Genomic DNA, 219,036 nt, shown 5'->3' with positions numbered 1-219,036 from the left:
GATGTTCGGCTGGCTGAAGGAGAGTCGCAGGATCGGCACTCGCTACGACAAGCTGGCAAAAAGTTTCGCGGCGATGGTCACGCTCGCTTGCACGCTGCGCTGTCTGCGCCAGTATTTTTCGTACAGAGCCTAGGAGGCGCCCCCGGTAGACGCTTTCGAGTGGTATCCCGTAAGCAAGGCGGTGGCCAGCGTGAAGAAAGATAGCTCAGACCTTCTTACCCTGATCGCCCCCCCTTACTGAGAGCACGATGCCCAACGCCTCCGAGATGCCACGGACCGGAAACCATCGGATTACTTATCGGATGACTTCCAATCAGGCTTATTAGTTGATGCCCAAGGAGTATGTGGGCCCCCAAGCTGATTGACCGGAAACTTTTCGTGCCTGCACCTTGAGGGGGCGATATGCCAGCTGTTTAAGTATTTTTGCCATTTTCGGATATCCGTAGTCTGCAGGATCTTGAGCGTGCAGGACTTGATCTACCTCCCCAAGTATCTTAACCATTTTGACCTGCTCTAATTCACAACGCATTTGGTGCTGCTGCGTTTGTTTGCAGCTCTCAGTGTCGTAATTAATACTGGGCGGGTCGGCGAAGAAACCGTCAATCAAGACTACCTCACCTGCAGTTGCATCGAAAGTGGCAAATTCTTTAGATAAATGAACAGTGACGGTCCGGCCCTCGACATCCCGCTGCGTAATACTCTCTCGCCAGCCAGCAGCGCTCGTTTGTCGTTTTACATCGTAAGACTGTGTGTCGACGTAAGTGCACTCGCCGTTTACAACGCGAACTTGTGTGCAAACTTTTTGTTCGACCGTTTCCGTCCTATAGGTAGCATCTTCCCATTTCTGACCACGGTCATACTCTCTGAAGCTCTTAGGTTCGAAAGTAGCGTAACCCAAGGCCGAAGGTCTACTGCCACGGTCGCCGGGAGTTGCAAAAGCCGGTGTCCGTGGCAAATCATAAGTCAGGCCCGAAATCGAATATTGCCCTGGATTTATCAAATAGATTTTGTACAAGGTACGGCCAAAAACCACTTGAAAATATGAGCCTTGCTCAGTACCTATGTCAGTAGTTTGGGTGTCGTAGCCTACCTTGAACACGGAAGATGGGTCACGTGTATTTGTCCAATCAGTGACTGCCGAGCGCAACTTTAAAAACTCCATCGTTGAGTCATTGTTTTTAAAGTCTACGTTTAAACTGTCTAGGCTGGCGGTGGGTACAACCAAAATTACCTTTCCTGCTGACTTGGCGTTGGCGAAAAGATCATCTTCAACTTGGTGGCGTTTGGCGGTTTCTTTATCCAAGCTCGATCCTTGGCCTGTACTGGCTCGCTCAATGGACTGTATTGGTACACATCCTGACAACAAGCTGAAACAGGATCCTGTGAAAGCTACCAGAATCAATCCACGAGATGTATTGGCCATTTTTAGCAACGACCCGCAGCCTTGGTCAAGGCATTGCATGAGGTGGAAGTCGTCTTGGGATCCTGAGCTTCTGCACCGTCAACAGGGCCTGAGCACAGAGTGTCCGAATTTATAGCACCATAAGCCGAAGTGTAATAGCAGTTATAAATTCCTTTACTACTCTGCACTCTGAATTTAACAGAGTCAATAGAGGTGCTGCGATCGAGGATCTTCAATCGGTCGGGCGAAGTGTTCAAAGCCACACCTGCTTTTTTCTGCAAATCGTTGTCAGTTGCCATAGACGATGCGATGCTGCCACACCCAGCCATCAGCAAGACAACAAGTCCGGAAAACACAAATTTCAAAACTTGATTACTCGACATGACGCACAGCTCCGCTATAAAAGCCATTAGATTCAATCAATAGTCTTACCACGAAACTAAACTACTGACACTACCAAGCCTAATTTCTCACCCTTAAAGAAAAACCTGCAATACTACAAATGTACTATTGCGCAAGCGAAAGAAGCCGGCGTCGCGCAAGCTCTTCAGAAAAATATCGACACGCAAATAACTTAATACTATAAAATTATTCAAAAGAACTAAGCGAAGCATTCTCTGCAAACTGGCTCTCATTCTTACCCATCAACTCAGCCGTGCGACAATCAAGTGCACGAGCAATCTTGAGGATGTTTACTAGCTTGGCGCCTCATAAATAAAGTACATATTTATATGCTCTATGCTCGTAGATACTTTTACGAACTTGGAGCCAGAAATGAGAATAAGTCGCCCTGCTGCTCCCGTCGGTGAGGCGCGCCTTAACCATTCGTATCTTTTCACCCCGTTTACCATGCAGGTTCAATTTATTTCAGGACAGCAACAAAATCACACGCCGTCATAGGTGGCGACTCCGTTTCGGAATGGCTTCCACTCATTTTCAGGAGTACCGGGAAGGCAGATCGCCACGGTCACCTGCTGCCCAGCCTGTGGATCGGCCGGCTTCATGGCCACGTGACGATAGACCGTGAAGTCGGGCCTATACATCGTCGAACTCTGACTCCGATGGTATTCCCAGATGCCATACCCATTCGCGGTACTCACCTGGCGCTCCAGGTTGATCACGCTGCCTGTTTCCAACCGAATCACCAGCATTGGGATAGCCCCCATACGAAAGCGGGCATCATAACCTGCCTGCTCCGACCAACCGTCCGAAGGTCGACATCCGGCCCCAATCAATCCCGAAACCTAACCTCCTGAGACCTAGATAAGGTTTCCCGCTGACCCCACGCTTGCCTTTTGCGACCTTGCTCATCGTCCCGAGCGAGGTCTCTTATGAAGCGCCCTTCCCTGTCCCAATCACTCTACGCCCTTGGCTTCCTGACCCTGTCCAGCGCATGCCTCTACCTCTTCCTGCAGCTCAAGCACGTCGACCGAGACCTCGACGCTGCAGCTGGCCAAGACATGGTTCAGGCCATCACAAAGCGTCTGGACGGCATGGAGGACCGCCTTGATCGCTTCGCCAACGGCAAGCCCGTCCAAGACGCCGACTTTCGGGCAAGTCAGCAGGCGCTGTCCCAACGGATCGATACTGCACAGGCCATGTTGGTGGAGATCCAACGCGCCAATCAGACCGCTCTGCAGGGGATGGCTCAGGCAGGCGATCTGGTCGTGCTCGAGGCCAGGCTCGAAGGTCTGCAGAACGACCTCGGGGATCTGCGCAAGAAAGCGGCGGAGCCTGCCAAGGCACCACCGCCACTGATCGTTCCCAAACAGCGGCCTACGTCAGTGGCGACGCGCAAGCCTGCGTCCCCCAAACCCATCGAGACACCGCCCCCCTTCACCGTCGTCGGCATCGAGTACCGCGGCGGTGAGCGCTTCCTCTCGGTCGCTCCGCCCGGCAGCACCCAGCTCAGCGAACTCTACCTGGTGCGGCCGGGCGACAACGTCGGCGGCACCCGCTGGCGGCTGGCCAACCTCGATGACCGCCAGGCGCAGTTCAGCGTCGACGGCGCCACCCGCACCCTTTCCGTCAAGTAGCAGAGGCAACCCATGCGCTCCCAGTTCCCCGTCATTCCGGCGAGCCTTGCGCTCGCCCTCGCTCTGCTCTCTCCGCCCGCGCCGGCACTCACCGCTGACCAGGTCACCCCCCAGGTCTTTTCGGGCGAAACGGGTACCACTGAGCGCCAGAGCGCGGTTCAGCGCAACGATAATGCCGTTGCCCAGGAATGGGGCCTGAGCAGTCAGGAGTTTCAACGCTACCGGACCCTGATGCAGGGCAGCCGCGGCGTTTACTCGCCCGGACTGGATCCGCTCACTGCCCTGGGCATCGAAGCCCAGTCCGATGCCGAGCGGCGCCGCTACGCCGAGCTGCAGGTTCGCGCCGAGGCGCAGCGGGTGCAAAAGGAGTTGGCCTACGAGCAGGCCTACCGCGATGCTTGGAATCGCCTGTATCCGAACCTGCAGCCGGTGCAGGTCGGCAGCCAGTCAGCACCCCAGGCCAGCCCGGCAGTACGTGGCAATGGGCGACTCGCGGTATTCGTCACCGACAACTGCGCCGCCTGTGCCGAGCGGGCCAAGGCCCTGCAGAGCGCTGGCCAGGCCTTCGACCTCTATTTGATCGGCAGCCAGAACGACGACGCTCGGATCCGCCGCTGGGCCGTGCTCGCCGCCATCGATCCGGCCAAGGTCCGCTCCCGGCAGATCACCCTCAACCATGACGCCGGCCGCTGGGTCCAGCTTGGCTTGGGCGGTGAGCTGCCCGCGGTCGTCCGCGAGGTGAATGGGCAATGGCTCCGGCAATGATCCGGGCGCTCGGCGCCGGCCTGCTCCTACAGGTGCTCGCGATAGGCGCGCAGGCCGCCGAGACCCCGCCGCCGGCCTATCAGTTGGCCGCCTACCAAGCTGGCATTCCCTCGGAGGTCCTGTACTCGGTCGCCCTGCAGGAGAGCGGCACCCGCCTACGCGGGAGGGGGACACAGCTGGTCCCCTGGCCATGGACGCTCAACGTCGCCGGCGCCGGTTATCGCTTTGCCACCCGCGCCGATGCCTGCACCGCGCTCCTGGTCGCGCTCAGCACCGCTGGCGCCAAGCGCGTCGACGTCGGCATCGCGCAGATCAACATGGGCTGGAACGGTCACCGCTTCGGCCGTGGCGTCTCACCCTGTGAGGCGCTCGATCCCTACAAGAACCTGGCGGTCGCGGCGCGAATGCTGGCCGAGCTGCGCGGCCAGGGCGGCGAATGGATCACCGTCGCCGGCCGCTACCACCGTCCCGCCGGCGGCGCCCCTGCCGCCAAGTACCGCAAGCTCTTCGCCAAACACCTGAGCCGGGTCACCGGCCTGAACCTCCTGGCCACGAATCCATGAAGCAGATCCTCTCACTCCTCGCCCTGACCCTGCCACTGGCCGCCCAGGCCGCCAGCCTCACCGTGGTCGAAGACCGTGGCGGCGTCTCCGCCCTGCCCTACTACCAAGGCCTCAATCCTGAGCCTGTGCAGACGCAGCGCCAGGCGCCTTTGCCACAGCCATCCCTGGCCCTGGGCTTTCCGGTGCGCTCGCAGCGCCTGACCCCCGGTCCGGTTCAAGGTCGGGCGCTCAACGCACCCGGCCTGCAGCCCTTTTTCCTGGTGGGCGACGACGAACTGTCTCGCCGGTGGCTGGCCAGCCGCGGCGAGACCCTGCAACGCCTCGGCGCCGCCGGCCTGGCCGTCAACGTCACCAGCGCCGAGCGCCTCACCGTGATCCGCAGCTGGGCCAGCGGCCTGGCCATCAGCCCGGTCGTCGGCGATGACTTGGCCAGTCGCCTGGGGCTCGCTCACTACCCGGTCCTCATTACCCCCACTGCCCTTGAGCAATAGGAGTATCCGATGCCTAGTCCCCAACCTTCGTACCTGACCCTGGTGATTCGCCTGCCCCAAGGTCAAGCAGCACGTGCTGCCTTGGCAGGCGACGTCGAGGTCCTGGTCGATCTCCATGGTGGCGAGGTCACCGGGCGTTCAATCGATGATGAGATGACGCTCAGTGAGCGCTTCGAAGCAGCGCTGCCGCCCGGCGAGGCCGAAGCCATCCGCGAGGAGCATGCCGCTGGCCTGCCGCTACCAGGCGCTGACGAGCTGGGGCGCTGACCATGGCCCGCAACCATGCCCTAGACACCCTACTGCGGCCCGCCGTGGAGCTCTACACGGTCCAGGTGTGCCTGGCCCTGGCGTTCCTGTGCGTTTTCGCCCCCTGGGCCGTGGCCCTGACGCCGTTGTTCGGCCTGGTGACGGCCGTCGTCTTCCTCGGTTTCGGGATCTACCGCTTCCGCCAGGCGCTGCGCGTACTCCGCTACCGACGCAACATCCGGCGCCTGTCACGCTACAGCATGACCAGCAAGGAAATCCCGGTCAGCAATGAGCGCCTGTTCATCGGCAAGGGCTTTCGCTGGGAGCAGAAGCACACCCAGCGCCTGGTCGATACCTACCTGCCGCAGTACGCCCCCTACGTCGAGCCGTCGGAGTGGACCAACAAGGCGCGGCGCCTCGAGGCGCGCTTGGAGTTCGCCCCCTTCCCGCTCACCCTGCTGGCCAAGGCCACCGCCTGGGACAACGCCGCGAACCCATTCCGGCCGCTGCCCCCGGTGGGCGGTCTGCCGCGGCTACACGGCATTGAGCCCGAAGAGCATGACGTCACCCTGCCGCTGGGCGAACGGGTGGGTCATTCCATCGTCCTGGGCACCACTCGGGTCGGCAAGACGCGCCTGGCCGAGCTCTTCATCACCCAGGACATCCGCCGCAAGCGGCGCGGCCAGCATGAGGTGGTGATCGTCTTTGATCCCAAGGGCGACGCCGACCTGCTCAAGCGCATGTACGTCGAGTGCGAGCGCGCCGGCCGGGCCAACGAGTTCTACGTCTTCCACCTGGGCTGGCCGGACCAGTCCGCGCGCTACAACGCGGTCGGCCGCTTCGGCCGCATCTCCGAGGTGGCCACGCGCGTCGCCGGTCAGCTCTCCAGCGAGGGCAACTCGGCGGCGTTCAAGGAATTCGCCTGGCGCTTCGTCAACATCATCGCCCGGGCCCTGGTCGCCCTCGGCCGGCGGCCGGACTACCTGCAGATCCAGCAGCACGTCATCAACATCGAAGGGCTGTTCCTGGAATACGCCCAGAAATACTTCGATGAGCACGACCCCAAGGCCTGGGAAAAGATCATCTTCATCGAGAGCAAGCTCAACGATAAGAACGTCCCCTTCAACATGAAAGGCCGACCGCTGCGGGTCATCGCTATCGACCAGTATCTGAACCAGACGCGCGTGCTGGATCCGGTCATGGATGGCTTGAGGTCGGCTGTCCGTTACGACAAGACCTACTTCGACAAGATCGTCGCCTCGCTGCTGCCGCTGCTGGAGAAACTCACCACCGGCCGCATGGCCGAGCTGATCGCCCCGGACTACCACGACGTCAACGACCCGCGGCCGATCTTCGACTGGATGCAGGTGGTGCGCAAACGCGCCGTGGTCTACGTCGGCCTGGACGCCCTCTCCGACACCGAGGTCGCTGCGGCGGTGGGCAACTCCATGTTCTCCGACCTGGTCTCGGTGGCCGGCCACATCTACAAGTACGGCATCGATGATGGCTTGCCCGGGGAAGCCAGCAGCAAGGTGGCCATCAACCTGCACGCCGACGAGTTCAACGAACTGATCGGCGATGAGTTCATCCCCATGATCAACAAGGGTGGCGGCGCCGGCCTGCAGGTGACGGCCTACACCCAGACCCTGTCCGACATCGAGGCCAAGATCGGCAACCGCGCCAAGGCCGGACAGATCATCGGCAACTTCAACAACCTCTTCATGCTGCGGGTGCGGGAGACGGCCACAGCCGAGCTGCTCACCAACCAGCTGCCCAAGGTGCAGGTCTTCACCGCTACGCCGGCGAGCAGCGCCAGTGACGCCGTCAACGGGAAGACCGCCTTCACCTCCAATACCCATGACCAGCTCAGTGCCACCAGCGTGCCCATGCTGGAGCCTGCCCATGTGGTGGGCCTGCCCAAGGGCCAGTGCTATGCGCTGATCGAGGGCGGCAACCTGTGGAAGGTACGGATGCCGCTACCGGCGGTGGATCCGGATGAAGCGATGCCCAAGGACCTGCAGGAGCTGGCGGAGAAGATGCGCAAGGCCTACCAGGTGGGTCAGGCCACCGGCAGTGAGTGGTGGGAGGCTCCAGGCCAGCGCCGGGTCGCAGACGACCTGCCCCTAGACCTGCAGGACGACTTCCGGCAGATGGCCCAAAGCGCCGCTGACGAAGGAGACGCGGCATGACCAGCGACCTCGATCATGCCCGCCTCGTCGCCCTGGGCGCCGCCTGGTTGCGCCGGCAGGGCTTTCCCCTCGTCGCTACAGAGCTGCGCTGCTTCGGCTCCCGCGAACAGCCCGATGTGCTGGGCTTTCGTAGCAACTGCTCGACGCTGATCGAGGTGAAGATCAGCCGCGCGGATTTCCTCGCTGATCGCCACAAGCCCGAACGCGCCGCTGGCGGCCTGGGCCTCTACCGCTTCTACCTCTGTCCCGAGGGGCTGCTACAGGTAGCGGACCTACCGTCTGGCTGGGGCCTGCTGGTGGCCACCGGCCGCCAAGTGACCGAGGTCGTGCGCCCACGCGGCAACCTCTGGCCACCAGCGGGCCGCGCCGGCGGCACCGAGTGGGAGGCCTTCCAGCACCAGGCGAATCTCGCCGCCGAGCGCCAGGCGCTTTTCTCGATCGCCCGGCGCGCCAGCGCCGCTTCAAGAGGACGCCGATAATGGCTGACGTCGCCCAACGTGCCCAGCAGCAACAGGTCAAGGAGCAGACCTTCATTGGCTCAGTGCTCAGCTTCCCCTTCCACTTCATCGGCGTGATGTTCCTGTCCCTGGGCGGCGCCATTCTGGTGGATTGGCTCTGCCTGTATTTCCTATGGCCAGAGGCGGGTTGGCACCATGCCAAGGGCATGCTCGATCACGAGCTGGCCTGGTTGTCTCAGGGTTTCCTGTCCAGCGTGGTGGTCCAGGAGCCTGGACGCACCGCGACCTGGTTGGTAGGGCTGCTCTACGACTGGCTATTCGTGAAGACGGGTCTGATCCACTGGTTGATCGGCATACAGCAGCTGGCCGCTGCCGGCCCGCGCGGCGAGCTGGATCTGCGCTACCTGGCCGCACAAAGCATCACCACGGTGCAGACCTACGGGCTGTCTGCCCTCTTCACCATCCTGGTGTTCTGCGTGCGCCTGGTGATCCTGACCCTGGCGGTACCACTCTTCGCCATGGCCGCCCTGGTGGGTTTCATTGACGGCCTGGTGCGGCGCGACATCCGCAAGTTCGGCGCCGGCCGTGAGTCCAGCTACTTCTACCACAAGGCCCGCAGCACCCTACTGCCGCTGGCCCTGTTGCCCTGGTCGCTCTACCTCGCCTTGCCGATCAGCGTAAGCCCGCTCCTGGTGCTGCTGCCGTGTGCAGCGCTGCTGGCCCTGTCGGTGAACCTTACGACCGCATCCTTCAAGAAATACCTGTAGCCACCGGCGTACTCCGCGACCACCACCTTGTCACGGAGAACGCTCAATGATGCCTAGATGCAGGGGTGGTATTGAACCCCTGTCCCAGCCGATCTGGAGTTACCCATGCAGTGGACCCCCGAGCAAGCCCCCGCCATCGCGTCGAACGCCCGCAAGCTACTGATTCAGGCCTTTGCCGGCACCGGCAAGACTACCACCCTGGTGGGCTACGCCAGCGCCCATGCGGACACGAAGATGCTCTACCTCTGCTACAACAAGTCGGTGGAGATGGCCGCGAAGAATCGCTTCCCGCGCAACGTCACCTGCAAGACCGCGCATGGCCTCGCGTACGCGGTCTACGGTACCCAGTACCAGCACAAGCAGGCCGGCAACCTGCGTATCACCGAGGTCGCCCGGGTGCTGGACACCCAGGACTGGGAGCTGGCCCGGGACGTGGTCAATACGCTCAACACCTTCATGGCCAGTGCCGACATGGCACTGGATGGTCGCCACTTCGCCCGCTATGACGGCCGCGGCCTGACGCCGCTGCAGGAGCGACGCATCACCCAGGTAGTGGGGATGGCCATCAGCGTCTGGAAGCGCATGATCGACCTGCAGGACGCCGGCGTGCAGATCACCCACGACGGCTATCTCAAGCTCTACCAGATGAGCCGCCCGGACCTTTCCAACCGCTTCGGTGCCCTCCTGCTCGATGAGGGGCAAGACGTGAATCCAGTGATCGCCGATCTGGTGCAGCGGCAGCGCACCATCCAGGTCATGGTGGGCGATCGCCACCAGCAGCTCTACCGCTTCCGCGGTGCCGAAGACGCCCTGAGCGCGCCCTGGATGGCCGATGCCGAGAAGCACTACCTGACCCAGTCGTTCCGCTTCGGCCCGGCCGTGGCCCACGTAGCCAACGTCATCCTGTCGTTCAAGGGCGAGACGGTGAAGCTACAGGGCCTTGGCCAACGGACCCTGGTGAAGCGCTCGCTTCCCGAAGACCTCGCCCATCGGACTTGGCTGCATCGCACTGTCAGCGGCGTGATCGAGAACGCTCTACGCCTGGAGAAACAGGGTGGCCATCGCATGTTCTGGATTGGCGGGATCGACAGCTACTCGCTGCGTGAGCTGGAAGACCTGTTCCAGTTCAGCCGAGGTCGCAATGACCTGGTGCAGCAGAAGAAGCTCTTGCGGGACTACCGCGACTACGAGCAGTACCAGGAAATTGCCCAAGCCACCCAGGATCCGGAGATGCAGCGCTCGGTACGAATCATCGAGGCCTACTTCGATCTGCCCAAGCGCATCGAGCAACTGCGCCGCTGCGCGGTGGCCAGCGAGCTGGATGCCACGGTCACCTTGACGACCGCGCACAAGGCCAAGGGGTTGGAATGGGACTATGTCGGGCTCTACGAAGACTTCAGCGCGGATCCGCTCGCGCCGGAAGTCGACCGGGCCAGCCGCAACGATGAGCTGAATCTGCTGTACGTCTCGGTGACCCGGGCCATGCAGGTCCTGGCGGTGAACTCGCTGGTGGTTGACATCATGCAGCGATACACGGAACTGCATGGGAGCAGGCGATCAACCTGATCGCCTCATTTTGCCACCTACTCCAAGGCGCTACGACCTGTGCGATCAGCCAGCTCACTACCGACTCTTTGGATCAGCTCGCTTTATGCATAAACCGAGTATCTTAATACGATTGATAATGGAGACCATAGCTCTTAATTTTAAATGTCATCCAAAAATGGATATTGCCATTCTTCCAATCAAAAAAACTAATAACATCAAAAAAAACACCCTGACAAACCCACTCCCGTAGCGCAATGCTAGAAACACCCCCGTGACAGCGCCAGCAACATTACAAACTCCCACCAACAACCCAACGCTCCACAATACATTTCCAGTGGGAATGAAGAAGAACAGTGCCGCACTGAAAGTCCCTAAATTAACCACCTTTGCGGAGGCTGATGCGTTTAAAAAATCAAAACCAAAAAATTTCACAAATAAAAAAAGAAGCAGACTTCCGCTGCCCGGACCAAATATTCCGTCGTAAAAGCCAATTAATGCACCAGCTAAGATACCTATGAGGATTTCCCTACACCCATACTTTATGACCGAATGATGTTTCCCGAGATCCTTTTTCATGAACGTATAGATTGCCATCGTGATGAGCATGACAAGCACAACATGCTCCATAATACCTTTTGGCACCAAGGAAACGGAAAACGCACCCAGAAACGAAAACACGAAGGCTGAAAGCATCGTGGGAAGCACTATTAGCCAAACGACTTTCACACGTCGTAAGTAACTAGATATGGAGAACGTATTCCCTAGCAAAACTGCAAGTTTATTAGTTCCAAAAACTGCTGCCAGATTCGCGTTCGGCAAAGCATGTATAAGTGCTGGGATTTGTATTAACCCACCGCCACCTACTGCAGCATCAATCAAACCACCACAGAATGCAAAAAAACCCAATACCACAAACGAATACTCGAACGCCATAAGTCACGCCTATAGTGAACGGCCAACTTACTGATCCGCTCAAAGGACTGATGCTAAAAAAAAGGCCAATGCTCTTACACACTGACCGGAATAAAACGCCATTATTTATCCAATCTAAAAGACCGTAAAATCGCCTCTTTATTACAAAATGAAACGCTGCACTATAACGATATAAGTCTAGTTATCAACAAGAACCTTATGCAGCGCCTTGAATGCAGAGCCGACCCGCCTGTTGTAGTCGAGCATTATACTTTTTAGCCTTTGAATATCAAACGAAACACCGACGGTACGACTATAGGCTTGTGCCGCGGCAAGCGCATGTAAACCATGCCTGTTCTCTACTTCTCCCGAATGTCCGAAAACATACCCCTTGGCATTTCGAAAGCCCTTAGGATCATTGCGAAGAGAATCATTGAAGGAGAGCAATTTACCTTCAATGAACTGTGCGAGATAGTTATATTCACGCCCATTCCACAATTCTGAAGCAATTGACACCATCATAGCATCAAGTATTGACTGTTTGTGTTCGGGAGAGTCCATAGCGGCTTTATGCTCAGCAACGCCCTTATTATAGAGGAAAGTAGAAAAATCGTCGCACTCTTTGACCTTGTACTGTTCCTCCACCCAAGCCGAGGAGTGTAAAGCCCTTGCCATGTAACCATACATTCCATCATGCCCTTTTTGACCTAGGCCGAAATCGTCCTTGGTTACTTCATGCATATGCGCAAGTATATTGTGATAGCTCGACTGCTTTTCTCCAGTGATGCACAGGGCGTCTGCAGCAAGACGCATTATGATCTTACCCGAGACCAAGCTTGTTGTTTTATGGGTCTCATTCCAGCCATTGAAGAAACTCAAAACACCTCGATCTATTACCGTCTTTTTCAGAAACTCCGAGAATGCTGCCTCAGCGCAAGCTTGCGCATTTTTTGTGATTTCGTGGTAAAGGACTTCGCGCATTGCTTGTTGAATTTCGGGAATGTCTTCTACGTGTGCTGGCACTGACGCTCTACGAAAGTCACCAGTGATCCATCTACCTGGAATTTTTAGAATAGCGATATGCTTTGGTAAGGAATCTAGGAAAGAGTCCCCAAGCTGATGCATCGATGAGAAACCCTCGACCACCTCTGCAGCACCCTCAAAAGAAATCGAATTCATCGCCTTGCCCTTACCTATCAAGTTGTCCAGATGGGATTGAAGACATACTTTCGCTGTAAAACCAAACTCATCAAAAGCTAAAGCACTTGCTAGGCAAATATCAACTGATTTATAGTGATGCGATCGTTCACTATAAATGAGCAATGCACATATGGACTTATCTCAATTGAGGATGTTCAAGGCTGTGGCGGAACGAGGCAGTATCGTCAAAGCTTCTCAGCTACTACATTGCGTCCCCTCTAACATCACTAATCGAATAAAACTATTAGAAAACGACCTAGGCGTTTCTCTTTTTGTACGCAAAGGACGTGGACTTGTTATAACGCCAGCGGGCCAGCTTTTCCTGAACTATACTTGCAAGATACTAGCGACCTGCCAAGAAGCACGAAGAGCACTCGATCCCTCCTCGGAACCAGCCGGCATTTTGAGAATTGGTGCGATTGAATCGGCGGCGACCGGTCGACTCCCTGCCATACTTTCCACCTATCACCGTCGCTACCCATCTGTTGACATGCAATTTAGTACAGGTACTTGGCAACAGCTTGCTAGCGATGTTGCCGAATATAGATTAGACGGCGCTATCGTTGCTACAGACCCAGAGCATCCTGATATCCATCACAAGAAGATATATAACGAGCCTATCATGCTTATCGCGTCCCCTACATTGGGAGAGATATCAAAGCCAAGTGACCTTGAGGGCAAGCGTATCTATATGTGGCCGCAAGGCTGTCCCTATCGACACTCGCTTGAGCGATGGCTTAAGAGCAATCTCGTTTCAGCCAGCATCACTAACATTGCGAGCTACGGAACAATTCTTGGATGTGTAAGCGCTGGCGCTGGTGCATCATTAGTTCCGGAAGGAATTTTTGAGCAGTTCAAGCGAATTGGGGCCATAAACGGGTATACTTTCGAACAGCTAAACCCAATCCAGAATTACTTCATACGCCATAAAAACGCGCCGCCACATCACGCACTACGTGCCTTTTCGGAATTATTGGACAGTGAATTTTCCGGCGCATGACTTTCTGATGACTGCATAGCGAAGCGGATCGTTCGAGGCTTCCGTCGTAACCTCATGAGACTTGGATAAGGTTCCGCCTGGTGAGGCTACTGTGGACCACAGGACGATGGCCGCCCCATCGAACTGGAGCCGTCCATGCCCCCTGCCCGCTTCGAATACCATACTGAATTCTCCCCCCTCACCTATCGCGTCCAAGAGCGCGGCTGGCTCATGTTCAAGCACGAACAGCAGACCGGCACCCCTGACGTCGCTGCTTTCCTGGCGGATCCGGAGCGGCAGGCCCGCCTGCAGGCCCTGGGCGCTGACGGCTGGGAATTGGTCAGTGTTCAGCCAGTGCTGGAAGGCCGCGCCCAGATCGGTCAGCAGACCGCCCAGGGCAACCAGGGATGGGGCGTAGGCTACGCGGTGGCCACCGGCTTTCTACTGTTTTTCAAGCGCCTCATCACCCCTGCGTAAAGTCAGTAATCAAGCGGGTTTGCAACCTATTTGGGTGCAGTAATGGTTTCCCGCTGACCCGGCTTTCGGCCCTCGGCATCCTGTGCGGCATCCACCCGCTAGCCCAGGGCCCGCTGTGAAACTGTATTCCTACCCTCGCAAGCCAACCCACCGTTTCGGGCTTGTCGGCAGCCTGGTCTTCGCGCTCGGGATCCTGACGAGCCAAGCCCAGGCCGCCGGTACGGCCTCCGAGCAGGCCAACGTCGACGTCATGATCCGCCAGCTCAACGCTGTCGAGGCCGTCGCCCGGCGCAGCGCCGAGTTGCCCAGCGACGGCAGTACCCGCTATCGCCTTGACTACAACCGTCTGGCCGCCGACATCGCGCGAATCCGTCAAGGCCTGCAGGACTACCTGGCACCGAGCCGCGCCCAACCGCGCGATGCGGCCGAGCTCTCCGGTCAGTACCAGCGCGAAGGCACGCAGCCATGAGCATGACTGCTGCGCAGACCTCTGCATTTCAGGCGGCGAGCGGTATTACGCCCTCCGCCAGCAACCTGTTCTGGCTCTCCGCGGCCATGGCCGTCACCACCCTCTGGTTCGCCTGGCTTGCCATCAGCCTCTACAAGGGCTGGGCCAATCAGAACCTCAAACCCGCCACTGCCAAGGGCGCCCTCATCAAAGGGCTGATCCTCTACTTCGTCCTGTCCTGGCTGATTCTGCATTAACCCCTCGAGGAGAAATCCATGCTGTCCCTCAAACATCTGTTCACCCTCGGCGCTCGCGCCAAATGCTTCACTTCTGTGGTAGCCGGCCTGGCCTTGCTGCCGGGCGTCAGCCAAGCCGCCTTGCCCAGCGCGCAAGCCCCCTCGCGCGGCGAGGGTTCCACCTGGCTCGAAACGCTCAAGAACTACGGCTACGACGGCTTCATGCTGATCGCTTTGGTCCTGTGTGCCTTCGTCCTGATCGTTGTGGCTACCCACGGTGTCGGTGTCTATCACGAGATCCACACGGGCAAGAAAACCTGGAAAGACCTCGGCGCGACGGTTGTCGTCGGCGTGATCCTCATCGGCCTGGTGATCTTCATCGTCACCAAAGCCAGCGGCATCATGTAAGGCAGGACGGCGCAGATGGACATCACCCAGGACCTGCACGAGGACGGCACGCTTCGCTTCTTGCCGAATCGCCTCAATACCCAACCCGTCGTCGTGGGCGGCCTGACCACCGACGAGATGTTCGCCACCATCATCGTCTGCGCCTCGTTCGGCTTTGTGGTTGGCATCCCTTTAGCATTTTTCACCACCCCGGCCATGCCAATTTTTGCCGCACTGGCCTGCGGTTCCTTGGGGCTTGTGCTTGCCGGGCGCTTGTTGCGCCGCTGGAAACGCGGACGTCCGGAAACGTGGCTGTGGCGGCAGGTGGAATGCCGTCTGGCCCATTGGGGGATTGCCGGGCGTCGCCTGGTGATCCGTAGCGGCAGCTGGACCTGTAAGCGGATGGTGGGACTATGAGTCGCGCCTGGAAACTGTCCGACTCGCAGCGCGCTCATATCACGACCCTGCGTCTTGCCCTGGGCCTGGTCAGCGGCATCGCGATCTGGAACGGCTACGGCTGGTACAGCGCGCCTAAGGATCTGACCGTGCATGTGCCGCCGGACCTACGCTCCGGGAGCACACGACCCTGGTGGGAGATCCCTCCCGAGTCGGTCTATGCCTACGCCTTCTACATCTTCCAGCAGATGAACAGCTGGCCCTCCGATGGCGAAAAGAACTACAGCGACAACATCGCTCGCTTGACCCCTTTCATCACCCCTTCTTGCAAGGCCTATCTGGAGGGGGACGAAGCGCTCAAACGTAACAGCGGTGAGCTGCGCAAACGCGTACGCAACGTAGCGGAGATCCCCGGTTCAGGCTACGGCGATGATCCCACCCGGCGCGTCCAGGTGCTGGGTAATAGCGAGTGGACCGTGATGCTCGACGTCGTGGCGAACGAGTACCTGGGCGGCGAGAAGGTCAAGACGGCGCTCACGCGCTACCCGCTGCATGTTGTCAGAGCCGACGTCGATCCTGAGAAAAACCCTTGGGGCATGAAGTGGGACTGCTACAGCGGTCAGCCGCAGCGGATCGAGGCCGGCGTCGAAGTTAAAGCCCGAGGTACACCATGAGGTCCAGTCATTCCCTCGCCTTGGTGCTGGGCGGCCTGCTGCTGAGCAGCCTCGCCCAGGCCATCGAGATCCGCAAATGGGAGCGCGTCCCCATGGCCATCCCCTTGGTGGTGGGCCAGGAGCGGATTCTTTTCGTCGACGCCAACGTCCGCGTCGGTGTGCCCCCCGCGATCGCCGATAAGATCCGGGTGCAAAGCACCGGCGGCGCCATCTACCTGCTAGCCAAGGACGCTATCGAACCCAGCCGCCTGCAGCTGCAGAATGCGGCCACCGGCGAGATCATGCTGGCCGACATCGCTGCGACCCCTGCACAGGAAGGTCACGCGCCGCTGGAGGCGATCAAGATCGTGCCCGGCGATACGACCCCGACCCGATATGGTCAGGCAGCTTCGGCCAGCGCAAGCAATGCCCCAAAGGCCACAGCCAAGGCCAGCAGCCAGGCTGATGAAGATGACGATGAGCCGGTCCCGCCCAAACGCGAAACGCCGATTCCCGTTGTGCTTACGCGGTATGCCGCCCAGATGCTCTATGCCCCGCTCCGTACGGTGGAGCCGGTCGACGGCGTCGCCCAGGTCAAGGTCGACAAGCGCCTGGACCTGTCGACGCTGCTACCTGCCCTGCCGGTAGAGGCCAGCCAATTGGGCGCCTGGCGGTTGGATGACCACTGGGTGACGGCCGTGAAGCTACGCAACCAGACCGGTCAGCGCCTGGCCCTGGATCCACGCGAGCTGATGGGCGACTTCGCCACGGCGACCTTTCAGCACCCCTACCTCGGTGCCCGCGGTGATGCCAGTGACACCACGGTGCTCTACTTGGTCACCAAGGATCACGGCCTTGACCAGTCGCTGCTGCCCAGCCTGAGCGCGGCAGATCCTCGGGTGAGCTCGGAGGCGCGCCATGCAGCTCAAAAGTAACCCGCTCCTCAAATACGCCCTGCTACCCCTCCTCGTCCTGGTGGTTTTCGTCGGGGTGAAAATGCTCGGCCGCGGCAAGCCGACGGAGCCGGAGCAGCCGCAATCCGCCCAGCTCACACCCGAACAGGCCAAGGCGCTCGGCATTGAAGGTGATACGGCGAACGACACCCTGCGCACCATTGTCGCCGAGAGTCGACAACTGAAAGATCAGATGAGCAAGGTCCTGAAAGACAACGAAGAGGCCAAGCGGGAGAACGAAGGCCTCAAGGCTCAGCTGAGCAACATCAACAGCACGGTCGACAACCGCGTCCAGGCGGGCATCAACCAGGGGCTGGAGAATCAGCAGAAGCAGACCCAAGGACTCGTTGATAATTTGCAGAAGCAGCTCAACACCCTGTCGCAGATGGGCAGTCAGTTGGGCGGCGCTGCAGGCTCTGGCGGCGATATGCCTATCGGGCTCGGCATCAACCCAGGGGAAGGCAACCAGTTCAAGAAGGGTGGCTCGGATCTCGTCTGGATCGAGCCGCAGGATGGCACTGCAGTCGACGCCAATGGCAAGCCCCTTGCTGCCGGCAGCGGCCAGGCCGCCAGCGGCTTCGCCTTCCCGACCGCCTTCGGCACCGCTGGCCAGAAGACCCTGGACGCGGCGTCCGGCGGTGCGCAGCGCGTGGCTGATGGCATGGGAGGCGATGAGCAGGCGCGCAAGAAGGTCCGCAAGGTCTACACCCTCCCGCAGAACTCGACGCTGATGGGTTCGGTGTCCATGACCGCCCTGGTGGGCCGCGTACCGGTCGACGGCACGGTCAACGACCCCTACCCCTTCAAGGTGCTGATTGGCCCCGACAACTTGACCGCCAACGGTATCGACCTGCCCGACGTCGCCGGCGCCGTGGTAAGCGGGACGGCCTCAGGCGACTGGACGCTGTCGTGCGTGCGTGGCCAGATCCGTAGCATGACCTTCGTCTTCACCGACGGCACCGTGCGTACCCTGCCGGCGCCGCAGGAAAACGCTGGTCAGCAGAACAACGGCCAGAACAACCAGAACACCTCCACCAATGGCCAGCCCGCGGCGGTTCAGGGTGGCATGGGCTGGATCAGCGATCCCTACGGCATCCCCTGCATCGCTGGCGAACGCCGCAGCAACGCCTCCCAATACATCGGTTCCCAGGCGCTCATCACCGCTGCCGGCGCCGGCGCGGCCTCGCTGATCAAGAGCGACGGCACCAGCTCAAGCTACGTCCAGACCCCGAACGGCACCCTCGGCACGTCTGGCATGTCCGGCAACGAGGCCATGGGCAAGATCCTGAACCAGGGCGTCAGCGACATCTCCACCTGGGTGAACAAGCTCTACGGCCAGGCCTTCGCCGCCGTGTACGTGCAGCCCGGGGCGAAGGTGGCCATCCACCTCGACCAGGAGCTAGCCATCGACTACGAACTCAAGGGCCGCAAGGTCGACTATCGCACAGGAGCTCGCCATGCCTCGGCTGCCCTCGACTAATCACACGCGACTACAGATGGCGGCCGTACTGGTCGTGGCCGTGCTGGCCACCGGCTGCGCGGTCGACAAGGAAAAGATGCTCCCCCATGGCGACCAGACCATGATGGACATCTGGAATGCCGGTACCACCGGCTCGGCCGGTAGCAGCCAGGGCCGTCAGCTCATGGATGCCCGCGCCGATCTACGTCGCCCCCTGGATCCCACTCAGGCCAGACCGCTGGCGGAGAACGCCGGCTATTCGCGCACCGCGCAGAACGAGATCTACAGCCAGTTCAGGCGCCTACCCAATCCGGACCTGGTCATGTACGTCTTCCCGCACCTGGCGGGTTCGGATCCCGCGCCCATCCCCGGCTATACCACCGTGTTCCCGCTCTACCAGCGTGTGCAGTACGCCATGCCGGGTGAGCGGGTGGATAACTACTAATGGGCATTTTCGAACGGTTGCGTGGCAAGAAGGTCACCGACACCTCGACGACTGAGCCGGATCCTGTGCCGAGCCAGGCTGGGCTTATTGAACCGGTTGATGAAGCGGATCTATCAAGCAAGGCTGAGCCAGTCATCCATCCAGAATCCATCCGAGCTACCCGTGCCCTCGAGGTCGACGAGGAAGCCGCCTACCAGCGCTACCTGGATCGCCTAAAGGCACACGGCATTCCCGAGCCTGGCGCCTGGATGACCGGCAAGGAGAAGCCGGCAACCATGGCAGACGTGGCCAGGCTCTACGACGTCAATCCGAGCTTCACCAACCTGCTGCCCTGGGTGGAATACCTGCCCGAGCATCAGGCCATGCTGCTGGAAGACGGCAAGTCGATGGCCGCCTTCTTCGACCTGGTGCCAATCGGCACCGAAGGCCGCGAGCCCGACTGGCTTCGCCAGGCGCGCGATGCCCTGGAAAACGCCCTGCAGGATGCCTTCGATGAGCTGGAGCAGAGCCCCTGGGTCATCCAGTTCTATGCCTTCGATGAGATCCAGTTCGATGGCTATCTCACCGGGCTGGCCAACTACATTCAGCCACGTGCCCGTGGGTCCGAGTTCACCCAGCTGTACATGAACCTGATGAAGCACCACCTGCACGCTATCGCCAAGCCCGGCGGGCTGTTCACGGACACGGCCGTGTCCCAGTTGCCCTGGCGTGGCCAGCATCGGCGCGTGCGGATGGTCGTTTTCCGCCGCAGCATCGGCGACGGTCTGGTCAGGGGGCAGGCGCCCGCCGCCTACCTTGCGAACATCTGCAGCCGGCTGACCGGCGCGCTGCGCAACGCCGGCGTGACGGCTCATCGCATGGACGAGCGCGCCATTCGCCACTGGCTCCTGCAGTGGTTCAATCCGTGCCCGGATCACCTGGGCACCTCGGCCAAGGATCAGCAGCGGTTCTTCGAGGTGGTCAACAGCGCCTTCGACCAGGACGAGTTGCTGGCCGAAGGCACCGTTCCCTTCTTGGCCAGCGGGACCGATTTCTCCCAGTGCCTGATGTACCGCGAGCCTCGCTCGGATGCGCAGAAGGGCCTGTGGTTTTTCGATGGCCAACCCCATCGTGTCGTGATGCTTGATCGGCTGCGCACTGCCCCGAGGACCGGCCACATGACCGGCGAGCGCACCTTTGGCGATGCCCTGCATGCCCTGTTCGATGAGATACCCGAGGACACGGTGCTGGCCATCACGCTGGTGGCCACGCCCCAAGACACGCTCGAAGCCCACCTCAACAACCTGCACAAGAAGGCCGTCGGCGATAACCAGGCATCTGCCCTCACCCGCGAGGCTATCAAGCACGCCCGTCAGTTGATCGGCCGCAAGCACAAGCTCTACCAGGGTAGCGTGGCCTTCTATGTCCGTGGCAAAGACGAGCAGGAGCTGGAGCAGCGCTGCAACGACCTCACCAACACCCTGACCAGCGCCGGTATCGAGCCGGTGCGGCCGGAGGATGAGGTAGCCGCCCTCAACAGCTATCTGCGCTGGCTGCCCGGCAACTTCGATCCCAACCAACCACGGGCGCTGCAGTGGTACACCCAGCTCATGCTGGTTCAGCATGTCGCCAACCTGACGCCCATCTGGGGCCGCTCAACCGGAACGGGGCACCCGGGGATCACTCAATTCAACCGCGGTGGCAGTCCGCTGACCTTCGATCCCCTCAGCAAGCTGGATCGCCAGATGAATGCGCACGGACTGGTGGTGGGCCCCACCGGCTCAGGCAAGTCGGCGACCCTCAACAACCTCTTGATTCAATGGTTGGCCATCTACCGGCCCCGTCTATTCGTGGCCGAAGCCGGCAACAGTTTCGGGCTGCTGGCGGACTTTGCCCAGCGACTCGGCCTGACCGTCCATAAGGTCCGTCTGGTACCCGGTGCGGGGGTGAGCCTGGCACCCTTCGCCGACGCCATTCGCCTGGCCGAGGATCCGGCTCACGTCGCCGTGCTCGATGCCGAGGACCTCGACGCCTCCGATGAGGCCAGCAGCCTGCAAGCCAACCTTGAGGACGATCAACGCGATGTGCTCGGCGAGATGGAGATCGTGGCCCGGCTGATGATCACCGGCGGTGAGGAAGAGGAAGACAAGCGAATGACGCGGGCCGACCGCGCCGCTATCCGCCACGCCATCATCAATGCCGCCAAGGCGTGTTCCAAGGCGGAGAAGACGGTCCTCACCCAGGACGTGCGCGATGCCTTGATTGAGGCCGCGCGAGACGAAGGGCTGCCGGAGAAGCGTCGTGAGCGCCTGCAGGAGATGGCCGAGGCGATGGAGATGTTCTGTATGGGCGCAGACGGGGAGATGTTCAACCGCCCCGGCACGCCCTGGCCAGAGGCCGACCTGACCGTGGTGGACTTTGCCACCTATGCCCGCGAGGGCTATCAGGCGCAGCTTGGCATCGCCTACATCTCGCTGCTGAACTCGATCAACAACATTGCGGAGCGTGACCAGTACAAGGGCCGGCCGCTGATCAAGCTGACCGACGAAGGCCACATCATCACCAAGCACCCCCTGCTGCTGCCCTACGCCATGAAGATCACCAAGATGTGGCGAAAGCTCGGCGCCTGGTTCTGGTTGGCGACCCAGAACATCGATGACATCCCGATTTCTGGCGCGCCGATGCTCAACATGATCGAGTGGTGGATCTGCCTGAACATGCCGCCGGATGAAGTCGAGAAAATCTCGAAATTCCGCAAGCTGAGCACCGCGCAGAAGGAGCTGATGCTGTCCGCACGCAAGCAGAGCGGAGCCTTCACCGAGGGCGTGGTGCTCTCCAAGTCCATGGAGACGCTCTTCCGCGCGGTACCGCCCAGTCTCTACCTGGCCTTGGCCATGACCGAGACGGAGGAGAAGGCGGAGCGCGCCCAACTGATGGAAGAGCTCGGCACCGACGAACTCGGCGCCGCGCTGGCCGTCGCCGCCCGCCTGGACAGGCTCCGGGGGATCGAGCCCTACCCCTTCAAGCTGCCACCCGCACCGGCTCGAGGAGCCCGGCGATGAGAGCGATGGACCAATTCACCCAGGACCTCATCGACAGCCTGAGCGGCTTGCTCCGGCAGCCACACCTGCCTGAGACGCTCACCGCCCTGCAGATCTGCGCGCCGGTCTTGATCAGCAACCTGCAGGCAGTGAAATCACGCGCGGTGGATCGCCGTGAGATCGAGGCCCAGCTCGACACGGCGCTCAAGGACTGGCTGGCCAAGCATCCACAGCCAGACGACGCGCAGCAGGCGCTGCTGGAAGTGCTGCACCGCGATGTGCTGGGCCGGCAGCCGGACCAACCTGCTGCCAAAGAGGCTTCGGCATGATGAGGGGAGCTCTCTCCCGGCAGCCAGCGGCTACGGTGCTCGTACTGCTGGCCGTGTTGCTCTATGGCCTATGGCACCTCTTTGGATGGTTCGCAGCAGTAGAGCCACGAGCTACACCTGAGCCACCGATGTTCATCTACGGGAATGCCAAAGCCCGCTTCACGCTGATCGAGTACGGCGATCTGGAATGCCCTTACTGCAAGGAAGCCTACCCGCAGGTCAAGCAACTGATTGATCTGCACGAAGCGCTGAACTGGCAGTGGCATCACCTGCCGCTGCCCATGCACGGCGAAGCGGCCCAGCAGGAAGCACGGCTGGTCACGTGTGCGGGATGGCTGGGCGGCGATCCAGTGTTCTGGCAGGCGGTCGAAGCCGTCTACCAGCACAGCCGCAGTAACGGCGCCGGCCTGGCAGTACCGATCGATCAACTCGGCCTGCAACCGGCGGTATCGCTACAGCACTTGCAGGCGTGTATCCAGGACAACACGACCGTGCGCCGGGTAGTCGCTGAGCAGACCGCAACCGCAGTGCAGAAGCAGATCGATGCCACCCCGACCTTCGAGCTCCGGGACAATCGGTCTGGTCGTACGATTCGGCTCCCATCGCTGCTGGACGATGCCGGCATGCTATCGGCCATGGACTGGCTGGCGAGTCAGGGAGGTGCGGATGCGCAGCAGCGCCAATGACATTCTCCCTTGGCTTGCCAGTCTGTCCGATCGGACGCTACGGCGGCTCAACAGCCGCCTCACCCATCTTCTGCGGATGATCGATTCCGAGATGCAACGCCGCGATACCCCGCATCACCGCTTACCCTTGCAAGGCACCTCCGATGATCAACCTCGCTGATACGTCCCCTCCCTTAGCGACTGGCATAGCTCCGAAGCCCAGGATCGTGTTCGAAGCCAGCGGTGCCCTCCCCCCGATCAAACTGGCACAGATTGGCCATGGATCCCGCCACCAGTGGCTATTCCGGGTAGGTGCCTACGAGCATCAGGAATCCTACGACAGTGAACGCGCGGCGGTAGAGTCAGCAGAGCGACTGCTCTTCACCCTCTTTCGTGATATCGCGGATGAACAGGTACTGGCTGCACTTCGTCGAGGAGATACCGCCCTTGCGATGCGATATGCCGAACGCCTGGGCTACTGGCAGGGGCGCCAAGAGGAAAAGAAGCTGCATCAGCTCGCCGTAGGTAGTGCCTTGGCAGCGCTGCGACACCTCTCCTGAAGCAGATGTCGGTTTCCGAAATCGTTGCGAAATCCTAGAGATACCAAACCGGAATCAGCCAATGACAGCAATCGACTGTGGATTCAACCGGTCGACGCAACAGCGTGGTTAAAACACTCGGCGGGAGTCGAGTACCCCAGGGTCTTTCTGGGGCGCTCGTTTAACTGCCGAGCCACTTCATCCAGTTCGTCCTGCGAATAGAGCGAGAGATCAGTTCCCTTCGGGAAGTACTGCCGTAAAAGGCCGTTGGTGTTTTCATTCGTTCCACGCTGCCAAGGATTCTGGGGATCGCAGAAGTAGACTTGGATGTCCGTCGCCAGAGTGAATCGCTTATGAGCGGCCATCTCCTTCCCTCGATCCCAGGTCAGGGAGCGGTAGAGCTCCTGAGGCAGTCTCAGAGCGTTGTCGATCAGCGCATCCACCACTGTCTGGGTGTCTTTCCCTGCCACCTTTACCAGCATCACGTAGCGGCTGTGGCGTTCTACCAGCGTGGCAATCTGACTGTTTTTGCTGCCGCACAACAGGTCACCTTCCCAGTGTCCTGGTACCGCACGATCCTCAACCATGGCCGGCCGCTCGCTGATGGAAAGCGTATCGCTGATACGGCCGTGATTAGCGGTCTTCTGGGTGTGATGGCGCGAGCGGCGCATGGCTCGACTGCGGCGCAAATGCTCCAGTAATTCCTTCCTCAATGCGCCACGGGCTTGGATGTAGAGACTGCGATAAATGGTCTCGTGTGACACCTGATAGGCCGCGTCCGAGTATGTGCGCTTCAACCATCCAGCGATTTGCTCAGGTGACCACTGGATCTGGAGCTTCTCCGCAACAAGCTGCGCCAACTTTGGGGACTGGGCAAGCTTGCAGTGCTTGGGACGACGGGCCCGTTCCCAGGCTGCCTGTTCGGCTTGGCTGGCTCGATAGCTCCGACGGGGTGAGTGCCAATCGGGAGCGTCTTCGCGCAGTTGGGCGGATGCCTCCCGTCTCCGCGAGAATCCGCTGGATCGAGGAATGGTTTCGATCAAACAGCTGCGCAATCTGCTGGAGCGAATCACCCGCCTTCCAGCGATCCCACATCAACGCTTTCTGGCTTTCGGTGTAGTAGATCCGAGGTCTTTGTTTCATCTGCAACACCCTCCTGCTTACGCAGGATTTAGTGTGTTGCGTTCACCGGTTGAATCCACAACCCAAAGCAGACGCTGCGGATCATTAGAAAGCAGATTGACCAGCCTTTGTGAGCACCGCGTATGTAGCCTCAATCTTGATGAGATCGCCAGATTGCATCTCAATTTCATACTGCCCGCTGCTCGAAACAGAAAACGAATTGATCGACACTGAACGGCCCCAACTTTGCTTCCGTGGCAGAGTCAGATACGAAACCGCAGAGAACGTGAGAACGCATTTTCCCAGCGTGCCATGCTCTATGTTCATGATGCACTTTCCGTCTTCCCAACTCACACGCACAGCATTAAGCGTCGCATCGTGTAGATCGACACCTTCGATCATATGATATTCCTCAGCCATTCAAGTTAGTAAGCCCACGTCTGCCTCTGGTTGACTGCCTGTGTTTGGCTGTGGCCGCTTTCGACCCACAACGATCATAAAATTGCGTTTGAGTCCTAGGGTCTGTACGAAAAATGCCTGCGCTCGGTGATGCTTCGTTGAAAAAGGCATTCGGAATGCTCATTTACCACTCGTAAACTCCGCTTCCTCAGCCTTTTTCGCCTCGCCTAACCTTCGCTCGGCGACTTTTCGTACAGAACCTAGCAACACGCTACAGGGATCATCATAAAGAACCGCAACCTCCGAGGTTGAAACGGGCCTGGGCAGAGCGCTACGCTTAAGCCCCCAACGCGCTCCAAATCGGGATTTCAATGGACCGGACTAAGCTGCTCACTTGTGCTGAAATGAACTGCATGAGTTTCGTGAAGAACTTAGCGCTATCTGGAGCTACGCGGGAGCAGCTCGGAAGAGGCAAGGTTCTTAGTAATTTTTGGAGCCAAATCTCCCGTAATGCGCTGGACCTAGCTGTTCTGGACTGGTGCCACGCTTTCGGCCAGCAAAAAGATGCGCTGCATTGGAAGAATGTGTTTCCGGATGACGAAGAAGCGTTTCGAGAAAGCATGCTCACCTGGATGAAAGTTTCCTTAGATGAGTTCAAGAAATTTCGAGAGCAGATGAAGATTTACCGCGACAAGGACCTTGCGCACTTAGAGCTTCGCAACATTTCAATGATTCCCTCCATGAACAAAGCTATCCATTCCATGGCGTTCTATTACCATCAGATCCAGTATGCGAAACGGAAGTTAGAAATGCACTGCCGCGATCAGACTCTGTATGAATGGTTCGATAGCGCCTACGCTGGGTTTGATCGTGATGCTGAACTGGCCTTCGGCGCTACGGCAACACCGCGAGGTCCGGACATCCCGAAGCGTCGCCAGCATTGCACTGGCCCACGTACTGACGAATCACCTGCGACCGCTGATCTCACACCCCCCGTTGCGTGGTAATCCACTCAGCGATTCCTGCATGACGCCGCCCCTTGTCTAGCCCCCATTCTGAAAGCTAAGGTGCAATCCAGCCAACACAGGCAAAAGGCCTTGCCGGGTTAGAACATAACTCCAGTGTTGGCTCAGCAAGCGCATCCTAGAGCTGTCAGCGCCGCCTGCAAGAGGATTTTATCCACAAATTAGTGTCTGTTTATAATTCTGAAAAAGAGCCATGATCACATCAAGCATCCCTGAAAACTGGAATGATCTCCAAAATGAGGTAGGCCGCCTATTAGAAGAGTGCGGATTCTCAGTGGAGATCGAGAAAAAAGTACAGACGGTACGCGGCGAAGTCGAGCTTGATGTATATGCTCAAGAGGAAGTTAAAGGACGAAAATACTCAATTGTCTGTGAGTGCAAACATTGGAAAGCGCGCATACCACAGAATGTAGTGCATGGATTTAGAACAGTTATTGCCGATATCGGAGCTAATGCGGGATATATTGTTTCACTTGCAGGCTTTCAAGAGGGCTCATATAAAGCGGCCGAGCTTACTAATACCGAATTGGTTACATGGCGAGAGCTTCAAGACAAATTCGAGCTAAGTTGGTACGAAAATTTCTTTTCCCCTCAAATCGCAGAGCGGCTTGATCCTTTAATGACTTACGCAGAGCCATTTCTACCAAAATGGTTTAAAGATCTGGACGAAAATCAGCAGCAGGAGTACTTGGGATTAAAAGAAAAGCATGATGAATTTGGCTGGTTAATGATGACTTTCACTCCATACCACAGAGTGTTCAAAAATGATCCAATCACAGCACTCCCAATCGTAGATCATCTCCCCCAAAATTCCATTCTACTCAAAAAGCTTCCAGAAAAATTATTAAATGCGAGTTCTTATCGTGAGTTTCTTGAAGAGTCTACGTTATACGGAGAAGAAGCCATCCGTAGCTTCCGAAAATTACGCGATTCTGTTTCATAAAAAATGCTTCAAACCGTTTGCTTCGCTCACCTGAGACTGGCTAAAGCCAGCCTGTTAACCAGCCTTTAAGCTTCAAGGATAGACATGGAAGAGTGTCCAAATAGAAAAGTATTCGACTTGCTATCATCATCATTTGATCGAATTCACGAGGCTTCTTGGTTCATTCGTCTAATGGAGGAGAACTACCACTCCGCCGACAAGTTCAGGTGGTCTTTAAACTCATTCCTTAGAACCCTAAAGGAAATCATGCAGCTGGTTTCAATGGAGGTTCAAGGAAGTAAAGAACTGAGCAAGCTTGTGGTTGCAAAAAAATCTGAACTATCAAGCGACCCATTAATAGCATATCTGTATAAGCAACGAGACGTCGTTGTTCACAAGGAAATGCTAAAGCCAGCAAGTCGAGGAAGTGTTGGCTTTACTCGGGGGAGAGGTATGAAGCTAGGGCTAGGCCTACCGATTGACCCTTTGAGTGATAGTAGAGAAGCAATAAAGAAATATATTTATTTTGCGGCAAAAGACACTGACTTCATGGGTATTCTTTACACTGAAGAAGACGGTGGAGGCGAGTACACCTGCGTTCAAAGACAATGGAGGCTGTCTCATTTTCCAGAGACAGAAATCACAGAGCTGGCGGCATCGGCGTGGGAGAAAGTGGCTCAGGCTTCTTTCGATGTGGCCGGAGAGATGGGCGCCAAACTTATAAAGCCCACATTTAAACTGGGCAACCCTAACCAAGTCCAGTTCGAGATATATAGGCCTGAATGGGTAAAGGAGCAGTTAGAGCACTCCAAGAAGCTAATCGCGAAGAATGGAGTTTAACAATTGGTTTGAGCCGCTCGCTTTGCTCGCTCGGGACACGTTAAACCCCGCCTCTTAACCGATCTTTAAATTATTAACGAAATTATGAGATCTGGAATAGAATTAGAAAAGCATGTCCAGCAGGTATATTCCTTTCTTCTCAACATGAAAGATGAAGGTATAGTAGTTGGTCAAGATGTTCAAATTGTTGATAAGTTTGGTCGCTCTCACCAAGTAGATGTTTACTATCAGTTTGAGAAGGCGGGGATTACTCACAAGGTTGCAATTGAATGCAAAGATCACGGTCGACCAGTTGATAATGGGCATGTGGCTACATTTTTTGGAAAACTTGCTAACGCCAGAAATATCCAAAAAGTTATGGTTTCTAGGCTCGGATATCAGAAGCTTGCTCACGCAATTGCCGAAGACAACGATGTTATGCTTCTCACGGTTGACGACCTGCCGAGATTTAACGATTTGCTGGCAGAAAGGCTTAAAGCTGTGGCGCTACCCGATGAAAGTACAGTCGGGGAGCCGTTCTGGACCATCATGGAAAAAAGAGATGGTCGAGTTACTGGTAGTTTTTTTGCTTATCCGCACCCAACAACTAATCGGCCTGAAATGCTTCTTTTTTACTCCAAGGTCCATGCCGAACGGGCTTTTAAAGAAGCGCAGCTTAGCGCTAATCAATGGTGCGTAAGAGGTATGCCTCAATACGTTTTCCGGGCGTTCTTATTGCAATTAGAGTTCTTCGAGATGAGAGGTTGCGGTGCGGCTGTGTTATTTGTGCCTCCAGGCGCACTTCAAGATAAGCCATTTATAACTCTTCCAGCTTCCAGAAAGGATCTAATTGCAGAGTACTACAAGGGTGAACTACCCAATATCGAAGTTCGCATTTAACAAAATACTGCTGTCGGAAAGATCTTCCGCTGCGCTCAAGATTTTTCGAAGAGTGCTGCGTTAGTGACCGCTTTTGGCCGGATAGCGACGGCCCCGCAGCCGTCGCCAGGTCATGCGGCTAAACCTCTGTCTGCTCGGCCATCTCCAGAGCATCGTCTACCTCGATGCCAAGGTACCTGACAGTGCTTTCCAGCTTCGTATGGCCCAGTAAGAGCTGTACGGCCCTGAGGTTCTTTGTCCTGCGGTAGATCAGCGATGCCTTGGTTCGCCGCAGGGTATGGGTTCCGTACAAGGCGGGATCCAAACCAATCGCTGTCACCCAGGCTTTGACGATCCGTGCGTACTGTCGGGTGGAAATATGCTCGATTTCATATATTTGCTTAAGCCGCACTATCAGCCCATCACGGTATTTCTCTAGCAGAATTCGCTCAGGCTGCGATTGAAGATAGTCTCTACAGCGGCACAAAAATCAGAAGGATTTTAGGAGAGATGGAGTTGGACGGAAGGGCTTTTGACACAGGGGGTAGCTGCTGATTGTACTGTTCTTCCTGATGTAGTAAGAAATAGTGCGAAATCGGACGATAAATTTTCTTTTATGAAGCAAATGCTGAGAATGGAACCTCTCGATGAGGTTAGATTGAAAGATAAAATCAAATACAAGGCGTAAAATATGGAGAGGTTAAGCTTGTGAAATAAACTTTTCGATAGACTCTAATTTCGAGTGTACAAACAAGTTTTTTATATAATTGCCTGAGTTTTTCAGTCCATTCAGGTCGATGCTGTAGAATTCTTCCCTGATTTCTTTCTTATGAGTGAATTTGTAATCGTGCCTTTGTACCAAATGACTAAGTACAATTAGGCGTTGGTATTCGTTAAGCTGATTCTTTATCTTTTTGTACAGGCTCCAAGCATGTTTTGTGTCTATTTCTTTGCTCGTTATTATATGATAAATAGCAATGGCGTCAACGAAGCGTCTATCATCTAAAGACATCACCTTCATCTTTCTAGCTACTATCAATGATATTTTTTGGTATAGTCTGATTGATGTTTGTTCTTGTCTGCATCTATGCTTTAAAGTTTCAAATTTAAAAATACGTTCTATTAGTTCTTTTCGCATAGCAGGTCGTGATATTTTCATCTCAGAATGTACTCACTTCTCAACAGAAAGTCGTTGCTCATAACAGCGCGTGTCAATGCGAGCTAAGCAGAATATTCAAGTAATAATTCCGAGCTTGCTTTTTCGCTGACTGATAGAGAAGTAACAATTTATTAAAAAAATATCAAATTTTTTTATTGCAATAGGCTTTATTGCATCGGCTTATTTGGCTTCCGCCAAAAAAATAGTAAATCTATTGACTCTCTATTTTTCGCTATTAAGCTCTTTCATCAAAATTTCCCGAATAAAGTATTTCTTTTTCCAGTTGATTCACCAGTGTCACGAGCGAGTCAGTCAATTGTCACCTTAAGCTTTTGCGGTGCGCTTTTTGACACTTGATCTAAAATCAAATCACGATAATTAGTAAGATCTTACGATGTGATTCGTACACTGCTAGCTGAGAGTGAGCTAGATTTACTTAGGGTTTGTCTGAAAAGTCGTGTTAGCTAGCGGGCCGCTGTGATAGCAGCGGAGGCCAGCATGACCGAGCTTTACAACCTTTCGAACGAGCTTTGGGCATTGATCGAAGAGATCGTTTCCCCACCCCAGAGGATGGGGCGCCCACGCCGGGATGAGCGGCGAATGCTCAATGGCATCTTCTAGATCCTGGGCTCGGGCGCTAAATGGCGTGACCTGCCCGAGCGCTATGGCCCTTGGACGACGGTCTACCCGCGCTTTCGGCAATGGCGCCACGACGCGGGACCTTCGAGCGCATCCTGGCGCGTCTGCGCCTGAAACTGCGCCAGGATGGCTATCTCGATCTGGACACCTGGATGATCGATTTAGCCACCATCCGTGCCACACGAGCCGCCTCCGGAGGCGGAAAAAAGGGGGCCCGGACGAACCGCTAGATCATGCGCTGGGCCGTGGCCGTGGTGGGCTAGGTACCAAGCTCCATCTGCTCTGTGATGCCCGGGGGGTCCGCTGGCCTTTACGCTGTCGCCAGGGCAGCAGGCCGACTCACCGCATTTCATTCCCCTACTAGAACAGGTGCGTCTGCCAGGCATCAGAGGCAGACCTCGCAATTGTTGACGCCAGCGCAATACGATCGAACGCCTTTTCAGCTCGCTCAAGGAAAAACGCCGGCTCTGCACCCGGTTCGACCAGCTGGCCAGCAGCTTCAAGGCGATGGTCACTCTGGCCTGCATTGATCGCTGTTGGCGCGTCGACTTTTCAGACAAAGCCTAAGATCCACCTGGTTTGCGACGCCAACGGCGTCCCCCTACGCTTTGTATTGTCGCCGGGTCAGGCCAGCGACATCTCGAATGCCCAGGCTCTTCTGGATCAAGTTCGTATCCCTGGCAAGCCAGGCCGTCCCCGCAAGCGCTGCCGCTGGTTGCTGGCAGACAAGGGCTACGATGCTGAGCACTTGCGCCAGTACTGCGACCGTTACCGGATGCGGCCTGTGATTCCGCTGCGAACGATGAAGCGCAAGCCCAAACCGGGATTGCCGAGGCTGTTCGACCGTCCGAAGTACCGACAACGCAACATCATCGAGCGGATGTTCGGCTGGCTGAAGGAGAGTCGCAGGATCGGCACTCGCTACGACAAGCTGGCAAAAAGTTTCGCGGCGATGGTCACGCTCGCTTGCACGCTGCGCTGTCTGCGCCAGTATTTTTCGTACAGAGCCTAGTGTGGTGTTTCAGAAATAAAGCTCATAATTTCTGCTTCATTGCCTGAGCCGCACGGCTGACACTCGCGAGGATATCCTCGGCCTTCCTGTACCAACGAAAAGGCCTGGGATTGGCATTGTGGGTGTCCAAATAATGCCTGATCGACTCTTCCAGATCCTGCACGCTGGTATGGGCTTGGCGTTTGATCCATTTCTCGCTCAGGGTCGAAAAGAAGCGCTCCACCAGGTTCAGCCATGAAGCAGACGTGGGCGTGAAGTGCACCTGATAGCGGGGATGAGTGGCGAGCCAGGCCTTGATCTTGTCGGTCTTGTGCGTGGCGTAGTTATCCATGATCAGGTGAACGGGCAGGTCGGGCGGTACCTGGGCATCGATCTCTTTGAGGAACGCCAGGAATTCGGTACTGCGGTGCCGCTGTTTCAAGCGACCGATCACTTCCCCGGTGGCTACATCCAAGGCGGCGAACAACGACGTCGTGCCATGACGTTGGTCGTCATGGGTATGGGTCGTAGGGTGCCCTGGGGCCAAGGGCAAGCTGGGTTGCGTTCGATTCAAGGCCTGGATCTGGCTTTTTTCATCGACGCAGAGCACCAGCGCCCGGTCAGGCGGATTGAGATACAGCCCGACGATATCGTGAACCTTGTCGACGAAGGCCGGATCGGTGGACAGCTTGAAGGTCTTTGTCAAATGCGGTTTGAGGCCAAAGGCCTGCCAGATACGCATCACGCTGGCCGGTGAGATCCCGGTGGCCTGGCTCATACGTCGGGTGCTCCAGTGACTGGCATCGCGGGGCTTGGTCTGCAAGACCTGGTCGATGACCGCCTGCACCTGTTGATCGGTAATCGTGCGAGGGCGGCCTGGCTTGCGCTCGTCATTCAACCCGTCAAGGCGCCACCGACTGAAGCGGATCCGCCAGCGTGAGACCGTATGGACACCGATGCCAAGGCGCTGGGCAATGGCTGTTCCCGGTTCACCCCGGGCACAGGCAAGGATGATTTCCGCACGCAAACGTGAATCAGCGGAAGCTTTGCGCTGCCGCGTACGACGCAGCAGTTCCACTCGCTCCTCGTCATCGAGCACGATGGGAGCAGCAGGGCGACCTGTTCTCATCTCTGGCTCCAAGTTCGTAAACCATAGCTCTACGAGTTTAGACCATCGATATATGAATTTTATTTCTGAAACACCACACTAGCGGGAAGCCATGGAATCGGCCGAGCGATTGCTCTTCACCCTTTTTCGTGACATCGCGGATGAAGAGGTACTGGCTGCCCTTCGCCGTGGGGATACCGCCCTTGCGACGCAATTTTCCGAGCGCCGAGGTTATTGGCAGGACAGCGAGAAGAAAAGAAGCTGAATCAAACTGCCGTACGAAATGCATTCGCAGGCCTTAGACATCCTACCTGATTTAGACTCTTAACGTATTGGAATAATTTTTCAGAAAAACACTGACATAAATACACTTCAAAATGCAGGAGGCGCAACCAACAGACGTAACGCAAGCACTATAACGACCCCATTGAATAGCCGCTCCATCCACACATCCCCTTTCCTTAACGCGTACTTAGAACCAAAAGATGACCCTATTAAAGTACCGAAGAACAGTGACATCCCAAACCACCAATTGACGACTTGACTTATTCCATATACCGCCAATGAAGCGAGGGATATTACCAACCCACTGACCTTCCGAGTACCGACAGAATCACTTATAGACTTATCAAAAAAAATTATATAGACATAGGTAGCGAGTTTTGCCTGCCCACCAAAAAGCCCACCAACCATACCGATTCCTATAAACAGAAGATATCCTAATAGCCTCTTCATAGCCGAAGGGCTTCCTGCTGCCGCCGACACTTCTTTTTTTAGTTTAAAAATCGAGAGACCCACCATTATCAGAGTAAAAGCTCCAATAATTCTTTGTACCGTTGGAGCACTCAACTGAGTTAGAAGTAGCGCACCACAGATAGCGCCAATCAACCCTAACACCGAGGCAGGGATCGCTAGAAAATAGTCAACTTTCTTTTGCTTATGAAACTGCCTAATCCCTCCGATCATTGTCCCAACTGATGCCACCCTTGCTGATGCAATCGCTGACTGGGGCGAGATTCCTAGCCACATCATTACAGGCACCGTTAGAAAAGCACTTCCCCCGGTATTGGTGCCGATAAAACCTGTTACCATGCCCAGCAAAAACAATAGAATAGTGATACTTATTGGGTCATGCATCAACAACCCTCCCTATCTACATTAGCATCCAAACTAGCATCCAACGAAGAAAAAATTGAGCTCCGCCCTAGCTCTTTGGGACTCATCCAATGATAGCAATCCTCATAACGAGATGATGCAATTACATGTAACTTAGAGGTATGCGTGAAACAATTTTTCCCTACAACAGGACGCTGAGCATCCGGCTGAATCTTGGTGGTTTCAGCAACCAAACGACTAAGTGGCACCAGCTCCGCCAACAAATAGTCAGCTCGACTTTTGATATATGCGAGATTTGCGATAGCGGAGCAAGTGTCCGTAATGCCCGCACGCTCGCCCAGCCCATTCACAGAACAGGATATATGTGTTGCGCCCGCGGACAGCGCTGCTAAGGAATTAGCTAAAGCCAGCCCTCTATCATCATGAAAATGGACTTCGATAGGAACCATAGGAAAGCGGCCCCTTAATTCACTAATAGCTTGCTCACACTTGACAGGATCATATATCCCAACTGAATCAGCGAAACATATCCGATCAGCCCCATGACTCAGAGCGACATCGTAGGCCTGAATTAGATCTTGCATGCTTGTTCGAGAAGAATCTTCAACCGTGTAGCGAACAAAAAGCCCTCTTTCTTTTGCCAAATCCACACTTTTAGCTATCAGTTCCAAGATTGCGTCTTTTCCTTTCCGAATCCTATAGTCTTGCGAAGCCTTATTTACTCCAGCGAAGATCCCAACCCAAGAAGCCCCAGTTTTAGCCACTGCCTCGATGTCAACCGCACAAGCACGAGCATGGGCTAGTACAAAAGCTTTAGGCTGATTTTTAGCAATGGAGGCCACCCTTGAGAATTCTTCTTCGGACGCGTAGGGGTGACCTACCTCAATGAAATCTACCCCGACCCTATCGAGCTGACGCGCAATGGTCAAAGAATCGCTGACGCTAAATTTTACATTTGGCGCTTGATTGCCCTCACGAAGGGTACAATCCACTATACAAACAGAGTGCATATTCATTGTATAGCCCCGTTTCTTTGGCTAACGGAAGCGTACTTTGATGTGTATCTTTGCACTTTGCTTTTGTTTACCAGTACTCCTAAACCGGGCCGATCATTATTTATTTTCACTGTGCCATTTTCAAATCTATAGCTGGCCTCATCCACCACGTCGTCGGCAAATCTCTCGGAGGGAGACCCGTAGCCAGCAGTCATAAGATCGGAAATTCCGGCAGCAAATATATGTAGCGCGGCGGTGCCTATGCCGAAAGGATGCATACTCCCAGTACTGACTCTTAAGCCAGAACACTCTGCGGCATGCTGTAGCTTCCGAGAAGCCAGTATCCCTCCATTTTTAAATGGTTTCAGACAGATCGTATCCGCCGCATCCAATTTGATGATCTCTCTCAGGTCTCGGGTGGTAAAAACACTTTCATCCGCTATCACCGAGACACTAACCTTTGACTTCACCTCACTCAACGCCCGAAGATCGTTCCCAGCAGTGGGTTGTTCAACCGCATAGAGATCGAGCTGCTCTAATTTCCTCAACAAGTTTACGGCTGAAGGAGCATCATACGCACCGTTAGGATCGATCTCCAACTCAAAACCTTCGCCCAAAGCTTTCCTAACAGCGTGGAACACTGCGTAGTCTTCAGTGACATTTCCAACGCCTTTGAGAGTCAATCTCTTATAACCCTCGTCGCGTAGCTGGAGAGCCCGATTCGCTACTTTTTCCGGCTTATCAATAGGCAAACTTCTACTCACGTCATACTCGTTACGGTGAGATCCACCAAGCAGGTTTGAGACGGAGGTACCAAGTATCTTACCCTGCAGATCCAACAGGGCATGATCTATTGCACATTTTGCGAATTGATGTCCGCGGAGTGCGCGATCTAGAACTTCCATTATGACCGCGGGAACGAGAGGACACATACCTATTAGTGCGGGACAAAAATAGTGCTCTAGTACGGCAAAAATTGTTTCTGGAGAGTCACCTTCTGCAGGGTAACGTTGCGAAATTATTCCAGTTTCGCCCCACCCCTCAGTTCCATCCTCAAGCTCTACTCGGAGTAAAACGTGCCTTCCTTTTTTAGTCATGTTCGTTGACGTCTTATATGCTTGCTTATAGGGAATCTCTACAAGATAGATATCAGCCATACGAATACGCATTCTTCCTCTCCATTGCCAGCATCAACGACACGCGAGGTGCCACGCATGATTGGACGACTTATGACTAACGATAGAGAGCGTTAGCTTATGAAAACCTTAAGACGGAAAACTTATTGATTCTCGCCACAACTAAAATCACACTAATAAACACTACAATATCCGATAGCAAAAAATCATTTCCCATGATCAATCTTCGTAGGCCTGCCAAACCTTGAGCAAGTAACAACCACGCAAAAATGCCAGACGTATTACCACCGCTGATGAATCGAGTCTATTTATCAAGGCGCTGCCGGCTCATCCACACTCAAGAAGTTGAAAACCGATAACCGGGAATGTACGCATACAGGCTCACCCATCACATGGACCGAAGCGTCCCATATGGAAGGTTTTGCAACCTCTAGCGACCTGAATATGGTTTCCCGCTGACCCAGCCCACCTGATCGCGTTTTCTGTACCAGCCACTTCATCTGCCTGGTACCGCGCATGCCCATCTTCCCTCCTACCCTCACAGCAGGCCTGAAAGCCCGCCTGCTGGGCTTTGTCCTGGCCAGCTGCTGCCTCCCATTGGCCCACGCCGACGTCCTGGCGATCTCCGACCACGCCCACCCGCTGGTCAACCTGGCCGGCGCCCGCGTCGTGCTGCTGGACACTCCAGAGCGCCTTGAGCAACAGCTCTCCGAAGGCCTCCCCACAGATCCGCGCCAAGCAGCAGCCCTGATGCAACAGCGCCTGCGTTCCGCCGCAGCCCAACAGCTGGGCCGTGACCTCGCCACGGCCCACCAAGACGTCGCCGATGTCTGGAGCCTGGGCGTCACCAAGCTGCCCGCCGTGGTCGTGGATCGCCGCTATGTGGTCTACGGCCAGCCCGACGTGGCGGCGGCGGTGGCCAGAATCGAGCGCTATCAGAGCAGCGGACGATGAGCCGGCCACTACAGCGGCTACGGCGCCTCGCGCTGGCCATCCCCCTCACCACCAGCCTGCAGGCCACGGCGGCGATCACCACGGCGACCATCGTGTCGTCCTCGCTCTCGCCAGACTGCCTGGAATACAAGGTGGTCGGCATCTGCTACTGGCTGTTCTGCACCCCGTACAGCTGCCAGGTGAAGACCTCAGTCAAGGTACGGCACTTCGTGCCCGACGCCGTGGTGTCGAGCTACGCCAACACCGGCGAAAACCCCTGGACGGAGATGGCCTCCTTCAGTCCCGTCAGCAGCGTTGCTGCGGGTGGAGGTGACCCCGGTACCAATCATGCCCCCGAGAACAGCATCGCCAAGTTCAAGAACGCCGACGTCATCGGTCATCCGGGCGGCTACGCCTTCAGCCAGTTTGCCAGCGGATCCGGCTACACCTGCAAGGGCGCCGGCACGGCCTACATGCCCTACCTGCTGAGCAACTACGACTACCTGGCTTGGCGGTACGGCATCCCCGAGATGGTCTATCCCGAGGCCCTGATCCCTGGCAAACGTGAGGTAGGCAGCACCCTGTCCGGCGACCTCTGGGGCAACGTCTATCCGCGCAGCGGCTTCCTGCATCAGCCCGACGACTACAAGGCCGCCGCGGTCATGGCCCAGCGCGCCGGCGACGTGGTCACGCGCTCGGGCCAGATCCACGTCTACCAGTCGCTGCTGGCCCAGGCCGAAGACGGCTACTGGCCCGCTGGTGAGCTGCTCGAGGGCGACGCCACCACCGGCAAGTGGCAGGAGCTCACGCCCACGCTGAGCCAGAGCTGCGCGGCCTTTCCCAACCCAGGTCCACACGTCCAAGACGCCGTGGGCGCCTATGCCTGGGCGCTGTGGCGCCCCTACAGCTGCTGCAAGCGTGAAGGCCAGGTCTTCCTGGGCAGTACCGACTTTCAATGATCAGGGAGCCGTCGATCATGAGCACCATTCGCCTCACCCTGCTGGCCAGCACCTGCTTGGCCGGTCTTCTCCTCGGCAGCGCTGTTCAGGCAGTCGAGCCCTATCGCGTGCAAAAACAGGGCAGCGTCATCGGCGACGACGTGCTCTACAGCATCGGCGGCGGCAACGCCGTGTCGATGGGCAGCGTTGGCAACATGGACAGCCTCCAGATTGGCGGTGGCTGGAACACCAACCTGATCTGCGGAAACATGAGCCTGACCAACACCCTGCAGAACCAGCTCAACGGCGTCACCCAAGGCTTCCAGACCATCATGAGTTCGGTACTGCAGAATGCCACTGCCGCCGTCGGCTCCCTCCCCGGACTTATCCTGCAACGCGCCAACCCGGGCCTGTACAACCTCATCACCAACGGCATTGGCCAGGCGCGCCTGGACTTCGATCGCTCGAAGGGCACCTGCCGCGCGATCGCCGACAAGATGCTCGATGTCGCCGGCGGCCAGGTCGGCTGGAACAAGCTCGCCGAGGGGGAAGCGATGAAGTCGGCCGCCGCCGGCACCACCGACGCCGTCGCTGCCATCAACCAAGTCGAGCAGAAAAGCGGGAACGAGGGCGTGACCTGGGTCGGCGGGAGCAAGGCTGGCGGCAGCAGCCAGCCGCCCATCAAGGTGGTCAGTGACGTCACCAAGGCCGGTTACAACCTGCTGAGCGGCCGCTCGCCCACCGCCACCGGCTCGATCCCGGCCAGCAGCTGCAACGGTGGTCTCGTCTGCAGTACCTGGTCCTCGCCGCAAGAAGCCGCGACGTTCGCCACCCGCGTACTGGGCGAGCAACAGCAGCAGACCTGCGACAACTGCCAGAAGACCGTGACCCAGGCCGGGGCCGGCCTGACGCCGCTGATCCAGGAAACCTACGACACCAAGCTCAAGGCGGTGAATGCGCTGATCGCCGGCACCCAGCCGATGACAGCCGAGAACCTGGCCGCGGCGGGTAGCAACTCCATCCCGATCACCCGGGGCATTATCGAGTCGCTACGCACCGAGCAGGACCAGGACGTGCTGGCCAAGCGGCTCGTGTCTGAAGTCTCCCTAGCCGATGTCATCGAGAAGGCGCTGTCCCTGACGCGCACCCTGGCCGCCGGCCGGCAGGAGCCCAATGTCGCGGCCAACCAGGTCGCCCAGCAGCAGGTCGATCAGAACGCCGCCAACCTGCAGACCGAGATCCAGAACCTCAAGACCGAGCTGGACATGCGCCGAGAGCTGGCCGGCAACTCGCCCACCACCATCCTGCAGCGCGCTGCGCTGCGCAAGGATGCTTCCAAGACCATCTTCCAGGGCGACCCCATGCCGAACCGACTGGATCGCGTCGAAAACCCCGTCAAGAAGGGCGAATGATCATGAGCAATGTTTCTTCGGACCGCCGTCCGCAGGTCAACCGCGAGCGGAAGCAGAACCCGGTATTGCGACTCGCCAAGGGCGGCTTGAAGGGCTTCGCTTGGGTAGCGGTGATCTTGCTTACCACGGTGCTACTGGCGCTGGCCTGTAGCCTGCTGATCCAACAGCTGTTTGGCAACGTTGCAGGTTACCGGCGGTGGGCGGAGGCCCACCGTAGCGGTCTGCAGGTTTGGAGATTGCTCGTGTATGCGGCCCTGGCAGCCGGCTGGTGGCCAGTCCGCCAGCGGTTGCGAAAGCTGCCAGAAGGTGCCGGGCGCCTGGCCCGGTGTGAGTGGTTGGCGATCGCCGTCATTGCGCTCTACGAACTGCAACTCCACCTGTAGCGCCACACAGAGAAAGACACCTATGGCCCTCTACACGAACGACTACCTTGAGTATTACCTCACGCTGGTGGGCTGGCTGATCAATGGCGCCATCTGGGATCTGATCGGGAGCACCGGCCTGTTCGCAGCGCCCTTTGCCGCCATCGTCATCCAGGAATGGTTGCGCGCCCGCGGCGAAGGCCAAGACGAGGGCAACAAGGGGGCGCTGAGCCTGGCGCGGATCGAAAACCGATTCTATGTCGCCATCTTCGTCATCATGCTCGGGCTCATGCCCTTGCCGAACTCGGTGCTGAGTTTCTCCACCCTTGAGTACGATAAGACACGCTCCAAGCAGTGTCAGGTCGACGTGCTGAAGCCATCCGAGACGGGGTGGGGCACCAGCTTCAGCACCCTCAATGGCAAGAGCGCCCGGATTCCCATCTGGTGGGCAGTAGTACATGCCCTCTCGAAGGGCTTTACCGCGGGTGCGGTCACTGGCATTCCATGCGGACTGGATCTGCAACAGCTACGCATGGAGGTGAACGCTACCCGGATTGGCAATCCGCTGCTGGCCCAGGAGGTCGCGGACTTCACAAATGACTGCTACGCCCAGGCCCGAGCCAAGCTGTTCATGACGCAGCCGAACCTGTCCGCATCGCAGTTCGAAGATGTCAGCTGGATTGGCTCGAAATTCTTTCTGAGCACCAGCGGCTACTACAGCGATGGTGCTTCAGGCTTTCGCTCACACACGCCGCGCAAGGCCTGGCCCTACGACAAAACGCGGGATGCGGGACTGGCCGAGACCACCGGAGGCGGCGGCTACCCAACCTGCTCGCAGTGGTGGTCTGACGGCACAATCGGATTGCGTGCGCGGCTGTTAGCGGCGGTGGAGCCCAGCCTGATCACTCAGCTCGCCCAATGGGCGAAACTGATGAACCAGCAAGAGGTAGAGGACCAGGTGATCCGCGACCTGGTATCGCCCCGCAAGCAGGTGCTGACCCAAGGGCAGGTCTATGGCGACTACGGCGGCCAGGTAGGCGGCAGCATTGGCAGCAGCATCTCGCGAGTCACGGCCACTGCAGGTCAGGCGGTAGGCTCCATCGCAATGTACCCGGCCATCGACAGTGTGCGACAGGCAGCGCCGATGGTCCTGGCCTTCCTGAAGATGGCCTTCATCATCTGCATCCCCATCGTGCTGGTGCTGGGGACCTATGATTTGAAGGTTGCCATGACGCTGACCTTTGCCCAGTTCGCGCTGATCTTTGTCGACTTCTGGCTGCAGCTGGCCCGCTGGGTCGACAGCACGATCCTCGACGCCTTGTACGGCAACATCATGGGCGCCTCTCCCCACCTGAACTTCAACATCATGATGGGCATGAACAACGCCCAGGGCGACCTGCTGCTGGACTTCGTAATGGGCACGATGTTCTTGGTGCTGCCGGCGTTTTGGATAACAGCCATGAGTTGGGCGGGGGTGAAGGTAGGAGATTTGGTTATGGGGCTGGCGAAGGGAACCGAACCTGCAAGATCAGCAGGACAGACTGGCGGGGAGGTTGTGACGAAGGCCGTAGGTGCAAAATAGGGCTGAACTAAAGGGAACCGATTTCACGGCTAGTCTTGAAATCGGCTTCCTCACAATCGCCACTCATCTCTGCTACCCGACGAATCTAGAGGGTGCCCAAAGACATCACGACCGTATGGAGCATCCACATCGGTATCACCCGTGCTCAACGAGCCATTGGATGCCAGCCATAGGTAGCTCAGCGCAAGCATCAACGGTACAAAGAGATAGAGGGAATAGACTGCGGCAGCAGCCAATACAGCCCCACGCACAGACCATTTCAACACATTGATGATGCTGACCGGAACACCGACTGCAGCCAAACCGTTCCAAATGCTGCCCTCAGCCCGTACGAGCAAACGGCTCGTATCCAGCTTTCCAAGGTGCGTCCAGTCTTCGGTAGATCCCGGTTTGCGAGTGGTCATGGCTACTGCCTCATTCCATGGAGCGCGATGGCTCTATGGTGGCACTTATACGCCGCAATTGATGACGTCGCAAGTGCCATGGCATAAGATGCCACTTGCCTTCATCTCCCCCTTGGAGTCGCCATGCCCACCCGAAATATCGTCATCCCAGACCCGCTTTCCAACGAGATTGATCGCTTGGTAGCGAGCGGCCGCTACCAAAACGCCAGCGAGGTGGTGCGCAATGGACTCCGCCTGCTGATTCAGCAAGAGGCCATGGTCTCGGCCAAGGTCGAAGCCTTGCGCAACGCCACGGGCCCAGCCCTTGAGCAACTGGAGCAGGGAAGGTTCGATGAGGTGAGCGGCGAGGACCTGGAGCAGTACCTGGAAGGCTTGTCGGTTGAAGACAGCCGCATAGGCCACTGAACCCATGAAGTACCGTATCTCCGCCGAGGCCCGACAGGACCTGGCCGACATCCTGGTGTACTCCGCTCAGCATTTCGGCTCAGCGGCCCGGAAACGCTACCAAAGCCTGCTGGTCAGCAGCTTCAATTTGATCGCAGCCGAGCCCTACGGACCTGTAAGTCTTCCCCGCGATGAGCTACAGGAAGGTCTGCGCAGCCTCTACCTGGCCCATGCCCAAAGGGGTATCCCGTCCGAGCAGCGCGTCGGCCAGCCTCGTCATGTGGTGTTCTACCGGATCGCGGCTGACGACGTCATCGAGATAGTGCGGCTGCTGCACGACCTAATGGAGCCCAAGGAACATCTGGCCAGCCCCCAGTAACCCAAAGGGCCAAATGGGTTGGAGCAAAGGAGGGAATGGAAGGGAGCTCTAAGGGTAAAAGCCCTACCAGAAAGGGCTCCGCCTTCGGCTTCGAACAGCAAAGGGGGCCCAGGCTCCTGACCATAGTAGCCATCCGCCTTCCCAACCTTCCGAGCAGTGATAGCGGTTTACCATTGTTCGCTCACCGCTGCTGATCGACAACGCAGGCCCAAGAACTACCAAGGGCATGCCATGTTCGATCTCTTTTTCAGGAAGAAAGCCCCACCCTCCGCGCCTCTAAGTCTCAGCAAACAGGGCTTCACCCAGCCGTCTGCAGGCCAGGATCTTCTGGCGCTCCCCCGCCGGCAGAAGCTCATCGAGAACATCTGGCAGCGAACGTCGCTGTCCCGCGAGCAGTTCGCCTCACTCTATCGAGATCCTCTCGGGCGCTACGCTGACCTGGTCCAGCAGCTTCCAGCTTCGGAAAACCACCACCATGCCTATCCCGGGGGCCTGCTCGACCACGGGCTGGAGATCGTCGCCTACGCACTGAAGATCCGGCAGAACTACCTCCTTCCAATCGGCGCACCGCCTGAGTCACAAGCAGCCCAGGCCGAAGCGTGGTCAGCAGCGGTAGCCTACGGCGCCCTCCTCCACGACTTGGGCAAGATCGCCGTCGACATCGAGGTCGTCCTCGAGGACGGCAAGCCATGGCACCCCTGGCACGGTCGCATTGAGAAGCCCTACCGCTTCAGATACGTCAAAGGTCGCGACTACCAGCTTCATGGTGCTGCCTCAGCACTCGTCTATTTCCAGGTGCTGCCGCCCCACGTGCTGGACTGGCTCAGTGGCTACCGCGAGCTATGGTCATCGCTGATCTTCGTCTTGGCCGGGCAATACCAGCATGCCAGCGTACTGGGCGAGATGATCGTCCAGGCCGACCAGGCGAGTGTCGCCCAAGAGCTAGGCGCCAACCCGCAACGTGCGATGGAGGCCCCCCAGGAACACGATCCAACGGCAGCTGGCCGATGGGTTGCGGACCCTGGTCATTGAGAAGTTCAAGCTGAACCAGCCAGAAGGGCCCTCGGACGGGTGGCTGACCCAGGATGCGCTATGGCTCGTCAGCAAGCCTGCCTCAGACCAGCTGCGGGCACTGATGCTCTCCCAAGGCGTAGAGGGTATCCCCACGTCGAACGCCCCATTCTTCAACCTGATCCAGGACCAGGCCATTATCCAGGTCAACGCCCAGGACAAGGCTATCTGGAAGGCAACGGTCGACACCGGCCACGGCTGGAAGAACACCTTCACCTTACTCAAGGTCTCCCCTGCACTGATCTGGCCAGATCCTGCAGATCGACCAGCTCCATTTACTGGAACGCTTACACTCGAACAGACAGACGGTGGAGAGCCAGAGCAGCAGCGGGCCGATATCGCGAGCGATATCACTTCGCCACCAATCGCGATAACACATACTGTGACGGATGTCACATCCTTCCAAAAGACCGTCCATTCCGAAACACTGCCGCCGCCCGCATTCCAGACCGGTTTGGACTCCATGGAAGACACCCTCGCATTGGCCGATGAACTCTTTGGCCATACACCCTCAGCTGCCTCACTCACTCTGCACCAACCGACTATCGACATCGCTGTAAATGATCAAGAAGCCCACTCAGTCGAAGATCTTTCTGCGGCCGCAGTCGCAGTACCAGGTGCAGCGGAGCTAGGTCAGGCATTCATAGACTGGGCTCGTCACGGAGTCCTATCCCATAAGCTAGTGATCAACGATGCCAAGGCGATGATCCACACCGTGGCTGGCACCGCGTTCTTGGTGAGTCCCGGGCTCTTCAAACGCTATGCCCTAGAACACCCTCATCTGCAGAAGGAGGCAAAGGAGCGCGACATCGATCCATGGCAACTGGTACAGCGTGCATTTGAGAAACTCAAAATCAATCGCAAGACGGCAGATAACCTCAACATCTGGACTTGCGAAGTTATCGGTCCGCGAAAATCCAAGTCGCTCAAGGGCTATCTGCTGCAGGATCCCACTTCAATCTTCGCTCAGCCGCCATTCGACAATCCCAGCATCAAACTGCAGGGCTCGGAGGCAGAGCAATGAACTTGCCGCTGTTTGAGCTCACGGAAAAATTCATCGCTCTGAGCGATTTCCGCCCCGCCACCGAAAAAATCTACCGGGCAGCGGCACGCGCATTCATACGCCGCTTCGAGGATCTATCGCTCGAACAGGTGGATCGAGAGAAAATTATCGAGTGGCGGAAGCAGTTGCTGGATGACGGCTTGAGCAAGCGGAGCTGGAACACCTACAGCAGCCACCTCAAGACCATCGCCGAGTTCGGCATCGATGAGGGGCTCGTTGACCTGCAGCGTAACCCCTTCAAGAAGACAAGCGTGGTGCCACCGAAGCGAAGGAAGAAAACGGTCGCTCGCAGCGCTATCGAGCGCGCACGTGACCTTCTCCTCCTGCTGGAGCAAGACGAACTCAAGGAGCAGAAGCGGGCCAAGATCACGCCTGCGTGGTTCTGGCTGATCGTGTTCGAGACCTTCCATCTCACTGGGATACGGTTGAACGCCCTACTCTCTATACGCCTGCAGGACATAGACCTTGAGGAGAACCTGATCGTAATTCGCGGAGAACTGGAAAAGACACACCGCGAGTTCGCCGTGCCGATTCCGACAGCCCTCTACCCACACCTGATCCGGCTACTGGATACAGCAGTGTCATGCGGATTTGAGCCTGCCGATCAGCTGTTCAACGTCAACCGCTTCTCAAGCCACTACCGCCGCGAAGTGATGAACGACAATCAGGTCGAGGCCATGTACACGAAGCTGATTCGTATGACGGGTGTGAGGATGACTCCCCATCGATTCAGGCATACCTTGGCCAGCGACCTGATGCGTCAGCCTGACCGGAACATCCATGTCACCAAGCAGTTGCTGAACCACTCGAATTTGGCGACTACGATGGAATACATCGAGCCAGACTATGAAGTGATGCGCGATGCCATGAACGATAGGATCGAGGCGGCCAAACCGAAGCATCGGCAACGTGCTCGTGTGGATTACGGGGCTCCGGCGCCAGCTATCACTAAAGCACCATCGCACCATTCAACGCCTGCTCTGACTGGCACGAGAGCGCCCGCCGCGGAATCGGTCCAGGCTTCTCCACGTGCGCTACCAGCGCCAAACGCCGGCAGAGAGCAACGCTCAGCTATTCGTCAGCCTGAGCGATCTGAACCGTTGACTGGTCCAGACTTGGACGAAGTGGCCCAACAGGTAAGGCAGCTGAGCCAGCTCCTATCGTCCAGTGGGTTGGATCAGCTACTGAGATCTGGGCATTCGATGACGACGGAAACCCGGCTCCAGGCCAGCCCTGCCAGAATTTCCCCCGTAAGCAGATTTGAAGTCCGCTCTAAATCAGGGTGACAGCCCCCATCGCTTCAACTCCCCAAAGTCGCCGTTCATCCGAAATTGAGAACTAGCTCTCAAGGAACACTTACGCGCCTTCGATAGATAACCGCCGTAATAACATGCCTTCCAGGCTCCTAGCCCAGTGCCAGAGCGTCATTGGCATGAGATATCGCAGTTTGACATCACTTCATTGCGAAGCTATGTTTCGCGACAGACGGCTGCTTGTATTAGCTGCGAGAAACGCCAAAACCCTCCGCAAGGAGGGTTCTGGGTGAAGATGGTGGGTCGTGCAGGATTCGAACCTGCGACCAATTGGTTAAAAGCCAACTGCTCTACCAACTGAGCTAACGACCCGAGAAATGGTCGGGGTAGGGGGATTCGAACTCCCGACATCCTGCTCCCAAAGCAGGCGCGCTACCGGGCTGCGCTATACCCCGAAAATGGAAGTGGCTCCGCGACCTGGACTCGAACCAGGGACCCAATGATTAACAGTCATTTGCTCTACCGACTGAGCTATCGCGGAATTTCTCTCTTCCAACCCCTCTTACGTCAGTGCCTTTAAGGCTTTGCCGTAAGTGAGGTGCGCCATTTTACGGAAGTAGAAACAGACGTCAACACCTAGCCTGCTGTTTTTTCACAAAATTATGCGAAACGCCGGGCGACGCTGGGACGCCCGGCCTTCCGTCAGGAGAAGACGATCTCATCGCCCTCCACCCGGCCCTGGATGCGGCTGCCTGGCGCGAAGGCGCCGGACAGGATGCGCTGGGCCAGCGGGTTCTCGATCCAGCGCTGGATAGCACGCTTGAGCGGCCGCGCGCCATAGACCGGGTCGTAGCCAACCGCGACCAGCTTGTCCAGGGCTTCCGGCGTCAGCTCCAGCTGCAGGTCGCGCTCGGCCAGCCGTTGGCGCAGGTGCTGCAGCTGGATCTCGGCGATGCCGGCGATCTGCTCGCGCCCCAGGGGCTCGAACACCACCACTTCGTCGATACGGTTGACGAACTCGGGACGGAAATGGCTCGCCACTGCATCCATCACTGCCGCGCGCTGGGCATCAGGATCGCCGACCAGCTCCTGGATCTGCGCCGAGCCCAGGTTGGAGGTCATGACGATCACCGTGTTGCGGAAGTCCACGGTGCGGCCCTGGCTGTCGGTCAGGCGCCCGTCGTCCAGCACCTGCAGAAGGATGTTGAAGACGTCCGGATGGGCCTTTTCCACCTCGTCCAGCAGGACCACCGAATAGGGTTTGCGCCGTACGGCCTCGGTCAGGTAGCCGCCCTCCTCATAGCCGACATAGCCGGGCGGTGCACCGATCAAACGGGCCACGGAGTGCTTCTCCATGAACTCGGACATGTCGATGCGCACCATGGCGTCCTCGGTATCGAAGAGGAATTCCGCCAGCGACTTGCATAGCTCGGTCTTGCCCACCCCGGTCGGGCCGAGGAAGAGGAAGGAGCCGCTGGGCTTGTTGGGGTCGGACAGCCCTGCCCGCGAACGCCGCACGGCATTGGCCACCGCCGTGACCGCCTCGTCCTGGCCAATCACGCGGTTGTGCAGCGCCTCTTCCATGCGCAGCAGCTTGTCGCGCTCGCCTTCGAGCATCTTGCTCACCGGGATGCCGGTCCACTTGGAGACCACCTCGGCGATCTCGTCCTCGGTGACCTTGTTGCGCAAGAGCTGGTTGGCCGGCTTCTCGTGCTGGTCGACCATCTGCAGGCTGCGCTCCAGATCGGGAATGGTGCCGTACTGGAGTTCAGCCATACGGTTGAGGTCACCCTTGCGGCGGGCGGCCTCCAGCTCGGTACGGGCCTGCTCGATGCGCTGCTGCAACTGGGCGGAATCCTGCACCTCGGCCTTCTCGGCCTTCCAGACCTCCTCCAGGTCGGCGTACTCCTGCTCGAGACGGGCGATGTCCTCGTCGAGCTTTTCCAGCCGCTTGCGCGCCGCCTCGTCCTCTTCCTTCTTCAGCGCCTGGCGCTCCACCTTGAGCTGGATCAGGCGGCGATCCAGGCGATCCAGGGCTTCGGGCTTGGAATCGATTTCCATGCGGATACGGCTGGCGGCCTCGTCGATCAGGTCGATGGCCTTGTCCGGCAGTTGGCGGTCAGTGATGTAGCGATGGGACAGCTTGGCCGCGGCGATGATGGCACCGTCGGTGATGGCCACCTTGTGGTGCACCTCGTAGCGCTCCTTGAGGCCACGCAGGATGGCGATGGTGTCCTCCTCGCTCGGCTCGTCCACCAGCACCTTCTGGAAGCGTCGCTCCAGGGCGGCATCCTTCTCGATGAACTGACGATACTCATCGAGGGTGGTGGCGCCCACACAATGCAGCTCGCCGCGGGCCAAGGCCGGTTTGAGCATGTTGCCGGCGTCCATGGCGCCCTCGGCCTTGCCGGCACCGACCATGGTGTGGAGTTCGTCGATGAACAGGATGATGCGGCCTTCCTGCTTGCCCAGTTCGTTGAGCACCCCTTTCAGGCGTTCTTCGAATTCACCGCGGAACTTGGCACCGGCGATCAGGGCGCCCATGTCCAGGGCCAGCAGGCGCTTGTCCTTGAGGCCGTCGGGCACCTCGCCGTTGACGATGCGCTGGGCCAGCCCCTCGGCGATGGCGGTCTTGCCCACGCCGGGCTCGCCGATCAGCACCGGATTATTCTTGGTCCGCCGCTGCAGGACCTGGATGGTCCGGCGGATCTCGTCGTCCCGACCGATCACCGGGTCAAGCTTGCCGTCTTCGGCGCGCTTGGTGAGGTCGACGGTGAACTTGTCCAGGGCCTTGCGGCTGTCCTCGGCATTGGGGTCGTTGACCGCCTCGCCGCCGCGCAGGTTGTTGATGGCGTTCTCCAGTGCCTTGCGCGAAACGCCCTGCCCCAGCAGCAACTTGCCGAGGCGGGTGTTCTCGTCCATGGCGGCGAGCAGCACCAGCTCGCTGGAGATGAACTGGTCGCCCTTCTGCTGGGCCAGGCGATCGGCCTGGTTGAGCAGGCGTGCCAGGTCCTGGGACAGATTCACGTCGCCGGTGGGGTTCTGGATCTTGGGCAGCTTGTCCAGCTCTTCGGCGAGGGTCTTGCGCAGGCTGGCGAGGTCGAAGCCCACCTGGCGCAGCAGCGGGGAAATGGAACCGCCCTGCTGGTCGAGCAGCGCGGAGAACAGGTGCAGCGGCTCGATGGCCGGATGGTCATGGCCGACGGCCAGGGACTGGGCATCCGCCAGGGCGAGCTGCAGTTTGCTGGTGAAACGGTCTATACGCATGGGCAAGGTCCTTATCTGAAACGCGGGATGGCGCGGCAGAAGGCGCTTTCGATTACCCGCGGGAATGACCTTTAGATAGGGGCGATGCGTAACGATTCAAGCCGGAGAGGCTTGACATTCGAAAAAATACTTAGGCGTTGATCCAGATCAGGCTGGCGAAGCGACCCGTGCGAGAGGCGCGACGATAGGAGAAGAAGCGCTGGTGATCAACGAAGGTATCGAAGCCGCCGCCGTATACGGCGGTGACGCCCTGGACAGCGAGCCGCAAGCGAGCCAAGGCATAGAGATCGCCCAGGTACTTGTCCCCGCCCCGCGCCACGAAGCAGTGTGCCGACTCGGCGTGCTGGGCGATGAAAGCCTCGCGTACCTCGGCGCCCACTTCGAAGCTGGCCGGGCCGATGGCCGGGCCCAGCCAGGCCAGCACCTCTTCCGGAGCTACGGCGAGGCTGGCCGCGGCCGCTTCCAGTACGCCACCGGCCAGACCGCGCCAGCCGGCATGAGCGGCGGCAACACGGGAGCCGTCACGGCGGCAGAACAACACCGGCAGGCAGTCGGCGGTCATCATGGTCACGGCGATGCCGGGGGTCTCGCTCCAGGCCGCATCGGCGCGTAGCACCCGATCAGGATCGGCCTCGACGACGTCGGTCCCGTGCACCTGTTCGAGCCAGGCGGGGCGGCAACCCAGGGCCTCGCCCAGGCGGCGACGGTTCTCGGCGACCGCGGCCGGCTCGTCATCGACGTGGGTGCCCAGGTTGAAGCTGGCGAACGGTCCCTGGCTGACACCACCCGCGCGGGTAGTGACGCAGGCCTGGACACCGACCGGCGCCGGCCAGTCCGGCCGCAGCCAGTCGGCGCCGATCATTCGAAGGATTCCCGGTCCTGCCGCAGCAGGTCCAGCAGCCAGACCAGGTCTTCCGGCAGCGGCGATTCCCAGCGCAGGCGCGCGCCGGTCACCGGATGATCCAGTTCAAGGAAGCGCGCGTGCAGCGCCTGGCGCGGGAATTCGCGCAGGGTCTTGATCAGCGTCGGGTTGGTCGCCGGCGGGATCTTGAAGCGGCCGCCATAGACCGGATCGCCCACCAGCGGGAAGCCGACATGGGTCATGTGCACGCGGATCTGGTGGGTCCGCCCGGTCTCCAGCTTGACCCGGGTATGGGTGTAGGCGCGGAAGCGCTCCAGCACCCGATAGTGACTGACCGCGGGCTTGCCGCCGGCAATCACCGCCATCTGCTGGCGCCGCTGGGAATGCCGGCCGATGGGTGCGTCGACCGTACCTCCGGCGACGATCACCCCGGCGACGACGGCTTCATAGATGCGACTCACCGAGCGCGCCTGCAGCTGGGCGACCAAATGGGTATGGGCTTCCAGGGTCTTGGCCACCACCATGAGGCCGGTGGTGTCCTTGTCCAGGCGATGGACGATGCCGGCCCGCGGCACGCTCTCCAAGCCAGGCACGTGGTGCAGCAGGGCATTGAGCAGGGTGCCGTCGGCATGGCCGGCAGCCGGATGGACCACCAGCCCGGCCGGTTTGTCGAGCACCAGCAGGTGGTCGTCCTCGTAGACGATGTCCAGCTCGATGTCCTGGGCCACCCACTCGCCCTGGGCCTCGCGCTCGGCGCGCAGCGCCAGCTGGGCGCCGCCATGGACGGTATCGCGCGGGCGCAGCACGGCGCCGTCGACGGTCAGGCTGCCGTCCTTGATCCAGGCGGCGAGACGCGAGCGGGAGTGTTCGGCGAACAGCTGGGCAGCGACCTGGTCGAGGCGCTGGCCACCGAGTTCGGAGGGGACTTCGGCATTGAGAACGATGGATTCGGACATGGATCTGCGCGGGCAATGGCAGGGCTTTTGGAATCGGCCCGGCCCTGTGGTTAAATACGGCGACTTTTTTGCCCCGGCATTCCGGGTCGATCATCATAACAGGACGGTTCCGGCCCCGTCACAGGCTAGGTGAGAGCTCTCCGCCCTCATCCCTGCACCGCCGACCGTTTCGGGGAATCCAAGCCGCCATGCAATTGAAGCACCTGCTGCTGGTCACCAGCCTAGTCCTCACCGCCGCCTGCTCCTCGAAAGCGCCCGAGGTTCCGGAGAATCTGCCCGAGGGCGAGCTCTATACCCAGGCCCAGCGCGATATCTCCAACAGCAGCTACACCGACGCCATCAGCAAGCTGAAGGCCCTGGAGTCGCGGTATCCCTTCGGCCGCTACGCCGAACAGGCGCAGCTCGAGCTGATCTACGCCAACTACAAGAATGCTGAGCCCGAGGCGGCGCGCACGGCAGCGGATCGCTTCATCCGTCTGCATCCGCAGCACCCCAATGTCGACTACGCCTACTACATGAAGGGCGTGTCCTCCTTCGAACAGGACCGCGGCCTGTTGGCGCGCTTCCTGCCACTGGACATGACCAAGCGTGACCCGGGCGCCGCGCGTGACTCCTTCAACGACTTCGCCCAGTTCACCAGCCGCTTCCCCAACAGCCGCTACGCCCCCGACGCCAAGGCGCGCATGGTCTACCTGCGCAACCTGCTGGCGGCCTACGACATCCACGTCGGCCACTACTACCTGACCCGCAAGGCCTATGTCGCCGCCGCCAACCGGGGTCGCTACGTGGTCGAGAACTTCCAGGGCACCCCGTCCGTGGGCGATGGCCTGGCGCTGATGACCGAGGCCTACCAGCACATGGGGCTGAACGATCTGGCCGCCTCCAGCCTGGAAACCCTGAAGCTGAACTATCCGGACAACGTCAGCCTGAAGAATGGCGAGTTCCAGCTGCGCGAACCGGATGACAAGGACGAACAGCGCTCCTGGCTGACTCGCGCGACCCTGGGCCTGATCGATCGCCCGAACGATCCACTGCCGCCCGGCGAGACCCGCGCCAGCCAGGACATCCAGCGCAAGTACCAGGAAGAGCGTGACAACCTGGCGCCCGAGCTGCGCATCGTCGACCCGGCGGAAGCCGAGAAGGCCGGCGGCGCGACGCCCGCGCCCGCCAAGCGCTCCTGGTTCAGCCGCCTGACCTTCGGTCTGTTCGACTGATCCCGCGTGCGATGTGAAAAAGGGGAAGCCAATCGGCTTCCCCTTTTCGTTGCGTCTTCGATACCCGGCGCGACCAGGGCTCAGTCGCCGATGCGCCAGCCCGAGGTGATCGGATAGCGCCGATCACGCCCGAAACCACGCTGGGTCACCCGCGCGCCGACCGCGGCCTGGCGCCGCTTGTACTCGTTGAGATCCACCAGACGCAGCACCTTGCGCACCGTTTCCTCGTCGAAGCCGGCGGCAACGATGTCCACCGCCGAAAGATCCTGCTCGACGTACAGGCGCAGGATCTCGTCGAGCACCGGATAGGGCGGCAGGGAATCCTCGTCCTTCTGGTCCGGCGACAGCTCCGCCGACGGCGGCCGGTCGATCACCCGTTGGGGTATCACCACGCTCTCGCGATTGCGGTACTCGCACAGGCGGAACACCAGGGTCTTGGGCACGTCCTTGAGCACGTCGAAGCCCCCGGCCATGTCGCCATAGAGGGTCGCGTAGCCCACCGCCATCTCGCTCTTGTTGCCGGTGGTCAGCACCAGATAGCCCTTCTTGTTGGAAATGGCCATCAACAGGGTGCCACGGCAGCGCGCCTGCAGATTCTCCTCGGTGGTGTCGCGCCCGAGTCCGGCGAATTCGCTGGCCAGGGTCTGCTGGAAGGCCTCGACCATGGGCGCGATGGGCAGCACGCTGTAGCGCACGCCCAGCGCCCGAGCCTCGGCCTCGGCGTCTTCCAGGCTGATCTGGGCGGTGTAGTGGTAGGGCATCATCACCGCCTCCACCTGTTCCGCGCCCAGGGCATCCGCGGCCACTGCCAGCACCAGCGCCGAGTCGATCCCGCCGGACAGTCCCAGCACCACGCCCTTGAAGCCGTTCTTGCGCACGTAGTCGCGGACGCCGAGCACCAGGGCGTCGTAGACGCTGGCTTCCAGCGATGCCACGGCGGCGAGCTCGGCGGGCTGCGGCTGCAGATTCGTCGCGAAGGCGACCGGATAGAGCCCCTCGACGAAGGCCGGTGCGCGCTGGGTGACCTGGCCGGCCGCATCCACCACGAAGGAATGGCCGTCGAACACCAGTTCATCCTGTCCACCCACCTGGTTGACGTAGACCACCGGCATGCCACCTTCCCGGGCCCGCTCGGCCACCACCGCTTCACGCTCGGGCTGCTTGCCGCCGTGGAAGGGCGAGGCGTTCAGGTTGAGCATCAGCCGCGCCCCGGCAGCGCGCGCCTTGGCCATCGGCTCGGCAAACCAGATGTCCTCGCAGATGGTGACGCCGATGGGCACGCCCTGGTAGTCGAACACCGCCGCGCTATCGCCTGGCTCGAAATAGCGTTTCTCGTCGAACACCCGGTAATTCGGCAACTGCTGCTTGCGATAGATGGCCAGCTCGGCACCGTCGCGATAGACCGCGCAGGCGTTGTAGCGCCGCCCGTCCTCCTGCCAGGGAAAGCCCACCAGTACATGGATGCCGGCGACTTCCGCGCGAATCCGCTGCAGGCCCTGCTCGATGCGCCTCTGCATGCTGGAACGCAGCAGCAGATCCTCGGGGGGATAGCCACACAACGACAGCTCGGGAAAGACGATCAGATCGCCCCCCAGTTGGTCGCGGGCCTCGCAGGCCGCCGCGATGATGCGATCGACGTTGCCATGGATGTCGCCCACCTTGAGGTTCAATTGCGCCATCACGACGTTCAACAGCTGACTCATGCATACTTCCTTGCCCGGTTGATCGCGGCATTTTCCCGCATGCGGCCAAGCCGGACAATCGAAGCCGCACGGCGCGCTCCCGCCGCCGGGCCGCCCTGCTAAACTCCCCCATCATTTACGCTGCGAGATCGTCCATGGGTCTGCTTCGCCTGCTGTTGTGGCTCGTCCTGCTGGGCGCGCTGTTCTGGATGGTCAGACGCTGGTGGCGCGGCAAGACACGACCGCAGGCCAACAAGGCGCGACCGCTGCCGCCCAATCCCATGGTGCGCTGTGCCCATTGCGGGGTCCACGTGCCGCAGGAGCGGGCACTGCCCGACGGCGACCACCAACGCTGGTACTGCAGCGCCGAACATCGCCGGTTGCAGCATGAGCCGCGAAACTGACACGAGCCTCCTGAGAGCCGAGGCGGTCCTGCGGCTCTACCACCTCTACCGCATCGTCATCGGCCTGGCGCTGGTCGTGCTGATCTCCAGCGATCTGGACCAGCATTGGCTGCGCACGGTGGACGGTCAGCTGTTCCGCCAGTCCAGCTGGGCCTATCTCGCCATCAACGTCGTCCTGGCGCTGAGCCAGCGCTACTGGCGCAGCCATGCCTTCGCCCTGGCGCTGCTCGACATCCTCGCCCTCGGCGGCCTGTTCTTCCTGGCGGGCGGTATCGCCAGCGGCATGGGCAGCCTGCTGGTGGTGACGGTGGGGGTTTCCAACGTCCTGATCCGCGGGCGGCGCGGCCTGCTCATCGCCGCACTGGCGGCCATCGCCCTGCTGCTCGCCACCGGCTATCTGGACCTGCGCCGCGGCGATGGCGGCAGCGGCTACGTCCAGGCGGCCGGCCTGGGCACGCTCTGCTTCGCCACCGCGCTGCTGGTCCAGGGGCTGGTACGGCGCCTGCTGGACAGCCAGGCCCTGGCCGAGACACGCGCCACCGCCGTGGCCGAACTGGAAGCGCTCAATGCCCTCATCCTCGAGCGGATGCGCACCGGCATCCTGGTGTTCGATACCGAGTATCGGGTGCTGCTGGCCAACCCCGCCGCCCGGCGCCTGCTCGGAGTCGACGACGATACCGCCATCACCCCGCTGACCTCGGGGCTGGCCCAGCGTCTGGAAGAGTGGGAGCGCAACCCCAGCATCCGCCCCGCAACGCTGCGCGCCTATGCCAATGGTCCCTTGTTGCAGCCGACCTTCGCCCGCCTGCAACAGGGTGAGGGCGAGCGCATCCTGACCTTCCTCGAAGATGTCTCGCGAATCGCCCAGCAGGCGCAGCAACTCAAGCTCGCCTCCCTCGGCCGCCTGACGGCCGGCATCGCCCACGAGATCCGCAATCCGCTGGGCGCCATCAGCCATGCGGCGCAATTGCTGCAGGAATCCGAGGAGCTGACCACGCCAGACCGGCGTCTGGCGCAGATCATCCAGGACCAGTCGCGACGGATGAACCGGGTGGTGGAAAACGTCCTGCAGCTGTCCCGGCGGCGCCAGTCGGCCCCCCAACTGATCGACCTGCGCTACTGGGCCCACCGTTTCGCCGGCGAGCTGCGCCCTACCCTGCCCGCCGGCCAGACGCTGCACGTCAAGACCGAACCCGGCACCCTGCAGACCCACATGGACCCTCACCAGCTGGGGCAGATCCTCACCAACCTGGTGCAGAACGGCCTGCGCTACAGCGGCACCGGCCAGGTCTGGCTCAGCGTCTATCGCGATCCCGAGAGCGACCTGCCCATCCTCGACGTGGTGGACGATGGCCCGGGCGTCGCCGCCGAGCAGCTCGATCATCTCTTCGAGCCCTTCTTCACCACGGAGAACAAGGGAACCGGGCTGGGCCTGTACATCTCCCGAGAGCTTTGCGAGAGCAATCAGGCCAGACTTGGCTATCATCCCCTGGCGAACGGCAGCTGTTTTCGCATCACCTTCGCCCATCCCCGCACAATGAGCTGAGCATGGCCAGACAGAAAGTCCTGATCGTCGATGACGAACCCGATATCCGCGAACTCTTGGAAATCACCCTCGGCCGGATGAAGCTCGACACGGCCAGCGCCAATAACATCGCCGATGCGCGCGCCATCCTCGAGCGGGAAAGCTTCGACCTCTGCCTGACCGACATGCGCCTGCCGGATGGCTCCGGCCTCGAGCTGATCCAGTTCATCCAGCAGCGCCTGCCGCAACTGCCGGTGGCCATGATCACCGCCTTCGGCAGCCTGGAAACCGCCGTCCAGGCACTCAAGGCCGGTGCCTTCGACTACCTCACCAAGCCGGTGGACCTGCCGCGCCTGCGCGAGCTGGTGGGTACCGCCCTGCGTCTGTCCGGCCCCGCCAATCCGGCCGCCGGCGCCAGCGAGACGCAACTGCTCGGCGAGTCACCGCCCATGCAGGCCCTGCGTACCCAGATCGCCAAGCTGGCGCGCAGCCAGGCACCGGTCTACATCAGCGGCGAATCGGGCAGCGGCAAGGAGCGCGTGGCACGCCTGATCCACGAGCAAGGCCCGCGTGCCGGCAAGCCCTTCGTCCCGGTCAACTGCGGTGCCATCCCCTCGGAATTGATGGAAAGCGAGTTCTTCGGTCATCGCAAGGGCAGCTTCACTGGCGCCATCGAAGACAAGCAGGGCCTGTTCCAGGCGGCCCAGGGCGGCACCCTGTTCCTCGACGAGGTAGCCGACCTGCCGCTACCGATGCAGGTCAAGCTGCTGCGCGCCATCCAGGAAAAGGCCGTGCGTCCGGTAGGCAGTCAGCAGGAGATCAGCCTGGACGTACGCATCCTCAGCGCTACCCACAAGGACCTCGCCGCCGAAGTCGCCGCCGGCACCTTCCGCCAGGATCTCTACTACCGCCTCAACGTCATCGAATTGCAGGTACCAGCCCTGCGCGAGCGCCGTGAAGACATCGGCGCGCTCGCCAGCTACATGCTCCATCGCCTGGCACGAGATGCCGGACTCGCCCCGGCGACGCTCGGCGAGGATGCCCTGGCCAAGCTCAAGAGCTACCGCTTCCCGGGTAACGTCCGCGAACTGGAAAACATGCTGGAACGCGCCTACACCCTCTGCGAGGGCGACATCATCCGGCCGAACGACCTGCGGCTGGCCGATGCACCCGCCACGACCGCCAACGGCGAGGCCAGTCTGGCCAACATCGACAATCTCGAAGACCATCTGGAATCCATCGAACGCCAGCTGATCATGCAGGCGCTCGAGGAAACCCGCTGGAATCGCACCGCCGCAGCGGAACGCCTGGGTCTGTCGTTCCGCTCCATGCGCTATCGCCTGAAGAAGCTCGGCATCGACTGATCACCCGAGCCTCAGCCGGGCGGCCGGCGCATAGGGCGCCGGATCGATGATGGGCGTGCGCTTGGTGAGCAGATCGGTCAACAGCTGGCAGGAGGCCGGTGCCAGCACCAGGCCATTGCGATAGTGGCCGCAGTTGAGCCACAGGCCAGGCAACTCCGCCACCGGGCCGATGAAGGGCACGCCATCCGGCGAACCCGGGCGCAGCCCCGCCCAATGCGCCACTGGCGCCTGGGCGGCGAGTGCCGGCAGCAGCTCGGCAGCCGAGGTCTGCAGACTGGCCAGCGCCTCGGCCGTCGGCGTCTTGTCGAACTCGGCGTGCTCCAGGGTGCTGCCGATCAGGATATGACCATCGCGGCGAGGAATGGCGTAGCGCCCCTTGGCCAGCACCATGCTGCTCAGATAACCCTCCGGCTGCCGATAGAGCAGCATCTGGCCCTTGACCGGATTCACCGGCACCGCCAGGCCCAGGGTGCGCAGCAACTCGCCGCTCCAGGCGCCGGCACAGACCACGACAGACTCGGCATGGATGGCCTCGCGTGCCGTCTGCACCCCTGTTACGCGCTCACCCTGGCGCAGGAAGCCTGTCACTGGCGACTCGCTCAATAGCGTCACGTTCGGCATGCGCAACAGGGCTTCCCGCAAGGAGCGCACCAGGCGCGGATTGCGCACATTGGCCACCCCGGCCATGAATACCGCGCGCTCGTAGCCCGCTCCCAGCACCGGTACCCGACCACGCACCTCGTCCATCGACACCGACGAGAGCGGTCTGACGTTGCGCCGCGCCCACTCCAGCGCCTCGGCCTCGTCCTCCAGGTCCAGCCAGTACAGGCCGGTCACCTCGACCTCCGGATCGATGCCCGTTTCCTGCCGCAGGCGTTCGCCCAGCGCCGGATAGAAATCCTGGGACCAGTGCGCCAATGCCGTCACGGCAGGTTGATAGCGCCATGGATAGAGTGGCGAGACGATCCCGCCACCCGCCCAGGACGCTTCCCGTCCAGGCTCGCCCCGCTCCACCAACACCACCCGCCGACCGCTCAAGGACAGGTGATAGGCCGATAACAAGCCAATGGCACCGGCCCCTACCACAGCCACATCGAAACTCACGTCACACCTCTAGCACCTTGGAATTGACTCGCCAGCACGACGTCATTAAATCGCTTCTTCGGCCAGGAAGGCCGGAAGACTACGCAAGGACGTCGATATGGCACACCGCAACACGCGAGGCGTCAGCCTCTTCGAACTGCTCATCTGCCTCAGTGTACTCGGCATCGTCACGGCGCTGGCGGCGCCCGCGTTCGGCGAACTGCTGCAACGTAACCGCCAGCAGATCGCCATCGAACATCTGAGGGAAACGGTCAATTTCGCCCGCACCGCCGCCATCACCAGAAAAAGCACGGTTTCCATCTGCCATGCGCCAGCGGATACCTGCGAAGCCACCAACCTCTGGTCAGCCGCGACGCGCGTCTTTCCCGATCTTGATCGTGATGGGCTGCAGTCCGCCGCAGAGGCGACGCTGCTGGTCAGCGAACTGCCGGACGGTCTGCACTGGCGCTGGAACAACTTCCGCACCCAGCCCCATCTCACCTTCCTGAGCAACGGCACCACCGACTCCCTGAATGGCAGTTTCATCCTCTGTCGGGGCGACACTCCGCTCGCCCGCCTCGTCCTGAACAAAGCAGGACGGATCGAACCAGGGAATCTCCGCGAGAGCGACCACTGCGTTTAAACCCGCGTACCAGACACCTTGCTCTTTCGACCGGATATCCGTAGCCAGCTACTCCCTAGCGTCAGAATCCCCCATGCTACGAATCCCAACATGGCGAATGTCGACGATGCGTACCCAGTACGGTTTCACTCTTATCGAAACGATGGTAGCGATCGCCATCTTGGCGATCGTGATCAGCATCGCCGCGCCGTCCTTTACCCGCATGCTGCAAAGCAATCGTGCAGCTGTTTTAAGTAATGAGCTGCTAGGAACACTGCAAATCGCTCGTTCCGAAGCCCTTAAACGGCGAACCAACGTCGTGCTGTGCCGAAGTACCGCAGGCAGCAGCAACTGCGTAAGCGGTACGGACTGGTCATCCGGCTGGCTCCTGATGCAGGGCAACACCGTATTACGGACTTGGGAACCAATCAGTGGCGGTACTCTGTTGGGCCCCAGTGCTGGCATGACCTATCAAGGCAACGGTCTGACCACGCTTGCAGGTGGCACCCAAGCAACGTTCACCATAACGACCTCATCCACATGCAGCCGTACCATACAGGTCAGTACGACTGGCAATGCCACGGTCAGCGCAGGTGGCTGCCCATGACTGGACCCTTGCGACAAAAAGGCGCCACGCTGATCGAAGTGCTGGTTGCCATGCTCATACTCGCCATCGGATTGCTCGGCTTGGCCGGTTTGCAGACGGTCAGCGTCCAGAGCAACCAAGGGGCCTACTTCCGCTCTCAAGCCACTATCTTGGCCAATGACATCGTTGATCGGATGCGAGCGAACCGGGTTGCCGCTCTGGCTGACCGCAGCAGTTATTCAGCCAGTTTCCCTACCGCGACTACCAACAATGCCGTCACCGGCACGGTCGCCCAGCAAGACGTCAATGGCTGGCTGAACGCCCTGGCGCTCAGCCTTCCCCAGGGCACGGGCAGCCTCAGCCTGGATAACACGAACAATGTCACCGTCATCGTCTGCTGGAATGATCGCCGAGCAGCCATCAAATCGGCTCAGGCTGTGGCGGCAACAAATGACACCTGCAGCAGCCCTGCGAGCACCAACACTAGCCTTGAGCGCTTCACCTACAGGACTCAGCTATGAGCGCCGTCTCAGCCAAAGGTCAGCGCGGGCTTTCCATCATCGAACTGATGATCGCCCTGCTGCTTGGGTTGCTGTTGATGGGAGGCGTGCTGCAGCTGTTCCTCTCATCCAAACGGACCTACCTGACCAACGCAGCGCTGTCCCAGGTACAGGAGTCCGGACGTTTCGCGCTCGAGTTCCTCGCCTATGATCTACGCAATGCGGGCTATAGAGGTGAGTGCCTTAGCCCGTTACAGCCACTGCCCACGACACTCACTCAACAAGCCAACGGCCAAGACGATCTTCGCCTTGTCATGGGCGCGGGCATCCAGGGTTGGAGTACCGCGAGTAATGCACAGAATCCAGCCAATACGCCCGCGTGGCTGACATCCATATTCAACGCGAGGGCCAATGGTTCCGATGTGATACTGCTGAAACACGCAGCGGACCCGCCGGCTGGCGTGGTTATCAGTGGATCGACGACTTCGCAGATTTCCACCACTAGTGCAACTGGGCTACCACAGAACAGGCTTCTGGTCATTGATGATCCAGGTGCCTGCTTCTTGTTCGCCAACCAAAGTGGACCGACTGACAGCAATGTATCTGTGGGAGGGGGCCAGAGTTTTGGCCGACAGTACCGCACCACGGCTCATCTACTGCTCTACCAAAGCGCGGTGTACTACTTGCGGGACAATGGCACGGGCGTTCCATCGCTCTGGAGACAGGCCTATAACGCGCCTAATCAGCCCGCAGAAGAGTTAGTCGGGGGTATCCAACAGCTGCAGATCCGCTACGCAGTGGGTCAAGCAAGCGGCCAAATAAACCTTGGCGCCGACGGCCAGGCTTACCAGGATGCAAGCGCCATTACTGACTGGCAGAGCGTGATCGCCGCCCAGATAAGCCTGATCGCGGTGAGCAATGCCACTAACGTCGTCGCGCCTAATCAACAAGTGCTTTTCAACAACGCCGCGGTGACCATACCCAATGGGCGCCTTGCTCAGGTGTTCACCCTGACCGTTAGCCTGCGAAACCATCTGCCATGAATCCGCTTCCTTCATCCCAGCGCGGCGCGATCCTGATCGTTACCCTGGTAATGCTACTGCTTCTGACCTTGCTGGCTTTGGGAAGCATGCGTGGAACCACGCTGGAGGAGCGCATGGCCGGTAACCTGCGCGACGAAAGCCAAGCCTTCCAAGCCGCGGAGATGGCACAACGAGCGGCGGAGGTCCAGCTGAAGAGTATCAGCGTCGCGCAGCTGCAAGGAATGACCGCTACGCAGACAGTCACCCTCAATCCAACAGACCTACAGCCCGCAACCTATAGCCTAATCCCACTGCCGGGCGTCCGATTCGTGGCCGCCGGCGAGAGTATCGACTCGACGGAGCCTAGCAAGGTCAGTGTCCTACGTATCACCAGTCGTGGTCAGGGCGCCGCTCAGGATGCCGCGCAGGGCGTCGGTGCGACACCCACTACCAGCTCAACCGTCAACATAAGCACCCTCTATATCAGGCGTTAGGTTTCGGAGAGCCTTTCATGTATCGATCTTCCGCATTCCATGACTACCTCCGCCCCTTGAGCTTTCTGGCGGGCCTGATTCTGATCCCGCTCGTCCAGGCCGCTCAACCTTCAGTTTCTCAGACGCCCTTGGCAACCGGTGGCAACATACCGGGCAGCCTAGCTCTGGTACCTTCTGTAGAGTGGCCGACAGTGCTATCGGTGGCCAACCTGGGCAGCTATAGCTCTGCCAACACCTATAGTGGCTATTTCGATTCCAACAAATGCTACCTATATACGTACGCCAACGCTGGCGGCCCCTCGGGCTCTTCCAATTTAGATAACAGCTGGTTCCAACCAAATTCTGCCGCTATCAACCGTCAATGCACCGGTGCCAAACAATGGAGCGGTAATTTTCTAAATTGGGCTGCGACCCCGACCATCGACCCTTTTCGCAGCGCTCTTACGGGAGGCGCACGCGTCAGAGACACTACAAGTCTGACTGTCTTGCAGAAGGCCCGACACGATGGTCAAAACGATGCGGGCAATCGCCTCAATTCCACCCAAGGATTGATCCCTCAATCTGAGATTGCTGGAGCCACGCCCTTTGCAGCCGCGTGGGACCGCCTCTATGTCAGGCTCCAAGGACAAGGCTTTGACATGCTGTTTTCCTATTGGAACGACAGGATTGGCGGCGGGGGCTCTCAAGGGGAGATGCAAAGTGTTTGGACAGACTTCAACCCCACCGACACCTCGGGACAATGGAACGGAAATGCACTAAACAAGGACTACTACCCAAACAACAACAATAGACAACCAAGATACAGCGTCTATAAAGTTCGTATTCAGGTAAGGGTGTGCGATCCGAATATCGGATTGGAAAGTAACTGCAAGCGCTACTCTGCCACAAACTACAAGCCTGAAGGCCTACTGCAACAATATTCCGACCGACTGCGTTATTCGGTATTCAGCTACCTCAACGATTCGGATTCGTTCAGAGATGGCGGAGTGTTACGTGCCAACCAAAAATTCATCGGCCCCACTCAGCCCGATCAGACCCCCAATGATCGGGCTGAGTGGAATGCTACAACTGGCATCCAAGGTACCAATCCCTCTCCTACTGAGGCGAGCGGCACTCCAGGCACCACTGGCATCACCAATAGCGGCGTCCTGAACTATCTGAATAAATTCGGCTCTATGCCCTATGACAATCAAAACAACTACCGTGTACTGAAGAGCTTCGACCCGGTCAGCGAGCTCTATTACACCGCCATCCGCTATTTCAAGCACCAAGGTAACGTTGCCGCTTATAGCAATCTGACGGGAGATGCCACCAACCGCTATGCACAGGCCGATGGTTTTCCCGTTGTCACTCAATGGGATGACCCCATCAATTATTCCTGCCAGAAAAACGTGATTCTCGGTATCGGTGATACCAACACCTGGGAGGACAAGAACTTGCCAGGCGGCAATACCTCATCTGGCGGCGAGCCCGCGAAGCCTGCGGAGGTCACAGCGGATCCATCAGTCAACGTAGAAACCGCCACTCAGAAAGTTGCATCGCTCGAAGGAATCACCATCAATACGCCCTTCACTGGCCGCGGCAACTCTGCCTATATTGCTGGTCTAGCCTACGATGCTCATACCAAGGACCAACGCAGCGACTTAACCGGCGATCAGACGATCTCTACCTACTGGATGGATGTACGCGAAAACCAGACGCTGGCCGGCCGCGCAACTAACCAATATTGGCTAGCCGCCAAGTACGGCGGCTTCAGTGTGCCCCAGAACTTTTCTTCGAGCGATGCCACCAGTGCCAGCATCACCGATAATCTCTGGTGGACCAGCGGTGACATTTTGGCTACTGGGGACAAAAGGCCTGATAACTTCTTCGTGGCCAGCGATGCTCAGGCCATGACAACCAGCTTAAAGAAAGCCTTCGCCCAGATCGCCAGTGAAACCAGCACCACCAGTACGGCACTCGGGGCTAGTGGTACCGAGCTTAATACTGGCGCAGCCCTGTTCCAAGCCAGTTTCAGCCCCAAATACTGGAGCGGCGACTTGGTTGCCCGGGCATTTAATTCGGACGGCACGCTAGGCACAGCCCCTACTTGGAGCGCCGCAACCAAACTGGATGCACAAGATCTGGCTACGCGTAGCAGAAATATCTTTACCATCAGTGCACCAGCTAGCGGGAACCTGGTGGCAACAGGGGGTCTCAATTTCAATTGGACCAGCCTGGACGATGCTGCCAAGACGGCATTGCGTAACAACGGAGACGGCACCTCGGTGAGCGATACCGAAGGCCAGCGGCGTCTGGCCTACCTTCAGGGTGATCGCAGCCAGGAAACCGTTGCCGTGAATCCCTTGCGAAAAAGAGCTAGCCGCCTGGGTGACATTGTCAATTCCGACCCTCTATATATTGGTCAGCCAGATTACGGCTACAACCTACTGCCAGATGACATGGGTGGTGGTCAAAAATATATAGATTTCCGCACAGACAATGCGAGCCGTACTCCTATGGTGGCCGTCGGTGCCAACGACGGCATGTTGCACGTATTCGATGGCAGCCTTGGTACAACGGGCGGCAATGAACTCTTCGCTTACGTCCCCCGAGGAGTCTTGAGCAACCTGTATCGATTGACCCAGCAAGACTATAGCCATAAATACTACGTGGATGGCCCTGCAGCTTCTTCCGATGTGTATTACAGCGGTGCCTGGCACACTCTGCTGGTAGGTACCACGGGGGCTGGTGGCAATTCCGTATTCGCTCTAGAGCTGCCCTCTGACGGCCGAATGATCAGTACCAATGTACTCTGGGAATTCTCGTCTTCCGACATGCACTACCCTATTCAGAAGCCAGCTATCGTTGCCCTGCCCAATGGCAAGTTTGGCGTCATCGTCACCAGCGGCTTCAGCGATGGCGACGTAACCAACGGCAAGGTGTGGATACTGGATGCGAGTAACGGACAAGTTCTCAAGACTTTCACCTTGACGACTACAGGTGGACTAGGCGCCCCCCTGGCCGTCGACTTGAACAACGACCGCATCGCCGACTCTCTCTATGTGGGCGATACAGTCGGCAATCTGTGGAGGTTCGATATTTCCAGCACCAACCCGAACAATTGGCAGACTCCCACCACTCCGTTATTTACCGCAACCACGGGATCGAGCTACGGCAATGTCCCGCAGCCTATTACCGCCCCCCTTAGTGCGGCGCTGAATACGGACGGCAAAGCCATCATTCTCTTCGGTACCGGCAGCTATTATCGAGTAGGTGACAACGTCATCTCCGCTCAGCCACGCCTAGAGAGCTTCTACGCCATTATCGACCGGGGCCAGACGGTCACCCGTGATCAGTTGCTCGAACAGCGAATCATCGCCCAGGGAACGGTAGGCACGAGCCAGGCAAGAGCAACGAGCAATTTCGCTCTTGGCTCAGGGCAGGCCGGCTGGTTCATGGATTTGACCTGGAAAACAGCGCAAGGAGGCACAGGCGCATTGACGGGTGAAAGGGTTATAGCCAAGGCCTCGCTACATGGCGGCGCGGTCATTTTCACCAGCATGACGCCCTCCAGCGACCCCTGTACGGGTGGCGGTACTAGCTGGGTCATGGCAGTCAATGCACTGACCGGTAGTCGGTTCAATTACAGCTACTTTGACCTCAACAAGGACGGCCAGCTAAATGCCAGCGATTACCTTACCGTGGGCAACCTGTCGATCCCTGCTTCAGGGGTACTCAATGAGGGAGGTGCTTCCAAAGGCGTCTTCCTGGGCAACAAACCGAACGACACTCAACCGGGAACCGATACGATCTGCGTTTCTCAGGCCAATGGCGGGGTAAAATGCAGTGTTATTCCGCAGGGCAGCCGCACCTCCGGACGAATGTCTTGGCGAGAGGTCAGAAACCAGTGATGAAGAAATCTGCTAAGCCCTTGCAAGGGGGCTTCACCCTTATCGAAGTGATGATCGTGGTGGCCATTGTCGGCATCCTTGCCGCCATCGCCTACCCGTCGTATATGGAACACGTACGCAAAGGTTATCGCGCCGACGCCGAGGCATCGCTGACGGAACTGTCACAGTTCATGGAAAGAGCTTTCACAGGTCTTGGCCGGTATACCTCAGACGCTGCAGGTAGCACCGCGCCGACTCTACCTTTTGCCAGTTCGCCCAAGGATAGCAGTCGTGCGGTTTATGACCTGAGCCTGAGCAATGTCTCGACTACCGGCTATACCCTTCAAGCCACACCTCGCGCCAACGGCCCCATGGCAGCGGACCGCTGTGGAAGCCTGACGCTCACCAACACCGGCCTCAAAGGACAGACCGGCGCAAACGTGACCACCGCCGACTGCTGGCGCCGCTAGGGCGCCAAAGGTTCAGTCCTAGACGGCCTTTACCCTGAGCTCCCGCGGCAGGGTGAAGGTGATGTTTTCCGGCTCGCCTTCCAGCTCCACCTCGCCGGTGGCGCCCCAGCTTTGCAGCCGGTCGATGACACCACGTACCAGCACCTCGGGAGCCGAGGCGCCCGCGGTCACGCCGATGCGCTGCACGCCTTCGAACCAGCTTTGCTGCATGTCCTCGGCGCCGTCGATGAGGTAGGCCGGGGTGCCCAGGCGTTCGGCGAGTTCGCGCAGGCGGTTGGAGTTGGAACTGCTAGGGCTGCCGACCACCAGTACCACGTCGCTTTCCAGCGCCAGGGTCTTCACCGCGTCCTGGCGGTTGGTGGTGGCGTAGCAGATGTCGTTCTTGCGCGGGCCGTTGATGTGGGGAAACTTGGCGCGCAGGGCATCGATGACCTTGCGGGTGTCGTCCATCGACAGGGTCGTCTGGGAGACATAGAACAGGGCCTCGGGGTTACGCACCTCGAGCTTCGCCACGTCTTCCTCGTCCTCCACCAGGTAGATGGCGCCGCCAGCACGGTCGTCGTACTGGCCCATGGTGCCCTCCACTTCCGGATGCCCGGCGTGGCCGATGAGAATGCACTCCTGGCCATCGCGGCTGTAGCGCGCCACTTCCATGTGCACCTTGGTCACCAGCGGGCAGGTGGCGTCGAACACCTTGAGGCCCCGCTCGGCGGCCTCGCGGCGCACGGCCTGGGAGACGCCGTGGGCGCTGAAGATGAGGATGACGTCATCCGGCACGTCGGCCACGTCTTCGACGAAGACGGCACCGCGGGCACGCAGGTTGTCGACCACGAACTTGTTGTGCACCACTTCGTGCCGCACGTAGATGGGCGGACCGAAGACGTCCAGCGCCCGGTCGACGATGTCGATGGCGCGGTCCACGCCGGCGCAGAAGCCGCGGGGATTGGCGAGCTTGATCTGCATAGGCTCCTCTGCCCGCTTCACGGGCGGCGGTAGATCAATGGGAGACGGCAGGCTCGATGGCCAGGATTTCCACGTCGAAGGTCAGCACACGGCCAGCCAGCGGGTGGTTGAAGTCGATGATGACCTGCTCATCGTCAAAGCTTTTGACCACGCCAGGCATCTCGCCACCGGCGGCGTCGCTGAAGATGATCAGCAGGCCGGGGGACAGCTCCATGTCGCTGAAGTCGTCGCGCGTCATGGTTTGCAGGTTACCGTCGTTGGGCTGGCCGAAGCCGCGCTCCGGCGGAATGGTCAGACTGGTCTTGGCGCCGGCCTCGAGGCCGAACAAGGCCTGCTCGAAACCGGGCAGCAGGTTGCCGTCGCCCACGGTAAAGGTGGCGGGCGCCTTGTCGAAGGTGCTGTCCACCACGTCACCGTTCTGCAGCTTGATGGCGAAATGCAGGGTGACCCGGGTGTCCGGGCCGATGGTGATTTCAGCCATGGGCTTCCTCGGGCTTTTTCTTGCGGAACATGTCCAGGGCCAGCATCACGGCGCCGACGGTGATGGCACTGTCGGCCAGGTTGAAGGCCGGGTAGTACCACTCCTGGCGCCAGTGCACCAGGATGAAGTCGATGACGTGGCCGAGCACCAGGCGATCATAGAGATTGCCCAGGGCGCCGCCGAGGATCAGTGCCAGGGCGATGGCGGTCCAGGTGTCGTTGCGCAGGCGCTTGAGCCAGATCACCAGCACCACGCTCACCACCGCGGCGATGCCGGCGAAGAACCAGCGCTGCCAGCCGGAGTGATCGGCGAGAAAGCTGAAGGCGGCGCCAGGATTGTAGGCCAGGGTCCAGCTGAGGATGTCCGGAATCACCGGCACCTGCTGGTAGAGCGACAGGTTGGCCTGGAAGTAGAGCTTGGTCAGTTGATCCAGCAGGATCACCAGCACACTCAAGGCCAACCAGGGCAAGGCACCGAAACGCTGGGCGTCACGCATGCTCGCGCACCTCGCCGGCACCATAGACGTTGGTCACGCAGCGCTCGCAGATCTCCGGGTGCTCAGCGTCCTGGCCGACACTGTGGCTGTGGTGCCAGCAGCGGGCGCACTTGGATGCCTCTGACTTGCGCACCACCAGCTTGAGCCCGCTCAGCTCGCTCGCCACGGCGCCTTCCGGTGCCTGCTCCAGCGGCTGCACGGCCGCCTGGGAGGAGATCAGCACGAATCTGAGTTCGTTGCCCAGGGCCTCCAGCACGGTCTGCAAGGCGCTGTCGGCGTAGAGGGTGATCTCCGCCTGCAGGCTGCCCCCCAGGGTCTTGGCCGCGCGCTGGTTTTCCAGCTCCTTGTTGACCGCCGCCTTGACCGCCATGACCTGATCCCAATAGGCGCGATCCAGGGTCGCACCCTCGGGCAGGGCGAAAAGGCCGTCGTACCAGGTGGTCAGCATCACCGATTCTTCCCGCTCGCCCGGCAGGTATTGCCAGATCTCGTCGGCGGTGAAGGACAGGATGGGGGCGATCCAGCGCACCAGGGCCTCGGCGATGAGGTACAGCGCGGTCTGGCAGGAACGCCGCGGCAGGCTGTCGGCGCCGGTGGTGTACTGGCGGTCCTTGATGATGTCCAGATAGAAGCCGCCCAGCTCCTGCACGCAGAAGTTGTGCACCTTCTGGTAGACGTTGAGGAAGCGGTACTCGGCGTAGGCCTGTTCGATTTCCTTCTGCAGCAGCAGGGCGCGATCCACGGCCCAGCGGTCCAGATCGATCATGTCCTCGGGGGCGACACTATTGACCGCCGGATCGAAGCCGGACAGGTTGGAGAGCAGGAAGCGCGCGGTGTTGCGGATGCGGCGATAGGAGTCGGCGCTACGCTGCAGGATCTGGTCGGAGACCGCCATCTCGCCGGTGTAGTCGGTCGAAGCGACCCAGAGGCGCAGGATGTCAGCGCCCAGGCTGTCGATGACCTTTTGCGGGGCGACCACGTTGCCCAGCGACTTGGACTGCTTGCGACCCTGCTCGTCCACGGTGAAACCGTGGGTCAGCAATTCCTTGTAGGGGGCATGGCCGTCGATGGCGCAACCGGTCAGCAGCGAGGAGTGGAACCAGCCACGGTGCTGGTCGGAACCTTCCAGGTAGAGATCGGCCACCGGCCCCTGAGCATGGCCGAGCTCGGCATGGGAGCCGCGCAATACGTGCCAGTGGGTGGTGCCGGAATCGAACCAGACGTCGAGGGTGTCGCGGCTCTTGTCGTACTGGCTGGCTGCGGCGCCGAGCAGCTCGGTCGGATCCAGCTTGAACCAGGCTTCGATGCCCTCGCGCTCGACGCGCTGGGCGACCTCTTCCATCAGCTCGACGGTACGCGGGTGCAGCTCGCCGCTTTCCTTGTGGGTAAAGAAGGGAATCGGCACACCCCAGTTGCGCTGGCGCGAGATGCACCAGTCGGGACGGCCGGCGATCATGCCGTGCAGCCGCGCCTGGCCCCAGGCCGGGACGAACCGGGTCTGCTCGATGGCTGCCAGGGAGCGCTCACGCAGGGTGGCGCCTTCGTTGGGCTGTTTATCCATGCCGACGAACCACTGGGCGGTGGCGCGGTAGATCAGCGGGGTCTTGTGACGCCAGCAGTGCATGTAGCTGTGGTTGATCACCTCATGCTTGAGCAAGGCGTTCACCTCTTCCAGCTTGGCGACGATGGCCGGATTCACCTTCCAGATGAACTGGCCACCGAACAGCGGCAGCGATTCGGCGTAGACGCCGTTGCTCTGTACCGGATTGAGGATGTCGTCGTTGTTCAGGCCGTATTGCTTGCAGATGCGGAAGTCGTCTTCGCCATAGGCGGGCGAGCAATGCACGATACCCGTGCCCGCGCTCAGCTCGACGTAGTCGGCCAGGTAGATAGGCGACAGTCGCTCGTACAGCGGATGACAGAAGTTGATCAGGTCCAGCGCCACGCCAGGCGCAGTGGCGATCACCTCGCCCTGCAGGCCGTAGCGCGCCAGGCAACTCTCGACCAGCTCCTCGGCCAGCAGCAGCAGGCGATCACCGACGTCCACCAGCGCATAGGTGAACTCGGGATGGACGTTGAGCGCCTGGTTGGCCGGAATGGTCCAGGGGGTGGTGGTCCAGATGACGATGGCGGTGGCCTTGGGCAGCTCACCCAGGCCAAAGGCGGCCGCCAGCTTATCCGCATCGGCAACGGGGAAGGCCACGTCGATGGCATCGGATCGCTTGTCTTGGTATTCCACCTCGGCCTCGGCCAGGGCCGAGCCGCAGTCGAAGCAGAAGTTGACCGGCTTGAGGCCCTTGAACACGAAGCCCTTCTTGACCATCTCGCCCAAAGCGCGGATCTCACCGGCCTCGTTGGCGAAGTTCATGGTCAGGTAGGGATTGCTCCAGTCACCCAGCACACCCAGACGGACGAAGCCGGCCTTCTGCTCTTCGATCTGCTCGCTGGCATAGGCCCGGCAGCGCTCGCGGGTCAGGTCCGCCGGCTGGTTCTTGCCGAAGGTGGTCTCCACCTTGTGCTCGATGGGCAGGCCATGGCAGTCCCAGCCCGGCACATAGGGGACGTCGAAGCCGGCCAGGGTCTTGGAACGGGTGATGATGTCCTTGAGGATCTTGTTCAGCGCATGACCGATGTGGATGCTGCCGTTGGCATAGGGCGGACCGTCATGCAGGATGAAGGTCGGCCGGCCCTTGCCGATGGCGCGCAGCTTCCCGTACAGGTCAATGTCCTGCCAGCGCTTGAGCGCTTCCGGCTCGCGCTGTGGCAGGCCGGCTTTCATCGGGAACGCCGTTTCCGGCAGGTTGAGCGTCGCTTTGTAATCGGTCATGTCAGTCCAGGCTCGTTGACGGTTGCCCCTGCCAGAAGGCGCGGGCCGTGGCGACGTCCGCTTCGATCGCCGCCTTGAGGGCCTCCAGAGAGGCGAATTTCTGTTCGTCGCGCACCTTCTGCACGAAGGTCACGCTGAGGTGGCGACCATAGAGGTCACCGGCAAAGTCCAGCAGATGGATCTCCAGATGCGGACGACCATCGCCCTGCACCGTGGGTCGCTGGCCGATGTTGGCCACACCCGGTACCACCCGCCCATCGATCAGGCTGCTGACCAGGTAGACGCCGCGCAGCGGCGGGCGCCGCCGCTTGAGCTGGACATTGGCGGTCGGCCAACCCAGCTGGCGCGCCAGCTTCTGGCCATGCAGCACCCGCCCCGAGAGGCTGTAGGGTCGGCCCAGCATGCGCTCGGCCAGGGCTAGGTCACCGTCGACCAGGGCCTGGCGGATCAGGGTGCTGCTTACCCGTAGGCCATCCAGCTCCACGGTGGTGGCAGCTTCCAGGGTGAAGCCATGCTCGCGGGCGGCGAGGTTCAGGTAGGTGAAGTCGCCGGCGCGGTCGCAACCGAAACGGAAGTCATCACCGATCTCCAGGTGCTTGACGCCCAGCCCTTCCACCAGCACTTGCTGGACGAAGGCCTCGGCGGACAGCTCGCGCAGCCGGCGATTGAAGTTCAGGCACAGCACGTTGTCGACGCCCAGGCGGGCGAAGCACTCCAGCTTCTCGCGCAGGCGGGTCAGGCGTACCGGCGCCACGTCGGGCAGGAAGAATTCGCGCGGCTGGGGTTCGAAGATCACCACGCAACTGGGCACACCGAGCTCCGCCGCCCGCTCACGCAACCGCGCGAGGATGGCCTGGTGCCCCAGGTGAACCCCGTCGAAGTTGCCGATGGTGGCAACGCAGCCCTTGGGCAGGGCGTCGAGATGATGGAGACCGCGAAACAGCTGCATGGGTAGGTATTGCTCAGAAATTAATCGATTATATCTGGATGCCCGCGCCGAGGACAGGCGCATGCCCCGGCTTCGTGCAACCCTCCGGCGGGCTAGATCAGCGCCTTCCGATTGAAGTCCCGCAGGCGGAAGCCGAGCAGGAAGAGGCTGGCGAAATAGGCCAGCACCCCCGCCGCCACCAGGACGCCCAGACGCAGCAGGCGCCGCCACATCAGGCCCTCGCTCCAACTGGGCAGCAGTTGCATGAGTCCAAACAGCACCGCACTCATCACCCCCACGGCGACCAGGAGGCGCAGCAGGAAGCTCGACCAGCCGGGCTGGGGGATGAACAGGTTATGGCGACGCAATTGCCAGAATAAAAGGCCCGCGTTGAGACAGGCCGCCAGACCGATAGACAGGGCCAGGCCGACATGCTGCAGCGGGCCGATCAGGATCAGGTTGAGTACCTGGGTCACCACTAGGGTAAAGATGGCGATCTTCACCGGCGTCTTGATGTTCTGCTGGGCATAGAAGCCGGGCGCCAGCACCTTCACCAGGATGATACCGAGCAGCCCGACGGCGTAGGCGACCAGTGCTCGCTGGGTCATCAGGGCATCGTGGGCATCGAAGCGGCCGTACTGGAACAGCGAGACGGTCAGCGGCTCGGACAGTAGCGCCAGGGCAGCGGCGCAGGGCAGTACCAGCAGGAAGCACAGCCGCAGGCCCCAATCGAGCAGGCGTGAGTACTCCTGGCGATCGGCCTTGGCGTAGGTGCGCGACAGCGCCGGCAGCAGGATGGTCCCCAGGGCCACCCCCAGCACCCCGGAGGGCAGCTCCATCAGGCGGTCGGCGTAGTACATCCAGGACACCGAGCCGGCGGCCAGGAAGGAGGCGAAGATGGTGTTGATGATCAGCGAGATCTGACTGACCGATACCCCGAGGATCGCCGGCCCCATCTGTTTCATCACCCGCCAGACGCCGGTGTCACGCAGATTCAGCCGCGGCAGCACCAACATGCCGATGCGTTTCAGGTGCGGCAACTGATAGAGGAACTGTGCCAGGCCACCCACCAGCGTCGCCCAGGCCAGGGCCATGATCGGCGGATTGAAATAGGGCGTCAGGAACAGTGCGAAGACGATCATGCTGAGGTTGAGCAGCGTCGGCACGAAGGCCGGTACGCTGAACCTGTTCCAGGTGTTGAGCACGGCCCCGGCCAGGGAGGCCAGGGAGATCAGCAGGATGTAGGGAAAGGTCACCCGCAGCAGCTCGGACGTGAGGGCGAATTTTTCCGGCGTATCGGCGAAGCCCGGCGCAGTGATCCAGATCACCAGCGGCGCCGCCAGCATGCCCAATACCGTGACTACCGCCAGCACCAGGGTCAGCAGGCCACTGACATAGGCCAGGAAGGTCCGGGTGGCCTCCTCGCCCTGCTGGGCCTTGTACTCGGCCAGGATGGGCACGAAGGCCTGGGAGAAGGCACCTTCGGCGAAGATCCGCCGCAGGAGATTGGGCAGCTTGAAGGCGACGAAGAAGGCGTCGGTGGCCATGCCGGCGCCGAAGGTACGGGCGACGATGGTGTCGCGGACGAAACCCAGCACGCGGGACAGCATGGTCATGGAGCTGACGGCGGCCAGGGACTTGAGCAGATTCATGGCGGAGGAAGGACTCGGTGAACGCGGCGGGGCGTAGCGAAAGGCGCGAGTTGGCGCGATCGCGCGGTTTGCGCAAGAGGCCGAGTGTAACGAGGCCCTTCATCGGCGACCAGCCGGATATCCATCCAGACAGCCTTGACAGCCGCCGCCAGGGACGTCAAGATTCGCGACCTTAATTTAGCTCTGTACTTGCTACAGAGTTCGCTCTGTACTCAATACAGTCTTTTTCGAAGGAGCTCCACGGTGGCTAACTCCCCCTCCGCCAAAAAACGCGCCAAACAGGCTGAGAAGCGTCGCAGCCACAATGCGAGCCTGCGCTCCATGGTGCGTACCTACATCAAGAACGTCGTCAAGGCGATCGAAGCCAAGGACCTGGAAAAAGCCAAGTCCGCCTACGTCGCTGCCGTTCCGGTCATCGACCGCATGGCCGACAAGGGCATCATCGACAAGAACAAGGCCGCTCGTCACAAGAGCCGCCTGAACGCGCACATCAAGGCCCTGGCTACCCCCGCCGCTGCCTGATAAGCGTTCGAATGAAAAACCGGCCTAGGCCGGTTTTTTATTGCCTGCGATTTGAGGCTCCCGACACCTCTCCGAGGAGGCGCCAGGATCGACGAGATCAGACCAGAACCAGATTGTCCCTGTGGATCAGCTCGGGCTCGTAGACGTAGCCGAGCTCGACGACGATGGCATCGGAGGGCCGCCCCAGGATCCGGCGCGCCTCGGTCGCACTGTAGTTGACCAGCCCCCGTGCCACCTCGCGCCCATCGGGCCCGACACAGGCGACCATCTCACCGCGACGGAAGCTGCCTTCCAGGTCCTGCACCCCCACCGGCAGCAGGCTACGATGCCCGCCAACCAGGGCCTGGACCGCCCCGGCATCCAAGCGCAGCGTACCGCGCACCTGCAGGTGCCCCGCCAGCCATTGCTTGCGCGCCGCCACCAGGCCACGTTCGGGCGACAACAGAGTACCCAGCTGCTCGCCCCGCTGCAGGCGACTGAGCACCTGCTGGATACGGCCGCCGACGATGACCGTGTAGGCACCGGAACGCGCCGCCAGGCGCGCTGCGCGCAGCTTGGTCTGCATGCCACCACGCCCCAGGGCACCACCGGTGCCGCCGGCGACCAGATCCAGGGCCGGATCGTCCGCTCGCGCCTCACTGATGAGGCTGGCGTCGGGATTGCTGCGCGGATCGGCGTCGAACATGCCGTCGCGGTCGGTAAGGATCACCAGCAGATCGGCTTCGACCAGGTTAGCCACTAGCGCAGCCAGGGTATCGTTGTCACCGAAGCGGATCTCGTCGGTGACCACGGTATCGTTCTCGTTGATCACCGGCACCACGCCCAGGCCGACCAGAGTACGCAAGGTACTGCGGGCGTTGAGGTAACGCTTGCGGTCCGACAGGTCGTCGTGGGTGAGCAGGATCTGTGCGGTCTGCACCTGATGCTCGGCGAAACTGGACTCCCAGGCCTGCACCAAGCCCATCTGCCCCACCGCCGCCGCTGCCTGCAACTCATTGATGGCGGTCGGCCGCTGCGCCCAACCGAGCCGACTCATGCCGGCGGCCACCGCGCCCGAGGACACCAGCACCAGCTCGATACCCGCCTGGTGCAGGGCCACCATCTGCTCGACCCAGCCAGCCATGGCCCCACCATCCAGGCAGCGGCCATCGTCGGTCAGCAGGGCACTGCCGATCTTCACCACCCAGCGCTGGGCGCCAGACACCTGATCACGCATGGGCAAGCTCCTTTCTTACCGTACGTAGAAGATTTCCGGACCGTCACCGTCGTCTTCGTCATCATCGAAGTCGTCGTCTTCGTCCACCGCCTTGACGCCCGAGCGGCGCAGGGCACGCTGGTCATCCAGCGCCTGCAACCGCGCCCGCGCCTCGTCCTCGATCCGCTGATCGAGCTCCTGCAGGGCTTCAGCGTAGGCCGGATCCTCGGCGAGGCGCAGGGAGCGCTCGTCCAGGTACTGCATGATCGCCTGGCACAGCGCCTCGGTGCCTTCGCGCTCCAGCGCAGAGATGACGAAGACCGGGCCCTGCCAATCCAGGCGCTCGACGACCGCCTTGAGACGCTCGTCGCGCTCCTCGTCGAGCAACTGGTCGGCCTTGTTCAGCACCAGCCAACGATCACGTTCGCCCAGCGCCGGACTGAACTTGGTCAACTCGTTGATGATGGTCTCGGCCGCTTCGGCCGGATCGCTCTCATCCAGCGGCGCCATGTCGACGAGGTGCAACAGCAAGCGGGTCCGCGCCAGGTGCTTGAGGAAGCGGATACCCAGGCCGGCGCCCTCGGAGGCCCCCTCGATCAGTCCGGGGATGTCGGCGACCACGAAGCTCTTGAAGCGCCCCACGCTGACTACACCCAGGTTCGGCACCAGGGTGGTGAAGGGATAGTCCGCCACCTTGGGCTTGGCGGCCGAAACGGCACGAATGAAGGTGCTCTTGCCGGCATTGGGCAGGCCGAGCAGACCGATGTCCGCCAGCACCTTGAGCTCCAGCTTGAGATCGCGCTCTTCGCCGGGCTTGCCGGGCGTGGTCTGCCGCGGCGCGCGGTTGGTGCTGGATTTGAAACGGGTATTGCCCAGACCGTGCCAGCCGCCCTGGACGACACGGATGCGCTGGCCCGGCTGGGTCAGGTCACCGATGATTTCCTGGGTCGCCGCATCGATCACCGTGGTACCCACGGGCACCGGTAGCACCAGGTCTTCACCCTTGGCGCCCGTGCACTCGGTACTGCCGCCCTTCTCACCATTCTGCGCAGTGAAGCGGCGGGTGTAACGGTAATCGACCAGGGTGTTCAGGTTGATATCGGCCTCGAGCCAGATCGACCCGCCATCACCACCGTCACCACCGTTGGGGCCACCCTTTTCGATGAATTTCTCCCGACGGAAACTCATCATGCCGTTGCCGCCGTCACCCGCTTTTACGTGTATGGATACTTCATCGACGAATTTCATCTGGACCTCCCGCGCTCGCGGGCCGCTGCAAACAAGGAACTAGTGTGTCGCTTCAGGCATTCGCGCAAGATTGGCGAGTGTTTTTTGGCGGTTCGGCGTTCCGACTGGGCTAGGCGCCGCGACGAGTCATAGCAGGGCCATGACGAGGAGTGGCAACAACGCCCAGGCGGAAAAAGCGCCGCCAAAATTGTGCAGGTAACTTCTGAAACACCACACTAGCTTAACTACAAACGAAAAAGCCCCGTCGGGTAGACAGGGCTTTTCTTCTCGTCACGAGCCTTAGGCGGCGGCGACGATGCTCACGTAACGACGACCGAAGGCGCCCTTCACGTCGAACTTGATCACGCCGTCCACTTTCGCGAACAGGGTGTGATCCTTGCCGAGGCCCACGCCGTAACCGGCATGGTACTGGGTGCCGCGCTGACGCACGATGATGTTGCCGGCCTTGACGACCTGGCCGCCGTACAGCTTCACGCCAAGGCGTTTGCTTTCGGAATCGCGACCGTTACGAGTAGAACCACCCGCTTTTTTGTGTGCCATGAGTCAATTCTCCGTTAGAGGCGAGATCAGGCCTGGATGCCAGTGATCTTGATTTCAGTGAACCACTGACGGTGGCCCTGACGCTTCATGTGATGCTTACGACGACGGAATTTGATGATGGTGACCTTGTCGTGACGACCCTGGGCGGTCACTTCGGCGGTCACTTTGGCACCATCAACGACCGGCAGACCGATCTTGACGTCGTCACCGTTGCCAACCAGCAGAACCTGGTCGAAGGTGACGGTTTCACCGGTGGCGATGTCGAGCTTCTCGACCTTCAGGTATTCGCCTTCGGCAACCTTGTATTGCTTGCCACCGGTAACGATAACTGCGTAGGACATGGTAAATCTCCGTTTAACCTGCTCACCCGGTGCTTTATAGGAGGTATCGTCGACCGGCATGGCTGCGCGGGACCGGAAGGAGCGCCGCGCAATTGCGTAAGACAGGGGGTTAACCCTAGGAATGTTCAGGGCCCGCGATTCTACGCAAGCAGCGAGCAGGAGGCAAGAGCCGCCGGCCCGCGCCTTGACAGGCCCCCACCCCACCCCTAGCATGCCGCGCAACCTCGTTCAGCAGCCTTGCCGGGCCGGAGCTGGCTCGAAATCGGCGGCCGTGGGAGCGCGAAGGCTTTCCTGGGCATGGCACTCGGGCCGGTCCCTAGGGCATAGTCTGGCGGTGATGCGCCATCCGGCCGCCTGAATCTTGCCCGGAACTCCAGTGGACACCTCTCAATGACGCAGCAATCCCAGTCCTTCTATCGCGTGGTGACGGACGACTTCGCCGCCGTAGACGGCATCATCCGCCAGCAGCTGACTTCGCGCGTGCCGCTGGTCGAGAAGATTGGCGACTACATCGTCTCCGCCGGTGGCAAGCGCCTGCGTCCCCTGCTGGTGCTGCTGGCCGGCAAGGCGCTCGGGCGCGCCGATCAAGACCTGCAACTGCTGGCAGCCACCATCGAGTTCCTGCACACCTCCACCCTGCTGCACGACGATGTGGTCGACGCCTCGGGGATGCGCCGCGGTCGTTCCACCGCCAACGCCCTGTGGGGCAATGCGCCGAGCGTGCTGGTGGGCGACTTCCTCTATGCCCGCTCCTTCGAGATGATGGTGGCCCTGGGCTCGATGGAAGTGATGCGCATCATCTCCCAGGCGACCCGTGTCATCGCCGAGGGCGAAGTGCTGCAGCTGTCGAAGATTCGCGACGCCAGCACCACCGAAGAAATCTATATGGAGGTCATCCGCGGCAAGACCGCCATGCTCTTCGAAGCTTCCACCCACAGCGCGGCGATCCTGGCCGGGGCAAGCCCCGAGCAGGCGGAAGCCCTGCGTCGCTATGGCGATCATCTGGGTGTCGCCTTCCAACTGGTCGATGACCTGCTCGATTATCAAGGCGATGCCGCCACCCTGGGCAAGAACGTCGGTGACGACCTGGCCGAGGGCAAGCCTACCCTGCCACTCATCGTGACCATGCGCGAAGGCACGGCCGAACAGGCAGCGCTGGTACGCCAGGCGATCCGCCAGGGCGGCAGCCAGGATCTGGAAAGCGTACGAGCCGCCGTCGAGGCAGCCGGCGCCCTCGATTACACTGCACGCAAGGCCCAGGAATTCGCCGAGCGGGCCATCGCCTGCCTGGAAGTTCTGCCGGCCAGCCCCTATCGGGACGCCCTGGCCGAACTCGGCCGGTTCTCGGTCGCGCGCACCCACTGACAGCTCAGCACAATGAAAAAGCCCGCCGTCGAAAGACGGCGGGCTTTTTCATGTCCGACCCAAAAAGTCAGGTAATCGGCTTGCTATTTATTGAATAAGAATTATTCTCATAAGTAGCAATTCAGGAGCGACTCCCATGACTTATCTGATCGACGCCTGGCTGGACCGCCCCCATCCCTATCTGCGCATCCTCGACCGGGAAACCGGCAAGGTCTGCGCAGAGCTGGACGAAACGGCCCTTGAAGAACTCAAGGACCTGGGCGAGCTGGATCTGCATAGCCTCACCTCCAGCGAACCGCGGGTGGTGAAGGAGCAGATCCGCCAGGTCTTCCTCTTCAGCTACGCCCTGGCGCTACGCCCGGAAAACGAGCTGCTGCGCCTGGACGCCTGAGCCCTTGGAGACTGCGCAAAGGCTCGCGAGCTAGAGACAAACAAGGCCTAGGCGGCCCCACGAAAATAGCTGAGGAAGCGGAGTTTACGAAAGGTAAATGAGCAGGCCGACGCGCAGCAGCCTTTGAACAGGCTCTTAGAGGACGTCGAGCAACTCGACGTCGAACACCAGCACGCTGTGCGGCGGGATGCCGCCGACGCCCTGGGCGCCATAGGCCAGCTCGCTGGGCACGTGCAGGCGCCATTTGCTACCGGCCGGCATGAGTTGCAGGGCCTCGGTCCAGCCGGCGATGACGCCACCCACCGGAAACTCGGCGGGCTGGCCGCGCTCGTAGGAGCTGTCGAACACGCTGCCGTCGATCAGGGTACCGTGGTAGTGGGTACGTACCTGGTCTTCGCGGGTGGGCGTGGCGCCCTCCCCTTGCGTCAGCACCTCGTACTGCAGACCGGAAGGCAGGACCACCACACCGGGACGCTCGGCGTTGGCCTTCAGGTAGTCGACGCCTTCCTGGGCCGCGGCCGTGGCCTTGACCTTGGCTTCTTCCTGCATGCGCTCGCGGATGACGCGGAAGCTGGCGTTCAACGCCTCGACGTCCACCTTGGAAGCCTGGCCGGCGAAAGCCTCGGTGAGGCCGGCGAGCACGGCGGCCAGCTGCATGCCGGGGACCGGATTCTGGCGCAGCTGATCACCCAGCTGGCGGCCGATACCGTAGCTGACGCGGGCTTCGTCGGTGTCGAGGAGGATGTCGTTCATAGCGGCTTGTCCATGGCGGAAAAAAGAGCCGAGCCTAGCACATCAACGGCTGGGCCCGCCGCCCGTGACGCTGCGCTGGCGGCGACAGCGCTCGGAGCAATAGCGCACCTCGTCCCAGTTGCGTTCCCATTTCTTGCGCCAGGCGAAAGGACGCTGGCAGACCGGGCAAATCTTGGTCGGCAGGTCGCTCTTCTTCACAGGGTTTCTCCTGCGTCCAGCCGCGCCAGCAGTGCTTCGCCCCGCTGCCACAGTGCCTGCTGCCGTTCGGGGGCCTGGCGGTCGAGATTGCGGTAGAGGTTACGCATCCGCGGATAGCTGGCGAAGCGCCCGCGGTGACGGATCAGGAAGTGCCAGTAAAGCGCATTGAAGGGACAAGCCGTTTCGCCTAGCGCCTCGCTGACCTGGTAGTGACATCCCTTGCAGTAGTTGGACTGGCGCCGGATGTACTGGCCGCTCGCGTAGTAGGGTTTGCTGCCGAGATAGCCACCATCCGCATGCATGACCATGGCCTGGGTATTGGGCAACTCGACCCATTCGAAGGCATCGAGATAGACCGCCAGGTACCATTCGCCGATGGCCTGGGGCGCGATGCCGGCGAGCAGGGCGAAGTTGCCGGTGACCATCAGCCGCTGGATGTGGTGGGCGTAGGCCAGCTCCAGAGTCTGGCCGATGCTTTCGCGCATACAGGCCATGAGTGTCTCGCCGGTCCAATAGAACTCCGGAAGGGAGCGCCGGTTGCCCAGGACGTTGAGCTCGGCATATTCCGGCATGCGCAGCCAGTAGATGCCGCGCACGTACTCCCGCCAGCCGATGAGCTGGCGCAGGAAACCCTCCGCGCTGTTCAGCGGCACCCGCCCCTCGCGATAGGCCGCATCCACGTCCTCGCACAGTTGCCGCAGGTCCAGCAGACCGACATTGAGCGCTGCACTGATACGAGCGTGGTAGAGATAGGGTTCGCCACGGGCCATGGCGTCCTGGTAGTCACCGAAGTCGTGTAGGCCCGCAGCGAGGAAGAGCCGCCAGAGACGTTCGGCGTCCCCGCGCGTCACCGGATAGTCGAAACCCTCCAGCCGGCCATAGTGGTGGGCGAAGCGCTGGCCGACGAAGGCAAGGACCTCGCGGGTACAGGCATCGGGGGGAGACGCGAAGGGCTCGGGGACGACATAGGCCTTCGGTAGCGCCTTGCGATTGTCCCTGTCCAGATTCCAGGCGCCGCCGCAGGGTTCATCCGGCCCGACCATCAGCCAACCATGGCGCCGGCGCATGCCGCGATAGAAGGTCTCCAGGCGCAGACTCGGCTTGACCCCGGCCCAGCGGGCGAAGGCCGCGCGACTGCAGAGAAAGCGATCGTCACCATGCCACTGCAGCGGCACAGGCAGTTCCAGCCCGCGCAAGGCCTGCTCCAGCCGCCATTCGCCGGTCTCGGTGAGATGCACCTCGGTCGCCTGCAAGGCGGCTGTCCAGTAGATGATCTCGGCCGGCAGCGAGCCTTGATTATCCGGATCGTCTAGTTGGCGATATTCGACCCGGAAGCCGCGCTCGCGCATCTCTTCGGCGAAGTGCCGCATGGCGCTGAAGATGAAGGCGATCTTGCGCGGATGATGGGGGGCATAGGAGGTTTCGCTCGGGACTTCCGCCAGCAGCAGTACGTCCTGCGCAGGATCGGCCTGACGCAGGGATGCCAGCCGGGGCGAAAGCTGGTCGCCGAAGACCGGCAGCAGGCGCCGAACGGCGCCCGGTCTCAAGAAGCGTTCCGGTAGTTCAGGGGAATCTTCAGGGGCTCGCTGGTGCGCGGCGCCATACCGACCATTTCGTCGTAGGCACTGTGCTGGATGAGAAAGCACGGCAACACTGGCAGGTCGGCCAGTAGCCGTCGGGCCTGGGCTGCCGAGCCCAGGCGATAGAAATGGCCGTCACGCCCGGTCAGTTGCGTGCGGCCTTCCTGGGTGAGCACCTCGAGTACATAGAAACCGCCCTCGATGGATAGCAGATTGAGCTCCCGGACCTCTCCGGCCTGGGCGCGCTGAGTCAATTCCGTCAACTGCATGGGGACCTCCGGTCGAGCTCGGTGCCGGAGCGGCGCCGAGAAGCTGCTGCGAGCATTGGACAACCTAGGACAGGCAAGCGCAGCGGCGCAATCCACAAAGCGTAAGCGAAAGATGCCAGGGCCAGACGAGCGGCGTCCCCTAGTGCTTGGTCAGGCGATCCAGATAACCCATGGCGAAGGCCGATACCACGAATACCAAATGAATGATCACGTACCATTTCAGGTATTCGGGATTGGTGTTCTGGGCATCCATGAAGATGCGCAACAGATGGATCGAGGAGATGGCGACGATGGAGGCGGCGACCTTGTTCTTCAGCGATCCCGAATCCATCTTGCCGAGCCAGCTGAGCTTTTCCGAGCCTTCATCGATATCCAGCTGGGACACGAAATTCTCGTAGCCGGAGATCATCACCATCACCAGCAGACCACCCACCAGGGCCATGTCGATGAGCGACAGCACCAGCAGGATCAGCTCGGCTTCGGTGGATTCGAAGATGTGCGGCAGGACGTGGAAGACTTCCTGGAAGAACTTCAGCGCCAGCAGGACAAGCGCCAGCGACAGGCCCATGTAGATGGGCGCGAGCAACCAACGGGAGGCGTAAAGGACTTTCTCGATCAGACGTTCCATGCAGACTCGCTCGGTTCAGGACGGCCGCGCGAGTATACCTACACCACTACCGACGACAATGCGACGCCTTGCCGTCAGGCATCGGGGCCGACCTGGAAACGCACCTGATGGTGGGCGCGTTCGCCGTTCATCTTGCGTAGCTCGCCCTGCATGTGCAGGCGCCAGATCTGGGTCTCTTCGACCTGGATGTAACCTTGTTCGACCAGATTCTCGGCGATGGCGGTCATCACCCCCTCGGCGGCCTTGGGTCCGTGGAAAGGCCCTTGCGCCTTGATGGCGGTGGGCTGCTGGCCATTGAGGCCGGCAGCACACAGCAGTGTCCAAAGGCCCTGCTCCTGACCGAGCGGCTTGATCTCGCATTCGATACGGGTGACGAGGCCCAGGCAGGGACGGATCAGGGTGATGGTACGGGACATGGCGTCATCCTCTCGCAGCGCTCGATGCTCGCCGATCCTAGAGCCAGAGGTATCCACAGAGGCTGTGGACAACCCTGTTGGTCGACAGGGGGCAAGCGGGTCTGGGCGCCGAGCTACTTGGGCTGCAGCACCTTGTACAAAATCCGACCGGCCCCCTGGGACTCAGTTCTACTCCGCTTCGTTGTTTTTCCCTTTTGCCTTGGAGTTATCACTGAGTTTGTCGGCCAGTTCATCTTCCAGCTCGAGCTCGGCGATTTCCTTGAGACGCTGTACTACCCGGGCATTGACGCTGCCCTCGGGGAAGCGCCCCTTGGCATCCGGTGCACCGGCGGGCTCCCCCACCAGCAGCGACAGGGCTTCGTCCGCCTGACGCACGGCATAGACGTGGAACCGGCCTTCGCGTACGGCTTCCAGGACCGTTTCATCGAGCATCAGGTTGGTGACATTGGCGCGCGGGATGATCACGCCCTGCTCGCCGGTGAGACCACGCGCCTGGCAAACGCGGAAGAAGCCTTCGATCTTCTCGTTCACTCCACCGACGGGCTGCACCTCGCCGAACTGGTTGATGGAGCCGGTGATGGCGAAGCACTGCTTGAGTGGCGTGCGCGACAGAGCGGAGATCAGGGTGCAGGCCTCGCCGAGGGAGGCGCTGTCGCCGTCCACATAGCCGTAGGATTGCTCCAGGGCGATGCTGGCCGAGATCGACAGGGGGAATTCCTGGGCATAGCGACTGCCGAGGTAGCCGGTGAGGATCATCACGCCCTTGGAGTGGATCGGCTGGCCGAGGCTGACCTCGCGCTCGATGTCGAGGATGCCGCTGGCGCCTGGGTAGACGGTGGCGGAGATGCGTGCCGGCATGCCGAAGGCGGAATCGGCCACTTCCAGCACGGTGAGGCCGTTGCACTTGCCCACCGCGGCGCCCTGGGTGTCGATGAGGATCAGGCCGGTGAGCATGTCGTCCAGCACCCTGGCGCAGACACGGCCGGTGCGGGTTTCCTTGGCCTTGAGCGCCCGCTCGACGTGGCCCTTGTCGGTAAGGGTGTCTCCGGCCAGGTGACGGATGAAATCGGCCTCGCTGACCAGCTGGAACAGATCGCCGATGCGCGCCGACAGTCGCCCCTGGTGCTCGGCCAGGCGTGCGCTGTAGGTGGCCAGCCGGGCCACGGCAGCGGAAGTCAGGGGCGCCATGCCCTCTTCCGAGGTACGGGTCTTGAGTAACTGGGCGAACTGCTCGAGGCTTTCGTCACGCAGCGGCAGCTCTTCGTCGAAGTCCACCAGCACCCGGAACATCTCCTGGAAGTCGGAATCGACCTCTTGCAGGGTGTAGTAGATGTTGCGCGAGCCGATGATGACGACCTTGAGCTGCAGCGGGATCTGCTGCGGCGCCAGGCTCATGGCGGTGAGCCGCCCCAGTTCGGCCAGCGGCGATTCCATCTTCAGCTGACGGGAATGCAGGGCTCGCTTGAGAGCGTCCCAGACGAAAGGCTCGGTCAGCAGCTTTTCCGCCTCGACGATGAGGAAGCCGCCATTGGCGCGATGCAGCGCGCCCGGGCGGAGCTGGCGGTAGTTGGTGTAGAGCGCGCCCTGATCGGACTGGTACTCGATTCGCCCGAACAGATTGTCGTAGGTCGGATGGGACTCGAACACCACTGGCGCACCACCGGTGGCATGGTGACCGATGATGAGATTGGGCTCGTACTGCTCGCGCAGTTCCTTGCGCCGCTGCATGTCGGGCTTGGCATCGTCGGCCAGTTGCTCGACCACGGTCTTGAGCAGGTCCACCTGCATGGCCTGCAGGTAGGCGCAGACGCCGGGGTTGTCGTTGTACTTCTCCGACAGCGGCGCCAGCAGCGGCTGCAGGGCCTGGATGATGGTGTCCTCGTTCAGCGCCCGTAGCTGGTTGCTCGATTCGCGCCGCCACTGCGGCAGGCTGGCCAGTTCTTCGTTGAGGCGCTCTTCCAGGCTGGAGATGTCGGCATGGAAGCGCTCGCGCTCGGCTTCAGGCAATTGGGCGAAGTCGGCTTCGTCCAGCGCCTTGCCCTCTTTCATCGGGGTGAAGGCGACGTTGTTGGCATCGCGGTAGAGGGCGATGTCCTTTTCCAGGGCGAGCTTTTCCACCACGTCCAGGGCCTGGTCGTAGCGCTGGTTGAAGGCCCGCTCGATGGCGTTCTTCTTCTGCTGGAACGCCGGGTGTTCGAATACCGTCGGGAAGGTGGTCAGCAGGTTGTCGATGAAGTGCGCCATGTCGGCGACGAAGGCTTCGCCCTCGCCAGGCGGCAACTCCAGGGCGCTGGGCGCGCGGGGCTCGTCGAAATGATTCAGGTAGACCCAGTCGTTGGGGGTGGGCTGGCGCTTGGCCTCGGCCTTGAGATAGCGCTGGACGAAGGAAAAGCGACCGGTACCCGGCTCGCCCATGACGAAGACGTTGTAGCCAGGCCGCGGCATGGCCACCCCGAACTGCAAGGCTTCCACCGCCCGCTCCTGGCCGAGGATGCCACGGAAGGGTTCGAGTTGATCGGTATCGGTGAAGGAAAATTGCTCGGGAGCGAAGGGGCGGGTCAGCTCATCGGGAGCGAGCCGGAGACCGGCCGCGACGGGATCGTGCATCGTAAGTCCTTGTCAGGCATGCAGGCAGTGCCCGCATTCTGCGACCGGGGCGATGACGGAGGCAAGGTAAGAGGTGCCCTGCCATGCATTTTGTCGTCGCCCACCACCACGTCCGTCGGCAAGTCGTCGCCGCTGCGTTTTTTGACGAATTTCTCACAGGGCGCTGTCTAAGCTGTATGTATAGGGATCGGTCGTAGTATCCCGCGAGGAGGCCCCATGGCTATCTTCCGTCGCGTTGTCCTGCTGTCCACGTTGCTGTCCGCGCTGACGGCCTGTGCCAGCTATCACGATCAGTTGATCGCCCAGGGCTACCCTCCCGCCTACGCCGATGGCTTCAGCGACGGCTGCCAGACCGGCAAGCAGGCGGTCAACGGCATTGGCTACGTGCACAAGGATCTGCGCCGCTTCGCCGCGGAGAAGCCCTACCAGCAAGGCTGGGACGCCGGCTATGCCCGTTGCGTGCAGGTCGCGCAGAGCGAGGAGCAGCAGCGCTACCTCGAGCAGGTCCACGAGAATCGCGATAGCCCCGAGCAGTTGCACCTGCGCTCCAAAACACATTGAGGTCGCAGCTGAACTTGCGGCACAGACAGGATGACCTATGCTGGCGGGCCCGCTAGTCGAGCCCTGCCGATGTCTTCCCGGTCCCCGCTGTTCGCCGTCGCCCTCCTGCTGGTCGCCATGACCTCGATCCAGGCCAGTGCCAGCCTGGCCAAGACCCTCTTCCTGCGTCTCGATCCGGTGGGCGTCACCACCCTGCGGCTGATCTTCGCCGCCTTGGTGCTGCTCGCCGTGCTGCGGCCCTGGCGAACCTTTCGCCGCGAGGCCTTGGGCAGCCTGCTGGGCTATGGCGTCGCCATGGGCGTGATGAACCTGACGATTTACCTCGCCATGCAACGCCTGCCGATCGGCATAGCCGTGGGCCTGGAGTTCGTCGGCCCGCTGGTGGTGGCGATCTGCGCCCTGCGCCGCTGGCTGGACCTGCTGTGGATCGCCCTGGTGATCGCCGGCCTGGCGGTGCTGCTGCCCTTCGGCCACAACACCTCGGCGCTCGACCCCCTGGGTACCGCCCTGGCCCTGGGCGCCGGGGCCTGCTGGGCTATCTACATCGTGCTGGGCAAGCGGGCGGGCGCGGTACACGGCACCGGGACGGTGGCCTTCGGCGCCAGCATCGGCGCCCTGGTCATCCTGCCCATCGGCATCCTGTACAGCGGCAGCCATCTGCTGCAACCGACGATCTGGCCCCTGGCGCTGGGCCTGGCACTGATGTCCACGGCGATTCCCTATGCCCTGGAAATGGTGGTGCTGACCCGCCTACCCGCGTCAACCTTCGGCACCCTGATGAGTTTGGAGCCTGCGCTGGGCGCCCTCTCCGGCTGGGTGTTCCTCGGCGAGATCCTCGGCCTGCCGCAGTGGTTCGCGCTGGCCTGCATCATCGCCGCCTCGATCGGTGCCACCTGGAGCAGTCGTCTGCGGCCGGAGCAAACGCCGCTCTAGGGACTCTATAGCGAGGCGAACCCTCACGCGGAGTGCCGACGATGATCTATCTGATAATGGGTGTCTCGGGCAGTGGCAAGACCACCCTGGGCGAACTGCTGGCTAGCCGACTGGGCTGTCGTTTCGACGACGCCGACACCTTTCACAGCCAGGCCAACAAGGACAAGATGGCCCAGGGCATCGCCCTCTCCGACGAGGATCGCTGGCCCTGGCTGGACGCCATTCACGCGGCCATGCAGCAGGCCCGGGCCGAGGGCACGACGCGGGTGTTCGCCTGCTCGGCACTCAAGCAGGTCTATCGCGATCGGCTGCTGGACGGACTCGAAGGCGTTCGCCTGCTGTTCCTCAAGGGCTCGCCGGAACTGCTGGCCGAGCGCATCGGCAAGCGCCGTGGCCACTTCTTCGATCCCAAGCTGCTGCAGAGCCAGCTCGACACCCTGGAAGCTCCCGGAAACCTGGATGCCCAGGTACTGGACGTGCGCAAGCCGCCAGAGCAGTTGGTGGACGAGGTGCTGGGCCACGACCGCAGCGCCTGAGCGTTGCGATCACGGCGTCAGACGGCGACCGGCGCCTTGATGTGCGGATGGGCCTGGTAGCCCTGCAGCTCGAAATCCTCGAAGCGAAAGGCGAACAGATCCTGGACCGCCGGATTCAGCTGCATGGTCGGCAGCGGCAGCGGTTCGCGGGTCAGTTGCAGATCGGCCTGCTCCAAATGGTTGGCGTAGAGGTGGCAGTCGCCGCCGGTCCAGATGAATTCACCCGGTTGCAGGCCGGTGACCTGGGCCACCATCAGGGTCAGCAGCGCGTAGCTGGCGATATTGAAAGGCACACCGAGGAAGATGTCGGCGGAACGCTGATACAGCTGGCAGCTCAGGCGACCGTCGGCGACATAGAACTGGAACAGCGCATGGCACGGCGGCAGGGCCATCTCGTCCACCAGCGCCGGATTCCAGGCCGAGACGATCAACCGACGCGAATCGGGCTTGGCGCGGATCATGTCCACCACCCCGGCGATCTGGTCGATATGGCGACCGTCCGGTGCCGGCCAGCTGCGCCACTGGTAGCCGTAGACCGGCCCCAGCTCGCCGTTCTCGTCGGCCCATTCATCCCAGATGGAGACGCCGTTTTCCTTCAGGTAGCGAATGTTGGTATCGCCCTGCAGGAACCATAGCAGCTCATGGACGATGGATCTGAGGTGGCACTTCTTGGTGGTGACCAGGGGGAAGCCATCGGCCAGATCGAATCTCATCTGGTAGCCGAACACGCTGTAGGTACCCGTGCCAGTGCGGTCGCTCTTGAAGGTGCCGTGGTCGCGCACATGGCGCATCAGGTCGAGGTACTGTTTCATGGCGGGAGCGCTACCTGGCAAAAGCGAAATGGTACCAAATCGCACCCCATCGCAGCTGTCACGCTTGTCGCAGCGCAGACTCGGGCCCCAAAAAAAGCGGCCCGAAGGCCGCTTCTATTTATACCTGGCCCTAACTGTTGGCCGGCGGCGCCGTGAGGGTCGCCGTTTCCCGTTCGCGCTGGGTAATTTCGGCGGTAGTGGCGTCCATGGCCTCCTGCAAGCCCTGTATGCGCTTCTTCTCGGCGCGACGGGTGAAGTACCAGGCCAGGAAGGTGAACAACGAGACCGCCAGGAGGATCAGACTGGCGATGGCGTTGATCTCCGGCTTCACGCCCAGGCGCACGGCGGAGAACACTTCCATCGGCAGGGTGGTCGAGCCGGGGCCGGAGACGAAGCTCGCCAGTACCAGGTCATCCAGCGAGAGGGCGAAGGACATCATGCCGCCCGCCGCCAGCGACGGTGCGATCATGGGGATGGTGATCAGCAGGAACACCTTCCACGGCCGCGCCCCCAGGTCCATGGCCGCCTCTTCGATGGAGAGGTCGAGTTCACGCAGGCGAGCGGACACCACCACCGCCACATAGGAGGCGCAGAAGCTGGTGTGAGCGATCCAGATGGTCACCACGCCACGATCCTGGGGCCAGCCGATCAGCTGCGCCATGGAGACGAACAGCAGCAGCAGCGACAGACCGGTGATGACCTCGGGCATGACCAGCGGCGCCGTGACCATGCCGCCGAACAGGGTGCGGCCGCGGAAGCGCGGGATGCGGGTCAGCACGAAGGCCGCCAGGGTGCCGAGAATCACCGAGGAGATGGCCGTGTAGAAGGCGATCTCCAGGGAGCGGAACACCGCGCTCATCAGCTGGTTGTTGTCCAGCAGGCCGACGTACCACTTCACCGACCAGCCGCCCCAGACGGTCACCAGGCGCGACTCGTTGAAGGAATAGATGACCAGGATGACCATCGGCAGGTAGATGAACAGCAGTCCCAGCACCAGCATCAGGTTGGTGAACTTGAGGCCCCTCATGGCTTGCCCTCCAGTTCCTTGGCTCGGCTCCAGATTGGAGAGCCGGTTGAACAGCACGATGGGCACAGAGTGGCTTTCTGGCTCACAGTTTGCCCTCCAGTTCCTTGGCTTGGTTTCTGTTGAACAGCACGATGGGCACGATGAGGATCAGCAGCATCACCACCGCCAGGGCCGAGGCTACCGGCCAGTCGCGGTTATTGAAGAATTCCTGCCAGAGCACGCGGCCGATCATCAGGGTCTCCGGGCCACCGAGCAGTTCTGGAATGACGAATTCGCCCACCGCCGGGATGAACACCAGCATGCAGCCGGCGATGATGCCGTTCTTCGACAGCGGCACGGTGATCTTCCAGAAGCTGGTGAAACGGCTGGCGCCGAGGTCACCCGCCGCTTCCAGCAGGGTCAGGTCGTGCTTCACCAGGTTGGCGAACAGCGGCAGGATCATGAACGGCAGGTAGGAATAGACGATCCCCAGGTACACCGCGAAGTTGGTATTGAGCATCTGCAACGGACTGCTGATGATCCCGAGACTCATCAGGAAGCTGTTGATCAGGCCATTGGTGGACAGCAGCCCCATCCAGGCATAGACGCGGATGAGGATGGCGGTCCAGGTCGGCATCATGATCAGCAGCAGCAGCACCGTCTGCTTCTCGCGACTGGCCCGGGCGATGGCATAGGCCATGGGATAGCCCACCACCAGACAGATCAGGGTGCTGATACCGGCCATCTTCAGTGAGCCGAGGTAGGCGTCCAGATACAACGGATCGCCAGCGAACATCAGGTAGTTGCCGAAGTTGAGCGCGATATCCAGTTGCTGGTCGGCGTAGCTGAACAGCTCGGTATAGGGCGGGATGGCCACGTCCGCCATGGAGAAGCTGATCTTCAGCACGATCAGGAACGGCAGCAGGAAGAACAGGAACAGCCAGACGAAGGGCACGCCGATGGTCAGGCGGCGGCCGTCCAGCAGGCGCTTGAGCAAGGGAGGTCTGGTCATGCTTGCAGTACCACGCCGCTATCGTCTTCCCAGTACACCACCACGGGATCGTCCCAGGTGGGCCGTTTGCCGAGGCGCTCGGCGTTGGCGATGAAGCACTGGACCAGCTGACCGGAGGCCAGGCGCACGTAGTACACCGAATGACCGCCCAGGTAGGCGATGTCCTGCACCGTGCCGCTGCACCAGTTGTAGTCGGGATGCTCATGATCCGCCGGCAGGCTGGTGCCCATCAGCAGCTTCTCCGGGCGCAGGGCGAAGGTGACCTGCTTTTCCTGGGCACGGGTGCTGATGCCGTGGCCGATGTAGATCGGCCGCTCCAGCTGCGGACTCTGGATGATGGCGTGGTCGGCGCCGTCGTCGGTCAGCTCGCCGTCGAAGATATTCACGCTGCCGATGAACTCGCAGACCAGCCGGCTCGCCGGGGTCTCGTAGATGTCCATGGGGCTGCCCACCTGGGCGATCCAGCCCAGGTGCATGATGGCGATGCGCTCGGCCATGGTCATGGCCTCTTCCTGGTCGTGGGTCACCATCACGCAGGTCACCCCCACGCGCTCGATGATCTCCACCAGCTCCAGCTGCATCTGCGAGCGCAACTTCTTGTCCAGGGCGCCCATGGGCTCGTCGAGCAGCAGCAGCTTGGGCCGCTTGGCCAGGGAGCGCGCCAGGGCCACCCGCTGGCGCTGGCCACCGGAGAGCTGGTGCGGCTTGCGCTTGGCGTACTGGGTCATGTGCACCAGCTTGAGCATCTCGGCCACGCGGGCGTCGATCTCGGCCTTGGGCAGCTTGTCCTGCTTGAGGCCGAAGGCGATGTTCTGCTCCACGCTCATGTGCGGGAACAGCGCATAGGACTGGAACATCATGTTGATCGGCCGCTCGTAGGGCGGCATGTCGGTGATGTCCACACCATCGAGGAAGATGCGCCCTTCGCTCGGCCGCTCGAAACCGGCCAGCATGCGCAGCAGGGTCGATTTTCCCGAGCCCGAGCCGCCGAGCAGGGCGAAGATCTCACCCTTGTTGATGGTCAGGGAGACGTCGTCGACAGCGACGGTTTCATCGAACTTCTTGGTGACCCGGTCGATCTTGACCAGGACTTCCTTGGCTTTCTTGTCGCCGGTGGCGGCTTTCTTGAAGGCACTGGTGGCGGTCGCCATGTACATCTCCCCAGGAAAATCGGGGACCGGCCACGCCGGTCCGCTTAGCGTTGGTTATTTGCCGGACTTGACCCGCGTCCAGCTGCGGGTCTCCAGGCGCAGGATCTGCGGGGGCAGTTCCTTCATGACGTACAGCTTGTCCATCACCGCTTGCGGGGGATAGACGGTTTCGTCCTGCCGCAGCTCGGCGTTCATGAGTTCACCGGCCTTGGGATTGGGGTTGGCGTAGCCGACGTAGTCACTGACCTTGGCGATCACCTCGGGCTGCAGCAGATAGTTGATGAAGGCATGGGCCTCCTTCACGTTCTTGGCATCCTTGGGAATGGCCAGCAGGTCGAACCAGAGGTTCGCGCCTTCCTTGGGAATCGCGTAGCCGATGTTGACGCCCTTCTTCGCCTCCTCGGCACGCGAACGCGCCTGGAAGACATCGCCGGAATAACCGAAGGCCACGCAGATGTTGCCGTTGGCCAGGTCCGAGATGTACTTGGAGGAATGGAAGTAGGTGATGTACGGACGCACCTTGAGCAGTTGCGCCTCGGCTTTCTTGTAGTCGTCAGGGTTGGTGCTGTTGGGGTCGAGCCCCAGGTATTGCAGGACGGCCGGATAGACCTCATCGGGCGAATCCATGAAGGACACGCCGCACTTGCTCAGCTTCTTGAGGTTCTCGGGTTCGAACAGGATGGCCCAGGAATCGAGCTTGTCGGTCCCCAGCGCGGCCTTGACCTTGTCGACATTGTAGCCGATCCCGTTGGTACCCCACAGGTAGGGCACGCCGTACTGGTTGCCCTGATCGCTTTTTTCCAGCTGCTTGAGCAGCGCCGGATCGAGATTCTGCCAGTTCGGCAGCTGGCTCTTGTCCAGCTTCTGGAAGGCGCCCGCCTTGATCTGCTTGGCCAGGAAGTTGCTCGAGGGCACCACCACATCGTACCCGGTGTGGCCCGCCAGCAGCTTGCCTTCGAGGGTCTCGTTGGAGTCGAACACGTCGTACACCGGGGTGATGCCGGTGGCCTTCTGGAAGTCCTCCAGGGTGCTCTCGCCGATGTAGTCGCTCCAGTTGTAGATGCGTACCGTCGGCTCGGCGACAGCGGCGCCCATGACGGTCAGGGTGGTCACGGCCAGCAGGGTTTTACGCAACGAAAGCACGGGCGGCTCCTTTCTTGGTGAGCGTCACGGGGCGATGTCCTTTCAGCGGTCCAGACAGACGTACGGCACGCCGAAGATGTCTCCGGCGTGCCGTCCTTTCATCCGCACGAGGCGGTAGACGTCACTTGCCGGACTTTATGGTGGTCCAGGTACGCGTCATCAGACGCTGCGTCTTGGCCGGAAGGTCCGGGAAGGCGTACAGCTTGGTCATGGTTTCCTGGGTCGGGTAGATGCCGGGATTGGTGCGGATCTCTTCGGCCACCAGCGGGGTCGCCGCCTTGTTGCCGTTGGGATACTGCACGTAGTCGCTGATCGCGGCGATCACCTTGGGCTCCATGATGTAGTTGATGAACTTGAGCGCGCCCTCGGGGTTCTCGGCGTCCTTCGGAATGGCCATGGTGTCGAAGAAGGTACCGGCGCCTTCCTTGGGAATGTTGTAGGCCACGGTCACGCCGTTCTTGGCGTCGGCCGCACGGGCCTTGGCCTGGGCGATGTCGCCGGAGTAGCCGACGGCCACGCAGACGTTGCCGTTGGCCAGGTCCGAGATGTACTTGGAGCTGTGGAAATAGGTGATGTACGGACGCACCTTGAGGAACAGGTCCTCGGCAGCCTTGATCTCCTTGGGATCCTGGCTGTCCGGCTTGTAGCCGAGGTAGTGCAGGCCGGCCGGGATGATCTCGGTAGGCGAATCCAGCACGGCGACGCCACAGCCCTTGAGCTTGGAGAGGTTCTCGGGCTTGAAGATCAGGTCCCAGGAATCCACCGGAGCGTTGTCGCCCAGCGCCGCCTTGACCTTGGCCGGGTTGTAGCCGATGCCGATGGTGCCCCACAGGTAGGGGATGGCGTACTGGTTGCCCGGATCGCTGACTTCCAGGGTCTTCATCAGCTGCGGATCGAGGTTGCCGTAGTTGGACAGCTTGGACTTGTCCAGCGGCTGGTAGACGCCGGCCTTGATCTGCTTGGCGAGGAAGGAGTTGGACGGCACCACCACGTCATAGCCGGAACGGCCGGCGAGCAACTTGGCCTCGAGGGTCTCGTTGCTGTCGTAGACGTCATAGACCACCTTGATGCCCGACTCCTTCTCGAAGTTGGCGATGGTGTCCTCGGCAATGTAGTCGTTCCAGTTGTAGACGTGCAGCACCTTGGGGTCCGCCGAGGCGTGGCCGGCGAAGAGGCCGGCCAGGCTCAGCGCTAGAAGAGTCTTGCCAAAAACATTCATGCGGTGGTGCTCCTCAGGTCATCGTTTGGTCTGTTTTTCTTGGTGCGCGGCCAGCGCCCGCGCGCAGTCTGGCAAGGTCCGCCGCTCGGCTCAAGCCTCGCCGGCCATCAGCCACGCTCGCGCAGTAGCGCGTGGGTCTGATCGAGACTGCGCCGAGCCAGGGTGACGAGCTCGTCGATGGACTCCGGGGTGATGACCAGCGGCGGTGCGATGATCATGGTATCGCCCACTGCACGCATCACCAGACCGTTGCGGAAGCAGTGCTCGCGACAGAGCATGCCCGCCCCACCTTCGTACCTCGTCCGCGTCTTCTTGTCGCGCACCAGCTCCAGCGCCGCCACCATGCCGACGCCACGGGTCTCGCCCACCAGCGGGTGGTCGGCCAGCTCCGCCCAGCGTTTCTGCAAATAAGGTGCCGTAGTGCTGCGGACGCGCTCGACGATGCCTTCGTCGCGCAGGATGCGGATATTTTCCAGCGCCACGGCGGCCGCCACCGGATGCCCGGAATAGGTGAAGCCGTGATAGAACTCGCCACCCTCGTCCAGCACCTTGACCACCTCGTCGCGCACGATCACCCCACCCATGGGCACGTAGCCGGAGGTCAGGCCCTTGGCGATGGGCATGAGGTCCGGCGCGTTGCCGTAGTACTGGCTGCCGAACCACTCGCCGGTCCGGCCGAAGCCGCAGATGACCTCGTCGGCGATGAAGAGGATGTCGTACTTGGCGAGGATCTCGCGCACTCGCGGCCAGTAGCTTTCCGGCGGGATGACCACGCCACCGGCGCCCTGGATCGGCTCGGCGATGAAGGCGGCGACCCGCTCCTCGCCTACTTCGAGAATCTTCCGCTCCAGCTGGTCGGCCGCCCAGACGCCGAACTCCGCTGGACTCATCTCGCCGCCTTCACCGAACCAGTAGGGCTGCGGGATGTGGACGATGTCGGGCAGCATGCCGCCCTGCTCGTGCATCGCCGCCATGCCGCCGAGGCTGGCGCCGGCCATGGTCGAGCCGTGGTAGCCGTTCCAGCGACCGATGACTACCCGCTTCTCCGGCTGGCCCTTGATCGCCCAGTAATGGCGCACCAGGCGCAGCACGGTGTCGTTGGCTTCCGAGCCGGAGCCGGTGAAGAAGACATGGTTCATGCCCTCCGGCGCCAGCTCGGCAATGGCCTTGGCCAGCTCCAGCACCGGTGGATGGGCGGTCTGGAAGAACAGGTTGTAGTAGGGCAATTCGCGCATCTGGCGGCTGGCCGCTTCCACCAGCTCCTCACGCCCATAGCCGACGTTGACGCACCACAGCCCGGCCATGCCATCGAGGATGCGCTGACCGTCGCTATCCCAGAGGTGCACGCCCTCGGCCCTGGTGATGATGCGGGCGCCCTTTTCGTTGAGCTGACGGTAGTCGGTGAAGGGCGCCAGCAGATGCCGGCGACTCAGGTCCTGCCAATGGGCGGTAGTAAAGGTAGTCACGAAGCCTCTCCTCGGATCGCGCTCAGACGCTGAGCAGCAGGAATTCCCGCTCCCACGAACTGATCACGCGCTTGTAGTTCTCGTGTTCGGCGCGCTTCACCGCGACGTAGCCGCGAGTGAAGCGATTGCCCAGATAGCGTTCCAGGGTCGCCGACTGCTCCATGCGCTCCAGCGCCGCTTCCAGGGTCAGCGGCAGGCGCAGGTTGCGGCGTTCGTAGCCACGCCCCTGCACCGGCGCGCTCGGCTCCACGCCCTCCACCATGCCCAGATAACCGCACAGCAGGCTGGCAGCCAGGGCCAGGTAGGGATTGGCGTCGGCACCGGCGAGGCGATTCTCCACCCGGCGATTCTGCGGATCGGATTCGGGCACCCGCAGGCCGACGGTACGGTTCTCCTCGCCCCACTCCACGTTCACCGGCGCCGAGGTGTCGGGCAGGAAGCGGCGGAAGGAATTGACGTTGGGCGCGAACAGCGGCAGTGCCTCGGGGATGTACTTCTGCAGCCCGCCGATATGGTGCAGGAACAGCTCGCTCATGCTGCCGTCGGGGTTGGAGAAGATCGTCTTGCCGGTCTTCGGGTCCACCACGCTCTGGTGCAGGTGCATGGCGCTGCCCGGCTCGCCGGTCATGGGCTTGGCCATGAAGGTGGCGGTGACGTTGTGCTTGAGCGCCGCCTCGCGCAGGGTGCGCTTGAAGACGAATATCTGGTCGGCCAGGTGCAGCGGATCGCCGTGACGGAAGTTGATCTCCATCTGGGCGGTACCTTCCTCGTGGATCAGGGTATCCAGATCCAACTCCTGGGCCTCGCACCAGTCGTACATGTCCTCGAACAGCGGGTCGAATTCGTTGGCGGCATCGATGGAGAAGGACTGGCGGCCGGTCTCCTGGCGGCCCGAACGCCCCACCGGCGGCTGCAAGGGATAGTCCGGGTCGTCGCTGCGCTTGGTCAGGTAGAACTCCATCTCCGGTGCGACGATCGGCTGCCAGCCTCGCTCGGCATAGAGCTTGAGCACCTTCTTGAGCAGATTGCGCGGCGACAGCTCGATGGGGATGCCGCGCTTGTCGTAGGTGTCATGGATCACCAGGGCGGTGGGCTCCAGTGCCCAGGGCACCAGGAACACCGCGCGGTCGTCCGGCCGGCAGTGCATGTCGATGTCGGCCGGGTCGAGCAACTCGTAGTAGATATCGTCGTCGACGTAATCGCCGGTCACGCTCTGCAGGAGCACACTCTCCGGCAGGCGCATGCCCTTTTCGTTGAGGAATTTGGCGGTGGGGGAAATCTTGCCGCGGGCGATGCCGGTCAGGTCAGCGACCAGGCACTCCACTTCGGTGATCTTGCGTTCTTTCAACCAGGCGGTCAGCCGGTCAAGGGGGGTGCTCATAAAGACCTCGAAGGTTCGAGCGGGATAGACAGCATCAACGACCGGCAGCGCGCTCCTGGCAAGCGGTGCCGAACGCCTTGAACAGGGCAAGGTACACAGGATGGCTGCGCACCTGCCATTCCGGGTGCCACTGCACGCCACAGGCGAAGGTACGGGCCTCCTGCACCGAGACGGCCTCGATCAGGCCATCGGGAGCCAGCGCTTCGGCGCGCAGCCCGGGGGCGAGACGGTCGATGCCCTGGCCATGGATGGAATTCACCTCGAAACGCGCCGGCAGGTCCAGGGACTCGAATACCCCACCCGGCTGGACCTCGACCGGATGGTGCAGGCCATAGTGCTCTTCCAGCGTTTCGCCACGCTCACGGTGATCCATGAAGGGACCGGCTTCGTGGACCTTCTGGTGCAGACTGCCGCCGAACGCCACGTTCATCTCCTGGAAGCCCCGGCAGATGCCCAGTACCGGCACGCCCGCCGCCACAGCGGCGCGCAGCAGCGGCAGGGTCACGGCATCACGGGCAGCGTCGTGCAGGGTACCGGGTTCGCTGGGCGTACCCTGATAGTGGTGGGGTTCGACGTTGGAGGGCGAGCCGGTGAACAACAGTCCATCGAGCCGCTCCACCAGCGCCTCGGTGGCGATGAGATCGGCCAGGGCCGGGATCACCAGCGGCATGCCCCCGGCGCCCTCCACCACCGCGCGCAGGTACTTGTCGCCGGCGATGTGGAAGGGATGCAGGCCAAGTTGCTTGGTACAGGCTGTGACACCTATGAGCGGCAGCGCGGGCATGGGACACCGGGTTGATCTGGGATCATCCGAGCCTAGTCTTGTTCGTTTTTTTTCACAACCACCGGCAAAAACTTTCGAGATTCTGCACAGACGGCCCCTGGAGCAGGTCTTTTACGGCCGGGGAATGCGCCAAAAACAGGCGCTCGCGCACCACCTGCGGGCAAGCTCGACCCCAGTTGACTTTGGCCTGCCTTTCGGATTGACTCCAATGTGGTAACTCCGCTGATTGATATTTTTAACAGGGGCGCTGACAAAGCGTCGGAGCGCAGGCGAGACCGTACTCTCAGGTCGCTGTCGGATCGACAGCGGGCACTCGTGCCCTCACTGCGGTTGGCCCACTGGGCAAACAGGCGCGTCAGGCGCTAACCGTTTTGTCGAGCGCAGCCAAAAGCAAAGGTGTTTCATCATGTCGGTACCCCCGCGTGCCGTTCGTTTGGATGAAGCGACCGACTTCCTCAGGGAACACCCCGAGGTCCAGTTCGTCGATCTTCTGATTGCGGATATGAATGGCGTGGTGCGTGGCAAACGCATCGAGCGCAACAATCTGCCCAAAGTCTTCGAGAAAGGAATCAACCTCCCCGCTTCGCTCTTCGCCCTCGATATCACCGGCTCCACCGTCGAAAGCACCGGTCTCGGCCTCGACATCGGCGACGCCGACCGCGTCTGCTTCCCCATCACCGACACCCTATGTATGGAGCCCTGGCAGAAGCGCCCTACCGCGCAACTGCTGATGACCATGCACGAGATGGAAGGCGAGCCCTTCTTCGCCGACCCCCGTGAGGTCCTCCGTCAGGTCGTCCAGCGCTTCGACGAACTCGGCCTTACCGTTTGCGCAGCCTTCGAGTTGGAGTTCTATCTGATCGATCAGGAGAACATCAACGGCCGCCCGCAACCGCCGCGCTCGCCCATTTCCGGCAAACGGCCCCAGTCGGTCCAGGTCTACTCCATGGACGATCTGGACGAGTATGCCGACTGCCTGCAGGACATCATCGACGGTGCCCGCGCCCAGGGTATCCCGGCCGACGCCATCGTCGCCGAATCGGCGCCGGCGCAGTTCGAGGTCAACCTCAAGCACGTCGCCGATCCGATCAAGGCCTGCGACTACGCTGTACTCCTCAAGCGCTTGATCAAGAACGTCGCCTACGACCATGAGATGGACACCACCTTCATGGCCAAGCCCTATCCAGGCCAGGCGGGCAACGGTCTGCACGTACACATCTCCCTGCTGGACAAGGAAGGTCGCAACATCTTCGCCGGCGAGGATCCCGAGCAGAACGCCGCCTTGCGTCACGCCATCGGCGGTGTGCTCGAGACCCTGCCCGCCTGCATGGCCTTCCTCTGCCCCAACGTGAACAGCTACCGCCGCTTCGGTTCGCAGTTCTTCGTGCCCAATGCACCGAGCTGGGGCCTGGACAACCGCACTACCGCCCTGCGCGTCCCGACCGGCACTCCGGAAGCCCACCGCATCGAGCACCGGGTAGCGGGCGCCGACGCCAACCCCTACCTGCTGCTGGCCGGCGTCCTGGCCGGCGTGCACCACGGCATCACGCGGCAGATCGAGCCCGGCCCGGTCACCGAGGGCAACTCCTACGAGCAGCACGAGCAGAGCCTGCCGAACAACCTGCGCGACGCCCTGCGCTACCTGGACGACAGCTCGGTGATGGCGGAATACATAGATCCCAAGTACATCGATATCTTCGTCGCCTGCAAGGAGCACGAGCTGGAAGAGTTCGAACACTCCATTTCCGACCTCGAGTACAACTGGTACCTGCATACCGTGTGAGCCGCGCCTTGCCGATCACTCTTGAATCGATCGGCAAGGCTCCTCCACTCGCGATCGGTGGCGCCCTCGCCTACCGCATCGCTGATGCCCCGTACCGCTCAGGAGATAGACTGCGGACTTCGCGCCCCCTTAGCGCGCCGGCTGCAGTCCTCCCGGGCGCTCCCGCGCCAACTGCCCCGCACCTTCCAAAGCCCCGAAGACTCTGACGGAGAGCCTTGCCATGACCATCCTCACCACGCCGCGTGCCGACGGCTTCCACATGCCGGCCGAATGGGCCGACCAGCGCCAGATCTGGATGGTCTGGCCCGAGCGCCCCGATAACTGGCGCCTCGGCGGCAAGCCAGCGCAGGCAGCCTTCACCGCGGTCGCCCAGGCCATCGCTCGCTTCGAACCGGTCACCATCGGCGCTTCCGCAGGCCAGTACGAGAATGCCCGTGCACGCCTGCAGTACCCGAATATCCGCGTGGTGGAAATCAGCAACGACGACGCCTGGTGCCGCGACACCGGCCCTACCTTCGTCAGCGATGGTCAAGGTGGCGTGCGTGGTGTGGACTGGAGCTTCAATGCCTGGGGCGGCCTGGACGGCGGCCTGTACTTCCCCTGGCAGCGCGACGACCAGGTGGCTGGCAAGATCCTGGCGATCGAGAACCTGCCGGGCTATCGTACGCCGGACTTCGTCCTCGAAGGGGGCTCCATCCACGTGGACGGCGAAGGTACCCTGATCACCACCGAGGAATGCCTGCTCAACCCCAATCGCAATCCACATCTGGATCGCGCCGAGATCGAAGGCTACCTGAGCGACTACCTGGCGGTGGACAAGATCGTCTGGCTGCCCCACGGTCTCTACAACGACGAAACCAATGGTCACGTGGACAACTTCTGCTGCTACGTGCGCCCAGGCGAGGTACTACTGAGCTGGTGTGACGACGAAGCGGACCCCAACTACCGCCGCTGTCGCGAGGCCCTGGCCGTGCTGGAGCGCGAGACCGATGCCCGCGGTCGCCCCTTCAAGGTCCACCGCATCGTCACTCCCGGCCCGCTGTTCGCCCGCGAGGAGGAATGCCGCGACGTGGACGTCTGCCTGGGCACCCAGCCCCGCCGTGCCGGGGAACGCCTGGCCGCCTCCTACGTCAACTTCCTCATCGTCAACGGCGGCATCATTGCCCCGACCTTCGACGTCCCCGAGGACGCCGAAGCCCTGCGCACCCTGCAGGCCTGCTTCCCGGACCATGAAGTGGTACAGGTGCCCGGCCGCGAGATCCTGCTGGGTGGCGGCAACATCCACTGCATCACTCAGCAGCAGCCAACTGGCCACTGAGTCTGGCAGCAACGAAAAAGCCCGTCTTGCGACGGGCTTTTTCTTGACCTGGACGCGGCTTAGAGCAGCGGCAGGGTGTAGCTGACGATCAGACGGTTCTCGTCCTGATCACGCTGGGTAGCGGCCGGCAGGTCGGTACGCAGCGAGGCATTACGCCAGGTGAAGCCCAGGCCTTTCAGCTGGCCTTCCGGAATGACGTAGCTCAGGGTCAGGTCGCGCTCCCATTCCATGAAGTCATTGCCAGCGGAGGTGCGGATGTTGTCGCCGCGCTGGTAGATGACGCCGGCGGTCAGACCCTTGACACCCACTTGACCGAAGTCATAGGAGTAGCGAGCTTGCCAGGTGTCTTCGCCGGAACGGGCGAACTTGTTGATCTGCAGGTCAGTGATGATGTAGGCGGACGAACCGTCGCCCTGGTTCAGCCAGGGGAAGTCGCTGTTGCCGTTGCTGCCCTGGTAGCCAGCGCCGAAGGTGTGACCGGCGATGGAATAGGTGAACAGGGCACTGTACAGGCGGTTGTCGACTTCGCCACGGGTACGGCCATTGCCGTAATAACCGGAAGAGGCGTAGTAGCGGACGTTGTTGTTCGGCAGGGCGGCGTAATCAGTGCTGTCGTTCTTGCCGTCGCCATTGCTGTCGAAGTAGCGCAGGTCGGTCTTGAAGGTACCTGCACCCAGCTTGACGCTGTGGGTCAGACCCAGGAAGTGCTGGTTGTAGAAGTCTTCCAGCTGACCGAAGTAGTACTGCAGGGTCAGGTCCTTGGTGACCTTGTAGTCGGCGCCGACGAAGCGGAACTGGTTGCTGTCACGGGCAGCGGCGCCACTGTTGGCACCACCAATGGACAGCTCTTCGTCATTGCTGGAGTTACGACCCTTGGCGTGCTCGAGCTGGCCAGCGGTCAGGGTCAGGTCCTTGATCTCCTTGGAGGTGATCTGGCCACCCTGGAAGGTCTGCGGCAGCAGGCGACCATCGTTGAAGGTCACGACCGGCAGCTTGGGCATCAGGGTGCCGTAGCGGAGTTCGGTCTGGGAAATCTTCATCTTGGCGGTAGCGCCCAGGCTGGAGAACTCATCGACGGAGCTGCCGTCGGTCTCGCGCGGGAACATGGTACCCGGCTGGTTGGAGCCGGTGGTCTTGCCGGCGCGACCGCCGCCATCCAGACGGATGCCGACCATGCCGATGGCATCGACGCCAAAGCCAACGGTGCCCTGAGTGAAGCCGGACTGGTAGTTCAGCAGGAAGCCCTGACCCCACTCTTCGGTCTTGGAGGGGTTACGCGCAGCGAAGGAGGCGTCGTTGCGGTTGTCGGAATTGATGTAGAAGTTACGCAGGCTCAGCGTGGCTTTGCTGTCCTCGATGAAGCCGGCGGCTTGCGAGGCGGCGATCAGGGACAGGTTCAGGCAGGCTGCGGAGACCGCAACCACCAGGGGCTTCTTGACCATATGTGCTCCAGGGAAATCGTTGTTATGCAGTCACCAGAGGTGTCAGCGCCTGCTGGTGATATGCCCGACGGGCCATGCGGAAGGGAAAGCTAGAGGGCTTTTGTTTCAATTTGAGGAATTTTCCGTGCCTGATCGACTTTTAAGCTGCGATCTCCAGCACAGTCCCCCCGCCACTGTCTTCCACGTTGCGAAAGCTAATTGCAAAAAAGCGTTTCGTCTAGCCGTGAACGATCTGATCTTTCCCTTGCCGCTTGGCCTGGTACATGGCCTCGTCCGCGCGTACGTAGAGGGTATCCAGCGAAAGATCCCCTTCACGGAGTACAGCCAAACCCTGACTGATGGTTACTTTAAGTGGACCATCGGTCGTGGGGACCGCGAGCTGCCGAACCGCTCGTTGTAGACGGCTTCCGATCTGCAGGGCGAGCTCCGCATCGCAACCGGGCAGCAGCAGGGCGAACTCTTCGCCACCGATGCGGCCGAACAGGTCGCCACGGCGAGTGGTCTGGGCGCCACACTCGGCAACACGCTGTAACACCTGATCGCCCATCTGATGGCCGAAGCGGTCGTTGATCTTCTTGAAGTCGTCGATGTCGAGCAGCAGAAAGGCCAGCGGCTCGCCTTCGCTCTGGGCGAATTCGAAGGCGCGTTGCGCACTCTCGAAGAAATGCCGGCGGTTACTGCTGCGAGTCAGCACGTCGGTGGTGGCGAGCCGCTGCAGCTCCTCCTCCATGCGTTTCTTTTCGGTGATGTCTTCGGCGATGCCTACCACCAGCAGTGGCATGCCTGCCTCGCTGCGCTGGCTGACGAAGCACTTGTCGCTGAGCCAGCGAATCTCACCATCGGCGCGGATGATGCGGTACTCTCGCGATTCGACGGCACCCTGCTCGATCACCTGCTCCAGCGTGCGCTGGGCGTATTCGAGGTCATCCGGATAGATGTTGTTGAGCCAGGTGCCGTAGTCGCTCAGCACCAGCGACTGCGAGCGACCGAAGATCTGTTCGTAGGCCGGGCTGACGTAGATGATCTGCCGGGTACGCCAATCCAGCGCCCAGAGCACGGCATTGACGCTTTCCAGGAGCGCGCTGAACAGCTGCTCACGATCACGCAGGCGGTCTGTCTCGGCCCGGGCATGCAGCAGAGCCAGAAGATTCTCCTCCGGGGTGGGAAGAGCAGACAGCAGGGGTTGTTCGTCCATATACAAATGCGCCTACGCGGGGTCCTGAGGGAGTTAGAGCCGACCCGGACCCGCCAGGTTCAATCTGTGCACGGCGCAGCCCACCGCTTCGGTGGGCTTTTGTGAAGCCCTTCTCAGGCAGTCCCGGCAGGCCTCAGGGAGTAGGTCTTCAGTTGCTCGGCGAACTCGCGCAAGGACTGGATGCCACTGACTTCCGCCTCCCCGATCCACTGCCGGGTCGCCGCCAGCATGTCATGCCCGTTGGCGCTGGTACGCGCCCAGATCTGTTGCAGCGCCAGGCGCTTTTCGTAGATCAGCCTGAGCGCCTGACTGTGCTCGAGCAGTTCGTCGATGCGCAGTTGATGACGGGCCTTGAGCAGGCTGGTTTCGCGCGCCAACAGGCCACGGGCACGGCGGAACAGCGGACGCTGGGCAGGGGCGGCGCTACCGCGCTCCTGACGCAGCAACGGGCCGATCACCTGCTTGCGGTACTGGGCCATGATCTGGAAGCGGTTGTTGAGGATGGCCATGGCGGTATCCATGTCCAGCTGTCCCTTGCCCTCGATGCGGTGAGCGATGGGCGCGATGCGATTGACCTTGGCCAGGCGCAGCCAGGTGAACAGCTTGATCCAGGCCCAGCCCATGTCGAACTCCCAGCGCTTGACCGACAGCTTGGCCGAATTCGGATAGGTGTGGTGGTTGTTGTGCAGTTCTTCACCACCAATGACGATGCCCCAGGGCACCAGGTTGGTGGCAGCGTCGCGGCATTCGAAGTTGCGATAGCCCACTGCATGCCCCAGGCCATTGACCACCCCGGCCGCCCAGAAGGGAATCCAGACCATCTGGATCGCCCAGACGGTGAGGCCCAGGGCACCGAACAGGGCGATGTCGATCAGCAGCAACAGCACCACACCCATATTGCGGGTGCGCGGATTGGAGTAGAGCTTGCGCTCGATCCAGTCGTCCGGGCAGTTCTTGCCATAGATGCGCAGGGTATCGGCGTTGTTCGCCTCGGCCTTGTACAGCTCGGCGCCGCGCCGCACCACGGTGGCGAGGCCCTTGTGCACCGGGCTATGCGGGTCCTCTTCGGTTTCGCACTTGGCGTGGTGCTTGCGGTGAATGGCGGTCCACTCACGGGTGTTCATCGCCGTGGTCAGCCACAGCCAGAAACGGAAGGCGTGCTTGAGCGCGGGATGCAGCTCCAGCGAACGGTGGGCGGAGTAGCGATGCAGGTAGACGGTGACACTGACAATGGTCAGGTGGGTCAGTACCAGGGTGACCACCGCCAGTTGCCAGACCGACAGGTCAAGCAGGCCGTTGTAGCTCATGGACGCAGAGGACCTCGCGCGGGTTGTGTGGTGCAACTGTCACGGAAAGTTCAGTGAACAGGCGTTCGCGCATTATTGCCGGGGTGGGCGAGAAATCCAGCCCTCCCTTTTGCTACACAACGTGTCCTTCACAGACTACTAATTCTAAAAATGCATAAACAAAGCATTATCAGCAATTTTAAGAAATAAAGATCAACCCCCTAAGATGGCGCCACCTCTTCGCCAACCACCTCACCCGAGGACGCCATCCCATGAGTCCCGTTCCGTTCCGCAGCCTGGAAAATCAGGACGAAACCGCACTGCTCCGCGACATTCAGCAGGCCCTGCGTGGCCTCAGGTTCGGCGCCATCGAGATCACCGTGCACAACGGCCAGGTGGTACAGATCGAGCGCAAGGAAAAATTCCGGCCCCAGACCGGCAATCAGGCCAAGCACTGAGTTCACGAGGTCAGCGGACGAGCGGGCAAGGTGCCCGCCAGACGGTGTCCGGCTTTCCAACTTCAAGGAGCGTTTCCATGTCCATTCGCCGTTTCGCCCTGGCCGCGCTGGCCAGTGCCCTGTTCGCCAGCTCGGTCCACGCCGTCGAACTGCTCAACGTGTCCTACGACCCGACCCGCGAGCTCTATCAGCAGTACAACGCCGCCTTCGCCAAGCACTGGAAGGCCGAGACCGGCGAAGACGTGACCATCAAGAATTCCCACGGCGGCTCCGGCAAACAGGCGCGCTCGGTGATCGACGGCCTGCAGGCGGATGTGGTGACCCTGGCGCTATCGGGCGACATCGATGCGCTGAACCTGCACCAGCAACTGATCGACCCCAAGTGGCAGGCACGGCTGCCCGATAACAGCACCCCCTACACCTCTACCATCGTTTTCCTGGTACGCAAGGGCAATCCAAAGGGCATCAAGGACTGGGACGACCTGGTGAAGAAGGACGTCCAGGTCATCACCCCCAATCCCAAGACCTCCGGCGGCGCCCGCTGGAACTTCCTCGCCGCCTGGGCCTATGCCAAGGCCAAGTACGGCAGCGATGCCGAGGCGCTGAAGTTCGTCACCGAGCTCTATCGCCATGCCCCGGTACTGGATACCGGCGCCCGCGGCGCCACCATCAGCTTCGTGCAGCGCCAGTTGGGCGACGTGCTGATCGCCTGGGAAAACGAAGCCTATCTGTCGCTCAAGGAAGAAGGCGGCGACCAACTGGAAATCGTCACCCCGTCGCTGTCGATCCTGGCCGAGCCGCCGGTCGCGGTGGTGGACAAGGTGGTCGACAAGAAGGGGACCCGCAAGCAGGCCGAAGCCTACCTGCAGTACCTCTACAGCCCCGAGGGCCAGCGCATCGCCGCGCAGAACTTCTATCGCCCCCGCGATCCGAAGGTGGCGGCGGACTTCAAGGACCAGTTCAAGCCGGTCAAGCTGGTGACCATCGACCAGGAGTTCGGTGGCTGGAAAGAAGCCCAGCCAAAGTACTTCGCCGACGGTGGCGTGTTCGACAAGATCTTCGCCGACATCAACAAGTAAGCAGTTGGCCGGGACGGCTCACGCTGACCGGCCCGGAACAGGTATCGTTCCCCCCTCAGCGCCCTGGCGAACGTCTCGCCGGGGCGCCTTGCAGAAGGACGTCTCATGTCTCGTCGTCTCTCCCCGGTCATACCCGGCTTCGGGTTGACCCTGGGATTTACCCTGAGCTACCTCGCGCTGATCGTGCTGATCCCGCTGGGCGCCATGTTCCTCCACGCCAGTCAGCTGACCCTCGGGCAGTTCTGGTCACTGATCACCGGGCGCCAGGTGCTGGCCGCCCTGCAGCTGTCCTTCGGCACCGCGCTGCTCGCCGCCTTCGTCAACGGTATCCTCGGCACCCTGCTGGCCTGGGTGCTGGTGCGCTACGAATTTCCCGGTCGCAAGCTGATCGACGCCATGGTCGACCTGCCCTTCGCCCTGCCCACCGCCGTGGCCGGCATCGCCCTGACCGCGCTCTATGCGCCCAACGGGCTGATAGGTTCGCTGTTCCCCTTCAAGATCGCCTACACCCCCATCGGCATCACCCTGGCGCTGATCTTCGTCACCCTGCCCTTCGTGGTCCGCACCCTGCAGCCGGTGCTGGCGGACATCCCCAAGGAGATCGAGGAAGCTGCCACCTGCCTGGGCGCCCGCCCCTGGCAGGTGTTCCGCTATGTACTGGTGCCAACCCTGCTGCCGGCCTGGCTGACCGGTTTCGCCCTGGCCTTCGCCCGCGGCGTAGGCGAGTACGGCTCGGTGGTGTTCATCGCCGGCAACATTCCGTTCAAGACCGAGATCCTGCCGCTGCTCATCGTCTCCAAGCTGGACCAGTACGACTACACCGGGGCCACCGGCATCGGCGTGTTCATGCTGCTGGTGTCCTTCGTCATGCTGCTGCTGATCAATCTCCTGCAGCGCCGCATCCAGCCCAATATTTAAGGAGTCCGCATGAGTCTCATGACGTCGACCAAAGCCGATGCACGGGCCAGGGCGCAGCGCACGCCGGTAGCCATCGCCCTGATCGCCAGCGCCTGGCTGATCTTTCTGCTGATACTCGTCCTACCTCTATATATGGTGCTGACCCAGGGCCTGGCCAATGGCATCGGCGCCCTCTGGGATGCCATCAGCGAACCGGATGCCCTCTCGGCCCTGAAGCTGACGCTGTTCGCCACCGCCATCTCGGTGCCCCTGAACCTGGCCTTCGGCCTGGCCGCGGCCTGGTGCGTGACCAAGTTCGAGTTCACCGGCAAGAGCCTGCTGATCACCCTGATCGACCTGCCTTTCTCGGTCTCGCCGGTGATCGCCGGTCTCATCTATGTGCTGCTGTTCGGTGCCCAGGGCCTGATGGGCCCCTACCTGCAGAGCGTGGACGTGCAGATCGTCTTCGCCGTGCCCGGCATCGTGCTGGCGACCATCTTCGTCACCTTCCCCTACGTGGCCCGCGAACTGATCCCGCTGATGCAGGAACAGGGCACCCAGGAGGAAGAGGCGGCGCGCCTGCTGGGCGCCAGCGGCTGGCAGCTGTTCTGGCACGTGACCCTGCCCAACGTGAAATGGGCGCTGATCTATGGCGTGGTGCTCTGCACCGCCCGGGCCATGGGTGAGTTCGGCGCGGTGTCGGTGGTCTCCGGGCACATCCGTGGCCTGACCAACACCCTGCCGCTGCACATCGAGATTCTCTACAACGAATACAACATCGTCGCTGCCTTCAGCGTGGCGATCCTGCTGCTGATGATGGCCCTGGTGATCCTGCTGCTGCGGCAGTGGAGCGAAAGTCGCCTGAGCCGCCAACTGCAGCACCGTGATGAGGAATAAGGCGCCATGAGCATCGAGATCCAGGGTATCAACAAGCGTTTCGGCGCCTTCCAGGCGCTCAAGGACATCAACCTGCACATCGAGAGCGGCGAATTGGTCGCTCTGCTCGGCCCGTCCGGTTGTGGCAAGACCACGCTGCTGCGCATCATCGCCGGCCTGGAAGCGCCGGATACCGGCAACATCGGCTTCCACGGCGAGGACGTCTCCGGGCGCGACGTGCGCGATCGCAACGTCGGCTTCGTGTTCCAGCACTACGCCCTCTTCCGCCACATGACGGTGTTCGACAACGTCGCCTTCGGCCTGCGCATGAAGCCGCGCCGCGAGCGACCCAGCGAGGCACAGATCGCCAGCAAGGTGCACGAACTGCTGAACATGGTGCAGCTGGACTGGCTGGCCGACCGCTATCCCGAACAGCTCTCCGGCGGTCAGCGCCAGCGCATCGCCCTGGCCCGCGCCCTGGCGGTGGAGCCCAAGATCCTGCTGCTCGACGAACCCTTCGGCGCGCTGGATGCCAAGGTGCGCAAGGAGCTGCGTCGCTGGCTGGCGCGGCTGCACGAGGAAATCCATCTGACCTCGGTGTTCGTCACCCATGACCAGGAAGAGGCCATGGAAGTGGCCGATCGCATCGTGGTGATGAACAAGGGGCAGATCGAGCAGGTCGGTTCGCCCGGCGAGGTCTACGAGCAGCCGGCGAGCGACTTCGTCTACCATTTCCTCGGCGACTCCAATCGCCTGGCACTGGGCGAGCAGGAGCTGCTGTTCCGCCCCCACGAGGTAGAGCTCGAGCGAGAGGCGCGGCCGGGCTATCACGCCGCCGAGGTGCGCGACATCCGTCCACTCGGCGCCATCACCCGGGTGACCCTGCGGGTGCCGGAGCAGAGCGAGGTGATCGAGGTCGAGCTGGTCAAGGACCATCCGGTGCTGGCTGGCCTGCAGCGCGGCACCGCCCTGCACTTCCTGCCGCGTACGCCCTGAGGCGGGCGACGCGCGGCTGCGACGAAAGTCGTAGCCGCTATCGCCAGACAACGATTGCAACCTCTGGAAAGCTGGCTCCATGATCGAACCCTGTCGACGCCATCGCGGTGTCGACCTCGACCTGAGCACAAGAACAAGGAGGTCGCATGCCCCCGCGCTGGCAACTGGTACTGCCGCTGCATCTGCTGACCGTCGTCGGCGCCCTGCTGCTCTGGCAGACGCTGGCCTGGCCGACCGTGGTGGGCATCGGCCTGACGCTGGTGGCGGGTCTCTGGCCCTGGCTGGCAAGACGGGCCTCCGCACCGCCCACGACGCCTGCGCCGGCGCTCGATGACCTTACCCGCGATCTCTCGCGCAGCACGGCGCGCAACGCCGTGGCCATCGCCGGGGTCGCCTTTGCCGCCCAGCAACTGGCAGGCAAGGTGCAGTCCCAGGCCAGCGCCGCCGCACAGATCTCCAGCAGTGCGGCAGCCCTCACCCAGACCGAACAGGACAGCGCCGGCAGCGCCCGCCAGGCCCTGGAGGTGGCGCAGCAGGTGCACCAGCGCAGCGAGGCCGGGCGCGACGCCCTGAGTTCGGCGATCAGTGCCATCCGCGCCCTGAGCGATCATGCCCGCGAAAGCCGGGAGCTGATCGCCGGCCTGAGCGCCCGCACCGACAAGATCCAGCAGGTCACCGAGGTCATCCAGGCCATCGCCAGCCAGACCAACCTGCTCGCGCTCAATGCCGCCATCGAGGCCGCGCGTGCCGGCGAGCACGGACGCGGTTTCGCCGTGGTGGCCGATGAGGTGCGTGGCCTGGCAGCACGAACGTCCAGCGCCACCGGCGAGGTAGGGCTTATCGTCGCCGATATCGGCCAGCAGACCGACGCGGTGGTCCAGCAAATCCAGCAGTTGGCCGCGGCCCTGGAGGATGGCGTGCGCCAGGTGGAGCGCACCGGCGAAGGCCTACAGGAAATCGCCCAGCTGGCGCAGACCGCCGAGCGCCAGGCCGCGGATATCGCCCAGGGCACCGCGGCCAATCTCAGCCAGCTGGAAAGCCTGGCCCAGGCGGTGAATCAGGTGCACGCCGATCTGGCCGACAGCGAGCGCCAGACCAGTCGCCTGAGCACGGCTGCCGACGAGCTGGTGGACATGGCCGAAGCCAGCAGCGAACGCCTGGCCGAGATCGGCCTGGACGGCTATCACCAACGCATCTTCGAACTGGCGCGCCAGGGGGCGGACGCCATCGGCCGGCGCTTCGAGGAAGATCTCGCCACCGGCCGCATCACCCAGGACGCCCTCTTCGACCGCCAGTACCAGCCCATCCCCGGCTGCCAGCCGCCGAAGTACCGGACCCGCTTCGACAGCTACACCGATGGCGTGCTGCCGGCGATCCAAGAACCGCTGCTGGAGCAACATCCCGGCCTGGTGTTCGTCATCGCCTGTACGCCGGAGGGCTATGTTCCCACCCACAACAGAGCCTTCGCCCATGCGCCCACCGGCGACCTGGCGGTGGACACGGCGCGCAGCCGCAGCAAGCGCATCTTCGGTGACCGCACCGGCCGGCGCTGCGGCAGCCATCAGCAGCGGCTGCTGCTGCAGACCTACATGAGGGATACCGGCGAGGTGATGCACGATCTCTCGGTGCCGATCCTGGTGAACGGCCGGCACTGGGGTGGACTGCGTCTGGGTTATCGACCCGACAAGGTGAGCTAGGCGATTCTGAGCTGGCTGACGGCCAGCTTCCATACCGGGGCTTCCAGGCCGAGCATGCGCCCGGCCTTGTGCTCGACGAGGTCGTCGAGGGCGTCGTCCGGTGCCAGGCTCGCGGCATGGGCGGCCAGGTGCAGGATCAGCGACGGCTTCGGCAGCACCCCGTGCAGGCTGTGCACCGCCGCTACCAGCTCACGCAGTTCCAGCGGCAGGCGCCAATGGCGTTGCAGCTCTGCGGAAAATTCCAGGCTGTAGCTCATCAGGGCACGCTCCACCGCTGCCTCGTCGATCAGGCCGCCGCCGTCGCACCAACGCTGCAACCCCTGCAGCACGGCCAACTCACCCAGGCGATGCAGCAGGCCACCGGTATAGCAGCGCTCGGCATCCTCGCGGGTGTAACGGAGTGCCAGCAGCCGGGCGCAGTCGGCGGCGCGTTGGGCGAACTGCAGATAGCGCTCGGCGCGCTCGGCCAGCAGGGGATGGTCGAGCCGCGTCGCCCGCCGGAGACTCAGGCCCAGGACCAGGTTGAGGGTGAAGCCGACGCCAAGGCGCGGCAGGGCCTGGCTGAGGGTCTGACACGACTGCCCCACGCGCTGGGAGGCGCTGTTGGCCGCGGCGATCAGGGTCGCGGTGACCAGGGGGTCCTGGCCGAATTCCGTCTCCAGCTCGCCCAGGCTGCAACTGGCGCTATCGCGGCAGCGCTGGATGATGGCGGGCAGATCGGCGAACAGCGGTACGGCATCGATCTCGGCCGCCAGGCGTTGCAGATAGTCGTCCAGCGTTCCCCGCGGCTCGGCCTGACCGGTCTGGGGATCGTCGCCGGCAGGCGGCAACAGGCTGCGCAAGCGGCGCAACACCTCTTCGGCGGCGTAAGGCTTTACCAGATAGGCCGTGGGCGCCAGGCGCAGCGCGGCGCGCACATAGGCGGCGTCGGCCTGGTCGGAGAGCAGGATGACTGGCTGCGGGGGCTGGGCGCCGCGCTGGCGAATGCGTCGCAGCAGGTCGAGTCCATCGCTGTCGGCGGGGCTTTCGATGATGACCAGGGCGCATCTCTTGCGCCGATCCAGTTCGGCGAGCGCCTGGTAGCCATGGCCATACTCCTGGACCAGGGCATCGGCGCGCACGGCCAGGATGAGCGACTTGAGCAGGTCACGGGTCCAGGGATTGGCGTCGACGATGAGTATCAGGGGCGGCATCCCAACCCACTCCTGCTTGAGGTAAGCGAAGCGGCGGATAATGCTTCAAACGCGGGCTTTCTGCCAAGCCCGTCACAGCCGAACCGCCCTCTCCCGAGGGCGGCCGGCTAGCACTCAGGCCAATTCGGCGAAACACTCGCCGATAATGGCCAAGCCACGATCCAGCTCGTCGTCACTGGCGGTCAGGGGCACCAGGATGCGCAGCACGTTGCCGTAGCTGCCGCAGCTAAGCAGGATCAGGCCCTTCTGGCGCGCGCGGACCACGATCTGGCTGGTCAGCTCGGCATCGGGCTGCTCGATGTCACCACCCTTGCCCAGCTCCATGGCGATCATGGCGCCCAGGCCCCGCACGTCGCAGATCTGCTGGTGCCTGGCGGCCAGTTCGCGCAGGCCGGCGGTTAGGCGTTCGCCCACTGCCTTGGAGCGATCCAGCAGGTTCTCTTGCTCGAAGGTCTCGATCACCGCCAGGGCCGCGGCGCAGGCGATGGGGCTGCCGGCATAGGTACCGCCCAGGCCGCCGGGAGCGACGGCATCCATCACCGTGGCGCGACCGGTCACGCCCGACAGCGGGAAACCACCGGCGATGGACTTGGCGAAGGTCACCAGGTCGGCATCGACGCCCATCTGCTCCATGGCGAAGAAGGTGCCGGTACGACCGGCGCCGGACTGGACTTCATCGGCGATCAGCAGGATGCCATGGGTGTCGCACAGCTTGCGCAGGCGCTGCATGAATTCCTTCGGCGCGGCATAGAAGCCGCCCTCGCCCTGCACCGGTTCGAGGATGATGGCGGCCACATCGCCGGGCGCAGCATCGTTCTTGAAGATGCGCTCGACGCTGGCGATGGCGTCATCGACGCTGATGCCGTGCAGTTCGCAAGGATAGAGCGCGCGATAGACGCCGCCAGGCATCAGGCCCATGCCGGCCGAATAGGGCGCGACCTTGCCGGTCAGCGACAGGGTCATCATGGTGCGGCCGTGATAGGCGCTGGAGAAGGCGATGACGCCGGCGCGCTGGGTGGCGGCGCGGGCGATCTTGATGGCGTTCTCCACGGCCTCGGAGCCGGAATTGAACAGCACGCTCTTCTTCGGGAAGTTGCCCGGCACCAGTTCGTTGAGCTTTTCGCAGACCTCGACGTAGGGCTCGTAGGCCAGCACCTGGAAGCAGGTGTGGGAGACCTTGGTCAGTTGCTCCTGCACGGCTGCCACCACGCGCGGGTGCAGGTGACCGGTATTGAGCACGGCGATGCCGCCGGCGAAGTCCAGGAATTCGTTGCCTTCGACGTCCCAGACCTTGGCGTTCTCCGCACGGGCGACGAAGATCGGGTGGGTCTGGCCAACGCCACGGGCGACGGCGGCACTGCGACGGTGCATCAGGGAATCATTGGTGTGGCTCATTGCAGTCCTCGATGGCCGCTCATCGTGCGGCCGGCTACGGGAAAAAGCGCGGACTGGATTCCGGGCAGCATACGATGATCGACTGCCAACGGCCCGGCATCCGCGCCGGGGGAAAGCGCTGCATCGGCTGGGGCCGATGGTCTTCGACGGTAGAGCCGTCTCAGCCCGACCTACGACGGTACATAGGTCGGGCTGAGCGCAGCGAAGCCCAGCAGGTTCTGCTGAAAGCGGATCAGATGCCCAGGCAGAGGTACTTGATCTCCAGGTAGTCCTCGATGCCGTACTTGGAGCCTTCGCGGCCCAGGCCCGAGGCCTTGACGCCACCGAAGGGTGCGACTTCGTTGGAGATCAGGCCGGTGTTGATGCCGACCATGCCGTACTCCAGCGCCTCGGCGACGCGGAACACGCGGGACAGATCGCGGGCATAGAAGTAGGAGGCCAGGCCGAACTCGGTGTCGTTGGCCAGTTCGATGACCTCGGCCTCGTCCTTGAAGCGGAACAGCGGCGCCAGCGGGCCGAAGGTCTCTTCCTTGGACACCTTGGCGCTGCGCGGCACCTCGGCGAGGATGGTCGGTTCGAAATAGCTGCCGCCATTGGCGTGGGCCTTGCCCCCGGCGATGACCTTGGCGCCCTGGCTCACGGCGTCGTCGATGTGCTCCTTGACCTTGGCCGCGGCCTTGGCGTCGATCAGCGGGCCGATGGTCACGCCCTCTTCCAGGCCGTTGCCGACCTTGAGCTTGGCCACGGCGGCCTTGAACTTCTCGGCGAAGGCGTCGTAGACGCCGTCCTGGATGTACAGGCGGTTGACGCAAACGCAGGTCTGGCCGGCGTTGCGGTACTTGGAGGCGATGGCGCCTTCCACGGCCTTGTCCAGGTCGGCGTCGTCAAAGACGATGAAGGGCGCGTTGCCGCCCAGTTCCAGCGACAGCTTCTTGATGGTGGGCGCGCTCTGCTCCATCAGCTTGGCACCGATCTCGGTGGAGCCGGTGAAGGAAATCTTGCGCACGATGGGGTTTTCGGTCAGCTCGGCACCGATCTCGGTGGCAGAGCCGGTGACCACGCTCAGTACGCCCTTGGGAATGCCGGCGCGCTCGGCCAGTTCGGCCAGGGCCAGCGCCGAGTACGGGGTCTGGCTGGCGGGCTTGATGACCATGGTGCAGCCGGCGGCCAGGGCCGGGCCGGCCTTGCGGGTGATCATCGCGGTGGGGAAGTTCCACGGCGTGATGGCGGCGGTGACGCCGATGGGCTGCTTGATCACCAGGATGCGCTTGTCGGCCTGGTGGCCGGGGATGGTGTCGCCATAGATGCGCTTGGCTTCCTCGGCGAACCACTCGATGAAGGAGGCGGCATAGGCGATCTCGCCCTTGGCCTCGGCCAACGGCTTGCCCTGCTCCAGGGTCATCAGGCGGCCCAGGTCATCCTGGTTCTCGATCATCAGCTCGTACCAGCGCCGCAGCTTGGCCGAGCGCTCCTTGGCGGTCAGGGCACGCCAGGCCGGCAGGGCACGGTTGGCGGCATCGATGGCACGCCTGGTCTCGGCGCGGCCGAGCTTGGGAATGGTACCCAGGGTCTCGCCGGTGGCGGGGTTGTCCACCTTGACGCTGGCGCCGCTGTCGGCGTCGATCCAGGCGCCGTCGACATAGGCTTGCTGGCGGAACAGGGAAGCATCTTTGAGCTGCATTACGGTCTCCTTGGCTGAAAGGGCCGGAAGCAAGGGCATGGCACCCCTGCGCCTGCGATGAAGTCAGGCTTGGAACCGGTGGACTGGCCACCGTTCAGTGCCCGCGTTGAACGTCCGAACCGCCACAAGCGTTCGAAATATTGAACGCATCCTAGGAGAATCCTGAACCCCTGTGCAAGTGCGATCGGGAGGTTTTCTCACCGGCTGTCCCACTGTTTATCCAGGCTCGTCTGCCACCGAAGAAACACTCGTTCAAAATCAACAACATCGTGCATTCGGGCATGGACGGTCAGGAGCAAGGTGAGTATGATGGCGACCGATTCAGCGTCACCGAATCGCTGCACTCGTAGCTCAGCTGGATAGAGTACTGCCCTCCGAAGGCAGGGGTCGTGGGTTCGAATCCCGCCGAGTGCGCCATCTCCCGTTCACCGCCGTCATGGTCCGGTGAACGTAAAAAAGCCCGCCATCGAGCGGGCTTTGTCGTTTCTGGCGGCTGAACCAAGCGCTTAGAGCGAGCTCTCAAGCACGTCTCACCTGTCGACGAGGCCAAGATGAAATCGCTGATTCCCTTCCTGTTGCTGCCCCTCGCCCTGGGCGCCTGTACCCTGCAGCAAGATCGCCCCGACGATCTTGGTCTGCCAAGCTGCGACCTGGAGCAACAACGCGCCTTGCCGGGCGAGCTGGGTGGGTCGATCAGCGATCCGCTGCAGGCGCATCTCTCCATGCGCGCCAATGTGCTGCAGGCGGATGTGAGCACGGCGCGGATCGCCAGGCGAATCAGTCAGCAGCAGGCGAACCAGTTCAGCGAGCGCATCGCTCAGGTGCGGCAGCGGAGCGATGCCTTCGTCAAGCAGCAAGGCTTTCTGAGCGCGGCGGAGCGGGCCAGTTTCGATCGGGAGTTCGATGGGATCGCCGAGCAGATTTGCAAGCCGCACTAGGCGACAAGCCCTACGGGTCGAAAGGCCCGGGCGCGACCGTTAGGATAGCGCAGCCGATCCGGCGGTGAGGTCTTGCCGCCCTGCTCTTCCAGCCCTGGGGACGCCCCCAAGATCGGTGGGCAGCGTTCCGGGACGGCCCGGTGTCACAGGAGGCCGTTCGTGGCTTGGTTCTATCTGATATGCGCGGGACTGCTCGAGGTGGTCTGGGCGTTCTATATGAAGCAGTCGGCGGGCTTCACCCGGGTCACGCCGACGCTGATCACCCTGGTCGCCATGGTGGCGAGCGTGGCGTTGCTGTCGATCTCCATGCGCAGCCTGCCGCTGGGCACCGCCTATACGATCTGGACCGGCATTGGTGCCGTGGGCGCCTTCAGCGTGGGCGTCCTGCTGCTGGGCGAGGCGGCGAGTCCGTTGCGCCTCCTGGCCGCGGCGCTGATCGTCAGCGGCCTGGTGCTGATGAAGCTGACCTCGTCCTGACGCTTCAAGGCGTGATGTCCACCTTCGCCTGCGTGGGCCGCGGGCGAGCCAGCCAGATGAACAGCAAGCCGCCGAGCAGGCCGCCCACGGCCATCGCCAGCAGGCCATCCAGGGTGCGGGTGGCATAGATCAGCACCGGTATGGGCGCGAAGGCGTCGATCAGGCGGATGGCGACGATAAGGCTGACGCTGGTGGCCAGCGGCAGCAGGCAGGCACGGTAGGGACCGCTACGACGAGCGAGCCAGAACGCCGCGGCAAAGGCTGGTAACCAGGCGGCGAGCACGATGGCGGCGTAGACGGGTCCGAAACCGAGCAGATCCTGCAGCGAGGTACGCCAGCGGGTCGCGCCATCTATGGGCAGTTCGAGTCCCTGGAGTGCGGCGAGATTGTACTGGGTCTGCACCAGGCTGCCCCAGGCGGCGGCCAGCAGCAGCGCCGCGGCGAAGGCCAGCAGCGAGCGGGGTTTCAACCAGGAGCGCCAGAGCGAATTCGACATGAGCGGACAGTCTCGACGAGAAACGATGAGGGTAGCGAAAGCCGATGCCTGGGGTAGACCTCAGTCGTTACGCAAAGCTTCCCGATACTGGGCCTGGCTCGCGGTGCTGGGCGCGCTGCTGGGGGCATCCTTGGCCCTGGCTGCACCGGCCTACCGGATCGAGACGGTGGCGAGCGGATTGCAGCGGCCCTGGTCGCTGGCCTTCCTGCCCGATGGCCGGGCGCTGCTGACCGAGGGCGTTGGCCGTCTGCGCGTTCTGGTGCCGGACGGCCGCGGCCGACTCGGCCTGCAGACGGAAGCCGTGAGTGGCCTGCCCGAACTGTACAGCGAAGGCCAGGCAGGGTTGTTCGAGGTATTGCCGGACCCGGACTTCGCCACCAACCGACTGCTCTATCTGTCCTACGCGGCAGGCACGCGCCAGGCCAATCATCTCAAGGTGATGAGGGCCAGGCTGGACGGCACGCGTCTGCAAGAGGTCCGCACCCTCTTCACCAGCCAACCGGCCAAGGCCTTCGGCCAGCACTTCGGCGCACGCATGGCGCTGCTCGGCGACGGCACCCTGGCCATCGCCCTGGGGGACGGCAATGTGGAGCGCACCGACGCCCAGCGGCTGGATACCCATCTGGGCAAGATCGTGCGCATCACCCGCGACGGCGGCGTGCCGCCGGACAACCCCTTCGTCAACCGCCCTGGCGCCCTGCCGGAGATCTACAGCCTCGGCCATCGCAATCCCCAGGGCCTGGTGTGGGTGGCCGAGCGCCAGGCGCTGTACGAGCACGAACATGGCTCCAAGGGCGGCGATGAATTGAACCTGATCCGTGCCGGGGCCAACTATGGCTGGCCGCTGACCACCGGCGGCGTGGACTACACCGGCGCGCGCATCTCGCCCTTTCGCGAGCTGCCGGGCATCGCGCCGCCGCTGCTGGAATGGACGCCCTCCATCGCCCCGGCCGGTCTGACCTGGTACGACGGCGCGGGCTTTCCCGCCTGGCGCGGTAGCCTGTTCGTAGCGGCGCTACGGGAGAAGGCGGTGCGGCGGGTGCCCTTGGTGAACGGCGTGCCGGGCGAGCAGGAGTTGCTGTTCCAGGAGCTGGACCAGCGCCTGCGCGACGTGCGCAGTGGACCGGACGGCACTCTCTGGTTGCTCACCGATGGCGAGGAAGGCCAGGTGTTGCGGGTGGTGCCGGGCTAGGGGCGGCTGGCGGGGTACGTCGGTGGCGGTCCGCCGATGCGGCCACGCAGCCCGTAGAAGCGGTCCATGACCGCGATGTGACGGGTAGTCTGCGCCGCTGCCGCTTCACACTCTGTTATCGCGGCCATGGGCCGCTCCTACGGGAGGTTTACGGTGCCTGAAGCGAGGCTCTTCGTCGAAACGACGAAAATCCCGACGACTCGTCAAACAAGAGACAACGACTCGACGCTCTGACGCTCACATTCGACCGCGCCGCTTCTTAAGCTGGAACCTCCAACCACGGAGGATCCGCCATGAAAGTCACCCTGCTCGGCGCCGGCCACATCGGCTACACCATTTCGCAATTGCTGCATGCCAGTGGCGACTACCAGGTGGCGGTGGCGGATCGTGACGAACGCGCCCTGGCGGCCATCGCGGCCCTGGGCGTACAGACCCGCCCCCTGGATACCGCCGATGCCAGCGCCCTGGCCGCCGCCCTGGACGATCAGGACGTGGTACTCAATGCCCTGCCCTATCACCTGGCGATTCCCGTGGCCCAGGCGGCCAAGGCCACCAATACCCACTACTTCGACCTGACCGAGGACGTGAAGGCGACCAAGACCATCCGCCAACTGGCCGAGGGCGCGAGCAATGCCTTCATGCCCCAGTGCGGCCTGGCGCCGGGCTTTATCGGCATCGCCGCCCATTCGCTGGCCAAGCGTTTCGACAGCGTGCGCGAGGTGAAGATGCGCGTCGGCGCCCTGCCGGAATTCCCCACCAATGCCTTGAAATACAACCTGACCTGGAGCGTCGACGGCCTGGTCAACGAGTACTGCCACCCGTGCGAAGCGGTGCGCAACGGCGAGCTGCAACTGGTGCAGCCGCTGGAAGGCCTGGAGCACTTCTCCCTGGATGGCGTGGAATACGAGGCCTTCAACACCTCGGGCGGCCTGGGCACCCTCTGCGAGACCCTGCAGGGCCAGGTGGAAACCCTCGACTACAAGACCGTGCGCTATCCCGGTCACCGCGACCTGATGAAGTTCCTGCTGGAAGACCTGCGCCTGGCGAATGACCAGGAGCAGCTCAAGGACATCCTGCGCGGCGCCGTGCCCACCACCATGCAGGACGTGGTGCTGGTGTTCGTCACCGTCAGCGGCCTGCGCGGCGGCAAGCTGGTACAAGAGGTGTTCAGCCGCAAGATCTTCGCCGCCGAGCGCGACGGTCGACTGACCAGCGCCATCCAGATCACCACCGCCGCCGGCATCTGCACCGCCCTGGACCTGTTCCGCGAAGGCAAGCTGCCGCAGCGCGGCTTCATCGCCCAGGAGCAGGTGGACATGGACGCCTTCCTGGCCAACCGCTTCGGCAAGGCCTATCAACCGGTCTGATCGACGAAGCCTGGCGGCGCATTTGGGGTCCATAAGGGTACGACCACCGTTAGAAGCTGTTCACGATCTGCTGCGCGTCGACCAAACGGCGTTGAAAAGCCCTTCGGAATGCTCATTTACTACTCGTAAACTCCGCTTCCTCAGGTGTTTTCGTGGGGCCGCCTAGGCCTTGTTTGGCTCTAGCTCGCGAGATCGTGAACAGCTTCTTAGAGGACCCCTTTTCATGCTCAGCGTCGCCATCGTCGGTTGCGAACAGATCCACGCCCAGGACTACCTGGACACCAGCCTGGCCGATCCGCGCGTGCGCGTGGTGGCCGTAGCCAGCGAACGCGATCCTGCCCGGGCCCAACGACTGGCCGCGCCCCATGGCCTGCCGGTGCTGGACGACTTCGCCCAATTGCCCCCGGTAGATCTGGCCTTCGTCACCACCGCCATCGACGACCACGAAGCGGCGGTGACCGCCCTGCTGCCCCGCGCCCGTCATTTGTTCGTGGAGAAGCCGCTGGCCGTCTCGGCCGAGCGGGCCAGATCCTTGGCCGAGCGACTCGCCGGGCGCTCATTTTTCAGCGGTTTCTATCTGCGCACCGACCCGGCCTTGCAGCAGTTGCGCCAGCTCGCGCGGGACGGCGCCATCGGCACCCTTTCGCACCTGTCGCTGACGGCGGGCCATCCGGGGCTGCTGGAGGGTTGGCTGAGCGAGTGGCCGGCCCACCTGGACGAGAAGCGCATGGGCTACGGCACCTTTGGCGATCTGGCGGTGCATCTGCTGGATTTCAGCACCTGGCTCACCAACCAGCCGCTGACGGTGGAGCATTGCCGGCTGGAGCAGGACGCGCGCTGGCCGCTGGATCATGGCGGCGAGGCACTGCTGTGGGCGGGAGACCTGCCGATCCATCTGCGCGCCAGTGCCGCCCTGCGCGGTCCGCGGCTGGCCATCCGCCTGGATGGCAGCGCGGGAACCCTGGAGCTCTCCGCGGGACGCCTGCTGCGGCACGACGCCCAGGGGAACCAGCAAGTGCTGGCCGACGACGTGGCGCCCGGGGTCCCGCAGGGCGCCACGGCGGTGTTCGATCACCTGCTTGGCCGCACACGCCCGGAGTTGGCCAGCCTGGCCGACGCCCTGGCGGCCAATCGCCTGTTGGACGACCTCTACCGGCGAACCTGAATGGCCAGCGACGCTCCCGGCAAATCGTCTGACTGAATTAAAGCTCGTCTGACGAGTGCCGATAGCCAGGGCATCCACTGCGCGACTCGGTTTTCCTCGGCTCAAAGGACAGGTTCATGGTCTGGTTCAACAATCTGGCGCTGGCGAAAAAGCTGGCCATTGCTTTCGGCCTGTGCAGCCTCATCACCCTCGGTATCGGGGCGATCGGCCTGCGCGGCATCGGCAGCCTCAACACCCTGTTGGACTCGGTGTTGAACAACAATATGAGGTCCATCACCCAGCTCAACGACACCAAGAGCAACGTGATCGGCCACAACCGCGATCTGTTCCGCCTATTGTCGATGGTCTATGGCAATGCTCCCCAGGCCGAGCAGGATCGTGTCATCGCCTCACTGCGTAGCAACCAGGCCGATGCCGAGAAGCCCTTCGCCGACTATCGCCAGACGCCCCTGGAGCCCGATGAAAAGGCCGCCGGGGATGCCTTCATGCAGGACTGGCAGAGCTATATCGCCGGGACCGAGACTGTCCTGGCGCGCCTCGCCGCCAAGGATACGAATGGCGCGGCGCAGTTGCTGAACGACCAGGTGCAGCCCGTTTATCGCAAGACCATGGCCTCGTTCAAGATCATGGTGAATTCCAACAAGCGCCAGGGCGCCGAATCCGGCGCCCTGGCGGTCACGACCTACCAACAGGCGCTCTGGACCCTGGGCGGCGGCATCCTGCTGGCCCTGGTCTGCGCCCTGGCGCTGGGTATCGTCATCACCCGGATGATCGTCACGCCGATCCGCGCAGCCGTGACCAGCGCCAAGCGCGTCGCCCAGGGCGACCTGACTCAGACCATCCAGAGCACGCGCCGCGATGAAGCCGGCCAATTGCTACAGGCCCTGGGCGGCATGCAGCGCAGCCTGAAGGATACCGTGCAGCGGATGGCCGGGGCCTCCAGCCAGCTCGCCACGGCCGCCGAAGAGCTGCATGCGGTCACCGAGGAAGCCTCCCGCGGCCAGGTGCGCCAGCACGATGAGGTGCAACAGGCCGCCACCGCCGTCAACGAGATGACCGCCGCCGTGGAAGAGGTGGCGCGCAACGCCGTCTCCACCTCCACCGCCTCCCAGGAAACCAGCCGCGAGGCCCAATTGGGCCGCGAACAGGTGCTGCAGGCTGCCCAGGCCATGACGGTGATGACCCGCGAGATCGGCGACTCCACCCAGAAGGTGCAGACCCTGGAGGGCCAGGTCCGCGAGATCGGCCAGGTGCTGGAAGTGATCCGTGGCATCGCCGAGCAGACCAACCTGCTGGCGCTCAACGCCGCCATCGAGGCCGCCCGTGCCGGCGAGCAGGGCCGTGGCTTCGCCGTGGTGGCGGACGAGGTGCGCGCCCTCGCCCACCGCACCCAAGGCTCCACCGGCGAGATCGAGCGCATGATGGGTGCGGTGCGTGGCAGTGCCGAAGAAGCGGTGAGCGCCATGCACAAGAGCCAGGCCCTGGCCGACGACACCCAGCAACGCGCCAATCGCGCCGGCGCGGCGCTGGATCGCATCACCGAAGGCGTGGCGCGCATCGAGGAGCGCAACCTGGTGATCGCCAGCGCTGCCGAGGAGCAGGCCCAGGTGGCCCGCGAGGTGGATCGCAACCTGGTGAACATCCAGGATTTGTCGACCCAGACCGCTACCGGGGCGCAGCAGACCGCCGCCTCCAGCCAGGAACTGTCGCGCCTGGCGACGTCCTTCCAGGGACTGGTGGCGCAGTTCCGCCTCTGAGTCCAAGCCCCGCCCGCGGGAACATTGCGCGGCGGCGCGGTTCTGAGCTGGACACCCAGAATGGATGCTCCCATGCGCTTCACCTACGACGCCCGCCGCAGCTATCGCCTGATCAGCCTGGACGATGGCCGGCTGGCGGGTCAGTTGCTCTGTGGCCAGCTGTACATCATGGTCGCGGGCGACGGCACCCAGCCGGCGCCCTATGCCCAGCTGGAGGATGACCAGTTGCGCACCACCGCGGGAGACCTGATCGGCTGTCGCGAGGCCGACATCCTCACCCTCCGGCGTACCGGTGCCGCCCTGCGCCTGGAGCCCGTCGAGCCCTAAGGCTTGTCTAAAAAGTCGCCGAGCGAAGGTGAGGCAAGGCAAAAATCAGCGAGGAAGCGGATCGGACTCGCGCTCGAGTTTACGAGTGGTAAATGAGCATTCCGAGTTGATTTTTAACGCAGCATCACCGATGCGCAGGCACTTTTCAGACAAAGCCTAGCGCGGACCGACAAAACCCGGGCCGCCCCCGGGTCCACCATGACCGCCCGGCCCGCCATGGCCACCGCCGCCAGGCGGTGGCATGAACCACCAGCAACCGGACAGCGACAGCAGTAAGGCCAGCACGGCCACCTTGCAGCTCTTCACCCACATCGACCTTCTCCTGCAGAGGGACCTCCCCTCGTTCCTGTCCTTGGACGCCTGGTGCTGGCGAAAGAACCGTAGCCGGGAGTAAAGCCTGGGTAAGAAGGCTGTCGAAACAGATACGTCTTCCGCGGACCGCAGGGAACCTCGACCGCGGTTTGCCTTTCCATTTCCTTGAACGTCATCGAAAAGGGGCCATTCAGCGCCCTTCTCATCGCTTCAGGAGATGTCATGTCCAGCGACAACCAGTACGCCATGCAGAACCCCCTCACCCAGTATCCCCAGCCGGAATTTCCCAAGCAGCCCCAGGAGGCGCCCGGCCTGGCCCAGGTGATGCAGCCGCGTCCCGACCATGGCGAGACCAGCTACAAGGGCTTCGGCCGGCTGGCCGGACGCAAGGCGCTGATCACCGGCGCGGACTCCGGCATCGGTCGGGCCACGGCCATTGCCTACGCCCGGGAGGGTGCCGATCTGGTGCTCAACTACCTGCCCGAGGAAGAGGCTGACGCCCAGGAGGTGGTCAAGCTGGTAGAAGCCGAGGGTCGCAAGGCTGTCTGCGTTCCCGGAGACCTGAAGGACGAAGCCTTCTGTACGCAATTGGTGACCCAGGCGAGGGAGGCCATGGGTGGGCTCGACATCCTGGTCAACGTGGCGGGCAAGCAAACCGCCGTGCAGGACATCGCCGAGCTGACCACCGAGCAGTTCGATGCCACCTACAAGACCAACGTCTACGCCCTGTTCTGGCTGTGCAAGGCCGCGCTGCCGCACCTGCCGGCCGGTGCCGCCATCATCAACACCACCTCGATCCAGGCCACCCAGCCTTCGGAGTTCCTGCTGGACTACGCCTCGACCAAGGCGGCCATCACCAACTTCACCAAGGCGCTGGCCAAGCAGGTCGCCAGCAAGGGCATCCGCGTCAACGCCGTGGCCCCCGGCCCCTTCTGGACGCCGCTGCAGCCCAGCGGTGGCCAGCCCCAGGAGAAGATTCCCAGCTTCGGTGGCGGGACGGTGTTCAAGCGTCCCGGCCAGCCGGCGGAACTGGCGCCCATCTATGTGCTGCTGGCCTCCCAGGAGTCGAGCTATGTGACCGGTGAGGTCTATGGCGCTACCGGAGGCATGGGCTAAGGGCCGTGGCGGCCTTCGATCCGGCTCGCCAGGACGGCTACGCGCCCCTGGCGGGCTACGCCGCCCTCTCCGACGGTCGTTCGGTGGCCCTGGTGGCGCCGGACGGCTCGCTGGACTGGTGGTGCGTGCCCAACATGGATTCCGCGCCCTTCTTCGACCGCCTGCTGGACGCCCCGGCCGGCGGTTTCTTCGCGATAACTCCGGTTGCCGACTACCACGTCGAGCGGGCCTACCGCGAAGACAGCAACGTGCTGGAGACCTGTTTCCACACCGCTGACGGTAGCGTGCGCCTGACCGAATCGCTCAACAGCGGCTCGGCCGGACGCCTGCCCTGGTGCGAACTGGGCCGGCGGGTGGAAGGCCTCTCCGGGCGGGTCGAGTTGCGTATCGAACTGGTCCCCGGTACCCAGGGCCAGACCGTCTCGCCCTGGATGCGCAGCACGCCCAATGGCGAGGTCATGCACGTCGATGGTGTGATGGCTACCCTGCGCCACTGCGAACGCCTGGAAATCCTCGAATGCGACGACCGCCGCCTGCTGGCGAGGCTGGTGCTGGAAGCCGGCCAGCGCAGCGTCCTGGCCCTGACCGCGACGGAGAACGAGCCGCTGGTGGTGCCCTCGCTGGACGAAGTGGACCAGCGCATCGACCGCAGCGACCAGGCCTGGCGCGAATGGGCCCAGGGCTTTGCCTACCGTGGCGAATTCCTCAGCGAGGTGAAGCGCTCGGCCCTGGCGCTCAAGCTACTGCTCTACTCGCCCACTGGCGCCATCGTCGCGGCGGCCACCACCTCGCTGCCGGAACGCATCGGCGGCGACAAGAACTATGAATATCGCTATGCCTGGGTGCGCGATGCGGTCTTTACCATCAAGGCCTTCTTGCGCCTGGGTGCCCTGGGTGAAGCTCAGGCGGCCCTGGCCTGGATCCAGAATGTCATCCGCCGCCATGGCAATCGCCTGCATACCTGCTTTACCCTGGAAGGCGAACTGGCCCCCGAGGAACGCATCATCTCGGTTCCTGGCTATCGCGACTCCCAGCCAGTGCGCGTCGGCAATCGCGCCAGCGCCCAGTGCCAGTTGAGTCTCTATGGCGACCTGCTGGAAACCTTCCGCCTCTATGCCAGCAAGGGCCATGTGCTGGACTTCGCCACTGCCAGCCTGCTCACCGACCTGGCCAATCTCTGCGCGGACAGCTGGCGCCAGCCGGATGCCGGTATGTGGGAGCTGCCCGAAGAGCGCCACTACACCCTGTCCAAGCTGGGTTGCTGGTTCGCCTTGGACCGCGCCGTGACCCTGGCCCGCGACGGCCATATCCCCGATGCCATGTGCGGCCGCTGGCAACGCGAGCGCGACCGCATCCGCGACTGGGTCAACGAACACTGCTGGAGCGAGCGCAAGCAGGCCTATACCTTCTATGCCGGTACCGAGCGGCTGGATGCCGGGCTGCTGCTGGGCATTCGCTTCGGCTTCGACGGCGGTGAGCGTTCGGTCAGCACCCTGGCGGCCATTCGCCGTGAGTTGGCCCATGGACCTCTGGTCTATCGCTACAGCGGGGCCGAGCAGGAAGAAGGTGCGTTCCTGGCCTGTTCCTACTGGATGGTCGAAGCCCATGCCGTGCTGGGCGAGGTGGACCAGGCGCGCGAACTGATGCGCGAGGTGCTGGCCGCCAGCCTCAATGGCGTCGGCCTGATGACCGAGATGCGCGATCCCCGTGATGGCGCGGCGCTGGGCAACTTTCCCCAGGGCCTGAGCCACCTGGCCATGGTGCATGCGGCGCTGATCCTGGAAGAGCCGGAGCCCGAGGCGTGAGCCACCTGGATTTCACCCGCCCGGTGGACGAGGTGGCGCGGCAACTGATCGGCACCACGCTCAGGGTCCAGGGCGTGGGCGGCCTCATCGTCGAGACCGAGGCCTACGATGGCGAGGACCCGGCCTCCCATAGCTTTTCCGGGCCCACGCCGCGCAACCGCGCCATGTTCGGTCCGCCCGGTCATGCCTATGTCTATCGCTCCTATGGCATCCACTGGTGCTTCAACCTGGTCTGCCGCGAAGCCGGCCATGGCGCCGGGGTGCTGATCCGCGCGCTGGAGCCGTTGTGGGGACTGGAGGTGATGCGCGAACGCCGGGGCGGACTGGCCGATCGCCTGCTCTGCGCCGGGCCCGGGCGGTTGTGCCAGGCGCTGGGTATCGATGGCAGCCACGATGGCCTGCCGCTGGACGAGCCGCCCTTCCTGCTGGAACCAGCCGCTGCCGAGGTAGCCGTGGTACAGGGTCCGCGCATCGGCATTACCCGTGCCCGCGAGGTACCCTGGCGCTTCGGCTTGGTCGGCTCCCGCTATCTCAGCCGTGGCTTCGCCAAAGCCGTTCCTTTGCTGGATAACGGCTAGGCTGAAGGCAATGGCCTCTGCCGCAATCTCCCGGAGTCTCGATGCACGCTCGCTATCTATCGCTATGTCTCCTGCTCCTCCCCCTGCTCGCCCAGGCCAGCCTGCGCTGTGGCCAGAATCTCGTCGAGGAAGGCGACAGCGTCGACCAGGTCCTGGCTGCCTGCGGCGCGCCGGCCGAACGCCAGGTCAACCCACCGGCACTGCGCAACAATGGCGTGCCCAAGTTCAACGCGGCCGAGACCCAGTTCTGGACCTATGGCCCGGCGAACGGCGCCTCGCGTCGCCTCAAGTTCATCGATGGCAAGCTGGTGGAGATCAGGTTGGTGCGTTAGGGACCGGGGGTTGTGTTCTGGTGGCGAAGCTCCATCGCGGTCCGCCGATGCCGTTGCTCCTACAGACGTAGTGTGGAAAACGGCGCAGCCTTTTCCACGAAGAGTTCGCCGCCGGGGTTCCCTCACCCCAGCCCTCTCCCAGAGGGAGAGGGGGCCTTGAGCGGATGCTCGTCTTCGGTCGCCTAGGCGATAAGACCGTTGTTCCACGGACTAGCCCGTACCGGTAGGAGCGGCCGCATCAGCGGACCGCCATGGCCGCGATAAGGCAAGTGCCCCTACAGCGATGTAGCCTGGGAAACGGCGCAACCTCCTCCACTGGGCCTCGGGGCGAAAGCGCCCGCACCCCGCCCAGGCCTTCGGCTCCAGCGGCCCTGGCGAACGGGTGATCGGCCTTGGTGCCCCCGCCCATGGCAGCAACTGTCTTTGTGCACTTTATCGCGGCCATGGGCCGCTCCTACAGGAAGAGGTACGCCGGTTTGACGTGATCTTTGCCGTGGCTGATGAAACTGAACGCCTGCTCGGATAGCCCCCTCTCCCCTCGGGAGAGGGTTGGGGTGAGGGCCTCCTCGCCACCAAGTCTCCAGTGGAAAAGGCTGCGCCGTTTTCCACGCTACGTGAGGTATCCCCACAGCGATAAGATAGTGGCTCCTGCAGACAAAAAAGAACCGCCACATGGGCGGTTCGAGAAGAGCACGACCTGAGGGTCGTGGACGTTAGAACTTGGCTTCCAGGTCCAACTGCAGGGTCTTGACGTCGGCGTTGTCGCGGAAGCGGCTGGCGGTGTCGGACTCGGCGAGGAAGTAGGTCAGGCCGATGCCGAAGTTCTTGTCGATGTCGTAGCCCAGCTTGAGCTTGTGCCCCCGGGCACCGGTCGAGCCGTTGCCGAAGTCGGAGTCGGTGAAGGCCCCCACCACCGCGTTGCGCTGGACATCGCGGTAGTTGTATTCCAGGCCCACCCGCTGCATCAGCTTGGTCTTGGCCCCCACCAGCCAGGCGGTGTCCTCGCCATCGTCGGCCTTGTCGTTGACCACGTACTGGCCGTAGAAGGACAGCGGCACCCACAACTTGGTCAGGTCCAGCTGGGCGAAGCCCTCGTAGAGCCGGAAGCGGTCGGTGGTGTTGCCGTTGGCCGCCAGGGCGCAGGGCGTAGTGACGGAGCCGGTGGTTGGGCAGGCGCTGTCCTTGTCGTTGTCGTAGGTATAGACGCTGCCGCCCACCATCAGCTTGGCGGCATCGCCCAGGTTGAAACGGCTGCCCAGCTGGCCGGCGTAGAGGCGCAGGTCATGCTTGAACTCGTAGCCTTCACCGTCGACGTTGTCCTTGAGCACGTAGTAGCCGGTGCTGCCGAACAGCTCGGCGCCACCGCCCAGGTCGTACCTGTAGGTGCCGGCCAGGCCTTCGGGATTGATGTCGCTATCCCAGATGACGTCGCCGGTGCTGACCCACGGCTGGTTCATCTTGCCGCCCACCAGGTGCAGATTCGGCAACGCCGTGGGGTGGTAGTCGATATAGGCCTGGTCCAGCCAGAGCTGCTTCTTGTCGAAGTAGTTGTTCAGGTCCTGGTTGGTGGAGCGGGCATCGTCGCCGCCACCGGTGGCGATGCGGATGCCGGTGTCCACCTGCGGATTGATCTCGCTGTAGGCACCCAGCCGGGCACGGATGCGCTGGCGGTCACGGTCGCGGCCGTTGTCGGGCTCGCCAGCGATGTCGATGCTCTCGTGGCGGACGCGTACATCGCCCTTGATCTGGGTCTTGGCGGCCCAGGCCAGTTTCTTCTCGAAGTCGGAGGTCTGCTGCTGCTGGGCGACCTGGGCGGCACGCGCCTGCTGCTCCTGCTGCAGGTCGCCGCGCAATTCGGCGTATTGCGCGGGGGTGATGGAGCCGTTGGCCTTGAGCATGTCGAGCAGCTTCTCATCGACCGCGGCACTCGCGGCGGCCGAGCAGGTGGCCAGGAACACGCCCGAGAACAGCGCCGTGAATCGATAAGGGTTGATAGACATCGGTAGATCTCCTTTCCAGATAATCCAGGCAGTAGTGGCTGGCGGTGCAGCCCTTCACAAAGCCGGGTCAGTCTCGGCAGAAGAGATGTCGTTTTGCTTGCCAGAAAATAAAATTTTTAATTCAAGCATTTGAATTAAAAACAAAATTTCATGGAATCTTCATGCACACCCATGGCCGCTCGGCGGTGCAAAGCGGCCAGCCGCCCTGGCCCGCCCCTTTCCAGGGGCCATGAAAAAGGCCACTCCGAGGAGTGGCCTGCGTGGGCAGCGACGAGACTCAGCCGAAACGACCGGTGATGTAGTCCTCGGTCTGCTTCTTGTCCGGCTTGGTGAAGATCTTGTCGGTCTTGTCCACCTCGATCAGCTCGCCCAGGTACATGAAGGCGGTGACGTCGGAACAGCGCGCCGCCTGCTGCATGTTGTGGGTGACGATGACCACGGTGAACTCCTGCTTGAGCTCGGCCAGCAGTTGCTCGATGCGCGCGGTGGAGATGGGGTCCAGCGCCGAGGTGGGTTCGTCCAGCAGCAGCACCCGCGGCCGCAGGGCGATGGTGCGGGCGATGCACAGGCGTTGCTGCTGACCGCCGGAGAGGCCCAGGGCGCTCTGGTTCAGCTTGTCCTTCACCTCATCCCACAGCGCCGCGCCGCGCAGGGCCTGCTCGACGCGATCCTGCAGCTCCACGCGCGACAGCCGCTCGTGGTGGCGGATGCCGTAGGCGACGTTGTCGGCGATGGACATCGGGAAGGGCACCGGCTTCTGGAACACCATGCCGATGGTGCTGCGCAGGCGGCTCAGCGAATACTTGGGATCGAGGATGTTCTCCCCGTCCATGAGGATCTCGCCGGTCGCTTCCAGCCCCGGGTATTCCGAGTAGATGCGGTTGAAGATACGCAGCAGCGTGGACTTGCCGCATCCGGACGGGCCGATGATGGCGGTGATCTGCTTGGCCGCGATGTCCAGGTTGATCGACTTGAGCGCCTGGTGGCCCTTGTAACGGAAGCCGACGTCGCGCGCCTGCAGTTCCGGTATCTGCGTCTGCATGGTAGTCACTTGGAATCCCGGTTGCGAAAGAAGAAGCGAGAGGAAAGGTTCAGGAACAGCACGAACAGGGTCAGCAGCAGGGCGCCGGCCCAGGCCAGTTGCTGCCAGTTCTCGAACGGACTCATGGCGAACTGGAAGATGGTCACGGGGACGCTGGCCATGGGCTTGAGCAGGTCCGCGTTCCAGTACTGGTTGCCGAAGGCGGTGAACAGCAGCGGGGCGGTCTCGCCGGTGATGCGGGCGATGGACAGCAGCACCCCGGTCACCACGCCGGCACGAGAGGCGCGCAGCAGGACCTGCAGGGTCACCTTCCACTGGGGGATGCCCAGGGCCAGGGCCGCTTCACGCATGGCTGCCGGTTGCAGCTGCATCATCTCGTCGGTGGTACGGGTCACCACCGGCACCACCAGCATGGCCAGCGCCAGGGCCCCGGCGAAACCGGAGAAACCTATGCTGCCGCCGGTGGCATGATTGAGCTGCACCACCACGGCGGTGTAGATGAACAGGCCGATGACGATGGAGGGCGCCGACAGCAGGATGTCGTTGACGAAGCGCACCACCAGACCGAGCTTGGAATGGCGCGCGTATTCCGCCAGCCACAGACCGGCCAGGATGCCGATGGGCGCGCCGATGGCGGTGGCCAGCAGGGTGATCAGCACGCTGCCGAACAGGGCGTTGGCCAGGCCACCGCCGGTAGCGCCGGGCGGCGGGGTCATCTCGACGAAGAGACTCGGACTCAGGGCGCTCATGCCCTTGATCAGGGTGGTGCCGAGAATCCAGACGAGGAAGCCGAGACCGAGCACGGCCGCGGCGCTGCCGAGGATCAGCGCGATGCCGTTCTTGATCCGGCGCTTGCGGTAGAGATAGGCGTCGATGTGCATCAGTTACCTGCCTTGCGCGACAGCTGCGACAGCATTAGACGCGCTGCCAGCAGCACGAAGAAGGTCACCACGAATAGCAGGAAGCCCAGGGCGATCAGCGAGGAGCGATGCAGATCGGTGTAGGCCTCGTTGAATTCGTTGGCGATCACCGAGGCGATGGAGCTGCTCGGCATCATCAGCGAAGCGGAGAACTGGTGGGCGTTGCCCAGCACGAAGGTCACCGCCATGGTCTCGCCCAGGGCGCGGCCCAGGCCGAGGAAGGCACCGCCGACCACCGCCGAGCGGGTGTAGGGCAGCACGATGTCCCAGCAGACTTCCCAGGTGGTGGAACCCAGGGCGTAGGCCGACTCCTTGAGCTGCGGCGGCACGCTGCGGAACACCTCGTACATCACCGAGGTGATGAAGGGCAGGATCATGATCGCCAGGATGATGCCGGCGGTGAGCATGCCGATGCCCAGCGGCGGGCCCTGGAACAGCACGCCGATGACCGGGATGGCGCCCAGGTAGTCGTTGATGAAGGGCGAGATGTGCGCGGCCATGAAAGGGCCGAAGACGAACAGGCCCCACATGCCGTAGATGATCGAGGGAATGCCGGCGAGCAGTTCGACGGCGGTCGCCACCGGGCCACGCAGCCAGGTGGGGGCGATCTCGGAGAGGAACAGGGCGATGCCGAAGCTGGTGGGCACGGCCAGCAGCAGGGCGATCAGCGACGTCATCAGGGTGCCGTAGATGGGCACCAGGGCACCGAACTTCTCGGCACCGACGTCCCATTCGGCGGACGTCAGGAAATCCAGGCCGAAGGTCATGAAGGCCAGGCGGCCACCCCAGAGGGTGGACAGGGCTGCCCCGACCAGCACCAGCAGGACCAGCAGGGCGGCAGAGAACAGCAGGCGCCGGAACCAGGTGTCCGCGCGGGTATCCCGACGGATACGCTCTTCCTGAGCGGCCGAAAGGGGAAGGGTTTGATCGGTCATGGCGATTTCCGGTCAGCAGATCGGGATGCGCGAAGCCGCCCGGGCCCCTTGGGGGTTCCCGGACGGCAGGCGGTCTTGCTTACTTCTTGAAGTCAGACGCCCAGTAGCCTTCGATCTGCTTGACCAGGGCATCGGGGACCGGGACATAGTCCAGGGCGGACGCTTCCTTCTGGCCGTTTTCCAGGGACCATTTGAAGAAGTCGAAGGCGACCTTGCTACGCTCTTCGTTCTTCGGCTCCTTGTACATCACGATCCAGGTGGTGGCGGTGATCGGCCAGGCGTCGGCGCCCGGGGCGTTGGTCATCAGCAGGTTGAAGTCCTTGGCGCTCTTCCAGTCGGCGGTGGCGGCGGCGGCCTGGAAGCTCTTGGCATCCGGCTGCACGAAGTTGCCGGCGGCGTTCTTCAGCTGCACGTGGGACATCTTGTTGGTCAGCGCATAGGCGTACTCGACGTAGCCGATGGAGCCCTTGATCTGCTTCACGTAGGCAGCGATACCCTCGTTGCCCTTGCCACCCACGCCGACCGGCCAGTTGACGGTGGTGCCGAAGTTGAACTTCTCCTTCCACTCCGGGCTGACCTTGGCCAGGTAGTTGGTGAAGTTGTAGGACGTACCCGAACCGTCCGAACGACGGACCACGGTGATGGCGCTGTCGGGCAGCTTCAGGCCGGGGTTCAGCGCGGCGATGGCCGGGTCGTTCCAGGTCTTGACCTCACCCATGAAGATCTTGGCCAGCAGCGGGCCGTCGAGCTTCAGCTTGCCGGGCTCGATGCCTTCCACGTTCACCACCGGCACGATGCCGCCGATGATGGTCGGGAACTGGCCCAGGCCGCCTTTCTGCAGGTCTTCGGTGCTCATGGGGGCGTCGGTGGCGCCGAAGTCCACGGTCGCCGCCTTGATCTGGGCGATGCCGCCGCCGGAACCGATGGACTGGTAGTTGATGCGGTTGCCGGTCTTCTCGCTGAAGGTCTGCGACCACTTCGACAGGACCGGGTAAACGAAGCTCGAGCCTGCGCCCGTGACATCCACGGCGTGAGCGGCAGTGCTCAGGCAAAAGGCCGACAACAACAGGGAGAGGCTGAACGTGCGTTTCATTGGTTGCTCCATTACCTTAGTGAGGGCTGGCGCTAGGCTATTGCCGAAATGTGACAATTAAGTGTCAGCACCATGACGAAACGGGGACGGCAGAGCGCCACCATAGCCATGCCCGCCGTTCCTACCGAGCGTGCGAATGAAGCGTCATTCCCGGTGCCGGGCGGCGTCCGCAGCCCTGTCCGGTCTCCTCGAAAGAGAGGTTGCCTCCCTTTCGACGCAGTCTTCGTCCCCTGCGCGGGCGACTTCCAGCGATCGGCTAACGACATGCCCCTGGGGTCGGTAGCCGCCTGTGCCGCACTTCGCCGGCATCCCGTGCGCCAACTCCATCCGTCTAGAACGCTGTGTTCGGGCGCATCCGTGAGGTCATAGCCCTCAGCGACGGCAGAAGATTTAGCCAAGGCTATATATATTAGAACTATCTACAAGATAGACTTTCTCTATCCGGCTAGGTAAGGTGGCGGCCTCTTTGGGGAGTAGCCTGCTTCCGCCGCGGCGGAAAGCGTCCTGGTCAACATACTCGGCAACCGCCGTGGTCAGGACAGCCAGTCAGGGTTGGCGAGACCAGAGGCATCACCGTGCCATACCGGGCGTGCGGGGTGTCTTATGGATCGAGCCCGGTCGGCGCTGTGACGATGAACCCCGCTTCCCTGATGTTCCTGGCCTTCGCCATGTCCACCGACGCCTTCGCCGCGGCCGTCGGCAAGGGCGCCAGTCTGCACAAGCCCTGCCTACGCGAAGCCCTGCGCACCGGGGCCATCTTCGGCGTCATCGAGGCCATCACCCCGGTGATCGGCTGGGCGGTGGGCCTGACCGCCGCCCAGTACGTGCAGCCCTGGGATCACTGGATCGCCTTCACCCTGCTCTCCGTGCTCGGCCTGCGCATGATCTGGGCCGGCTTCGGCGCACCGGAGGCCGAAGAGGAAAAACCCCGCCAACACTCCTTCCTGCTGCTCGCCCTCACCGCCGTGGCCACCAGCATCGATGCCCTCGCCGTGGGCGTGGGCCTGGCCTTCATCGACGTCAACATCGTCACCGCGGCCCTGGCCATCGGCCTCGCCACCATGGTCATGGTCACCACGGGAGTGATGCTGGGTCGGGTGATGGGCAACCTGGTCGGCAAGCGCGCGGAAATGCTCGGCGGCGTGGTGCTGATCGTGATCGGTGCGGCCATCCTCCATGAACACCTGGCCACTGTCGCCTCCTGATGGCCCGGCTGTGGCGTAGCGCCCTGCTCGTCCTGGTCGCGCCGCTGCTGGCCGCGGTGGGCTTTCTCACCTGGCAACGCTTCTGGCCGGCCCAGGCCGCCAGTGGCTGGCGCTACGAGGTGGCCTATGCCGACGTCGCCAAGGCCAGCGCCCTGGCCTGGCAGGGCGATGCCCTGCTCGCCGCGGAAGAACTCAAGGACGGCAAGGGCCGCCTGCTGCGCATCGATGCCCAGGGCCGACGCAGCGTGCTCAGCGCGGGCCTGTACAAGCCCGATGGCCTGGTCCCCTACCGCGACGGCTTCGCCTATAGCCAGGAAGGGGGCACCTATCCGGTGCGCTGGTTCGACGCCGCGGGCAGCCGCGACCTCTTCACCGGCATCAATGCCCAGGGCCTCTGGGCCGAAGGCGAACAGCTCTATGCCGTGGAGGATCGCAAGGGCGAAGGCCGCCTGCTGCGCTACGATGCCCGCGACGGCCGCCTGACCGTGCTGCGCGACCGCCTGGACGAAGCGGAATCCTTCACCCGCTGCCCGGATGGCACCGCCTTCTATACCGAGAAGAGCCGCGGGCTGGTGCGTCAGCTGAGCGACGACGGTCGCGATCCGCCGGCCCTGAGCGAACTGCGCGAACCCAGCTTTCTGCTCTGCGACCGACGCGGCCTGTGGATCAGCGAAGACTCCACCCACCGTGCTCGCCTGCTGCTCTGGGATCGCCAGTCCGCCCCGCGCACCATCCTCAGCTTCCTGCGCGCGCCCCAGGCGTTGCTCCCCAGGGGCGACGGCTACCTGCTGGCCGAAGGCGGGCGGGATCGCATCATCGCCCTCTATCCACGCTAGGCCACGGCGCTAGCGCTAGAGCATGCGCTTGAGGGTATCGTCGCGCCGGATCAGGTGGTGCCACAGGGCAGCCAGTAGATGCAGGCCGATCACCCAATAGAAGGCCGTGCCCAGCCAGATGTGCACGCCTTTGAGCGACTTGGCCAATTCCGGGTCCACCGGGAAGGGCGAAGGCAGCGCCCAGGTGCTGGAAGGGATCTTCACCGCGCCGATGGTCAGCCACACGGTGAACAGTCCGAGCAGCGGCTGGGCCAGCAGGAAGCCATAGAGGGCGTAGTGGGTCAGCCGGCCGACGGCCTCCAGGCTCCGCGCCAGCGGCGGCGTGATCGGCGGCACCGGATGGCGATGCCGGACCCAGAGCCGCGGCAGTACCAGCGCCAGGACCAGCAAGCCCACCCAGAAATGGCTGAGCACCACCCACTGGCGCTCCAGAGAACCCCGTTCGAATTGCCCGCGGCTGAGGATCAGGCCATAGGCCAGGATCACCAGCAGGGCCATGAGCCAATGCAGCCGTCGAGCGCTGCGGGCATAGCGGGAAGGGGAGGAACCGGTGTGCATGGCGAAGTCCTTGCGCGATGAACGGAAACGGGCGCCGGCAGTGTAGCGGCGCCCAAATGGCGAGGGTAAGACCCTGCGGGCTAGCCGCAGGGGTTCGTCGGGGTGTCGAGCAGCAGCTTGCTCAGTTGCTGCGGCGGCTGGTGCACCAGGCCGGTGGGCGACTCGCAGACGCGCTGCACGAAGTTGTCGCTGAACAGCAGCTTGCCGTGGACGAAGTGCTCGTCCGGGCGGCGATTGGGGTTGTCGATGCGGGTACCCAGGCGCTCCGCCAGCCAGCTGCCGGCCTCGTAGTGACTGATCCAGCGCTCGCCCTGCAGACTGGCCAGGGCCTGCTCCGGGGCGTCCCGTGCCACCACGATCACCGGGACGTCGCTGACCTCGGGCACCAGGTCGTTATGGCCCCAGTGGCCACCCTCCCCCAGCCGCTGGCCGTGGTCGCCGGTGATGATCAGGTAGCGCTCGCCCTCCAGGCGGTCGAAGTCGGCGAGGATCTCGGCGAGCAGTCCATCGAGGTAATGCAGCGAATTGTCGTAGGCGTTGGCCTGCCCCTCGGCACCCTGGTCCGGCCAGGGCGCCGGCGTGGTCTCGTGCCGGTAGTTCTGCGCATAGGGCAGGTGCGCGGTGCGCAGGTTGAGCACCACGAAGTTGCGCGGAGCCCAGCGCTGTTCGTCGAGGATGTCCAGCAGGGCGCGATCCTGGCGTTGCAGGAAGCGCAGCGGGTAGTCCTCGCGGGTGATGGAGACGTCCAGGTAGCGACTGCCCAGGTGCGCCAGCAGCTTGGACTCCTGGGACGACAGCCAGTGGGTGCGAAAACCCGCGGCCTGGGCGAAGCGGAACAGATTGATCTCGCCGGTGCGCAGGCGCCGGTCCTGTCCCGGCTCGCGGATCGGATTGAGCAGATAGGGCAGGCTCACGTCGGTGGCGACCCCTGCCGCCACGCCGGGCCGCATCAGCGCCTGGGGATTCCCCTCGAGATAGGCCGATAGCCTGGGCGTGGTGTCCCTTGCATAGCCGAAGGCGCCCAGGCGATCGCTGCGCAACGAATCGGCCACCACCAGCCAGACATGGCGTGCCGTGCTCGGCACCTGGGCCAATTGGTAGGGGGCATAGGCTGTCGGCGGCAGGATGACATCGTCACGCCCGGCCAGGCGCACCGCCCAGGCGGAAAAGGCGTTGAGGCTGTTGTGCAGCCCGCTGCGCGCGGGGCTGGGGACGAAGGCATCAAGGTTACGGTAGGTGGCGCGATAGGGCTTGGACAGCAGCACCGCGGCGATCAGCACCAGCGCCCAGCGGCTCGCCGGCAGCGGCACCCGGCCGGGCAGGTAGAGGTGCAGGGCGATCAGCAGGCCATAGGGCAGGCCCACGCAGAGCAGCACCGGCCAGTGCTGCGGCAGGCTGAGCCAGAGCGCCTGGCGCACCTCCGCGGTGTCGCCCAGCATGGCCTGGATGTCGATGGCGCTGAGCGGCTCGCCGAAGAAGCTCAGGTTGCCCAGCTGCAGCAGCTGCATCAGCGCGAACAGGAACAGGATGGCCGCCGCCAGCCGCGGCAGGTTGCACAGCCACAGGGCCAGGCTGAACACCCAGAGCGCGACGACGTAGCCCGCCTCCAGTTCGGCGCGGTTGTTGGGGGTGAAGAGCTGCTGGAGGAAGTCGTCGGCCAGCAGCAGCAGGCAGCTCAGGCTGGCGAGCAGCGACAGGTTGCGCCAGGGACGCCAGCCGGTGGCCGAGGTGCGGAGCGGCAGGACGAGCATCAGCAGGGCTCGCACGGCGACTGCGGAAGGGAACGAACAGGCATGGCCGGGCTCCAGCGATGGAAAGCCGCCACCCTGGGGGACGAACCTTAATGCAGTCTTAGTGGCTAACCTCAGGTTACAGATGACTGCCCGGTGCGCCGACGGCGCACCGAAGCCCTTGACCCTGAAGTGACTTCAGGCTTCAGGATGCAGGCCAAACGGTACCTGTCCCCTTCCCAACGAGAGACCTATCGATGAGTGGCTCCACCCACCACGACCATCACGATCACGATCACGATCACGATCACGATCACGATCATCAGCATGATCACGGGCATGGCCATTCCCATGCACCGCGGGTCACCGCCAGCAACGAGCGCAAGCTCAAGCTGGTCTTCGCCCTGACCTTCGGCTACGCCATCGTCCAGGCGCTGGGCGGCTGGTGGTCCGGCTCGCTGGCGCTGATCGCCGACTCCGGTCACATGGTCTCGGACGCCGCCGCCCTGCTGCTGGCCCTGGTGGCCTATCGCGTGGCGGCCAAGGCGGCCAATGCTCGCTTCACCTATGGCTTCCATCGAGTGCGCATCCTGGCGGCCCTGACCAATGGGGTCGCCCTGCTGCTGCTGGTGCTATGGATCGGCTGGGAAGCCATCACGCGGCTGCGCGAGCCCACCGAGGTGCTGTCGGGTCCCATGCTGGTGGTGGCGGTGATCGGCCTGGTGGTCAACATCGTCGGCTTCCTGGTGCTGAACGGCGGCCACAAGGACGACAGCAACCTGCGCGGTGCCCTGCTGCACGTGGCCGGCGACCTGCTCGGATCGGTCGGCGCCATCCTCGCCGCCCTGGGGATTCTCTGGACCGGCTGGACCTGGCTGGATCCGGCGCTGTCGATCCTGGTCGCCCTGCTCATCGTCAAGTCGGCCTGGTCGCTGGTCCGGGATGCCGGCGCGGTACTGCTGCAGGCGGCACCCCGGGAATTCGACACGGCGGGCGCCACGGCGGCGGTACAGGCGCTGCCCGGCGTGGCCGAGGTGGGCCACCTGCATGTCTGGACCCTGACCGACGAGACCCGTATCGCCACCCTGCACATCACCCCGGCGCCGGGCAGCGATCCGCTGCAGCTACCCAACCTGGTGGGCGACGTACTGCGCAGTCGGCATGGGCTGCAGCACGTGACGGTGCAGGTGGACCCACCCGGGACCCTTGACGGGCACTGCGCCTAGGCTGCGGCTGAAAGGTACCGGCGCTCGCCCAGGCGGCGTTGATCATCCACGGGCATGCCAGCCTTGATGCAATCTTGGCGGGCAACGCCTGGTAACAGTTGGCCGCGCCGTCCGGCCCTGTCTACGGCGATGATGGCGGGCTACCGGTGCAGCGAGTGGAGGAGCAGGCCGTGCGGGTACTCCTGGTGGAAGACGACGTGCCCCTGGCGCAGGGTATCCGCATGACCCTGCGGGGCGAGGGCTACACCCTGGACTGGGTGGCCGATGGCCTGGCCGCCGAGCATGCCCTGGGCTGCGAACGCTTCGACCTGGTGCTGCTGGACCTGGGCCTGCCACGCCTGGACGGCCTCGACCTGCTGCGCCGGCTGCGCAGCCAGCCCGAAGGCAGCGTGCCGGTGCTGGTACTGACCTCCCGCGACGCCAAGGCCGACCGCATCCAGGGCCTGGATGCCGGCGCCGACGACTACCTGGTCAAACCCTGCGACCTGGACGAACTCAAGGCCCGCCTCCGCGCCCTGATCCGTCGCAGTTGCGGGCGTGCCCAGCCGCTGCTGGAGCACGGCGGCATCAGCCTCGACCCGGCCAGCCAGGCGGTGCGCTTCCGCGGCGCCGAGGTGAGCATGACGCCCATGGAGTACCAGTTGCTGCACCAGTTGCTGCTGCGTCCCGGCGCCGTCATCACCCGCGAACGGCTGAGCAACGCCCTCTATGGCTGGCAGGAAGCGGCCTCGGGCAACACCCTGGAAGTGCTCATCCACAATCTGCGCAAGAAGCTCGACAGCAGCCTCATCCGCACGGTGCGGGGCGTCGGCTATCTGCTGGAGCGCCAGCCATGATCGCCATCCGCACCCGTATCCTCGCCCCTACCCTGGCCCTGGTGATGGCTGGCAGCCTGGCCCTTGCCCTGTTGGCCCTGCGCGACAGTCATCGCGAGATCGAGGGCATCTACGATGCCCAACTGGTGCAGGGCGCGCGCCTGCTGGAAGGCCTAGTGCAGACCGGCCTGCCGACGGCGGACAACTGGGCCGCCCTGACCCGGGTGTTCGACCGCGCCATGCAACCCGCACCCGGTGTGACGGCGCATCCCTACGAGAATCAGCTGACCTTCCAGATCTGGACCGCCGACGGCCAGTTGCTGGTGCGCTCCGGCAACGCGCCCGAACTGAGCGAGGTGCCGCCCGAGGGCCTGCACGAAGTCTTCGAGAACGGCCGCGAATGGTGTGGAATGCTGGTGCGTACCGCCGATAGCGGCCTGCGCATCTGGGTCGGCGAGCGCGAGGACCTGCGCCAGGATCTCATCCAGCGCATCGCCAGCCACACCCTCTGGCCGACCCTGGTCGGACTGCCGCTGCTGGTCGCGGTGCTCTGGCTGCTGCTCGGCTGGGGCTTGCGCCCGCTGCAGGACTTCGCCCGTGGCCTGCGCGAGCGCGACCAACATAGCCTCGCGCCACTGCCGGCCGGTCCGCTGCCGCCGGAACTGCAACCCATGCACAGCGCCCTCGACCACCTGCTCGCCCAGCTGCGCGCCCTGCTCGACCGCGAGCGGCGCTTCATCGCCGACGCCGCCCACGAATTGCGCACGCCCCTGGCGATCCTCGACCTGCACGCGCAGAACGCCCAGCGCGCCGAGACCGCGGCGGAGCGCGACGAAGCCCTCGGTTACCTGCGCCAGGGCGTGAGCCGGGCCACCCGCCTGGCCAGTCAGCTGCTCACCCTGGCACGCCTGGAACCGGGCGCTACCCAGGCGCGGCCGCTGGAGCTGGAACCCCTGGTGCGGGAAGAGCTGGCGGAACTCACGCCCCTGGCGCTGGATCGCCAGGTGGAGCTGGTGCTGGCGGCGCAGCCGGGGCAACCGGTGCTCGGCGATCCGGACGCCATCGCCATCGCCCTGCAGAACCTGGTGACCAACGCCCTGGCTTTCGCCCCGGCCGGCAGCACGGTGGAGGTAGGTATCGAAGCCGGTCACGACGATGGCGTGCTGCTGCGGGTCGAGGATCGCGGCCCAGGGGTGGACGAAGCCGAGCTGGCACGCCTGTGCGACCGCTTCTACAGTGCCGGCAATCCCCAGGGCGCCGGACTGGGCCTGGCCATCGTCGAGACCATCACCCGACGGCTGGGCGGCGCCCTGAGCTTTCGCAACCGCCCCCGCGGCGGCTTCTGCGTGGAATTGCGCCTGCCACGCGCGGCCCAGGTCGCCTAGGCCCCCTGGCAGCCCGCCAGCACGGCTGAGCGCGCCGGACGGGTAAGGCGCAGCCCCAGCCCCATGAGCAGCACCACGCCCAGCGCCATCAGCAGCCAGGCATTGGCCAGGCTGTCGAGCTGGTCGCGCAGGATACCGGCGGCCAGGGGCGCCAGGCTGGCGATGAGATAGCCACCACCCTGGACGAAACCGAGCAAGGCACCCGCCTCGGCCGGATCGCGCACCCGGTCCATCGCCAGGATCAGCGACAGCGGGAACAGTGCGCCGATGCCCAGGCCGAGCAGGATGGCGGTGGGGATCGCCAGGCTCAGCGGCGCCAGGGCCAGGCACAGCAGACCCACCAGCACCACGCCGAGCACGCCCAGCACCAGCGGCCGGCGATGGCGCAACCGGGCGATGGTCGCCGAGAGCAACAGGCCCGCGCTGACCTCGGCCAGGCTCACCCCGCCCAGCAGCAGCCCGCTGTCGGCCGGGCGCCAGCCAAGGCCGGTGTAGTAAGGCGGCAGCCAGGCCAGCACCAGGGTGTAGGCAGCGGTGCCGATGCCGAAGAAGGCCAGCAGCAACCAGGCCTGCCGCGAGCGCCAGGGCTGGGCGCGGGGCGCCGCGGCCACCACCGGCGCATCGGGGCGCGCCAGGGCCAGCCAGATGCACAGGGCCAGCAGCACCGGCAGCGTCCAGAGCGCCAGGCCCTGGGCCCAGCCCAGTCGCTCGGCCAGGGGTGCGGCCGAGGCCGCCGCCACGGCTGCGCCGCCCATGATGCCGGTGGTATAGAGCCCCATCAGGGTGCTGGTACGAGCGGGATGGCAGTGGCGGATGTAGGCCGGGATCAGTGCCTGCACCAGGGCGATGCCGACACCGCCCAGGCCGGCGGTGAGGATCAGCCCCAGGCTGCCGGGCTCTTCCCAGCGCGCGGCATTGGCCAGCGCCAGCAGCAGCAGGCCGAGAGCGATACCCCGGCGCTCGCCAAGCCAGGCCTGCAGGCGGGCGCCCGCCAGGGCACAGAGGCCCATGGCGGCGATGGGCAGGGTGGTGAGCGTGCCGGCACCGCTGCCGTCGAGGCCGGTGGCGGCCTGGATGCCATCCAGCAACGGGCCGACGGCGGCCAGGATCGGGCGCAGATTGAGGCCGACCAGCAGCACCAGCAAGACGGCCAGGAGGGCATCCTGGCGGGGCGAGGGGGCGGTCGGGGATGATGGTGACGCGGAAAGCATGGACAATCTCCCAATGGAGCTCAGGTATTTCTCTTGACGAGAAGTATCTTAACATCAAGATATATTCTCGAGGTAATCCGATGGCCGATCGCGCCGAATTCGCCGTGGACCAATGGCGCCGGGAACGGCCCGACCTGGACGCCCTGCCCATGCGCCTGGTCGGCCGCCTTGGCGAGATGGCCCAGATCCTCAGCCGCGACGTGCTGCAGCCGTTCTTCGACGAGCATCGGCTGCACTATGGCGAATTCGACGTGCTGGCCACCCTGAGGCGCGCCGGCGAGCCCTATGCGCTGAGTCCGACGGTGCTCTACGAATCGGCGATGATCTCTTCCGGCGGCATGACCAATCGCCTCGACCGCCTGGAGCGCGCCGGCCTGATCGAGCGGCAGAAGAATCCCGGGGACCGCCGCAGCACCCTGGTCGCCCTCACCGCAGCCGGCTTCGACCTGATCGATGGCCTCATGGCCGCCCACGTGGACAACGAGCGTCGCGCCCTGGCCGTGCTCAGCGACGACGAGCAACGCCAGCTGGACGCCCTGCTGGGCAAGTGGCTGGCCAGCCGCGCGCCGGCCTGACGGCCATGCTCGTCGACGTCAGCTTCTGCAACGGGCTGTACGCCCTATGGCCATGGCGACCGGGTGCCCGCGCATCGCCAGGCGCAACTGATCCAGGCGCTCTGTGGCGTGGTGATCGTCACCACCGTCCAGGGTCGCTGGGTGGCGCCGCCGGGACGGGGCGTCTGGATACCCGCTGGCGAGGAGCACGACCTGCACCTGCTGGGGCGGACCGAGGTGCGCACCCTGTTCGTCGAGCCCGACGCCCGCGCCGACCTACCGCCCCGCAGCCAGTTGATCGCCGCCTCGCCGCTGTTGCGCGAACTCATCCTCGCCGCCCTGCCCTTGCCCGCCGATCGACCGGCCGAGGGTCGCGCCCGGCATATCCTGCAGCTGATACTCGCGGAAGTGCAGGGCTCGTCCGCCGCGGGACTGCACCTGCCCTGGCCGAGCGACCTGTCTCTCGCCGAGCTGTGCCGTCACCTGCGCCAGCACCCGGGCGAACCCTGGACCCTGGCCCGGGCCGCCGCACGCCTGGCGGTCAGCGAGCGTACCCTGAGCCGGCTGTTCCTCAAGGAGACCGGACTGGGCTTCGGCCAGTGGCTGCAACGGGGCGCGGCTGGATTCCAGCCTGACGTCCCTGGCCGCCGGCCACGCCATCGTCGACGTGGCCCTGGATCACGGCTATGCCAGTCCCAGCCCCCTGCGCGATCCGGACAGGCCAGCCAGGAAAAAGGCCGCCTGGGGATACCAGGCGGCCTTGGTCTTCGCTCGGGCAGGGCTCAGTCCACCGCGATCCGCTCCAGCGGCACCGGCTTGAGGCGCGGTGTGAGGAAATGGATCACCAGGATGGCCACCAGGTAGGCGCTGCCAGCCACGATGAAGATCGGCTGGTAGGACTTGAAGATCTCCAGGATGTAACCGTTGTAGGTGGTCATCAGCATGCCGCCGATGGCGCCGGCGGTACCGCCGATGCCGATCACCGAGGCCACGGCTTCCTTGGGGAAGAGGTCCGACGGCAGGGTCATCAGGTTGGCCGACCAGGCCTGGTGGGCCGCCGCGGCGAGACCGATGATGCCGACCACCAGCCACAGGCTGGAGACGAACTGGGCGGTGACGATGGGCACCACGGCCAGGGCGCAGAGCAGCATGGTGGTCTTGCGCGCCAGGTTGGCGCTGCGACCGAGCTTCATCTGCTTGGACGAGCCCCAGCCGCCCATCACCGAGCCGATGTCGGCGAGGATGTAGATGGCGATCAGCGGCGGGCCGAAGGACTTGAGGTTCAGGCCATAGGTCTTGCCGAGGAAGTCCGGCAACCAGAACAGGTACAGCCACCAGATCGGATCGGTGAGGAACTTGCCGGCGGCGTAGGCCCAGGTCTCGCGGAAGGTCAGCAGCTTGAACCAAGAGATCCGGGTCGGGGTAGCCGGGGTAGCGGCCACCGGGGAACCCTCGTCGGACTGGATGTAGGCCAGCTCCTCACGACTCACCTTGGGATGCTCGTGGGGCCGGCGATAGATCAGCAGCCAGGCGATCAGCCACAGCGCGGTGACGATACCGATGGAAATGAAGGCCGCCCGCCAGCCCCAGGCCAGGGTGATGGCCGGCACCAGCAAAGGTGTGATGATCGGCCCCATGGCGGTACCGGCGTTGAAGATGCCGGTGGCCTGGGCGCGCTCCTTCTGCGGAAACCATTCCGACACCGCCTTGAGGCTGGCCGGGAAGCTGCCGGACTCGCCGAAACCGAGGGTGAAGCGCACCAGCACGAAGTGCGTGACGGTATGGGCGATGCCGTGGCCGATGCTGGCGATGGTCCAGATGGTGAAGGCCAGGGCATAGCCGATGCGCACCCCCACCTTGTCGATGATGCGCCCGAAGGTGAGGAAGCCGATGGCATAGGCGCATTGGAACCAGAACACGATCTTGGCGTAGTCGGTCTCCGACCAGCCCAGATCCGCCTGCAGCGTGGGCTTCAAGATGCCGATCATCTGCCGGTCGATGTAGTTGATGCCGATGGCGATGAACAGCAGGGCGCAGATCAGCCAGCGGTAGCGGGTGAAGCGGGAGGCTTGTTGTGCGGAGGCGACGGGCGGGACCTGCGGCCGCGGGGCGGACTCCGTCCCGGGAGTGACCTGGATAGTCATGTAGTGGGCTTCCTGACTTGTTGTTATGGCCGGCGTGAGCCGGGGTCGTTGGAAAGCTGTTACCAGATATTCATATGACATCGTATGAGTGACTTTCCGAGGTGTCAATCCGCCCAAGGCCCAGTGGCCAGGCGAGCACGCAGGCGCTATTCGCGGAGCGTGGCGCCCCGTTCATCCCATGAGATGCGCCGTCCAGAGCGCCCCGTGACCTGCCTGGCACTTTTCCATACGGCAGCGTCTAATGCGCACCTCGTGAAGCTCGGTCTTCGCCTCCTCCCATTGCAGAGAGTGTCGTGTCCCTCGCAGACCTACCCGCCCTGATGGCCCGTGTCGCGCAGCTCGAGCAGAGCAACGACGAATTGCGCCGTCAGCTCGAGGCCCGCGACCAGCCGTCGGTGGCAACCTCGGCCCTGGCCAGCGAGCGCTACCAGTTCCTGTTCAACACCATGGATGAGGGTTTCTGCATCATCGAATTCCTCGACGGTCCCCATGGACCGCTGAGCGACTACATCCACGTCGAGGCCAACCCGGCCTACGCCGCCCACGCCGGCATCCCCAACGTGGTGGGCCAGAAGCTGCGCGACATGGTCGGAGCCGAAGCCCAGGCCTGGCTCGACCGCTACGGCCACGTGCTGCGCAGCGGCGAATCCATCCGCTTCGAGCAGGAGCTGGTGGCCACCGGACGCTACCTCGACGTGACCGCCTTTCGCATCGAGCCGGCCAGCCGGCGCCAGGTGGCGGTGCTGTTCCAGGACATCACCCCGCGCAAGCGCGCCGAAGCGGCGTTGCGCCAGCTCAACGAGACCCTGGAGGAGCGGGTGCAGGCGACGCTGGCCGCCAACCGCATCCTGGCCGGCGTGGTGGACGGCGCCGCTGCCCTCATCCAGGTGCTGGACTTCAATTTCCGCTGGCTGGCGATCAATGGCACGGGCGCCGCGGTGTTCGAACGGCTGATCGGGGTGCGGCCGCGGATCGGGGACTCCTTCCTGGAAGCCCTGGATGCCCATCCCGACCTGCGCGACCGGGTACTGCCGCTGTGGCGGCGCGCCTTCGCCGAGGAAGAATTCAGCGAGATCATCAGCGTCGGCGAAGAGGCGACGCCCCGCCATTACGAATTGCAGTTCAGCGTGCTGCGCGACGCCGACGGCCGTGCCCTCGGCGCCTACCAGTTCGCCTATGACGTCACCACCCGCCTGGAGGAGCAGCAGCGCATCCGGGTCATGGAAGAGGCGCTGCGGCATTCCCAGAAGATGGAAGCCGTCGGCCAGCTCACCGGTGGCATCGCCCATGATTTCAACAACCTGCTCACCGGCGTCCTGGGCTCGCTGGAAATGCTCGACCTGCGCCTGCGCCAGGGCCGCCTGGAGGATCTCGACCGCTACACCGGCACCGCCCGCAGCGCCGCCCAGCGCGCCGCCGCCCTTACCCATCGCCTGCTGGCCTTCTCCCGCCGGCAGACCCTGGATCCCCAGCCGGTGGCCCTGGAACAGCTGGTGATCGGACTCGAAGACCTCATCCAGCGCAGCATAGGTCCGCAGATCCTGCTGGAGCGCGAGGCCGATCCCGAACTCTGGCTGACCCACGTCGATGCCTCGCAGCTGGAGAACGCCCTGCTCAACCTCTGCCTCAATGCCCGCGACGCCATGCCGGAGGGCGGGCGCATCCGCATCCTGCTGGCCAACGAACGCCTGGGCGAAAACAGCGCCCGGCGCTGCGGCCTGGCCGCAGGCGACTACGTGCGCCTGAGCGTGGGCGACACCGGCAGCGGCATGAGCGAGGACATCCGCGCGCGGGTGTTCGATCCCTTCTTCACCACCAAGCCCCTCGGCCAGGGCACCGGCCTGGGCCTGTCCATGGTGCATGGCTTCGTCCTGCAGTCGGGCGGCAGCATCCAGATCGAATCCGCACCCGGCGCCGGCACCTGGGTCCATCTCTGCCTGCCGCGCCATCACCTCGTGCCGGTCGAGCCGACGCCCGTCTACCCCGAGCAGCAACCCCGGGTGCCGGGCCACGGCGAGACCCTGCTGGTGGTCGATGACGAACCCACCATCCGCGCCCTGGTGACCGAAGCCATGACCGTCCAGGGCTACCAGGTGCTGGAAGCGGCCGAGGGCGCCAGCGCCCTCGACCTGATCCAGAGCGGCACCGCCGTGGACCTGCTGGTCACCGACGTTGGCCTGCCCGGCGCCCTCAACGGCCGCCAGCTCGCCGACGCGGTGCGTCGCCTGAGACCCCAGCTACCGGTGCTGTTCATCACCGGCTATGCGGAAAGCCATGCCATCGGCGACGGCGATCTCGACGCCGGCATGCGCGTGCTGATCAAACCCTTCACCCTGGACACCCTCGAACGCCGGGTCCAGCTGATGCTGGGCGATCCGCTCGCCGAGGACGGCGACACCGGCACCGCTTAGTGGCTTTTTGCTATCATCAGTCGAACGATGATAGGCCGTCCCGCGAGAAGTCCATGGACAAGCTGCCCCCCTTGAAACTGCTGCTGATCTTCGCCGTGATCGCCGGCATGGCGCTCCTGGCCGCCCAGATTCGCTAGTGTGGTGTTTCAGAAGTTACCTACACAATTTTGGCGGCGCTTTTTCGGCCTGGGCGTTGTTGCCACTCCTCGCCATAGCCCTGCTATGACTCGTCGCGGCGCCTAGCCCAGGCCAAAAAATCACTCGCCAATTCTTGCGCGAACTTCTGAAACACCACACTAGGCTCTGTACGAAAAGTCGCCGAGCGAAGGTCAGGCGCGGCGAAAAAGGCCGAGGAAGCGGACCGGGCTCGCGCACGAGCTTACGAGCGGTAAATGAGCATTCCGAGTGCCTTTTTCAACGAAGCATCACCGAGCGCAGGCATTTTCGTACAGAGCCTAGGCGGGCCGCGGGCTTTCCCCGTCGCTGAACCTTTTCCGCCGCGGTCGGCGGTCGTTAAGCCAATCCTAAGCCGCAGCTGTCAGTCTGCATCCATGCCGTCATGGCATCGTAGAAGCTGACATCTGCGCTTTAGCCCGGGTAGGACCCGGGCTTTTTTTCGCCTGCGCAAAAATTGAGCAGCAGTCCACGCCCCGGACGTTTGCCACTGCGGCCCGACCGGCAGGCCCTGGCATGATGGATTTCTCGTCCAGGAGGGACACCCCATGATCACCAGGATGCCGTCCGCTACCGCCCTGCCGCTCGCCTACGATGTCTGTCCGCTGGGGGTGGAGGTGCCGTCGCTCTCCCTCGAGATCCTGCGGCGAGGTTTCCTGGCCCTGGATCATCACGGACAGCGTGACGTCGGCCGCGCCATCAAGCAACAGCTGCGCGAGCGCCTGGTGGCCGGACTCGACGGCGAACTGCCCCTGGCCGTCCTGCAGAGCGGCGCTGAGGCCAGCGACTCCTGCGCGCAGCCCGTGCGCCGCCGCGGGCATCAGTCCCGGTAATCCGGCTCCAGGCGCAGCAGCTGGCGCTTCACGCTTTCCAGGTGCAGCCGGGCGCTGTCGGCGTTGCCCTGCAGCATCTGCCGGCAGGCGGCGTGGGCGATGTCCGGAGCCACCGGCTTGAGCGGTCGACCGCTGGCCATGGCCTTGAGCTGTACCTCGGCGGCGCGCTCCAGGTAGTAGAGGTCGTCCCAGGCCTCGGCGATGCTCGGGCCCAGCACCAGCGGGCCGTGATTCTTCAGCAGCACCACGGCGGCGTCCCCGGCGGCCCGGGCGATGCGCTCGCCCTCGGAAGAGTCCAGCGCCAGGCCGTTGTAGTCCTCGTCCACGGTGAGACGGTCATAGAACTTCAGCGCGGTCTGCCCGGCCCAGACGAAGGGCTCGCCGTCCAGCAGGCAGAGCGCCGTGGCGTTGGGCATATGGGTGTGGAAGGCCGCCCGCGCCTGCGGGTTGAGCCGGTGCAACTGGGCGTGGATATAGAAGGCGGTGGCTTCCGGCGCGCCGTCGCCGGCCACCACGCCGCCCGCGAAATCGCAGATCAGCAGCGAAGAAGCCGTGACCTCGGCGAAGGCCAGGCCGTAGGGATTGACCAGGAACAGCTCGTCGTGCCCCGGCACCACGAAGGAGAAGTGGTTGCAGATCCCCTCGCCCAGGCCGAGCCGGGCGGCCATGCGGAAACAGGCGGCCAGATCGATGCGTGCCTGGCGAATGGCCGGGGTGTCGAGATCGCGGAACGAGGCGGAATGGGAGACAGCGGGGTCGAAGGCGTGGGCCATGGAAAGCTCCTTGGAAAGAGGCCGGAACGTTGCACAAAGGATGCCGAGGGGCTGTCACCTCGCTGTCATCATAAAAATGCAGCAATCTCTTGTTACACCTCTGCCTCCACTCTTCAACTCTCAGGGATCCTCCCATGGCGTTCATCCCCACCCTGCTCGCCCGCGCCTGCTGCCTCACCCTGCTCGCCAGTTCCGCCGCCATGGCCGCCGCGCCGACGCGCAACGTGATTCTCTTCATCCCCGACGGCCTGCGCGCCGGCATCGTCGATGAGCAGACCGCACCGAACCTGGCCCAGCTGCGCCGCGAGGGGGTGAACTTCCAGAACAGCCATTCGCTCTTCCCCACCTTCACCACGCCCAATGCCTCGGCCATGGCCACCGGGCACTACCTGGGCGATACCGGGGATTTCGGTAACACGATCTACACCGGCTTCCCGGTGCCGGGCGCGGGGGGCAGCGTCACCCCCTTCCTGGAGAACGACGAGGTGCTGGGCGACGTCGACGAACACTTCGCCGGCAACTACCTGGACGAAGAGACCCTGCTAGCCGCCGCGCGCCAGGCCGGGCTGTCCACCGCCGCCGTCGGCAAGCTCGGGCCGGTGGCCATCCAGGACGTGACCGCCCGCGACGGCGAGAAGACCGTGATCGTCGACGACTCCACCGGCCACCCCACCGGCATCCCGCTGAGCCCGGCCATGCAGGACGCCCTGAAACAGGCCGGCCTGCCCCTGGAAGCCCCGAGCCGGGGCGCCAACGGCAAGGCCGGCAACGCCACCACGCCGGGCACCCTGAGTGCCAACGTCGAGCAGCAGCGCTACTTCCTCGACGTCACCAACCAGGTGCTGCTGCCGCGCTTCAAGGAGAGCGGCAAACCCTTCGTGCTGGTGTTCTGGTCGCGTGACCCGGATGGCACCCAGCACAACCAGGGCGACAGCCTGGGCAAGGTCACCCCCGGCATCAACGGACCCACCAGCCTCGCCGCCATCCGCAACGTCGACGCCAACCTCGGCGCCCTGCGCGCCCGGCTGAAGGAGCTGGGCCTGGACGGCAACACCGACATCTTCGTCAGCGCCGACCACGGCTTCTCCACCATCTCCAAGGAGAGCAAGACCAGTCCCGCCGCCCAGGCCAGCTACCAGGACGTGCCCAAGGGCCAGCTGCCGCCGGGCTTCCTCGCCCTGGATCTCGCCGCCGCGCTGAAATTGCCGCTGCTCGATCCGGACGCCAAGGGCGCTGCGGTAGAGATGGACAAGGGCCAGCACCCGAGTAAGGCCAACGGCCTGATCGGCGCCGATGCGGCCAGGCCCGAGGTGGTGGTGGCGGCCAATGGCGGCTCGGATCTGGTCTACCTGCCCCAGGACGATGCCAAGGCGCTGGCGCCCAAGGTGGTCGCGGCGCTGCTCAAGCAGGACTACGTCAGCGGGCTGTTCGTCGACGACGACCTGGGCAAGATCCCCGGCACCCTGCCGCTGTCGGCCATCAACCTCAAGGGCTCGGCGCTCACCCCCTACCCGGCCATCGTGGTCAACTTCCGTTCCTACGACAGTGGCTGCGGCAAGCCCGACGTCTGCGCCGTGGAAGTGGCCGATACCGGCCTGCAGCAGGGCCAGGGCATGCACGGCAGCTTCAGCCGCGGCGATACCCACAACTTCATGGCGGCCATCGGTCCGGACTTCCGCAAGGGCTTCGTCGACCCGAGCCCGGCCAGCAACGCCGACGTCGGCCAGACCCTGGCGCACCTGCTGCACCTGCAGATCCCGGCCAAGGGCCAACTGGTCGGCCGGGTGCTCGGCGAGAGCCTCGAAGGCGGCAAGCCGGTCCAGGCCAGCCACCAGGAGCAGCGGTCGAAGCCGGCCCAGGGCGGCCTGGTCACCGAGTTGAAGACCCAGACCGTGGGCAAGACCCGCTACTTCGACGTCGCCGGCTTCAAGGGCCGTTCGGTCGGGTTGTAAGAGGAAGGCGGACGCTCGGCGGAGCGTCCGCCTTCAGAGCTCCAGCGTGCCGCGGATGCAGTCCTGCACCGCGCCGCCGACCCAGATACGACCGTCGATGCGCGCCACCCGCACCCGCCCGCGCCGCCCCAGGGCCGTACCCTGGCTGGCCAGGTAGCGCTCCGGCGCCAGGCCGGCCGGGATCAGCCATTGCGCCAGGCTGGCGTTGAGGCTGCCGGTGACGGGGTCTTCCCCCAACTGCCTGCCCATGAACGCTCGTACTTCGAACTGGGCTTCGGCCTCTGGCCCCTTCCAAGGCGCTATCAGGCCCACGCTCATTTCTTCCAGAACAGCGTAGTCCGGCTGGATCGCCAGCAATTCCTCGCGACTTTCCAGCAGTACCGCCACCCAGCCGGGACCGTTGTCGGCCCATTGGCTGGCCTGGATGCGCTCGGACGCCAAACCGATGCCACGGGCGATGCGCGCCAGCACCTCGGGCTCCACCGGCCCGCCACGCAGCAATGGCGGCGCGGCGAAGGCCAGCTCCTCGCCCGCCGCGCGAATCGGCACCAGGCCAGCACCGCACTCCTGGATCACCTCGACGCCTTGCGGCCGGCCACCTTCGCGTAGCCAGACATGGCAACTGCCCAGGGTCGGATGACCGGCGAAGGGCAGTTCGCGCTGCGGGGTGAAGATGCGCACCCGATAGTCCGCCGCCGGATCGGTCGGCTGCAAGAGGAAGGTGGTTTCCGACAGGTTGGTCCAGCGCGCCAGGGCGGCCATCTGCGCGGTGGACAGCTGATCGGCGCCGCAGACCACCGCCAGGGCATTGCCCTCGAGGGGGCGCTGGGCGAAGACACCGACCTGATGAAAGACGAGGGACATGGTGGCGGACTCCTGGCGGCAAAGAGCCGATTGTCCGCATTGGCGGGACCTTTCGGCCAGCTACAGCCGGAGGGGCAAGCGGCCGTACAGAAGGGGCGTTCCTCTCACCCCAACCCTTTACCGGAGCAAGTCGATCGGTACCTCGGGGTGACACCTGATGTCCGATCCGTACCTCGCGTGGAAAACGCTGCGCGGTTTTCCACCCTACCCATCCACGGCACCCGGTACCCGGTACCCGGTACCCGGTACCCGTAGTGTGGACAACGGCGCAGCCTTGTCCACGTACCACGTACCTTGTACCAACCCCCCCGCTACCGCTTCGGACTCAAGGGGCTGTCGTCCAGGTCCTCGCGCTCTTCGGTGGTGGTGGTATCGGCCGAATCCGGCACGTCGCCGTATTCGTCGTAGTCGTGGGGGGTCTGCTGGTCGTCCGCGGGTTCGGGATTCATGGAGTACTCCAGTGAGAGAGACACCCCCGGTGGAGTCCGTAGGCGCAGGCGGCGTTCCCGTCAGACCAGCGCCACCAGACGCTCGGCCACCCGGTCGAAGGGTTCGATGCTGCGCTGGGCGCGGCACAGCGGGATCACGCCCTGCACCGCCGCCACCAGCAAGGTGGCCAGGCCAGTCGCCGCCTCCTCCGCATGCCCATGCTCGACCAGCGCCACCTGCAGGCGCGCCTCCCAGCGGCGATAGATGCCCGCCGCGGCGTCCAGCTCGCGCTGGGCGATCTCGTCCACCGGCTCTTCCACCGCCACCGCCATCACCGGGCAGCCGACGCGGAAGTCCGAGTCCAGCAGGATGTCGCGCCACAGCCGCAGGAAGCCCTGGATACCGGCCAGCGCGCCGGCCTGCAGTTGCCGCTCCAGATCACGGCTGACCTGCGCCCCCGCCAGCTCCACCGCCTCCACCACCAGTTGGTGCTTGCCGCCGGGGAAGTGATGATAGGTGGAGCCCAGCGGCGCCTCGGCGCGCTTGACGGTCTCGCGAATGCTGGTGGCATTGAAGCCGTGCCGCGCCAGCATGGCCGAGGCCGCCACCACGACGCGCTGCCGTACCTTCGACTGCTCGGTCATCCATTCTCCTTGCTATGACAGTCGTCATAATCTACCGTCCAGGCATTATAACAACTGTCATAGGGACCACCCCATGCCCAGCGACGCCCGCGTCGAAGAGCTGATCACCGCCGACGGCTATCGCCTGAGCACCAGTCGCTTTCCCGCCCAGGGCCCGCAGCAGGGCCGACTGATCGTCGCCGGCGCCACCGCCGTGCCCCAGGGCTTCTACCGCCGCTTCGCCCAGCACGCCGCCGCCCGCGGCTTCGAGACCCTGACCTTCGACTACCGCGGCATCGGCCGCTCGGCGCCGGCCTCGCTCAAGGGCTTTCGCATGGACCTGCTGGACTGGGCCCGCCAGGACCTCGCCGCCGCCGTGGATGCCATGGCCCAGGGCGACGTCCCCCTCTACCTGGTCGGCCACTCCTATGGCGGCCACGCCTTCGGCCTGCTGCCCAACCACGCCAAGGTGGCCGGCTTCTACGTCTTCGGCACCAGCGCCGGCTGGTACGGCTACATGCCGCCGCTGGAAAGACTCAAGGTGCTGACCATGTGGAAACTGGTACTGCCGGTGCTGACCTGGTGGAAAGGCTATTGCCCTTGGAGCGCCCTGGGCCTGGGCGAAGACCTGCCGCGCGACGTCTATCGCCAGTGGCGCCACTGGTGCAGCCTGCCCCACTACTTCTTCGACGACCCGGCGATGCGCGGCATCGAAGTCGGCTTCGCCGCGGTGCGCACCCCCATCGTCGCAGTCAACGCTTTGGACGACCTCTGGGCCACGCCCCAGTCCCGCGATGCCTTCATGCAGGCCTATCGCAACACCGACCTGCAACGCGAAGACCTCGACCCCCGCCAGCACGGCGGCGCCATCGGCCATATGGGCTACTTCCGCGCCAGTGCGGAGCCGCTATGGGATCGGGCGCTGGATTGGTTCGCCGCCCTGCCCCGGATGCCCAGCCCGAGCTGAGTAACGAATAGGCGCACTGCGTAGCACCCGTAACCAGAGCTGGACTGGGCCGACATCATCAGCCCACACCTCTTGAAGTCAGGGGATCAAGCCCCGCATGCCGCGCGACCGCCTGGAGGGTGGTGGTGACAGCTCGTCGACTCCAGCACGCGCCTGATCTGGTGCTATCGCCGTTCTCGCCTTAAGCCGAAGCCCCGCCAATCCTCGGTTTCAGCCCTATTACTCGCAAAATCGTCGGACTTAATTGCAAAAGCGGGCTCAGCTCCAGCACTTCGCCAGCCTTGACGCTCTCCCGCCTGCCGCCTAACGTGAAATCCATCACAAGGATGTGGCCGGGAACGATCTCTCGTTCCCGGCCCGGCCAGGAGGCCGCCATGCCCACCACAGACCACCACGGCAAGACCGCGCAAGACTACCGTGCCGCGTTAATCGCCGAACTTGAAGCTGTTCCCGACTACCGCCGCCACGAGCCCCGGCGCTCTACCTTGTTGCTCATCTGGCTGCTGGTGCCCCTTGCCCTGCTCTGGCTCAACTGAAACTTAGTCGCCTTTTTAATTTGTACTAATCAGTACTTACTAACACCAAAAATTAAACTGCAATTTAATAAAAAACAAGCAACACAATAAAAAGAAAAATAAACTCAATAACCTCAAAAATAGACAAGAGAGCTTACGTGAAAAATAACGATTTAAAAAAATTGAGCTGGCTTCACCTTTCCGATTTTCATATAGGAAAAGCAGAGCACTCTCAATCTTCAATTGTAGAGAAAATACTAAAAATAGTAGAACTCAAGATAAAAAAAGATGGCGAGCCAGACTTCGTTTTTATTACAGGTGACATTGCGAACAAAGGGCTCAAATCCGAATATGAAAGATTTTGGGAAATATTTATTGAACCACTCGAAGTCCTTATACCTTCACTTTTAAGCGAAAAGCTATTTCTGATACCTGGTAATCATGATCTTAACAGGGACAAAAACGACGCATTTGATCGCACTCTACTCCTTCAACCTACTGGGCCCTATTTCGCGCCAGAGGAAAAATCCCTGAGCCGTCGTGATATCGTAGTAGCTAGATTTGAAGAATTTATTGCACATGACGTGACAGGCTACTCTGACCTCTTCCAAAAAAGCGACGGAGCATACTCAGTTGTACTTGAAAAAAATGGTTGCTCCGTTGGCATTGTAGGAATCAACACTGCCTGGCTTTGCAAAGATGATCATGACTACAAAAGATTAACTCCAGGAAAGTCCCTGCTGGAACAAGCTCTTTTAAAAACCAAGGGGACAGACTTAACTATTGTGCTTGGACATCACCCAATAGATTGGCTCTCAAGCGACCATGCCAGACCAATAGCATCCATACTAGGACAAAATCATACACTGTATTTACACGGCCATATGCACGACGCCTGGGTATCACCTGACTATGGTTCCGGGAATCATTTCTTAAGTATTCAGTGTGGCGCCGCATTTCAAGCGCATGAGGCCGACAAATGGAAGAACGGTTTCATTTGGGCCGAAGCCGACCTTAACAACCAAACATTGGATCTTAAATCCTACGAATGGATCAATAAACACCAAGAATGGATCGTTAGCGAAAGTGCATTTCCGCCCTCCAACAAAAGGGGCGACACTTGGCGATATTTACTTCCCAGAAAAATGAACGCTTTCTTCAAGGAAGCCATTGAAAGCGGCGGCAATCATCTCCCTGGAGGATGGGACATTAGCACCGCAAACACATTAAACATCAACCGAGCCGAACTAGCACTAGATGAAGCCATATCTTTTTTTAATGGCGCAACTCCAACATGGCGAACAGCGCTTTCAATCTCGATTCCTCAGAGAAGAATTGTCCAAAAAAGCGCTGCTATTTTTAAAGACTTAGACACTTCAGACAAGCCGATTGTAGGACTTATTATCTCCGCAGGCTGCGAAGGAAAAAGCACTGCCCTGCTTCAAACCGCATATGAAGTAGCTCTGCAAAATCCTGACATTCAGATACTACGGAGGCATAACGATTTCCGACCTTTCAATCACACAACGATACTGGAAATCATAAATAATGACAAAAAATGGTTAATTGTATTAGACGAGGCTGATCAAGAAGCCGAATCGATACTTGAATTCATCAATAAGCACATAGAAATCTTAGGCGGCCGGATTCATTTTTTGCTTGCTTGTAGAGACTCAGCATGGATTGCCTCATCTGCTGTTAATCTTAGATGGTCATCAGCAAAATTCAAACAAGAGAGGCTATCAGGTTTGACACAAAGCGATGCAGAAGCAATTGTCCAAGCGTGGGCAGCATATGGCAATGACGGCCTCGGCGCTCTATCAAATACTCCTCCTCAGCGAAGAGCAGCAATATTTAAAGAATATGCCGACCGCGAAATCAAAAAGACTGCAGGCAGCGGTGCTCTTTTTGGAGCCCTACTTTTAGTACGACATGGAGACGACCTATATGACCACGCGAAGACGTTGGTCGACAAGCTGGAAACTGTAGAAATCGGCAACGGACTAACACTAAAAGATGCTATTGCATATATAGCAATTATGCACGCAGAAGACCAGAATTATCTTTGCAAAGATGTACTGCAAAAAACCTTAGAATTCGAGGGAGGGAATTTCCACTCCGCAGTGATCCGACCGCTAGGCCAAGAGGCGGCTGCAACAGCGACATCTACGTATATTTATACTAGACACAAATACATAGCGAAAGAAATAATAAAAGTCTTAACCGATGATTACTCCTTGGACATCCAGAGCTATTACATCAAGCTTGTACAGTCAGCCCTAGCACTTATGACTCAAGGAAAATATCTTAAAGACCTTCAGTCTTGGAGGTACAAGCTCGCTGACCACTTTATAGCAAATGACAATTCTCACTTGGCAATAACTATTGCAGAAGCTATTCGAGATCATGACCCACACGACACCTATACAACCACATATTTAGCCCGCCTTTATCGAGAAAGCAGTCGTGCTAAAAATGCCATTGAGCTTTTCAGAAGTACAACTGACGCACCGAAAACAAATCGTAGAGCTTTTTTCTTCGAATGGTCAGTCTCAGAAGGATTTTCCGAAAATCTCTTTGAGAGCGCAACACTTTGTTTGTTCTCCCTTAGTGATGACTGCGAGTACCTTCCTTTGCCTGTCGATCTATCCATAATGCTTCTCAATGGGGCATCGGAAAGTTTCAAACGCCTTCACGCACGCTACCCTGATAATGAATTCATGCAGGCATTCCACGCCACTTGTTTTCTCTTACTGCTTTGTGAGACCCACGACAAAAAATCTGAAATTAGCCAAAACGCGGTGGCTTACGGTAAAGGAATCGCAAGAGGCCTATATAGTGAGCCATCCATATCGGCAGCCATCGAAAGTCTTAAAGCGGCATTCTCGCTTTGCAAACTCTACATTCAAACCGATGAAATAGCCAACGCTATAGAGGACGTCGCGTCTATTGAATTTTCTCGACTCGACAGAATGGCAAAAAACATTGGACCTAAACAAGAACAGTCTAGAAAATGATAAGAAAGGGAGCGTCTGCTAAGATTGTGTAGGGGCACTCCTAAGAATGGCCGGGCTTCGCCTCGGTTGCTCGTCCTAGTCTAGAAATGGCGGAGCTACGGCCTGGTGGTGACCTGTACCCAGCACGCGCTCAGAGACTCCTACTCGTCTAGGAGCAAGCGCATCGACTTGAAAATACCTAACGGCACACAAGCTATTCTCTAGAACCAAATCCCTCATGCTCATGAGCCGTAGTGCTTTTGCAGCCACTACGTGATGTTTCAGAACGATCTACGCCTTGTCGGCGGCGTTTTTCAGCATGAGGGCGTTGCCGCTCCTTATCATCGCCTTTGCATGACTCGTCACGGCGCTTGGTTTCCATCGGAGCGCCGACTCGCCGACAACTCATTCGCCACTGCGTGCGCGAGCGTCCGAGGCACCGCGCTAGCCCTTTTGAGCTATTGCGCCTGCCGTTTCAAGCCTTAGCTTACTGGCGAAGATTTTCTCACCTTCCAGGCGCTTCTCCTCCGGGCACCGCTGCTGCCTCTGCCACAGTCGAAGCCCGCTACCAGGACACCGCCCCATGCACACCTCCCGCGCCCTCGTGATGATGTCGATGCTGGCCAACATCGGTATGGCCTGGGCGGACAGCGCGGAAGACACTCGCCATTCGCTGCCGCCGATCCATGTTCGCCAGAGCGTGGAAATGACCTACCAGGGTGTCAACGAGGCGCGGGCGAACTATCTGGCGGCCCTGCGCGACTGCCAGGCGGGTGGATTGCGAAGCCGCGCCCTGGCCGATCAGGACGTCGCCTTGCTCGGCACCACCCGCTATGAGCTCTGGTTCGCTCGGGATATCGAGGTGGTTCGCGAGACCAGTTGGAGTGTCGCCGACGATGGCCCTGGCGGTACCTGCCTGTTCCGCCTGGACACCACCGGCACCCAGGAGACCACCACCGAAACCTCCTATCAACGGGTGGATCTGGCGACGGGCGAGAAAACCGAAGAGGCCGCAGCACCAGAGGCCTTGAGTCGCACGCCGGTGGAAAGGAGCGCGCCGGCTGCGCTGGGCGATTTCCAAGGACCGACCTCGCGCACGGTGGCCGGGCAGCCCTGTGACGAATGGGTCAAGCCCAATGGCTTGCGTCAGTGCGTCTGGTCGGGGGGGACGAAGTGGGGCTTCACGGCCGAACCGCTGAACGACCATCGGCCCAATCGGGGTTTCATCGTGCTGGAGCAGATCCCCGGGGCCGACGCGGACTTCAGGGTCACCACCCAGGTGATGACCGTGGGCGAGCCGTTCGACCAGGCCGCGTTGGCGGCGCCAAGGGTGCCGGGGAAGCGGGACTAGGGCTGGGGGAAAGGGGCTTGGGCGGCATCGGAAAGCCCTGGAGCGCGAGCCCAGGCCTGGGTTTGTCGCTTCATGGCTGGCCGGCGTTCAGCGGTCGAGATCGCGCCGGGCAGCTCAGGATGGCGGCCTCAATATTTCCGCCACGCCGCCGCTAACCTTGCCTACTCTTTGAAGATGGAGTTCATGATGTCCGGCCCAGGATCGGTGAGCGGTATCGGCAGCGGCATCCTGCATCCCGTCACGCTCAGGCTGAGTGGCGCGGCCAAGCCCAGGGACGAGGACCTCGCTGCCGCCCAGGCCGCGCAAGCCAAGCAGCCCAAGGGCATCGGCAAGCCCAATCCGCTCGACGGGATCAAGGCCAAGGCCGACGCTGCCGCCAGCAGCAGCGAGAAAGGCAGCACCGGCAACAGCACCCTGGATACGCTGCAGAAGGCCATCGACATGGCCAAGCGGCAACTGGAGTTGGCCCAGAAGCAGTTGCGTGCGGTGGAAGCCCAGAGCAAGGGCGCCAGTCAGCAAGACCGGGACGCCAGCCAGGCCGCGCGGGAAGCCGCCCAGGCCAACGTGACGGCCGCCAGCGAAGCGTTGATGAATGCCTACGCCGCCTACACCGAAGCGCTGAAGAAGGCCGGCGACAGCAGCGGTGGGGTCAGCGCTCGGGCGTGAGGCTCGTCCGCTGCGCCACGGCAGAGGCCGACCGCACCGCCTACCTGACGCCTGAATGTGGACGCCAGCGATGGAGCACGGGCGGCCCAGGTGATGCGGTTCAGACCCTGAGCACCAGTTTGCCCTGGATGCTGCCGCGCTCGGCGCGCTGGTGGGCGGCGGCGGCGTCCGCCAGGGGATAGCTGCTGTCGATCACCAGGCGCAGGATGCCGTCGTCGAACAGCCGGGTGGCCTCGGCCAGTTGGCCGCCATGGGAGCGCACCTGCAGCGAGGAGACCTGCACCCCTCGCGCCGCGGCCTGCGCCTGCCCGGCGAAGCCCAGGGGGTTGACCAGGAACAGCGCGCCACCCGGACGGATCAGCGGGATGCAGCGCTCCAGATCGGGGCTGCCCACGGCGTCAAGGAAGAGGTCGGCGTCCCGTACCCTGGTTGCCACGGGCGTCTGGGTGTAGTCGAGAAACTCGTCGGCACCCAGCTCCCGCAGCAACTCCCGGTGACGACCGGACGCCACCGCGATCACCCGGGCGCCCTGCCATTTGGCGATCTGCACCGCGAGGTGCCCTACCCCACCGCCCGCGCCATTGACCACCACCGTCTTGCCGGCCAGGGCGACCTGGCGATGGCGAAAGGCCTGGAAGGGGTTGGGCTCGTCGTGCCCCTGGTCGATCAGGAACTGCCAGACCGTGAGCAGCGACATGGGCACTCCCGCGGCGTGCAGGTGATCCAGGGCGTTCGGCTTCAAGGCCGCTTCCGTGGCGGGCACGCAGACATACTCGGCATAGGCCCCGCTGCCCTCCATCAGGGCTGCCGGGAAGCGCACCAGGGCATAGACCTCATCGCCCGCACGGAAGCGGGAAACCCCTGCGCCCACCGCCGCGACCTCGCCGGAAACGTCGGTGCCGGGGATCAGCGGAAAGCTGGCGTTCGGGCGCCACTCCGGCGGCAGGGCACGGTAGCCGTCGCGCAGCATGAGGTCGGGCGGGTTGATCCCCGCCGCCCGTACGCGCACCAGGATCTCGCCGGCGGCAGGCGTGGGCCGGGGGGCGTCTTCATGGACCAGGACCTCAGGGCCGCCAAAGGCGTGCAGCCGTACGGCTTTCATCATCTCGTTCATCGCAAGCTCCAGACCGGAAGGGATGAAGGGATGCTAGACCTGGGCCGATCGGTTGATAATGAGGTTCCACAGCCTTTCAGTGATGCCGCGATGGAACAAATGGGTCTGGAACGTCTGACCGGCCTGATCGCCTTCGCCCGTGCCGGATCGCTGGGCAGCTACACGGCTGCCGCGCGGGCCCTGGGGGTGTCGCCCTCGGCGATCAGCAAGAGCATCCAGCGGCTGGAGCGACAGCTCGGCCTGGCGCTGTTCATCCGCACCACGCGCTCGCTGAGTTTCACCACCGAGGGCCGCGACCTGCACGAACGGGTGCTGACGCTGCTGCGGCAGGCCGAGGAGATCGAGCAGGTCGCCCGCGCGGCCCGCGCCGACCCCTCAGGCACCCTGAGAATCGCCGCTTCGCTCCCCCTGGGCCTGCACCTGATCGCGCCGGTGCTGGCCACCTTTCGCCAACGCCATCCCCGGGTGTCCATCGACCTGCGCCTGAGCGACCAGCGGGTCGATCTGGCCGAGGACGGCATCGACCTGGCCATCCGCCTCGGCGACCTGCCGGACTCCAGCCTGCTGGCCCGGCGCCTCGCGCCCTATCGACTGGGCTGCTATGCCGCGCCGGACTATCTGGTCCGCCGCGGTAGGCCTGGTCATCCCGACGAGTTGGGGGCGCACGAGACGGTCAATCTGCGCTATCAGCAATCCGGGCAACCCTTCCGCTGGCCCTTTCTGATCGAGGGCCAGGAACGCGAGATCCTGCCGGCCGCGGCGATCCTCGCGGATGCCAGCGAAGCGGTGCTGGCAGCGGTCGCGGCGGGCGCCGGTATCGGCATGGCGGCCAGCTTCATGGCCGCGCCCTGGGTGGCGCGCGGCGTGCTGGTACCGGTGCTGGACAATTTCACCGTGGAGCGCCGCAACATCACGGCCCTGTGGCCGGAGAGCCGGCGGACCCATCCCGGGGTGCGGGCCTTCGTCGAGTTGCTGGTCGAGGGCGGCTAAGGCCCGCGGCCAGCCCAGGCGCCAAGGCCTGAAGACGATATCCCGCTTCAGCTGGGTGCCTTGCCGTCCCCCCCACAACATCGGACTTTTGGTTACCCTCTGCGCTCGACCGAAAAGCAAGAGGGGTAACGGCATGACCCATCGACTGCAGGGCAAGACCGCACTGGTCACCGGCGCGGCCCAGGGCATAGGCGCTGCCATCGCCCGGGCCTTCGTGGCGGAAGGTGCCTTCGTCTATGTCACCGACCTGAACGACGAGTTGGGCCGCGCCGTTGCGACCGAGTTGGGCGACAGCGCGCGCTATCTGCATCTGGATGTGCGGGACGAGGCGCAGTGGCAGCAGGTGACGAGGCAGATCCTCACCGAGCGCGGCCGGCTGGAGGTGTTGGTGAACAATGCCGGGATCACCGGATTCGAGCAGGGCGTGGTGGCCCACGACCCGGAACACGCCCGCCTGGCAGACTGGCACGCGGTGCACCGCACCAATCTCGATGGTGTCTTCCTCGGCTGCAAGCATGGCATCCGCGCCATGCGCCCGGCCGGAGCCGGCGCCATCATCAATGTCTCGTCGCGCTCCGGCTTGGTGGGCATTCCCGGCGCGGCGGCCTATGCCTCGTCCAAGGCCGCGGTGCGCAACCACAGCAAGACGGTGGCGCTCTATTGCGCGGAACAGGGCCTGGCCATCCGCTGCAATTCCATCCATCCCGCCGCCATCCTCACGCCGATGTGGGAACCCATGCTGGGCGACGGCCCTGACCGCGAGGCACGCATGGCGGCCCTGGTGCGAGATACGCCGCTGCGGCGCTTCGGCCGGCCCGCGGAGGTCGCCGCCCTGGCAGTGCTGCTGGCCTCCGACGAGGCCGCCTACATGACCGGCAGCGAGCTGAACCTGGATGGTGGCCTCCTGGCCGGGTCGGCGGTGACGCCAGCGGTGGTGGAGTCGACCTGGCCCGCTACTCCCTGACCTTGAAGCTCAGCCGTAACTCGGTGCCGCGCTGACCGGCGCGGGACCATTGGGCATGGGCGCCGATCTGGCCGGCCAGGCCTTCGATCAGCTTCATGCCGGTGCCCGAACCGGGTCTGGCGGCGGGTGCCTGTAGCGGCAGACCCTTGCCATCGTCCTGGATACGCACGGTCCAGGTGTCGTCGGCGGCGGCCTCGATATCCACCGCCAGCAGTCCGCCCTGGCCGTCGAAGGCATATTTGAGGCTGTTGGAAGCGAATTCGGTGAGGATCAGGCCCAGGGGCACGGCGGTATCCGGGCTCAGGTCCACGTCGGCGATGGCGATCTGCAGCCGCACCTGGCCGGAGTGCTCCTGGTGCAGGTGGCAGAGATTCTCCAGCAGTTGCATGACGAAGGGGCGCAGCCGCAGCTGCTTGGCGGTATTGGCTACATAGAGCTGCTCGTGCACCAGGCGCAGGGCGTCGATGCGCGTACCGATGCCCTGGAGTTCCTGGCGCGCCTCGTCCGATTGGGCGGCGCGCGACCTGAGCCACACCAGGCCGGCGATGATGGCGATGTGGTTCTTGATGCGGTGCTGCATCTCCTGCATCAGCCGGGTGTTGGCCTGCAGGGCGTCGTTGAGGTCGCTGGTCTTGAGCAGGCGGTCGATGACCGGGCCGAGGATGGTGGCGTAGGTGCGCAGGAATTCCACGTCTTCCTCGCCGAAATCCCGCGGCTCGCGGGCATCGACCTGCAGCAGGCCATAGGGCCGGCCGCCGGGCAGGAAGATGGGTACGTTCACCAGCGCCTGCACGCCGTGCTCGCGCAGGAAGTCGGCCAGGTCGAAGCGCTTTTCCTGGCGGATGTCGGGGGTGATGACGGGGCGACTGACCTTGATCGAATAGGCTTCGGACGAACGCTCGCCGAGGGACACCTTGGCCCGGCCGACGACTCCCGGCTTCCAACCAACCCCGGCGCGTACCAATGCCTGGTGCTCGCCGCGCTCGATTTCCAGCACCTTGGACAGCTCGGTGCCCAGGGCATCGCCCACGAGATGGCAGGCACGCATGAGGATCTCGTCCAGATCCTCGCAACGCAACGCGAAGTCGCCGAAGTCCGCCAGTAGCCTCTGGCGCTGGGTCAGGGCCTGGATCCGCTGCTGATCATTCATGGAGCTTTCCTGAACGCATGTTCCGCCCGGCGACGCCGCCGGGACGGGGCCCGGGCAACGGTGTCTGCCGACCGCGGTGGGAATAGGGATTAGTCATCCGGATAGATGTCTTCCGCGGTGATGGCCGGCAGGCTACCGATGGCGCGCAGTTCGTTGATGGCGTCGCGGATCACCTCGTAGAGCAGCGCCGTGTTGCGCACCAGGGTCTGGTTGAGGATGCGCGACACCCGCGCCGGCCGGGCGGGATCGATGAGGGTGATCAGCAGGTTGTCACCCTGGGACTGGATCTCGTGCTTGATGGGCGGGTCCAGCGCCGCCAGTTGGCTTTTAAGGGCTTGCATGAGCCAGGTGTTCTCCAAGAGCTGTTGCTCATTCCGACTCGACCGCCGGCGCAGGCGTTCCAGCGCTGCGCTTGCCAGCGCCTGCCGCTCGCGACCAGGGCTGACGGGAGCCCTTACCACTTCAGCCCGCAACAGAGTCGTTTCACGGCAAGCGCGCCTGGTCCTCGGCGCAACGGCTCAGCGGCGGGGGCGAGAGACTGCCGGCTGCGGTCGGGAGGATGACGAGGACGTGGACAGCCCTCGTAGCGGCCCGAAAGGGGCGAGAAGCCGAGGCTGGATACTGCCGCGATGGCCAAGCGCATGAATTGTCAGCTGCGCGGTTAGGACTTATAAATTTCGATTAGTCATTTTAATAAGAAAGGGGAAGGCTTCGATGAACAGCGTTTTCAACGTGCGACGCGCCACGGCCACCCTGGGCTCTGCCATTGCCTTGCTGTTGCTGCTGACCACCCTGACCGTCAAGGCGGACGAGCCACCCAAGCCGGTCGAAGGCGACTTCGTGGTGCCGCGCTTCACCTTCCATACCGGGCAAACCCTCGACGACTTCCGCCTGCACTATCTGACGCTGGGAAAACCCGACAACCCGGCAGTGCTGGTGCTGCACGGCACCGGCCAGCAGGGTGCGGCGATGCTGAGCAAGGATGTGGGCGGCCAGCTGTTCGGCCCTGGCCAGCCGCTGGATGCGGACAAGTTCTTCATCGTGATCCCCGATGCGATAGGCACGGGGAAATCGACCAAGCCCTCGGATGGCTTGCGCGCCGCCTTTCCCCATTACAACTACGCCGACATGGTGCAGGCGCAATACCTCCTGCTCACCCAGGGACTCGGCATCAAGCACCTGCGGCTGATCATCGGTAATTCGATGGGGGGCATGCAGACCTGGCTGTGGGGTGGCCTGCACCCCGGCTTCGCCGATGGCCTGGTGCCCATGGCGGCGCAGCCGACGGAGATGGCCGGTCGCAACTGGATCATGAGGCGCATGCTGGTGGAATCCATCAGGCAGGACCCGGCCTGGAACCAGGGCAATTACCAGACGCAGCCGCCGTCCCTGCGCCTGGCCAAGACGATGTTCGAATTCGCCACCAGTGGCGGCACCCTGAACTACCAGGAGATCGCCGGCACCCATGCCAAGGCGGATGCGCTGGTCGACAAGCGCCTGGCGGCACCGGTGGCCGTCGACGCCAACGATTTCATCTACCAGTGGGAGGCCTCGGCGGACTACGACGCCGAGCCGGGACTGAGCAAGATCAAGGTGCCGGTACTGGCCATCAACGCGGCGGACGACGAGCGCAATCCCCCCGAGACCGGCCTCATGCAGGAGGCGCTGAAGAAGGTGCCCAGTGCCCGGTATCTGCTGATTCCGGGCAGCACCGACACGCGTGGGCACGGTACGACCGGCCTGGCCAGGCTCTATGCGGCGGAGCTGGCGCAATTCGTCGATACGCTGCCCTGATTTCCTGCAGGCCAGGGCGGCCGGGTGATCCAGGTTACAGGTATGCACCCAGATGCGCTCGTGCCCGGCCAGTTCCAGGCGCTGCGAAGGGCGTGGCTGAGCAGCGGACCGCCGAAGCCGAGGCCCATGAAGGCACCGGCCAGGCCGAAGTAGCGGATCTCGACGTTGCGGCCATCCGGGCGATACAGCTCGTAGTAGCCGGCGATGGCGCCCCGGTGGTAGGCGACCCAGGTGCGGTGCCCGTCCTGCTCCACCATCTCACGCCATTGCTCGTCGCTCCAGCGGTCGAGATCACCCCATTCCCAGGCCTTGCCCACCAGGGCGTAGAGAAAGCGGTTGAGTTCGGGCTGCGGCACCTCGCATTCGACGATCTGCAGGTCGGGCCGCTGCGGCTTCTCCCGCAGCTCGGCCGAGGCGGTCATTTCGAGGTAGAAGGTGGTGCAGGTCCGGTCCATCGCCAAGACTCCCTGGGAAAGGTCAGCGCCGATTGTGACCAGACCCGGGGGTGCGCTGCCAGTCTGATTGCGACGTTTGGCAAGGCTATTCGAGCGCAGCAGCGCGACCTTGCCCTGGGGACTCGAGGTGGTATTGGATGAGCCAACCGAACTGTTCGCTCCCTTTCGAGGATCACCGCCATGCCCCTCTCGTCGCGCCTGACACCCCTGTCCGAACAGCACATGACGCCAGAACAGCAGGGGGTGCTGGCCGACATCCAGAGCGGCCCACGCGGCAATCTCGACGGCCCCTTCCTGGCCTGGATCCACAGCCCGGCGCTGGCCGACCACGCCCAGCGGCTGGGCGCCTTCTGCCGCTACGGCACCCGGCTGGAGCTGCGCCTCACGGAGCTGGCGATCCTCACCACCGCGGCCTGGTGGCGTTCCCAGGCCGAGTGGCAGATCCACGAACCCGTCGCCCGTCAGGCAGGCCTTACGGACGCGGTGATCGAGGCGCTCCGCCTGCGCGAGGTGCCGACGTTCGATGCGCCCGAGGACGCCTGTGTCCATGCCATCGGTACGGCGCTCTACGATACCCGGCGCGTCCCCGATGAGCTCTATCGGCAGGGGGTGAGGCTGTTCGGCGAAGCCGGGATGGTGGAGTTGATCGGGGTGTATGGCTACTACAGCCTGGTGGCCATGACCCTCAACGCCTTCGCGGTCGACCGCGGCAGCGAAGCGCCCCTCCCCTTCGCCGAGTGAGGCAGGCCGCGGACTAGTCAAGTCTTGATCGCTGTCCACACGGCGCTTCCAGCGCCCCGATGACCACGAGAAACGCCGTGTCCTCTGCGCCAGAACGTAGCGTTTTTTGTAACCGATCGACATTGGGTCCATGCCAGGTTGTTGTCTGGGCCACTAGCCGGAGCTCTGCCTCTATCGCGCCTGCTTTATCGCGGCCATGGCGGGCCGCCGATACGGCCGCTCCTACGGGCTATCCGGCTGCTGTAGGAGCAACTGTCTTATCGCCCGGGTCACTGAAGACGAGCGTCCGCTCCAAGCGCCCCCTCTCCCTTCGGGAGAGGGCTGGGGTGAGGGGAATCCTTCGCGGCGAACTCACCCGTGGAAAAGGCTGCGCCGTTTTCCACACTACGACCTGTAGGTGCGGCCCATGGCCGCGATAAGACAAACGGCATTAGCTCACGGACCGATCTAAACGCGGCTATCTCGCCGCCACGGCGTCCACCGACCGACCGCGCCAGGCCAGCGCCAGGGTCATCAACAGGCCCAGGGCGGCCATGCCGGCGCCGGCCAGGGAAATCGCCGGATAGCCGAGACCGGCATCGATCACCGCCCCGCCGAGGGCCGCACCCAGGGCATTGCCCAGGTTGAAGGCGCCGATATTGACCGCCGAGGCCAGATTGGGGGCGTCCTTGGCGGCTTCCATTACCCGCATCTGCAGCGGCGGCACCAGGGCGAAGCTGGCGAAGCCCCAGACGAGGATGGCCACGGCAGCCGCCAGCGGCCAGCGCATCAGCACGCTGAAGGCCAGTAGCACCACGATGAGTACGCCCAGTGAGACGATCAGGGTGCGGTCGATGGAGCGATCCGCTGCCTTGCCGCCCCAGAGATTGCCCAGGGTCAGGCCGACGCCGAACAGGACCAGCATGGCGGTGATGAAGGCAGTGGAGGCGTGCGTCTCGCGGCTGAGGATGGGCGCGATGTAGGTGAAGACGGTGAACATGGCGCCCGAGCCGACCACGGTCAGCGCCAGGGCGGCCAGCACCGGCGGCCGACCCAGCACGCGGATCTCGGCCAGCACGCCATCGCTCGGCGGCAGGGCCACGTTGGGCAGGGCGAACCAGAGCGCGGCCATGGTCAGCAGGCCGAGTCCGGCGATGCCCCAGAAGGCCTGGCGCCAGCCGAGCAGTTCCCCGAACCAGGTGGCCAGGGGCACCCCGCCGATGGTGGCCAGGGTCAGGCCCATGAACATGGCGGCCACCGCCCCGGCGCGCTTGTCCGGAGCGACCACGCTGGCTGCCACCAGGGCGCCGACGCCGAAGAAGGCGCCGTGGTTGAGCGAGGTCACCACCCGGGCGATCAGCAGGCTGGTGTAGTCGGTGGCCAGTGCCGACATCAGGTTGCCCAGGGTGAAGATGGCCATCAGGCCGATCAGCAGGTGGCGACGTGGAATGCGGCCGGTGGTGAGGGTCATCAGCGGTGCGCCGATCAGCACGCCGAGGGCATAGGCGCTGACCAGCAGGCCCGCCGCCGGGATGGACACGCCGAGGTCGGCGGCGATGCCCGGCAGCATGCCCATGGGGGCGAACTCGGTGACGCCGATGCCGAAGGCACCGGTGGCCAGGGCCAGCAAGGGAGGATTGATACGCATGGGAAAGACTCCTTATCTATGCGACGAATGCTAAGCTCCCGCTCTAGCAGCCGGTAGACGCCGGTTGCGGCATGCACCTTTGCCTAGGAGTCACAGATGGACTTGGCGGGCCGATCCGGCGAGATGACGGTGTTCGTGCAGGTGGTGGAGGCCGGCAGCCTGTCGGCCGCGGCGCGTGCCCTCGGCCTGACGCCTTCCGCGGTGAGTCGCTCCCTCGCCCGCACCGAGCAGCGCCTGGGTACCCGCCTGCTGCTGCGCACCACCCGCGCCATCACCCTCACCGCGGAGGGCGAGGCCTATCTGCGCGCGGCGCGGCGCATCCTCGCGGATCTGGCCGAGGTAGAGGAGGCCATCGCCGACCAGGGCGTGCCGCGCGGTCGACTGAGGGTCAGCGCCGCCCTTGGCCACGGGCGGATGACCATCGTGCCCCTGGTAGCCGCCTTCAGCGCCCGCTATCCGCAGATCGTGGTGGACCTGGCACTGGGCGACGAGGTGGTGGACATCCTCGCCGGCCAGGCCGACGTGGCGATCCGCTTCGGTCAGCTGGCCGACAGCCCCCTCAGCGCCCGCCCCATCGGCGTCACCGGCCAGGTGGTGGTGGCCTCGCCCGCCTATCTCGCCCGCCACGGCACGCCCCGGGTGCCGGAAGACCTGCTGCAACACAATTGCCTGAGATTCAACTTCCGCCGCGCCGAACCGGACTGGCCCTTCCAGCGCGACGGTCGGGTGTTCTCGCTGAAGATCGCCGGCAACATCGAATGCAACAGCGGCGAGGCCCTCGCACAGCTGGCCCGGGAAGGCGCCGGCATCGCCCGCATCGGCGCATTCAGCGTGGCCGACGACCTGCGCAGCGGCGCCCTGGTCCCGTTGCTGGACGCCTGGAATCCGGGTGACCAGGAGCCCATCCACGCGGTGTTCGTCGGCGGGTCCGCCATGCCGGCGCGGGTGCGGCTGTTCGTGGATTTCCTGGTGGAACGGCTGGGGTCCTGAACGAGGGCGCGGAACTCCACCCCACATCCCGCCCCTAATCAGCCACGCCCGCACTCCTGGCGCCCCCTTGCTGACTCGAAGCACCGCCCGCGGTCGCTTCGCTCACTGGTAGGGCGCCTGCGTCGCCTTCTCTTCGTGTCTGCCAGGATAGTCCATTCGTATGTCTGCCCCTGCTTCCGCTTCCGCTTTCGCCGACCCCGACCAGCAGGCCTCGGCCCGCCGGCTGATCTTCATCACCGTGCTGGTCGCCACCATGGGCGCCCTGGCCTTCGGCTACGACACCGGCATCATCGCCGGCGCCCTGCCCTTCATGACCCTGCCGGCCGACCAGGGCGGGCTGGGCCTCAACGCCTACACCGAGGGGCTGGTGACCGCCGCGCTGATCGTCGGCGCGGCCTTCGGTTCGCTGGCGGCAGGTTATCTCGCCGATCGCCATGGCCGCCGCACCACCCTGCGCTTGCTGTCGATCCTCTTCGTGCTGGGCGCCCTGGGCACCGCGGTGGCGCCCTCGGTGGAGCTGATGGTGGTCGCGCGCTTCGTGCTCGGTCTGGCGGTGGGCGGCGGTTCGGCCACGGTGCCGGTGTTCATCGCCGAGATCGCCGGGCCCAAGCGCCGCGGCCGGCTGGTGAGCCGTAACGAGCTGATGATCGTCAGCGGCCAGTTGCTGGCCTATGTGCTCAGCGCCCTGCTCGCCTGGCTGGTGCACGACAACGGCATCTGGCGCTACATGCTGGCCATCGCCATGGTGCCGGGGATCCTGCTGTTCGCCGGCACCTTCCTCCTGCCCACCTCGCCGCGCTGGCTGGCGGCCAAGGGTCGGATCGAAGAAGCCGAGGCGGTCCTGGAACGCCTGCGCGACACCCCCGCGGAGGTACAGCGCGAGGTGCAGGAGATGCGCGAGGCCGAGGAACAGGCCAAGCACCGGCCGCCATTGCGCGAACTGCTGCGCCAGGGCTGGGTGGTCAAGCTGCTGTTGCTGGGCATCGGCCTGGGCTTCGTCGCCCAGTTCACCGGGGTCAACGCCTTCATGTACTACACCCCGATCATCCTCAAGAGCACCGGGATGGGCACCAGCGCGGCCCTCACCGCCACCATCGGCAACGGCGTGGTCTCGGTGATCGCCACCCTGCTGGGCATCTGGGCCATCGGCCGCGCCGGACGCCGTACCCTGCTGCTGGTCGGCCTGGTGATCGTGGTGCTGGCGCAACTGGCACTGGGCAGCGTGCTGCTGTGGCTGCCGCAGGACCTCACCCAGAGCTACCTGGCGCTGGCCTGCATCCTGGTGTTCCTGCTGTTCATGCAGATGTGCATCGCCCCGGTGTACTGGCTGCTGATGTCGGAGCTGTTCCCCAACCAGGTGCGCGGCCTGCTCACCGGGGTGGCGGTGGCCGTGCAATGGCTGTGCAACGCCACCGTGGCCTTCAGCTTTCCGGTGGCCCTGGAGGCCATCGGCAACTACACCTTCTACGTCTTCGCCGCGATCAACCTGGGATCGCTGGTGTTCGTGTTCTTCTGCCTGCCGGAGACGCGCGGCAAGTCCCTGGAGGAAATCGAACGCCATCTGAAGAAAGAGCTATAGCGAGCCGTTAGCCGACCGATCGACGATTTTCCGCCTTGCTGCGGACCAGATGGAATAATTTCTCACCCCGTATCAAGTCGGACCTTTCCAGGCCGATGCAGAGTGAAGGCATGTCGCCGTCATTCTTCGCGCCAGGGCGCGACCGGGGCTTTCGATGAACATCAAGCAGAAACTCACCTCGCTTTTCGCGGTAACCGCCTGCCTCCCGGTGATCCTGGTGGCGGGCGTGGTCATCATGAACGTGCGCAGCCAGGCCACCGACGACTTCCTCGACGGCAGCGGGCGCGAAATCCGCCAGATCGATCGCAACATCCAGCAGTTCTTCTCCGGTATCCAGCAGAACGTCGACTTCCTCGCCAAGGAGCCGGCCATAGTCGCGCTGGAAGGCCTGAAGAACTACAGCGGCGCCGATGCCGCCCAGTTGCCGCAGCCGGAAGCCGGCCAGCAGGCGCTGGCCTATTTCACTCGCTTCGCCAAGACCCACCCCACCACCGCCTATCTGTCGGTGGGCCTGGCCGACGGCGGCTACGTCAGCTGGCCGGACGACGCCAAGCTGGCCAACTACGACCCGCGCGTGCGGCCCTGGTACCAGACCGCCATCGCCAATCCGGGCAAGGTGGTGCGGACGCCGGCCTACTACTGGGCGACCGATGACGTCTCCCTGATGGGCGTGGTGCGGACGCTGGAAGACGCCAGCGGCAAGGTGCGCGGCGTGGTCGGCCTGGACATCTCCCTCAAGCAGCTGACCGACCTGGTGAAGAGCATCACCCTCGGCCAGAGCGGCTACCTGATGCTGGTGGAAGACAGCGGCAATGTGCTGGTCGATCCCCGCGATCCCAAGCACAACTTCAAGCAGCTCAAGGAGCTGGGCGATGCCTACCAGACCCTGAGCGGCATCCAGAGCGGCCTGGGCGAGGTCACCCTGGGTGGCACCGACTACATGGTCAACGTCTATCAGGCCAAGGACCTAGGCTGGAAATTCATCGGTCTGATCGAGCGTAGCGAGGTGATGGGCAAGGCCACCCGCCTGACCTGGCAGATCGCCGGTATCACCGCCGTGCTGGCGCTGGTGTTCGCCCTGCTCGGCGCCGCCTTCGCCGGCATGATCGTGCGGCCGATCCGCGGCGTGTCCGCCGGCCTGGAATCCATCGCCCAGGGCGAAGGCGACCTGACCAAGAGCCTGAACGTGCAGGGCAAGGACGAAACCGCCACCCTGGCCGGCTGGTTCAACCAGTTCCTCGCCAGCATTCGCCAGCTGGTGCAACGCATCGGCCAGGCCTCCAACGACCTGCAGCAGGCGTCCCAGACCACCACCCAGGCCGCCGCCAGCATGAACGAGGTGGCCGGTCGCCAGCGCGAAGCCGTGGAGCTGGTGTCCACCGCCTTCAACGAGATGGTCGCCACTTCCAACGAGGTCGCCCGCTCCTGCAGCCAGGCCGCGGCGTCCGCCGACGTCGGCCATCACAAGGTGCAGGAAGGTTACGGCCAGATCGAGCGGGCCACCGGCAACGTCAACCAGCTCAGCGGCAGCCTGTCCCAGTCGGCCCAGGCCATGGCCGTGCTGGAGCAGGACAGCCAGAACATCAACACCATCCTCGACACCATCCGCGGCATCGCCGAGCAGACCAACCTGCTGGCGCTCAACGCCGCCATCGAGGCGGCCCGGGCCGGCGAGCAGGGCCGCGGCTTCGCCGTGGTGGCCGACGAGGTGCGCGCCCTGGCCAAGCGCACCGCCGACTCCACCGGCGAGATCGACGGGCTGCTGGGCAACCTGGCGCGCAAGACCCAGGAAGTCACCCGCCAGATCGAGACCAGCCTGCAGCTCTCGCAGACCAGCGTGACCTCGATCAGCGAGGCCCGCGGCAGCTTCGAAGGCATCCGCCATTCGGTGGACGACATCCGCAACCAGGCCCTGCAGATCGCCGCCGCGGCCGAGGAACAGCACCAGGTGGCCGAGGACATCAATCGCCACATCGCCCAGATCCAGGACGATGCCCTGCAGGTGGAAGGCCTGGCCCAGTCCACCAGCCACGACTCCTCGCGCCTGTCGCACCTCTCCGGCGAACTGAACAGCCTGGTCCGTCGCTTCAAGGCCTGATCCCACCGCATTACGCCAAGCCCCGCCGGCACTACCGGCGGGGCTTTTTGTCGCCGGGGTTCCGGTGACGCCTGGATAAGGCTGCACCGTCGTCCACCCTTGTACCTCGACTACAGCTCCTCTCCCGCTTGCGGGAGAGGGTTGGGGTGAGGGCCTGCCCCACCCGCGCTCAGAACAACCCCAGTTGCCGATCCAGCAGCCGGTCGAAGCGGTCGCCGACGAAGGGCAGGATGGCATCGGCCACCGGCGCCAGCTGGCGCTGTTCGTAGTGGTCGTAGTCCGGCGGCGCATGGGGCAGCTCGACCGGTTCGGCACCGGCGATGGTGATCAGGTAGCTGATCCAGCCACCGCGGCGGAACTGGCTGCGGCGGCCGAGGCGGGCGTTTTCCGCGTCCACCAGCCGCGCGGCCCGCACCTGGGGCGAGACGTTGCTCTGGTACTCCTCCAGCGGCCGGCGCAGGCGCTTGCGATAGACCAGCAGGTCGTCGAACTCGCCGGCGCGGGTACGAGCGACGAAGTCGCGCACGTAGTCGGCATGGGGTTCGCCGGTGAAGACGCGCAGGTACAGCTCGCGCTGGAAACGCTGGGCCAGGGGCGACCAGTCGCTGCGCACCGTCTCCAGGCCCTTGAACACCAGTTCCGGCTGTCCGTCCGCCGCGGGCCGGAGCCCGGCGTATCTCTTCTTGCTGCCCTCCTCCGCGCCGCGAATGGTGGGCATGAGGAAGCGGGCGAAGTGGGTCTCGTACTGCAGCTCCAGGTGGCTGTCCAGCCCCAGCTCGGCCTGCAGCTGCTCGCGCCAGTGGGCGTTGACCGCCCCCACCAGCTCGCGGCCGATGCGCTCGGCGTCGGCTTCTTCATGGGCGCGGCCGAGCCAGACGAAGGTGGAGTCGGTGTCGCCATAGATCACCTGGTGGCCGCGCGCCTCGATCAGCTCGCGGGTGCGGTGCATGACCTCATGGCCGCGCAGGGTGATGGACGAGGCCAGGCGGTGATCGAAGAAGCGGCAGTGCGGCGTGCCCAGCACGCCATAGAAGCTGTTCATGATGATCTTCAGCGCCTGGGCCAGGGGCGCGTTGCCAGCGCGCTTGGCGGCGTCGCGCCCCTCCCAGACCCGCGCCACCATCTCCGGCAGGCAGTGCCGGGTGCGATGGAAGCGCGCCCCGCGAAAGCCCGGCACCGTCTCGGCCTCGGGCAGCGCCAGACCCTCCACCAGCCCCACCGGGTCGATGAGGAAGGTGCGGATCAGCGACGGGTAGAGGCTCTTGTAGTCCAGCACCAGCACCGAGTCGTAGAGCCCCGGCCGGGAATCCATGACGAAGCCGCCGGGACTGGCCTCGGGCGGCTGGGCGCCGAGATTGGGCGCGACGAAGCCCTGGCGGTGCATCAGCGGCAGATAGAGGTGGTAGAAGGCGGCGATGGAGGCACCGTGGCGCTCCAGCGGCAGACCGGTGACGCTGGCCCGCTCCAGGAGGAAGCGCAGCAGCTCGGTCCTGGCGAAGATGCGGGTGACCAGCTCGCAGTCCACCAGGTTGTAGCGCGCCAGGGCACTCTTCTCGCTGGCGAACATCCGGTTGATGGAGGCCATGCGGTCGTGGGGATTGTCGATGGCCTTGCCTTCGCCCAGCAGGGTGCGGCTGACGTTCTCCAGGCTGTAGGAGGGAAACACCCAGGTCGCCGACTTGAGCGCCTCCACCCCGTCGATGATCGGCCGCCCGGCCAGCAGGGCATGGAACGGCCGGCCCTGGCCGCCGGGTTCGTAGCGATCGTCCTCCACGGAGCCACGCCCCAGGTGCAGCGGCACGCCCAGTTTGCGCGCATGTTCGTGGAGCACCCGGATGTCGAACTGCAACACGCTCCAGCCGATGATGACGTCGGGATCATGGCGCGCCAGCCAGGCGTTGAGGCGCTGCAAGAGAGTGGCGCGGTCGTCGACGTATTCCAGGTCGAAGTCCACCGCGGCGTCTTCCCCGGTGGGCGGGCCGAGCATGTACACCTGGCGCTGGCCGCAGCCGTGCAGGCCGATGCTGTAGAGCTCGCCGCGCTCGCTGGTCTCGATGTCCAGCGACAGGGTGCGCAGCTGCGGGCGGTAGTCGGGCGCGGGCCGCAGCGGCGCGGACTCGCCGTCCGGCAACTGGACCGGCGCGGTGATGAAACGCTCCATGAGGAAGCGATCCGCCGGGGCGATGTCCGCCTCGTAGACCTCGATGCCCGCCGCCGTGAGCCGCTGCTCCAGGTCACGCAGGATGCGATGGCGCGGCGCATAGAGCCCCAGGACGGGGCGTCGCTGGAAGTCCTGCAGCGCCAACTCGCGCAGTTCCACCCCGGCTGGCAGCAGCTGTTCGATGTCCGCTCGTCGCGCTGCGGGGGCGAAGGCCACCACCTGTTGCCCCGGCACCCGCAGTTGCCGCGGCCCTGCGTCGGTGGCGAACCAGAACACCAGTTCCGTTCCGGTTGGAGTCTCGCGCCAGAGGCGTGTCAGCAGAAAACCCTGGGCGGCGGCCACGGCCATCGCGCTCCTCTCATTCGCTCGGGGCGCCATTCTCGCAAGGCCGGCCGGGCCGGGCGACCCCGGCGCGCCCAGTGGTCCGCTCGTCGCACCGACGGAAAGCTCTGTGTCCTATGGCGATGATCTTGCATCGAATGCCCACACCCGTCGTAGAGCCGACTCGCTCGGCTACTGGGCGCCTTCTTGGTTATCGTTTCAGGCAGTGTCATGAATTCGTTGTCGTCGTCCTTTCCCAGCGGGGCCGTGCCCCGCTACAACGCCCAGCAAGCGCTCGTGCGCGAGCAAGCCCGCCGTTGGCTGGAACAGGACGTTCTGGTGCTGGACACCGAGGCCACCGGCCTCGGTGAAGACGCCCAACTGATCGAGGTCGCGGTGATGACCCTGAGCGGTCGGGTGCTGCTCAATACCCTGGTGCGCCCCTCCATCGCCGTGCCGCGCGAGGCGACGCTGATCCACGGCCTGACCGATGCCGACCTGGCCCAGGCACCCGCCTTTCCCGCGGTGTTCGCCCAACTCTGGCCCTTGCTGCAGAGCCGTACCGTGCTGGCCTACGGCATGGCCTTCGACTATCGCCTGCTGTCGCACAACGCTCGGCTGCACGGTCTGGTGCTGCCCCCGGAGCTGGAACGGGAGACGCCGCCGGTGCAACTGGTGGACGGCACCCGCCTGCACTGCCTGATGCAACTCTATGCCCAGTTCTGGCAGGAACCGAGCCTGGACAGCCGCAGCCAGGACGGCTGGCGGCGCAAAGCGCTGGCGATGGCCGCCCGCAACCAGGGTGTCACGGTGCAGGACACCCACCGTGCCCTGCCCGACTGCCGCCTCAAGGCCGCCCTGGTCCAGGCCCTGGCCAGCGAGTCACCGGCCACCTGGCAGGCCGTGCAGGCGTTGGCGGGCTAGTCGACCAGATAGTCCACCGGCAGGCGCCGCTCGCTCTTCAACTCGCGCAGGCAGAGGTTGGAGCGAATGTTGAACACGCCCGGCAGCTTACGCAGCACCTGCTCGACGAAACGGCTGTAGTCGTCCAGGTCGCGGGCCACCACGTGCAGCAGGAAGTCCGCCTCGCCGGTGACGTTGTAGCAGGCCAGCACATTGGCCGAGGCGCCGATGATGGCCTCGAATTGCGCCGTCACCTCTTCGCTGTGCTGGGTGCAGCCGATCTGCACGAAGGCCATCACCCCGATCCCCAACCGCCGCCGATTGACCACCGCCTGGTAGCCCTCGATGACGCCTGCCTCTTCCAGCCGCTTCTGCCGACGCCAGCAGGAGGCCTCGCTCAGCGCCAGTTGCTCGGCCAGCCGCGCATTGGATAGCCGACCATCGCGCTGTAGCCGCTCAACAATGGCGGCGTCCAGGCGATCGAATGTAGTCATGGAAAGATTCCTTCTCCAGAGAATCCCGAGGTGAAAGAATATTTCACTTTCCAAGTCGAATAGAAGGCATTTAGACAGGCTAATTCAGGGTACTTCGCCATACTGGAAGGACTTTCCCTTCGAGGTCCGCCCATGAAAGCCATCGTCTACGAAGCCTTTTCCGCGCCGCCGCGCCTCACCACGGTGCCGGACCCGACCCCCGAGAACCACGGCGTGGTGCTCAAGGTCATGGCGACCGGCGTCTGCCGCAGCGACTGGCACGGCTGGATGGGCCACGACCCCGATATCGAACTGCCCCACGTCCCGGGTCACGAACTGGCCGGAATCGTCGAGGCGGTGGGCAAGGACGTGACCCGCTGGCAGGTCGGCGATCGGGTGACGGTGCCCTTCGTCGGCGGCTGTGGGGCCTGCCCCCAGTGCCATGCCGGCCACCAGCAGGTCTGCGATCACCAGTTCCAGCCCGGCTTCACCCACTGGGGCTCCTTCGCCCAGTACGTGGGCATCCACCAGGCCGACCTCAACCTGGTGGCCCTGCCCGACAACCTGGGCTTCGCCACCGCGGCGAGCCTGGGCTGCCGCTTCGTCACGGCCTTCCGGGCAGTGGTCGACCAGGGCCAGCTCAAGGCCGGCCAATGGGTCGCGGTACACGGCTGTGGTGGCGTCGGGCTCTCCGCCATCATGATCGCCAGCGCCCTGGGCGCCCAGGTGGTGGCCATCGACATAACCTCGGACAAACTGGAACTCGCCCGCCGGCTCGGCGCGATGGCCACCATCGACGCCACCCAGGTGGCCAGCGTGCCGGAGGCGGTGCGGGAGATCACCGGTGGCGGCGCCCACGTCTCCCTCGACGCCCTGGGTCATCCCACCACCTGTTTCAATTCCATCGCCAGCCTGCGCAAGCGTGGCAAGCACGTCCAGGTGGGCCTGTTGCTGGGTGACCAGGCGACGCCCGCGCTGCCGATGGATAGGGTGATCGCCCACGAACTGGAGATCCTCGGCAGCCATGGCATGCAGGCCCATCGCTACGATGTGCTGATGGCCATGCTGCACAAGGGCACCCTGGCCCCGGACAAACTGATCGGCCGGAAGATCGGCCTCGCCGACTCCATCGCGGCGCTGATGCAGATGGATAGCTTCCAGGGCACCGGGGTCACGGTGATCACCGATTTCAGCTAGGCCACGCTAATCGGCCTCCGCCGCCTGCAACACCCAGCGCAAGCCCTGCAGGTCCTCGGCGGAGAGGGTCTCACGCAGGCGGCAGAGGCGATAGTCGACGCGGGTGTTCATGGCCACCCACTCCAGGTCCTGGCGGGTGGGCTGGGCGACGAAGTACTCGCCGTAGCGCTCGTCCAGGCCAGCCATGCGGTACTGGCCCTTGAGCGGCAGGTACAGCCGGCCATTCATCTCCCAGCGGCTGGCACTGCAGCCATGGAAGCGCACCTTGTCGCCGAAGGTGGACAGCTGGGTACGGAAATCGGTGGTGGCGTGGCCGGCACTGGTCTTGAACTGGCTGGCGATCACGCTGAAGACGATGCCTTCGGGCGAGGGCGCGCCACGCCACTCGATGACCCGGCGATTGAGTGCCGAATCGAAGGCATCGGTGAAGATACCGGCGGCCTGCGCCGGCAGCGTTGGCAGGGTCAGGGCACCCAGCAACGCCATCGTTGTTTTCAAGATGTACTCCTAGTGGAGACCCGGGCCTTGGAGGCAGTTCAAAGTCTCCTGCGCAGCGGCCAAACGGCGTCGAAAAGACCTCCGGGATGCTCATTTACCACTCGTAAACTGCGCTTCCCCGGGTCTCTTCGCCTTGTTTGGCTCTAGCTCGCGAGACGTTGAATAGACTCTTAGCCTGAGGCAGCAGGCAGAGGCGGCAAAGGGCCAGCGTCAGGATTTGGAGACCCGATTGGCTGAAAGGTGCCCCCGCCGGTCCGGATAAGCGGTATCTTTCACAGTCTGAGGACGAGTTCGCTCCCGTCCATCCCTTGAACCGTCGCCGGCGAGGCGCACGGCAACCCCTGACACGACCGGCCCAGGCGCCGGAGAGCACTGCGAGGATCTATGAGCGCTGCGGACATCGATTGGAAGACCCTCGGCTTCGACTACGTCAAGACCGACTTCCGCTTCATCGCCACCTATCGCAACGGCAGCTGGGAGCCCGGGGAGCTGACCCGCGACAACCAGTTGCACATCAGCGAAGGCTCCACGGCCATCCACTACGGCCAGCAGTGCTTCGAAGGCCTCAAGGCCTATCGCTGCCAGGACGGCTCGGTCAACCTCTTCCGTCCCGACCGCAATGCCGCGCGCATGCACAAGAGCTGCGCCCGCCTGCTGATGCCGCCGGTCCCCACCGAGATGTTCATCGACGCCTGCCAGCAGGTGGTCAAGGCCAACGAGGCCTGGATTCCGCCCTACGGCAGTGGTGGCGCCTTCTACCTGCGCCCCTTCGTCATCGGCGTGGGGGACAACATCGGCGTGCGTACCGCCCCCGAATTCCACTTCGTGGTGTTCGGCATCCCGGTCGGCGCCTACTTCAAGGGCGGCATGACCCCGCACAACTTCGTCATCTCCAGCTACGACCGCGCCGCGCCCCAGGGCACCGGTGCCGCCAAGGTCGGCGGCAACTACGCCGCGAGCCTGATGCCCGGCGCCCAGGCCAAGGCCGAAGGCTTCGCCGACTGCATCTATCTGGACCCCCTGACCCATCGCAAGATCGAGGAAGTCGGCTCGGCCAACTTCTTCGCCATCACCGGCGACGGCAAGTTCATCACCCCGCGCTCCGAATCCGTACTGCCGGGCGTGACCCGCATGTCGCTGATGGAACTGGCCCGCGACCGTCTGGACCTGGAAGTGATCGAAGGCGATGTCTTCATCGATCAGCTCGATCAGTTCGTCGAAGCCGGCGCCTGCGGCACCGCCGCGGTGATCACGCCCATCGGTGGCATCCAGTACGGCGAGAAGCTGCACGTCTTCCACAGCCTGACCGAGGTCGGTCCGGTGACGCGCAAGCTATACGAGGAGTTGACCGGTATCCAGACCGGTGACAAGCCGGCGCCGGAGGGTTGGATCGTCAAGGTCTGACTTGGGGGTTGGCTTGGTTTGAAGAAGGCGCCTTGGGGCGCCTTTTTCGTTGGCAGAGGGTTGGCGGTAGGTTGGGTTGAGCGCCAACGAAGCCCAACCTACGCAGCCACCCTCCCCCTACACCCCCTCCTTCCGCCGCAACACGGCCCTCACCCCCACGAACAACACCACCACTCCGATCGCCGCCGCGAAGAACCATCGCTTGGACACATGATGCTCGGCGAAGAAATCGCGCAGGATCTCCCCCACCAAATAACCGACGCCGGTCATGAGAAAACCCCACAGCAGCGCCCCGATGATGTTGTAGAACAGGAAGCGCCGCGGCCGTACGCCGCTGGCCCCGATCAGCAGCGGACCGATCAGACGGAAGCCATAGGCGAAGCGGATACCGATGATCCACAAGGCCTCGTGACGATGGATGCGGCTGCGCAGCCAGTCGATGCGCGCCTGCTGGCGCTTGAAACGACCGAGGATGCCGTCACCGTAGCGGCGGCCGAGGAAGAACAGCGTCTGGTCGCCGATGAAGCCGCCCAGGGCCACGCATACTGCCGTGAGCGGAAACAGCAGGTAGCCGTGGCGCGCGGCGATGCCGGCCAGGATGGCGACGCCATCGCCCTCGATCAGGGCGCCCAGAACGGCCGCTCCATAGCCGTAGTTGCTGATGACTTCGCTGTCGATCATGGCACGTCCTTAGAGACCGAGAATGGTCAGCATGATGAAGGTACCGAACAGCACGAAGTGGGTCATGCCTTCGATGGCATTGGTCTCGCCATCGTTGAGGTTGATGGCGGCGACGATCAGGGTCACCGCCATCATCACCGTCTGCACCGGGGTCATGGCCATCTGGATGGGTTGGCCATTGAACAGGGCGATGGCCTCCACCACCGGTACGGTGAGGATGACGGTGGACAGACTGGCACCCAGGGCGATGTTGATCACCGACTGCATGCGATTGGCCATGGCCGCGCGCAGCGCCGTGAGGATCTCCGGGCTGGCGGAGATCACCGCCACCACCAGGGCGGGGACCAGGGCCGGCACGGTCAGCCCTTCCAGGCCGGTATCCAGCGACTTGGACATCACCTCGGCCAGGGCACCGGTGGCGACGATGCCGACGATCAGCAGGCCGATGGACAGGGCGGCGCTGCTCTCGCCATGGCCGCCCGTCTCGCCTTGCCCCTCGACGACCGGACGCTTGCGCTTCTTCTCGGGATAGCTGTAGCTGAAGAAGTAGCTGTGCGGGCCAGTCTGCATGCGCAGGAACAGGGCATAGAGCAGTGCCATGGCGCCGATGGTGAAGAAGGAATAGACGTGCCACTGGGCCGAAGGAATGAACTCCGGCACCAGCATGGAGATGCTCACGGCGGTCATGATCATCACACCGTAGCTGCGGCTGGAATCGTCGTTATAGGGCTGCTCGCCGTGCTTGAGGCCACCGAGCAGCGCCGCCAGGCCGATGATGCCGTTCATGTCCAGCATGACGGCGGCGTAGATGGTGTCGCGGGCCAGGGTCGGCGAGTGGTCGTGGCTCATCATGATCGCCAGGATGATCACCTCCACCAGCACGGCGGAGAGGGTCAGGATCATGGTGCCATAGGGATCGCCGACCTTTTCCGCCAGCAGTTCGGCGTGGTGGGCCACGCGCATGGCCGCGCAGATGATGGCGGCGATCAGGCCACCGGCGGCGACCAAGGCCAGGGTCTGGCCGCCGCCGAGCAGCGCGTGTTCGAACACATAGGCCAGCACCGTGGCGCCGATGGCGACCAGCAGCAGGGTTTCGTCTTTGAGAGCGGCGAGCATGGAGAAAGGCGTCCTTGAATGAGCAATGCCTTGTTACGACCGCCGTAGGCGGCAAAAGGCTCGCACCTCCCCACGTCGGCGCAAGCGCTCACGCCGAGTTGATGTGTTCCTTGCAGTACAGCCGGCGGTAGGCGGCCGGGGTCATGCCCCGCTGGCGGCGGAACAGCCGGCGGAAATAGGCGCTGTCGCCGAAGCCGCAACGCTCGGCGATGCGCGCCAGTGGCAGTTCGGCATTGAGCAGCAGGCGCTCGGCGGCGGTGATGCGTTGACGATGGATGGCCTCGGTCAGGGTGATGCCGAAGGTCTGGCGGAACACCCGGCCGAGGTAGTCGGGATTGCAACGCAGGGCACTGGCCAGCGTCGCGGCGCTCAGCGCCTCACCGAAGCGGGTGCCGATCAGTTGGCGAGCACGATAGGCCAGGGCCACTCCGGCGCCCTGGACGGGGCTGCCCGCCGGGCTGCGCGCCAGGCGCTCCAGCAGGGCCAGCAGCAGCAACTCCAGGGCCGCGGCCGGGGCGCCATCTTCCTGCTCGGCGAGAAACAGCCGCAACAGGGCGACGAAGCGCTCCGGTGCCTGCACCTGGGAGCGCTGCGGTACCGCCAGGCCCGCCCCCGGGAGCGGCTCGGCGGCCAGCTCGAAGTGCAGCCAATAGAAACTCAGCTCGGGCTCGAAGTCGTCCAGGCCCTCGTGCAGGCGTCCCGGCTGCAGCAGCAGGGCGTCGCCGGCGCCGAGGACGAATTCCGTTTCCTCCTCGCGCAGGCGGAGCACGCCACGGTCGACGTAGATCAACTCGTAGGAATCGAGAATGCGCCGCGGATGACGCCCCACCCCGCGGGAGATGAAGTGACCGCCGTTCTGCACCCGCAACGGACTGGCGAAACCCAGTGGCAGCATGGCCAGGCCCTCTTGTTCCAGCGATTCGCGCAGCTTTGCACGATAAGTCGGAATCGTCCCGTTTTTATACGAATCGGCTCCCTTGTCGGTGGCCGCCCACGGGGCCAACCTAGCATCCAGGCCAACCGCCCCAAGGGCGGCAGCAATTGGCCCGGACCGTCCAGCTCGACGGCCGCACTCCAATAATGACAAGAAAGGGAGCAGCTCGCATGACCACTTCGGTCCTCACTTCCGCGCCTCTCGCGAACGCCTTGCCTGCGGCGGAATTGTCTCGCGCGGAAAAATTCGGCTATGGCCTCGGCGATGCCGGGGGCACCATCATCACCTGCCTCATCGCCAACTTCCTCACCTTCTTCTACACCGACATCTTCGGCCTCACCCCGGCGGTGGTCGGCACCCTGTTCCTGGTACTGCGGGTGGTGGACGCCCTCGCCGATCCGCTGATGGGTACCCTGGCCGACCGCACCAACAGCCGCTTCGGTCGCTTCCGTCCCTGGCAACTCTGGGCGGCCCTGCCCATCGGCCTGGCGGGCATCCTGACCTTCAACACCCCGGACCTCGGTCCCAGCGCCAAGCTGGTCTACGCCTTCCTCACCTATCTGGCGTTGTCGCTCAGCTACAGCGCCGTCAACGTGCCCTATTGCGCCCTGATCAACGCCATGACTACCCGGCAGGAAGAGGTGGTGTCCTGCCAGACCTGGCGCTTCATGCTCTGCGGACTCGCCGGACTGCTGGTCTCGGTAGGCCTGCCCTGGATGGTCGCCGTGCTCGGCCATGGCGACCAGGTCCAGGGCTATCGCTGGGGCGTCACCCTGCTCTGCGGGGTGGCGGTGGCCATGTTCCTCTGGTGCTTCCTCAGCGTGCGCGAACGCGTGCCCCTAGCCACCCTGGGCCATTTCGGACTGCGCCAGCATTTGGCCGCGATGAAACGCAACGACCAGTTGTTGCTGATGCTGGTGCTGTCCTTCCTGCTGATCAATGTGTTCAACGTGCGCGGCGGCGGCTATCTCTACTTCATCACCTACGTGCTGCACGGCGATACGGCCTATACCTCGCTGTTCTTCGCCATGGTGGCGCTGGCTACCACCGGCGGCGCCCTGCTGGTGCCACCGCTGTCGCGGCGCATCGATCCGCTGCGGCTGTACCTGGGCATCAACCTGCTGCTGGCGGTCTGGAGCCTGGGGCTGTACCTGGTGCCCACCGGCGCCGCGCACGCCCAGCTCTGGCTCGGCCTGATCTTCGTCACCTGCCTGGTACAGGGCATGACGCTACCGCTGCACTTCTCCTTCATGGCCTTCGCCGACGACTACGGCCGCTGGAAGACCGGAGTACGCTCCTCGGGGCTGAATTTCGCCGCCAATCTGTTCTGCATCAAGCTGGCCTGGGCCTCCAGCGCCCTGATCATCAGCGTGCTCTTCACCCTGGTGGCCTACCAACCCGGCCAGGCTGCCCAGACCCCGGCCTCCCTGGGCGCCATCGGCCTGCTGCAGACCCTGATCCCCGCCGCGCTGCACCTGGCGCTGGCCGGCGTCCTGCTGTTCTGCAAGCTGGATCGCCCCTTCATGCAACGCCTCAGCCAAGACCTGCAGGCCGCCTGACTTTCCTTACGGAGGATTCCATGTCCACGCCCGTTCAAGACGTCTCCCATGTCCGACTCGACGACCCCTTCTGGAACGCCTATCGGCAACTGATCCGCGAAGTGGTCATTCCCTACCAGTGGGAAGCACTCAACGACCGCGTCGACGCCGCCGAGCCCAGTCACGCCATCGACAACTTCCGCATCGCCGCCGGCCAGCGCCAGGGCGATCACCATGGCATGGTGTTCCAGGACAGCGATGTGACCAAATGGCTCGAAGCGGTGGCCTACCAACTCGCCCAGGCACCCGATCCAGCCCTGGAAGCCACCGCCGACGAGGTGATCGCCCTGATCGGCGCCGCCCAGCAACCGGACGGCTACCTCAACACCTACTTTACCGTGAAGGCCCCCGCGGCGCGCTGGACCAATCTCGCCGAGTGCCACGAGCTGTATTGCGCCGGCCACTTGATCGAGGCCGCCGTGGCCTACTACCAGGCTACCGGCAAGACCGCGCTGCTGGACATCGCCCGGCGCCTGACCGACCACATCGATCAGGTGTTCGGCCCGGGCCCTGGGCAGTTGCCCGGCTATCCGGGCCACCCGGAGATCGAACTGGCGTTGATGCGCCTCTATGAAGTCACCGACGAGCCACGCTATCTGGTCCTGGGTCGCTACTTCATCGAACAGCGCGGCCAGCAGCCGCACTACTACGACGCCGAATACGAGCGCCGCGGCCGCACCTTCCACTGGCCCAGTCACGGTCCGGCTTGGATGATCAAGGACAAGGCCTACAGCCAGGCCCATGCCCCCGTCCTCAAGCAGGACAAAGCCGTTGGCCACGCGGTCCGCCTGCTCTATCTCTACACCGGGGTCGCCCATCTGGCCCGGCTGACCGGCGACGCCGACCAGGCCGCCGCCTGCCGGCGCATCTGGGACAACCTGACCCAGCGCCAGCTGTATGTCACCGGTGGCGTGGGCGCCCAAAGCCATGGTGAATCCCTCACCTGCGACTTCGACCTGCCCAACGATACCGCCTATGCCGAGACCTGTGCCTCGGTGGCCCTGGTGATGTTCGCCCGGCGCATGCTCGAACTCAGCCCGGAGGGCCGCTACGCCGACGTCCTGGAACGCGCGCTGTACAACACCGTGCTGGCCGGCATGGCGCTGGACGGCCGGCACTTCTTCTACGTCAATCCGCTGGAGGTGCACCCGGCGACCCTGGCCGGCAGCCACCGCTACGATCACGTTCACGCCGTGCGCCAGCGCTGGTTCGGCTGCGCCTGCTGCCCACCGAACATCGCCCGCTTGCTGGGCGCCCTGGAGGACTATGTCTATCTGCAACGCGAGGACCAGCTCTATGTACACCTCTACGTAGGCAGCGACCTCGGTTTCCAGATCGCCGGCCAGCCCTGGCAGTTGCGTCAGCGTAGCGACTATCCCTGGCAGGGCAACATCGGTTTCGAGCTGGCCGGGGCGTCCCAGGGCGGCACCTTCACCCTGGCCCTGCGCCTGCCGGACTGGTGTCCGGCACCCGCGGTGCGCCTCAACGGCGCGCCGGTCGACCTGGCGCCCCTGACGCGCGACGGCTACTGCCACCTGCGCCGCGAATGGCATGCCGGCGACCGGGTGGAACTCGACCTGCCGATGCCGACCCAGCGCCTACGAGCCCATCCCCAGGTGCGCCAGCTGGCGGGCAAGGTGGCGTTGCAACGCGGACCGCTGGTCTATTGCCTGGAGCAGGCGGACAACGGGGCGGACCTGCACAACCTGTCCCTGCCGCCGACGGCCGCGCTGCAGGACGTCCAGGGGCACGCCCCCCTGTCGCACGCCGTGCAGGTGCAGGCCGAAGGCCAGCGCTGGGATGCGACGGCCCCCACCGACGCCTCTCCGGCCCTCTACCGCCTGGCCTCGACGCCACCCCGGGCCACACCGCAACGACTCACCTTCATCCCCTACTTCGCCTGGGCCAATCGCGGCGAGGGCGAGATGCGGGTCTGGGTCGACGAACGCTGAGGGCGCTTCAGTTGGCTTCTTGCCCCCTGGGCACCAGGCGCTTCCACACCGCCTTGGTGCCCGTCGCGCAGGCTTGGCGATAGCCCAGGGCATGACGCTCCACCAGATACCAGGACACCACTGCCAGCGGCAGGGTGATGCCGATGGAGAGCAGCACCAGGGTCCAGGCTTCGATGCCGGGGATCACCGCCGCCAGGGTCTGCTGCACTGGAAAGGAGTAGATGTAGAGCCCGTATGAATAGTCGCCCACCTCGTTGAAGGCACGGATGCGCCCGGCGGGGACGAAGGCCAGGTAGAGCAGCACGTAGCCCAATACCAGGTTGTAGACCAGGAAGAAGCTGTCGCGGTCGGGGGTGGCGGCCACCAGCAGCACTACGGCGGCGACGAAGGCTGCGCGTGACAGCGGGATGTAGGCGCGCAACACATAGAAGGCACCGCCGAGGAAGAACATCTGGAACAGCCGCAGCAGGTGCGATTCGCTGGCGAAGAAATAGTAGGCGAACAGCTTGAACAGCGCGGCCCCCGCGGCGAACAGCAGGATGGCGCGCTGGAAGTGGCGACTGTCGAGCCGCAGCCAGAGGACGAACAGCCACAGCAGCGCCAGGGCACCGTACATGCCTACCTCGAAGGGCAGCGTCCACAGCGAACCGTTGACGATGGTCTGCAACGGATTGCCCTCGAACAGGCCGGGCAGGTCGAACTCGGCGCCGGCGATCAGGCCGGTGTTCTTCAGCAGGTAGAGCCAGGTCTGGCCGTCGCTCAGGTAGTCCTGCAACGGCGCCCGGGTCAGCCAGGCACCCAGGCCCAGCACCGTCAGCACCAGCATCACCAGCAGGCCCGGCACCACGCGCAGGGCGCGGCCCCAGACGAAGTCGATGATGTCGGCCCGGCTGAGCAGGCTCTTGGTGACCAGGAACCCGCTGGTGATGAAGAAAATGTCGACGGCGATGTCGCCGAGGGTCATGCCCAGGCTCTCGCGTCCGGGCTCCGCGGTAGGAGTGCCGCTGGAGATGGCGAAGCTGTGGCTGAAGACCACGGCGAGCGCCGCGATCATGCGAATCAAGTTGAGATTGTTGTTCTTGCCGCCAACGTAATCCTGAACGGTCTGCACGGATACCTCACGCCTGGTGTTTGGAGCCATGCGTCCCGATTGTAGTCAGATCCCGACCCACTGCAGCGGTTATGGCCTTTTGCTGGCCCAAAGCGTGGAACGCTGGGAATTTCTGAGGTCCCGGACCACCGTACATCGGTCAATGGGAACCCGCCTGGCCGCGAACGACCGGGCAAAGCGTGCGACAATCATCAGCAGTTCCATTCCACACGCGATTCGAGGTTTCCATGTACGACTGGCTCAATGCCCTGCCCAAGGCCGAACTGCACCTGCACCTGGAAGGCACCCTGGAGCCCGAGCTGCTGTTCAAGCTGGCCGAGCGCCATGGCGTCGCCCTGCCCTGGCAGGACGTCGAGGCCCTGCGCGCCGCCTACAACTTCGGCAACCTGCAGGAATTCCTCGACCTCTACTACGCTGGCGCCGACGTGCTGCGCACCGAGCAGGACTTCTACGACCTGACCTGGGCCTATCTGCAGAAGTGCAAGGAACAGAACGTCATCCATACCGAGCCCTTCTTCGACCCCCAGACCCACACCGACCGCGGCATCCCCTTCGAGGTGGTGGTGCGCGGCATCACCCAGGCGCTGAGCGACGGCGAGCAGCAGCTGGGCGTGACCAGCGGGCTGATCCTGAGCTTCCTGCGCCACCTGTCCGAAGACGCCGCCCAGGCCACCCTGGACCAGGCGCTGCCGTTCCGCGACCACTTCATCGCCGTCGGCCTGGACAGCTCCGAGCAGGGTCATCCGCCGAGCAAGTTCAAGCGCGTCTTCGCCCGCGCCCGCGCCGAAGGCTTTCCGGCCGTCGCCCACGCCGGCGAGGAAGGTCCGCCGGAGTACATCTGGGAAGCCCTCGACCAGCTCGGCGTGGTGCGCATCGACCACGGCGTGCGCGCCTTCGAGGACGAGCGGCTGATGGCCCGCCTGATCGACCAGCAGATCCCGCTCACCGTCTGCCCGCTGTCCAACACCAAGCTCTGCGTGTTCGACGACATGAGCCAGCACACCATCCTCAAGATGCTCGATCGCGGCCTCAAGGTCACCGTCAACTCGGACGACCCGGCCTACTTCGGCGGCTACGTCACCGAGAACTTCATGGCCCTGCACGAGGGCCTGGGCATGACCCAGGAACAGGCCCGGCGCCTGGCGCAGAACAGCCTCGATGCGCGCCTGGTGAAATGAGCATGAGCCTGACCGCTGCCGAGATCTCCTACTACGAACGCTTCGCCGAGCGCCTGGCCGATGCCGCCGCCGTGGCCATCCAACCCTACTTCCGTGCCCAGCTGGCGGTGGACGACAAGGGCGACGGAGCCAGCGCCGGTCGCCGCTACGACCCGGTCACCGTGGCCGACAAGGCCGCCGAACGCGCCATGCGCGAACTCATCCAGGCCGAGCACCCGGATCACGGCATCCTCGGTGAAGAAGAGGAAAACGTCGCTGGCAGCAGCCCCCTGACCTGGGTGCTGGACCCCATCGACGGCACCCGTGCCTTCATCACCGGCCTGCCGCTATGGGGCACCCTGGTGGCGCTCAACGACGGCAGCCGCCCGGTGATCGGGGTGATGAACCAGCCCTTCACCGGCGAACGCTACCTGGGCACTCCGGCTGGCGCCTGGCGCAACGGCGCCGCCCTGCGCACCCGCCCCTGCGCCAGCCTGAGCCAGGCCCGGCTGATGTGCACCAGCCGCGACATCTTCGACAGCCCCGACCGCCTGGCCGCCTTCGACGCCGTGGCCGCCGAGGTGCAGCTGGCCCGCTTCGGCGGCGACTGCTACGCCTACTGCATGCTGGCCTCGGGCTTCGTCGACGTCATCATCGAGGCGGGCCTGCATCCCTACGATGTCCAGGCGCTGATCCCCATCATCGAAGGCGCCGGCGGGCGCATGACGGCCTGGGATGGCGGGGACGCCCAGCAGGGCGGGGCCATCCTGGCCTGTGGGGATCCGGGGTTGCATGGGCAATTGGTGGAGCGGTTGAGGCATCTGGCCTGAGGCTTGGCAGGTGGGTCCGTAGTTTGGGTTGAGCGCAGCGAAGCCCAACGCCTAGCTCTACCTGATTATCGAGTGCTTTGATGATTCTGGTTTCGCCCACCCGGGCGACTCACTTTTTTCAGTCGCGAAAAAAGTAAGCAAAAACGCTTGCCCCGGTCATCCGGCCCTCCGCTGCGCTGCGGGTGACTCGCATTGCTCGCCCTTCGGGCCAGCCTGCGGCTGTTACTCCGCTGCGCTACGTTTCGCTCACACCAGCGCCGTTCCGGGGTCGGCCTACACGGGCCGTCCATGGCCCGTTAGGCCTCTCGCCGCATCCATGCGGCTCGACCCACTCCACGACACTGGCGCTCGCCCTCCTGAACGGGGCGATTTCGCCAGCCTGAAGGTTTTGGTTGAAGAACCATAAGCGGTCGTAGCGTGGACAACGGCGAAGCCTTGTCCACTGATTGCTTAGGTGCCCAGCAGTGGAAAACGCTGCGCGATTTTCCACGCTACAAATCAATATGAACCGTCCATGTAGATACCGAAGCATCAGGCTTGCGCCCCGTCCCCGTCAGTGAGGCCGAGTTCCGGTGTCGTGGCGGGGGTTGCGAGGCAGGACGCCGAGCAAGGCGCGAGGGGCAGGAAGCCCCTTCGTGCCGTGCCCCCGCCACGGCGCCGGAGCGAGGGAAACGTAGCGAAGCGGAGTAACAGCCGCAGGCTGGCCCGAAGGGTGAGCGAAGCGAATCACCCGGCGCTTTGCGCCGGGCCGAACTGTTGGGGTGTGCTTTCTTTTGCTTACTTTTCTTTGCACCGGGCGGCGATCCGCAAGCAAAGAAAAGTGAGTCGCCGGCCAGGCGAAACAAGAGCTATCCGGGCACTCGATAAACAGCCAAGGCACCAATAGCTGGGCCAAAGTACCAAAAGCAATCGCGGCCATGGGCCGCTCCTACAAGGCCAATCCAACCCCGTAGGAGCGGCCCATGGCCGCGATTGGCCCTGACCTTCGTGCCAGTCATCCCGTAACCGCCTTAAGCCCCCTCTAAGCCAAACCCCGTATACCGGCAGCATTCCGCCAGGAGTCCCTGCCGTGCTCCCCTCTCTTTCCCCTGCCGCCCCAAGAGCCGTACAGCTGGAACGGGCGCTGCTAATCGGCTGCCTGGCCGCCTACCTGCTCGCCGGGCTGTTCGGCCGTGGCTTGTGGAAAGCCGACGAGCCCTACTCCTTCGGCATGGTCTGGAATTTTCTCACCACCCCGGACTGGCTGATCCCTCGGGTCGGCGATGCGCCCTTCATGGAAAAGCCGCCGCTGATGTACTGGAGCGGCGCCCTCACCGCCCGGCTGTTCTCGCCCTGGCTCGGTGAACCGGACGGTGCACGGCTGGCAGTGCTGGGCTGGATGCTGGTGACCCTCGCCGCCCTGGCCTGGCTGACCCAACGGCTGCTGCCCGGTCGCGCGCGCCAGGCGTTGCTCGCCCTGCTGGGCATGTTGGGCGTGGTGCAACACAGCCACCTGCTGATCGCCGACGTCCCCCAACTGGCTGGCGCCACCCTGGGCCTGGCGGGACTGGCGGCCTACCTGCACGACGGCCAAAAGCCCTGGTCGCGCGGCCTGCTGTTCGGTAGCGGCCTGGGCATCGCCTTCATGAGCAAGGGCCTGCTGGTGCCGGGGGTGCTGGGGCTCTGTGGCGGGCTCTGCGCCCTCTGCTGGCCGCAGCGTCTACGCGCGCCGGAAGGTCGCCGCTGGGTGCTCGCCGCGGTCCTGGCCGCCCTGCCCTGGCTGCTGATCTGGCCGGCGCTGCTCTGGCACCAGGCGCCAGGGTTATTCCATACCTGGCTGTGGACCAACAACATCGGCCGCTTCTTCGGCCTGGAGGCGCGCAACAGCGATACCGACGGCCTGCTCTCCAGCCTGGCGGACCTGGCGGCGCTATCCTTTCCCACCGGACTGGTCCTGCTCGGCGCCACGCTCTGGCAGCTCCATCGCCGTGGCGGCAGCCCCCTGAAGCGCCTGGGCCGGCATCCGGGACTGGCCGCGGTGGTGCTCTACGCCATCGTCTGCCTGGGGGTGCTGCTCAAGTCGGCGGTCTTTCGCAGCCTCTATCTGCTGCCGCTGTTTCCCGCCCTGGCGTTGCTGGCGGCGCGGCTGGAGCCACCACCGGCCATCGCCCGCCTCGGCCGTGACGCCAGCGTGGCCTTCTGGACTCCGTTCATCGCCTTGCTGGCTCTGGGCGGTATCGGTCTGGCGCTGGGCTGGGCCTTGCCCTGGCCGCAGCTGGTCCGCGAGCACTTGCCGATAGCGGAACGCCTGTCGCTGAGTCTCCTTGCCTGGGCGGTCGCCCTGCTGGCCCTGGTCGGCTGGGGCGTCACCTTGGGGCTGCGTGCGCAGTTGGGTGCCGCCAGCGTCTGGTTCGTGGGCCTGACCGTCAGCTGGACCCTGGCCAACAGCCTCTGGCTGCCCTGGGTCGACCTGGGCAACAGCTATGCCCGGCCCTTCACCGAACTGCAGCGGGTGCTGCCACAGACGGACTGCGTGGCCAGCTACGGCCTGGGGGAGTCGGAGCGCTCCATGCTGCACGTCTACAGTGGCTATCCACCGCAGGAACAGACCAGCCTGCCCCAGGTGCCCTGCCAGGTGCTGGTGGTGCAGGACGAGTGGCACGAGCCGGTGGCGGTTCCTCCGGGCTGGCACCTGGTCTGGCAGGGCGCCCGGCCCGGCAATCTCAAGGAGCGTTTCCGCGCCTTCAGCCGGATGACGACGCGGCCCTGACAGCCTCGTCCTTGCCCCAGGCCGCGAGCAGATCCGAGGACTCCATCACCAGCCCCAGGTGCAGGGAGACCATGCTCAGCGCCGCCCGCTCCAGGCCTTCGTCGGTTCCCCGCACCAGGTCGCGCAGGACGATGACCCGGTAGGTGCGGTTGCTGGCGTCGAAGGCGGTGTTGAGCACGCAACAGTCGGTGAAGCCGCCATCCAGCACCACGGTGGTGATGCGCTGGTTGCGCAGCAGGAAGTCCAGGTCGGTAGGATAGAAAGCCGACAGCCGCCGCTTGTTTTCCACCCGCAGATCCTCGGGCAGGACCTCGGTGAGCAGCTCGGTCCAGGGCGAGCCTTCCACGGCATGGGCGTCGGCGTTGGGAATCGGCCCGACGTGCAGCGGAAAGGTCCGCCGCCAGGCCGCGGGGATGCCACCCAGGTCATCGGCGCCATTGGCGCGCAGCACCGATTTCACATGGACGATACGCACGCCCAGGGCGCGGGCCTGGCGGTGGAAGGCGTCCACCGGCGCCACCAGGCCAAGGGCGCGCGGTGCCGGGCAGGGACAATCCGGCGAGGCGTCCAGGTGGCCGCGGTGCAGGTCGATGGACAGCACCGCCGTGGTGCTCGGGTCCAGGTAATCGGCGAAGTCCGCTCGCGCCAGCAGGCGGGGTTCTTCATAGACGAAAGCACGCAGGCTCATCGGCGTTCCTCGCGAACATAGGCTTCGCCCAGGGCGCCGGGCTGGCTCAGGCGGTCACGCCCGGCCAGGGCGACCCAGATCATCACGCCCAGGGTGACGGCATAGGGCGCCATCAGGATGAAGTATTGCGACAGCCGCACCCCGGCGGCGGCCAACTGGGGGATCAGCGCCTCGATGCAGCCGAACAGCAACGCCCCGGCCAGGGCGCGCCAGGGCGACCAGCGGGCGAAGATCACCAGGGCCACGGCGATCCAGCCACGGCCACCGGTCATCTCGGCGATCCACAGCTTGGTGCTGAGCACGGCGATGTAGCCGCCCGCAAGACCGACCAGGGCCGCGCCGGCGAGGATCGCCAGCAAGCGATAGCCGGCCACCGAGAGGCCCGCCGCATCGGCCGCCTGGGGATTCTCGCCCACCGCCCGCAGGCGCAGGCCGGGGGTGGTGCGTTCGAGCCAGACGATCACCGCGAGGAAGATCAGCGGGGTCAGGTAGACCAGCAGGTTCTGCTGGAACAGCCGCCCCACCAGCGGCAGGTCCGACAGCGGCCAGAGCGCCAGCGCCGGCAGCCCGGACACCGGCTGGTTGGTCCAGCCCCAGAGGGTGCCGAGCAGGCCGGTGAGGCCCTGGCAGAAGAACACCAGGGTCAGGCCGGCGATCACCTGGTTGATGCGCAGCCAGATCACCATGACGGCGAACAGCAGCGAGACCAGCGCCGCCGCGCCCATGGCCGCCAGCAGCGCCAGGCCGGCATTGCCCAGCGCCAGTTGCGCCCCTATGCCGAACAGCGCGCCGACCAGCATCAGCCCCTCGGCATGCAAGGCCAGCACCCCGGATCTTTCGGTGAGGATCAGCCCCAGCGCCGCCAGGGCGTAGGGTACGGCGAAGTCGGGGACGTTACCCAGCCAGCTGGCGAGTAGATTCAAGCGGCACCTCCCTGGCTGCGTCTGAGCCGATGGCGGATGAAGAAATCCGAGGACGCCACGCAGATGACGATCAGCGCCTGGATCAGCTGCACCATGGCGAAGGGGATCTGGTAGAACACCTGCAGGTTGCGCCCGGCGACGAACAGGGTCGCCACCAGGAAGGCCACCACCGCGGCGGCCAGCGGGTTATTGCGCGCCAGGAAGGCGATGAGGATGCCGGAGAAGCCATAGCCCTGATAGAAGGACTGGGTCAGCCGCCCTTCCTGCCCCGCCGCCACGACGAAGCCGGCCAGCCCGGCCAGGGCGCCGGAGGCCAGCACCGTGGCGAGGATGGTGGCGCGCACCGGCACGCCGACGGCGCCGGCCACCCGCGGATTGGCGTCGACGAATCTCAGGTAGAGCCCGGCGCGACTCAGGGCGACGAACCACCAGGCCAGCACCGCCACCAGCAGCGCCAGGGGCACCGCCAGGCTCAGCCCGGGCAGCAACTCCGGCAGCCGCTCGAAGGGGCGGAACAGCGGCGAATAGGGAAAGGCGTCGCGCGGGTCCTTCCAGGGGCCGAACACCAGGTGCAACAGGAAGTTGGCGGCGATGTAGTTGAGCATAAGCGAGGCGATGATCTCGTTCACCCCCAGGCGCAGCTTGAGCAGCAAGGGCGCCAGTGCCCAGAGCAGGCCGCCAAGCAATGCCGCCATCAGCATCAGCGGCAGGCGCAGGGCTTCCGGACCGATCTCGAACAAGGACACCGCCGTGGCGCCGAGGGCGCCCCAGATCATCTGGCCTTCCAGGCCCAGGTTCCAGAAGCGCGCGCGAAAGGCCAGGCAGCCGGCCAGGCCCACCAGGATCACCGGCGCGGCCTGGAACAGGGTGGCCTGCAGGCTCTGGGCGTCGAACAGGGTGGCGACCACGAATTCGTTGAGCAGCTCGCCGGCCGGCACCCCGGCCAAGACCAGGATAGCGGCCGACAGGCCCAGTCCCAGCAACAGCGCCAGGCCGAGGATCAGCGCCTGCCAGGGCCAGGCCAATTGCTGGCGGATCTCCAGGGTGTAGCGGCGGCTGAACAGCGGTTGCCGCGGACGCGCGGCCGCGGTCTGTGCCAGCGGCGGAGTCAGGGGTTCAAGCATGATTCACCATGGCATGGCCGATCGCCTGGCGATCGGCGGGTCGCTGGAATTCGGCGACGAGGCGTCCGGCGCTCATCACCCCGATGCGATCGGCGAGTGCCAGCACCTCGTCCAGGTCTTCGCTGATCAACAACACCGCGGCGCCGGCCTCGCGGGCGGCCAGCAGCCGCGCCTGTACCTCGGCACCAGCACGGACGTCCAGGCCCCGGCTGGGACTGTGGGCCAGCACCAGCCGCGGCTCGCGGCCGAATTCCCGGGCGATTACCAGCTTCTGGGCGTTGCCGCCGGAGAGCAGCGCCGCCTTCTGCCGGACCGAGCGCACGCCCTGGACATCGAATTGCGTGACCGCCGCCTGGGTCGCCGCTTCCTGGGCGCGGCGATCCAGGCGGGCGAAACCACCAAAGCGACCGGCGTGCACCGCGCCGATGGCGAAGTTGTCGGCCACCGACAGGCCTCCGGCCAGGGCGCTGCCATAGCGGTCGGCGGGAATGGCGGCGATGCGCAGGTCGCGGCGTCGGGCGCTGGCGGCCGTACCCAGCTCGCCGAAGCCCTCCAGCCGCACCTCACCCTCGTAGGGCTGTGGCAGGCCCATCAGCACATCGGCCAGTTCGCCCTGGCCGTTGCCGCCGACCCCGGCGATGCCATAGATCTCGCCGGCGCGCAGTTCCAGGTCGATACCGTCCAGGGCGCGGCGCCCGCCGCGCTCCGGGGTGCGCAGGCCGCGCACCCGCAACAGCGGTGCCCCGGCGGCACGCCGCGGGGTATCGGCGAGCGGCTGGGCGTCACCCACGGTGAGGCGCACCAATTCATCCACCGATACCTCGGCGGGGTCCAGGCTGCGCAGGGTGCGGCCGCCGCGCATCACCGTGAGGCGGTCGGCGTAGCTCAGGGCGTCCTGCATGCGATGGGTCACCAGCACCACGGCGGCGCCCTCCGCCGCCAGGGCGCGCAGGGTCTGCAACAGCCGCTCGCCCTCGCCATCGGTGAGCACCGCGGTGGGTTCGTCGAGGATGAGGATACGTGCCCCGGCCAGCAGTACCTTGAGGATCTCCACCCGCTGCTGTTCGGCGATGGACAGCTCCGCCACCCGCTGCTCCGGGCGGATGGCGAAGCCGAGGGCGGCGGCCTGCTGGCGGATGCGCTCGCTGATCTCGGCCAGGCGTCGGCGATGGCTGCCCGCTCCGGCTGGCAGGCCGAGCAGCACGTTCTCGGCGACGCTGAACGGCCGGACCAGCTTGAAGTGCTGGTGGACCATGCCGATGCGCAGCCGAGCGGCGTCCGCCGGACCGCGCAGCCGCACCGGGTTGTCGTCCACCAGCAGTTCGCCGGTCTCAGGTGCATAGAGGCCGGCGGCGATGTTCATCAGCGTCGACTTGCCCGCGCCGTTCTCGCCGAGAAGCGCATGCACCTCGCCCCAGCGCACCAGGAAATCCGCCTGCTGCAGCGCCTGGAAGCCATCGAAGGTCTTGCCGACGCCACGCAGTTGCAGAGCGTTGTGTCTTTTCATGGGGATCGCCAAATCGGTCCAAGCATCGCTTGCGTGGAAAACGCTGTGCGGTTTTCCACGCTACCCAGGGCGCACAGCCGCGCCGGTGGCGCTCTACTTCTGCGTCGTCACGCCCTGGACGAACCAGTCCATCTGCCACAGTGCCGGGTCGGACAGCACCTGGCCGGCGGCGACCCGCTCCTTGCCGTCGCGATCGCTCAGGGGACCGGCGTAGATCTGCTTGCCCTTGAGGATGGCCTCGCGCTCGGCCAGGATCTTCTCCTGGGCCGCCTTGGGCACGCCGTCGCCGAAGCCGGCGATGTCGGTGCCGCCGTCGGCCATGGAGACGAAGGCACCGTGGGGCGCAGGCTTCCAGTTGCCCGCGATGACGCGCTTGAGCTCCGGCACCAGGAAGCGATCCCAGACCCACACCGAGGAACAGAGGGTGGCCTTGGGCGCGAACTGGCGCATGTCGCGGTGGTGGCCGGTGCCGTAGACGCCGCGCTCCTGGGCGACGATCTGCGGCGTGGGGGTATCCACGTGCTGGCCGATGACGTCGGCACCCTGATCGATCAGCGCCGCGGCGGCGGCGCGCTCCTTGACCGGATCGTTCCAGCTGCCGGTGTAGATCACCGTCAGGGTGGCATTGGGATTCATCTGCCGGGCGCCCAGCTCGTAGGCGTTGATGGTCCAGTTCACCACGCCGAAGGGATTGGCGGCGACGAAGCCCAGCTTGCCGGTCTTGGAGGCCGCGCCCGCGGCCATGCCGCAGAGGTACTGGCTCTCGTAGGTGCGGCCGTAGAAGGATTCCAGGTTGCGGCCGTTGGTGGTGCCCGAGGCGTTGAGGAAGGCCACGTCGGGGTACTGCTCGGCCAGTTGCTTGAAGGTGTCGGAATAGCCGAAGGCGGTGCCGATGACGATGTTGGCGCCGCGCTTGATGAAACGCTCGGCGGCCGGGCGGATGGCCGAGGCGGTCTCCGGCACGTTCTCCACGAACTGGATCTTCATGCCCAGCTCCTTCTCGATCTTCACCCGCGCCTCGTCCATGGCCTGGGTCCAGCCGCCATCGTTCTTGGCGGTGAAATACAGCATGGCGATCTTCGGCTCGCCCTTGAGGGTGAAGCCCTCGTCGTCCGCCTGCGCCACGGCGCCCAGTCCCACCAGCGCCAGCACGCACGCCACTCTTCCCAGCCATCTGCTCAGCATCGTCTTGTCCTTAGTCCTGTTCACAGCATGTGATTGATACGGAACACGTTGCCTTCCGGGTCCAGCAGTACCGCCTGGTACCAGTGGTAGTAGGTTTCGTAGGGCGCCTTCAGCAGGCGGGCACCGGCGGCCTCGGCCACTGGCACCAGGAGATCCACCTCGGCACGGCTGTCCACCTCCAGGTTGAGCAGGAAGCGGCAACCCTGGCTGCCGACGAATTCGTCCAGTCCCAAGAGCTCATAGGCCTCGGGCGCGTTGAAGCCGATGGCGGTCTTGCCGGTATCCAGGCCGCGAAAGATCGGCGAGCGGATCGCCGCGATCTCGGGAAAACCGAACACTCGCTGGTAGAAGCCGCTCAGGGCCACCACGTCCTGGGCGAAGACGTTGACGTAGGAAAGACTCGGCATCAGGCCACCCGCACGCCGGCCTGGGTGCCGCCGAAGGTGGTCTGCTTGACGAACTTGGATCTCAGGTGATCGCCCGAGGTGATGGGCGCATGGCGCGGCGGCGTGCCAGGCGTGGCGCAGCCGGGCAGGCACTCGATGAGGGTGTCGTAGTTGGGCTGGTGGAAGAACACCAGGGACTGGCGGCGGGTGTCGCAACCGGCATCCGCCGGCGGATTCACCACCCGGTGCAGGGTGGAGACCCAGCGGTCGTTGGTCCACTGCATCATCAGGTCGCCGATGTTGACCACGAAGCCGCCCGGCACCTTGGGCACGTCCACCCACTCGCCGTCGGCATTGCGCACCTGCAGGCCACCGGGGGCGTCGTCGGGACGGACGATGGTCAGGCTGCCGTAGTCGGTATGGGCCCCCGCGCGCAACTGGCCGGGCAGCGCCGCTTCCTTCTGGTGGGGATAGCAGAGGGTGCGGAACATGCTGATGTGGCGGTCGATGCGGCTGTCGAAATAGGTCTCCGGCAACGCCAGTCCCAGGGCGAAGAGGCGCATCAGGGTGCGCGCCAGGTCGCTCATGGCGGCGAAGTATTCGGCATAGGCCTCGCGAAAGCCGGGGATGGCCGTGGGCCAGACATTGGGCGCGAAGTGCGGCCCGGCTTCGGGACCGCGGTAGTAGGCTGTGGCCGGGACGTCCAGCGGACCGATGGAAAAGGACTCCTTGAGATCCCCCGGCGCCGCTTCCTCAAGGCTGTAGGACAGGCTTTCCTCGGCCACCGCGCTGTAGCCGCGCACCTGGTCCGGACGCGGCCGATCGGCCTTGCGCTTCTCCGCCAGCGGCAGATCGAAGAAGGCCCGCGACAGGCGCGAGACGCGCTCGACCAGCTCGTCGGGCACCTGGTGGTGGGTGATGACCAGAAAGCCGATATCGCGGCAGGCCTGGTCGACGGCCTTGGCCACCGCCTGCTTGCCGGCGGCCGAGCCCGCGAAATAGGGGGCCAGATCGATGATGGGAACACTGGACAGCGGCATGACGGACCTCACGAGTGGGACGAAAGGAGACAGCGCGACGCACGTTCACCGGGCAGGACGGCAGCAGGGAAATTGCAACCGCTGTGCCAGCTTTGGACCATTTGGTAAAAACTAAAAAACCATACGAAAACAGCAGGTTGGATAAAAAGTCTGTGACCCGTCAGTGGCACGCTGCACCTTGAGCGATCAGCGTGCACCGGGGTGGCTCGCGGTGGTGCCAGGGGATGGATGGGAACGGGCGAAGGGGGTGAATACGGATGGTTGGCAGCTTGGGGATGTTGGGCTTCGCGGGGCTCGGCCCAACCTACGGAAGCCCAACAGCCCCGACTAATCCAGCTCGTGATAACGCCGGTCGAAGTACAGCAGCCCGCCCTTGCCACCCGGCTCGGCTACGCCCAGCACCTCGCACAGCAACAGGTCATGGCTGCCCACCGACTGCACCTCGGCGATGCGGCAGTCACAGGCCACCAGGGCACCGTCCAGCACCGGCGCGCCGCTGGCGAGGCGCGTCCAACGGGCGGCGGCGAAGCGTTCGGGCATGGCGGTCTTGCCGCCGAAGAGGTTGGCCAGCGCCTGCTGGCCGGCGGCCAGGACGTTGACGCAGAGCACCCCGTTGGCGCTGAAGGCCGGATGCACCGAGGCACCGCGGTTGAGGCAGACCAGCAGGGTCGGCGGGGTATCGCTGACGCTGCACACGGCGGTGGCGGTGAAGCCGGCTGGCCCGGCCGGGCCATCGGTGGTGACGATGTTGACCGCGGCGCCCAGGCGCGCCATGGCCCCGCGGAAGAGGTCGCGCTCGACCGGGACGGCGGGCGGCGTGGCAGGCGGCAAGGCATGGGCAACGGACATGGCGCTATTCCTCGCGAGCTTGGCTGAGATAGTCGAGTACCACCCGGTCGAAGGTGGCGGGGTCGGTGACACTGGAGGTGTGGCCGCCCCACTCCAGCAACTGGAAGGTGGCCCGAGGCAGACCCGCGGCCAGGCGCTGGGACGAGGTCCAGGGCACCAGCACATCGTCGCGGTTGGCCAGCACCAGGGTCGGCACCTCAATCCGCGCCAGCTCGGCGTCCACGTCGAAGGCCAGCAGGGCGCCGATGCGCCGCAGCACGTTGGCCTCACCCGGGAAATGCGCCAGGGCATGGGCCTCGTCGGCGGCCAGGCGCTCGTCGTGCTCGGCGATCCAGGTGGCCGGATAGAGGAAGATCGCCTGGGCCTGGACGTAGGCCGCGGCGCCGCTGTCGCGCAGTAGTCGTTGGCGCAGGGCGAAGCAGCGCGCGGTATGGGGATTGGGCCGGCTCCAGGCGTTGACCAGCACCTGGCGGCGGATCAGCCCCGGCCGCAGCAGATTGGCCTGCAGCCCCACCAGGCCGCCCAGGGCATGGCCCATGAACAGGCAGTCGCGCAGCTCCAGGCGATCGGCCAGGGCCAGCAGGTCCTCGGCCATGTGCTGGATACGATAGTCGGCGGGCAATTCCGCTGGGCTTTTGCCGGTGCCGGGCTGGTCGTAGACCACCACCCGAAAGTGCTCGCCCAGGGCCGCCAGCTGCGGCGCCCAGAAGGCCCCGGCGCCGCCCAGCCCCGAGCTGAGCAGCAGGGTGTCGGCCGCCGGGTCCTGGCGGCCATGGAGTTCGACGTGCATGGGCGGTCCTCGGTGGTTCAGTGGTTGAGGTAGCCCTCTCCACAGCCCTCTCCCGGAGGGAGAGGGGGCGGTACGGAGCGGGGGCAGAGTACGGCGCTCGTCCTAGCCGACATGGGCGATGCTGGCGATCTCGATCAGGGCGTCCGGCTTCACCAGGCCGCACTGGATGCAATAGCGCGCCGGCTTCTCGCCCGGGAAGAACTCGGCGTACACCGCGTTGATGGCGGCGTAGTTCGCCCAGTCGGTGAGCATGATCATGTTGAAGGTGACATCGGCCATGGTGCCACCCGCCGCCTCCACCACCCCCTGGATGGTGGTGAGGACATGGCGCGCCTGGGCGGCGGCGTCGCCGACATGGACCACGTTGTTCTGCGCATCGAACGGCAGGGTGCCGGAGACATAGAGCACCCCATCGGCCAGGCTGCCGGGCACGAAGGGGGCGATGGGGGTACCGGTACCGGCGGGGATCACGGCTTGCTTGGGCATGGTGGCTCAGTCCTTGGCGAAGGTGGTGTGGAAGTCGGCGCAGCTGGCGACCCAGCCGAAGAAGGTCTCGATGTTGAACAGCGCAGCGTCGTGGGCCGCACGCGGGCCGGCCTGGTGGCAGGCGTCGTGCAGGCAGACGCCGAAATATTCGAGGAAGAAGCCGTCCCTCAGGGTCGACTCCACGCAGACGTTGGTGGCGACGCCGACGAACACCAGGTTGCGGATGCCACGGGCGCGTAGCAGGCTGTCCAGGTTGGTGTTGTAGAAGCCGCTGTAGCGGGTCTTGGGCACCACCAGGTCTGCCGCCGCCGGCTGCAGCCGATCCACCAGGGCGTAGTCCCAGCCGCCCTTGGCCAGCAATTGCCCCTGCAGCTCGGGTCGCTTGCGCATGGTCTTGAGGGCATTGGACTTGTGCCAGTTGGGCGAACCGGGGCCGCCGGCCTCGCGGTATTCCGGGTCCCAGCCGTTCTGGAACCAGACCACCTGGATACCCGCGCCGCGGGCGGTCTCCACTACGGCGGCGACGTTCTCGATCACCGGCCCGGTGGCCGAGACGTCGAAGCCGGCCAGGTCCAGGTAGCCCCCCTGGCTGGCATAGGCATTCTGCATGTCCACCACGATCAGGGCCGTCTCGCTGGCCTTGAGACGCAGGGGTTCGGGGCGCGCCGGCAAGGTCACCGCCTCGGCGTCGCTCGCGGGCAGGGCATAACCCGCCAGGGTTTCCACGGCATTCATCAGGCACTCTCCTGCAGCAGATTGACGTGACGGCGGCTCTGCATCAGCGGCTGGATGCGCTCGCCGAAGTCGGTCACGCCCTGGACGAAGTCGTCGAAGGTCAGCAGTACCCCGCTGGCCCCGGGCACCTCGGCGATCTCGTCGAGCATACGTGCCACGCTGGCGAAGGAACCCACCAGGGTGCCCATGTTGATGTTCACCGCCGAGGTCGGATCGGCCATCTGGCGCACGTTGGTGTCGCTGCCGGACTTGGTGTCGGCGGCGGCCTGGGCGCCGAGCCAGGCGATGGCTTCCTCGTCGGCACCGGCCTTGTAGTGCTCCCACTTGGCGCGGGCGGCCTCGTCGGTCTCGGCGGCGATGATCATGAACAGGGCGATGGAGGTGACGTCGCGCCCGGTCTTGGCAGTGGCTGCCTGCAACCGCTCCACCGCCGGCGCGAAGGCCTTGGGCGTGTTGACGCCCTTGCCGAAGACGAAGCTGTAGTCCGCGTGCTCGGCGGCGAAGGCCAGGCCGGCATCGCTCGCTCCCGCGCAAACGATCTCCATGGGCGCCTGGGGCTGGGGGCTCACCCGGCAGTCCTCCATCCGGAAGTGCGCGCCCTGGAAGTCCGAGCGACCGGTGCCCCAGAGATCGCGAAGCACCTGGGCGTATTCGCCAAGGTATTGGTAACGACTGGCGAAGAACTCATCGCCCGGCCAGAGGCCCATCTGGCTGTACTCGGGCTTCTGCCAGCCGGTGACCAGGTTGACGCCGAAGCGACCGCCGGAAATGCAGTCGATGGTGGCGGCCATGCGCGCGACGATGGCCGGCGGCAGAGTCAGGGTCGCGGCGGTGGCGAACAGCTTGATGCGCGAGGTCACCGCCGCCAGCCCGGCCATGAGGGTGAAGGACTCCAGGTTGTGGTCCCAGAATTCGGTCTTACCGCCGAAGCCGCGCAGCTTGATCATCGACAGGGCGAAGTCGAAGCCATAGTGCTCGGCGCGCTGCACGATCTCGCGGTTCAGTTCGAAGGTAGGCCGGTACTGAGGCGCGTTTTCCGACAGCAGCCAGCCGTTGTTGCCGATGGGAATGAAGACACCGATGTTCATCGCTCGCACTCTTCCGCAGTCAGGAATCGGAACGCACCCGAGGGCGCCGTTGCTGCAGGATGAGAGCAGAAAGCTTGCCAAGTTCTGAAAATTAAGCCCAATCAATCACTTGGATCGCATCCGTGATTAAATTCAGACTATTTGGTCCACACTAGAGCACCTGGTTTGTGCAGGGTGCCCGAATCCGGGGCATGAACGGCCGTCCGACATGCTAGAGTTGAACTCTTGGCGACCATCGAGGTGTTCGCCATTTGTTCGTCGCCAGGATGGTGCGAACCGAGCGACCGTGCCTTAGCCGTTCACCGAGTGACTGGCACGCGTCAGACATCGAATAAGGCCCAAGGAGCAGTTCGTGAGTCAGGCCAGTGACGCTTCGCCCCCACGTAAGTCCCGCACCCCCAGCCCGGCCGCCCAGCAGCGACGGCTACGGCAGATCGAGGCCAAGCGCGCGCAGATCCTCGGCGCGGCCCTCGATATCTTTTCCCGCTTCGGCCTGCATGGCGCCAGCCTGGATCAGGTCGCGCTGCAAGCGGATGTCTCCAAGACCAACCTCCTCTATTACTTCAGCAACAAGGAAGAGCTGTACCTGGCCGTGTTGCGTCAGTTGCTCGCCACCTGGCTGAGCCCGCTGCGCACCTTCAGCGAAGACCAGGAACCCCTCGACGCCCTGCGCGGCTATCTGCGCCAGAAGCTGGAGATGTCCCGCGACCGGCCGGCCGAGTCCCGCCTGTTCTGCCTGGAGATGATCCAGGGCGCGCCGCTGCTGCTGCCGGAGTTGCAGAGCAGTCTGCACGACCTGCTGGTCGAAAAGGTCCGGGTGATCCGCGCCTGGATCGCCGCCGGCAAGCTGGCACCGGTGGATCCGCACCACCTGATCTTCAGCATCTGGGCCACCACCCAGCATTACGCGGACTTCCGGGTGCAGGTGCAGGCCCTCTGCGGGCGCAACCTGACCGACCCGGACTTCTTCGAAGAGGTGCTGCAGGGCCTCGAGACCCTGATCATCGAGGGCCTGAGGCCCCGTCCCGCCACCTGAGCGCGGGATCAGGGCGCCAGGAAGAAGTCGACGAACAGCTGGCTCAGTCGCGGCCACAGCGGCGCCGGCAGGTCGTGGGCCATGGCCGGGATAAGTTCGAAGCGCGCGCCGGGGATGGCTCGCGCCACGGCGCGGCCACAGGCCGGGCGCAACAGTGGATCGCAGGCGCCGTGCACCACCAGGGTCGGCGCCTGGATACGGCGGGCGAAGGGGCGCAGGTCACCGCTGCCGAGCAGGGCGAACAGCTGGCGCTGCACCCCGTCCACGTCCACGCCGCGTGCCAGGACACGCTGCACCAGCCGTTCGAGGTCGGCGTCGCTCTGCCGGTAGCGGGGACTTTCGATGCCACGCAGCAGCGCCTTCTGCCGCGCGATCGCCGCATCCAGCGGCAGATCGGCCGGCGGCCGCAACAGCAGGCTGCCGAGCAGCCTGAACGACGGCGGTGGCAACAGCGGCTGGTTGGTGGAAGAGAACAGAATGCCCAGCCGCTTTACCCGCTGCGGCCAGTCGGCAGCGAGGATCTGGGCGATCATGCCGCCCATGGAGCCACCCAGCACGAAGGCGCGGTCGATGCCCAGGTGATCGAGCAGGCCGATGGCGTCGGCGGCCATGGCCTCCAGGCGATAGGGCACTGGACTGGTCTTGCCCAACTGGGCCCGCCCGAGCACCGGCCACAAGAAAGGCGGCCGACCACCCGGCCAGCCCAGCCGCGAGGACTGGCCGATGTCGCGGTTATCGAAGCGGATCACCCGCAGGCCGCGCTGCACCAGAGCCTCGCAGAAGCCCTCCGGCCACAGCAGCAACTGGGCACCGAAGCCCATGATCAACAGCAGCGCCGGATCGGCGGGATCGCCCCAATCCTCGTAGGCCAGCTCCAGCGTGCCGACCCGGGCGCGACCTTCACGTATGTCCATGGCTCCCCCGCGAAATGGGTAAAGGGCCATGCTACCCCAAGGCCGGCGCGGCGAAAGCGGCAGAACCCGGCGGTCACGCAGCGGTGCTGCGCTATGCTCGGGCAGACCTCTTCCAGAGACCATCGCCATGCCCGCAGCGCCACTGGACTACCACCTGACCGACGAAGCACGCGAAGACCTGCGCCAAGCCATCGCCGCGCCGCTGAGACGCTACAACGACCGCCAGGCCGGCCCGAGCGGCTACCGGGCCCTGGTCATCAGCCTGACCCGTGGCGGCGAATCCCTCGGCGGACTCTGGGGCTACACCAGCTATGGCTGGCTCTATGTGCAGTTGCTGGCGGTGGAGGAAGCCGCTCGCGGCCAGGGCGCCGGCCGCGAGTTGCTGCGGCGCGCCGAGGCCGAAGCCCTGGCCCGCGGCTGCCACGGCGCCTGGCTCGACACCCATGAATTCCAGGCCCGCGGCTTCTACGAGCGCTTGGGCTACGAGGTGTTCGGCGAACTGGCGGACTATCCGCCGGGCTTCGCGCGGTACTTCTTGCGCAAGACTCTCAGGTCGGCCTGAGAGTCAGGCTCGCTCACTGGTCGGTGAGGAAATTGCCGATCCGCGCGTTCTCCTGCCCGCCGTCCAACAGCGGCACCTCGGCTTCGTCCTTGAGTTGCACGCCGGAGAGCTTGCGGCGATCCGCCTCGCGCATCAGGTAGAGCAGCTTGTGCGCCGCCAGGCCATAGGCGAGGCCTTCCAGGCGCACGTTGGAGATGCAGTTGCGATAGGCGTCGTTTAGCCCTGGGCGTGGGCCGTAGGTGAAGTAGAGCCCGAGGCTGTCGGGCGAACTCAGGCCAGGACGCTCGCCGATCAGCATCACCAGCAGGCGCGCCTTGAGCAGCCCGCCGATCTCGTCACCCACCGCTACCCGCCCCTGCTCCACCAGGGTCACCGGTGCCCAGCGCCAGCCCTCGGCCTGGGCCTGGTCGGCCAGGCGTTCGAGGAAGGGCAACGCGTGGCGATGCACCGCCAGGGCGGAGAGGCCGTCGGCGATGACCACGGCGACGTCGAAACCCTCGGGATGCTCGGCGGCATAGGTCTGGAGTTCGCGGGCGGATTCTTCGGACAGCTTCCGCCCCAGGTCCGGGCGTTGCAGATAGGTATGGCGATCCGGCGCGGCGCTCTTGAGCACCAGGGTCTCGCGGCCCTGGGCGGCCAGGCCTTCGCGTAATGCCTGGTGGTCGAACGCCAGGTGCACGGCATCGCGGGCCTGGGCATGGGCGGCCTGGAAATCCAGCTGCGCCGCCGTCGGCAGGCTGGTGCCGGCACGGCCCAAGGCGATCCGCGCGGGGGTCAGGCGACGCAATTCGGCCCAGGGGTCGGGGCGGGCGGTGTCGTTGGAATTCATGCAAAGGCTCCTGAGCGATTCGGTGTCTGTCTGCAAGGGCTATCGCGGCCATGGCGGTCCGCCGATGCGGCCTTATCGCGGCCATGGGCCGCTCCTACAAGCTCCTTCCGTATCGGTAGGAGCGGCCCATGGCCGCGATCCTTCCTACAACTGCGCCAACACCCGCTGGAACGGCGCCGGCAAGCCCTCGCCGAGACGGAAGCGGCCATCCTCCAGGCGCAGGATGCCCAGACGGTCGAGCCAGGTGGCGAATTCCGGCGCCGGTTGCAGGCCCAGTACCTGGCGAGCGTAGAGAGCATCGTGGAAGGAGGTGGTCTGGTAGTTGAGCATCACGTCGTCCGACCCCGGGATGCCCATGATGAAATTGATGCCCGCTGCGCCCAGCAGGGTCAGCAGCATGTCCATGTCGTCCTGGTCGGCCTCGGCATGGTTGGTGTAGCAGATGTCGCAGCCCATGGGCACGCCGAGCAGCTTGCCGCAGAAGTGATCTTCGAGCCCGGCGCGGATGATCTGCTTGCCGTTGTAGAGATACTCCGGGCCGATGAAGCCGACCACGGTGTTCACCAGCAGCGGCTTGAACTTTCGGGCCACGGCGTAGGCGCGCACCTCGCAGGTCTGCTGGTCGACGCCATGGTGGGCGCCGGCCGAGAGGGCGCTGCCCTGCCCGGTCTCGAAATACATGAGGTTGTCGCCCAGGGTGCCGCGGTGCTGCGACAGTCCCGCTTCGTAGCCTTCCTGCAACAACGCCAGGCTGATGCCGAAGCTCTCGTTGGCGCCCTGGGTGCCGGCGATGGACTGGAACACCAGGTCCACCGGCGCGCCGCGCTCGATGGCGGCGATGCTGGTGGTGACATGGGTCAGCACGCAGGCCTGGGTAGGGATCTCGTAGCGCTGGATCACCGCATCGAGCATCTTCAGCAGCTCGCAGATGCCGCTGGTGCTGTCGGTGGCCGGATTGATGCCGATCACCGCATCGCCGTTGCCATAGAGCAAGCCGTCGAGGACGCTGGCGGCGATGCCGGCCGGATCGTCGGTGGGGTGATTGGGCTGCAGGCGGGTCGATAGCCGCCCGCGCAGGCCGATGGTGTTGCGAAAGCGGGTCACCACCCGGACCTTCTGCGCCACCAGGATCAGATCCTGAATCCGCATGATCTTGGACACCGCGGCGACCATCTCCGGGGTCAAGCCCGGCGCCAGGGCGGCAAGACTGGTCTCGTCCGCCGCCGGACCCAGCAGCCAGTCGCGGAAGCCGCCTATGGTGAGGTGGGCGACCGGGGCGAAGGCCCGGGCGTCGTGGCTGTCCAGGATCAGCCGGGTGACCTCGTCGGCCTCGTAGGGGATCACCGCCTCGTTGAGGAAGCGCTTGAGCGGCACCTCGGCCAGGGCCATCTGCGCCGCCACCCGCTCCACGTCACTGCCGGCGGCGACCCCGGCCAGGACATCCCCGGAACGCGCCGGGGTGGCCTTGGCCAGCAGTTCCTTGAGATCGGCGAAACGCCAGGTCTGGCCGCCCACGCTGTGCTGGAAACCGCTCATGCTACCTCCTCGGGTTGCGCTGCGCAGAGCCTGTTCAAAGGCTCGCGAGCTAGAGACAAACAAGGCGAAAATGGCTGAGGAAGCGGAGTTTACGAGTGGTAAATGAGCATTCCGAAACCATTTTCAACGCCGTTTGGCCGACGCGCAGCAGACTTTGAACAGGCTCTCAGGCCTCGCCGAAGGCAGCGTCGGGTGCAATGTTGCCCTGTCTACGGCTGAGACCGCAGACCAGCGCGCCTATCACCATCAGGCCCAGGAACACCACGGCGATCACGCTGTTGTACCAGACCATGGCGATGAGGCAGACCACAGCCAGCACCAGGGCGATGGCCGGCACCACTGGATAGCCGGGGGCGCGGAAGGTCCGCTCCAGGTTGGGCTCGCTGCGGCGTAGCTTGAACAGGCTGAGCATGCTCATGATGTACATGACGATGGCGCCGAACACGCTCATGGTGATCATGGCGGCGGTCAGGGTCATGCCCTGCAGGCTGATCACCCCGTCGCTGAAGATGGCGGCGATGCCCACCACGCCACCGGCCAGCACCGCGCGATGAGGCGTCTGGAAGCGCGACAGCTTGGCCAGGCCGTGGGGTAGGAAGCCGGCGCGGGCCAGGGCGAAGAACTGCCGCGAATAACCGAGGATGATGCCGTGGAAACTGGCCACCAGGCCGAACAGGCCGATGCCCACCAGCAGGTGCAGCCACAGCGAGTTATCGCCCACCACGCCCTTCATGGCCTGGGGCAGCGGATCGTTGATGTTGGACAGGGCACGCCAGTCGCCCACGCCACCCGCGAAGATCATCACGCCGATGGCCAGGGTCACCAGGGTGAGGATGCCGGCGATGTAGGCCTTGGGAATGGTGCGCTTGGGGTCCTTGGCTTCCTCGGCGGCCATGGCCGCGCCCTCGATGGCGAGGAAGAACCAGATGGCGAAGGGGATGGCGGCGAACATGCCACCCACCGCGGCCAGGGAGAACTGGTCCTGCCCGGCCCAGCCGCCAGCGGTGAAGTTGGTCAGGCTGAAGCCCGGCGCGACCACACCCATGAAGATCAGCAGCTCGATCACCGCCAGCACCGTGACCACCAACTCGAAGGTGGCGGCGATGCTCACCCCGAGGATGTTCAGCGTCATGAAGATGAAATAGGCGGCCACCGCGCAGAGCTTGGGATCGAGCGTCGGAAACTGCACGTTGAGATAGGCACCGATGGCCATGGCGATGGCCGGCGGGGCGAAGACGAATTCGATCAGCGTCGCGATCCCGGCGATGGTACCGCCAACCGGACCGAAGGCCCGCCGGCTGTAGGCGAAGGGCCCGCCGGCATGGGGAATGGCGGTGGTCAGCTCGGTGAAGCTGAAGATGAAACAGGTATACATCACCGCCACCACCAGCGCGGTGACCAGGAAGCCCAGCGTCCCGGCGACGCCCCAACCGTAGCTCCAGCCGAAGTATTCCCCGGAGATCACCAGACCCACGGCGATGCCCCAGAGGTGCAAGGTGCCGAGGGTCGGCTTCAATTTCTCGTTGGTCATGACAGGCCACTCCCCTTGTAGCGACGTGATCCGAATGGGTCACCGCGATCCCGCGATGCCCGGCTTTTTCGAGCTTAGCGAGCCTGGAGCCGCGCCGACTTGCCCCGTCGGCACGGCCACTGCGGCCTCAGGTCAAGTCGGCGTTACCCCTCTTCCCAGGGTGCTACCCGAGACCGCACCACCAGGGTGCGCATCAATGGAGGCCGCCCCACGATGAGGCAGAGCGAGAGCCGTAATACCGTGAAATCCTCAGCGTCTTGACGGTCCCCGGCGGACATTCCTCGCCCAGGGGCACAGCCTTTGCTTCATCCGTGCCTAATCTCTCCACGGACCTCACCCATGCCCCTGGCTGCCTCCAGCTTCGCCGCCCTGACCTCACCGTCGCGCAACCTCGGCGTGCTCTCTGCCGCCGCCAGCGGGCTGGATGCCGTCATTGCCAGCCACGGCGGCGACGTGGACCGTATCTTCGGCACCGCCGGCATCGATCCCGAGCAGTTGCAGCACCCCACCCTGAGCCTGGGGCTGGGCAACTACTGCCGAGTGCTGGAAGAGGCCGCCGCCCAGTCCGGCTGCGACAATTTCGGGCTGCACTACGGCCAGCAATTCAAGCCGCAGATGCTCGGCCTGCTGGGCTATGTAGGGCTCTGCTCGCCCACCGCCGAGGCGGCGCTGCAGAACTTCGCCGCCGCCTTTCCCTTCCACCAGCACAGCACCCTGATCCAGCTGGTGGACGCCGGCGACTGCTGGCGCTTCGACTACCAGGTGCGCCACGGCGCCATCGTCGCCCGCCGCCAGGACGCCGAACTGACCTTGGGCATGCTGCTAAACCTCTTGCGCCACGTGCTCGGCCCGACCTGGGCGCCGCGCGCGGTGCAATTCGAACATCCGCGCCCCGAGGGCTGGCACGAACACCGGCGGCTGTTCGATGCCCCGGTCAGCTTCGGCCACCCCTGCAACGCCATGCTGGTGCCCAAGGCCGACCTGCGCGGCCGGGCCATGCCCGACCACGATCCGCTGCTCCTGCTGGTGGTGCAGGACGCCATCCGCCAACTCGGCCAGCGCCTGCCACAGGTGGCGCTGCTCGAAGAAGTCCGCGCCTCGGTACGCCTGGCCTTGCCCCTGGGCGAACCTAGCCTGGAGTCCATCGCCCAGCGCCTGGACCTCTCCGCCAGCCAGCTGCAACGCCGTCTGCGCGACCAGGGCGCGAGCTTCTCGGCCCTGGTCGAGGGGGTCCGCCGCGATCTGGCGCAGCATTACCTGCGGCAGCGGCTGCCGGTCACCGACCTGGCACCGTTGTTGGGGTATTCGGAGACGAGCGCCTTTTCGCGGGCGTTTCGGCGGTGGTTTCAGGTAAGTCCGCGGCAGTGGCGGAGGATTTCGTAAAACCGGCTTGGAGGCGGGCACCGCACGCCGGCTGACGTAGGTTGGCGCTGAGTGCAGCGAAGTCCAGCATTACAGTGCTTCAGGTCTGGCTTATCGGTGTTCTGGCTGCTTATCGAATTTTTGGGGGAGATTCTGTTTCGCCCACCCGGGCGAGTCACTTTTGCCAGTCGCGGCAAAAGTAACCAAAAACGCTGTCCCCCACGTTTCGGCCCTACGCTACGCTCCGGGTCCCCTCGCCCCGGTGCCACTCCAGGGGCACGGCACGAAGGGGCTTCCTGCCCCTCGCGCCTTGCTCGGCGTCCTGCCTCACATCCCCCTCCGCGACACCTACACTCGGCCTCACTGACGGGGACGGGGCGCAAGTCTGATGCTTCGGTATCTACATGGACGGTTCATATTGATTTGTAGCGTGGAAAACCGCGCAGCGTTTTCCACTGCTGGGCACCTAAGCAATCAGTGGACAAGGCTTCGCCGTTGTCCACGCTACGGACGGTTACGGCTCTTCAACCGAAACTTCCAGGCTAGCGAGTCGCCCCGTTCAGGAGGGCTCACGCCAGCGCCGTGCAGGGGTCGAGCCGCATGGAGGCGGCGAGAGGTCCAGCGGGCCATGGACGGCCCGTCTGGACCGACCCCGGAACGGCGCTGGCGTGAGCGAAACGTAGCGTAGCGGAGTAACAGCCGCAGGCTGGCCCGAAGGGCGAGCAACGCGAGTCACCCGCAGCGCAGCGGAGGGCCGGATGACCGGGGCAAGCGTTTTTGCTTACTTTTTTCCGGGGCGCGCAGCCGCGACTGAAAAAAGGGAGTCGCCCGGGTGGGCGAAACAAAAACCATCAAAGCACTCGATAATCAGCTAAGGCACCTAATATCGACTGCGACTTGTTGGACTTCGCTGCGCTCAACACCAACCTACCGAACGGTCAAAAGCAAATCGCCCAGGTGAGCGAAACGAAAACCCGCCGAACAACTGATAATCAGCCAGGGCACCCAACAACAATCCAAACACCAACACCCACCCAATCCCATCCACTCGGTCAGATTCTTGCAAGGCACTCACCCGAACCGCCCCAACCAGAACAACGAACCCATCCAACGATGACCTCCGCCCTGCCCCCCGCCCTCTTCACCCCGGCCTGGCTGGCGCGCCTGGAGCTGGCCTATGCCCGCCAGGGCGACTGGACCCGACCCACCACCCGCCGCCATCTTGGCCCCTTGCGGGTGCAGAAACATCTCCACGCCGAAGGCCCCGAGGTCTGCCAGCACATCATCGTGCATCCCCCAGGCGGCATCGCCGGAGGCGATCGGCTGGATATCGACGTCAGCGTCGGCGAAAACGCTTGGGCACAGCTCACCAGCCCCGGCGCAGCCAAGTGGTATCGCGCCGATAGCACGGCGCACCAACGGATCGAGCTGCGCGTCGCCGCCGGCGCCACCCTGGAGTGGCTGCCCCAGGAGACCATCGTCTTCGCCGGCGCCCAGGCCCATCTGGCCACCCGCATCGACCTGGCAGGCGATGCCCGCCTCTGCTACTGGGACATCGTCGCCCTGGGCCGCCCCGCCAGTGCCGAGCGCTTCACCGAGGGCCTGTTCCAAGCGCACCTGGACATCCGCCGCGACGGCACCCCGCTGTGGCACGAGCGCCAGCGCCTGGTGGGCGCGGATCGCCTGCTGGACTCGCCCATCGGCCTGGCCGGTCAACCGGTGTTCGCCACCCTGCTGATCACCGGCACCCTGGACGCCGATACCCTGAAGCGTTGCCGCGAACTCGGCCTGCCGGTGCGTGGCGACCTGACCCAGCTGCCCGGCCTGGTGGTCGCCCGCTGCCTGGCCGCCGAAACCCTGCAGGCCCGCGCCTGGCTGATCGAGGTCTGGCGCCTGCTGCGCCCGGCCTTGCTCGGCCGCGCCGCCGTGCCACCGCGGATCTGGAGCACCTGAGGCCATGCTGCCCTTGTAGGAGCGGCCCACGGCCGCGATGATCGACCTTCCTTGACCGAACCTGCCAACCGGAACACCCATGGACCTGACGCCCCGCGAGAAAGACAAACTGCTCATCTTCACCGCCGGCCTGGTGGCCGAACGCCGCCTGGCGCGCGGTGTGAAGCTCAACTACCCGGAAGCCATGGCGCTGATCTCCGCCGCCCTGCTCGAAGGCGCCCGTGACGGCCGCACCGTGGCCGAGCTGATGCACTACGGCACCACCCTGCTGACCCGCGACCAGGTGATGGAGGGTGTCCCGGAGATGATCCCGGAGATCCAGGTGGAGGCCACCTTCCCGGACGGCACCAAGCTGGTCACCGTCCACCAGCCCATCGCCTAGGGAGGCCAGCATGAGCCTGATCGTCCGCGACGCCACGCCCGCCGACCTGCCGGCGGTCCTGGCCATCTACAACGATGCCGTGGCCAACACCACGGCGATCTGGAACGACAACCTCGTCGACCTGGCCAACCGCCAGGCCTGGTTCGACCTGCGCGCCACCCAGGGCTACCCCATCCTGGTGGCCGAGAACGCCAGCGGCGAGGTAGTGGGCTACTCCTCCTTCGGCGACTGGCGGCCCTTCGATGGCTTTCGCCATACCGTCGAGCACTCGGTCTATGTGCGCGACGACCAGCGTGGCCAGGGCATCGGCCCGCGACTGATGACGGTGCTCATCGAACGCGCCCGCGCCTGCGACAAGCACGTGATGGTGGCCGCCATCGAGAGCGGCAACCTGGCCTCCATCCGCCTGCACGAACGCCTGGGTTTCCTCACCACCGGGCAGATGCCCCAGGTCGGCACCAAGTTCGGTCGCTGGCTGGACCTCACCTTCATGCAACTCATGCTGGAGCAGCGCCCATGATCCCCGGCGAATACCAGATCCAGGACGGCGACATCGAACTCAATGCCGGCCGTCGCACCTTGAGCCTCACCGTCGCCAACAGCGGCGATCGGCCGATCCAGGTGGGCTCGCACTATCACTTCCACGAGACCAACGACGCCCTGGTCTTCGACCGCGCCCTGGCGCGTGGCATGCGCCTGAACATCGCCGCCGGCACCGCCGTACGCTTCGAACCAGGCCAGAGGCGCGAGGTGGAACTGGTCGAGTTGGCCGGCCTGCGCACCGTCTACGGCTTCGCCGGACGGGTGATGGGCAAGCTGTAGCAAGGCGGCTGCGTAGGGTGGAAAACGCCGCAGGCTTTTCCACCTTGAGTGCTCCCTCACCCCAACCCTCTCCCCAAGGGGGAGAGGGGGTTAAAACAGACACCGTGCCTTTCGCTCCCGCCCCTTTCTCCTGGAGAAATGACCGGAGCGAAAAGCCAAGCCGGAGCCCCCGCTCTGCCCCCTCTCCCTCCGGGAAAGGGTCGGGGTGAGGGCAAACCGGACCACCTTTATTCGGGATCAACGCCTATGAAAATCTCCCGCCAAGCCTATGCCGACATGTTCGGCCCCACCACCGGCGACCGGGTGCGCCTGGCCGATACCGACCTCTGGATCGAGGTCGAAGAGGACCACACCGTCTACGGCGAAGAGGTGAAATTCGGTGGCGGCAAGGTCATTCGCGACGGCATGGGCCAGAGCCAGCTGCTGGCAGCCGAAGTGGTGGATACCGTCATCACCAATGCCCTGATCGTCGATCACTGGGGCATCGTCAAGGCCGACGTCGGCCTCAAGCACGGGCGCATCCACGCCATCGGCAAGGCCGGTAACCCGGACATCCAGCCGGGCGTCAGCGTGCCCATCGGCGCCGCCACCGAGGTCATCGCCGGCGAGGGCATGATCCTCACCGCGGGCGGCATCGACTCTCACATCCACTTCATCTGCCCGCAGCAGATCGAAGAGGCGCTCATGAGCGGCACCACCACCATGATCGGAGGCGGTACCGGACCGGCCACCGGTACCTATGCCACCACCGTGACCCCCGGTCCCTGGCACATGGCGCAGATGCTCAAGGCGGCCGATGCCTTCCCGATGAACATCGGCTTCACCGGCAAGGGCAACGCCAGCCTGCCCGGGCCGCTGGAGGAGCAGGTGCGCGCCGGCGCCATCGGCCTGAAGTTGCACGAAGACTGGGGCACCACCCCCGCCGCCATCGACAACTGCCTGGCGGTGGCCGATCGCTTCGACATCCAGGTGGCCATCCACACCGACACCCTCAACGAATCCGGCTTCGTCGAGACCACCCTGGGTGCCTTCAAGGGCCGCACCATCCACACCTACCACACCGAGGGTGCCGGTGGCGGCCACGCGCCGGACATCATCAAGGCTTGCGGCTTCCCCAACGTGCTGCCCAGCTCCACCAACCCAACGCGGCCCTTCACCAAGAACACCATCGACGAGCACCTGGACATGCTCATGGTCTGCCACCACCTGGACCCGAGCATCGCCGAGGACGTGGCCTTCGCCGAGAGCCGCATCCGCCGCGAGACCATCGCCGCCGAGGACATTCTCCACGACCTCGGCGCCTTCGCCATGATCAGCTCCGACAGCCAGGCCATGGGCCGCGTCGGCGAGGTCATCACCCGCACCTGGCAGACCGCCGACAAGATGAAGAAGCAGCGCGGTCCGCTGCCCGAGGACGGCGCCGGCAACGACAACTTCCGGGTCAAGCGCTACATCGCCAAGTACACCATCAACCCGGCCATCACCCATGGCATCAGCCATGAGGTGGGCTCCATCGAGGTGGGCAAGTTCGCCGATCTGGTGCTCTGGCGCCCGGCGTTCTTCGGTGTGAAGCCGACGCTGATCCTCAAGGGCGGCGCCATCGCCGCGAGCCTGATGGGCGACGCCAACGCCTCCATCCCCACCCCGCAACCCGTGCACTACCGCCCGATGTTCGGCAGCTACGCCGGCATGCTCCACGACACCAGCCTGACCTTCATCAGCCAGGCCGCCTTCGAGGCGGGGGTGCCCGAGCAACTGGGGCTGAAGAAGCGCATCGGCGTGGTCAAGGGCTGTCGCACCGCGCAGAAGAGCGACCTCATCCACAACGACTACCTGCCGACCATCGAGGTCGATCCGCAGAACTACCAGGTCAAGGCCGACGGCCAACTGCTCTGGTGCGAACCGGCCGAGGTGCTGCCGATGGCGCAGCGCTACTTCCTGTTCTAGGGATAGGCACCGAACCCGCCCTCTCCCTGGGAGAAGGGCGGGCGGCGGTCGAAACCTAACCGGCGATCAGCCCTTCTTCGCCGCCTCGTAGAGCGGCATCACCTTGGGAATCGCTGCCTGCAGCGCCTTGGTGCGGCTGGCGTCGGAGGGGTGGGTGCTGAGGAATTCCGCCGGCTGGTTGCCCTGGCTGGCCTGGGCCATCTTCTGCCAGAGGGTGAGGGCCGCATTGGGGTTGTAGCCGGCGCGGGCGGCCAGTTCCAGGCCGATGAGGTCGGCCTCGTTCTCGTTGCCACGGCTGAACGGCAGGGTCAGGGCCACCTGGGATACCTGGTCGGCCAACTGCATGCCGCCCTGGCCGACACCCAGCAGGGCGCCGCCGAGGTTCTCGCCCATCTGGATGGCATAGGCGCGCGACATCTGCTCGCGGCTGTGCTCGCGCAGGGCGTGAGCGATCTCGTGGCCCATCACCGCCGCCAGTTCGTCGTCGGTCAGCTTGAGCTGGTCGATGAGGCCGCTGTAGACGAAGATCTTGCCGCCCGGACCGCAGTTGGCGTTGAGTTCGTCGCTCTGCACCAGGTTGACCTGCCAGTCCCAGTTCACCGCGTCCGGACGGAAGGCGGCGGTCTGCGGGATGAGTCGCTTGGCGATGGCAGCGACGCGCTTGCCATCGGCCGTGTCGTTGGCCAGCTTGCCCGCCAGCTTGGCCTCATTGACCGTCTTGGCATAGGACTGGGCGTACATCTGATTGACCTGCTGCTCGGATAGCATGCTGAACATGTACTGCTTGCGCTGCACCCCCACCGTGCCACCCGAGGTGGTGTTGACGGACTGGCAGGCGACCAGCAGCAGGCTCAAGGACAGGCCCGCGAGGGGAAGGATACGGCGCATGGGAATCTCCAGGTATCGAGGCGGATACATGGTAGGTGCAGCCTGGCGAGGGGGCAACGAGGAAAGCGGCAACCCTTGTTACAGCGGCGTCAGGCATTCCGGCCCGTCCACCTCGGGTCGGTTGACGATGTCGGCCAGCACCCGCTCGCGCAACGGCATGCCACCCGCCGCCAGCAACGCCTGCAGGGCCTCGGGCGGACTCTCCGGATCGAGCCAGCGCGCGCGCCCCGCCTCGTCCAGCAGGATCGGCCGACGCAACGGTCCGGCCGCCTGGGTGACCATGGCCGTCGATAGCCAGATCTGGTCACCGGCCGGATAGGCTTCCCAGAGCGCGGCGAACCAGGCCAGGGGTTCGCCGTTGAGCATCCAGTAGGGCCGTTTGCGGTGATTACCCCGCCACTCGTAGAAGCCGTTGGCCGGCAGCAGGCAGCGGCGCAGGCGAAAGGCCTCGCGGAACATCGGCTGGGTCATCAGGCTTTCGGCGCGGGCATGGGTAGGCGTGCGGGAAAAGTCGGTGAGCCAGGGCGGCGTCAGTCCCCAGCGACCGCTGTCGACCCGCTGGCCCTCCTCCATGCGGCGCTGCAGCAGCACCTGCTGGTGGGGCGAGATGTTCCAGCGCGGCGGATGCCGTTCTGGAAACCCCGGCAGGGCGGCGAATTCGGCGGGCCAACGGAACAGGGCGTAGCGTCCGGACATGAAAACCTTTTAGGTTCTTTACGAAAAGTCGCCGAGCGAAGGTCAGGCGAGGCGAAAAATGCTGAGGAAGCGGATCGGGCTCGCGAACGAGTTTACAAGTGGTAAATGAGCATTACGACCGGGCTGGCGTTCCAGGCGTTTTTCAACGAAGCATCACCGATGCGTAGGCACTTTTCGTATAGAAACTAGCAGACGAGGATGCCCTGCTCGGGGGAGGGATCCTCTCCCGGCAGGGGCGTAGCGGCATTGTACGCGGCGATAAGCGCCTGCGCGCGCGAGGCCTGTTCATCCTCGACCAGCAGGCCGAGCAAGCCCACCGCGGGCAGGTCGCCGATGGCGCCCAGCAGGTGGCGACCGGCGAGAAAGCCGTCGATGCCTTCGCTGGCCAGCACCGCCAGCAGCAACTCGGCCTCGTGCAGCGAAGCCGGCTCGTAGATGCGCCGCATCAGTCATCCTCCCGCCGAACCTCGAGATTCCACGCTTCGCCATCGGTATGCAGGCCGAAGCGGATCGGTCGACAGCAGACGGCGCAGTCCTCGAAGTAGTCCTGGTCGCCACCGCTGAGGTCCAGCACCACCTCGCCCGGCTCGCCGCAGTAGGGGCAATCGTATTCCTGGCTTTCCAGCATCTTTTCCGCTCTCCCTTCGCCGCCACTGGCGCCCATCCGGCCCCTGGCGCTTGCATCTGGCGTCACGCGCTCTACTATGGCCGCCGGAATTTCTACAAGAGAACACCATGGGCGAGTTCGAAGCCATTCGACCCTATAACGACGCGGAAGTCCCCGGGGTTCTGGCCCGCCTGATCGACGACGACCACTTCATCTCCATCCTGGCCGGTTATCGCTTCCCGCGCCTGTCCAAGGGACTCGGCTGGGTGGTGCGCCCGCTGCTGCGCACCCGCCTGCGCCAGGAGCTGGGCGACATCCGAAGCGTCGCCGCGCTGCAGGACAAGCTCGAACCCTATGTGGACCGCGCCATCGAGAAGGCCTCGGACGGCGTGACCTATTCCGGCATCGACCAGTTGCGCAGCGGTCGCGCCTATCTGTTCCTGGCCAACCATCGTGACATCGTGATGGACCCGGCCTTCGTCAACTACGCCGTCTACCACGCCGGTCTGCCGACGCCGCGCATCGCCATCGGCGACAACCTGCTGCAGAAGCCCTTCGTCAGCGACCTGATGCGGCTGAACAAGAGCTTCATCGTACACCGCTCCATCAGTGGACGGCGCGAGAAGCTGGCGGCGTACCAGAATCTGTCCGCCTACATCAATCATTCGATCCGCCAGGACGGCCAGTCCATCTGGATCGCCCAGGCCGAAGGCCGGGCCAAGGATGGTGACGACCGTACCGACTCGGCCATCCTCAAGATGTTCCACATGAGCTGCAAGGACGAGCCCTTCGCCGAGCTGGTCAAGGCGCTGAACATCGTGCCGGTGTCCATCAGCTACGAATTCGATCCCTGCGACCAGGCCAAGGCCCGCGAACTGCACATCCGTGCTACCAGCGGCAGCTACACCAAGGCGCCCGGCGAGGACGACGTCAGCATCGCCCTGGGCATCACCGGCTACAAGGGCCGGGTGCACGTGGCCTTCGGCGAGCCGGTCAGCGGCGACTTCGAGGACGCCAAGGCCCTGGCCCAGGAGATGGATCGGCAGATCCTCGGCAACTACCGGCTGTTCCCGGCCAGCTACCTGGCCTATGCCGCCTGGGACGGCCAGGATCCGACGCTCGCCGTGCCCGCGGTGGACGCCCTGTTTCCCGCCGAGGAAATCGAAGCCGCCCGCGCCGAATGGGAGCGCCGTCTGGCCGAATGCCCGGCGGAGTACCGCGCGCAGCTGGTGCGCCAGTACGCCCAGCCGGTGCTGAACAAATACCGCGTCCAGGCCGGCCTGGAATAACGGTCATCCGCCCATGAAAAAGCCCGGCCAATGCCGGGCTTTTTCATGGGTGACAGGCCTCAGTGACCGCTGAGCACCTGGACCACGGTCGGGTCCTTGAACACCCGGGTCAAGGCATCGCTCAGCACATCGCTGACCAGCTTGGTGTTGGCCTCGGCATTGGGCGCCATGCCGAAACGCTGGTTCAGGCTGGCGCCGTAGCGGCCCTTGTAGCCGCGCTGGCTGTTGCGCACGTCGACCTGGAAGGTAGCGGCGACGTCGGAGGCGGTGACGTAAAGCTCCTTGGGCGACTGGTAGTTCAGCTCGGCCAGGGTCAGGGTCAGCTGGGGCGCGCCAGGACCGGCATTGGGCGACGGGGTGAAGCCCATCTGGCGGATCGCCTTCTCGGCCTCGGCCTGCAGCTTGGGAATCACGTCCTGGCTCTGTACCACCACCACGCTGGTGTCGGGATAGAGACCGCCACGGGTACCCAGGGTGAAGGAGGAGCGCCCGTCGACCACCCGGACGGAGACCGGCTGGCCCTGGCCGACCGGGGCGATGGGCGCGGTGATCTGGGGTTGCGGACTCAATTGCTGGGGGCTGCTGGCACAACCGACCAGGGTCAGACCAGTAACGGCGAGCAGGCCGAGCAACAGGCGATAGCGCATGCAGAGACTCCGGAAGAAAGGGACAGCGGGCAGTATACCCAGCGCCCCGGCGGCGTCGATAGACAGGGCTGTGGACAAAGAAACGCCGGCACGAGGCCGGCGTTCTTCAAACCAGGACTTACGGCCGCGCCGCCAAGGGCGGCCGCGTCTGGCTGCGCTCCAGCCAGCCACCACCGAGGGCCTTGTACAGGGTGACCTCGCTGTTGAGCTGGTTGAGGCGGTCGGTGATCAGCTGCTGCTGGGCGCTGTACAGCGAGCGCTGGGCGTCGAGCACCGTGAGGTAGTTGTCGATGCCCTGGC

Annotated in this window: 206 protein-coding genes, 4 tRNA genes and 10 pseudogenes; 118 read left to right on the top strand and 102 right to left on the bottom strand. The window is 63.7% G+C overall.

What is annotated here, in order from left to right; translation table 11 throughout:
- Positions 1–133 (top strand): annotated as a pseudogene (locus AR540_RS25035) (IS5/IS1182 family transposase); the annotation flags it as partial.
- Positions 134–322: 189 nt separating this feature from the next.
- Here AR540_RS25035 and AR540_RS25030 read toward each other — a convergent pair.
- The 3 genes from AR540_RS25030 to AR540_RS20525 form a co-directional block, all read right to left on the bottom strand.
- Positions 323–1,303, bottom strand: coding sequence for a hypothetical protein (locus AR540_RS25030; protein ID WP_236712101.1), 981 nt, complete (start codon positions 1,301–1,303; stop codon positions 323–325).
- Positions 1,304–1,425: 122 nt separating this feature from the next.
- Positions 1,426–1,785, bottom strand: a complete 360-nt coding sequence (locus AR540_RS25025; protein ID WP_153014283.1) for a hypothetical protein — start codon at positions 1,783–1,785, stop codon at positions 1,426–1,428.
- Between the two features lie 501 nt (positions 1,786–2,286).
- A complete protein-coding gene (locus tag AR540_RS20525; protein WP_236712100.1) occupies positions 2,287–2,523 on the bottom strand; it encodes a hypothetical protein in 237 nt (78 codons plus the stop codon).
- Positions 2,524–2,733: 210 nt separating this feature from the next.
- Between AR540_RS20525 and AR540_RS20520 the strand changes: the two genes are divergently transcribed.
- From AR540_RS20520 to AR540_RS20480, 9 genes are all read left to right on the top strand, one after another.
- Positions 2,734–3,438, top strand: a complete 705-nt coding sequence (locus AR540_RS20520; protein ID WP_065242554.1) for a hypothetical protein — start codon at positions 2,734–2,736, stop codon at positions 3,436–3,438.
- Between the two features lie 12 nt (positions 3,439–3,450).
- The gene (locus AR540_RS20515; protein WP_059231533.1) at positions 3,451–4,203 is read left to right on the top strand and encodes a TIGR03759 family integrating conjugative element protein; all 753 of its coding nucleotides are present in this window, start codon (positions 3,451–3,453) and stop codon (positions 4,201–4,203) included.
- Entirely contained in the window at positions 4,188–4,766 is a 579-nt protein-coding gene (locus AR540_RS20510) for a transglycosylase SLT domain-containing protein (protein WP_059231530.1), read from the top strand. The genes AR540_RS20515 and AR540_RS20510 overlap by 16 nt, the downstream gene beginning before the upstream one ends.
- Positions 4,763–5,257 (top strand): integrating conjugative element protein, encoded by a 495-nt coding sequence (locus AR540_RS20505; protein WP_059231527.1) that lies wholly within the window; start codon positions 4,763–4,765, stop codon positions 5,255–5,257. The genes AR540_RS20510 and AR540_RS20505 overlap by 4 nt, the downstream gene beginning before the upstream one ends.
- Positions 5,258–5,266: 9 nt before the next feature.
- Complete coding sequence (locus AR540_RS20500; RefSeq protein ID WP_059231525.1) at positions 5,267–5,524, top strand: hypothetical protein; 258 nt, start codon at positions 5,267–5,269, stop codon at positions 5,522–5,524.
- 2 nt (positions 5,525–5,526) lie between these two features.
- Positions 5,527–7,692, top strand: a complete 2,166-nt coding sequence (gene traD, locus AR540_RS20495) for a type IV conjugative transfer system coupling protein TraD (RefSeq protein WP_059231523.1) — start codon at positions 5,527–5,529, stop codon at positions 7,690–7,692.
- Positions 7,689–8,171 carry a hypothetical protein gene (locus AR540_RS20490; RefSeq protein WP_059231521.1) on the top strand — a complete coding sequence of 161 codons (483 nt, stop codon included), beginning with the start codon at positions 7,689–7,691 and terminating at the stop codon, positions 8,169–8,171. Before traD ends, AR540_RS20490 begins: the two co-directional genes overlap by 4 nt.
- The gene (locus tag AR540_RS20485) at positions 8,171–8,917 is read left to right on the top strand and encodes a TIGR03747 family integrating conjugative element membrane protein (protein ID WP_059231519.1); all 747 of its coding nucleotides are present in this window, start codon (positions 8,171–8,173) and stop codon (positions 8,915–8,917) included. Before AR540_RS20490 ends, AR540_RS20485 begins: the two co-directional genes overlap by 1 nt.
- Before the next feature lie 105 nt (positions 8,918–9,022).
- Positions 9,023–10,483, top strand: a complete 1,461-nt coding sequence (locus tag AR540_RS20480; RefSeq protein WP_059231518.1) for a UvrD-helicase domain-containing protein — start codon at positions 9,023–9,025, stop codon at positions 10,481–10,483.
- A 147-nt stretch (positions 10,484–10,630) separates the two neighbouring features.
- On the opposite strand, the gene AR540_RS20475 is transcribed toward AR540_RS20480, so the two are convergent.
- Both AR540_RS20475 and AR540_RS25020 read right to left on the bottom strand, forming a co-directional pair.
- Positions 10,631–11,398: a sulfite exporter TauE/SafE family protein gene (locus AR540_RS20475; protein ID WP_059231515.1), complete on the bottom strand. Its 768-nt coding sequence runs from the start codon at positions 11,396–11,398 to the stop codon at positions 10,631–10,633.
- 177 nt (positions 11,399–11,575) lie between these two features.
- Positions 11,576–12,556 carry a hypothetical protein gene (locus AR540_RS25020; protein WP_082707066.1) on the bottom strand — a complete coding sequence of 327 codons (981 nt, stop codon included), beginning with the start codon at positions 12,554–12,556 and terminating at the stop codon, positions 11,576–11,578.
- Between the two features lie 151 nt (positions 12,557–12,707).
- Here AR540_RS25020 and AR540_RS25015 point away from each other — a divergent pair, with 151 nt between their 5' ends.
- The 14 genes from AR540_RS25015 to AR540_RS25525 all read left to right on the top strand — a co-directional run bounded on the left by AR540_RS25015 (position 12,708) and on the right by AR540_RS25525 (position 23,584).
- Positions 12,708–13,577: a LysR family transcriptional regulator gene (locus tag AR540_RS25015; protein WP_082707065.1), complete on the top strand. Its 870-nt coding sequence runs from the start codon at positions 12,708–12,710 to the stop codon at positions 13,575–13,577.
- A 135-nt stretch (positions 13,578–13,712) separates the two neighbouring features.
- Positions 13,713–14,033 carry a hypothetical protein gene (locus AR540_RS20470; RefSeq protein WP_059231513.1) on the top strand — a complete coding sequence of 107 codons (321 nt, stop codon included), beginning with the start codon at positions 13,713–13,715 and terminating at the stop codon, positions 14,031–14,033.
- Between the two features lie 172 nt (positions 14,034–14,205).
- A complete protein-coding gene (locus AR540_RS20465; protein WP_236712105.1) occupies positions 14,206–14,502 on the top strand; it encodes an integrative conjugative element protein, RAQPRD family in 297 nt (98 codons plus the stop codon).
- Positions 14,499–14,738 carry a TIGR03758 family integrating conjugative element protein gene (locus AR540_RS20460; protein WP_059231509.1) on the top strand — a complete coding sequence of 80 codons (240 nt, stop codon included), beginning with the start codon at positions 14,499–14,501 and terminating at the stop codon, positions 14,736–14,738. Before AR540_RS20465 ends, AR540_RS20460 begins: the two co-directional genes overlap by 4 nt.
- 18 nt (positions 14,739–14,756) lie before the next feature.
- Complete coding sequence (locus tag AR540_RS20455; RefSeq protein WP_059231506.1) at positions 14,757–15,125, top strand: TIGR03745 family integrating conjugative element membrane protein; 369 nt, start codon at positions 14,757–14,759, stop codon at positions 15,123–15,125.
- Between the two features lie 15 nt (positions 15,126–15,140).
- Entirely contained in the window at positions 15,141–15,521 is a 381-nt protein-coding gene (locus AR540_RS20450) for a TIGR03750 family conjugal transfer protein (protein WP_058778635.1), read from the top strand.
- A complete protein-coding gene (locus AR540_RS20445) occupies positions 15,518–16,174 on the top strand; it encodes a PFL_4703 family integrating conjugative element protein (protein ID WP_059231504.1) in 657 nt (218 codons plus the stop codon). The genes AR540_RS20450 and AR540_RS20445 overlap by 4 nt, the downstream gene beginning before the upstream one ends.
- Positions 16,171–17,088 carry a TIGR03749 family integrating conjugative element protein gene (locus tag AR540_RS20440; RefSeq protein ID WP_059231502.1) on the top strand — a complete coding sequence of 306 codons (918 nt, stop codon included), beginning with the start codon at positions 16,171–16,173 and terminating at the stop codon, positions 17,086–17,088. Before AR540_RS20445 ends, AR540_RS20440 begins: the two co-directional genes overlap by 4 nt.
- Positions 17,072–18,586 carry a TIGR03752 family integrating conjugative element protein gene (locus tag AR540_RS20435; RefSeq protein ID WP_059231500.1) on the top strand — a complete coding sequence of 505 codons (1,515 nt, stop codon included), beginning with the start codon at positions 17,072–17,074 and terminating at the stop codon, positions 18,584–18,586. Before AR540_RS20440 ends, AR540_RS20435 begins: the two co-directional genes overlap by 17 nt.
- Complete coding sequence (locus AR540_RS20430; RefSeq protein WP_059231498.1) at positions 18,564–19,010, top strand: TIGR03751 family conjugal transfer lipoprotein; 447 nt, start codon at positions 18,564–18,566, stop codon at positions 19,008–19,010. The genes AR540_RS20435 and AR540_RS20430 overlap by 23 nt, the downstream gene beginning before the upstream one ends.
- Complete coding sequence (locus AR540_RS20425) at positions 19,010–22,051, top strand: conjugative transfer ATPase (RefSeq protein WP_059231496.1); 3,042 nt, start codon at positions 19,010–19,012, stop codon at positions 22,049–22,051. The genes AR540_RS20430 and AR540_RS20425 overlap by 1 nt, the downstream gene beginning before the upstream one ends.
- The gene (locus AR540_RS20420; protein ID WP_059231494.1) at positions 22,048–22,359 is read left to right on the top strand and encodes a hypothetical protein; all 312 of its coding nucleotides are present in this window, start codon (positions 22,048–22,050) and stop codon (positions 22,357–22,359) included. The genes AR540_RS20425 and AR540_RS20420 overlap by 4 nt, the downstream gene beginning before the upstream one ends.
- 128 nt (positions 22,360–22,487) lie before the next feature.
- The gene (locus tag AR540_RS20415) at positions 22,488–23,045 is read left to right on the top strand and encodes a DsbA family protein (protein WP_059231493.1); all 558 of its coding nucleotides are present in this window, start codon (positions 22,488–22,490) and stop codon (positions 23,043–23,045) included.
- A gap of 143 nt (positions 23,046–23,188) precedes the next feature.
- The gene (locus tag AR540_RS25525) at positions 23,189–23,584 is read left to right on the top strand and encodes a hypothetical protein (RefSeq protein ID WP_236712099.1); all 396 of its coding nucleotides are present in this window, start codon (positions 23,189–23,191) and stop codon (positions 23,582–23,584) included.
- A gap of 83 nt (positions 23,585–23,667) precedes the next feature.
- Here AR540_RS25525 and AR540_RS20405 read toward each other — a convergent pair.
- Together AR540_RS20405 and AR540_RS20400 are read right to left on the bottom strand one after the other, a co-directional pair.
- Positions 23,668–24,706: pseudogene (locus AR540_RS20405) on the bottom strand (IS30 family transposase).
- A gap of 84 nt (positions 24,707–24,790) precedes the next feature.
- On the bottom strand, positions 24,791–25,087 hold the full coding sequence (locus AR540_RS20400) for a hypothetical protein (RefSeq protein WP_059231488.1): 297 nt from the start codon (positions 25,085–25,087) through the stop codon (positions 24,791–24,793).
- A gap of 410 nt (positions 25,088–25,497) precedes the next feature.
- On the opposite strand from AR540_RS20400, the gene AR540_RS20395 reads away from it, so the two are divergent.
- The 4 genes from AR540_RS20395 to AR540_RS25005 all read left to right on the top strand — a co-directional run bounded on the left by AR540_RS20395 (position 25,498) and on the right by AR540_RS25005 (position 28,750).
- On the top strand, positions 25,498–26,091 hold the full coding sequence (locus AR540_RS20395; protein WP_153014280.1) for a hypothetical protein: 594 nt from the start codon (positions 25,498–25,500) through the stop codon (positions 26,089–26,091).
- Positions 26,092–26,302: 211 nt separating this feature from the next.
- Positions 26,303–27,052 (top strand): restriction endonuclease, encoded by a 750-nt coding sequence (locus AR540_RS25010; RefSeq protein ID WP_082707063.1) that lies wholly within the window; start codon positions 26,303–26,305, stop codon positions 27,050–27,052.
- An 84-nt stretch (positions 27,053–27,136) separates the two neighbouring features.
- Entirely contained in the window at positions 27,137–27,871 is a 735-nt protein-coding gene (locus AR540_RS20390) for a hypothetical protein (RefSeq protein WP_236712098.1), read from the top strand.
- Positions 27,872–27,955: 84 nt separating this feature from the next.
- Complete coding sequence (locus AR540_RS25005) at positions 27,956–28,750, top strand: restriction endonuclease (protein WP_082707062.1); 795 nt, start codon at positions 27,956–27,958, stop codon at positions 28,748–28,750.
- A gap of 118 nt (positions 28,751–28,868) precedes the next feature.
- Here the strand turns inward: AR540_RS25005 and AR540_RS20380 are convergent, their stop codons facing one another.
- Positions 28,869–29,171 carry a tyrosine-type recombinase/integrase gene (locus tag AR540_RS20380; protein ID WP_269085550.1) on the bottom strand — a complete coding sequence of 101 codons (303 nt, stop codon included), beginning with the start codon at positions 29,169–29,171 and terminating at the stop codon, positions 28,869–28,871.
- Between the two features lie 1,338 nt (positions 29,172–30,509).
- Between AR540_RS20380 and AR540_RS26670 the strand changes: the two genes are divergently transcribed.
- The 3 genes and pseudogenes from AR540_RS26670 to AR540_RS20365 form a co-directional block, all read left to right on the top strand.
- Positions 30,510–30,641 carry a transposase gene (locus AR540_RS26670; RefSeq protein ID WP_153014290.1) on the top strand — a complete coding sequence of 44 codons (132 nt, stop codon included), beginning with the start codon at positions 30,510–30,512 and terminating at the stop codon, positions 30,639–30,641.
- Positions 30,602–30,795: pseudogene (locus AR540_RS26665) on the top strand (IS5/IS1182 family transposase); the annotation flags it as partial. The gene AR540_RS26670 and the pseudogene AR540_RS26665, both read left to right, overlap by 40 nt.
- 138 nt (positions 30,796–30,933) lie before the next feature.
- A pseudogene (locus tag AR540_RS20365) lies at positions 30,934–31,539 on the top strand (IS5 family transposase); the annotation flags it as partial.
- Positions 31,540–31,561: 22 nt separating this feature from the next.
- Here the strand turns inward: AR540_RS20365 and AR540_RS20360 are convergent.
- From AR540_RS20360 to AR540_RS24980, 4 genes are all read right to left on the bottom strand, one after another.
- Entirely contained in the window at positions 31,562–32,647 is a 1,086-nt protein-coding gene (locus tag AR540_RS20360; protein ID WP_059231480.1) for an IS630 family transposase, read from the bottom strand.
- Between the two features lie 351 nt (positions 32,648–32,998).
- The gene (locus tag AR540_RS24990) at positions 32,999–33,763 is read right to left on the bottom strand and encodes a sulfite exporter TauE/SafE family protein (RefSeq protein WP_236712097.1); all 765 of its coding nucleotides are present in this window, start codon (positions 33,761–33,763) and stop codon (positions 32,999–33,001) included.
- Entirely contained in the window at positions 33,763–34,758 is a 996-nt protein-coding gene (locus AR540_RS24985) for a LeuA family protein (RefSeq protein WP_082707059.1), read from the bottom strand. Before AR540_RS24985 ends, AR540_RS24990 begins: the two co-directional genes overlap by 1 nt.
- Entirely contained in the window at positions 34,755–35,906 is a 1,152-nt protein-coding gene (locus AR540_RS24980; RefSeq protein ID WP_082707058.1) for a mandelate racemase/muconate lactonizing enzyme family protein, read from the bottom strand. Before AR540_RS24980 ends, AR540_RS24985 begins: the two co-directional genes overlap by 4 nt.
- Before the next feature lie 483 nt (positions 35,907–36,389).
- Between AR540_RS24980 and AR540_RS20355 the strand changes: the two genes are divergently transcribed.
- The 5 genes from AR540_RS20355 to AR540_RS20335 are packed head-to-tail and all read left to right on the top strand — an operon-like array spanning position 36,390 to position 41,100.
- Positions 36,390–36,827 carry a TIGR03757 family integrating conjugative element protein gene (locus AR540_RS20355; protein WP_059231478.1) on the top strand — a complete coding sequence of 146 codons (438 nt, stop codon included), beginning with the start codon at positions 36,390–36,392 and terminating at the stop codon, positions 36,825–36,827.
- Positions 36,824–37,765 carry a TIGR03756 family integrating conjugative element protein gene (locus tag AR540_RS20350; protein ID WP_059231476.1) on the top strand — a complete coding sequence of 314 codons (942 nt, stop codon included), beginning with the start codon at positions 36,824–36,826 and terminating at the stop codon, positions 37,763–37,765. The genes AR540_RS20355 and AR540_RS20350 overlap by 4 nt, the downstream gene beginning before the upstream one ends.
- Positions 37,766–37,782: 17 nt before the next feature.
- Positions 37,783–39,156, top strand: a complete 1,374-nt coding sequence (locus AR540_RS20345; RefSeq protein ID WP_082707057.1) for an integrating conjugative element protein — start codon at positions 37,783–37,785, stop codon at positions 39,154–39,156.
- Positions 39,153–39,539, top strand: coding sequence for a hypothetical protein (locus AR540_RS20340; RefSeq protein ID WP_059231471.1), 387 nt, complete (start codon positions 39,153–39,155; stop codon positions 39,537–39,539). Before AR540_RS20345 ends, AR540_RS20340 begins: the two co-directional genes overlap by 4 nt.
- A gap of 22 nt (positions 39,540–39,561) precedes the next feature.
- On the top strand, positions 39,562–41,100 hold the full coding sequence (locus AR540_RS20335) for a conjugal transfer protein TraG N-terminal domain-containing protein (RefSeq protein WP_059231469.1): 1,539 nt from the start codon (positions 39,562–39,564) through the stop codon (positions 41,098–41,100).
- 50 nt (positions 41,101–41,150) lie between these two features.
- On the opposite strand, the gene AR540_RS25515 is transcribed toward AR540_RS20335, so the two are convergent.
- The gene (locus AR540_RS25515) at positions 41,151–41,504 is read right to left on the bottom strand and encodes a DUF3742 family protein (RefSeq protein ID WP_153014279.1); all 354 of its coding nucleotides are present in this window, start codon (positions 41,502–41,504) and stop codon (positions 41,151–41,153) included.
- Between the two features lie 123 nt (positions 41,505–41,627).
- Here AR540_RS25515 and AR540_RS20330 point away from each other — a divergent pair, with 123 nt between their 5' ends.
- The 4 genes and pseudogenes from AR540_RS20330 to AR540_RS20315 all read left to right on the top strand — a co-directional run bounded on the left by AR540_RS20330 (position 41,628) and on the right by AR540_RS20315 (position 45,687).
- Positions 41,628–41,909 carry a type II toxin-antitoxin system ParD family antitoxin gene (locus tag AR540_RS20330; protein ID WP_059231467.1) on the top strand — a complete coding sequence of 94 codons (282 nt, stop codon included), beginning with the start codon at positions 41,628–41,630 and terminating at the stop codon, positions 41,907–41,909.
- Positions 41,910–41,913: 4 nt separating this feature from the next.
- Positions 41,914–42,267 (top strand): type II toxin-antitoxin system RelE/ParE family toxin, encoded by a 354-nt coding sequence (locus tag AR540_RS20325; RefSeq protein WP_059231465.1) that lies wholly within the window; start codon positions 41,914–41,916, stop codon positions 42,265–42,267.
- Between the two features lie 231 nt (positions 42,268–42,498).
- Positions 42,499–44,362 (top strand): annotated as a pseudogene (gene mobH / locus AR540_RS20320) (MobH family relaxase).
- Positions 44,359–45,687, top strand: coding sequence for a tyrosine-type recombinase/integrase (locus AR540_RS20315; protein ID WP_059231464.1), 1,329 nt, complete (start codon positions 44,359–44,361; stop codon positions 45,685–45,687). Before mobH ends, AR540_RS20315 begins: the two are co-directional and overlap by 4 nt.
- A gap of 263 nt (positions 45,688–45,950) precedes the next feature.
- On the opposite strand, the gene AR540_RS20310 is transcribed toward AR540_RS20315, so the two are convergent.
- From AR540_RS20310 to rluD, 6 genes are all read right to left on the bottom strand, one after another.
- Positions 45,951–46,026: transfer RNA gene (locus AR540_RS20310), tRNA-Lys, on the bottom strand.
- A gap of 6 nt (positions 46,027–46,032) precedes the next feature.
- Positions 46,033–46,109 (bottom strand) — tRNA-Pro (locus tag AR540_RS20305).
- 10 nt (positions 46,110–46,119) lie between these two features.
- A tRNA-Asn gene (locus AR540_RS20300) sits at positions 46,120–46,195 on the bottom strand.
- Positions 46,196–46,356: 161 nt separating this feature from the next.
- Positions 46,357–48,921, bottom strand: a complete 2,565-nt coding sequence (gene clpB / locus AR540_RS20295; RefSeq protein ID WP_059231461.1) for an ATP-dependent chaperone ClpB — start codon at positions 48,919–48,921, stop codon at positions 46,357–46,359.
- A gap of 130 nt (positions 48,922–49,051) precedes the next feature.
- Positions 49,052–49,783, bottom strand: a complete 732-nt coding sequence (gene pgeF / locus AR540_RS20290; protein WP_082707056.1) for a peptidoglycan editing factor PgeF — start codon at positions 49,781–49,783, stop codon at positions 49,052–49,054.
- The gene (gene rluD / locus AR540_RS20285) at positions 49,780–50,739 is read right to left on the bottom strand and encodes a 23S rRNA pseudouridine(1911/1915/1917) synthase RluD (RefSeq protein ID WP_059231459.1); all 960 of its coding nucleotides are present in this window, start codon (positions 50,737–50,739) and stop codon (positions 49,780–49,782) included. Before rluD ends, pgeF begins: the two co-directional genes overlap by 4 nt.
- 188 nt (positions 50,740–50,927) lie before the next feature.
- Between rluD and AR540_RS20280 the strand changes: the two genes are divergently transcribed.
- The gene (locus AR540_RS20280; RefSeq protein WP_059231457.1) at positions 50,928–51,953 is read left to right on the top strand and encodes an outer membrane protein assembly factor BamD; all 1,026 of its coding nucleotides are present in this window, start codon (positions 50,928–50,930) and stop codon (positions 51,951–51,953) included.
- A gap of 80 nt (positions 51,954–52,033) precedes the next feature.
- Here AR540_RS20280 and AR540_RS20275 read toward each other — a convergent pair whose 3' ends face one another.
- Positions 52,034–53,656 carry an NAD+ synthase gene (locus AR540_RS20275; protein WP_059231456.1) on the bottom strand — a complete coding sequence of 541 codons (1,623 nt, stop codon included), beginning with the start codon at positions 53,654–53,656 and terminating at the stop codon, positions 52,034–52,036.
- Positions 53,657–53,790: 134 nt separating this feature from the next.
- Between AR540_RS20275 and AR540_RS20270 the strand changes: the two genes are divergently transcribed.
- Genes AR540_RS20270 through AR540_RS20260 form a run of 3 tightly spaced genes read left to right on the top strand, consistent with a single transcriptional unit; the run spans position 53,791 to position 56,928 of the window.
- Positions 53,791–54,039 (top strand): PP0621 family protein, encoded by a 249-nt coding sequence (locus AR540_RS20270; RefSeq protein ID WP_059231454.1) that lies wholly within the window; start codon positions 53,791–53,793, stop codon positions 54,037–54,039.
- Positions 54,023–55,585, top strand: a complete 1,563-nt coding sequence (locus tag AR540_RS20265) for a sensor histidine kinase (RefSeq protein ID WP_059231452.1) — start codon at positions 54,023–54,025, stop codon at positions 55,583–55,585. Before AR540_RS20270 ends, AR540_RS20265 begins: the two co-directional genes overlap by 17 nt.
- A gap of 2 nt (positions 55,586–55,587) precedes the next feature.
- A complete protein-coding gene (locus tag AR540_RS20260; protein ID WP_059231451.1) occupies positions 55,588–56,928 on the top strand; it encodes a sigma-54-dependent transcriptional regulator in 1,341 nt (446 codons plus the stop codon).
- Here AR540_RS20260 and thiO read toward each other — a convergent pair whose 3' ends face one another.
- A complete protein-coding gene (gene thiO, locus AR540_RS20255; protein WP_059231449.1) occupies positions 56,929–58,032 on the bottom strand; it encodes a glycine oxidase ThiO in 1,104 nt (367 codons plus the stop codon).
- Between the two features lie 97 nt (positions 58,033–58,129).
- Here thiO and AR540_RS20250 point away from each other — a divergent pair, with 97 nt between their 5' ends.
- The 7 genes from AR540_RS20250 (at position 58,130) to AR540_RS20225 (ending at position 65,577) form a co-directional block, all read left to right on the top strand.
- Positions 58,130–58,654, top strand: a complete 525-nt coding sequence (locus AR540_RS20250; RefSeq protein WP_059231447.1) for a GspH/FimT family pseudopilin — start codon at positions 58,130–58,132, stop codon at positions 58,652–58,654.
- A 106-nt stretch (positions 58,655–58,760) separates the two neighbouring features.
- Positions 58,761–59,240: a GspH/FimT family pseudopilin gene (locus AR540_RS24975; RefSeq protein ID WP_082707074.1), complete on the top strand. Its 480-nt coding sequence runs from the start codon at positions 58,761–58,763 to the stop codon at positions 59,238–59,240.
- Complete coding sequence (gene pilV / locus AR540_RS20245) at positions 59,237–59,740, top strand: type IV pilus modification protein PilV (RefSeq protein ID WP_059231445.1); 504 nt, start codon at positions 59,237–59,239, stop codon at positions 59,738–59,740. The genes AR540_RS24975 and pilV overlap by 4 nt, the downstream gene beginning before the upstream one ends.
- Entirely contained in the window at positions 59,737–60,762 is a 1,026-nt protein-coding gene (locus tag AR540_RS20240; protein WP_059231442.1) for a PilW family protein, read from the top strand. The genes pilV and AR540_RS20240 overlap by 4 nt, the downstream gene beginning before the upstream one ends.
- On the top strand, positions 60,759–61,235 hold the full coding sequence (locus AR540_RS20235) for a pilus assembly PilX family protein (RefSeq protein WP_059231440.1): 477 nt from the start codon (positions 60,759–60,761) through the stop codon (positions 61,233–61,235). Before AR540_RS20240 ends, AR540_RS20235 begins: the two co-directional genes overlap by 4 nt.
- A 17-nt stretch (positions 61,236–61,252) precedes the next feature.
- Entirely contained in the window at positions 61,253–65,128 is a 3,876-nt protein-coding gene (locus tag AR540_RS20230; RefSeq protein WP_082707055.1) for a pilus assembly protein, read from the top strand.
- On the top strand, positions 65,128–65,577 hold the full coding sequence (locus AR540_RS20225; RefSeq protein WP_059231436.1) for a type IV pilin protein: 450 nt from the start codon (positions 65,128–65,130) through the stop codon (positions 65,575–65,577). The genes AR540_RS20230 and AR540_RS20225 overlap by 1 nt, the downstream gene beginning before the upstream one ends.
- Positions 65,578–65,595: 18 nt before the next feature.
- Here the strand turns inward: AR540_RS20225 and ispH are convergent, their stop codons facing one another.
- The 6 genes from ispH to murJ all read right to left on the bottom strand — a co-directional run bounded on the left by ispH (position 65,596) and on the right by murJ (position 72,924).
- Positions 65,596–66,540, bottom strand: a complete 945-nt coding sequence (gene ispH, locus AR540_RS20220) for a 4-hydroxy-3-methylbut-2-enyl diphosphate reductase (protein WP_059231434.1) — start codon at positions 66,538–66,540, stop codon at positions 65,596–65,598.
- Positions 66,541–66,574: 34 nt separating this feature from the next.
- Complete coding sequence (gene fkpB / locus AR540_RS20215) at positions 66,575–67,021, bottom strand: FKBP-type peptidyl-prolyl cis-trans isomerase (RefSeq protein WP_059231431.1); 447 nt, start codon at positions 67,019–67,021, stop codon at positions 66,575–66,577.
- The gene (gene lspA / locus AR540_RS20210; RefSeq protein WP_059231429.1) at positions 67,014–67,517 is read right to left on the bottom strand and encodes a signal peptidase II; all 504 of its coding nucleotides are present in this window, start codon (positions 67,515–67,517) and stop codon (positions 67,014–67,016) included. The genes fkpB and lspA overlap by 8 nt, the downstream gene beginning before the upstream one ends.
- A complete protein-coding gene (ileS, locus tag AR540_RS20205) occupies positions 67,510–70,344 on the bottom strand; it encodes an isoleucine--tRNA ligase (RefSeq protein WP_059231427.1) in 2,835 nt (944 codons plus the stop codon). Before ileS ends, lspA begins: the two co-directional genes overlap by 8 nt.
- A 1-nt stretch (position 70,345) precedes the next feature.
- Positions 70,346–71,293: a bifunctional riboflavin kinase/FAD synthetase gene (gene ribF / locus AR540_RS20200; protein ID WP_059231425.1), complete on the bottom strand. Its 948-nt coding sequence runs from the start codon at positions 71,291–71,293 to the stop codon at positions 70,346–70,348.
- Between the two features lie 92 nt (positions 71,294–71,385).
- Positions 71,386–72,924: a murein biosynthesis integral membrane protein MurJ gene (gene murJ / locus AR540_RS20195; RefSeq protein ID WP_059231423.1), complete on the bottom strand. Its 1,539-nt coding sequence runs from the start codon at positions 72,922–72,924 to the stop codon at positions 71,386–71,388.
- Positions 72,925–73,167: 243 nt separating this feature from the next.
- Here murJ and rpsT point away from each other — a divergent pair, with 243 nt between their 5' ends.
- Positions 73,168–73,446 (top strand): 30S ribosomal protein S20, encoded by a 279-nt coding sequence (rpsT, locus tag AR540_RS20190; RefSeq protein ID WP_007160795.1) that lies wholly within the window; start codon positions 73,168–73,170, stop codon positions 73,444–73,446.
- Between the two features lie 97 nt (positions 73,447–73,543).
- On the opposite strand, the gene proB is transcribed toward rpsT, so the two are convergent.
- The 4 genes from proB to rplU form a co-directional block, all read right to left on the bottom strand.
- Positions 73,544–74,662, bottom strand: a complete 1,119-nt coding sequence (gene proB / locus AR540_RS20185; RefSeq protein ID WP_059231421.1) for a glutamate 5-kinase — start codon at positions 74,660–74,662, stop codon at positions 73,544–73,546.
- Positions 74,663–74,677: 15 nt separating this feature from the next.
- Positions 74,678–75,889: an Obg family GTPase CgtA gene (gene cgtA, locus AR540_RS20180; protein WP_059231419.1), complete on the bottom strand. Its 1,212-nt coding sequence runs from the start codon at positions 75,887–75,889 to the stop codon at positions 74,678–74,680.
- Between the two features lie 279 nt (positions 75,890–76,168).
- Entirely contained in the window at positions 76,169–76,429 is a 261-nt protein-coding gene (gene rpmA / locus AR540_RS20175) for a 50S ribosomal protein L27 (RefSeq protein WP_007160792.1), read from the bottom strand.
- A 26-nt stretch (positions 76,430–76,455) separates the two neighbouring features.
- Positions 76,456–76,770, bottom strand: coding sequence for a 50S ribosomal protein L21 (gene rplU / locus AR540_RS20170; RefSeq protein WP_007160791.1), 315 nt, complete (start codon positions 76,768–76,770; stop codon positions 76,456–76,458).
- A 390-nt stretch (positions 76,771–77,160) separates the two neighbouring features.
- On the opposite strand from rplU, the gene AR540_RS20165 reads away from it, so the two are divergent.
- Positions 77,161–78,135: a polyprenyl synthetase family protein gene (locus AR540_RS20165; protein ID WP_059231417.1), complete on the top strand. Its 975-nt coding sequence runs from the start codon at positions 77,161–77,163 to the stop codon at positions 78,133–78,135.
- Between the two features lie 136 nt (positions 78,136–78,271).
- Complete coding sequence (locus AR540_RS20160) at positions 78,272–78,526, top strand: PA4570 family protein (RefSeq protein WP_059231414.1); 255 nt, start codon at positions 78,272–78,274, stop codon at positions 78,524–78,526.
- Between the two features lie 135 nt (positions 78,527–78,661).
- Here AR540_RS20160 and AR540_RS20155 read toward each other — a convergent pair whose 3' ends face one another.
- From AR540_RS20155 to AR540_RS20130, 7 genes are all read right to left on the bottom strand, one after another.
- The gene (locus AR540_RS20155; RefSeq protein WP_059231412.1) at positions 78,662–79,279 is read right to left on the bottom strand and encodes an FKBP-type peptidyl-prolyl cis-trans isomerase; all 618 of its coding nucleotides are present in this window, start codon (positions 79,277–79,279) and stop codon (positions 78,662–78,664) included.
- Positions 79,280–79,321: 42 nt separating this feature from the next.
- Entirely contained in the window at positions 79,322–79,477 is a 156-nt protein-coding gene (locus tag AR540_RS24970; RefSeq protein ID WP_082707054.1) for a DUF2256 domain-containing protein, read from the bottom strand.
- Positions 79,474–81,024, bottom strand: coding sequence for a cryptochrome/photolyase family protein (locus AR540_RS20150; protein WP_059231410.1), 1,551 nt, complete (start codon positions 81,022–81,024; stop codon positions 79,474–79,476). Before AR540_RS20150 ends, AR540_RS24970 begins: the two co-directional genes overlap by 4 nt.
- Entirely contained in the window at positions 81,021–81,326 is a 306-nt protein-coding gene (locus AR540_RS20145) for a DUF6482 family protein (RefSeq protein WP_059231408.1), read from the bottom strand. Before AR540_RS20145 ends, AR540_RS20150 begins: the two co-directional genes overlap by 4 nt.
- A gap of 139 nt (positions 81,327–81,465) precedes the next feature.
- Positions 81,466–81,954, bottom strand: a complete 489-nt coding sequence (locus AR540_RS20140; RefSeq protein WP_059231406.1) for a TIGR00645 family protein — start codon at positions 81,952–81,954, stop codon at positions 81,466–81,468.
- A 74-nt stretch (positions 81,955–82,028) separates the two neighbouring features.
- Positions 82,029–82,370, bottom strand: coding sequence for a PA4575 family protein (locus tag AR540_RS20135; protein WP_058760768.1), 342 nt, complete (start codon positions 82,368–82,370; stop codon positions 82,029–82,031).
- Positions 82,371–82,538: 168 nt separating this feature from the next.
- Positions 82,539–84,977 (bottom strand): Lon protease family protein, encoded by a 2,439-nt coding sequence (locus AR540_RS20130; RefSeq protein WP_059231404.1) that lies wholly within the window; start codon positions 84,975–84,977, stop codon positions 82,539–82,541.
- A 216-nt stretch (positions 84,978–85,193) separates the two neighbouring features.
- Between AR540_RS20130 and AR540_RS20125 the strand changes: the two genes are divergently transcribed.
- The 3 genes from AR540_RS20125 to AR540_RS20115 all read left to right on the top strand — a co-directional run bounded on the left by AR540_RS20125 (position 85,194) and on the right by AR540_RS20115 (position 87,007).
- Positions 85,194–85,538 carry a hypothetical protein gene (locus AR540_RS20125; RefSeq protein WP_059231401.1) on the top strand — a complete coding sequence of 115 codons (345 nt, stop codon included), beginning with the start codon at positions 85,194–85,196 and terminating at the stop codon, positions 85,536–85,538.
- A gap of 69 nt (positions 85,539–85,607) precedes the next feature.
- On the top strand, positions 85,608–86,471 hold the full coding sequence (locus AR540_RS20120; RefSeq protein ID WP_059231399.1) for an EamA family transporter: 864 nt from the start codon (positions 85,608–85,610) through the stop codon (positions 86,469–86,471).
- A gap of 41 nt (positions 86,472–86,512) precedes the next feature.
- Entirely contained in the window at positions 86,513–87,007 is a 495-nt protein-coding gene (locus AR540_RS20115; RefSeq protein WP_059231397.1) for a gluconokinase, read from the top strand.
- A gap of 17 nt (positions 87,008–87,024) precedes the next feature.
- Here the strand turns inward: AR540_RS20115 and AR540_RS20110 are convergent, their stop codons facing one another.
- The 9 genes from AR540_RS20110 to AR540_RS20070 form a co-directional block, all read right to left on the bottom strand.
- A complete protein-coding gene (locus AR540_RS20110; protein ID WP_059231395.1) occupies positions 87,025–87,819 on the bottom strand; it encodes a thymidylate synthase in 795 nt (264 codons plus the stop codon).
- A 130-nt stretch (positions 87,820–87,949) separates the two neighbouring features.
- Positions 87,950–88,846: an ABC transporter permease subunit gene (locus AR540_RS20105; protein ID WP_059231393.1), complete on the bottom strand. Its 897-nt coding sequence runs from the start codon at positions 88,844–88,846 to the stop codon at positions 87,950–87,952.
- An 82-nt stretch (positions 88,847–88,928) separates the two neighbouring features.
- Entirely contained in the window at positions 88,929–89,837 is a 909-nt protein-coding gene (locus tag AR540_RS20100; protein ID WP_059231391.1) for an ABC transporter permease subunit, read from the bottom strand.
- Positions 89,834–90,988 (bottom strand): polyamine ABC transporter ATP-binding protein, encoded by a 1,155-nt coding sequence (gene potA, locus AR540_RS20095; protein WP_059231389.1) that lies wholly within the window; start codon positions 90,986–90,988, stop codon positions 89,834–89,836. The genes AR540_RS20100 and potA overlap by 4 nt, the downstream gene beginning before the upstream one ends.
- 54 nt (positions 90,989–91,042) lie before the next feature.
- On the bottom strand, positions 91,043–92,083 hold the full coding sequence (locus AR540_RS20090; RefSeq protein ID WP_177339267.1) for a polyamine ABC transporter substrate-binding protein: 1,041 nt from the start codon (positions 92,081–92,083) through the stop codon (positions 91,043–91,045).
- Between the two features lie 169 nt (positions 92,084–92,252).
- Positions 92,253–93,350 (bottom strand): polyamine ABC transporter substrate-binding protein, encoded by a 1,098-nt coding sequence (locus tag AR540_RS20085; protein WP_059231384.1) that lies wholly within the window; start codon positions 93,348–93,350, stop codon positions 92,253–92,255.
- 107 nt (positions 93,351–93,457) lie between these two features.
- A complete protein-coding gene (locus AR540_RS20080) occupies positions 93,458–94,816 on the bottom strand; it encodes an aspartate aminotransferase family protein (protein WP_059231382.1) in 1,359 nt (452 codons plus the stop codon).
- 22 nt (positions 94,817–94,838) lie between these two features.
- Positions 94,839–96,197: a glutamine synthetase family protein gene (locus AR540_RS20075; protein ID WP_059231380.1), complete on the bottom strand. Its 1,359-nt coding sequence runs from the start codon at positions 96,195–96,197 to the stop codon at positions 94,839–94,841.
- 34 nt (positions 96,198–96,231) lie between these two features.
- Positions 96,232–96,981 (bottom strand): gamma-glutamyl-gamma-aminobutyrate hydrolase family protein, encoded by a 750-nt coding sequence (locus AR540_RS20070; RefSeq protein ID WP_059231378.1) that lies wholly within the window; start codon positions 96,979–96,981, stop codon positions 96,232–96,234.
- A 406-nt stretch (positions 96,982–97,387) separates the two neighbouring features.
- On the opposite strand from AR540_RS20070, the gene AR540_RS20065 reads away from it, so the two are divergent.
- Together AR540_RS20065 and aguA are read left to right on the top strand one after the other, a co-directional pair.
- Complete coding sequence (locus tag AR540_RS20065; RefSeq protein ID WP_059231376.1) at positions 97,388–98,764, top strand: glutamine synthetase family protein; 1,377 nt, start codon at positions 97,388–97,390, stop codon at positions 98,762–98,764.
- A gap of 220 nt (positions 98,765–98,984) precedes the next feature.
- Positions 98,985–100,082 carry an agmatine deiminase gene (aguA, locus tag AR540_RS20060; protein ID WP_059231374.1) on the top strand — a complete coding sequence of 366 codons (1,098 nt, stop codon included), beginning with the start codon at positions 98,985–98,987 and terminating at the stop codon, positions 100,080–100,082.
- 59 nt (positions 100,083–100,141) lie between these two features.
- Here aguA and AR540_RS20055 read toward each other — a convergent pair whose 3' ends face one another.
- The 3 genes from AR540_RS20055 to desA all read right to left on the bottom strand — a co-directional run bounded on the left by AR540_RS20055 (position 100,142) and on the right by desA (position 104,026).
- The gene (locus tag AR540_RS20055) at positions 100,142–101,524 is read right to left on the bottom strand and encodes an OprD family porin (protein WP_059231372.1); all 1,383 of its coding nucleotides are present in this window, start codon (positions 101,522–101,524) and stop codon (positions 100,142–100,144) included.
- Between the two features lie 217 nt (positions 101,525–101,741).
- Entirely contained in the window at positions 101,742–102,719 is a 978-nt protein-coding gene (locus AR540_RS20050) for a GGDEF domain-containing protein (RefSeq protein ID WP_059231370.1), read from the bottom strand.
- A gap of 113 nt (positions 102,720–102,832) precedes the next feature.
- Positions 102,833–104,026 carry a delta-9 fatty acid desaturase DesA gene (desA, locus tag AR540_RS20045; protein WP_059231368.1) on the bottom strand — a complete coding sequence of 398 codons (1,194 nt, stop codon included), beginning with the start codon at positions 104,024–104,026 and terminating at the stop codon, positions 102,833–102,835.
- Between the two features lie 251 nt (positions 104,027–104,277).
- On the opposite strand from desA, the gene oscA reads away from it, so the two are divergent.
- From oscA to AR540_RS20015, 6 genes are all read left to right on the top strand, one after another.
- On the top strand, positions 104,278–104,463 hold the full coding sequence (gene oscA / locus AR540_RS20040; RefSeq protein ID WP_059231366.1) for a sulfur starvation response protein OscA: 186 nt from the start codon (positions 104,278–104,280) through the stop codon (positions 104,461–104,463).
- A gap of 77 nt (positions 104,464–104,540) precedes the next feature.
- Positions 104,541–105,542: a sulfate ABC transporter substrate-binding protein gene (locus AR540_RS20035; RefSeq protein WP_059231364.1), complete on the top strand. Its 1,002-nt coding sequence runs from the start codon at positions 104,541–104,543 to the stop codon at positions 105,540–105,542.
- A 105-nt stretch (positions 105,543–105,647) separates the two neighbouring features.
- A complete protein-coding gene (gene cysT, locus AR540_RS20030) occupies positions 105,648–106,460 on the top strand; it encodes a sulfate ABC transporter permease subunit CysT (protein WP_059231362.1) in 813 nt (270 codons plus the stop codon).
- A gap of 18 nt (positions 106,461–106,478) precedes the next feature.
- Positions 106,479–107,336, top strand: coding sequence for a sulfate ABC transporter permease subunit CysW (gene cysW / locus AR540_RS20025; protein ID WP_236712096.1), 858 nt, complete (start codon positions 106,479–106,481; stop codon positions 107,334–107,336).
- Between the two features lie 6 nt (positions 107,337–107,342).
- Entirely contained in the window at positions 107,343–108,311 is a 969-nt protein-coding gene (locus AR540_RS20020; protein ID WP_059231357.1) for a sulfate/molybdate ABC transporter ATP-binding protein, read from the top strand.
- Positions 108,312–108,457: 146 nt separating this feature from the next.
- A complete protein-coding gene (locus AR540_RS20015; RefSeq protein WP_059231355.1) occupies positions 108,458–110,008 on the top strand; it encodes a methyl-accepting chemotaxis protein in 1,551 nt (516 codons plus the stop codon).
- On the opposite strand, the gene AR540_RS20010 is transcribed toward AR540_RS20015, so the two are convergent.
- The 3 genes from AR540_RS20010 to gabD all read right to left on the bottom strand — a co-directional run bounded on the left by AR540_RS20010 (position 110,005) and on the right by gabD (position 114,277).
- The gene (locus AR540_RS20010) at positions 110,005–111,201 is read right to left on the bottom strand and encodes an HDOD domain-containing protein (protein WP_059231353.1); all 1,197 of its coding nucleotides are present in this window, start codon (positions 111,199–111,201) and stop codon (positions 110,005–110,007) included. The genes AR540_RS20015 and AR540_RS20010 overlap by 4 nt on opposite strands.
- A gap of 114 nt (positions 111,202–111,315) precedes the next feature.
- On the bottom strand, positions 111,316–112,596 hold the full coding sequence (gene gabT / locus AR540_RS20005; protein WP_059231351.1) for a 4-aminobutyrate--2-oxoglutarate transaminase: 1,281 nt from the start codon (positions 112,594–112,596) through the stop codon (positions 111,316–111,318).
- Positions 112,597–112,828: 232 nt separating this feature from the next.
- Complete coding sequence (gene gabD / locus AR540_RS20000) at positions 112,829–114,277, bottom strand: NADP-dependent succinate-semialdehyde dehydrogenase (RefSeq protein WP_059231349.1); 1,449 nt, start codon at positions 114,275–114,277, stop codon at positions 112,829–112,831.
- 340 nt (positions 114,278–114,617) lie between these two features.
- On the opposite strand from gabD, the gene AR540_RS19995 reads away from it, so the two are divergent.
- The 3 genes from AR540_RS19995 to AR540_RS19985 all read left to right on the top strand — a co-directional run bounded on the left by AR540_RS19995 (position 114,618) and on the right by AR540_RS19985 (position 115,692).
- A tRNA-Arg gene (locus AR540_RS19995) sits at positions 114,618–114,694 on the top strand.
- 134 nt (positions 114,695–114,828) lie between these two features.
- Positions 114,829–115,215, top strand: coding sequence for a hypothetical protein (locus AR540_RS19990; RefSeq protein ID WP_059231347.1), 387 nt, complete (start codon positions 114,829–114,831; stop codon positions 115,213–115,215).
- Between the two features lie 159 nt (positions 115,216–115,374).
- Complete coding sequence (locus tag AR540_RS19985; protein WP_059231344.1) at positions 115,375–115,692, top strand: DMT family transporter; 318 nt, start codon at positions 115,375–115,377, stop codon at positions 115,690–115,692.
- Between the two features lie 4 nt (positions 115,693–115,696).
- Here the strand turns inward: AR540_RS19985 and AR540_RS19980 are convergent, their stop codons facing one another.
- Positions 115,697–116,188: a hypothetical protein gene (locus AR540_RS19980; protein ID WP_059231342.1), complete on the bottom strand. Its 492-nt coding sequence runs from the start codon at positions 116,186–116,188 to the stop codon at positions 115,697–115,699.
- A gap of 130 nt (positions 116,189–116,318) precedes the next feature.
- Here AR540_RS19980 and AR540_RS19975 point away from each other — a divergent pair, with 130 nt between their 5' ends.
- The 6 genes and pseudogenes from AR540_RS19975 (at position 116,319) to AR540_RS19955 (ending at position 121,996) form a co-directional block, all read left to right on the top strand.
- Positions 116,319–117,380 (top strand): PQQ-dependent sugar dehydrogenase, encoded by a 1,062-nt coding sequence (locus tag AR540_RS19975; protein ID WP_082707073.1) that lies wholly within the window; start codon positions 116,319–116,321, stop codon positions 117,378–117,380.
- Positions 117,381–117,673: 293 nt separating this feature from the next.
- Positions 117,674–118,747: a saccharopine dehydrogenase family protein gene (locus AR540_RS19970; protein WP_059231338.1), complete on the top strand. Its 1,074-nt coding sequence runs from the start codon at positions 117,674–117,676 to the stop codon at positions 118,745–118,747.
- Between the two features lie 223 nt (positions 118,748–118,970).
- Complete coding sequence (locus tag AR540_RS19965; RefSeq protein ID WP_059231336.1) at positions 118,971–119,912, top strand: Gfo/Idh/MocA family protein; 942 nt, start codon at positions 118,971–118,973, stop codon at positions 119,910–119,912.
- Positions 119,913–120,028: 116 nt separating this feature from the next.
- Positions 120,029–120,811, top strand: a pseudogene (locus tag AR540_RS26660) (MCP four helix bundle domain-containing protein); the annotation flags it as partial.
- Positions 120,806–121,669: a methyl-accepting chemotaxis protein gene (locus AR540_RS26655; RefSeq protein ID WP_442963808.1), complete on the top strand. Its 864-nt coding sequence runs from the start codon at positions 120,806–120,808 to the stop codon at positions 121,667–121,669. The pseudogene AR540_RS26660 and the gene AR540_RS26655, both read left to right, overlap by 6 nt.
- Positions 121,670–121,741: 72 nt before the next feature.
- Positions 121,742–121,996 (top strand): hypothetical protein, encoded by a 255-nt coding sequence (locus tag AR540_RS19955; RefSeq protein ID WP_059231332.1) that lies wholly within the window; start codon positions 121,742–121,744, stop codon positions 121,994–121,996.
- Positions 121,997–122,152: 156 nt separating this feature from the next.
- Here AR540_RS19955 and AR540_RS25805 read toward each other — a convergent pair whose 3' ends face one another.
- Entirely contained in the window at positions 122,153–122,308 is a 156-nt protein-coding gene (locus AR540_RS25805; protein ID WP_177339263.1) for a hypothetical protein, read from the bottom strand.
- 222 nt (positions 122,309–122,530) lie between these two features.
- Here AR540_RS25805 and AR540_RS19950 point away from each other — a divergent pair, with 222 nt between their 5' ends.
- The 4 genes from AR540_RS19950 to AR540_RS19935 are packed head-to-tail and all read left to right on the top strand — an operon-like array spanning position 122,531 to position 126,139.
- Positions 122,531–123,424, top strand: a complete 894-nt coding sequence (locus tag AR540_RS19950) for an SDR family oxidoreductase (RefSeq protein WP_059231330.1) — start codon at positions 122,531–122,533, stop codon at positions 123,422–123,424.
- A gap of 5 nt (positions 123,425–123,429) precedes the next feature.
- On the top strand, positions 123,430–125,229 hold the full coding sequence (locus AR540_RS19945; protein ID WP_059231327.1) for a glycoside hydrolase family 15 protein: 1,800 nt from the start codon (positions 123,430–123,432) through the stop codon (positions 125,227–125,229).
- Positions 125,226–125,807 carry a DNA-3-methyladenine glycosylase gene (locus AR540_RS19940; RefSeq protein WP_059231325.1) on the top strand — a complete coding sequence of 194 codons (582 nt, stop codon included), beginning with the start codon at positions 125,226–125,228 and terminating at the stop codon, positions 125,805–125,807. Before AR540_RS19945 ends, AR540_RS19940 begins: the two co-directional genes overlap by 4 nt.
- Before the next feature lie 41 nt (positions 125,808–125,848).
- Entirely contained in the window at positions 125,849–126,139 is a 291-nt protein-coding gene (locus AR540_RS19935; RefSeq protein WP_059231323.1) for a DUF2845 domain-containing protein, read from the top strand.
- A gap of 713 nt (positions 126,140–126,852) precedes the next feature.
- Here the strand turns inward: AR540_RS19935 and AR540_RS19925 are convergent.
- The 5 genes from AR540_RS19925 to pstS form a co-directional block, all read right to left on the bottom strand.
- Positions 126,853–128,139: a putative porin gene (locus AR540_RS19925; protein ID WP_059231319.1), complete on the bottom strand. Its 1,287-nt coding sequence runs from the start codon at positions 128,137–128,139 to the stop codon at positions 126,853–126,855.
- A gap of 277 nt (positions 128,140–128,416) precedes the next feature.
- Positions 128,417–129,181, bottom strand: coding sequence for a phosphate ABC transporter ATP-binding protein PstB (gene pstB / locus AR540_RS19920; protein WP_017638707.1), 765 nt, complete (start codon positions 129,179–129,181; stop codon positions 128,417–128,419).
- Positions 129,182–129,186: 5 nt separating this feature from the next.
- On the bottom strand, positions 129,187–130,062 hold the full coding sequence (pstA, locus tag AR540_RS19915) for a phosphate ABC transporter permease PstA (RefSeq protein WP_059231317.1): 876 nt from the start codon (positions 130,060–130,062) through the stop codon (positions 129,187–129,189).
- Positions 130,062–131,036, bottom strand: coding sequence for a phosphate ABC transporter permease subunit PstC (gene pstC / locus AR540_RS19910; protein WP_059231315.1), 975 nt, complete (start codon positions 131,034–131,036; stop codon positions 130,062–130,064). Before pstC ends, pstA begins: the two co-directional genes overlap by 1 nt.
- 79 nt (positions 131,037–131,115) lie before the next feature.
- Positions 131,116–132,141 carry a phosphate ABC transporter substrate-binding protein PstS gene (gene pstS / locus AR540_RS19905; protein ID WP_082707053.1) on the bottom strand — a complete coding sequence of 342 codons (1,026 nt, stop codon included), beginning with the start codon at positions 132,139–132,141 and terminating at the stop codon, positions 131,116–131,118.
- 620 nt (positions 132,142–132,761) lie between these two features.
- Here pstS and mntP point away from each other — a divergent pair.
- The gene (mntP, locus tag AR540_RS19900) at positions 132,762–133,334 is read left to right on the top strand and encodes a manganese efflux pump MntP (protein ID WP_059231311.1); all 573 of its coding nucleotides are present in this window, start codon (positions 132,762–132,764) and stop codon (positions 133,332–133,334) included.
- On the top strand, positions 133,334–134,170 hold the full coding sequence (locus tag AR540_RS19895) for a hypothetical protein (protein WP_059231308.1): 837 nt from the start codon (positions 133,334–133,336) through the stop codon (positions 134,168–134,170). Before mntP ends, AR540_RS19895 begins: the two co-directional genes overlap by 1 nt.
- Before the next feature lie 15 nt (positions 134,171–134,185).
- Here the strand turns inward: AR540_RS19895 and AR540_RS19890 are convergent, their stop codons facing one another.
- Entirely contained in the window at positions 134,186–134,728 is a 543-nt protein-coding gene (locus AR540_RS19890; protein WP_059231307.1) for a cytochrome b, read from the bottom strand.
- Between the two features lie 80 nt (positions 134,729–134,808).
- Positions 134,809–136,479: a phosphoethanolamine transferase gene (locus AR540_RS19885; protein ID WP_059231303.1), complete on the bottom strand. Its 1,671-nt coding sequence runs from the start codon at positions 136,477–136,479 to the stop codon at positions 134,809–134,811.
- 236 nt (positions 136,480–136,715) lie between these two features.
- Here AR540_RS19885 and AR540_RS19880 point away from each other — a divergent pair, with 236 nt between their 5' ends.
- The 3 genes from AR540_RS19880 to AR540_RS19870 all read left to right on the top strand — a co-directional run bounded on the left by AR540_RS19880 (position 136,716) and on the right by AR540_RS19870 (position 139,884).
- Positions 136,716–137,684: a cation diffusion facilitator family transporter gene (locus AR540_RS19880; RefSeq protein ID WP_059231301.1), complete on the top strand. Its 969-nt coding sequence runs from the start codon at positions 136,716–136,718 to the stop codon at positions 137,682–137,684.
- A 170-nt stretch (positions 137,685–137,854) separates the two neighbouring features.
- A complete protein-coding gene (locus AR540_RS19875; RefSeq protein ID WP_059231621.1) occupies positions 137,855–138,520 on the top strand; it encodes a response regulator in 666 nt (221 codons plus the stop codon).
- Positions 138,517–139,884 carry an ATP-binding protein gene (locus AR540_RS19870; protein WP_059231299.1) on the top strand — a complete coding sequence of 456 codons (1,368 nt, stop codon included), beginning with the start codon at positions 138,517–138,519 and terminating at the stop codon, positions 139,882–139,884. The genes AR540_RS19875 and AR540_RS19870 overlap by 4 nt, the downstream gene beginning before the upstream one ends.
- On the opposite strand, the gene AR540_RS19865 is transcribed toward AR540_RS19870, so the two are convergent.
- A complete protein-coding gene (locus tag AR540_RS19865; protein WP_236712095.1) occupies positions 139,881–141,095 on the bottom strand; it encodes an MFS transporter in 1,215 nt (404 codons plus the stop codon). The genes AR540_RS19870 and AR540_RS19865 overlap by 4 nt on opposite strands.
- Positions 141,096–141,175: 80 nt before the next feature.
- Between AR540_RS19865 and AR540_RS19860 the strand changes: the two genes are divergently transcribed.
- Positions 141,176–141,670: a MarR family winged helix-turn-helix transcriptional regulator gene (locus AR540_RS19860; protein ID WP_059231295.1), complete on the top strand. Its 495-nt coding sequence runs from the start codon at positions 141,176–141,178 to the stop codon at positions 141,668–141,670.
- 63 nt (positions 141,671–141,733) lie between these two features.
- Complete coding sequence (locus tag AR540_RS19855; protein ID WP_236712094.1) at positions 141,734–142,513, top strand: AraC family ligand binding domain-containing protein; 780 nt, start codon at positions 141,734–141,736, stop codon at positions 142,511–142,513.
- On the opposite strand, the gene AR540_RS19850 is transcribed toward AR540_RS19855, so the two are convergent.
- Positions 142,432–143,793 carry an MFS transporter gene (locus tag AR540_RS19850; protein WP_059231293.1) on the bottom strand — a complete coding sequence of 454 codons (1,362 nt, stop codon included), beginning with the start codon at positions 143,791–143,793 and terminating at the stop codon, positions 142,432–142,434. The genes AR540_RS19855 and AR540_RS19850 overlap by 82 nt on opposite strands.
- 293 nt (positions 143,794–144,086) lie before the next feature.
- On the opposite strand from AR540_RS19850, the gene AR540_RS19845 reads away from it, so the two are divergent.
- The gene (locus tag AR540_RS19845) at positions 144,087–146,204 is read left to right on the top strand and encodes an ATP-binding protein (protein ID WP_059231290.1); all 2,118 of its coding nucleotides are present in this window, start codon (positions 144,087–144,089) and stop codon (positions 146,202–146,204) included.
- 722 nt (positions 146,205–146,926) lie between these two features.
- The gene (locus AR540_RS19840; RefSeq protein WP_059231289.1) at positions 146,927–147,211 is read left to right on the top strand and encodes a hypothetical protein; all 285 of its coding nucleotides are present in this window, start codon (positions 146,927–146,929) and stop codon (positions 147,209–147,211) included.
- Here AR540_RS19840 and AR540_RS19835 read toward each other — a convergent pair.
- Positions 147,199–147,984: an aldolase gene (locus AR540_RS19835; protein ID WP_059231287.1), complete on the bottom strand. Its 786-nt coding sequence runs from the start codon at positions 147,982–147,984 to the stop codon at positions 147,199–147,201. The genes AR540_RS19840 and AR540_RS19835 overlap by 13 nt on opposite strands.
- 134 nt (positions 147,985–148,118) lie before the next feature.
- On the opposite strand from AR540_RS19835, the gene AR540_RS19830 reads away from it, so the two are divergent.
- Entirely contained in the window at positions 148,119–149,936 is a 1,818-nt protein-coding gene (locus tag AR540_RS19830; protein ID WP_059231285.1) for an alkaline phosphatase family protein, read from the top strand.
- Positions 149,937–149,969: 33 nt separating this feature from the next.
- Here the strand turns inward: AR540_RS19830 and AR540_RS19825 are convergent, their stop codons facing one another.
- From AR540_RS19825 to AR540_RS19820, 3 genes are all read right to left on the bottom strand, one after another.
- On the bottom strand, positions 149,970–150,800 hold the full coding sequence (locus tag AR540_RS19825) for a PhzF family phenazine biosynthesis protein (protein WP_059231284.1): 831 nt from the start codon (positions 150,798–150,800) through the stop codon (positions 149,970–149,972).
- A 311-nt stretch (positions 150,801–151,111) separates the two neighbouring features.
- Positions 151,112–151,249 (bottom strand): hypothetical protein, encoded by a 138-nt coding sequence (locus tag AR540_RS25800; RefSeq protein WP_177339262.1) that lies wholly within the window; start codon positions 151,247–151,249, stop codon positions 151,112–151,114.
- Between the two features lie 60 nt (positions 151,250–151,309).
- Positions 151,310–151,873 (bottom strand): TetR/AcrR family transcriptional regulator, encoded by a 564-nt coding sequence (locus tag AR540_RS19820; protein WP_059231282.1) that lies wholly within the window; start codon positions 151,871–151,873, stop codon positions 151,310–151,312.
- Positions 151,874–151,946: 73 nt separating this feature from the next.
- On the opposite strand from AR540_RS19820, the gene AR540_RS19815 reads away from it, so the two are divergent.
- The 5 genes from AR540_RS19815 (at position 151,947) to AR540_RS19805 (ending at position 158,347) form a co-directional block, all read left to right on the top strand.
- Positions 151,947–152,819, top strand: a complete 873-nt coding sequence (locus AR540_RS19815; RefSeq protein ID WP_059231280.1) for an alpha/beta hydrolase family protein — start codon at positions 151,947–151,949, stop codon at positions 152,817–152,819.
- A gap of 374 nt (positions 152,820–153,193) precedes the next feature.
- The gene (locus tag AR540_RS25660; protein ID WP_160328352.1) at positions 153,194–153,355 is read left to right on the top strand and encodes a hypothetical protein; all 162 of its coding nucleotides are present in this window, start codon (positions 153,194–153,196) and stop codon (positions 153,353–153,355) included.
- A 137-nt stretch (positions 153,356–153,492) separates the two neighbouring features.
- A complete protein-coding gene (locus AR540_RS24965; RefSeq protein WP_160328351.1) occupies positions 153,493–156,351 on the top strand; it encodes a metallophosphoesterase family protein in 2,859 nt (952 codons plus the stop codon).
- A gap of 562 nt (positions 156,352–156,913) precedes the next feature.
- Entirely contained in the window at positions 156,914–157,681 is a 768-nt protein-coding gene (locus tag AR540_RS19810; protein WP_059231277.1) for a hypothetical protein, read from the top strand.
- Positions 157,682–157,867: 186 nt separating this feature from the next.
- Entirely contained in the window at positions 157,868–158,347 is a 480-nt protein-coding gene (locus AR540_RS19805; protein WP_059231274.1) for a hypothetical protein, read from the top strand.
- Between the two features lie 100 nt (positions 158,348–158,447).
- Here the strand turns inward: AR540_RS19805 and AR540_RS19800 are convergent, their stop codons facing one another.
- Complete coding sequence (locus AR540_RS19800; RefSeq protein ID WP_059231272.1) at positions 158,448–159,461, bottom strand: NADP-dependent oxidoreductase; 1,014 nt, start codon at positions 159,459–159,461, stop codon at positions 158,448–158,450.
- 99 nt (positions 159,462–159,560) lie between these two features.
- Between AR540_RS19800 and AR540_RS19795 the strand changes: the two genes are divergently transcribed.
- Positions 159,561–160,451 carry a LysR family transcriptional regulator gene (locus AR540_RS19795; protein WP_059231270.1) on the top strand — a complete coding sequence of 297 codons (891 nt, stop codon included), beginning with the start codon at positions 159,561–159,563 and terminating at the stop codon, positions 160,449–160,451.
- A gap of 133 nt (positions 160,452–160,584) precedes the next feature.
- Positions 160,585–161,415 carry a glucose 1-dehydrogenase gene (locus AR540_RS19790; protein ID WP_059231268.1) on the top strand — a complete coding sequence of 277 codons (831 nt, stop codon included), beginning with the start codon at positions 160,585–160,587 and terminating at the stop codon, positions 161,413–161,415.
- Here AR540_RS19790 and AR540_RS19785 read toward each other — a convergent pair.
- Together AR540_RS19785 and AR540_RS19780 are read right to left on the bottom strand one after the other, a co-directional pair.
- Positions 161,405–162,565 carry a sensor histidine kinase gene (locus AR540_RS19785; protein WP_059231266.1) on the bottom strand — a complete coding sequence of 387 codons (1,161 nt, stop codon included), beginning with the start codon at positions 162,563–162,565 and terminating at the stop codon, positions 161,405–161,407. The genes AR540_RS19790 and AR540_RS19785 overlap by 11 nt on opposite strands.
- An 89-nt stretch (positions 162,566–162,654) precedes the next feature.
- Positions 162,655–162,906 (bottom strand): hypothetical protein, encoded by a 252-nt coding sequence (locus tag AR540_RS19780; RefSeq protein ID WP_153014277.1) that lies wholly within the window; start codon positions 162,904–162,906, stop codon positions 162,655–162,657.
- A 373-nt stretch (positions 162,907–163,279) separates the two neighbouring features.
- Between AR540_RS19780 and AR540_RS19775 the strand changes: the two genes are divergently transcribed.
- Positions 163,280–164,359, top strand: coding sequence for an alpha/beta fold hydrolase (locus AR540_RS19775; RefSeq protein ID WP_059231263.1), 1,080 nt, complete (start codon positions 163,280–163,282; stop codon positions 164,357–164,359).
- Between the two features lie 9 nt (positions 164,360–164,368).
- On the opposite strand, the pseudogene AR540_RS19770 reads toward AR540_RS19775, so the two are convergent.
- Positions 164,369–164,814: pseudogene (locus tag AR540_RS19770) on the bottom strand (GNAT family N-acetyltransferase); the annotation flags it as partial.
- 180 nt (positions 164,815–164,994) lie between these two features.
- Between AR540_RS19770 and AR540_RS19765 the strand changes: the two are divergent.
- On the top strand, positions 164,995–165,555 hold the full coding sequence (locus tag AR540_RS19765) for a carboxymuconolactone decarboxylase family protein (RefSeq protein ID WP_059231260.1): 561 nt from the start codon (positions 164,995–164,997) through the stop codon (positions 165,553–165,555).
- A 457-nt stretch (positions 165,556–166,012) separates the two neighbouring features.
- Here AR540_RS19765 and AR540_RS19760 read toward each other — a convergent pair whose 3' ends face one another.
- The gene (locus AR540_RS19760) at positions 166,013–167,182 is read right to left on the bottom strand and encodes an MFS transporter (protein ID WP_059231258.1); all 1,170 of its coding nucleotides are present in this window, start codon (positions 167,180–167,182) and stop codon (positions 166,013–166,015) included.
- A gap of 96 nt (positions 167,183–167,278) precedes the next feature.
- Here AR540_RS19760 and AR540_RS19755 point away from each other — a divergent pair, with 96 nt between their 5' ends.
- The 4 genes and pseudogenes from AR540_RS19755 to AR540_RS26645 form a co-directional block, all read left to right on the top strand.
- A complete protein-coding gene (locus AR540_RS19755) occupies positions 167,279–168,172 on the top strand; it encodes a LysR family transcriptional regulator (RefSeq protein WP_059231256.1) in 894 nt (297 codons plus the stop codon).
- Positions 168,173–168,332: 160 nt separating this feature from the next.
- Positions 168,333–169,751, top strand: a complete 1,419-nt coding sequence (locus tag AR540_RS19750; protein WP_059231255.1) for a sugar porter family MFS transporter — start codon at positions 168,333–168,335, stop codon at positions 169,749–169,751.
- Between the two features lie 154 nt (positions 169,752–169,905).
- A pseudogene (locus AR540_RS26650) lies at positions 169,906–170,994 on the top strand (HAMP domain-containing protein); the annotation flags it as partial.
- A 318-nt stretch (positions 170,995–171,312) separates the two neighbouring features.
- Positions 171,313–171,849 (top strand): annotated as a pseudogene (locus AR540_RS26645) (methyl-accepting chemotaxis protein); the annotation flags it as partial.
- A gap of 169 nt (positions 171,850–172,018) precedes the next feature.
- On the opposite strand, the gene AR540_RS19740 reads toward AR540_RS26645, so the two are convergent.
- A complete protein-coding gene (locus AR540_RS19740; protein ID WP_236712093.1) occupies positions 172,019–174,358 on the bottom strand; it encodes a DNA polymerase II in 2,340 nt (779 codons plus the stop codon).
- Positions 174,359–174,562: 204 nt separating this feature from the next.
- Between AR540_RS19740 and AR540_RS19735 the strand changes: the two genes are divergently transcribed.
- Positions 174,563–175,255 (top strand): 3'-5' exonuclease, encoded by a 693-nt coding sequence (locus tag AR540_RS19735; protein ID WP_236712092.1) that lies wholly within the window; start codon positions 174,563–174,565, stop codon positions 175,253–175,255.
- Here AR540_RS19735 and AR540_RS19730 read toward each other — a convergent pair.
- Complete coding sequence (locus AR540_RS19730; protein WP_059231251.1) at positions 175,252–175,728, bottom strand: Lrp/AsnC family transcriptional regulator; 477 nt, start codon at positions 175,726–175,728, stop codon at positions 175,252–175,254. The genes AR540_RS19735 and AR540_RS19730 overlap by 4 nt on opposite strands.
- 132 nt (positions 175,729–175,860) lie before the next feature.
- Between AR540_RS19730 and AR540_RS19725 the strand changes: the two genes are divergently transcribed.
- Positions 175,861–176,904 carry a zinc-dependent alcohol dehydrogenase family protein gene (locus tag AR540_RS19725; protein ID WP_059231249.1) on the top strand — a complete coding sequence of 348 codons (1,044 nt, stop codon included), beginning with the start codon at positions 175,861–175,863 and terminating at the stop codon, positions 176,902–176,904.
- A gap of 6 nt (positions 176,905–176,910) precedes the next feature.
- On the opposite strand, the gene AR540_RS19720 is transcribed toward AR540_RS19725, so the two are convergent.
- Positions 176,911–177,402: a hypothetical protein gene (locus tag AR540_RS19720; protein ID WP_177339261.1), complete on the bottom strand. Its 492-nt coding sequence runs from the start codon at positions 177,400–177,402 to the stop codon at positions 176,911–176,913.
- 384 nt (positions 177,403–177,786) lie between these two features.
- Between AR540_RS19720 and AR540_RS19715 the strand changes: the two genes are divergently transcribed.
- Positions 177,787–178,806: a branched-chain amino acid aminotransferase gene (locus AR540_RS19715; protein WP_059231246.1), complete on the top strand. Its 1,020-nt coding sequence runs from the start codon at positions 177,787–177,789 to the stop codon at positions 178,804–178,806.
- 117 nt (positions 178,807–178,923) lie between these two features.
- Here AR540_RS19715 and AR540_RS19710 read toward each other — a convergent pair whose 3' ends face one another.
- The 3 genes from AR540_RS19710 to AR540_RS19700 all read right to left on the bottom strand — a co-directional run bounded on the left by AR540_RS19710 (position 178,924) and on the right by AR540_RS19700 (position 181,498).
- A complete protein-coding gene (locus tag AR540_RS19710) occupies positions 178,924–179,487 on the bottom strand; it encodes a DedA family protein (protein WP_059231243.1) in 564 nt (187 codons plus the stop codon).
- A gap of 9 nt (positions 179,488–179,496) precedes the next feature.
- The gene (locus tag AR540_RS19705) at positions 179,497–180,603 is read right to left on the bottom strand and encodes a calcium:proton antiporter (protein WP_059231242.1); all 1,107 of its coding nucleotides are present in this window, start codon (positions 180,601–180,603) and stop codon (positions 179,497–179,499) included.
- Between the two features lie 88 nt (positions 180,604–180,691).
- A complete protein-coding gene (locus AR540_RS19700; protein WP_059231239.1) occupies positions 180,692–181,498 on the bottom strand; it encodes an AraC family transcriptional regulator in 807 nt (268 codons plus the stop codon).
- A 209-nt stretch (positions 181,499–181,707) separates the two neighbouring features.
- On the opposite strand from AR540_RS19700, the gene AR540_RS19695 reads away from it, so the two are divergent.
- Positions 181,708–183,096, top strand: coding sequence for an MFS transporter (locus tag AR540_RS19695; protein WP_059231237.1), 1,389 nt, complete (start codon positions 181,708–181,710; stop codon positions 183,094–183,096).
- A gap of 20 nt (positions 183,097–183,116) precedes the next feature.
- The gene (locus AR540_RS19690) at positions 183,117–185,087 is read left to right on the top strand and encodes a glycoside hydrolase family 127 protein (RefSeq protein ID WP_059231235.1); all 1,971 of its coding nucleotides are present in this window, start codon (positions 183,117–183,119) and stop codon (positions 185,085–185,087) included.
- Between the two features lie 7 nt (positions 185,088–185,094).
- Here AR540_RS19690 and AR540_RS19685 read toward each other — a convergent pair whose 3' ends face one another.
- Positions 185,095–186,198, bottom strand: a complete 1,104-nt coding sequence (locus AR540_RS19685) for an acyltransferase family protein (RefSeq protein WP_236712091.1) — start codon at positions 186,196–186,198, stop codon at positions 185,095–185,097.
- Positions 186,199–186,425: 227 nt separating this feature from the next.
- Between AR540_RS19685 and AR540_RS19680 the strand changes: the two genes are divergently transcribed.
- The 3 genes from AR540_RS19680 (at position 186,426) to AR540_RS19670 (ending at position 190,934) form a co-directional block, all read left to right on the top strand.
- On the top strand, positions 186,426–187,376 hold the full coding sequence (locus AR540_RS19680; protein ID WP_059231231.1) for an adenosine deaminase: 951 nt from the start codon (positions 186,426–186,428) through the stop codon (positions 187,374–187,376).
- Between the two features lie 2 nt (positions 187,377–187,378).
- Positions 187,379–188,185 carry a histidinol-phosphatase gene (gene hisN / locus AR540_RS19675; protein WP_059231229.1) on the top strand — a complete coding sequence of 269 codons (807 nt, stop codon included), beginning with the start codon at positions 187,379–187,381 and terminating at the stop codon, positions 188,183–188,185.
- A gap of 1,069 nt (positions 188,186–189,254) precedes the next feature.
- On the top strand, positions 189,255–190,934 hold the full coding sequence (locus AR540_RS19670) for an ArnT family glycosyltransferase (protein ID WP_177339260.1): 1,680 nt from the start codon (positions 189,255–189,257) through the stop codon (positions 190,932–190,934).
- Here AR540_RS19670 and AR540_RS19665 read toward each other — a convergent pair.
- From AR540_RS19665 to rutA, 12 genes are all read right to left on the bottom strand, one after another.
- Positions 190,909–191,622, bottom strand: coding sequence for a cysteine hydrolase family protein (locus AR540_RS19665; RefSeq protein ID WP_201786123.1), 714 nt, complete (start codon positions 191,620–191,622; stop codon positions 190,909–190,911). The genes AR540_RS19670 and AR540_RS19665 overlap by 26 nt on opposite strands.
- Positions 191,619–192,545: an ABC transporter permease gene (locus AR540_RS19660; RefSeq protein WP_059231226.1), complete on the bottom strand. Its 927-nt coding sequence runs from the start codon at positions 192,543–192,545 to the stop codon at positions 191,619–191,621. Before AR540_RS19660 ends, AR540_RS19665 begins: the two co-directional genes overlap by 4 nt.
- Positions 192,542–193,669: an ABC transporter permease gene (locus AR540_RS19655; RefSeq protein WP_059231224.1), complete on the bottom strand. Its 1,128-nt coding sequence runs from the start codon at positions 193,667–193,669 to the stop codon at positions 192,542–192,544. Before AR540_RS19655 ends, AR540_RS19660 begins: the two co-directional genes overlap by 4 nt.
- Entirely contained in the window at positions 193,662–195,176 is a 1,515-nt protein-coding gene (locus AR540_RS19650; protein ID WP_059231222.1) for an ABC transporter ATP-binding protein, read from the bottom strand. Before AR540_RS19650 ends, AR540_RS19655 begins: the two co-directional genes overlap by 8 nt.
- A 93-nt stretch (positions 195,177–195,269) precedes the next feature.
- Positions 195,270–196,361, bottom strand: coding sequence for a BMP family ABC transporter substrate-binding protein (locus AR540_RS19645; protein WP_059231220.1), 1,092 nt, complete (start codon positions 196,359–196,361; stop codon positions 195,270–195,272).
- A gap of 20 nt (positions 196,362–196,381) precedes the next feature.
- Entirely contained in the window at positions 196,382–196,768 is a 387-nt protein-coding gene (locus AR540_RS19640; protein WP_059231219.1) for a VOC family protein, read from the bottom strand.
- Entirely contained in the window at positions 196,768–197,787 is a 1,020-nt protein-coding gene (locus tag AR540_RS19635; protein WP_059231218.1) for an isopenicillin N synthase family dioxygenase, read from the bottom strand. The genes AR540_RS19640 and AR540_RS19635 overlap by 1 nt, the downstream gene beginning before the upstream one ends.
- 327 nt (positions 197,788–198,114) lie before the next feature.
- On the bottom strand, positions 198,115–198,636 hold the full coding sequence (locus tag AR540_RS19630) for a flavin reductase (protein WP_059231216.1): 522 nt from the start codon (positions 198,634–198,636) through the stop codon (positions 198,115–198,117).
- A 4-nt stretch (positions 198,637–198,640) separates the two neighbouring features.
- Positions 198,641–199,426 (bottom strand): pyrimidine utilization protein D, encoded by a 786-nt coding sequence (gene rutD / locus AR540_RS19625; RefSeq protein WP_059231214.1) that lies wholly within the window; start codon positions 199,424–199,426, stop codon positions 198,641–198,643.
- Positions 199,427–199,528: 102 nt separating this feature from the next.
- Positions 199,529–199,912 (bottom strand): pyrimidine utilization protein C, encoded by a 384-nt coding sequence (rutC, locus tag AR540_RS19620; protein ID WP_027600052.1) that lies wholly within the window; start codon positions 199,910–199,912, stop codon positions 199,529–199,531.
- A 6-nt stretch (positions 199,913–199,918) separates the two neighbouring features.
- Positions 199,919–200,647, bottom strand: coding sequence for a pyrimidine utilization protein B (gene rutB, locus AR540_RS19615; protein ID WP_059231212.1), 729 nt, complete (start codon positions 200,645–200,647; stop codon positions 199,919–199,921).
- Positions 200,647–201,735 carry a pyrimidine utilization protein A gene (gene rutA, locus AR540_RS19610; protein ID WP_059231210.1) on the bottom strand — a complete coding sequence of 363 codons (1,089 nt, stop codon included), beginning with the start codon at positions 201,733–201,735 and terminating at the stop codon, positions 200,647–200,649. The genes rutB and rutA overlap by 1 nt, the downstream gene beginning before the upstream one ends.
- Positions 201,736–202,087: 352 nt before the next feature.
- On the opposite strand from rutA, the gene rutR reads away from it, so the two are divergent.
- The gene (rutR, locus tag AR540_RS19605; RefSeq protein WP_059231208.1) at positions 202,088–202,771 is read left to right on the top strand and encodes an HTH-type transcriptional regulator RutR; all 684 of its coding nucleotides are present in this window, start codon (positions 202,088–202,090) and stop codon (positions 202,769–202,771) included.
- An 8-nt stretch (positions 202,772–202,779) separates the two neighbouring features.
- On the opposite strand, the gene AR540_RS19600 is transcribed toward rutR, so the two are convergent.
- Positions 202,780–203,685: an alpha/beta fold hydrolase gene (locus tag AR540_RS19600; RefSeq protein WP_059231206.1), complete on the bottom strand. Its 906-nt coding sequence runs from the start codon at positions 203,683–203,685 to the stop codon at positions 202,780–202,782.
- A gap of 127 nt (positions 203,686–203,812) precedes the next feature.
- Here AR540_RS19600 and AR540_RS19595 point away from each other — a divergent pair, with 127 nt between their 5' ends.
- Positions 203,813–204,247 carry a GNAT family N-acetyltransferase gene (locus tag AR540_RS19595; protein ID WP_059231204.1) on the top strand — a complete coding sequence of 145 codons (435 nt, stop codon included), beginning with the start codon at positions 203,813–203,815 and terminating at the stop codon, positions 204,245–204,247.
- Between the two features lie 13 nt (positions 204,248–204,260).
- On the opposite strand, the gene eutC is transcribed toward AR540_RS19595, so the two are convergent.
- The 3 genes from eutC to eat form a co-directional block, all read right to left on the bottom strand.
- The gene (eutC, locus tag AR540_RS19590; RefSeq protein WP_059231200.1) at positions 204,261–205,076 is read right to left on the bottom strand and encodes an ethanolamine ammonia-lyase subunit EutC; all 816 of its coding nucleotides are present in this window, start codon (positions 205,074–205,076) and stop codon (positions 204,261–204,263) included.
- Between the two features lie 144 nt (positions 205,077–205,220).
- Positions 205,221–206,612, bottom strand: a complete 1,392-nt coding sequence (locus AR540_RS19585; protein ID WP_059231198.1) for an ethanolamine ammonia-lyase subunit EutB — start codon at positions 206,610–206,612, stop codon at positions 205,221–205,223.
- A 166-nt stretch (positions 206,613–206,778) separates the two neighbouring features.
- Entirely contained in the window at positions 206,779–208,143 is a 1,365-nt protein-coding gene (gene eat, locus AR540_RS19580) for an ethanolamine permease (protein WP_059231196.1), read from the bottom strand.
- 339 nt (positions 208,144–208,482) lie between these two features.
- Between eat and qhpR the strand changes: the two genes are divergently transcribed.
- The 6 genes from qhpR to ureC all read left to right on the top strand — a co-directional run bounded on the left by qhpR (position 208,483) and on the right by ureC (position 214,609).
- Positions 208,483–209,526, top strand: coding sequence for an AraC-like transcriptional regulator QhpR (gene qhpR, locus AR540_RS19575; RefSeq protein WP_059231194.1), 1,044 nt, complete (start codon positions 208,483–208,485; stop codon positions 209,524–209,526).
- Positions 209,527–210,618: 1,092 nt separating this feature from the next.
- Positions 210,619–211,458, top strand: coding sequence for an urease accessory protein UreD (locus tag AR540_RS19570; protein ID WP_059231192.1), 840 nt, complete (start codon positions 210,619–210,621; stop codon positions 211,456–211,458).
- Positions 211,459–211,537: 79 nt separating this feature from the next.
- Positions 211,538–211,840, top strand: coding sequence for an urease subunit gamma (ureA, locus tag AR540_RS19565; protein WP_007162996.1), 303 nt, complete (start codon positions 211,538–211,540; stop codon positions 211,838–211,840).
- A gap of 10 nt (positions 211,841–211,850) precedes the next feature.
- Positions 211,851–212,360, top strand: coding sequence for a GNAT family N-acetyltransferase (locus AR540_RS19560; RefSeq protein ID WP_059231190.1), 510 nt, complete (start codon positions 211,851–211,853; stop codon positions 212,358–212,360).
- Positions 212,357–212,662: an urease subunit beta gene (locus tag AR540_RS19555; RefSeq protein ID WP_059231188.1), complete on the top strand. Its 306-nt coding sequence runs from the start codon at positions 212,357–212,359 to the stop codon at positions 212,660–212,662. Before AR540_RS19560 ends, AR540_RS19555 begins: the two co-directional genes overlap by 4 nt.
- Positions 212,663–212,908: 246 nt before the next feature.
- Positions 212,909–214,609: an urease subunit alpha gene (gene ureC, locus AR540_RS19550; protein ID WP_059231186.1), complete on the top strand. Its 1,701-nt coding sequence runs from the start codon at positions 212,909–212,911 to the stop codon at positions 214,607–214,609.
- A gap of 66 nt (positions 214,610–214,675) precedes the next feature.
- Here the strand turns inward: ureC and AR540_RS19545 are convergent, their stop codons facing one another.
- The 4 genes from AR540_RS19545 to AR540_RS19530 form a co-directional block, all read right to left on the bottom strand.
- Positions 214,676–215,497 (bottom strand): M48 family metallopeptidase, encoded by an 822-nt coding sequence (locus AR540_RS19545; RefSeq protein ID WP_059231184.1) that lies wholly within the window; start codon positions 215,495–215,497, stop codon positions 214,676–214,678.
- A gap of 78 nt (positions 215,498–215,575) precedes the next feature.
- Positions 215,576–216,193, bottom strand: coding sequence for an SOS response-associated peptidase (locus tag AR540_RS19540; RefSeq protein ID WP_059231182.1), 618 nt, complete (start codon positions 216,191–216,193; stop codon positions 215,576–215,578).
- 185 nt (positions 216,194–216,378) lie between these two features.
- Positions 216,379–216,639, bottom strand: a complete 261-nt coding sequence (locus AR540_RS19535) for a putative signal transducing protein (protein WP_059231180.1) — start codon at positions 216,637–216,639, stop codon at positions 216,379–216,381.
- Complete coding sequence (locus tag AR540_RS19530) at positions 216,639–216,821, bottom strand: CPXCG motif-containing cysteine-rich protein (RefSeq protein ID WP_059231178.1); 183 nt, start codon at positions 216,819–216,821, stop codon at positions 216,639–216,641. Before AR540_RS19530 ends, AR540_RS19535 begins: the two co-directional genes overlap by 1 nt.
- A gap of 107 nt (positions 216,822–216,928) precedes the next feature.
- On the opposite strand from AR540_RS19530, the gene AR540_RS19525 reads away from it, so the two are divergent.
- On the top strand, positions 216,929–218,089 hold the full coding sequence (locus tag AR540_RS19525; protein ID WP_059231176.1) for a 1-acyl-sn-glycerol-3-phosphate acyltransferase: 1,161 nt from the start codon (positions 216,929–216,931) through the stop codon (positions 218,087–218,089).
- 59 nt (positions 218,090–218,148) lie between these two features.
- Here AR540_RS19525 and AR540_RS19520 read toward each other — a convergent pair whose 3' ends face one another.
- The gene (locus tag AR540_RS19520; RefSeq protein ID WP_059231174.1) at positions 218,149–218,736 is read right to left on the bottom strand and encodes a YajG family lipoprotein; all 588 of its coding nucleotides are present in this window, start codon (positions 218,734–218,736) and stop codon (positions 218,149–218,151) included.
- A gap of 118 nt (positions 218,737–218,854) precedes the next feature.
- Positions 218,855–219,036 (bottom strand): annotated as a pseudogene (locus AR540_RS19515) (multidrug transporter); the annotation flags it as partial.

Source organism: Pseudomonas sp. EpS/L25, assembly GCF_001512295.1.
Lineage (GTDB): Bacteria > Pseudomonadota > Gammaproteobacteria > Pseudomonadales > Pseudomonadaceae > Chryseomonas.
This window is presented reverse-complemented; position numbering and strand designations above follow the sequence as displayed.

Coding starts and splice junctions, on each gene's coding strand:
- AR540_RS20140 (WP_059231406.1), bottom strand. CDS start 81,954: ATGGAACGTCTGATCGAGAAAGTCCTTTACGCCTCCCGTTGGTTGCTC.
- AR540_RS20280 (WP_059231457.1), top strand. CDS start 50,928: ATGCAATTGAAGCACCTGCTGCTGGTCACCAGCCTAGTCCTCACCGCC.
- AR540_RS25015 (WP_082707065.1), top strand. CDS start 12,708: ATGGACTTATCTCAATTGAGGATGTTCAAGGCTGTGGCGGAACGAGGC.
- AR540_RS20520 (WP_065242554.1), top strand. CDS start 2,734: ATGAAGCGCCCTTCCCTGTCCCAATCACTCTACGCCCTTGGCTTCCTG.
- AR540_RS20120 (WP_059231399.1), top strand. CDS start 85,608: ATGTCTTCCCGGTCCCCGCTGTTCGCCGTCGCCCTCCTGCTGGTCGCC.
- AR540_RS20420 (WP_059231494.1), top strand. CDS start 22,048: ATGAGAGCGATGGACCAATTCACCCAGGACCTCATCGACAGCCTGAGC.
- ureA (WP_007162996.1), top strand. CDS start 211,538: ATGGACCTGACGCCCCGCGAGAAAGACAAACTGCTCATCTTCACCGCC.
- desA (WP_059231368.1), bottom strand. CDS start 104,026: ATGAGCTACAACGGCCTGCTTGACCTGTCGGTCTGGCAACTGGCGGTG.
- AR540_RS19805 (WP_059231274.1), top strand. CDS start 157,868: ATGTCCGGCCCAGGATCGGTGAGCGGTATCGGCAGCGGCATCCTGCAT.
- AR540_RS20155 (WP_059231412.1), bottom strand. CDS start 79,279: ATGAACGACATCCTCCTCGACACCGACGAAGCCCGCGTCAGCTACGGT.
- AR540_RS20355 (WP_059231478.1), top strand. CDS start 36,390: ATGCCCATCTTCCCTCCTACCCTCACAGCAGGCCTGAAAGCCCGCCTG.
- pgeF (WP_082707056.1), bottom strand. CDS start 49,783: ATGATCGGCGCCGACTGGCTGCGGCCGGACTGGCCGGCGCCGGTCGGT.
- AR540_RS19830 (WP_059231285.1), top strand. CDS start 148,119: ATGGCGTTCATCCCCACCCTGCTCGCCCGCGCCTGCTGCCTCACCCTG.
- AR540_RS19695 (WP_059231237.1), top strand. CDS start 181,708: ATGACCACTTCGGTCCTCACTTCCGCGCCTCTCGCGAACGCCTTGCCT.
- AR540_RS20470 (WP_059231513.1), top strand. CDS start 13,713: ATGCCCCCTGCCCGCTTCGAATACCATACTGAATTCTCCCCCCTCACC.
- AR540_RS24985 (WP_082707059.1), bottom strand. CDS start 34,758: ATGAATATGCACTCTGTTTGTATAGTGGATTGTACCCTTCGTGAGGGC.
- AR540_RS19665 (WP_201786123.1), bottom strand. CDS start 191,622: ATGAGCCTGCGTGCTTTCGTCTATGAAGAACCCCGCCTGCTGGCGCGA.
- murJ (WP_059231423.1), bottom strand. CDS start 72,924: ATGAATCTGCTCAAGTCCCTGGCCGCCGTCAGCTCCATGACCATGCTG.
- AR540_RS20360 (WP_059231480.1), bottom strand. CDS start 32,647: ATGAGAACAGGTCGCCCTGCTGCTCCCATCGTGCTCGATGACGAGGAG.
- rpmA (WP_007160792.1), bottom strand. CDS start 76,429: ATGGCACACAAAAAAGCGGGTGGTTCTACTCGTAACGGTCGCGATTCC.
- AR540_RS20500 (WP_059231525.1), top strand. CDS start 5,267: ATGCCTAGTCCCCAACCTTCGTACCTGACCCTGGTGATTCGCCTGCCC.
- AR540_RS19595 (WP_059231204.1), top strand. CDS start 203,813: ATGCCCGCAGCGCCACTGGACTACCACCTGACCGACGAAGCACGCGAA.
- AR540_RS19865 (WP_236712095.1), bottom strand. CDS start 141,095: ATGCTTTCCGCGTCACCATCATCCCCGACCGCCCCCTCGCCCCGCCAG.
- AR540_RS19725 (WP_059231249.1), top strand. CDS start 175,861: ATGAAAGCCATCGTCTACGAAGCCTTTTCCGCGCCGCCGCGCCTCACC.
- AR540_RS19890 (WP_059231307.1), bottom strand. CDS start 134,728: ATGCACACCGGTTCCTCCCCTTCCCGCTATGCCCGCAGCGCTCGACGG.
- hisN (WP_059231229.1), top strand. CDS start 187,379: ATGAGCCTGACCGCTGCCGAGATCTCCTACTACGAACGCTTCGCCGAG.
- AR540_RS20425 (WP_059231496.1), top strand. CDS start 19,010: ATGGGCATTTTCGAACGGTTGCGTGGCAAGAAGGTCACCGACACCTCG.
- AR540_RS20350 (WP_059231476.1), top strand. CDS start 36,824: ATGAGCCGGCCACTACAGCGGCTACGGCGCCTCGCGCTGGCCATCCCC.
- AR540_RS19775 (WP_059231263.1), top strand. CDS start 163,280: ATGAACAGCGTTTTCAACGTGCGACGCGCCACGGCCACCCTGGGCTCT.
- AR540_RS19535 (WP_059231180.1), bottom strand. CDS start 216,639: ATGCGGCGCATCTACGAGCCGGCTTCGCTGCACGAGGCCGAGTTGCTG.
- AR540_RS19540 (WP_059231182.1), bottom strand. CDS start 216,193: ATGTCCGGACGCTACGCCCTGTTCCGTTGGCCCGCCGAATTCGCCGCC.
- AR540_RS20430 (WP_059231498.1), top strand. CDS start 18,564: ATGCCTCGGCTGCCCTCGACTAATCACACGCGACTACAGATGGCGGCC.
- AR540_RS19990 (WP_059231347.1), top strand. CDS start 114,829: ATGAAATCGCTGATTCCCTTCCTGTTGCTGCCCCTCGCCCTGGGCGCC.
- AR540_RS19740 (WP_236712093.1), bottom strand. CDS start 174,358: ATGGCCGTGGCCGCCGCCCAGGGTTTTCTGCTGACACGCCTCTGGCGC.
- AR540_RS19640 (WP_059231219.1), bottom strand. CDS start 196,768: ATGCCGAGTCTTTCCTACGTCAACGTCTTCGCCCAGGACGTGGTGGCC.
- AR540_RS19560 (WP_059231190.1), top strand. CDS start 211,851: ATGAGCCTGATCGTCCGCGACGCCACGCCCGCCGACCTGCCGGCGGTC.
- AR540_RS20085 (WP_059231384.1), bottom strand. CDS start 93,350: ATGAATGTTTTTGGCAAGACTCTTCTAGCGCTGAGCCTGGCCGGCCTC.
- AR540_RS25025 (WP_153014283.1), bottom strand. CDS start 1,785: ATGTCGAGTAATCAAGTTTTGAAATTTGTGTTTTCCGGACTTGTTGTC.
- AR540_RS25800 (WP_177339262.1), bottom strand. CDS start 151,249: ATGAATCCCGAACCCGCGGACGACCAGCAGACCCCCCACGACTACGAC.
- AR540_RS19780 (WP_153014277.1), bottom strand. CDS start 162,906: ATGCAAGCCCTTAAAAGCCAACTGGCGGCGCTGGACCCGCCCATCAAG.
- AR540_RS20070 (WP_059231378.1), bottom strand. CDS start 96,981: ATGCCCGCGCTGCCGCTCATAGGTGTCACAGCCTGTACCAAGCAACTT.
- AR540_RS20250 (WP_059231447.1), top strand. CDS start 58,130: ATGGCACACCGCAACACGCGAGGCGTCAGCCTCTTCGAACTGCTCATC.
- ureC (WP_059231186.1), top strand. CDS start 212,909: ATGAAAATCTCCCGCCAAGCCTATGCCGACATGTTCGGCCCCACCACC.
- AR540_RS20445 (WP_059231504.1), top strand. CDS start 15,518: ATGAGTCGCGCCTGGAAACTGTCCGACTCGCAGCGCGCTCATATCACG.
- clpB (WP_059231461.1), bottom strand. CDS start 48,921: ATGCGTATAGACCGTTTCACCAGCAAACTGCAGCTCGCCCTGGCGGAT.
- AR540_RS19815 (WP_059231280.1), top strand. CDS start 151,947: ATGCCCAGCGACGCCCGCGTCGAAGAGCTGATCACCGCCGACGGCTAT.
- AR540_RS20510 (WP_059231530.1), top strand. CDS start 4,188: ATGGCTCCGGCAATGATCCGGGCGCTCGGCGCCGGCCTGCTCCTACAG.
- AR540_RS24990 (WP_236712097.1), bottom strand. CDS start 33,763: ATGCATGACCCAATAAGTATCACTATTCTATTGTTTTTGCTGGGCATG.
- AR540_RS25010 (WP_082707063.1), top strand. CDS start 26,303: ATGATCACATCAAGCATCCCTGAAAACTGGAATGATCTCCAAAATGAG.
- pstC (WP_059231315.1), bottom strand. CDS start 131,036: ATGACCGATCAAACCCTTCCCCTTTCGGCCGCTCAGGAAGAGCGTATC.
- AR540_RS19545 (WP_059231184.1), bottom strand. CDS start 215,497: ATGCGCCGTATCCTTCCCCTCGCGGGCCTGTCCTTGAGCCTGCTGCTG.
- AR540_RS19760 (WP_059231258.1), bottom strand. CDS start 167,182: ATGCGTATCAATCCTCCCTTGCTGGCCCTGGCCACCGGTGCCTTCGGC.
- AR540_RS20075 (WP_059231380.1), bottom strand. CDS start 96,197: ATGAGCACCCCCCTTGACCGGCTGACCGCCTGGTTGAAAGAACGCAAG.
- AR540_RS19755 (WP_059231256.1), top strand. CDS start 167,279: ATGGACTTGGCGGGCCGATCCGGCGAGATGACGGTGTTCGTGCAGGTG.
- AR540_RS20390 (WP_236712098.1), top strand. CDS start 27,137: ATGGAAGAGTGTCCAAATAGAAAAGTATTCGACTTGCTATCATCATCA.
- AR540_RS20490 (WP_059231521.1), top strand. CDS start 7,689: ATGACCAGCGACCTCGATCATGCCCGCCTCGTCGCCCTGGGCGCCGCC.
- potA (WP_059231389.1), bottom strand. CDS start 90,988: ATGGCGACCGCCACCAGTGCCTTCAAGAAAGCCGCCACCGGCGACAAG.
- rutD (WP_059231214.1), bottom strand. CDS start 199,426: ATGCACGTCGAACTCCATGGCCGCCAGGACCCGGCGGCCGACACCCTG.
- AR540_RS20325 (WP_059231465.1), top strand. CDS start 41,914: ATGAAGTACCGTATCTCCGCCGAGGCCCGACAGGACCTGGCCGACATC.
- AR540_RS20125 (WP_059231401.1), top strand. CDS start 85,194: ATGGCTATCTTCCGTCGCGTTGTCCTGCTGTCCACGTTGCTGTCCGCG.
- AR540_RS25805 (WP_177339263.1), bottom strand. CDS start 122,308: ATGTGGGTGAAGAGCTGCAAGGTGGCCGTGCTGGCCTTACTGCTGTCG.
- gabD (WP_059231349.1), bottom strand. CDS start 114,277: ATGCAGCTCAAAGATGCTTCCCTGTTCCGCCAGCAAGCCTATGTCGAC.
- AR540_RS19630 (WP_059231216.1), bottom strand. CDS start 198,636: ATGTCCGTTGCCCATGCCTTGCCGCCTGCCACGCCGCCCGCCGTCCCG.
- AR540_RS19655 (WP_059231224.1), bottom strand. CDS start 193,669: ATGCTTGAACCCCTGACTCCGCCGCTGGCACAGACCGCGGCCGCGCGT.
- AR540_RS19980 (WP_059231342.1), bottom strand. CDS start 116,188: ATGTCGAATTCGCTCTGGCGCTCCTGGTTGAAACCCCGCTCGCTGCTG.
- rluD (WP_059231459.1), bottom strand. CDS start 50,739: ATGTCCGAATCCATCGTTCTCAATGCCGAAGTCCCCTCCGAACTCGGT.
- AR540_RS19840 (WP_059231289.1), top strand. CDS start 146,927: ATGATCACCAGGATGCCGTCCGCTACCGCCCTGCCGCTCGCCTACGAT.
- AR540_RS20100 (WP_059231391.1), bottom strand. CDS start 89,837: ATGACCAGACCTCCCTTGCTCAAGCGCCTGCTGGACGGCCGCCGCCTG.
- mntP (WP_059231311.1), top strand. CDS start 132,762: ATGAACCCCGCTTCCCTGATGTTCCTGGCCTTCGCCATGTCCACCGAC.
- rutA (WP_059231210.1), bottom strand. CDS start 201,735: ATGAACATCGGTGTCTTCATTCCCATCGGCAACAACGGCTGGCTGCTG.
- AR540_RS20265 (WP_059231452.1), top strand. CDS start 54,023: ATGAGCCGCGAAACTGACACGAGCCTCCTGAGAGCCGAGGCGGTCCTG.
- pstB (WP_017638707.1), bottom strand. CDS start 129,181: ATGCAGACGCAGATACCGGAACTGCAGGCGCGCGACGTCGGCTTCCGT.
- AR540_RS19825 (WP_059231284.1), bottom strand. CDS start 150,800: ATGTCCCTCGTCTTTCATCAGGTCGGTGTCTTCGCCCAGCGCCCCCTC.
- cgtA (WP_059231419.1), bottom strand. CDS start 75,889: ATGAAATTCGTCGATGAAGTATCCATACACGTAAAAGCGGGTGACGGC.
- AR540_RS25525 (WP_236712099.1), top strand. CDS start 23,189: ATGATCAACCTCGCTGATACGTCCCCTCCCTTAGCGACTGGCATAGCT.
- AR540_RS26655 (WP_442963808.1), top strand. CDS start 120,806: ATGCAGCGCAGCCTGAAGGATACCGTGCAGCGGATGGCCGGGGCCTCC.
- AR540_RS20395 (WP_153014280.1), top strand. CDS start 25,498: ATGAGTTTCGTGAAGAACTTAGCGCTATCTGGAGCTACGCGGGAGCAG.
- AR540_RS19570 (WP_059231192.1), top strand. CDS start 210,619: ATGACCTCCGCCCTGCCCCCCGCCCTCTTCACCCCGGCCTGGCTGGCG.
- AR540_RS19710 (WP_059231243.1), bottom strand. CDS start 179,487: ATGATCGACAGCGAAGTCATCAGCAACTACGGCTATGGAGCGGCCGTT.
- aguA (WP_059231374.1), top strand. CDS start 98,985: ATGACCATCCTCACCACGCCGCGTGCCGACGGCTTCCACATGCCGGCC.
- AR540_RS19705 (WP_059231242.1), bottom strand. CDS start 180,603: ATGCTCGCCGCTCTCAAAGACGAAACCCTGCTGCTGGTCGCCATCGGC.
- traD (WP_059231523.1), top strand. CDS start 5,527: ATGGCCCGCAACCATGCCCTAGACACCCTACTGCGGCCCGCCGTGGAG.
- AR540_RS19765 (WP_059231260.1), top strand. CDS start 164,995: ATGCCCCTCTCGTCGCGCCTGACACCCCTGTCCGAACAGCACATGACG.
- AR540_RS19600 (WP_059231206.1), bottom strand. CDS start 203,685: ATGGACATACGTGAAGGTCGCGCCCGGGTCGGCACGCTGGAGCTGGCC.
- AR540_RS20400 (WP_059231488.1), bottom strand. CDS start 25,087: ATGATCGAAGGTGTCGATCTACACGATGCGACGCTTAATGCTGTGCGT.
- ispH (WP_059231434.1), bottom strand. CDS start 66,540: ATGCAGATCAAGCTCGCCAATCCCCGCGGCTTCTGCGCCGGCGTGGAC.
- AR540_RS20020 (WP_059231357.1), top strand. CDS start 107,343: ATGAGCATCGAGATCCAGGGTATCAACAAGCGTTTCGGCGCCTTCCAG.
- rutC (WP_027600052.1), bottom strand. CDS start 199,912: ATGCCCAAGCAAGCCGTGATCCCCGCCGGTACCGGTACCCCCATCGCC.
- AR540_RS20225 (WP_059231436.1), top strand. CDS start 65,128: ATGAAGAAATCTGCTAAGCCCTTGCAAGGGGGCTTCACCCTTATCGAA.
- AR540_RS19790 (WP_059231268.1), top strand. CDS start 160,585: ATGACCCATCGACTGCAGGGCAAGACCGCACTGGTCACCGGCGCGGCC.
- AR540_RS20270 (WP_059231454.1), top strand. CDS start 53,791: ATGGGTCTGCTTCGCCTGCTGTTGTGGCTCGTCCTGCTGGGCGCGCTG.
- AR540_RS20275 (WP_059231456.1), bottom strand. CDS start 53,656: ATGAGTCAGCTGTTGAACGTCGTGATGGCGCAATTGAACCTCAAGGTG.
- AR540_RS19700 (WP_059231239.1), bottom strand. CDS start 181,498: ATGCTGCCACTGGGTTTCGCCAGTCCGTTGCGGGTGCAGAACGGCGGT.
- AR540_RS19555 (WP_059231188.1), top strand. CDS start 212,357: ATGATCCCCGGCGAATACCAGATCCAGGACGGCGACATCGAACTCAAT.
- eutC (WP_059231200.1), bottom strand. CDS start 205,076: ATGAATTCCAACGACACCGCCCGCCCCGACCCCTGGGCCGAATTGCGT.
- AR540_RS19645 (WP_059231220.1), bottom strand. CDS start 196,361: ATGCTGAGCAGATGGCTGGGAAGAGTGGCGTGCGTGCTGGCGCTGGTG.
- AR540_RS20230 (WP_082707055.1), top strand. CDS start 61,253: ATGTATCGATCTTCCGCATTCCATGACTACCTCCGCCCCTTGAGCTTT.
- AR540_RS20055 (WP_059231372.1), bottom strand. CDS start 101,524: ATGGTCAAGAAGCCCCTGGTGGTTGCGGTCTCCGCAGCCTGCCTGAAC.
- AR540_RS20010 (WP_059231353.1), bottom strand. CDS start 111,201: ATGCCGCCCCTGATACTCATCGTCGACGCCAATCCCTGGACCCGTGAC.
- AR540_RS25020 (WP_082707066.1), bottom strand. CDS start 12,556: ATGAATTCGATTTCTTTTGAGGGTGCTGCAGAGGTGGTCGAGGGTTTC.
- AR540_RS24980 (WP_082707058.1), bottom strand. CDS start 35,906: ATGCGTATTCGTATGGCTGATATCTATCTTGTAGAGATTCCCTATAAG.
- lspA (WP_059231429.1), bottom strand. CDS start 67,517: ATGCGTGACGCCCAGCGTTTCGGTGCCTTGCCCTGGTTGGCCTTGAGT.
- AR540_RS19835 (WP_059231287.1), bottom strand. CDS start 147,984: ATGGCCCACGCCTTCGACCCCGCTGTCTCCCATTCCGCCTCGTTCCGC.
- AR540_RS25515 (WP_153014279.1), bottom strand. CDS start 41,504: ATGACCACTCGCAAACCGGGATCTACCGAAGACTGGACGCACCTTGGA.
- AR540_RS20340 (WP_059231471.1), top strand. CDS start 39,153: ATGATCATGAGCAATGTTTCTTCGGACCGCCGTCCGCAGGTCAACCGC.
- AR540_RS19715 (WP_059231246.1), top strand. CDS start 177,787: ATGAGCGCTGCGGACATCGATTGGAAGACCCTCGGCTTCGACTACGTC.
- gabT (WP_059231351.1), bottom strand. CDS start 112,596: ATGAGCCACACCAATGATTCCCTGATGCACCGTCGCAGTGCCGCCGTC.
- AR540_RS20135 (WP_058760768.1), bottom strand. CDS start 82,370: ATGTCCCGTACCATCACCCTGATCCGTCCCTGCCTGGGCCTCGTCACC.
- AR540_RS19955 (WP_059231332.1), top strand. CDS start 121,742: ATGCGCTTCACCTACGACGCCCGCCGCAGCTATCGCCTGATCAGCCTG.
- AR540_RS20015 (WP_059231355.1), top strand. CDS start 108,458: ATGCCCCCGCGCTGGCAACTGGTACTGCCGCTGCATCTGCTGACCGTC.
- AR540_RS20485 (WP_059231519.1), top strand. CDS start 8,171: ATGGCTGACGTCGCCCAACGTGCCCAGCAGCAACAGGTCAAGGAGCAG.
- AR540_RS19885 (WP_059231303.1), bottom strand. CDS start 136,479: ATGCTCGTCCTGCCGCTCCGCACCTCGGCCACCGGCTGGCGTCCCTGG.
- AR540_RS20480 (WP_059231518.1), top strand. CDS start 9,023: ATGCAGTGGACCCCCGAGCAAGCCCCCGCCATCGCGTCGAACGCCCGC.
- AR540_RS20105 (WP_059231393.1), bottom strand. CDS start 88,846: ATGAGGGGCCTCAAGTTCACCAACCTGATGCTGGTGCTGGGACTGCTG.
- AR540_RS20145 (WP_059231408.1), bottom strand. CDS start 81,326: ATGCAGTTGACGGAATTGACTCAGCGCGCCCAGGCCGGAGAGGTCCGG.
- AR540_RS20335 (WP_059231469.1), top strand. CDS start 39,562: ATGGCCCTCTACACGAACGACTACCTTGAGTATTACCTCACGCTGGTG.
- AR540_RS20035 (WP_059231364.1), top strand. CDS start 104,541: ATGTCCATTCGCCGTTTCGCCCTGGCCGCGCTGGCCAGTGCCCTGTTC.
- AR540_RS20160 (WP_059231414.1), top strand. CDS start 78,272: ATGACTTATCTGATCGACGCCTGGCTGGACCGCCCCCATCCCTATCTG.
- AR540_RS20450 (WP_058778635.1), top strand. CDS start 15,141: ATGGACATCACCCAGGACCTGCACGAGGACGGCACGCTTCGCTTCTTG.
- rplU (WP_007160791.1), bottom strand. CDS start 76,770: ATGTCCTACGCAGTTATCGTTACCGGTGGCAAGCAATACAAGGTTGCC.
- fkpB (WP_059231431.1), bottom strand. CDS start 67,021: ATGGCTGAAATCACCATCGGCCCGGACACCCGGGTCACCCTGCATTTC.
- AR540_RS19730 (WP_059231251.1), bottom strand. CDS start 175,728: ATGACTACATTCGATCGCCTGGACGCCGCCATTGTTGAGCGGCTACAG.
- AR540_RS19585 (WP_059231198.1), bottom strand. CDS start 206,612: ATGAGCGGTTTCCAGCACAGCGTGGGCGGCCAGACCTGGCGTTTCGCC.
- pstS (WP_082707053.1), bottom strand. CDS start 132,141: ATGGAGCAACCAATGAAACGCACGTTCAGCCTCTCCCTGTTGTTGTCG.
- AR540_RS19650 (WP_059231222.1), bottom strand. CDS start 195,176: ATGAAAAGACACAACGCTCTGCAACTGCGTGGCGTCGGCAAGACCTTC.
- AR540_RS25660 (WP_160328352.1), top strand. CDS start 153,194: ATGCCCACCACAGACCACCACGGCAAGACCGCGCAAGACTACCGTGCC.
- AR540_RS20315 (WP_059231464.1), top strand. CDS start 44,359: ATGAACTTGCCGCTGTTTGAGCTCACGGAAAAATTCATCGCTCTGAGC.
- AR540_RS19860 (WP_059231295.1), top strand. CDS start 141,176: ATGGCCGATCGCGCCGAATTCGCCGTGGACCAATGGCGCCGGGAACGG.
- AR540_RS20455 (WP_059231506.1), top strand. CDS start 14,757: ATGCTGTCCCTCAAACATCTGTTCACCCTCGGCGCTCGCGCCAAATGC.
- AR540_RS20115 (WP_059231397.1), top strand. CDS start 86,513: ATGATCTATCTGATAATGGGTGTCTCGGGCAGTGGCAAGACCACCCTG.
- AR540_RS20235 (WP_059231440.1), top strand. CDS start 60,759: ATGAATCCGCTTCCTTCATCCCAGCGCGGCGCGATCCTGATCGTTACC.
- ileS (WP_059231427.1), bottom strand. CDS start 70,344: ATGACCGATTACAAAGCGACGCTCAACCTGCCGGAAACGGCGTTCCCG.
- AR540_RS19735 (WP_236712092.1), top strand. CDS start 174,563: ATGAATTCGTTGTCGTCGTCCTTTCCCAGCGGGGCCGTGCCCCGCTAC.
- AR540_RS20475 (WP_059231515.1), bottom strand. CDS start 11,398: ATGGCGTTCGAGTATTCGTTTGTGGTATTGGGTTTTTTTGCATTCTGT.
- oscA (WP_059231366.1), top strand. CDS start 104,278: ATGAGTCCCGTTCCGTTCCGCAGCCTGGAAAATCAGGACGAAACCGCA.
- AR540_RS20505 (WP_059231527.1), top strand. CDS start 4,763: ATGAAGCAGATCCTCTCACTCCTCGCCCTGACCCTGCCACTGGCCGCC.
- AR540_RS19925 (WP_059231319.1), bottom strand. CDS start 128,139: ATGTCTATCAACCCTTATCGATTCACGGCGCTGTTCTCGGGCGTGTTC.
- cysT (WP_059231362.1), top strand. CDS start 105,648: ATGTCTCGTCGTCTCTCCCCGGTCATACCCGGCTTCGGGTTGACCCTG.
- AR540_RS20065 (WP_059231376.1), top strand. CDS start 97,388: ATGTCGGTACCCCCGCGTGCCGTTCGTTTGGATGAAGCGACCGACTTC.
- AR540_RS19635 (WP_059231218.1), bottom strand. CDS start 197,787: ATGCCGCTGTCCAGTGTTCCCATCATCGATCTGGCCCCCTATTTCGCG.
- AR540_RS19820 (WP_059231282.1), bottom strand. CDS start 151,873: ATGACCGAGCAGTCGAAGGTACGGCAGCGCGTCGTGGTGGCGGCCTCG.
- pilV (WP_059231445.1), top strand. CDS start 59,237: ATGACTGGACCCTTGCGACAAAAAGGCGCCACGCTGATCGAAGTGCTG.
- AR540_RS24975 (WP_082707074.1), top strand. CDS start 58,761: ATGCGTACCCAGTACGGTTTCACTCTTATCGAAACGATGGTAGCGATC.
- AR540_RS20130 (WP_059231404.1), bottom strand. CDS start 84,977: ATGCACGATCCCGTCGCGGCCGGTCTCCGGCTCGCTCCCGATGAGCTG.
- ribF (WP_059231425.1), bottom strand. CDS start 71,293: ATGCAGCTGTTTCGCGGTCTCCATCATCTCGACGCCCTGCCCAAGGGC.
- AR540_RS19800 (WP_059231272.1), bottom strand. CDS start 159,461: ATGAACGAGATGATGAAAGCCGTACGGCTGCACGCCTTTGGCGGCCCT.
- AR540_RS19850 (WP_059231293.1), bottom strand. CDS start 143,793: ATGACTATCCAGGTCACTCCCGGGACGGAGTCCGCCCCGCGGCCGCAG.
- AR540_RS19950 (WP_059231330.1), top strand. CDS start 122,531: ATGTCCAGCGACAACCAGTACGCCATGCAGAACCCCCTCACCCAGTAT.
- AR540_RS20050 (WP_059231370.1), bottom strand. CDS start 102,719: ATGGACGAACAACCCCTGCTGTCTGCTCTTCCCACCCCGGAGGAGAAT.
- AR540_RS20090 (WP_177339267.1), bottom strand. CDS start 92,083: ATGGGCGCCGCTGTCGCCGAGCCGACGGTACGCATCTACAACTGGAGC.
- AR540_RS20435 (WP_059231500.1), top strand. CDS start 17,072: ATGCAGCTCAAAAGTAACCCGCTCCTCAAATACGCCCTGCTACCCCTC.
- AR540_RS20260 (WP_059231451.1), top strand. CDS start 55,588: ATGGCCAGACAGAAAGTCCTGATCGTCGATGACGAACCCGATATCCGC.
- AR540_RS19690 (WP_059231235.1), top strand. CDS start 183,117: ATGTCCACGCCCGTTCAAGACGTCTCCCATGTCCGACTCGACGACCCC.
- AR540_RS20345 (WP_082707057.1), top strand. CDS start 37,783: ATGAGCACCATTCGCCTCACCCTGCTGGCCAGCACCTGCTTGGCCGGT.
- AR540_RS19525 (WP_059231176.1), top strand. CDS start 216,929: ATGGGCGAGTTCGAAGCCATTCGACCCTATAACGACGCGGAAGTCCCC.
- AR540_RS25005 (WP_082707062.1), top strand. CDS start 27,956: ATGAGATCTGGAATAGAATTAGAAAAGCATGTCCAGCAGGTATATTCC.
- AR540_RS19935 (WP_059231323.1), top strand. CDS start 125,849: ATGCACGCTCGCTATCTATCGCTATGTCTCCTGCTCCTCCCCCTGCTC.
- AR540_RS19895 (WP_059231308.1), top strand. CDS start 133,334: ATGGCCCGGCTGTGGCGTAGCGCCCTGCTCGTCCTGGTCGCGCCGCTG.
- AR540_RS19880 (WP_059231301.1), top strand. CDS start 136,716: ATGAGTGGCTCCACCCACCACGACCATCACGATCACGATCACGATCAC.
- AR540_RS19965 (WP_059231336.1), top strand. CDS start 118,971: ATGCTCAGCGTCGCCATCGTCGGTTGCGAACAGATCCACGCCCAGGAC.
- AR540_RS19785 (WP_059231266.1), bottom strand. CDS start 162,565: ATGAATGATCAGCAGCGGATCCAGGCCCTGACCCAGCGCCAGAGGCTA.
- AR540_RS20460 (WP_059231509.1), top strand. CDS start 14,499: ATGAGCATGACTGCTGCGCAGACCTCTGCATTTCAGGCGGCGAGCGGT.
- AR540_RS19795 (WP_059231270.1), top strand. CDS start 159,561: ATGGGTCTGGAACGTCTGACCGGCCTGATCGCCTTCGCCCGTGCCGGA.
- AR540_RS19530 (WP_059231178.1), bottom strand. CDS start 216,821: ATGCTGGAAAGCCAGGAATACGATTGCCCCTACTGCGGCGAGCCGGGC.
- AR540_RS19970 (WP_059231338.1), top strand. CDS start 117,674: ATGAAAGTCACCCTGCTCGGCGCCGGCCACATCGGCTACACCATTTCG.
- pstA (WP_059231317.1), bottom strand. CDS start 130,062: ATGCACATCGACGCCTATCTCTACCGCAAGCGCCGGATCAAGAACGGC.
- qhpR (WP_059231194.1), top strand. CDS start 208,483: ATGCCCCTGGCTGCCTCCAGCTTCGCCGCCCTGACCTCACCGTCGCGC.
- eat (WP_059231196.1), bottom strand. CDS start 208,143: ATGACCAACGAGAAATTGAAGCCGACCCTCGGCACCTTGCACCTCTGG.
- AR540_RS20240 (WP_059231442.1), top strand. CDS start 59,737: ATGAGCGCCGTCTCAGCCAAAGGTCAGCGCGGGCTTTCCATCATCGAA.
- AR540_RS19810 (WP_059231277.1), top strand. CDS start 156,914: ATGCACACCTCCCGCGCCCTCGTGATGATGTCGATGCTGGCCAACATC.
- AR540_RS19750 (WP_059231255.1), top strand. CDS start 168,333: ATGTCTGCCCCTGCTTCCGCTTCCGCTTTCGCCGACCCCGACCAGCAG.
- AR540_RS20515 (WP_059231533.1), top strand. CDS start 3,451: ATGCGCTCCCAGTTCCCCGTCATTCCGGCGAGCCTTGCGCTCGCCCTC.
- AR540_RS20415 (WP_059231493.1), top strand. CDS start 22,488: ATGTTCATCTACGGGAATGCCAAAGCCCGCTTCACGCTGATCGAGTAC.
- AR540_RS19520 (WP_059231174.1), bottom strand. CDS start 218,736: ATGCGCTATCGCCTGTTGCTCGGCCTGCTCGCCGTTACTGGTCTGACC.
- AR540_RS19870 (WP_059231299.1), top strand. CDS start 138,517: ATGATCGCCATCCGCACCCGTATCCTCGCCCCTACCCTGGCCCTGGTG.
- rutB (WP_059231212.1), bottom strand. CDS start 200,647: ATGAATGCCGTGGAAACCCTGGCGGGTTATGCCCTGCCCGCGAGCGAC.
- AR540_RS20330 (WP_059231467.1), top strand. CDS start 41,628: ATGCCCACCCGAAATATCGTCATCCCAGACCCGCTTTCCAACGAGATT.
- proB (WP_059231421.1), bottom strand. CDS start 74,662: ATGCGTGATCAGGTGTCTGGCGCCCAGCGCTGGGTGGTGAAGATCGGC.
- AR540_RS20440 (WP_059231502.1), top strand. CDS start 16,171: ATGAGGTCCAGTCATTCCCTCGCCTTGGTGCTGGGCGGCCTGCTGCTG.
- AR540_RS19680 (WP_059231231.1), top strand. CDS start 186,426: ATGTACGACTGGCTCAATGCCCTGCCCAAGGCCGAACTGCACCTGCAC.
- cysW (WP_236712096.1), top strand. CDS start 106,479: ATGACGTCGACCAAAGCCGATGCACGGGCCAGGGCGCAGCGCACGCCG.
- AR540_RS20110 (WP_059231395.1), bottom strand. CDS start 87,819: ATGAAACAGTACCTCGACCTGATGCGCCATGTGCGCGACCACGGCACC.
- AR540_RS20165 (WP_059231417.1), top strand. CDS start 77,161: ATGACGCAGCAATCCCAGTCCTTCTATCGCGTGGTGACGGACGACTTC.